The organism is Pseudomonas marincola (genome assembly GCF_900116605.1).
Taxonomy (GTDB): Bacteria; Pseudomonadota; Gammaproteobacteria; order Pseudomonadales; family Pseudomonadaceae; genus Aquipseudomonas; species Aquipseudomonas marincola.
The window spans coordinates 1-230,686 of the sequence record NZ_FPBC01000006.1; the positions used below are offsets into that span (position 1 = coordinate 1).

187 protein-coding genes, 5 tRNA genes and 4 pseudogenes (1 of these 196 cut by a window edge) are annotated in these 230,686 nt (G+C 56.9%); 98 read left to right on the forward strand and 98 right to left on the reverse strand.

Translation table 11 applies throughout. From position 1 onward, the window contains the following. Nucleotides 1-421: 421 nt before the first annotated feature. On the forward strand, nucleotides 422-2,191 hold the full coding sequence (locus BM395_RS11055; RefSeq protein ID WP_090511803.1) for an SIR2 family protein: 1,770 nt from the start codon (nucleotides 422-424) through the stop codon (nucleotides 2,189-2,191). 501 nt (nucleotides 2,192-2,692) lie between these two features. Here the strand turns inward: BM395_RS11055 and BM395_RS23730 are convergent. Next, nucleotides 2,693-2,818, reverse strand: coding sequence for a hypothetical protein (locus BM395_RS23730; RefSeq protein ID WP_262020186.1), 126 nt, complete (start codon nucleotides 2,816-2,818; stop codon nucleotides 2,693-2,695). Between the two features lie 373 nt (nucleotides 2,819-3,191). Between BM395_RS23730 and BM395_RS11070 the strand changes: the two genes are divergently transcribed. After that, complete coding sequence (locus tag BM395_RS11070) at nucleotides 3,192-3,422, forward strand: hypothetical protein (RefSeq protein WP_069900371.1); 231 nt, start codon at nucleotides 3,192-3,194, stop codon at nucleotides 3,420-3,422. 218 nt (nucleotides 3,423-3,640) lie between these two features. Next, nucleotides 3,641-15,121, forward strand: coding sequence for a VCBS domain-containing protein (locus BM395_RS11075; protein ID WP_244528975.1), 11,481 nt, complete (start codon nucleotides 3,641-3,643; stop codon nucleotides 15,119-15,121). A 72-nt stretch (nucleotides 15,122-15,193) separates the two neighbouring features. On the opposite strand, the gene BM395_RS11080 is transcribed toward BM395_RS11075, so the two are convergent. From BM395_RS11080 to gorA, 3 genes are read right to left on the reverse strand one after another with little or no spacing between them, the layout of a single operon-like run. Continuing rightward, the gene (locus BM395_RS11080) at nucleotides 15,194-15,571 is read right to left on the reverse strand and encodes a VOC family protein (protein ID WP_090511812.1); all 378 of its coding nucleotides are present in this window, start codon (nucleotides 15,569-15,571) and stop codon (nucleotides 15,194-15,196) included. Between the two features lie 22 nt (nucleotides 15,572-15,593). Continuing rightward, a complete protein-coding gene (locus BM395_RS11085; protein ID WP_069900368.1) occupies nucleotides 15,594-16,217 on the reverse strand; it encodes a trimeric intracellular cation channel family protein in 624 nt (207 codons plus the stop codon). Between the two features lie 7 nt (nucleotides 16,218-16,224). Beyond that, complete coding sequence (gene gorA / locus BM395_RS11090) at nucleotides 16,225-17,583, reverse strand: glutathione-disulfide reductase (RefSeq protein WP_090511815.1); 1,359 nt, start codon at nucleotides 17,581-17,583, stop codon at nucleotides 16,225-16,227. Nucleotides 17,584-17,871: 288 nt separating this feature from the next. Here gorA and BM395_RS11095 point away from each other — a divergent pair, with 288 nt between their 5' ends. Beyond that, a complete protein-coding gene (locus tag BM395_RS11095) occupies nucleotides 17,872-18,831 on the forward strand; it encodes a hypothetical protein (RefSeq protein ID WP_141124092.1) in 960 nt (319 codons plus the stop codon). Between the two features lie 74 nt (nucleotides 18,832-18,905). On the opposite strand, the gene galU is transcribed toward BM395_RS11095, so the two are convergent. Further along, entirely contained in the window at nucleotides 18,906-19,745 is an 840-nt protein-coding gene (galU, locus tag BM395_RS11100) for a UTP--glucose-1-phosphate uridylyltransferase GalU (RefSeq protein WP_069900365.1), read from the reverse strand. Nucleotides 19,746-20,222: 477 nt separating this feature from the next. Between galU and BM395_RS11105 the strand changes: the two genes are divergently transcribed. Together BM395_RS11105 and BM395_RS11110 are read left to right on the forward strand one after the other, a co-directional pair. Then, the gene (locus tag BM395_RS11105; protein ID WP_069900364.1) at nucleotides 20,223-21,146 is read left to right on the forward strand and encodes a LysR family transcriptional regulator; all 924 of its coding nucleotides are present in this window, start codon (nucleotides 20,223-20,225) and stop codon (nucleotides 21,144-21,146) included. 211 nt (nucleotides 21,147-21,357) lie between these two features. Then, on the forward strand, nucleotides 21,358-22,290 hold the full coding sequence (locus tag BM395_RS11110) for a YeeE/YedE thiosulfate transporter family protein (protein WP_244528976.1): 933 nt from the start codon (nucleotides 21,358-21,360) through the stop codon (nucleotides 22,288-22,290). Between the two features lie 5 nt (nucleotides 22,291-22,295). On the opposite strand, the gene BM395_RS11115 is transcribed toward BM395_RS11110, so the two are convergent. The 6 genes from BM395_RS11115 to BM395_RS11140 form a co-directional block, all read right to left on the reverse strand. Continuing rightward, complete coding sequence (locus tag BM395_RS11115; RefSeq protein WP_090511824.1) at nucleotides 22,296-23,030, reverse strand: SDR family oxidoreductase; 735 nt, start codon at nucleotides 23,028-23,030, stop codon at nucleotides 22,296-22,298. A gap of 215 nt (nucleotides 23,031-23,245) precedes the next feature. Further along, complete coding sequence (locus BM395_RS11120) at nucleotides 23,246-24,739, reverse strand: efflux transporter outer membrane subunit (RefSeq protein ID WP_090511827.1); 1,494 nt, start codon at nucleotides 24,737-24,739, stop codon at nucleotides 23,246-23,248. Further along, nucleotides 24,736-27,843 carry an efflux RND transporter permease subunit gene (locus BM395_RS11125; protein ID WP_090511830.1) on the reverse strand — a complete coding sequence of 1,036 codons (3,108 nt, stop codon included), beginning with the start codon at nucleotides 27,841-27,843 and terminating at the stop codon, nucleotides 24,736-24,738. Before BM395_RS11125 ends, BM395_RS11120 begins: the two co-directional genes overlap by 4 nt. Then, nucleotides 27,840-30,938: an MdtB/MuxB family multidrug efflux RND transporter permease subunit gene (locus tag BM395_RS11130; RefSeq protein WP_090511832.1), complete on the reverse strand. Its 3,099-nt coding sequence runs from the start codon at nucleotides 30,936-30,938 to the stop codon at nucleotides 27,840-27,842. The genes BM395_RS11125 and BM395_RS11130 overlap by 4 nt, the downstream gene beginning before the upstream one ends. After that, the gene (locus BM395_RS11135; protein WP_090511835.1) at nucleotides 30,935-32,197 is read right to left on the reverse strand and encodes an MdtA/MuxA family multidrug efflux RND transporter periplasmic adaptor subunit; all 1,263 of its coding nucleotides are present in this window, start codon (nucleotides 32,195-32,197) and stop codon (nucleotides 30,935-30,937) included. Before BM395_RS11135 ends, BM395_RS11130 begins: the two co-directional genes overlap by 4 nt. A 182-nt stretch (nucleotides 32,198-32,379) precedes the next feature. After that, complete coding sequence (locus BM395_RS11140) at nucleotides 32,380-33,294, reverse strand: LysR family transcriptional regulator (RefSeq protein ID WP_090511839.1); 915 nt, start codon at nucleotides 33,292-33,294, stop codon at nucleotides 32,380-32,382. Nucleotides 33,295-33,408: 114 nt separating this feature from the next. On the opposite strand from BM395_RS11140, the gene BM395_RS11145 reads away from it, so the two are divergent. Then, on the forward strand, nucleotides 33,409-34,404 hold the full coding sequence (locus BM395_RS11145; RefSeq protein WP_090511841.1) for an aldo/keto reductase: 996 nt from the start codon (nucleotides 33,409-33,411) through the stop codon (nucleotides 34,402-34,404). A gap of 127 nt (nucleotides 34,405-34,531) precedes the next feature. On the opposite strand, the gene BM395_RS23735 is transcribed toward BM395_RS11145, so the two are convergent. From BM395_RS23735 to BM395_RS11170, 7 genes are all read right to left on the reverse strand, one after another. After that, the gene (locus BM395_RS23735; protein ID WP_280142236.1) at nucleotides 34,532-34,654 is read right to left on the reverse strand and encodes a hypothetical protein; all 123 of its coding nucleotides are present in this window, start codon (nucleotides 34,652-34,654) and stop codon (nucleotides 34,532-34,534) included. A 441-nt stretch (nucleotides 34,655-35,095) separates the two neighbouring features. After that, nucleotides 35,096-35,218: a hypothetical protein gene (locus tag BM395_RS23740; RefSeq protein WP_280142237.1), complete on the reverse strand. Its 123-nt coding sequence runs from the start codon at nucleotides 35,216-35,218 to the stop codon at nucleotides 35,096-35,098. Nucleotides 35,219-35,402: 184 nt separating this feature from the next. Next, the gene (gene tpx, locus BM395_RS11150) at nucleotides 35,403-35,900 is read right to left on the reverse strand and encodes a thiol peroxidase (protein ID WP_069900355.1); all 498 of its coding nucleotides are present in this window, start codon (nucleotides 35,898-35,900) and stop codon (nucleotides 35,403-35,405) included. A 118-nt stretch (nucleotides 35,901-36,018) separates the two neighbouring features. Further along, a complete protein-coding gene (locus tag BM395_RS11155) occupies nucleotides 36,019-37,359 on the reverse strand; it encodes an alanine/glycine:cation symporter family protein (protein WP_090511845.1) in 1,341 nt (446 codons plus the stop codon). A 226-nt stretch (nucleotides 37,360-37,585) separates the two neighbouring features. Beyond that, on the reverse strand, nucleotides 37,586-41,251 hold the full coding sequence (locus BM395_RS11160; protein WP_090511848.1) for a translocation/assembly module TamB domain-containing protein: 3,666 nt from the start codon (nucleotides 41,249-41,251) through the stop codon (nucleotides 37,586-37,588). Beyond that, nucleotides 41,248-42,978, reverse strand: coding sequence for an autotransporter assembly complex protein TamA (locus BM395_RS11165; RefSeq protein WP_090511850.1), 1,731 nt, complete (start codon nucleotides 42,976-42,978; stop codon nucleotides 41,248-41,250). The genes BM395_RS11160 and BM395_RS11165 overlap by 4 nt, the downstream gene beginning before the upstream one ends. A gap of 140 nt (nucleotides 42,979-43,118) precedes the next feature. Further along, nucleotides 43,119-43,760, reverse strand: a complete 642-nt coding sequence (locus tag BM395_RS11170; protein WP_069900351.1) for a GNAT family N-acetyltransferase — start codon at nucleotides 43,758-43,760, stop codon at nucleotides 43,119-43,121. Between the two features lie 197 nt (nucleotides 43,761-43,957). Between BM395_RS11170 and xthA the strand changes: the two genes are divergently transcribed. The 3 genes from xthA (at nucleotide 43,958) to BM395_RS11185 (ending at nucleotide 46,640) form a co-directional block, all read left to right on the forward strand. Beyond that, nucleotides 43,958-44,770 carry an exodeoxyribonuclease III gene (gene xthA, locus BM395_RS11175; RefSeq protein ID WP_090511853.1) on the forward strand — a complete coding sequence of 271 codons (813 nt, stop codon included), beginning with the start codon at nucleotides 43,958-43,960 and terminating at the stop codon, nucleotides 44,768-44,770. A 207-nt stretch (nucleotides 44,771-44,977) separates the two neighbouring features. Beyond that, the gene (locus BM395_RS11180; RefSeq protein ID WP_090511856.1) at nucleotides 44,978-46,351 is read left to right on the forward strand and encodes a phosphate ABC transporter substrate-binding/OmpA family protein; all 1,374 of its coding nucleotides are present in this window, start codon (nucleotides 44,978-44,980) and stop codon (nucleotides 46,349-46,351) included. 103 nt (nucleotides 46,352-46,454) lie between these two features. After that, nucleotides 46,455-46,640, forward strand: coding sequence for a hypothetical protein (locus BM395_RS11185; RefSeq protein ID WP_090511859.1), 186 nt, complete (start codon nucleotides 46,455-46,457; stop codon nucleotides 46,638-46,640). A gap of 57 nt (nucleotides 46,641-46,697) precedes the next feature. Here the strand turns inward: BM395_RS11185 and BM395_RS11190 are convergent, their stop codons facing one another. Beyond that, the gene (locus BM395_RS11190) at nucleotides 46,698-47,927 is read right to left on the reverse strand and encodes an acyl-CoA dehydrogenase (RefSeq protein ID WP_069900347.1); all 1,230 of its coding nucleotides are present in this window, start codon (nucleotides 47,925-47,927) and stop codon (nucleotides 46,698-46,700) included. Nucleotides 47,928-48,101: 174 nt separating this feature from the next. On the opposite strand from BM395_RS11190, the gene BM395_RS11195 reads away from it, so the two are divergent. Next, nucleotides 48,102-49,040 carry a LysR family transcriptional regulator gene (locus tag BM395_RS11195; protein ID WP_069900346.1) on the forward strand — a complete coding sequence of 313 codons (939 nt, stop codon included), beginning with the start codon at nucleotides 48,102-48,104 and terminating at the stop codon, nucleotides 49,038-49,040. Between the two features lie 62 nt (nucleotides 49,041-49,102). On the opposite strand, the gene BM395_RS11200 is transcribed toward BM395_RS11195, so the two are convergent. The 6 genes from BM395_RS11200 to BM395_RS11225 all read right to left on the reverse strand — a co-directional run bounded on the left by BM395_RS11200 (nucleotide 49,103) and on the right by BM395_RS11225 (nucleotide 56,682). Continuing rightward, the gene (locus tag BM395_RS11200; RefSeq protein ID WP_090511861.1) at nucleotides 49,103-50,773 is read right to left on the reverse strand and encodes an AMP-binding protein; all 1,671 of its coding nucleotides are present in this window, start codon (nucleotides 50,771-50,773) and stop codon (nucleotides 49,103-49,105) included. Nucleotides 50,774-50,853: 80 nt separating this feature from the next. After that, nucleotides 50,854-51,852, reverse strand: coding sequence for an acyl-CoA dehydrogenase family protein (locus tag BM395_RS11205; RefSeq protein WP_090511864.1), 999 nt, complete (start codon nucleotides 51,850-51,852; stop codon nucleotides 50,854-50,856). Nucleotides 51,853-51,863: 11 nt separating this feature from the next. Next, a complete protein-coding gene (locus BM395_RS11210; RefSeq protein ID WP_090511866.1) occupies nucleotides 51,864-53,054 on the reverse strand; it encodes an acetyl-CoA C-acyltransferase in 1,191 nt (396 codons plus the stop codon). 5 nt (nucleotides 53,055-53,059) lie between these two features. Then, nucleotides 53,060-53,827 (reverse strand): 3-hydroxyacyl-CoA dehydrogenase, encoded by a 768-nt coding sequence (locus BM395_RS11215; RefSeq protein ID WP_090511869.1) that lies wholly within the window; start codon nucleotides 53,825-53,827, stop codon nucleotides 53,060-53,062. Between the two features lie 58 nt (nucleotides 53,828-53,885). Next, on the reverse strand, nucleotides 53,886-55,538 hold the full coding sequence (locus BM395_RS11220; RefSeq protein WP_090511872.1) for an acyl-CoA synthetase: 1,653 nt from the start codon (nucleotides 55,536-55,538) through the stop codon (nucleotides 53,886-53,888). A 118-nt stretch (nucleotides 55,539-55,656) separates the two neighbouring features. Continuing rightward, a complete protein-coding gene (locus tag BM395_RS11225; protein WP_090511875.1) occupies nucleotides 55,657-56,682 on the reverse strand; it encodes an AraC family transcriptional regulator in 1,026 nt (341 codons plus the stop codon). 175 nt (nucleotides 56,683-56,857) lie between these two features. Here BM395_RS11225 and BM395_RS11230 point away from each other — a divergent pair, with 175 nt between their 5' ends. From BM395_RS11230 to BM395_RS11255, 6 genes are all read left to right on the forward strand, one after another. Beyond that, the gene (locus BM395_RS11230) at nucleotides 56,858-57,253 is read left to right on the forward strand and encodes a MerR family transcriptional regulator (protein WP_090511877.1); all 396 of its coding nucleotides are present in this window, start codon (nucleotides 56,858-56,860) and stop codon (nucleotides 57,251-57,253) included. Nucleotides 57,254-57,323: 70 nt separating this feature from the next. After that, a complete protein-coding gene (locus BM395_RS11235) occupies nucleotides 57,324-58,487 on the forward strand; it encodes an isovaleryl-CoA dehydrogenase (RefSeq protein ID WP_069900338.1) in 1,164 nt (387 codons plus the stop codon). A 78-nt stretch (nucleotides 58,488-58,565) separates the two neighbouring features. Then, the gene (locus BM395_RS11240; protein WP_069900337.1) at nucleotides 58,566-60,173 is read left to right on the forward strand and encodes a carboxyl transferase domain-containing protein; all 1,608 of its coding nucleotides are present in this window, start codon (nucleotides 58,566-58,568) and stop codon (nucleotides 60,171-60,173) included. A 52-nt stretch (nucleotides 60,174-60,225) separates the two neighbouring features. After that, nucleotides 60,226-61,020 carry a gamma-carboxygeranoyl-CoA hydratase gene (locus BM395_RS11245; RefSeq protein WP_090511880.1) on the forward strand — a complete coding sequence of 265 codons (795 nt, stop codon included), beginning with the start codon at nucleotides 60,226-60,228 and terminating at the stop codon, nucleotides 61,018-61,020. A 2-nt stretch (nucleotides 61,021-61,022) separates the two neighbouring features. Next, nucleotides 61,023-62,972 carry an acetyl/propionyl/methylcrotonyl-CoA carboxylase subunit alpha gene (locus tag BM395_RS11250; protein ID WP_090511884.1) on the forward strand — a complete coding sequence of 650 codons (1,950 nt, stop codon included), beginning with the start codon at nucleotides 61,023-61,025 and terminating at the stop codon, nucleotides 62,970-62,972. Between the two features lie 99 nt (nucleotides 62,973-63,071). Next, the gene (locus BM395_RS11255; protein WP_090511886.1) at nucleotides 63,072-63,980 is read left to right on the forward strand and encodes a hydroxymethylglutaryl-CoA lyase; all 909 of its coding nucleotides are present in this window, start codon (nucleotides 63,072-63,074) and stop codon (nucleotides 63,978-63,980) included. Here the strand turns inward: BM395_RS11255 and BM395_RS11260 are convergent. Further along, nucleotides 63,977-64,765: an IclR family transcriptional regulator gene (locus tag BM395_RS11260; RefSeq protein WP_069900333.1), complete on the reverse strand. Its 789-nt coding sequence runs from the start codon at nucleotides 64,763-64,765 to the stop codon at nucleotides 63,977-63,979. The two genes, BM395_RS11255 and BM395_RS11260, sit on opposite strands and share 4 nt — an antisense overlap. Before the next feature lie 254 nt (nucleotides 64,766-65,019). Here BM395_RS11260 and BM395_RS11265 point away from each other — a divergent pair, with 254 nt between their 5' ends. The 4 genes from BM395_RS11265 (at nucleotide 65,020) to BM395_RS11285 (ending at nucleotide 69,589) form a co-directional block, all read left to right on the forward strand. Then, on the forward strand, nucleotides 65,020-66,360 hold the full coding sequence (locus BM395_RS11265) for a short-chain fatty acid transporter (RefSeq protein ID WP_090511889.1): 1,341 nt from the start codon (nucleotides 65,020-65,022) through the stop codon (nucleotides 66,358-66,360). A 73-nt stretch (nucleotides 66,361-66,433) separates the two neighbouring features. Then, entirely contained in the window at nucleotides 66,434-67,132 is a 699-nt protein-coding gene (locus BM395_RS11270; protein ID WP_069900331.1) for a CoA transferase subunit A, read from the forward strand. Between the two features lie 2 nt (nucleotides 67,133-67,134). Continuing rightward, a complete protein-coding gene (locus BM395_RS11275) occupies nucleotides 67,135-67,767 on the forward strand; it encodes a CoA transferase subunit B (RefSeq protein WP_090511891.1) in 633 nt (210 codons plus the stop codon). A 451-nt stretch (nucleotides 67,768-68,218) separates the two neighbouring features. After that, the gene (locus tag BM395_RS11285; RefSeq protein ID WP_090511896.1) at nucleotides 68,219-69,589 is read left to right on the forward strand and encodes an NAD(P)-binding domain-containing protein; all 1,371 of its coding nucleotides are present in this window, start codon (nucleotides 68,219-68,221) and stop codon (nucleotides 69,587-69,589) included. A 66-nt stretch (nucleotides 69,590-69,655) separates the two neighbouring features. Here the strand turns inward: BM395_RS11285 and BM395_RS11290 are convergent, their stop codons facing one another. Then, entirely contained in the window at nucleotides 69,656-70,861 is a 1,206-nt protein-coding gene (locus tag BM395_RS11290; protein ID WP_170860587.1) for a PilT/PilU family type 4a pilus ATPase, read from the reverse strand. Between the two features lie 203 nt (nucleotides 70,862-71,064). Here BM395_RS11290 and BM395_RS11295 point away from each other — a divergent pair, with 203 nt between their 5' ends. Beyond that, the gene (locus tag BM395_RS11295) at nucleotides 71,065-71,343 is read left to right on the forward strand and encodes a peptidylprolyl isomerase (RefSeq protein WP_090511898.1); all 279 of its coding nucleotides are present in this window, start codon (nucleotides 71,065-71,067) and stop codon (nucleotides 71,341-71,343) included. Nucleotides 71,344-71,418: 75 nt separating this feature from the next. On the opposite strand, the gene BM395_RS11300 is transcribed toward BM395_RS11295, so the two are convergent. Further along, on the reverse strand, nucleotides 71,419-71,823 hold the full coding sequence (locus tag BM395_RS11300) for a hypothetical protein (RefSeq protein ID WP_141124093.1): 405 nt from the start codon (nucleotides 71,821-71,823) through the stop codon (nucleotides 71,419-71,421). Beyond that, nucleotides 71,810-72,904 carry a polymorphic toxin type 44 domain-containing protein gene (locus tag BM395_RS11305; protein WP_090511903.1) on the reverse strand — a complete coding sequence of 365 codons (1,095 nt, stop codon included), beginning with the start codon at nucleotides 72,902-72,904 and terminating at the stop codon, nucleotides 71,810-71,812. The genes BM395_RS11300 and BM395_RS11305 overlap by 14 nt, the downstream gene beginning before the upstream one ends. Before the next feature lie 363 nt (nucleotides 72,905-73,267). Between BM395_RS11305 and BM395_RS11310 the strand changes: the two genes are divergently transcribed. Further along, nucleotides 73,268-74,857 carry an ABC-F family ATPase gene (locus BM395_RS11310; RefSeq protein ID WP_090511906.1) on the forward strand — a complete coding sequence of 530 codons (1,590 nt, stop codon included), beginning with the start codon at nucleotides 73,268-73,270 and terminating at the stop codon, nucleotides 74,855-74,857. 138 nt (nucleotides 74,858-74,995) lie between these two features. Here BM395_RS11310 and BM395_RS11315 read toward each other — a convergent pair whose 3' ends face one another. Then, nucleotides 74,996-75,502 (reverse strand): DUF1993 domain-containing protein, encoded by a 507-nt coding sequence (locus BM395_RS11315; RefSeq protein ID WP_090511908.1) that lies wholly within the window; start codon nucleotides 75,500-75,502, stop codon nucleotides 74,996-74,998. A 207-nt stretch (nucleotides 75,503-75,709) separates the two neighbouring features. Between BM395_RS11315 and BM395_RS11320 the strand changes: the two genes are divergently transcribed. Next, nucleotides 75,710-76,888 carry an MFS transporter gene (locus tag BM395_RS11320; RefSeq protein WP_090511910.1) on the forward strand — a complete coding sequence of 393 codons (1,179 nt, stop codon included), beginning with the start codon at nucleotides 75,710-75,712 and terminating at the stop codon, nucleotides 76,886-76,888. Nucleotides 76,889-76,910: 22 nt separating this feature from the next. After that, nucleotides 76,911-77,291 (forward strand): MmcQ/YjbR family DNA-binding protein, encoded by a 381-nt coding sequence (locus BM395_RS11325; RefSeq protein WP_090512262.1) that lies wholly within the window; start codon nucleotides 76,911-76,913, stop codon nucleotides 77,289-77,291. On the opposite strand, the gene BM395_RS11330 is transcribed toward BM395_RS11325, so the two are convergent. The 3 genes from BM395_RS11330 to BM395_RS11340 are packed head-to-tail and all read right to left on the reverse strand — an operon-like array spanning nucleotide 77,280 to nucleotide 79,720. Further along, the gene (locus tag BM395_RS11330) at nucleotides 77,280-78,014 is read right to left on the reverse strand and encodes a DUF1294 domain-containing protein (protein ID WP_090511912.1); all 735 of its coding nucleotides are present in this window, start codon (nucleotides 78,012-78,014) and stop codon (nucleotides 77,280-77,282) included. The two genes, BM395_RS11325 and BM395_RS11330, sit on opposite strands and share 12 nt — an antisense overlap. Nucleotides 78,015-78,028: 14 nt before the next feature. Beyond that, complete coding sequence (locus BM395_RS11335; RefSeq protein WP_425287609.1) at nucleotides 78,029-78,856, reverse strand: helix-turn-helix domain-containing protein; 828 nt, start codon at nucleotides 78,854-78,856, stop codon at nucleotides 78,029-78,031. Nucleotides 78,857-78,889: 33 nt separating this feature from the next. Next, nucleotides 78,890-79,720, reverse strand: coding sequence for an undecaprenyl-diphosphate phosphatase (locus tag BM395_RS11340; protein WP_069900319.1), 831 nt, complete (start codon nucleotides 79,718-79,720; stop codon nucleotides 78,890-78,892). A gap of 282 nt (nucleotides 79,721-80,002) precedes the next feature. Here BM395_RS11340 and BM395_RS11345 point away from each other — a divergent pair, with 282 nt between their 5' ends. The 3 genes from BM395_RS11345 (at nucleotide 80,003) to BM395_RS11355 (ending at nucleotide 82,827) form a co-directional block, all read left to right on the forward strand. After that, nucleotides 80,003-81,637, forward strand: a complete 1,635-nt coding sequence (locus BM395_RS11345) for a methyl-accepting chemotaxis protein (protein ID WP_090511917.1) — start codon at nucleotides 80,003-80,005, stop codon at nucleotides 81,635-81,637. Nucleotides 81,638-81,739: 102 nt separating this feature from the next. After that, nucleotides 81,740-82,306: a nicotinamide riboside transporter PnuC gene (gene pnuC, locus BM395_RS11350; protein ID WP_090511921.1), complete on the forward strand. Its 567-nt coding sequence runs from the start codon at nucleotides 81,740-81,742 to the stop codon at nucleotides 82,304-82,306. Beyond that, a complete protein-coding gene (locus BM395_RS11355; RefSeq protein WP_090511924.1) occupies nucleotides 82,303-82,827 on the forward strand; it encodes an AAA family ATPase in 525 nt (174 codons plus the stop codon). Before pnuC ends, BM395_RS11355 begins: the two co-directional genes overlap by 4 nt. On the opposite strand, the gene BM395_RS11360 is transcribed toward BM395_RS11355, so the two are convergent. Further along, entirely contained in the window at nucleotides 82,824-83,291 is a 468-nt protein-coding gene (locus tag BM395_RS11360; RefSeq protein WP_090511926.1) for a DUF3429 domain-containing protein, read from the reverse strand. The two genes, BM395_RS11355 and BM395_RS11360, sit on opposite strands and share 4 nt — an antisense overlap. Before the next feature lie 182 nt (nucleotides 83,292-83,473). Here BM395_RS11360 and queD point away from each other — a divergent pair, with 182 nt between their 5' ends. The 7 genes from queD to BM395_RS11395 all read left to right on the forward strand — a co-directional run bounded on the left by queD (nucleotide 83,474) and on the right by BM395_RS11395 (nucleotide 88,817). Continuing rightward, nucleotides 83,474-83,830 carry a 6-carboxytetrahydropterin synthase QueD gene (queD, locus tag BM395_RS11365; RefSeq protein WP_075723436.1) on the forward strand — a complete coding sequence of 119 codons (357 nt, stop codon included), beginning with the start codon at nucleotides 83,474-83,476 and terminating at the stop codon, nucleotides 83,828-83,830. A gap of 125 nt (nucleotides 83,831-83,955) precedes the next feature. Further along, nucleotides 83,956-84,591: a TetR/AcrR family transcriptional regulator gene (locus tag BM395_RS11370; protein WP_090511929.1), complete on the forward strand. Its 636-nt coding sequence runs from the start codon at nucleotides 83,956-83,958 to the stop codon at nucleotides 84,589-84,591. 1 nt (nucleotide 84,592) lies between these two features. Beyond that, nucleotides 84,593-85,543, forward strand: coding sequence for an HlyD family secretion protein (locus tag BM395_RS11375; protein ID WP_090511932.1), 951 nt, complete (start codon nucleotides 84,593-84,595; stop codon nucleotides 85,541-85,543). Next, nucleotides 85,536-86,474 (forward strand): ABC transporter ATP-binding protein, encoded by a 939-nt coding sequence (locus tag BM395_RS11380; protein WP_212633023.1) that lies wholly within the window; start codon nucleotides 85,536-85,538, stop codon nucleotides 86,472-86,474. The genes BM395_RS11375 and BM395_RS11380 overlap by 8 nt, the downstream gene beginning before the upstream one ends. After that, a complete protein-coding gene (locus BM395_RS11385; RefSeq protein WP_090511936.1) occupies nucleotides 86,471-87,550 on the forward strand; it encodes an ABC transporter permease in 1,080 nt (359 codons plus the stop codon). The genes BM395_RS11380 and BM395_RS11385 overlap by 4 nt, the downstream gene beginning before the upstream one ends. A gap of 167 nt (nucleotides 87,551-87,717) precedes the next feature. Then, nucleotides 87,718-88,122, forward strand: coding sequence for an antitoxin Xre-like helix-turn-helix domain-containing protein (locus BM395_RS11390; protein WP_090511938.1), 405 nt, complete (start codon nucleotides 87,718-87,720; stop codon nucleotides 88,120-88,122). Next, nucleotides 88,116-88,817 carry an RES family NAD+ phosphorylase gene (locus BM395_RS11395; RefSeq protein WP_090511942.1) on the forward strand — a complete coding sequence of 234 codons (702 nt, stop codon included), beginning with the start codon at nucleotides 88,116-88,118 and terminating at the stop codon, nucleotides 88,815-88,817. Before BM395_RS11390 ends, BM395_RS11395 begins: the two co-directional genes overlap by 7 nt. A gap of 95 nt (nucleotides 88,818-88,912) precedes the next feature. Here BM395_RS11395 and BM395_RS11400 read toward each other — a convergent pair whose 3' ends face one another. Together BM395_RS11400 and BM395_RS11405 are read right to left on the reverse strand one after the other, a co-directional pair. Next, complete coding sequence (locus BM395_RS11400; RefSeq protein ID WP_090511946.1) at nucleotides 88,913-89,566, reverse strand: response regulator transcription factor; 654 nt, start codon at nucleotides 89,564-89,566, stop codon at nucleotides 88,913-88,915. A 40-nt stretch (nucleotides 89,567-89,606) separates the two neighbouring features. Then, nucleotides 89,607-91,892 (reverse strand): PAS domain-containing sensor histidine kinase, encoded by a 2,286-nt coding sequence (locus BM395_RS11405; protein ID WP_090511948.1) that lies wholly within the window; start codon nucleotides 91,890-91,892, stop codon nucleotides 89,607-89,609. Between the two features lie 244 nt (nucleotides 91,893-92,136). On the opposite strand from BM395_RS11405, the gene BM395_RS11410 reads away from it, so the two are divergent. The 3 genes from BM395_RS11410 (at nucleotide 92,137) to BM395_RS11420 (ending at nucleotide 97,138) form a co-directional block, all read left to right on the forward strand. After that, nucleotides 92,137-93,759 (forward strand): acyl-CoA synthetase, encoded by a 1,623-nt coding sequence (locus tag BM395_RS11410; protein WP_069900306.1) that lies wholly within the window; start codon nucleotides 92,137-92,139, stop codon nucleotides 93,757-93,759. Nucleotides 93,760-93,875: 116 nt separating this feature from the next. Continuing rightward, nucleotides 93,876-95,246, forward strand: coding sequence for a solute carrier family 23 protein (locus tag BM395_RS11415; protein WP_090511951.1), 1,371 nt, complete (start codon nucleotides 93,876-93,878; stop codon nucleotides 95,244-95,246). A 119-nt stretch (nucleotides 95,247-95,365) separates the two neighbouring features. Beyond that, entirely contained in the window at nucleotides 95,366-97,138 is a 1,773-nt protein-coding gene (locus tag BM395_RS11420; RefSeq protein WP_090511955.1) for an acyl-CoA dehydrogenase C-terminal domain-containing protein, read from the forward strand. A 312-nt stretch (nucleotides 97,139-97,450) separates the two neighbouring features. Here the strand turns inward: BM395_RS11420 and BM395_RS11425 are convergent, their stop codons facing one another. Next, nucleotides 97,451-99,211 (reverse strand): GMC oxidoreductase, encoded by a 1,761-nt coding sequence (locus BM395_RS11425; RefSeq protein ID WP_244528978.1) that lies wholly within the window; start codon nucleotides 99,209-99,211, stop codon nucleotides 97,451-97,453. 125 nt (nucleotides 99,212-99,336) lie between these two features. Here BM395_RS11425 and BM395_RS11430 point away from each other — a divergent pair. Then, nucleotides 99,337-99,789: pseudogene (locus BM395_RS11430) on the forward strand (site-specific integrase); the annotation flags it as partial. Nucleotides 99,790-99,876: 87 nt separating this feature from the next. On the opposite strand, the gene BM395_RS11435 reads toward BM395_RS11430, so the two are convergent. From BM395_RS11435 to BM395_RS11485, 11 genes are all read right to left on the reverse strand, one after another. Then, nucleotides 99,877-99,953, reverse strand: a tRNA-Pro gene (locus BM395_RS11435). An 89-nt stretch (nucleotides 99,954-100,042) separates the two neighbouring features. Beyond that, nucleotides 100,043-100,399, reverse strand: coding sequence for a MerR family transcriptional regulator (locus BM395_RS11440; protein ID WP_069900302.1), 357 nt, complete (start codon nucleotides 100,397-100,399; stop codon nucleotides 100,043-100,045). Further along, entirely contained in the window at nucleotides 100,380-100,682 is a 303-nt protein-coding gene (ihfA, locus tag BM395_RS11445) for an integration host factor subunit alpha (RefSeq protein ID WP_069900301.1), read from the reverse strand. Before ihfA ends, BM395_RS11440 begins: the two co-directional genes overlap by 20 nt. A gap of 3 nt (nucleotides 100,683-100,685) precedes the next feature. Further along, nucleotides 100,686-103,064 (reverse strand): phenylalanine--tRNA ligase subunit beta, encoded by a 2,379-nt coding sequence (pheT, locus tag BM395_RS11450; RefSeq protein WP_090511960.1) that lies wholly within the window; start codon nucleotides 103,062-103,064, stop codon nucleotides 100,686-100,688. A 38-nt stretch (nucleotides 103,065-103,102) separates the two neighbouring features. Beyond that, nucleotides 103,103-104,119 (reverse strand): phenylalanine--tRNA ligase subunit alpha, encoded by a 1,017-nt coding sequence (gene pheS, locus BM395_RS11455; protein WP_069900299.1) that lies wholly within the window; start codon nucleotides 104,117-104,119, stop codon nucleotides 103,103-103,105. Between the two features lie 97 nt (nucleotides 104,120-104,216). Then, nucleotides 104,217-104,573 carry a 50S ribosomal protein L20 gene (gene rplT / locus BM395_RS11460; RefSeq protein WP_010489095.1) on the reverse strand — a complete coding sequence of 119 codons (357 nt, stop codon included), beginning with the start codon at nucleotides 104,571-104,573 and terminating at the stop codon, nucleotides 104,217-104,219. A 26-nt stretch (nucleotides 104,574-104,599) separates the two neighbouring features. Continuing rightward, on the reverse strand, nucleotides 104,600-104,794 hold the full coding sequence (gene rpmI, locus BM395_RS11465; RefSeq protein WP_069900298.1) for a 50S ribosomal protein L35: 195 nt from the start codon (nucleotides 104,792-104,794) through the stop codon (nucleotides 104,600-104,602). 60 nt (nucleotides 104,795-104,854) lie between these two features. Beyond that, nucleotides 104,855-105,406, reverse strand: coding sequence for a translation initiation factor IF-3 (infC, locus tag BM395_RS11470; protein WP_170827758.1), 552 nt, complete (start codon nucleotides 105,404-105,406; stop codon nucleotides 104,855-104,857). Beyond that, complete coding sequence (gene thrS, locus BM395_RS11475; protein WP_090511962.1) at nucleotides 105,406-107,328, reverse strand: threonine--tRNA ligase; 1,923 nt, start codon at nucleotides 107,326-107,328, stop codon at nucleotides 105,406-105,408. The genes infC and thrS overlap by 1 nt, the downstream gene beginning before the upstream one ends. Before the next feature lie 450 nt (nucleotides 107,329-107,778). Further along, nucleotides 107,779-109,062: a translesion error-prone DNA polymerase V subunit UmuC gene (gene umuC, locus BM395_RS11480; RefSeq protein WP_090511966.1), complete on the reverse strand. Its 1,284-nt coding sequence runs from the start codon at nucleotides 109,060-109,062 to the stop codon at nucleotides 107,779-107,781. Beyond that, a complete protein-coding gene (locus tag BM395_RS11485; protein ID WP_069900294.1) occupies nucleotides 109,049-109,480 on the reverse strand; it encodes a LexA family protein in 432 nt (143 codons plus the stop codon). The genes umuC and BM395_RS11485 overlap by 14 nt, the downstream gene beginning before the upstream one ends. 287 nt (nucleotides 109,481-109,767) lie before the next feature. On the opposite strand from BM395_RS11485, the gene BM395_RS11490 reads away from it, so the two are divergent. Beyond that, a complete protein-coding gene (locus BM395_RS11490) occupies nucleotides 109,768-110,346 on the forward strand; it encodes a nuclear transport factor 2 family protein (RefSeq protein WP_090511968.1) in 579 nt (192 codons plus the stop codon). A 108-nt stretch (nucleotides 110,347-110,454) separates the two neighbouring features. Here BM395_RS11490 and BM395_RS11495 read toward each other — a convergent pair. The 6 genes and pseudogenes from BM395_RS11495 to BM395_RS11520 all read right to left on the reverse strand — a co-directional run bounded on the left by BM395_RS11495 (nucleotide 110,455) and on the right by BM395_RS11520 (nucleotide 114,273). Then, nucleotides 110,455-110,528 (reverse strand) — tRNA-Cys (locus BM395_RS11495). Between the two features lie 39 nt (nucleotides 110,529-110,567). Beyond that, a tRNA-Gly gene (locus tag BM395_RS11500) sits at nucleotides 110,568-110,643 on the reverse strand. A 68-nt stretch (nucleotides 110,644-110,711) separates the two neighbouring features. Further along, complete coding sequence (pgsA, locus tag BM395_RS11505) at nucleotides 110,712-111,272, reverse strand: CDP-diacylglycerol--glycerol-3-phosphate 3-phosphatidyltransferase (protein ID WP_069900292.1); 561 nt, start codon at nucleotides 111,270-111,272, stop codon at nucleotides 110,712-110,714. Between the two features lie 33 nt (nucleotides 111,273-111,305). Continuing rightward, nucleotides 111,306-113,129, reverse strand: coding sequence for an excinuclease ABC subunit UvrC (gene uvrC / locus BM395_RS11510; protein ID WP_090511971.1), 1,824 nt, complete (start codon nucleotides 113,127-113,129; stop codon nucleotides 111,306-111,308). After that, nucleotides 113,129-113,763: pseudogene (gene gacA, locus BM395_RS11515) on the reverse strand (response regulator transcription factor GacA). The gene uvrC and the pseudogene gacA overlap by 1 nt, the downstream one beginning before the upstream one ends. Before the next feature lie 422 nt (nucleotides 113,764-114,185). Next, nucleotides 114,186-114,273 (reverse strand) — tRNA-Ser (locus BM395_RS11520). 174 nt (nucleotides 114,274-114,447) lie between these two features. Here BM395_RS11520 and BM395_RS11525 point away from each other — a divergent pair. From BM395_RS11525 to BM395_RS11555, 7 genes are all read left to right on the forward strand, one after another. Continuing rightward, on the forward strand, nucleotides 114,448-115,113 hold the full coding sequence (locus BM395_RS11525) for a Bax inhibitor-1/YccA family protein (protein WP_069900289.1): 666 nt from the start codon (nucleotides 114,448-114,450) through the stop codon (nucleotides 115,111-115,113). Between the two features lie 108 nt (nucleotides 115,114-115,221). After that, nucleotides 115,222-115,614: a sulfurtransferase complex subunit TusD gene (gene tusD / locus BM395_RS11530; RefSeq protein ID WP_090511974.1), complete on the forward strand. Its 393-nt coding sequence runs from the start codon at nucleotides 115,222-115,224 to the stop codon at nucleotides 115,612-115,614. A gap of 1 nt (nucleotide 115,615) precedes the next feature. Further along, complete coding sequence (gene tusC, locus BM395_RS11535) at nucleotides 115,616-115,969, forward strand: sulfurtransferase complex subunit TusC (RefSeq protein WP_090511976.1); 354 nt, start codon at nucleotides 115,616-115,618, stop codon at nucleotides 115,967-115,969. Then, nucleotides 115,969-116,268, forward strand: coding sequence for a sulfurtransferase complex subunit TusB (gene tusB / locus BM395_RS11540; protein WP_090511979.1), 300 nt, complete (start codon nucleotides 115,969-115,971; stop codon nucleotides 116,266-116,268). Before tusC ends, tusB begins: the two co-directional genes overlap by 1 nt. Next, on the forward strand, nucleotides 116,265-116,600 hold the full coding sequence (locus tag BM395_RS11545; protein ID WP_069900285.1) for a TusE/DsrC/DsvC family sulfur relay protein: 336 nt from the start codon (nucleotides 116,265-116,267) through the stop codon (nucleotides 116,598-116,600). Before tusB ends, BM395_RS11545 begins: the two co-directional genes overlap by 4 nt. Next, on the forward strand, nucleotides 116,597-117,580 hold the full coding sequence (locus BM395_RS11550) for a glycosyl transferase family protein (protein ID WP_090511981.1): 984 nt from the start codon (nucleotides 116,597-116,599) through the stop codon (nucleotides 117,578-117,580). Before BM395_RS11545 ends, BM395_RS11550 begins: the two co-directional genes overlap by 4 nt. A gap of 90 nt (nucleotides 117,581-117,670) precedes the next feature. After that, complete coding sequence (locus BM395_RS11555) at nucleotides 117,671-118,672, forward strand: glutathione S-transferase family protein (RefSeq protein WP_090511984.1); 1,002 nt, start codon at nucleotides 117,671-117,673, stop codon at nucleotides 118,670-118,672. Nucleotides 118,673-118,691: 19 nt separating this feature from the next. Here BM395_RS11555 and cysG read toward each other — a convergent pair whose 3' ends face one another. The 6 genes from cysG to ftsK all read right to left on the reverse strand — a co-directional run bounded on the left by cysG (nucleotide 118,692) and on the right by ftsK (nucleotide 126,479). Further along, nucleotides 118,692-120,086 carry a siroheme synthase CysG gene (gene cysG, locus BM395_RS11560; protein WP_090511987.1) on the reverse strand — a complete coding sequence of 465 codons (1,395 nt, stop codon included), beginning with the start codon at nucleotides 120,084-120,086 and terminating at the stop codon, nucleotides 118,692-118,694. A 75-nt stretch (nucleotides 120,087-120,161) separates the two neighbouring features. Continuing rightward, the gene (gene serS, locus BM395_RS11565; protein WP_069900281.1) at nucleotides 120,162-121,442 is read right to left on the reverse strand and encodes a serine--tRNA ligase; all 1,281 of its coding nucleotides are present in this window, start codon (nucleotides 121,440-121,442) and stop codon (nucleotides 120,162-120,164) included. A gap of 221 nt (nucleotides 121,443-121,663) precedes the next feature. Continuing rightward, entirely contained in the window at nucleotides 121,664-122,038 is a 375-nt protein-coding gene (gene crcB, locus BM395_RS11570) for a fluoride efflux transporter CrcB (RefSeq protein ID WP_069900280.1), read from the reverse strand. After that, the gene (locus BM395_RS11575; RefSeq protein WP_090511990.1) at nucleotides 122,038-123,360 is read right to left on the reverse strand and encodes a replication-associated recombination protein A; all 1,323 of its coding nucleotides are present in this window, start codon (nucleotides 123,358-123,360) and stop codon (nucleotides 122,038-122,040) included. The genes crcB and BM395_RS11575 overlap by 1 nt, the downstream gene beginning before the upstream one ends. 19 nt (nucleotides 123,361-123,379) lie before the next feature. Next, nucleotides 123,380-124,003, reverse strand: coding sequence for an outer membrane lipoprotein periplasmic chaperone LolA (gene lolA / locus BM395_RS11580; RefSeq protein ID WP_090511993.1), 624 nt, complete (start codon nucleotides 124,001-124,003; stop codon nucleotides 123,380-123,382). Between the two features lie 31 nt (nucleotides 124,004-124,034). Beyond that, complete coding sequence (gene ftsK / locus BM395_RS11585) at nucleotides 124,035-126,479, reverse strand: DNA translocase FtsK (protein WP_090511996.1); 2,445 nt, start codon at nucleotides 126,477-126,479, stop codon at nucleotides 124,035-124,037. A gap of 230 nt (nucleotides 126,480-126,709) precedes the next feature. Here ftsK and trxB point away from each other — a divergent pair, with 230 nt between their 5' ends. From trxB to infA, 4 genes are all read left to right on the forward strand, one after another. Then, nucleotides 126,710-127,660: a thioredoxin-disulfide reductase gene (gene trxB / locus BM395_RS11590; protein WP_090511998.1), complete on the forward strand. Its 951-nt coding sequence runs from the start codon at nucleotides 126,710-126,712 to the stop codon at nucleotides 127,658-127,660. A 58-nt stretch (nucleotides 127,661-127,718) separates the two neighbouring features. Continuing rightward, on the forward strand, nucleotides 127,719-128,399 hold the full coding sequence (gene aat, locus BM395_RS11595; protein WP_090512001.1) for a leucyl/phenylalanyl-tRNA--protein transferase: 681 nt from the start codon (nucleotides 127,719-127,721) through the stop codon (nucleotides 128,397-128,399). Nucleotides 128,400-128,455: 56 nt separating this feature from the next. Next, the gene (locus BM395_RS11600; RefSeq protein WP_090512003.1) at nucleotides 128,456-129,163 is read left to right on the forward strand and encodes an arginyltransferase; all 708 of its coding nucleotides are present in this window, start codon (nucleotides 128,456-128,458) and stop codon (nucleotides 129,161-129,163) included. Between the two features lie 100 nt (nucleotides 129,164-129,263). After that, a complete protein-coding gene (gene infA, locus BM395_RS11605) occupies nucleotides 129,264-129,482 on the forward strand; it encodes a translation initiation factor IF-1 (RefSeq protein ID WP_002553999.1) in 219 nt (72 codons plus the stop codon). Between the two features lie 700 nt (nucleotides 129,483-130,182). Here the strand turns inward: infA and clpA are convergent. Further along, the gene (clpA, locus tag BM395_RS11610) at nucleotides 130,183-132,453 is read right to left on the reverse strand and encodes an ATP-dependent Clp protease ATP-binding subunit ClpA (RefSeq protein ID WP_069900274.1); all 2,271 of its coding nucleotides are present in this window, start codon (nucleotides 132,451-132,453) and stop codon (nucleotides 130,183-130,185) included. A gap of 29 nt (nucleotides 132,454-132,482) precedes the next feature. Beyond that, entirely contained in the window at nucleotides 132,483-132,845 is a 363-nt protein-coding gene (clpS, locus tag BM395_RS11615) for an ATP-dependent Clp protease adapter ClpS (protein WP_069900273.1), read from the reverse strand. Nucleotides 132,846-133,074: 229 nt separating this feature from the next. Between clpS and cspD the strand changes: the two genes are divergently transcribed. Further along, nucleotides 133,075-133,338: a cold shock domain-containing protein CspD gene (gene cspD / locus BM395_RS11620; protein WP_069900272.1), complete on the forward strand. Its 264-nt coding sequence runs from the start codon at nucleotides 133,075-133,077 to the stop codon at nucleotides 133,336-133,338. Nucleotides 133,339-133,433: 95 nt separating this feature from the next. On the opposite strand, the gene icd is transcribed toward cspD, so the two are convergent. Further along, nucleotides 133,434-134,690 carry an NADP-dependent isocitrate dehydrogenase gene (gene icd, locus BM395_RS11625; RefSeq protein WP_090512005.1) on the reverse strand — a complete coding sequence of 419 codons (1,257 nt, stop codon included), beginning with the start codon at nucleotides 134,688-134,690 and terminating at the stop codon, nucleotides 133,434-133,436. A gap of 459 nt (nucleotides 134,691-135,149) precedes the next feature. Between icd and BM395_RS11630 the strand changes: the two genes are divergently transcribed. The 23 genes from BM395_RS11630 to nuoN all read left to right on the forward strand — a co-directional run bounded on the left by BM395_RS11630 (nucleotide 135,150) and on the right by nuoN (nucleotide 161,778). Further along, nucleotides 135,150-137,378: an NADP-dependent isocitrate dehydrogenase gene (locus tag BM395_RS11630; protein ID WP_069900270.1), complete on the forward strand. Its 2,229-nt coding sequence runs from the start codon at nucleotides 135,150-135,152 to the stop codon at nucleotides 137,376-137,378. 108 nt (nucleotides 137,379-137,486) lie between these two features. Then, nucleotides 137,487-137,927 (forward strand): NUDIX hydrolase, encoded by a 441-nt coding sequence (locus BM395_RS11635; protein WP_090512007.1) that lies wholly within the window; start codon nucleotides 137,487-137,489, stop codon nucleotides 137,925-137,927. 84 nt (nucleotides 137,928-138,011) lie between these two features. Then, nucleotides 138,012-139,145 (forward strand): tRNA 2-thiouridine(34) synthase MnmA, encoded by a 1,134-nt coding sequence (gene mnmA, locus BM395_RS11640; protein WP_090512010.1) that lies wholly within the window; start codon nucleotides 138,012-138,014, stop codon nucleotides 139,143-139,145. Beyond that, the gene (hflD, locus tag BM395_RS11645) at nucleotides 139,142-139,762 is read left to right on the forward strand and encodes a high frequency lysogenization protein HflD (protein ID WP_069900267.1); all 621 of its coding nucleotides are present in this window, start codon (nucleotides 139,142-139,144) and stop codon (nucleotides 139,760-139,762) included. The genes mnmA and hflD overlap by 4 nt, the downstream gene beginning before the upstream one ends. Before the next feature lie 250 nt (nucleotides 139,763-140,012). Further along, the gene (gene purB, locus BM395_RS11650; protein WP_090512012.1) at nucleotides 140,013-141,383 is read left to right on the forward strand and encodes an adenylosuccinate lyase; all 1,371 of its coding nucleotides are present in this window, start codon (nucleotides 140,013-140,015) and stop codon (nucleotides 141,381-141,383) included. 78 nt (nucleotides 141,384-141,461) lie between these two features. After that, on the forward strand, nucleotides 141,462-142,628 hold the full coding sequence (locus tag BM395_RS11655) for a ribosomal protein uL16 3-hydroxylase (RefSeq protein WP_069900265.1): 1,167 nt from the start codon (nucleotides 141,462-141,464) through the stop codon (nucleotides 142,626-142,628). Beyond that, nucleotides 142,621-143,046: a GNAT family N-acetyltransferase gene (locus tag BM395_RS11660; RefSeq protein WP_069900264.1), complete on the forward strand. Its 426-nt coding sequence runs from the start codon at nucleotides 142,621-142,623 to the stop codon at nucleotides 143,044-143,046. Before BM395_RS11655 ends, BM395_RS11660 begins: the two co-directional genes overlap by 8 nt. Nucleotides 143,047-143,109: 63 nt before the next feature. Then, a complete protein-coding gene (locus BM395_RS11665) occupies nucleotides 143,110-143,748 on the forward strand; it encodes a DUF7931 domain-containing protein (RefSeq protein ID WP_090512015.1) in 639 nt (212 codons plus the stop codon). 11 nt (nucleotides 143,749-143,759) lie between these two features. Next, the gene (locus BM395_RS11670; protein WP_090512267.1) at nucleotides 143,760-144,554 is read left to right on the forward strand and encodes a secretin N-terminal domain-containing protein; all 795 of its coding nucleotides are present in this window, start codon (nucleotides 143,760-143,762) and stop codon (nucleotides 144,552-144,554) included. Between the two features lie 519 nt (nucleotides 144,555-145,073). Further along, nucleotides 145,074-146,669, forward strand: a complete 1,596-nt coding sequence (locus tag BM395_RS11675) for an isocitrate lyase (RefSeq protein WP_069900262.1) — start codon at nucleotides 145,074-145,076, stop codon at nucleotides 146,667-146,669. 291 nt (nucleotides 146,670-146,960) lie between these two features. Further along, complete coding sequence (locus tag BM395_RS11680) at nucleotides 146,961-147,374, forward strand: NADH-quinone oxidoreductase subunit A (RefSeq protein WP_069900261.1); 414 nt, start codon at nucleotides 146,961-146,963, stop codon at nucleotides 147,372-147,374. A gap of 10 nt (nucleotides 147,375-147,384) precedes the next feature. Beyond that, nucleotides 147,385-148,062 (forward strand): NuoB/complex I 20 kDa subunit family protein, encoded by a 678-nt coding sequence (locus BM395_RS11685; RefSeq protein ID WP_069900260.1) that lies wholly within the window; start codon nucleotides 147,385-147,387, stop codon nucleotides 148,060-148,062. A 56-nt stretch (nucleotides 148,063-148,118) separates the two neighbouring features. Beyond that, nucleotides 148,119-149,900 (forward strand): NADH-quinone oxidoreductase subunit C/D, encoded by a 1,782-nt coding sequence (nuoC, locus tag BM395_RS11690; RefSeq protein WP_090512018.1) that lies wholly within the window; start codon nucleotides 148,119-148,121, stop codon nucleotides 149,898-149,900. Next, on the forward strand, nucleotides 149,897-150,397 hold the full coding sequence (gene nuoE, locus BM395_RS11695; protein WP_170827757.1) for an NADH-quinone oxidoreductase subunit NuoE: 501 nt from the start codon (nucleotides 149,897-149,899) through the stop codon (nucleotides 150,395-150,397). Before nuoC ends, nuoE begins: the two co-directional genes overlap by 4 nt. Beyond that, on the forward strand, nucleotides 150,394-151,746 hold the full coding sequence (nuoF, locus tag BM395_RS11700) for an NADH-quinone oxidoreductase subunit NuoF (protein WP_069900257.1): 1,353 nt from the start codon (nucleotides 150,394-150,396) through the stop codon (nucleotides 151,744-151,746). The genes nuoE and nuoF overlap by 4 nt, the downstream gene beginning before the upstream one ends. A 90-nt stretch (nucleotides 151,747-151,836) precedes the next feature. After that, nucleotides 151,837-154,545: an NADH-quinone oxidoreductase subunit NuoG gene (gene nuoG / locus BM395_RS11705; protein ID WP_090512020.1), complete on the forward strand. Its 2,709-nt coding sequence runs from the start codon at nucleotides 151,837-151,839 to the stop codon at nucleotides 154,543-154,545. Continuing rightward, nucleotides 154,542-155,534, forward strand: coding sequence for an NADH-quinone oxidoreductase subunit NuoH (gene nuoH / locus BM395_RS11710; RefSeq protein WP_090512023.1), 993 nt, complete (start codon nucleotides 154,542-154,544; stop codon nucleotides 155,532-155,534). Before nuoG ends, nuoH begins: the two co-directional genes overlap by 4 nt. A gap of 10 nt (nucleotides 155,535-155,544) precedes the next feature. Next, the gene (gene nuoI, locus BM395_RS11715; protein ID WP_069900254.1) at nucleotides 155,545-156,093 is read left to right on the forward strand and encodes an NADH-quinone oxidoreductase subunit NuoI; all 549 of its coding nucleotides are present in this window, start codon (nucleotides 155,545-155,547) and stop codon (nucleotides 156,091-156,093) included. A gap of 9 nt (nucleotides 156,094-156,102) precedes the next feature. Further along, nucleotides 156,103-156,612, forward strand: a complete 510-nt coding sequence (gene nuoJ / locus BM395_RS11720; protein WP_069900253.1) for an NADH-quinone oxidoreductase subunit J — start codon at nucleotides 156,103-156,105, stop codon at nucleotides 156,610-156,612. Further along, nucleotides 156,609-156,917 carry an NADH-quinone oxidoreductase subunit NuoK gene (gene nuoK, locus BM395_RS11725; RefSeq protein WP_069900252.1) on the forward strand — a complete coding sequence of 103 codons (309 nt, stop codon included), beginning with the start codon at nucleotides 156,609-156,611 and terminating at the stop codon, nucleotides 156,915-156,917. The genes nuoJ and nuoK overlap by 4 nt, the downstream gene beginning before the upstream one ends. Further along, on the forward strand, nucleotides 156,914-158,761 hold the full coding sequence (gene nuoL, locus BM395_RS11730) for an NADH-quinone oxidoreductase subunit L (RefSeq protein ID WP_090512025.1): 1,848 nt from the start codon (nucleotides 156,914-156,916) through the stop codon (nucleotides 158,759-158,761). The genes nuoK and nuoL overlap by 4 nt, the downstream gene beginning before the upstream one ends. A 15-nt stretch (nucleotides 158,762-158,776) precedes the next feature. Then, nucleotides 158,777-160,306, forward strand: coding sequence for an NADH-quinone oxidoreductase subunit M (nuoM, locus tag BM395_RS11735; protein WP_069900250.1), 1,530 nt, complete (start codon nucleotides 158,777-158,779; stop codon nucleotides 160,304-160,306). An 8-nt stretch (nucleotides 160,307-160,314) separates the two neighbouring features. After that, the gene (gene nuoN, locus BM395_RS11740; protein ID WP_069900249.1) at nucleotides 160,315-161,778 is read left to right on the forward strand and encodes an NADH-quinone oxidoreductase subunit NuoN; all 1,464 of its coding nucleotides are present in this window, start codon (nucleotides 160,315-160,317) and stop codon (nucleotides 161,776-161,778) included. 88 nt (nucleotides 161,779-161,866) lie between these two features. On the opposite strand, the gene stpA is transcribed toward nuoN, so the two are convergent. After that, nucleotides 161,867-163,138 (reverse strand): glucosylglycerol 3-phosphatase, encoded by a 1,272-nt coding sequence (stpA, locus tag BM395_RS11745; RefSeq protein ID WP_090512028.1) that lies wholly within the window; start codon nucleotides 163,136-163,138, stop codon nucleotides 161,867-161,869. Between the two features lie 160 nt (nucleotides 163,139-163,298). Continuing rightward, the gene (locus BM395_RS11750; protein WP_090512031.1) at nucleotides 163,299-164,618 is read right to left on the reverse strand and encodes a Na+/H+ antiporter family protein; all 1,320 of its coding nucleotides are present in this window, start codon (nucleotides 164,616-164,618) and stop codon (nucleotides 163,299-163,301) included. Nucleotides 164,619-164,802: 184 nt separating this feature from the next. Here BM395_RS11750 and BM395_RS11755 point away from each other — a divergent pair, with 184 nt between their 5' ends. The 3 genes and pseudogenes from BM395_RS11755 to BM395_RS23850 all read left to right on the forward strand — a co-directional run. Beyond that, nucleotides 164,803-165,399 carry an NADPH-dependent FMN reductase gene (locus BM395_RS11755; RefSeq protein WP_090512034.1) on the forward strand — a complete coding sequence of 199 codons (597 nt, stop codon included), beginning with the start codon at nucleotides 164,803-164,805 and terminating at the stop codon, nucleotides 165,397-165,399. A 444-nt stretch (nucleotides 165,400-165,843) separates the two neighbouring features. Beyond that, a pseudogene (locus BM395_RS23845) lies at nucleotides 165,844-166,809 on the forward strand (PDC sensor domain-containing protein); the annotation flags it as partial. A 342-nt stretch (nucleotides 166,810-167,151) separates the two neighbouring features. Then, nucleotides 167,152-167,667, forward strand: a pseudogene (locus tag BM395_RS23850) (methyl-accepting chemotaxis protein); the annotation flags it as partial. Nucleotides 167,668-167,730: 63 nt separating this feature from the next. On the opposite strand, the gene BM395_RS11765 reads toward BM395_RS23850, so the two are convergent. The 4 genes from BM395_RS11765 to BM395_RS11780 are packed head-to-tail and all read right to left on the reverse strand — an operon-like array spanning nucleotide 167,731 to nucleotide 170,332. Continuing rightward, nucleotides 167,731-169,053 carry an ATP-binding protein gene (locus BM395_RS11765; RefSeq protein WP_090512036.1) on the reverse strand — a complete coding sequence of 441 codons (1,323 nt, stop codon included), beginning with the start codon at nucleotides 169,051-169,053 and terminating at the stop codon, nucleotides 167,731-167,733. Continuing rightward, a complete protein-coding gene (locus tag BM395_RS11770; protein WP_090512039.1) occupies nucleotides 169,050-169,718 on the reverse strand; it encodes a response regulator transcription factor in 669 nt (222 codons plus the stop codon). The genes BM395_RS11765 and BM395_RS11770 overlap by 4 nt, the downstream gene beginning before the upstream one ends. After that, on the reverse strand, nucleotides 169,719-170,024 hold the full coding sequence (locus BM395_RS11775) for a PepSY domain-containing protein (RefSeq protein ID WP_090512043.1): 306 nt from the start codon (nucleotides 170,022-170,024) through the stop codon (nucleotides 169,719-169,721). It lies immediately after the preceding gene. Continuing rightward, nucleotides 170,021-170,332 carry a PepSY domain-containing protein gene (locus tag BM395_RS11780; RefSeq protein ID WP_069900389.1) on the reverse strand — a complete coding sequence of 104 codons (312 nt, stop codon included), beginning with the start codon at nucleotides 170,330-170,332 and terminating at the stop codon, nucleotides 170,021-170,023. Before BM395_RS11780 ends, BM395_RS11775 begins: the two co-directional genes overlap by 4 nt. 174 nt (nucleotides 170,333-170,506) lie before the next feature. Here BM395_RS11780 and BM395_RS11785 point away from each other — a divergent pair, with 174 nt between their 5' ends. From BM395_RS11785 to BM395_RS11805, 5 genes are all read left to right on the forward strand, one after another. Further along, a complete protein-coding gene (locus BM395_RS11785) occupies nucleotides 170,507-171,589 on the forward strand; it encodes a patatin-like phospholipase domain-containing protein (RefSeq protein WP_090512046.1) in 1,083 nt (360 codons plus the stop codon). A 231-nt stretch (nucleotides 171,590-171,820) separates the two neighbouring features. Next, complete coding sequence (locus BM395_RS11790) at nucleotides 171,821-172,090, forward strand: hypothetical protein (RefSeq protein WP_069900240.1); 270 nt, start codon at nucleotides 171,821-171,823, stop codon at nucleotides 172,088-172,090. Nucleotides 172,091-172,264: 174 nt separating this feature from the next. Continuing rightward, the gene (locus tag BM395_RS11795; RefSeq protein WP_090512049.1) at nucleotides 172,265-173,281 is read left to right on the forward strand and encodes a GlxA family transcriptional regulator; all 1,017 of its coding nucleotides are present in this window, start codon (nucleotides 172,265-172,267) and stop codon (nucleotides 173,279-173,281) included. Between the two features lie 33 nt (nucleotides 173,282-173,314). Next, nucleotides 173,315-173,545, forward strand: a complete 231-nt coding sequence (locus BM395_RS11800) for a DUF1272 domain-containing protein (RefSeq protein ID WP_090512052.1) — start codon at nucleotides 173,315-173,317, stop codon at nucleotides 173,543-173,545. Between the two features lie 61 nt (nucleotides 173,546-173,606). Then, nucleotides 173,607-174,785, forward strand: a complete 1,179-nt coding sequence (locus BM395_RS11805; protein WP_090512055.1) for an MFS transporter — start codon at nucleotides 173,607-173,609, stop codon at nucleotides 174,783-174,785. Nucleotides 174,786-174,794: 9 nt separating this feature from the next. On the opposite strand, the gene BM395_RS11810 is transcribed toward BM395_RS11805, so the two are convergent. Further along, nucleotides 174,795-175,256 (reverse strand): GNAT family N-acetyltransferase, encoded by a 462-nt coding sequence (locus BM395_RS11810; RefSeq protein ID WP_090512058.1) that lies wholly within the window; start codon nucleotides 175,254-175,256, stop codon nucleotides 174,795-174,797. A gap of 188 nt (nucleotides 175,257-175,444) precedes the next feature. On the opposite strand from BM395_RS11810, the gene BM395_RS11815 reads away from it, so the two are divergent. After that, nucleotides 175,445-177,211: a sensor domain-containing diguanylate cyclase gene (locus tag BM395_RS11815; protein WP_244528980.1), complete on the forward strand. Its 1,767-nt coding sequence runs from the start codon at nucleotides 175,445-175,447 to the stop codon at nucleotides 177,209-177,211. Nucleotides 177,212-177,307: 96 nt separating this feature from the next. Here BM395_RS11815 and nfuA read toward each other — a convergent pair whose 3' ends face one another. Continuing rightward, nucleotides 177,308-177,892: a Fe-S biogenesis protein NfuA gene (gene nfuA / locus BM395_RS11820; RefSeq protein WP_069900234.1), complete on the reverse strand. Its 585-nt coding sequence runs from the start codon at nucleotides 177,890-177,892 to the stop codon at nucleotides 177,308-177,310. Between the two features lie 144 nt (nucleotides 177,893-178,036). Between nfuA and BM395_RS11825 the strand changes: the two genes are divergently transcribed. Continuing rightward, nucleotides 178,037-178,771, forward strand: coding sequence for a DUF1223 domain-containing protein (locus tag BM395_RS11825; protein WP_090512061.1), 735 nt, complete (start codon nucleotides 178,037-178,039; stop codon nucleotides 178,769-178,771). Between the two features lie 198 nt (nucleotides 178,772-178,969). On the opposite strand, the gene BM395_RS11830 is transcribed toward BM395_RS11825, so the two are convergent. Next, nucleotides 178,970-181,252, reverse strand: coding sequence for a fatty acid cis/trans isomerase (locus BM395_RS11830; RefSeq protein WP_090512064.1), 2,283 nt, complete (start codon nucleotides 181,250-181,252; stop codon nucleotides 178,970-178,972). 167 nt (nucleotides 181,253-181,419) lie between these two features. On the opposite strand from BM395_RS11830, the gene metH reads away from it, so the two are divergent. The 3 genes from metH to BM395_RS11845 all read left to right on the forward strand — a co-directional run bounded on the left by metH (nucleotide 181,420) and on the right by BM395_RS11845 (nucleotide 189,221). After that, the gene (gene metH, locus BM395_RS11835; protein ID WP_170860588.1) at nucleotides 181,420-185,118 is read left to right on the forward strand and encodes a methionine synthase; all 3,699 of its coding nucleotides are present in this window, start codon (nucleotides 181,420-181,422) and stop codon (nucleotides 185,116-185,118) included. Nucleotides 185,119-185,244: 126 nt separating this feature from the next. Next, entirely contained in the window at nucleotides 185,245-186,909 is a 1,665-nt protein-coding gene (locus BM395_RS11840) for a VRR-NUC domain-containing protein (protein ID WP_090512068.1), read from the forward strand. Further along, nucleotides 186,894-189,221: an ATP-dependent DNA helicase gene (locus BM395_RS11845; protein ID WP_425287606.1), complete on the forward strand. Its 2,328-nt coding sequence runs from the start codon at nucleotides 186,894-186,896 to the stop codon at nucleotides 189,219-189,221. Before BM395_RS11840 ends, BM395_RS11845 begins: the two co-directional genes overlap by 16 nt. Before the next feature lie 9 nt (nucleotides 189,222-189,230). Here the strand turns inward: BM395_RS11845 and BM395_RS11850 are convergent, their stop codons facing one another. Next, a complete protein-coding gene (locus tag BM395_RS11850) occupies nucleotides 189,231-189,839 on the reverse strand; it encodes a hypothetical protein (RefSeq protein ID WP_090512070.1) in 609 nt (202 codons plus the stop codon). Nucleotides 189,840-190,092: 253 nt separating this feature from the next. On the opposite strand from BM395_RS11850, the gene BM395_RS11855 reads away from it, so the two are divergent. Next, the gene (locus BM395_RS11855) at nucleotides 190,093-190,437 is read left to right on the forward strand and encodes a hypothetical protein (protein WP_090512073.1); all 345 of its coding nucleotides are present in this window, start codon (nucleotides 190,093-190,095) and stop codon (nucleotides 190,435-190,437) included. An 18-nt stretch (nucleotides 190,438-190,455) separates the two neighbouring features. Here BM395_RS11855 and BM395_RS11860 read toward each other — a convergent pair whose 3' ends face one another. Next, nucleotides 190,456-190,959 (reverse strand): RrF2 family transcriptional regulator, encoded by a 504-nt coding sequence (locus BM395_RS11860; RefSeq protein WP_069900229.1) that lies wholly within the window; start codon nucleotides 190,957-190,959, stop codon nucleotides 190,456-190,458. A gap of 258 nt (nucleotides 190,960-191,217) precedes the next feature. On the opposite strand from BM395_RS11860, the gene BM395_RS11865 reads away from it, so the two are divergent. Continuing rightward, on the forward strand, nucleotides 191,218-192,420 hold the full coding sequence (locus BM395_RS11865; protein WP_090512074.1) for an NAD(P)/FAD-dependent oxidoreductase: 1,203 nt from the start codon (nucleotides 191,218-191,220) through the stop codon (nucleotides 192,418-192,420). Here the strand turns inward: BM395_RS11865 and BM395_RS11870 are convergent. The 4 genes from BM395_RS11870 to BM395_RS11885 all read right to left on the reverse strand — a co-directional run bounded on the left by BM395_RS11870 (nucleotide 192,417) and on the right by BM395_RS11885 (nucleotide 196,315). Next, nucleotides 192,417-193,634 (reverse strand): metallophosphoesterase, encoded by a 1,218-nt coding sequence (locus BM395_RS11870; protein ID WP_090512077.1) that lies wholly within the window; start codon nucleotides 193,632-193,634, stop codon nucleotides 192,417-192,419. The genes BM395_RS11865 and BM395_RS11870 overlap by 4 nt on opposite strands. 64 nt (nucleotides 193,635-193,698) lie before the next feature. Next, on the reverse strand, nucleotides 193,699-194,520 hold the full coding sequence (locus BM395_RS11875; protein ID WP_090512080.1) for a carbon-nitrogen hydrolase family protein: 822 nt from the start codon (nucleotides 194,518-194,520) through the stop codon (nucleotides 193,699-193,701). Between the two features lie 121 nt (nucleotides 194,521-194,641). After that, complete coding sequence (locus tag BM395_RS11880; RefSeq protein WP_069900227.1) at nucleotides 194,642-195,523, reverse strand: DMT family transporter; 882 nt, start codon at nucleotides 195,521-195,523, stop codon at nucleotides 194,642-194,644. A gap of 132 nt (nucleotides 195,524-195,655) precedes the next feature. Beyond that, entirely contained in the window at nucleotides 195,656-196,315 is a 660-nt protein-coding gene (locus BM395_RS11885; RefSeq protein ID WP_090512084.1) for a glutathione S-transferase family protein, read from the reverse strand. A 276-nt stretch (nucleotides 196,316-196,591) separates the two neighbouring features. Between BM395_RS11885 and BM395_RS11890 the strand changes: the two genes are divergently transcribed. The 3 genes from BM395_RS11890 to BM395_RS11900 all read left to right on the forward strand — a co-directional run bounded on the left by BM395_RS11890 (nucleotide 196,592) and on the right by BM395_RS11900 (nucleotide 199,635). Continuing rightward, on the forward strand, nucleotides 196,592-198,304 hold the full coding sequence (locus BM395_RS11890) for an amidase (protein ID WP_069900225.1): 1,713 nt from the start codon (nucleotides 196,592-196,594) through the stop codon (nucleotides 198,302-198,304). A 208-nt stretch (nucleotides 198,305-198,512) separates the two neighbouring features. Beyond that, nucleotides 198,513-199,310 (forward strand): alpha/beta fold hydrolase, encoded by a 798-nt coding sequence (locus BM395_RS11895; RefSeq protein ID WP_090512086.1) that lies wholly within the window; start codon nucleotides 198,513-198,515, stop codon nucleotides 199,308-199,310. 145 nt (nucleotides 199,311-199,455) lie between these two features. Further along, the gene (locus BM395_RS11900) at nucleotides 199,456-199,635 is read left to right on the forward strand and encodes a DUF2986 domain-containing protein (RefSeq protein WP_090512090.1); all 180 of its coding nucleotides are present in this window, start codon (nucleotides 199,456-199,458) and stop codon (nucleotides 199,633-199,635) included. A 13-nt stretch (nucleotides 199,636-199,648) separates the two neighbouring features. Here the strand turns inward: BM395_RS11900 and BM395_RS11905 are convergent, their stop codons facing one another. Then, the gene (locus tag BM395_RS11905; RefSeq protein WP_090512093.1) at nucleotides 199,649-200,554 is read right to left on the reverse strand and encodes a LysR family transcriptional regulator; all 906 of its coding nucleotides are present in this window, start codon (nucleotides 200,552-200,554) and stop codon (nucleotides 199,649-199,651) included. Between the two features lie 223 nt (nucleotides 200,555-200,777). Between BM395_RS11905 and BM395_RS11910 the strand changes: the two genes are divergently transcribed. Together BM395_RS11910 and BM395_RS11915 are read left to right on the forward strand one after the other, a co-directional pair. Continuing rightward, on the forward strand, nucleotides 200,778-202,763 hold the full coding sequence (locus tag BM395_RS11910) for an alkyl/aryl-sulfatase (RefSeq protein WP_090512095.1): 1,986 nt from the start codon (nucleotides 200,778-200,780) through the stop codon (nucleotides 202,761-202,763). Nucleotides 202,764-203,139: 376 nt separating this feature from the next. Then, complete coding sequence (locus BM395_RS11915) at nucleotides 203,140-204,459, forward strand: serine hydrolase domain-containing protein (protein ID WP_090512099.1); 1,320 nt, start codon at nucleotides 203,140-203,142, stop codon at nucleotides 204,457-204,459. A 161-nt stretch (nucleotides 204,460-204,620) separates the two neighbouring features. Here the strand turns inward: BM395_RS11915 and BM395_RS11920 are convergent, their stop codons facing one another. Beyond that, on the reverse strand, nucleotides 204,621-205,811 hold the full coding sequence (locus BM395_RS11920; RefSeq protein ID WP_090512102.1) for an aromatic ring-hydroxylating oxygenase subunit alpha: 1,191 nt from the start codon (nucleotides 205,809-205,811) through the stop codon (nucleotides 204,621-204,623). A 235-nt stretch (nucleotides 205,812-206,046) separates the two neighbouring features. On the opposite strand from BM395_RS11920, the gene BM395_RS11925 reads away from it, so the two are divergent. After that, on the forward strand, nucleotides 206,047-207,003 hold the full coding sequence (locus tag BM395_RS11925; RefSeq protein WP_170860589.1) for a GlxA family transcriptional regulator: 957 nt from the start codon (nucleotides 206,047-206,049) through the stop codon (nucleotides 207,001-207,003). A 248-nt stretch (nucleotides 207,004-207,251) separates the two neighbouring features. Here the strand turns inward: BM395_RS11925 and BM395_RS11930 are convergent, their stop codons facing one another. Both BM395_RS11930 and BM395_RS11945 read right to left on the reverse strand, forming a co-directional pair. Next, on the reverse strand, nucleotides 207,252-208,805 hold the full coding sequence (locus BM395_RS11930) for an arylsulfatase (RefSeq protein ID WP_090512107.1): 1,554 nt from the start codon (nucleotides 208,803-208,805) through the stop codon (nucleotides 207,252-207,254). A 739-nt stretch (nucleotides 208,806-209,544) separates the two neighbouring features. Next, nucleotides 209,545-209,621: transfer RNA gene (locus tag BM395_RS11945), tRNA-Val, on the reverse strand. 182 nt (nucleotides 209,622-209,803) lie between these two features. Here BM395_RS11945 and BM395_RS11950 point away from each other — a divergent pair. Next, nucleotides 209,804-211,087, forward strand: coding sequence for an NAD(P)/FAD-dependent oxidoreductase (locus BM395_RS11950; RefSeq protein ID WP_090512112.1), 1,284 nt, complete (start codon nucleotides 209,804-209,806; stop codon nucleotides 211,085-211,087). Nucleotides 211,088-211,153: 66 nt separating this feature from the next. On the opposite strand, the gene BM395_RS11955 is transcribed toward BM395_RS11950, so the two are convergent. The 6 genes from BM395_RS11955 to BM395_RS11980 all read right to left on the reverse strand — a co-directional run bounded on the left by BM395_RS11955 (nucleotide 211,154) and on the right by BM395_RS11980 (nucleotide 216,965). Next, nucleotides 211,154-212,125 carry a PA2778 family cysteine peptidase gene (locus tag BM395_RS11955; protein WP_090512114.1) on the reverse strand — a complete coding sequence of 324 codons (972 nt, stop codon included), beginning with the start codon at nucleotides 212,123-212,125 and terminating at the stop codon, nucleotides 211,154-211,156. Further along, a complete protein-coding gene (locus BM395_RS11960) occupies nucleotides 212,110-212,511 on the reverse strand; it encodes a PA2779 family protein (protein WP_090512117.1) in 402 nt (133 codons plus the stop codon). Before BM395_RS11960 ends, BM395_RS11955 begins: the two co-directional genes overlap by 16 nt. Before the next feature lie 191 nt (nucleotides 212,512-212,702). Then, the gene (gene htpG, locus BM395_RS11965) at nucleotides 212,703-214,604 is read right to left on the reverse strand and encodes a molecular chaperone HtpG (protein ID WP_090512278.1); all 1,902 of its coding nucleotides are present in this window, start codon (nucleotides 214,602-214,604) and stop codon (nucleotides 212,703-212,705) included. Nucleotides 214,605-214,748: 144 nt separating this feature from the next. Then, nucleotides 214,749-216,005, reverse strand: a complete 1,257-nt coding sequence (locus tag BM395_RS11970; RefSeq protein WP_090512120.1) for an MFS transporter — start codon at nucleotides 216,003-216,005, stop codon at nucleotides 214,749-214,751. Nucleotides 216,006-216,048: 43 nt separating this feature from the next. After that, entirely contained in the window at nucleotides 216,049-216,495 is a 447-nt protein-coding gene (locus BM395_RS11975) for a PaaI family thioesterase (protein ID WP_090512123.1), read from the reverse strand. Then, complete coding sequence (locus tag BM395_RS11980) at nucleotides 216,492-216,965, reverse strand: PaaI family thioesterase (RefSeq protein WP_090512281.1); 474 nt, start codon at nucleotides 216,963-216,965, stop codon at nucleotides 216,492-216,494. Before BM395_RS11980 ends, BM395_RS11975 begins: the two co-directional genes overlap by 4 nt. Nucleotides 216,966-217,156: 191 nt before the next feature. Here BM395_RS11980 and BM395_RS11985 point away from each other — a divergent pair, with 191 nt between their 5' ends. Next, nucleotides 217,157-217,477, forward strand: a complete 321-nt coding sequence (locus BM395_RS11985) for a hypothetical protein (RefSeq protein WP_069900209.1) — start codon at nucleotides 217,157-217,159, stop codon at nucleotides 217,475-217,477. 53 nt (nucleotides 217,478-217,530) lie between these two features. Here the strand turns inward: BM395_RS11985 and BM395_RS11990 are convergent, their stop codons facing one another. The 10 genes from BM395_RS11990 to sdhA all read right to left on the reverse strand — a co-directional run. Further along, nucleotides 217,531-217,920, reverse strand: a complete 390-nt coding sequence (locus BM395_RS11990; protein ID WP_090512125.1) for an MAPEG family protein — start codon at nucleotides 217,918-217,920, stop codon at nucleotides 217,531-217,533. Further along, a complete protein-coding gene (locus tag BM395_RS11995; protein ID WP_069900207.1) occupies nucleotides 217,917-218,654 on the reverse strand; it encodes a DUF599 domain-containing protein in 738 nt (245 codons plus the stop codon). Before BM395_RS11995 ends, BM395_RS11990 begins: the two co-directional genes overlap by 4 nt. 99 nt (nucleotides 218,655-218,753) lie before the next feature. Next, nucleotides 218,754-220,070, reverse strand: a complete 1,317-nt coding sequence (brnQ, locus tag BM395_RS12000) for a branched-chain amino acid transport system II carrier protein (RefSeq protein ID WP_069900206.1) — start codon at nucleotides 220,068-220,070, stop codon at nucleotides 218,754-218,756. A gap of 286 nt (nucleotides 220,071-220,356) precedes the next feature. Next, nucleotides 220,357-221,244, reverse strand: coding sequence for a succinate--CoA ligase subunit alpha (gene sucD, locus BM395_RS12005; RefSeq protein WP_090512128.1), 888 nt, complete (start codon nucleotides 221,242-221,244; stop codon nucleotides 220,357-220,359). Then, nucleotides 221,244-222,410, reverse strand: a complete 1,167-nt coding sequence (gene sucC, locus BM395_RS12010) for an ADP-forming succinate--CoA ligase subunit beta (protein WP_069900204.1) — start codon at nucleotides 222,408-222,410, stop codon at nucleotides 221,244-221,246. Before sucC ends, sucD begins: the two co-directional genes overlap by 1 nt. A 289-nt stretch (nucleotides 222,411-222,699) precedes the next feature. Further along, nucleotides 222,700-224,136 (reverse strand): dihydrolipoyl dehydrogenase, encoded by a 1,437-nt coding sequence (lpdA, locus tag BM395_RS12015; protein ID WP_090512131.1) that lies wholly within the window; start codon nucleotides 224,134-224,136, stop codon nucleotides 222,700-222,702. Nucleotides 224,137-224,201: 65 nt separating this feature from the next. Further along, entirely contained in the window at nucleotides 224,202-225,425 is a 1,224-nt protein-coding gene (odhB, locus tag BM395_RS12020; protein WP_069900202.1) for a 2-oxoglutarate dehydrogenase complex dihydrolipoyllysine-residue succinyltransferase, read from the reverse strand. Nucleotides 225,426-225,490: 65 nt separating this feature from the next. Beyond that, nucleotides 225,491-228,322 carry a 2-oxoglutarate dehydrogenase E1 component gene (locus BM395_RS12025; RefSeq protein WP_069900201.1) on the reverse strand — a complete coding sequence of 944 codons (2,832 nt, stop codon included), beginning with the start codon at nucleotides 228,320-228,322 and terminating at the stop codon, nucleotides 225,491-225,493. Between the two features lie 245 nt (nucleotides 228,323-228,567). Next, nucleotides 228,568-229,272 carry a succinate dehydrogenase iron-sulfur subunit gene (locus BM395_RS12030; protein WP_069900200.1) on the reverse strand — a complete coding sequence of 235 codons (705 nt, stop codon included), beginning with the start codon at nucleotides 229,270-229,272 and terminating at the stop codon, nucleotides 228,568-228,570. A gap of 11 nt (nucleotides 229,273-229,283) precedes the next feature. After that, nucleotides 229,284-230,686, reverse strand: partial view of a succinate dehydrogenase flavoprotein subunit gene (sdhA, locus tag BM395_RS12035; protein WP_069900199.1) — the 3' portion only. It continues 370 nt past the right edge of the window; only the last 1,403 of its 1,773 coding nucleotides appear in the window; its start codon lies beyond the right edge, outside the window; it ends in the stop codon at nucleotides 229,284-229,286.

Below are 230,686 nucleotides of genomic sequence, written 5' to 3' on the forward strand. Positions count from 1 at the left end.
GGTGATCTGATCGTTTTTGATCGATTTGCCGCTTTTAAAATCAGCAGAGGGTGAAGTCAGCCAGAAATGCATGGCTACTTCAGACCATCCTTAGCATTTCCAGGTGAGCAAGATTTCGAAACCAATTTGCCTACCCGCCAGAACGTGGAACTCGTAAGGGTTCGGCACACCCTGTGTCATGGCAACATTCTTGAGTATGTTAGTGCCCAAGAGGATTTGCCGGCACTCTTCACACCAGAGTGCTGCCGCGACCTTGCCAATAAGCTTCACGTTATCTCTCGTAATTGGGTAGCGAACCTTGGCGCGTTCAGAAAGCAGGCTATGGGACTGCAATAATCGATCGTCTAGTCGAGTCTCACCCTTCTTACCATTTTTTGCGCCTGTATCTCGCCAGGGCGCGAACGCTATTAAGGACGATAGAATGACCGTTATCTCTGGAGATCCGACGACTCAGCTGGCCTTCTCGATGTTCGAGAACAAAGGGGTATATGCCGTCCTGGTCGGCTCCGGCATTTCCCGGGCTGCGGGTATTCCTACGGGATGGGAGATCACGAAAGAGCTGGTGGAGCGCGCAGGTGTTGCAGCGGGCGCGCGCCCTCAAGATGACTGGGTTCAATGGTATGTCAATACGACTGGCCAACAGCCCAACTACTCAGTCCTGCTGGAAGAGCTCGCCAGCACGCAGACGGAACGTCGAGCCATCATTCAGGGTTTTCTTGAGCCCAGTGCTCAGGAGCTTGAGGACGGACTCAAGACCCCCACGCCGGCTCACCGCGCGATCGCCTCAATGGTCAAGTCGGGCCACATTCGCGTTATCGTCACCACGAACTTCGATCGGCTCATGGAGAACGCACTACGCGAATTGGGCATCGAACCCACTGTCGTAAGCTCCGAGGACACCCTTTCTGGCGCAGAGCCTCTGACTCATTCTCAGTGCTACGTCTTCAAGATCCATGGTGATTACAAAGACGCCAGGATTCTGAACACTGACGCAGAACTGGGTGTGTACCCAACACCCTTTAACGCGTTGCTTGACCGAATCATCGATGAGTTCGGTCTGATCGTCGCGGGGTGGTCGGGTGAGTGGGATCATGCATTGCGGGCAGCATTTCTGCGCGCGCCTAGTCGACGGTACCCCACGTTCTGGCTCTCTCGCGGCCGGTTGTCCGACCGTGGCCAGGAATTGATTGATCAGCGTAAAGCCGTGGTCATCACCTCAGGGGATGCCAATACCTTTTTTACCGGGCTGAACGTCAAGCTGGAGACCATCCAGCAGTCCAGGCAGCTGAATCCGGTGGGAGCGGATATGAGCGTGGCAATGGCCAAACGATTCCTCGCGCGGCCGGAACAACGTATCCAGATGGACGATCTGTTCTGTAATGAGACGCGCAAGGTGATCGGACACTTCGCGTCTGTGTTTGCAGGCGGTCAAACGCGGCACCAGCATCAGCCCATTGATTGGGTTCTTGACTATGAATCGATAACAGAACCCTTGGTAAGGCTAGCTGCCGTCATCGGACGTTGGGGATCTGACAACGAACACAAGCTGGTATTAGACGCGATCGGTGCCCTGTACGCTGAGGCTCAGAAAGCCCAGGAAGGTTTCAAGAGCTGGCTGGATCAAAAGCACTACCCCGCTGCCATGGTGTTTTATGGGTATGGGTTGGGTTTGACGAAAGCCGGTCGGCTGGGCGAGTTGTTTAAATTGTTCGATGCTCCGCTGCAGAACCAGCGACGTGGCCGGATCCTATCGATGAATGCGGAGCTTTCACCTTTCCTTATCGAGAGCAACAGCCGCCAGATTTGGAACACCTTTGAAGGCCAGGAGCGCGCTAAGGCCCCCTTCAGTAACAGGCTTGCCGGTGTGCTCGTCCCACGATGGGCGCCTGACTTTGCGGGAATTGAATCAGCAGAGCTGCTTTATGAGCGTTTCGAGTTCCTTTGCTTGCTTCATTTCTTGAAATTGCGAGACGTGAACCAAGAGTCGCTGAGCAGCATGATTGAGCGAAACCAAACTAGCCAGATCAGCCTAGGCCGGATCTCTCTAGTTGAGGACAGGATCATACGATTGGCGCAGGAATATTCAACGGATGAACATCGAGTGCCACTACTCGAAGCAGGGTTTGCTTTTGGCAGTGAAAAGTATCTGCAGGACGTGCTGGACGCCCTGCAATCAGCTGCGGGCTGGTAGCCGCCGAACTCCTACCAAGTCCTTGCCTGCCGGCTTATCGGACCCCTTTAGTGTTGTCTCATCGACGGCTTCTTCATCATGAACCGTATCAACCTCTGATGGAGCCCAACAATGAACACCAACACTTCTGGCCTACCTCGCATGCTGAACCTTGAGGAGTTCGCCGCTCTCATCCGCAAAATGCGTGAGGTCGTCCAGTGGTCACAAGAAACCTTGGCCGAGCTCGCAGGCTTGAACGTGCGGTCTGTGCAATGCGTTGAAAATGCCAAGCCTGCTACCAGTTTCGGCTTGGCACCCGGAGCACGGCGACCAGCTTGCGGATTGAGCAGGTTGATCACGCCTATCAAGCTTTAGCTGCAGCCATCCATGCAGTTTCCCCTTCAGCATGCCAGCCTCGCTCGGCTAGCTGCTGAGTAGCATCCAAGATCCCGACGTCACCAAAAAAACGATGTGGTTCCCGGAAAATGGATGCCAGCAAGGGACACCTTGCACAACCCCGAATCACGATTCCAGTACGACAAAAAATGCCAACACGTCCGGATACGGGAAATTGATCGCGGCGTTACCGATGATGTAGTGCTCACGCGTAACCCGAGGCAGGGCGAGGTCGACCAATGGTTGAGTCATCCCGGGGACGAGGCTAACGCGGGTCTCGGAAAACTCGGTCTATGAACATCAATCGATGAACAGTTGCGTTCATGTCAGGGGCACTGAGCCAGTATTCTTGGGCTGTTGACCTGCTTATGAACATCTGACATCGCCCACTTGTTCAATAGTATATGGGCATACGGCTAGCCGCTCAGTAACCATTAAGCACTCTCCACTCAGGCCACAGCTACATCGCGATTAGGTTGCGATTCGGACTAAACCGCATCGAACCTTTACGCCTGTCACTGATCGAACCTGCCCTGCATGTCAAATCCCCTTTGCAGCTGCGCTATCTGCACAGCCGCAACCGGAGATAGACTGCCAACTCACCCGACCAACCAGGAAGGCTCCCATGAGGCGTCAGGATGTAAAAGCAAGGCTGGCTGAAGGCGTTTCTCTCGAAACCCACATCAGTGCGAACCCAAGCAATACCAAGGAATGGATTGTTTTCTTCAAGAAAAATGCCGGGCGAAGTTTTTTCCTGGTTGACGACCAAGAGCAAGTCGAGTCATTTGCAGACCTCAATCTGCTTATCGCCGAGCTGTCCGCGATGGGCCTCAATATTGCTGAGGTGCACTTTTAGTTGATCAGTTGCTGTAGGTTCAAGCCCGCCTGCAGATGAAGTACTGCTAAACCTCCCCCATACCAGTCATCCCCAAAAAGCCGTGCTAGACCCATCTTTTCGACAGGCGAGCCTGTGCAGCAGTTGAAAAGTGAGTCTATTCTTCAGTGAATTGGCCTTGATAAAAAGCCACACAATACTGGACTGGTTGAGTGTCGCGAACACTTGGGGATATGGATATGCAGAGCAAGCCGAGCTCTTCTGCTCTAAACGTTTTTCGCCCGCGGAGTCAGGCGTTAGCCCTAGAACAGCGTATTTTGTTCGACGGTGCGGCGGTAGCAGCTGTAGACCAGCAGCACAACAACACGGCCGACGCCCATGAATCAAACGACACAGCGCCTAATTATGCGGCCCCGACCGAGGTGGCCACGGCCAAGCCTACTGACTATTCAGCAGCCAAAGAATTACTGGTGGTCGACAGCCGGGTCGAGAATGCTAATCAGCTAACGGCGCAGTTGCCGGCCAATGTGAGGGTGTTGGTGGTTAACACCTCGGAAGATGGCCTCGCCGCGATTTCGTCAGCCCTTACCGAAATGGGCAAAGTCGATTCAATCCAGATCCTTTCCCACGGTTCCAGCGGACAATTCACGCTGGGCAATCGCACGCTTTCCAGTGACAACGTCGGTCAGCTGTCCGGTCTCTTGAGCAGTTGGAGTGCATTCCTCAACCAAGGCGCAGATATCCAGTTGTACGGCTGTAACGTGGGTTCAGGTGAAGCCGGTCGGGTATTGGTTAGCGAGCTTGCACGCATTACTGGCGCGGATGTTGGCGCCTCAAGTGATGACACTGGCAGTGCTGCGCTGGGCGGTGACTGGGACCTAGAAGTACGCAGTGGCAATATCGACAAGGCTTTAGTGCTCGGCGCCGATGTGATTGACGGCTACGCAAACCTCCTGGCGGATGCAAGTCCAACAGTTACCCTTAGCTCTGCTGGACAGGATGTACTGCTCGGCGATCAATTTACCTTCACGGTCAATTTTTCAAACAACGCAACAGACGCCACAGCCTTGGGTTACGCCCCATTTTTGAACGTAATCATGCCGGCGACCGGCGTTGATGGCGACGATGGCGCTACTTTCATTTCGGCTACCTACCTCGGCCAGTCACTTTCAGCAACCGTCATCACCTTCGATGCATCCGGCAACGCAACGCACCCACTGGCTAAAGATGCCAGTGGCAACCCATTGATCATCACCGGCAATCCTGGGGATCAACTGGTAGTCATCGCCCTGCCCTTTGCCAGTATTTCGAAGGACCAGCCAGCGCTACCGATTGTGATTACGGGCAGTCTGAGCAATCTGGCAGACACCGATTTCTCAGACGGCTCCCCCGACCTGACCATCAAGGTCAGTAGCGGCTTTGAGTTAGGTAATGATTCACTCGACAACCCGACTGATGACCCCAGCATCGTCATGCCCGGCTTCGTCGATTTTGTCATTCACCCAACGGTTATCACGTTCGATCAAACCCTGAGCACGCCCGAAGGCGAAACAGTTACTGGCCCCAATCACAATCAAAGCTACACCGTGACGGTGAATCCTGCGCCTGGGCAGACATTAACCAATGTGGTCATCACTCAACCCTTACCCGACAACATACAGGTCACCGCTATTACGCCGGGCGCTGGCGGTGTGATTACCTCGCTAACACTGTATGACGGCACCACTGTTACTGATCCTGCGGAAATCCAGGCTGCTATCGCGGCGGATGACGTTTATATTTCTTCATTCAGTGTCGAATATGCCAACCTGACCGGGTCAACAGATACGGTGGTTTCGTTCTATGTACCGGAAGTCGACAGCAGTGGGCTTTCTGTACTTGACCCCGTTACGGGCGCTCCACGCACTATCACCATCGGCCCACCAACTGCGGAGGGAAGCTGGGTGCCGATTGACCCCCGTGATGTAACTGCGCCCGCAACAACGATCGAATTCAGCGGCACCGGTAATACTTCAACCTTCATTGCCAAGTCGTTAACTCTGGAAAAACAAGTCGATATTCAGATCGACGAAGGTACATCTGGCGTAAGCCCTGGCGATACCTTGCAATACACGCTGGACATTGAAATATCCGACTACTTTGCCTACGGCCGAGATTTTTTCAACGAAGGCAGTCTGCTCGTCACTGACACACTCGGTGACGGCCAATCTCTGGTGCCGGGCAGCGCCACCATGAGTGTAACTATTGCTGGCGTTACTCAGTCGATAGCGTTGGTCAGCACAGTCACTACAGACTCCACTACAGGCATCAGCACTATTGTTTTCGACATCGCCCAGTCGTTGAGAGACGCTTTTGGCGGTGTCAGCGGCTGGCTCAACGGCGATCTCTCGTTTGATGATGTACAGGAAGGCGCAACCCGCGCTGTTATCACTTACAGCAGCTTGATCAGCCAGGCCTATTCCAGCCCAGCAGACCAGCAAGAGATAAACGAAGGCGACAGCCTCAGTAACAGTGCGATTCTTTCCGGCACAGTGCTGACAGACCGTTTCAACGTCGGCAGCGATGTCGCACAAACCGATACATCCAGCGCCAGTGTGACCGTGCCGACCAACCGCGTCGATATATCCATTGCCTCGGTTAATAACGGCACACCACCGGCAAATGGTGAAATACGCCCTGGCGATGTCGTTACGTTTGAGCTCAGTTACGACCTTGTTACCGGCGACTATGAAAACTTCATCCTCACTGCCTACCTGCCTGAACCACTGCTTGATGTGAGCGGCGTTTCCTGGACACAAGGTACAGGCGTTGGTACCTGGACCTTGGGCGCTGATAACACTAATAACGGTGCGGTTCTGAGTGTAACCACCGGTCCCGGCAACTCCGTTGTGTTCGATTTCGGCGACTATGCAACCAGTGATGTTGGCGGCACGCGCATTGTTGTTCAGTTCACCGTTTTGGTCGGTAATCAGCCGTTTGCCGACCAGCGTTCGTTGGATGTTCTGGCGCAGTCCAGCCAGCAAACCACGCTGGCGACTCAGCAAACACTGGTCTCCTCGGATGTTGTGGCGATTGTTTCCGTCGCCGAGCCGGAGTTGAGCATCACCCACGGTGTGGTTTCGAGTTCGAACGGCACCATCAGCGGGACAACAGGAACATGGCAAGCGCCTGGCACGACCGGAGCCCCGTTTACCGGTAGCGTGACTGATCCGCTAGCAGTCAATGGCGATGTAACCGGTATCGACGCCGGCGACACGCTGCGCCTTGCCACCGCGATTGAGAACACCGGCGGTGGCGGTGCATTTGATGTCACCACCAGCATCACCCTGCCCTCTGGCTTGAGCTTTGTCGGCGGCAGTTTGGCGGCGGCCAATCTGCAAATTTATCGCGGCGATGGCACCTTGTTGGTGCTGGGCACCGATTACAGTGTCAGTGGCAATGCCATTACTTTCCTTGATGCCGGGAGCACAGCCAGCTTGCTCGCCGGGCGCGCAGGAACAGCTGCCGATGCCAGCGGCGCCAACGTGGTGATCATCACTTACGACGCGACGGTCGACACGGCGATTACCGCTAGCAGCACGCTGCAAAGCACAGCAACACTCAGCAATTACGCCAGTGTTGATGGCGGCACCGACTTTACTCCGAATGACCTGACAGAAGTAGCTGGCCAGCAGATTGCTGCGCCAGAAATACGCAAGGTATTTGCCGATGGCAGCCTTGATGATTCCGACTCAAGTGCTACTCACACCAGCGGTAACGACCTGGTGATTGGCGAAAGCATGCTCTACGACATCGTTGTGACGCTGCCAGAGGGCGGCACACAAAACCTGCGAATTGAAGACCTTATTCCGCAGGGGATGCGACTGGACACCAGCTTTGGCATGGGCGGCTATGAGCTGATTTTACTGGCGGCCGACAGTGGCGCACTCAGCGCTGACTTTGCCGGCAATGTTGTCGTCGGCACATTTACCGCCGTAACCGGGGCGCTGGGAGACGATGGCGGCGATGTGCGTTTCACTTTCACGGCTTCGACTACGTCGGCGGATAACAACACCGGCAATAACAGTTTCGTTTTGCGTGTTCGGCTCGTGGCCAGCAATATCAGCGACAACCAAGCCAATAAGACCCTGCAAAATAATGCTCAACTGATTTACAGCGATGTAGATGGTGATACCCCGAATGGCACAACGCCTGTCGACCGCACTGTCGCATTAACCGGTGGGCAGCCCTCGGTGGTTATCCGCGAACCGACCCTTACCATTGATCAAACCACGGTAGTGCGTGGCGATGGCCAAGTGGATGAAGGCGACCTTGTCGAGTACATCATCTCCATCAGCAACGGCTCGTCTTCAAACGACTTTGACGCGTTCGATATCAGCTTTCTCGACAACCTTCCCAGCCAGCTCGGCAATGTCACGTTAATCAGCGTCGTTTATAACGACGGCACCACAACCACCAACATAACCAGCCAGTTCACGCTTACAGGCAACGTCCTGCAAACGGTAGACGGCGCCAATATCGATATCGTCAAAGGCGGGGTTATTAACATCCGTGTTGGCGGTATTGTTAATGCAACGGCTGCAAGTGTGCCCAGCTTTGATAACGTTGCAACTGTGCAATGGACGAGCCTGGACGGCACCACCAATACCACTGCAGATCCTGCCGGAGAACGAACAGGCGCTGATGGCCTCCTGAATTCAGGGGCGCTCAATGACTATCGCAGCAGTTCAACAATCAACATCCCGGTATCCCAAAAAATTGGCATTGCACGTGTCGGTGGATTACCCGACACCGCGGCGCCAGACCCTACATTCAGCGAGAACGAAAATGTCGCGGTTGGCGAAATCATCCGCTATCGGGTCAGCGCGGTTTTGGCTGAAGGAACAACCGATGACTACAGCATTCGCGTAAGCCTCGGCGATGGGCTCGAGTTTCTTAACGACGGTACGGTGAGGATTTCTTTCACATCAAACGATGGCATCACCAGTTCGGTGACGGGCGTCGTAACGCCTGACGGCATTGTGATTGGCAATCAGACTCAAGGTGAGGTCGGTCCTATTGATCCCAACCTTTCCGGTCCGGCACCGCAAGGCTTGCTCAACGCTGCGCAGATTGAAGTCATCAAAGACCCGACCACTGGCGAGACTCTGGTCATATTCCACCTTGGGGACATAACCGTTAATGATCGCGATGTCGACTTTGAGCTGATCACCATCGAGTTCAATGCCAAGGTGCAAAACATCGGCACAAACGTGGCAGGCGCATCGATTTCTGCAAGAGCCGCAGATTTTTCAGGCGACGGCCCTACCCCACTTTCAGAAAGCCCAACGCTCACTGAAACGATTGTTGAGTCTTCCTTCACCGGGATGGTTAAGGAAGTTGTCAGCTTCAATCCAGACACCGCCAGTGCGACCAATACCGGCACAGCAACCGTTGCCGTGAGTTTCACTCAAAACGGTCAAATACCAGCGTTTGATGCGCAACTGACGGACAGTTTTGCCAATGCAAACGCCAGTAATTACACCTTAATCAGTATCCAGATCGGCGGCACAACCTATTTGCCAGGCGCTTTACCCGCTGGTGTGAGCTTCACCGATGGCGGCTCGATTAGCGTCGACTTCACCCAGATCGACCCGAATGTCAGCATCAAAGTGCTGTACTCGGTGACTCTGCCAAACGATGTGGTGATTGCAACGTCTGATGCGACGCTGACCTGGACCAGTTTGCCAGAAGACTTCACCAGCTGGGGCGGTTCGAGTGTCGGGGCCGACGGCACAGAACAAGGCGAGCGTACCGGCGAGCAGACCGGTGCCAACAACTACATTCTCACCAGTGGTGCCGGCATCGGCGTTATCAGCGGCACACTGTGGAACGACACAGGCTCAGCTGACGATAGTGTAGCGGTGGACGGCGCAGGTTTGGCCGGTCAAACCGTCACGTTGACGTGGGCAGGTACCGACGATGATCTGACCACAACGGCCGATAACCTCACGTTCCAGGCCACAACGGATGCCAACGGTTTCTATCAGTTTGGCGTGTTGCCGGCGGGTATTTTCCAGATTGATACCCCAAAAGGCACGATCAGCTATGCACAACCCATTGGTGATTTGCGCGTACGTATTGATAGCGATGGAACCGGGGGTACGCTGGGCCAGGTTGTTGTGACGCTCGGTGAAGGCGGAACCGGCGAGGCTGATGCTGGTTACGTTGAACTCAACGATGCCCCCGTCATCACCCTGCCCGGCACGCAAAATGGCCAGGAGGATGTATTGCTGGCCATCGACCCGATCAGTATTGCCGACGTAGATGCCGACAGGTATCAGGGTGTAGGCAGTCATGATCTGCAAGTGACGCTGAGTGTGGTCAGCGGCACCTTGTCGTTAAGCAATCCAACCCCAACCGGTGTAACCGTCTCGGGGTCTGGCAAAACGTTGATTCTCACGGGTACTCAGGCTGATCTCAATGAGGCCTTGAAAACCCTGCAGTATCTGGGTGACCAAGACTTCAACGGCACGGACACCCTGACGGTAGTCACCAGTGACCTCGGCAGTTTCGGTGAAGCAGACGGTAACTGTATTCCCAATGATTTGACTGATGCATTGACCGACACAGAGACGCTGAGCATTGTGCTGGAGGCAGTCAATGACGCTCCGCAAGCCAATGACAACAGCGCAACGGCGGTAGAGGCTGGCGGCACTGACAACAGCGTGACTGGGGTTAATCCGCGCGGCAATCTGATTACTGACGCGCCTGCTGATACCGATGTCGACATCGCCACCAATGCCGATGAACTGCGCGTTACCAATATTGGATTTGGTGGCAACCCACCTATCAGCCTGCCAAGCACTGGAGCCGGTGGGATTCAAGGCAATTACGGCACTCTGTTCGTCAATGCGGCCGGTGGTTATATATACGTGGTAGACAATGACAATCCGGCTGTAGAAGCGCTGCGTATATCCGGCCAAACATTGGCTGAAACGTTCACCTATACCATCAAAGATATCGCCGGCGCCTCTTCCACAGCGAATCTATTTATAACCATACAGGGTGCCAACGACACGCCGGTTGGCGTCGATGATGTTGTCACTGTCGCAGAAGCTGGGGGCGTTAATAATGGCCAGGATTCCGGGCCTGCAAGCGGCAACGTAATACTTGGCGTGATCGACGGCCCTGGTGCCAACACCGACGTTTCTGGTCCCGACACCGACGTCGACTCCGCCGCCAATGGTGAGGTATTGAATGTCTCGGGTATCCGTGTAGGTGCCAAGGATATACCGGGCGACTTCGATGCGGTCACTGCCGGTTCAACCGGCGCAAGTAATGGCACGGTTATCACTGGTTTGTATGGCACGCTGACAATCGGTGCGGACGGTTCATACACCTATGTCGTCGATAACGATAATGCGGACGTCCAGCAAATGATCCCTGGCGATACCCTGCAGGAGATTTTCAGCTACCGGTTGGTTGACGCGGGTGCGCTGGATACCGTCGCGCAACTGACCGTCATCATCACCGGCGCATATGATAACCCCGTGGCCAGTGATGATGCGGCTGAAGCACAAGCCGCATCAACCAATAACAATGCTCAGGAAAGTAACCCAACCGGAAACGTCATTACCTTTCCAAGCCGTCCCGGAAACTCAGATCAACCGGGGGGCAACGGTATAGACCTGGATGTTGATCGCACCGATCAACCTAGCGATCAGTTGATCGTAACCGGGATAAGAGTAGGCGTCGAAACGGCTTCCGGTAACCTTTCTGACGTTTCCAGCGGCTCCACCTCAACCGCTAATGGCACCGTAATTGTCGGCACCTACGGTACATTGACAATCGGTGCTGATGGCTCGTTCATCTACGACGTGGACAGCACCAATACCACCGTGCAGGGCTTGGCGGCAGGTGAAACCCTGACTGAGACGTTCACTTACCAGATTACCGACACGGGCGGCTTAACCGACCTTGGCCAACTGGTTATCACCGTGAAAGGCGTTAATGATCCACCCGTTGCGCAAAATGTTGTTGCACTGGCCGTTGAGAATGGTGGCCTCAATAACACCGATCTTGGTCGTGTGCCGTCTGGCGATGCAACCACCAATGCCTTCGATCCGGATGGCGATCCCATCACCGTGACTTCTGTGCGCACCGGCCCCGAAACTGGCGGCGTTGCAGGCACTGAGAACCCAGTAGTTGACGGCACCCCCACGTCTGTTTTGGGTACTTACGGCACCCTGACCATCAATGCGGACGGCAGTTATACCTATGCGCTGGATAACAGCCTCGATGCAGTGAAATCGCTGCGCCTTGCGAGCCAAACGCTCACCGAACGCTTCACCTACACCATCAGTGATGGTCAAGGCGAAGTCGACGTCGCCGAGATAATTGTGGTTATCAGTGGCAAAAACGATAACCCGGTGGGTGCGCCAGATATTGCAACCGCCAAAGAGTCGGGAGGCGTCAATAACAATCAGGCAGGGATCGATCCAACCGGCAATGTGCTCACCAATGACACCGACGAAGACGGCGTTAACTACGGAGAAACCGCAGCAGTCTCCCGATTCAGTAACTCCAGTGGCACTGCCGGCACGTTGGGCTCCGAGCTCAAAGGGCTATACGGGTGGTTGCGACTCAATGCCGATGGCAGCTACACCTACCGGGTCGATAACAATCTGCCTGCCGTGCAAGCGCTGCGCAGTACAACTGATGAATTGACTGATGTGTTCAACTACTCAGTGATCGACAGAGCGCTCGCCGAAGGTGCATCAACCCTGACCATAACTATCCAAGGGGCTAACGACACGCCGGTTGCGGTCAACGACGCAAATACCGCGCTTGAGGCAGGCGGCACGGGCAACGCCACACCGGGCATCAACCCGACAGGCAATGTGCTGACTAATGACCGCGATGTCGACGCGGGCGATGTGCTGAGCGTAACTCAGGTCAGCCAGGGGGCTAATACAGGGGCTGCTGGCACTGATTTCATCGGTACTTTCGGCACGCTCCGGCTCAATGCTGACGGCAGTTATGAGTATGTCGTTAATAACGACAACGCTCAGGTGCAAGCGCTGCGCACCACCAGCAATACACTGACCGATGTGTTCACCTATCGCGTACGCGACCTGGCTGGTGCAACTACCACTGCACTGTTGACGATTACCATTCAGGGCGCTAACGATACGCCCGTCGCTATCAATGATACCGCGACCGCCAGAGAACAAGGCGGCACGCTCAACGCTGTCCCTGGGATAAACCCTAGCGGCAATGTGTTGAACAACGACACCGATGTCGATGCCAGCGACGCCAAGATCGTGACTGGTATTCGCACGGGCACCGAAGCAGCAGGCGGTGCACTCAATACTGTGATCGCCAGTAATACCCTGACAGGGATTTACGGCACCCTGACCATTGCATCCAACGGAAGCTACACCTACACCGTCGACAATAACCTGGCCAGCGTGCAGGCGCTTAAGGCCGGTGAACAAGTTGTAGAAGTGTTCACCTACCGCATGCGCGACACCGCTGGCGCCACTGACCTTGCCCAGTTGACTATCACTGTTCAGGGCGCATGGGATGCACCGGTTGCGGTCGATGATATCGCTCGTGGCGTGGCCGATAACGGCCTCGGTAACAGCATCAATCCGACAGGTAATGCGCTGACCAACGACACTGATGTCGATAATAACGACAGCAAAACGGTCACCGGCATCCGCCTCGGCGCAGAAACCTCTGCAGGCACGCTGGCTGGCGTCACTGCGGGAACCGATTCCAGCAACGGCACCCTGGTTGATGGGCTTTACGGGCAACTGATCATTGGCGCGGACGGCAGCTTTACCTACGTGATAGACACGGCCAATCCCGCTGTATTGGCCCTTCCGTTAGGCCAGACACTCAGGGAAACCTTCACCTATGAAGTCACCGACGGCGGCAGCCTGACCGATCTGGCGCAGATCCAGATCGTCATCTTCGGGCGCAATGATGCGCCAGTGGCCAACACCGATACCGCCGAGGCTTTAGAGGCTGGTGGCTTGAACAACGCCAGCCCCGGCGTTAACCCGAGTGGCAACGTGTTGAGCAACGACACCGACCTTGAAGACAACGTACTGACAGTCACCGACATTCGCACCGGTACAGAATCGGGCACTGGCACAGCAGGCACCGTGGGTACGGTGTTGCGCGGCCAATACGGTGATCTGCAACTGAACAGTGACGGCACCTGGACTTATACCGTCGACAACAGCCTGGCGGCCGTGCAGGCGTTACGCACTAACGGCCAGACCCTGACCGATGTCTTCACCTACAGAGTCCAGGACTTTTTCCGTGCAGGTGACAGCGCCGAGTTGCAAATCACAGTGCGTGGCAATAACGACACCCCGATCGCCAGCGATGATGCGGCCGTGGCAATCGAGGCCGGTGGCGTCGCCAATAGCACGCCAGGTTTGAACCCGAGCGGTAACGTGCTCGACAACGACAACGATGTAGACAGCGTTGCCAATGGTGAAACCAAACAGGTGTTGCTCTTCACCAGCAGCAACGGCAACAGCGCTGCGGCCGGGCAAGTCGTCAAGGGACTGTATGGCAGCCTGACAATCAATGCCAATGGTAGCTACACCTACGTTCTCGATAACAATAACCCCGTGGTTCAGGCCTTACGCACGGCAGGCAACACGCTTAATGAGGTGTTTACCTATCGCATGAGTGATACCGCAGGCGCTACCTCTGATGCGCGCCTGAGCATCACCATCCAAGGCGCGGATGACAACCCGGTAGCGGTCAACGACAGTGTGACTGCAACCGACCAGACCCCTGCCCCGCAAGCCACTGGTAATGTGCTGCCCAATGACAGCGATGTCGACAGCGGCGATCAAATCGTCGTGAGTGGCGTGCGCACGGGCGCTGAAAGTGGCAGCGGTACAGCCGGTGTAATCGGCCAGCCTATTCAGGGTTTGTACGGCACGCTGATTCTCAACGCAGACGGCAGCTACACCTACACCATCGACCTGACCAATCCGACCGTGCTGGCGGCTGCCGGGCTGGGCCAAGTCCTTGATGATGTATTTACCTACACCATCACCGACCTGAGCGGTGCGACGGATCAGGCCGAGCTGGTGATTAACCTGAATATCTCAGCGCCATACATTCCAGCAGGCAATGGCCCGCACTTTGATTACGGCTATTCGAACTCAAATGTTTATGAAGGGATTCCGGACCGTGAGCCGATTGTCTTCGTCAGCCCGGTTGTTGAGCGTTCGAGCACGGCTAACCGGCTGAGCAACTTGCTCAATCAAGGCACCAATGTACGCCTGGCAACACCGATGCGTTTCGACAGCCCATCTATTGGCGCGGGCCTGGGCCTGGTTGATGGCCAATTCGTTGGCGAAGAAGTCCAGCGTAATCAGGAGATCAATCAGGTCGAGACGGACGCAATGTTTGCGCGACACGGGCGCATCAGTCTTTCGGCAAATGGTTTGCTCAGCAGCCCTTCGCTGTTTGCCGAAAGTGCTGATCAGATGCTCAAAGGTCCGTATCAGAGTGATGCAAACCCGCGCAGCGCTCAGACAGACCAGCCCACTGAGCAGCCTCGTATTGCTGATGCACCAGCGCAGCCAACTGAGATGGACCAGAGTGATGATTACGGCGTTGCGCCTAAGGTCGCCAGTGGGTTCCGCGAGCAACTACGAGCGGCGGCGCAATCGCGCTATCCATTCGCTCGCAGAGACGCCTAGGCCATTCCCATGCGGGTGCTGCCCGCATGGGTTTTTACGCTTGGAAGCTGAGAGGGAAAGCGCGAGCCGAAATCAGCTGTAATGGCTGATTTCGATCAGATTATTATCCGGGTCGCGGATATACACCGACTCAATAGGCCCAATCGCACCTGTTCGTGCAATAGGCCCCTGTTCGATTTCCACGCCCTGCTCTGCCAGATGTTTAACCACCTCGGCGCTACTCCAGCGGGTAATCAGGCACAGGTCAATGGAGCCTGGCGTGGGTACTTGCGCCTTGGGTTCGAACTCGCGACCTGCTTGGTGCAAGTTGAATTTCTGCTGGCCAAACACCAAAGCATGGCGTCCTTCACCAAAAACCTCATGCTGCATATTCAGCACGCGGCAGTAGAAGGCCACCGTTGCCTCGACATCCTTTACGGTTAATACCAGATGATCCAGTCGCTCGATCATGCTTATTCCCACCCTCTAGTTATCAGTCGCGGTCGAGCAAATGAAATTGCGGCAACGACAAGTGCCAGCGAATAGCCGCAAGGCGAATACCCAGCACCGTCAACATCGCCACGCTGGTATCAAGCCAAGGCGGCGTCGCCAGCAAACGCATGACGATAAACACCGTGGCACCGGCCATACACGCTGTCGCGTAGATTTCCTTTTTGAAAATCAGCGGGATTTCATTACAGATCACATCGCGCATCACGCCACCGGCCACGCCGGTCATTACGCCCATAATCACTGCTGTGCTCATCGGCACGTTGTGCTGCAACGCCACTTCCGTGCCATACACAGTAAAGACCGCCAAGCCAAAGGCGTCGGCGATCAACAGGCCTTTTTCGTGGATCGGCTGCGTCATGCGCACCCAGGCCACGGTGCCTAATGCGGCAAAACTGGCGATCAGAATATAGGTGTCATCGCGAATCCAGCTGACCGGATGGTTGCCGAGAATCACATCACGCAGCGTACCGCCACCCAATGCTGTAATGATCGCAATCACCAGCACACCAAACAGATCCATGGACTTGCGACCTGCCATCAGTGCGCCAGTGATAGCGAATACCGCTACGCCGAACAGGTCGGCGAAGTAGAACAGTTGCGCCATACGCCCCTCAGCGATCGACAGGGGTACGCATGGTGACGAACTCTTCAGCGGCAGTCGGATGCACGCCAATGGTGTCATCGAAAATCGCTTTGGTCGCGCCGGCTTTAATCGCAACCGCCAGGCCCTGAATGATCTCACCCGCATCGGGCCCGACCATGTGGCAACCCAGTACACGATCAGTTTCTGCGTCGACCACCAGTTTCATCAGGGTGCGTTCTTGCGATTCACCAAGGGTCAGTTTCATTGGCCGGAAACGGCTCTCGAAAACCTTGAGTGTGTGCCCTGCTTCGCGCGCTTGTTCTTCGCTCATGCCCACGGTGCCAATGTTGGGCAAGCTGAACACCGCAGTCGGGATCATCTGGTAATCGACTTCGCGATACTCGTCCGCCTTGAACAACTGACGCGCAACCGCCATGCCTTCAGCCAGCGCTACCGGCGTGAGCTGGACACGACCAATCACATCGCCAATCGCGAAAACCGACTCCGCGTCGGTACGGTAGTGTTCATCGACCTTGATGTGACCCCGTGAATCGAGTGTCACCGAGGTGTTTTCCAAGCCCAGGTTATCCAGCATCGGACGTCGCCCTGTGGCGTAAAACACGCAATCAGCTACAAGCGTGCTGCCGTCTTTCAAGGTGGCCAATAAACTGCCATCAGACTGTTTGTCGATGCGGCTGATGTCGCTGTTGAAGCGCAGGTCGATACCGCTCTTGAGCAACTCATCTTTGAGGTGTTCACGCACTGCCCCGTCAAAGCCACGCAGGAACAGTTCACTGCGATACAACTGGGTCGTCTGGGCGCCGAGGCCATTGAAAATGGAGGCGAACTCGACCGCAATGTAACCGCCGCCCACGACAATAACCCGCTTGGGCAGTTGCTCGAGGAAGAACACCTCGTTGGAGCCGATCGCGTGCTCGCGCCCCGGAATATCCGGAATAACCGGCCAGCCGCCGGTAGCAATAAGAATATTGGCCGCAGTAATACGCGTACCATCGATCTCGACGGTATGGTCATCGAGCATCTTTGCATGGCCTTCGAGCAGTGTTACGCCGCTGTTGATCAGCAAGTTGCGATAAATACCATTGAGCCGCGTTATCTCACGATTTTTGTTGTGAATGAGCGTCGGCCAGTCGAATTTGGCCGGTTCAAGCGTCCAGCCAAAGTTACCGGCCTGCTCGAATTCTTCGGAAAAATGCGCGCCGTACACGAACAGCTTTTTCGGCACACAGCCCACATTCACGCAAGTACCGCCCAGATAACGGCTTTCAGCTACCGCTACGCGCGCACCATAACCTGCAGCAAAACGGGCAGCACGGACGCCACCGGAACCTGCACCGATCACAAATAGGTCAAAATCGTAAGACATGATTATCTCCCTGATAAAGGCGTTAGCATAACCCAGATCACCCTGCTAACACGCGCTAACCTATGCTGGGTATTGAGCAACATATTGAGTGATCGAATCATTTACAGGCCGCGTTAAACGGCGTGCAGCGGTCTAGACACGTTACTGGCTGTTCAGCAATTGAACTAACAGAAAGATGAGCGGTTCTACCTGTAAACAAGCGCAATGGCTTTGAACTTATAATGACTGGCAGTCAAATCGTAGCCTGCGCGAGCTAAACGTTTATTGCTCTAAGTAGGTAAACCTAATATGCGTGCATTGCTTTTCCTATCCCTCTCAGCAGTTCTTACGGGCTGCACCTCAGCACCGCAAACCCCGCGTGAACCCTTGGTGTTCGCCAATCAGCCGCAAACGGTTGAGAGCCAGCTTGCCGTGGTCCGCGCGGCTGCAGACAAGTACCGGGACTTCTCTGTCGCCGAGCGCGAAGGCTGGAAGGTCTTTGGTGATGATGCCCCACTTATGGGTTACCACTACTCAGGCCCCGCCCCTGATTACGTGTCGGGCGATCAACTCGATTTCAGCCAGCCCAATAACCTCATGTACACAGACATCAACGGCAAGAAGGTACTGACAGGTGTCGCATTTGTTGTGCGAATCGGAGACGGTGAGCCCCTGCCAGAAGGGTTTGCCGGAAACCAGGACCACTGGCACGTGCACGACTTTATTCGTGCAATCGATGCCGCTACCGAGGAGCGCCCTTTTATTGGCTGGCTGGCCGATCGCTGGATCGACATGAATTATCGATCCAAAGGCGATAATCGCGGCCGCCTGGCAATGGTCCACGCCTGGGTAACTCTGCCTAATCCGGATGGTGTATTTGCCAGCGTCAACCGCAGCCTTGCCTACATTAAGCTGGGCTTACCCGAATCATACTGGCAAGGCGCATCTGTAGAAGCTGCGCGTGGCTTGAACCTGGCAACGGAAGGTGGCTGCGAGGCAGTGAACGGTACGCTCTGGATTGCAGACGTTGAAAGCGAGCAAGAAGATGCAATCAAGCAGGCCTGCGCCCGCTCTGCTGAAGAAGTACGGACAGCCCTGCGCAGTCAGGATAAAGCGCAAGTGAATAGCGCGGGAGAGTCCGCCTGGCAGCAATTTGATGAAACGTGGCAACGCGTTTTGAGCCCTGTACAGAAAGAACGAGTCAAAGCGATGAGTGAGCACGGCATGGATAGCCACGACGAAAAAGGTCACATGCAACACGCTCATTAAGACGGGACAATCCATACAAAAAAGGCCATTTCGTTTATGAAATGGCCTTCTGAATTAACGCTATTTTGCTGTCTTCAAACGCTCTTGCCAGCTTTGTACAGATTCTCGAAACAGAAGTTGGTTGCTTCGATGTAGCCTTCGGCGCCGCCGCAGTCAAAGCGCTTACCTTTGAACTTGTACGCCAGTACACAACCTTCCTGCGCCTGCTTCATCAAGGCGTCAGTAATCTGGATTTCGCCGCCCTTGCCCGGCTCGGTGTCTTCGATCAACTTGAAGATGTCCGGAGTAAGGATGTAGCGGCCGATGATCGCCAGATTAGACGGTGCATCTTCCTTCTTGGGTTTCTCGACCATCGAGTTAACCCGGAAAATATCATCGCGAATCATCTCGCCAGAGATTACGCCGTACTTGTGTACTTCATCTTCCGGCACTTCCTGAATCGCTACGATGGAGCAGCGGAATTGGTTGTACAGTTTGACCATCTGGGTCAATACGCCGTCGCCTTCGGTGTTGATGCACAAGTCATCGGCCAGCACCACGGCAAATGGCTCATCACCAATCAACGGGCGGCCAGACAAAATGGCGTGGCCGAGGCCTTTCATTTCAACCTGACGGGTGTACGAGAACGTGCACTCATCGATCAGGCGACGAATGCCTACCAGGTATTTTTCTTTATCTGTGTCACGAATTTGCTGTTCCAACTCGTAACTGATGTCGAAGTGATCTTCCAGTGCGCGCTTGCCGCGACCCGTCACCATCGAAATTTGCGAGAGACCTGCATCCAGCGCTTCTTCGACGCCGTACTGGATGAGAGGCTTGTTCACTATCGGCAACATCTCTTTAGGCATAGCCTTGGTTGCAGGTAGAAAGCGAGTGCCGTAACCGGCTGCTGGGAACAAGCATTTTTTAATCATGAGGGTCCTCGAAAGATTACAAATACCGGGCCAGTCTAGCAGGCTGATGATTGCTTACAACGCCTTAAGGCCCTGAAACAGCGGATATATTTCTGCGCAGGCTACTTGCCAAAGCCTCCTGCTTTCTGCATTTAACGCCTCTAGGATGGGCGCTGTAGCGAAGCCGATGGGCGCACACTGGTTACATCAAACAACTTATAACTATGTCGCCGGAAAACCCTCGCAAGCGTCTTACCCAATCGTATTCACTCCATCGAGGGGCAACTCTGCGCTCATCAGGCCAACAGAGCGAAGTACTTTCGTGCAATGCAGTGCAGTTGCGTCTGCTGTGCTGGCAACAGAAATAACCGGCTTGGCTCGCAGTTCTTTGCAAACCTCTTGTTGCACAATCGGCCTGCTAGGCTTGTCGATACAACGCCCTGCGCATTAGCCTGCAGTTATAATAATTGGCATGCAGCCCTGACCAATGGATTTTGGATGAATCGCAACGACTTACGCCGTGTCGACCTCAACCTGCTAATTGTTTTCGAAACGCTGATGCATGAACGCAGCGTAACCCGAGCCGCTGAAAAACTCTTTCTTGGCCAGCCTGCAATCAGTGCGGCACTTGGGCGGTTGCGTGGGCTGTTCGATGACCCGTTATTTGTGCGCACAGGCCGCAGCATGGAGCCCACAGCGCGTGCTCAGGAAATCTTTGCGCTGCTCTCGCCGGCCCTCGATTCAATCTCGACGGCGGTAAGCCGCGCCGCCGACTTCGACCCCGCCACCAGTAATGCAGTGTTTCGCATTGGCCTGTCCGATGATGTCGAATTCGCGCTGATGCCGCCGCTGATCAAACGCTTGCGCGCCGAAGCGCCGGGCGTGGTGCTGGTGATTCGCAGAACCAATCACTTGTTGATGCCGGGCCTGCTCAGTTCAGGCGAAATCTCGGTTGGCGTGAGTTACACCGATGAATTACCGGCCAATGCCAAACGTAAAGTGCTGCGGGTTACCAAGGCCAAATTGCTGCGCGCCGATTCAGCGCCTGGCCGTTTGAGCCTAGATGAGTTTTGCGCCCGCCCACAGGCGATGGTGTCGTATGCAGGTGACACCATCGGTTTTATCGATCCGGATCTCGAAGCGCTCGATCGCAAACGTAGCGTGGTGTTGGCCGTGCCGCAGTTCAACGCACTGGGCGCGTTACTCAGCGGTACAGACATCGTCGCCACCGTGCCCGACTACACCGCAGATGTCTTGACGGCCCAAGGTGGTTTGCGCACTGAAGACCTGCCGTTCAAAACGCGCACAATAGAATTGCACATGGCTTGGCGGGGCGCGCAGGACAACGATCCGGCTGAGCGCTGGTTACGTTCGCGTATACAAATGTTCTGTGGCGACGCGGACCTGCAGGACGCTTCCTGATTACCGCCTAAAGCTTCGCAAGCGCACTGTTTGGCGTAATCGCCGGTTGAAACTGGCGTTTTGCGCGAAAAATTACCACCTTTAGTTGGGTTTTACCTCGGCAGTTATCGATTGAAACTGCACATGCTTGGCCGGTTTTGTAACGGCCGAGCCGCGGCCTAGTCCAATGAGTCACCTAAATCAGATAGCCGCCAGAACGCCGAGGTTAATTGTGCTTATCCCCCTGACCCTGGCCTTCCTTATCGGCTGGATCTCACAACGCATGGGTTTATGCCTGGTCGCAGCAATCACCATGCTGCTGTATCGCCGGCCCACGCTGTTCGTCGCATTGATCACCTGTGGTTTGTTCGGTTTGCTGCTGACCCCGTTGTTCCATCTGCTCAATGTGTCGCAGCCTTACTACCAGCCGGTCACGCCGCTGTATCTGCTGATTATCGGCGGACTGCTGTTTGGTATCAGCTCTGTGCTCAACGACGGTTGCAGCGTCGGCACATTGACCAAGTTGGCGCGTGGCGATATCAGCAAGATCATGACCATTATCGGCTGGGTGATTGGTATTGTTCTTTGGCGTACGCTGAGCCAGTTCCCCGCAGAGAAGATGGCGCAGATGCCTTCGCCGACCGCGACTAATTACCTTTTGGCGTTCGCGTTAGTCGTGGCCAGTTTGAGCATTTTGATTCGCTATCAGCGCGAAAAACACTTTGTCGGCCTGAGCATCCTGCTTGGCTTACTCACCAGCAGCCTGTTTACCTTCGAGCCTCAATGGGCGCCTAGTCTATTGTTCTACGACATTGCCCATGGCATCTGGAGCCAGGGCACATGGCCGATCAGCATGCTGCGAATCGGCGTTTTCGGCGTCATGCTGCTGGGCATGTTCAGCTTCACCCTTTACCGTAAAACCTTCGATTATCAGGCCCTGAATCCGGGGCGTGGCGGCCAGTACCTGCTCGCGGGAATCATCATGGGCGCGAGTGCCTCGATGATGATCGGCGGCAATGATTCGCAGATACTGTTGGTATTCCCAACCCTGACACTGACAACCACCCTGCCCCTCGCCTCCGTGTGTATCGGTATCGTGCTGGCGCTACAGGTGAAAAAGGGCTTCATTCGACGCCGCAATCTGCGTGACAAAGCCGCAGTTTGAGCCGCTTATACAATCCCGCCATTTACCCGCACAGTTTGGCCGTTGATCCAGCGCCCTTCATCGCTCACCAGAAATGCCACCGCATTGGCGATGTCATCAGGACTGCCCAGCCGCTCAAGCGGGGATTGCGCCGTTAGTGCGGCAATCTGCTCATCGCTCTTGCCGTTAAAGAACAACTCGGTGGCGGTCGGCCCGGGGGCGATTGCATTGACGCAAATGTTGCGCCCGCGCAGCTCCTTGGCAAATATCTGCGTGAAGGCCTCAACTGCCGCCTTTGAAGCGGCATAGACCGAGTAGCCAGGCAGCGCCAAGCCGACCACGCTGGTCGAGAAATTAACGATACGGCCACCATCGCGCATACGCTTGGCTGCCAGACGCAGGGTGTTGAATGTGCCTTTGGTATTGATCGCGAAAATCCGCTGATACAAGGCGTCGTCGGTTTCGCCGAGCGCTACATTGCCGGGCTGAATGATCCCGGCATTATTGACCAGCACATCCACCGCCCCGTAAACCTCTTGCGCCTGATCGAATAGCGCCTCCACCGCGGCGCTATCACTGACATCGGCCAGCACCGGATAAGCATGGCCACCCGCGCTGCGAATTTCACCGACAACAGATTCTGCTGCCTCAGGGTTCGAGGCGTAATTGACGATTACGCTCAGGCCATCGGCGGCAAGACGTTTGGCGATAGCCGCACCGATGCCGCGCGATGCACCGGTGACAATAGCGACTCTGCTCATGACAACTCCAACGCAGCAGCCTGGCGTGAGCACGGCCGCTGCACACTCAGAATATGTAAGTGCTCACTGTGATCGGTATAGCCCGAAACCACAGAGCGCTTACGACCGACTATCCAGAAATCGTCGAAATGGGCCGTCATTAAGTCGGGCGGCCATTAACCAGTCGCTACAGACACTGTCCCAATGGCTAATCAGACGCGGGCATGAGCTGAGGGTTACTCCTCCGCCTTCTGTTCTGCTTGCAATTGCTCAACCTGCCAGCCACCGCCTAGGGCTGCGATCAACTGTACGCTGGCAGTCAGGCGGCTGCCCAGCAAGGTCAGGTTGTTACGCTCGTTGTTCAGCGCCGTGGCCTGAACAGTAACCACGCTGTTGTAGTCAACGGTACCGGCCTTGTACTGGTTTTCCAGCGAACGCAGTGCATGGCGCGCCGCATCGAGCGCTTGCTGCTGCACCACCGACTCTTGTTCCATCACCCGCAGTTGCACCAGATAGTCTTCAACTTCGCGGAAACTATCGAGTACGGTTTGCCGGTATTGCGCCACCGTCTGGTCATACACTGCTTCACTGCGATCGACCTCGGCGCTGCGTGCGCCGGCATCAAACAAGGTCACCGCCAGTTGCGGCCCAATCGACCAGAAGCGGTTGGGCATGGTGAACCAGTCGGCATAACTGCTGCTGCGATAACCGCCAGATCCCGAGATCGTCAGATCAGGAAACCACGCCGCTTCGGCTACGCCAATGTCGGCATTGGCCGACATGACCCGGCGTTCAGAAGCGGCTACATCCGGGCGCCGTTCAAGCAACTGTGACGGCATCACTGTTGGCACCATCGGCAATTGCGGCACCGCATTCTCACGGCTGGCGATGCTCAACTCGCTCGGGGTAACGCCGACCAACACCGCAATGGCATGCTCAAGCTGAGCACGTTGCCATTTCAGATCGATGGCTTGCGCCTCGGTACTTTTCAACTGGGTCAGTGCCTGGCTGACATCCGATTTCGGCACAATCCCGGCGTTGTACTGGTTTTGCGTGAGCTTGAGCGCGCGGGCATAAGCGCTCACGGTCTGATCAAGCAAACGCTGCTGCTCATCCAGCACCCGCATTTGCAGGTAGGTTTGCACCAACTCGGCTTGCAGGCTGAGTTTCAGGGCAGCCAAATCGGCGGCGCTGGCTTCAAAACCAGCCTTGCTCGACTCCAGTTGGCGGCGCAGCTTGCCCCAGATATCTAACTCCCAGGCAGCATTCAAGGTGGCGCTATGGGTTTTCGAAATGGTGGCGGCATTGCCGCCGCTGACGCTGATGCCGTCGGATGTGCTCAACGCGCTGTCGCCGCCGCCCTGCCCCGCACGCGTAAGCCCAACGCCGGCACCAATCGTTGGGTAGAACGAGGCACGCGCGCCGCGCACCAAAGCCTGGGCCTGACGATACTGCGCCTCTGAGGCCGCCAGATTCTGGTTCGACACGTTCAGCCGACCCACCAACTCATTCAGTTCTGCATCAGCATAGATCTGCCACCACTCACCACGACTGTAGGCATCGCTCGGCGTTGCGGCTTTCCAGCCAACGGCTTGCTTGAACTGAGCAGGCGTGTTGATTTCCGGGCGCTCATAATCCGGGCCAATGGCGCACGCACTCAATGCAAGGCTCAGTGCGAGTAAGCTCAGGGCGCGCGGCAATGCGGGGCAAGTGTTCAGCAACAGGCTCATAGTGGTGTTTCCAAGGCAGCATCTGTCTTCACGCCCCGCCAGCGGTTAACCCGGTGACGCAGACGATCAAAATAAAGGTATACGACCGGCGTGGTGTACAGCGTCAGCAGTTGGCTGAGAATCAGGCCACCGACGATGGTAATTCCGAGCGGCTTGCGCAATTCGGAACCTTCGGCGCTGCTCATTACCAGCGGTAAAGCGCCGAGAATCGCCGCGAGCGTGGTCATCATGATTGGCCGAAAGCGCAGCAAACAGGCGCGGCGGATCGACTCGTAAGGGCTCAGGTTATTCTGGCGTTCCAGTTGCAGCGCCATGTCGATCATTAGAATCGCGTTCTTCTTGACCACACCAATCAGCAGGAACAGGCCTAACAGCGAGATCAGGCTGAATTCAGTATTCAGCAACTCCAGCGCCAACAGCGCGCCGACTCCCGCCGACGGCAACGTCGAAAGGATGGTCAATGGGTGCACATAGCTCTCGTAGAGCACGCCGAGAATGATATAGACCACGCCCAGCGCCAACAGGATCATCAGCGGCTGATTCTTCTGCGTCTCCTGAAACGCTGCGCCCGTCCCGCTAAGCATGCCCTGTACTTCTGTCGGCAAGTTCAGCCGCGAGACGGCTCTGTCTATCGCAACTGTTGCCTGCTCAAGCGTCACGCCTTCCGCGAGCGAGAAACCGATGTTCTCCGAGGCGAACTGACCTTGATGGTTTACCCGATCTTCCTCCAGGCTGCGTTCCCAACGGGCTACCGCCGAAAGCGGAACCCGCTGGCCGTCACTGGTTATCAACTTGACCTGATCCAGCGCTTCGGGGTGCTGGGCATATTGCGGTTTGACTTCCATCACCACGCTGTACTGGTTGAGGCTGTCGTAGATGGTCGAAACCTGGCGTTGGCTGAACGAGTTGTTCAGAACGCTGGTAATCAGGCTCATGTCGATGCCAAGGCGTTTGGCCATGTCGCGATCCACCACCAGACGAATCTGCTGCGCACCCTCATTCTCTTTGGCGTCGATGTCAGTCAGTTCTGGCAAAGCGCGCAAGGAATCGCGCACTTTTGGCATCCAGGTACGCAGTTGCTCCAGATCACCCGAGAGCAGCATGTACTCGTTATCCGAGCTACGGCCCTGACGTCCGCCAATCTGCAAATCCTGATCCGGCATCAGGAACAGGCGGCCACCGGCAATTTTCGGCACATCCTTGCGCAGCCGGTTAATTACCGCTTGCGAGGAGATCTTGCGCTCTTTTACCGGCTTCAGCCGCACGATAATAAAGGCGTTGTTGATGCCACCCGAACCACCGATAAAGCCCGCGACGCTGTCGACTGCCGGGTCTTTGAGAATTGCCCGGCGATAAACCTCCATCTTCGGCTGCATGACCTGAAACGACAGGCCGTCATCACCTCGGATAAAGCCGATCAACTGGCCGGTATCCTGCTGAGGCAGGAATGTTTTCGGCACGCTGACAAACAGGAAAATATTCAGGGCGATGGTGGCAAATAAACTGAACAACATCAGCAGCGAATGGCGCAGCGCCCAGTCGAGACTGCGCTGATAGATGGCCAATATCCACGCGCCGAAGCGTTCGAACATACGCTGTAACGGGCCGTTGTTCGGCTCGGTGTCTTCGGCGCGCAGCCAACGGGCACAGAGCATTGGCGTCAGTGTCAGCGATACAATCAGGGAGATGACAATCGCCACCGCCAGCGTGATCGAGAACTCGCGGAACAGGCTCTCGACCAGACCGCCCATGAACAAAATCGAAATAAACACCGCCACCAGCGACAGGTTCATCGACAGCAAGGTGAAGCCGACTTCACGCGCGCCCTTGAACGCTGCGGCCATTGGCTTTTCGCCCGCTTCGATATGCCGGGAAATATTCTCCAGCACCACGATGGCGTCATCTACCACCAGCCCCGTGGCCAGAATCAGCGCCATCAACGACAGGTTGTTCAACGAAAAGCCAAGCAGGTACATCGCGGCAAATGTGCCGACCAGTGAAACCGGTACTGCCAGCGCCGGAATCAGCGACGCGCGCCAACGCCCGAGGAAGCAGTAAACCACCATGATCACCAGCGCCACGGCGATCAGCAGCGTGCGTTCAGCCTCATGCAAGGTGGCGCGAATTACTGGCGAGCGGTCCATCGCGACCTGCAGATCAACGCTGGCCGGTATGATCGCGCGCAAGCCGGGTAATTCACTGCGAATGCCTTCGATGGTTTCGATGATGTTGGCGCCCGTCTGGCGATTGACCACCAGCAACACCGCGCTTTGATCATTGTAAAAGCCGCTGTTGTAGCGGTCTTCGACGTCATCCTTGATGGTCGCAACGTCACCCAAACGCACTGCCGCACCGTCTTGATAACGGATAATGGTTGGCACGTAATCAGCGGCCTTTTCGAGCTGATCGCTGGCCTTGATCTGCCAGTGCTTGTCTGCATCTTCGACCGAGCCTTTGGGCCGTTTGGCGTTGGCGCTGGTGATTGCAGTGCGCACATCATCCAGTGCCAGGCCGTACTGATCGAGCAGGCGTGGCTCCAGTGATACCCGCACTGCCGGCAGAGAGCTGCCGCCAATCTGCACTTCACCGACGCCGATAACTTGCGCGAGTTTTTGCGCGATCACGGTGGACGCTACGTCATACAACTGGCCTTTGCTGAGCACATCCGACGATAACGCCAAAACCATGATCGGCGCTTGCGACGGATTGATCTTGCGGTAGGTCGGCATGCTGCGCATCCCGCTTGGCAAGAGGTCACGCGCAGCATTGATTGCCGCCTGCACTTCACGCGCCGCGGCGTTGATGTCGCGGCCCAGATCGAACTGAATCATGATCCGCGTGCTGCCCTGGCTGCTGCGGCTGTTCATCTGGCTGATGCCGGCAATCGTGCCCAGCGAACGCTCAAGCGGTGTGGCCACGGTTGATGCCATGATTTGCGGGCTGGCGCCTGGCAAGGTGGCATCGACGGTAATCACCGGAAAATCCATGTCCGGCAGTGGCGCTACAGCCAACAGGCCATAGCAGACGCCGCCGAGCAGGATGATTGCCAGGCTGAGCAACATGGTCGCCACGGGGCGGCGAATGAACGGGGCCGATAGATTCATAGTGCCGCCGGCGCTCCGGCAGCGCTACGACCGGTAAAACGTCGGGCCATTCGGTCGAAATACAGGTAAATAACCGGCGTGGTGAACAGCGTCAGTATCTGGCTCAGCAGCAAACCACCGACCATCACCAGTCCGAGTGGCTGACGCAGTTCTGCACCGGAACCTGTGGCCAACATCAGCGGAACAGCACCGAACAACGCCGCCAAGGTTGTCATCAGAATCGGCCGGAAACGCAACAAGGCGGCTTGATAAATCGCCTCCTCCGGTCCCATGCCCTGATTGCGTTCAGCATCGAGGGCGAAGTCGATCATCATGATCGCGTTCTTCTTGACGATACCGATCAGCAAAATGATGCCGATAATCGCAATAAGGCCCAGGTCATTGCCGGTTAACAGCAGCGCCAACAACGCGCCCACGCCGGCTGATGGCAATGTCGAGAGAATCGTGATCGGGTGGATGTAACTCTCGTAGAGCACGCCTAGCACGATGTACATGGTTACCACGGCCGCCAGAATAAGCAGCAAGGTGCTCGAAAGCGACGCCTGGAATGCCTGCGCAGCGCCCTGGAACTCGATCTGCACGCCAGCCGGGACACCAATATCGGCTTTGACCTGCTCGATCACTTTCACCGCATCGCCAAGGGCAACGCCTTCAGCCAGGTTGAACGACAGAGTGGCCGCCGGGAATTGGCCGATGTGGTTGATCAGCAAGCTGGTGGCGCGCTGCTCGATGTGTGCCAGCGATGACAGCGGAATCTGCTGGCCATCGCTCGTCGCCACATGAATCTCGCGTAACGCGGCTGGGCCGATACTGCCTGCGTTGGCACTTTCGAGCACCACGCGGTATTGGCTGGCCTGGGTATAGATGGTCGAGATCTGGCGCTGGCCGAAGGCGTCGTAGAGAGCATCGTCAATGTCGGCCACGCTGACGCCGAGGCGTCCGGCTATATCGCGGTCGATATCGACGTAGACTTGCAGACCACGGTTTTGCAGGTCACTGGCAACGTCTACCAACTCAGGCTGCTCGCGCAGCGCGCTCACCAGTTTCGGCACCCACTCTTCAAGCAGGGCCAGATCCGGAGACTCCATGCTGAACTGATACTGCGTACGGCTGATGCGATCTTCGATGGTCAGATCCTGCACCGGCTGCAGATACAACTCAATGCCCGGCACTTTCGCAAGCTCGGGACGCAGGCGGTTGATGACCTGGCTGGCCGTGAGATCGCGCTCGCCGTGCGGTTTCAGGTTGATCAACATGCGACCGCTGTTCAGCGTCGGGTTGTCACCGTCCACACCAATGTAAGAAGACAAGCTGCTGACCGCCGGATCTTCCAGAATCACTGCAGCCAAACGCTGTTGACGTTCACTCATGGCGCTGAATGAAACCGCTTGTGGCGCCTCTGAAATTCCCTGGATAACGCCCGTGTCCTGCACCGGGAAGAAACCTTTAGGCACTGCCAGATACAACAGCACGGTCAACACCAGCGTACCAATCGCCACCAGCAACGTCAGCGCCTGATGCTTGAGCACCCATTGCAGGCCACGCCCGTAATGCGCAATCAGCGTGTCGATGAACTGGCCGCTGGCCTTGTAGAAACGCCCCTGCTTCTCCTCTGGCTCATGTTTGAGCAAGCGCGCGCACATCATCGGCGTCAGCGTCAGCGAGATCACCAGCGAGATCAGAATGGCCACAGCCAGGGTAATGGCAAATTCCCGGAACAAACGCCCGACCACATCGGCCATGAACAGCAGCGGGATCAGCACTGCAATCAGCGAGATGGTTAGCGATATCAGGGTAAAACCAATTTGCTTGGCCCCTTTCAGCGCGGCATTCAGCGGCGTCTCACCCGCCTCCAGGTGACGGGCAATGTTCTCGAGCATGACGATGGCGTCATCGACCACGAAACCCGTGGCAATGGTCAGCGCCATCAGCGTCAGGTTGTTGATGGTGAAACCGGCCAGGTACATCACGCCAAAGCTGCCGATCAACGACAGCGGCACCACTATCGACGGAATAATAGTGGCCGACAATTTGCGCAGGAACAGGAATGTAACCAGCACCACCAACATGATGGCCAGGAACATCTCGTGCTGAACGTCGGTAACAGCTGCGCGGATGGTTTGCGTACGGTCAGTCAGCACCTGCACATCGACACTGGCCGGCAACCCTTCTGTGAGGTTGGGCAGCAGCTTCTGAATGCGGTCGACCACATCAATCACGTTAGCGCCGGGCTGGCGTTGCACGTTGAGCAGAATGGTCTTGTTCAGGTTGGCCCACGCCGCCAAACGCTGGTTCTCGGCACCGTCGACAATCGTGGCGACATCTTTGAGGCGCAGCGTTGCACCGTCGGCGTAGGTCAGAATCAGGTTACGGTACTGGTCTACCGAGATCAGCTGATCGTTGGCATCAAGCTGGGAAACGCGGGTAGGACCGTCGAAGTTGCCCTTGGGCTGATTGACGTTACTGGCAGTAATCAGCAAACGGATATCCGATAAGTTCAGACCGTAAGACGCAAGCGCTTCGGGGTTAACCCGAATCCGTACCGCCGGGCGCTGGCCGCCCGCCATCGAGACCAGGCCAACACCTGTGGTTTGTGCGAGCTTTTGCGCGAGGCGCGTATCAACCAGGTCGTTGACCTCGGTCAGCGGCATGGTTTTAGAGCTGATCGCCAGCGTCATCACCGGCGTATCGGCCGGGTTCACCTTGTTGTACACCGGCGGTGCCGGCAGATCATTCGGCAGCAAGTTGGTGGCCGCATTGATCGCGGCCTGCACTTCTTGCTCGGCCACATCGAGCTTGATCTCAAGATTAAAGCGCAAGGCAATAACCGAGGCGCCGCCCGAACTGGTCGAAGACATCTGCTTGAGCCCGGCCATTTGCCCGAACTGGCGCTCAAGCGGCGCGGTCACAGCGCTGGTCATCACATCGGGGCTGGCGCCCGGATACAGAGTGATCACCCGAATAGTCGGGTAATCCACTTCCGGCAGTGCGGACACCGGCAGCAAGCGATAGGCGATCAGGCCGCTGAGGAAAATCGCCAGCATGATCAGCGTGGTGGCGACCGGCCTGAGGATAAACAGGCGCGAGGTATTCATGCGTCTTTCTTCTGCCGATTGCCACGTTCTTCGCCGTCACGCCGCGCTTTATTGCGTGGCACATCGGCCTTGGGTTGGGCTGCAGCGGCTTGAGGATCATCGCTGATCACCTCAACCACATTGCCTTCGCGCAAGCGATCGGTGCCTTCTACCACCAAACGCTCACCGGCTTTGACACCGCTCTCGATCAGGGTGATTTCGCCATTGCTCGGGCCTTCCTGAACCGGACGAATCTGAATCTTGTCATCGCCATCGACCACGTAAACAAACGGGCCTTTTGAGCCAAACTGCAATGCGGCTGCTGGAATCAGCGTGGCCTGCTTGCGGGTATCAACGCGCAAACGCACGTTGACGAACTGATTGGGGAACAGCATCTCGTCAGCATTGGTAAAGCGCGCCTTGAGTTTCACTGTGCCCGTGGTGGTATCAATCAGGTTATCCAGGCTTTCGAGCTTGCCTTCGGCCAGCAAGGTCTTCTCGCTTCTGTCCCAGGCCTCGACCATCAGCTGCTGACCGGCACGATAAGGTTTGAGCACAGCTGGCAGATCGCCTTCGGGCAAGGTGAATACCACCGCTATCGGCGTGGTTTCGGTAATCACCACAATCGGCGTGGTGTCGCCCGAGGTAATCAAATTCCCGACGTCGACCTGACGCAAGCCCAAACGACCGGAAATCGGCGCACGTACCTGAGTGAAACTGAGATCCAGCTTGGCCTGAGCGACAGCGGCCTGATTGGTTTTCAGCGTGCCACGATACTGATTGACCAGCGCTTGCTGGGTGTCGAGGGTTTGCTTGGCAATCGAGTCTTCTGCATAAAGGCCGGTGTAGCGGGACAGATCGATCTGCGCATTCTTCAGTAACGCCTGATTCTCTTGCTGGGCGCCCTGAGCTTGTTGCAGCGCCACTTCGTAGCTGCGCGGATCGATCACCGCGAGCACATCGCCCTGCTTGACCTTTTGCCCATCGCTGAACAGCAGCTTGACCAGTTGCCCGTCAACCTGGCTTTTGACGTTGACCGTGTTGTAAGCCGTCACCGTGCCCAGCGCTTTGAGTTCTACCGGGTAGTCGCCCTGCTCGACTGTCGCCACGCGAACCGGCACCGGGCCCATATCGCCAAAGCGACCGCCGCCGCCTTTGGCAGCCGGTTTAGCCGGCCAGAACCACCAGATAAGGGCAATGATTGCCACCAGTAAAACAACACCAATCAGCCATTGCCTGCGTTGATTAGAAGAACGGGTGGTCAAATTTGTATCGGACATAAGTCAGGTCGCTTCCATGAAGATGCTGAACGATAAGCACTATCACTAATATTGGAAAGTCTCTTTACCGGAGATTTACCTTTGCCATCATTCGCTAAGCCTATGAGACAGCGCGAAAAAAAGCCCGCAGGCCGTTTCTGACAAGGTTACAGATCATGTCGCAGAACGGGGTAAACAGGTTTCTAGATTTTCGGTTGATACAGCTCGGCATCGGTAAAGACTTCAACCAGCCAGTCTACCCAGACCCGAACCCGTCGCGATAGCTGGCGTTGCGCAGGGTAAAGCGCGGTCAGTGGCATAGCTGGCGGCCGGTATTCGGGCAGAATTTCACGCAGCTTGCCGGCTTGCACATGTTGGTGCAGGTGATAGTAAGGCGCCTGAATAATCCCCAGCCCTGCAACACAGGCGGCCACATAAGCTTCAGCGTTGTTCACACTCACTGCACCCGGCAGATACCGCTCGTTGATTTCCCCTGCTTCAGTGAATTCGAAAGCAAAGGTCTTGCCGTTTAATGCCGAGTAGAAGTTTACAGCCTGATGACCGGCCAGTTGTGCGGGGTCCCGCGGTTCTCCATAGCGCTCAATATACTCGGCACTGGCGCAGGTGATTTGCGGTAACTGCGCCAAGGGGCGCGAGACCAGATTGATGTCGTGCACGTTACCGGCGCGCACCACGCAATCGATGCCCTCGCGGACCAGATCGACCGGGCGGTCACCAGTGCCGATTTCCAGCTCGATCTGCGGATAGCGCTGACAAAAATCACTCAACCGTGGAATCACAATCCGGTGGCCAATCGACGCGGGAAGATCCACCCGCAACTTGCCCTGCGGATGACTGCGGGCGTGGGCGAAACAGTTTTCGGTGTCTTCCAGATCGGCCAGCAGGCGGATGCAGTGTTCGTAATACGCCTGCCCATCGGCCGTGGTACTGACCTGGCGAGTGGTGCGTTGCAGCAACTGGACGCCCAGATGTCGCTCCAGTTGTTTGATCAACTGAGTGACTGTGGCGCGAGGCAACCCAAGGCTGTCAGCCGCTTTGCCGAATCCGCCAACCTGAACGATGCGGGTAAACACTTGCATGGCTTGAAAGCGGTCCACAGCAGCCTACCTATTATTCAATAATGGCAAACAGTGTATGTAATTTTTGCGGGTTTATCCTGCTAATGAAAACACTGAAACTGACTCCATCGCATCCAACCACTGGAGTCTCTGATGAAACAACGACAACTGGGTAGCAACGGCCCGCTGGTCTCGGCGATGGGTTTGGGTTGCATGGGCATGAGCGATTTCTATGTCACAGGCCTGGATGAACAGGAGTCGATCGCCACGTTGCATTTGGCGCTTGAAATGGGCATCAACCTGCTCGACACCGCCGATGCGTATGGCCCACATACTAATGAGCTGCTGCTGGGCAAAGCCCTCAAAGGCAAGCGTGAGCAAGCCTTTATCGCCACCAAGTTCGGCTTGCTGCGCGATACTGAAAATCCGCATAAGCGCGGCGTCAGTGGTCGTCCCGAATATATTCGCCAAGCGATTGAAGGCAGCCTGCAGCGCCTCGGCACTGACTATATAGATCTGTATTACCAGCACCGGATTGATCCCGAGGTGCCGATTGAAGAATCCGTCGGCGCAATGGCGCAGCTCGTCAGTGAAGGCAAGGTGCGCTACATCGGCCTGAGTGAGGTTGCCTCTGCAACGCTTGCGCGGGCGCACAAGGTACACCCGATTACCGCCGTGCAGAGTGAATATTCACTGTGGACGCGCGATCCCGAGAGTAATGGGGTTTTGGCAAAATGCCGGGAATTGGGCGTTGGCTTTGTTCCTTACAGCCCGCTGGGGCGTGGCTTTTTAACCGGCGCACTTAAATCACCGGAGGACTTTGCTGAAGACGATTACCGGCGTTTTACGCCGCGGTTTCAAGGCGAGAACTTCCAGCGAAATCTGCAATTAGTGGCGCAAATCGAGAAAATGGCGGCGGATAAAGGCGTGCAACCTTCCCAGCTGGCATTGGCCTGGGTGCTCGCTCAAGGCGATGACATCGTGCCGATCCCCGGAACCAAGCGCCGGCGTTATTTGCAAGCCAATTGTGCGGCGCTGGATATTTCCCTGAGCGCAGATGAGCTCTCGGCGATAAACGCCATCTTCCCCGCCGACGCCGTGGCCGGAGATCGATACAGCGCCGAGTCGATGGCGATGGTGAGTTTGTGATCTGGCGGTGATTATTTCGGCGTGATTACGTCATGACGGATTGCCCCGTCGGGGCTATCCATCCTCCAGTCGGGTTTGGCGTGCACCGGATAAACAAAACCCACACGCAGGATGGATAAACCGTAGGTTAATCCGTCATTGCGATTTTCGGGATAACGTGCGGGTCGATGGCGATGGTGAGTTTGTGATACGGGGGTGATTCGTTCGGCGTGATTACGTCATGACGGATTGCCCCGTCGGGGCTATCCATCCTCCAGTCGGGTTTGGCGTGCACCCGATAAACAAAACCCACACGGAGGATGGATAAACCGCAGGTTAATCCGTCATCGCGATTTCCGGGGTAACGTGCGGGTCCAGGGCGGTTTTGAATTTGTGATCTGGCGGTGATTCGTTCGGCGTGATTGCCTTATGACGGATTGCCCCGTTGGGGCTATCCATCCTCCGGTTGGGTTCGGCGGACACCGGATATACAAAACCCACACGGAGGATGGATAAACCGCAGGTTAATCCGTCATTGCGATTTCCGGGATAACGTACGGCTCGATGGTGATGTTGAGTTTGTGCTCCGGCGGTGATTCGTTCGGCGTGATTGCGTCATGACGGATAGCCCCGCCGGGGCTATCCATCCTCCAGTTGGGATTTGCGGACACCGGATATACAAAACCCACACGGAGGATGGATAAACCGCAGGTTAATCCGTCATCGCGATTTCCGGGATAACGTTCGGGTCGATTGTGGTGTTGAGTTCGTGATCCGGCGGTGATTCGTTCGGCGTGATTACGTCATGACGGATTGCCCCGTTGGGGCTATCCATCCTCCGGTTGGGTTCGGCGGACACCGGATATACAAAACCCACACGGAGGATGGATAAACCGCAGGTTAATCCGTCATTGCGATTTCCGGGATAACGTACGGCTCGATGCGGCTGCCTACAATCTGGCGGCGTAACGCATAACGGCCTCATTAAGAGGCCGTTATGCGTTGAGCAAGAAGCGCTATTACAGGGCTGCGAGGGCGGCGCTGTAGTCCGGCTCGGTGCCGATTTCAGCTACCAGTTCGCTGTGCAGGACTTTGTCGTTTTCATCGAGCACGACAACTGCGCGAGCTGCAACGCCCGCCAATGGGCCGTCTACCAGAGCAACGCCGTAGTTCTTGAGGAACTCGGTGCCGCGCATGGTCGACAGGCTCACCACGTTTTCCAGACCTTCAGCGCCGCAGAAGCGGGCTTGGGCGAATGGCAGGTCAGCCGAGATGCACAGCACCACAGTGTTATCCAGACCGCTGGCTTCGGTGTTGAATTTACGTACAGAAGTCGCGCAGGTCGGGGTATCAACACTTGGGAAAATGTTCAGTACTTTACGCTTGCCAGCCATGCTGCTCAGGCTGATGTCAGACAAGTCAGTGCCGACCAGCTGGAACGCAGGCGCTTGCTGACCGACTTGTGGCAGCTGGCCATCAACTGTTACCGGGTTGCCACGCAGAGTTACTTGAGCCATGGAAATAACCTCTTTACTGAGTGAGTGTGTACATCTTCAAGCGTTGCCTGATTTAAACAGGCTACGCAAAAAAAAGCTCCCTAAACGGGAGCTTTTTTAACCATCGACTCTTTGCCGGTTACTTGGCGAAATGGTCTTTAGTCAGCTTGATCACCACCGGGCTAAGCAGCAGCAGCGACAGCAGGTTTGGAATCGCCATCAGGCCGTTAAGCGTATCAGCGACCAGCCATGCGAAGTCCAGGTGGGCCATTGCACCAAACGGTACAGCCAATACCCAGACGATCCGGAACGGCATGTTCGACTTGGTGCCAACCATGTATTCCCAGCACTTCTCGCCGTAGTAGCTCCAACCCAGAATGGTGGTGAAGGCGAATACCACCAGCGCGATAGTCAGGATCGGGCCACCAATGCCAGGCATCGCCGAGTCGAACGCAGCAGCAGACAACGCCGCGCCACTGGTGCCACTGGTCCAAACACCGGAGCAGATGATTACCAGACCCGTCATGGTGCAGATAACCAGCGTGTCGATGAACGTCCCAAGCATACCGATCATGCCGGAGCGAATTGGGCTATCAGTGGTGCCAGCCGCCTGTGCGATACCCGCAGTACCCAGACCTGCTTCGTTGGAGAAAATACCGCGCGCAACACCGAAGCGAATCGCAGCAATCACTGCCGCGCCGGCGAAACCGCCAGTGGCTGCAATCGGGCTGAACGCGTGGGTGAAGATCAGGCTGAATGCCGCTGGAATCTGCGCAGCATTGACCACCAGAACCACGATGGCAGCGATGATGTAGGCCACACACATGAAAGGAACCAGCGAGGCGGCAACCTTACCAATGCGGCGGATACCACCGAGAATTACCATGCCCACCAGCACCATGCTGACGACACCGGTGATCAACGGGGTCACGCCGAAGGTTTCTTCCAGAGCGCCAGCCATGCTGTTGACCTGGACCATGTTGCCGATACCGAAACCAGCCAAGCCGCCGAAGATGGCGAATGCTGTGCCCAGCCAAGCCCACTTCTTGCCCAGACCATTTTTGATCGCGTACATCGGGCCGCCAACGTGCTCGCCATTGGCGTCTTTTTCACGGTAGTGAACAGCCAGAACCACTTCGCAGTATTTGGTGGCCATGCCGACGAGTGCCGTGCACCACATCCAGAACAACGCGCCCGGGCCGCCGAGGAAGATGGCGGTGGCAACACCGGCAATGTTACCGGTACCGACGGTGGCCGCCAGTGTGGTCATCAGTGCCTGGAACGGTGTGATCTCGCCGCTTTCGTTGTCGCCCTTGACGCGGCCTTGCCACATCAAACGGAAACCTGCAGCAATATGGGTCAGCGGCATGAACTTCAGCCGCAGCATCAGGAACAGGCCCGTACCCAGAATCAGCACCAACATGGGCGGTCCCCAGACGAGCCCGTTTATCTGGTTAACCAGCGTGTTGATGAATTCCATCTGTAGCTCCTTATTATTTTTACAGCCGGATCGTGACCGGGCCGTTGATTAGGGTCGAACTGCGATAACAGTTCTGTATTGCGGACTTTTGATCTGTGTGTCGGGTAGCGCCATACAGATTTTCAGAAGCATCTGGCAACAAAGTCGCCAGCGGCGGTGGATGCTACCACGGTCTTTTTTCAACTGGCAGCGTCATTTACAGCCATAACGATGGGTATTTGCGCGACTAGAACTCACGGGTATAAAAAATATCCAGGGAACTGGCCAGTCCGCTAGCCGCCTCAAGGTAGATGCGTTTGGTCAAAATATAGCGCAAGGCAACAGTATTGACCGGCTCGAACACCCCCACGCCGTAGCGCAGGCTCAGGCGATCGGTGAGTTTGCCACTCGCCACCAGGCTGGTGTTACTGCCGCTGCCCTCGCTGTCGAGTTGGAAATCACTGATGCCGAGTTTGCTGGCAACGTTGCTCGCCATCGGAGAGCCACCGGCCAGACCAAGGGCCAGAACCGCCTGACCGACCAGATTGCTGTCGCCCTCCTCACCCAATGGCCGGCCTAACAGCAAATAGGACAGCGCCTGGCTCTGACTCATGGCCGGTTCAGAGAAAACCTCAGTCGTCGGCTGCTCGGCATGCCCGGACAAGCGGATACCGGCGGTAACGTCGTCCACTTCGCGTATGGCCTCGACATCGATGTACGGCTGGTAGATCGGCCCGGCAAACAGCACACGCGCGCGGCGGATGGTCAGCTTCTGACCGAACTTGCTGAATTTCCCGTCCTTGAGATCAAGCACGCCGCGCGTATCGAGGTCGTTGCCGATATGTACCTTGCCGGCAATGTTGGCCCGCAGCCCGAAACCTTTGAAGGTGAGTTTGTCTTCGCCAACAACCACATCAATATCCATGGCGATGGCCACAGGCTGCTTGGCCTCTTCCTTGGCACCGACAATGCGCGCATCTTCGGATACCCGCACGGTTGACGGCGGAATTTCGCGAATCTCGATCTTGCCGCGCGGCACGGCCACGCGGCCTTTGATCGACATAGCTTCGTTGCCGACTACCAACGTCAGGTCCGGCTCAACTTCGATCTCGGCAAAGGGTTCTACTGCAATGGGCAGGCGCGTACCTTGCAATTTGACTTGCCCGGCCAGCGGGCCGCCCCAGGCCAGATTGCCATTAATCTTACCGCTGCCGGTTTCGCCGCTGCGCCAGTCACCGCTGAGTGTCATGCTTTCGCCGTTGATCAGGGCCTGTAGCTGCAGCGCTTCAATATTGGTCGGCAATTGCCCGCCGGCGATGTGGCCATCCTTAAGCTGTACCTGGCCGTTAACCAGTGGTTTGAGCAAGGTGCCGCTGATGCTGCCGCTGCCATTGAGCTGGCCCTGCAACTGGTCGACCATTGGCACAAAAGGCCGTGCGGCCGAGAGGTCGACGCCCGCCAGCCTGAACGTGCCGGACAAAGGCCGACTGCCAGGCCTTGGATCAAATGCCGCCTGCACGTTGAGCTGGCCAATTTTCGGTCCTTGCAGGTCCAGTCTCGTACCGATTTGTTTGGCACCAATATCAGTATCTAGTCGCAGGCGCTGATAGTTGAAATCTACCCACTGCTGATTATCCCTGACCTTCCAGACGCCCTGCCCCGCATCAATGCTGATTTTGCCTTTCGGGCCGCTGGCAGGCAGATCAAGGTTTATGTCCGCGCTGAGTTCGCCTTGCCATTCAAAGTCGTCAGGCAGCCAGGGTTTGAGGCTGTCCATCGGGAAGTTGCGCAGCTTGTAGCGCAACTGCGTATCGGGGATCAGCCGTTGCTTGTCGCCGCACAGGCTGGCTCCCTGCGATACCAGGCAATGCTCGCCCAGGGTGATCTTGCGATCGGCAAGGCGCTCTACGCTCGCAGGTGCGCGTAACTGCCAATCCTGCCCGCCCGCTTGAATACCCAGCTTGGCCAAGCGTCCGCGCCATGCACCTTGGTTGAGCGTGCCATCCGCGGCAATCTGGGTATTGAGTTGCGGACCTTTGAGATCGATGGTCGCTTGCTGACGCTTGATATCGCCGCTGCCCGCGACCGCCAGATCACCGATGACGTTGCCACCGCTCATGATCTTGTTCAGCAAGAGATCAATTTTGGCCTGCTGATTAGCATCCAGTCGGGCATTTGCCTGCAAGCTTTGTACGCGATTGTCCTGAAAAGCCAGTGCCTTGCCGTCGAGCTTGAGCGTGCCTTGCGGCGCTTGGAGGGTGCCGGAAACAGCAACGTTGCCCTGAACCTGGCCCTGCAGGCCCGGCCACAGTTGGCCAAGTTTGGGCAGATTCAAATTGAGCTGCCCGGCCAGCGTTTTGTTCAGGCTGCCGTTGCCCTTGATGCGGTTATCGCCCAGCCCCAACTCGATATCATTGACGTGCCACTGCTCGCCCTCGCCTTGGGCCTTGGCGCTGATGAGCGCAGGTTGCCCGCGTAATCGACCGGTTATCTTGATATCACTGTCCAGCTTGAGCTTGTCATTGATAAAGCTGCCGGTGGTACGCACGGGCCCGCCAAGTGAACCCGGCAGCTCGGCGACCCAAAACGCCGGATCAAACTGCTTCAGCTCAAGCTGGGCATCCCACGTCACACCGTTGGCAAAGCCGACTTTGACTCCGCCAGAGACACTGCCCTGACCGGCATCGACCTGCAACTGCGGCAGAAACACTTGCTGCAAGTCGCCACTGAATGGCGTGACCACCGTGAAAGCGCCTGCCGGACCATCGAGCGCCGCGTCGAGCGAGCCCAGATAATGCTCCTTGCTGTAGCTGACCTCAGCGGAGAGTTTGTTGAGCTTGACCGGTGGCTCATCGACCGCCGGATACAGCGAGTGCCACGGGAAGTTGTCCCACTCGATCTTGCTGTCGGCGCTGAACTCATCGCTCCAGTCCAGATCCGCACTCAGTTGCAGATGCTGCTTTTTTTCATCTTCAAGGCGCAAGGTGCTGATCTGCGCACCACTGGCGTCTACCAACGCATTGAGCAACAGTGCCACTGGGCCCTCTTCACCCGGCAGCTGAGCATTACCGGTAATGGTGTAGCCCGACTTGAGGTCGCCTTTGGCGTCGAGCACTAACTGGTTAAGCGTCAGCGTGTTTGGCAGATCCGCAATGGCTTTAAAGCCATCGGCCTTGATTTGTGCCTGCAGCGGCAAGTCTTCGGCCAATGCCTGTACCGCGCCGGTCAGTTGCGCATTGAGGTAACCGCTGCTGGCGATGTCCAGGTTGAGGCTGTTAAGCAGTTCACCGCCAACCTTTATCTGCACAGCCCAAGGCTGTTTATCTGGCGCAGGCAAGGTTGCATCACCGCTGAGCGTTAACGGCCAATTGCCACTGGGTTGCAAATGGCCGGTGAGATTGAGGCCTAAATCTTCGCGCAGCACATCCAGGCTATCAATCTGCAGCCCCTGATTGGCCCAGTGAGCATTGAGATTGAGGCTTTTCAGTTGCTGCGCGCCATTGAGTTCGAGCGCGCCGATGCGCACGTCTTCAACTTGCAGGTCTATCGGCAGTTGCACATCGGGCAAGCTGAACGGCTCGCTGCTGTTTTCGGTAGATGGCGGCAAATCCAGAACAATGCTGTCGACATGCAGTTGTTTGATGCACAGCGTCATCTTTAGCAAACAGCCGGGCGACCAGTTGAAGGCCGGGCGCATTACCACCGCCTTGGTGGCATCCTGCTGCCAGACAATTTCATCTGCCTGCCACTGACCGCCCAGCCGACCGCTGTAGTTGCTGACAATTAGGCCGGGCACTTGCTGCAATATCCAACGGCTGCCCCCTTGAGTCCCCAACAGTCCAAGAACGGCCAGCGCAATGAGCAGGAGCAACACAACAATCACGCCCAGCGCCCAGCGTAATACCCGTTTCATAGTTCTGGCCCCATCGAGAAATGGAAGTGCACGCCAGAATCGTCATCGTTCAACGGGAAGGCCAAATCAAAGCGCAACGGCCCGACGGGTGATACCCAGCGCAGGCCAAAACCGACAGAGCTTTTCAGGCTCGGCAGGTCGAGATTGTTAAACGCATTACCGGCGTCATAGAAGCCGGCAACGCGCCATTTATCGGCGACGCTGTATTGGTATTCAGCGGTGCCGCTGACCATGTACTTGCCGCCGATCTTGTCGCCATCGGAGTTCTCCGGTGACAACGTCTGATAGTCGTAGCCCCTGACACTCTGGTCACCACCGGCAAAGAAACGCAGCGATGGCGGCACATTGCCGAAACCGTTCGACTCAGTAGCGCCAAGCTGTATGCGGCCCAGAAAACGGTGACGTTGAGCCAGTGTGTACAAGCCCTTGGCCAGGGCATTTACGTGCACAACATCCGAGTCGGAGAGCAGTCCTTCCTTGGCCCCGGACAAATCCAACTGCAGACGATAACCCTGATTGGGATCGATCTTGCTGTCGCTTTTCAGGTAAGCAAAGCTGATGCCGGGCATGAGCAGCGTGCTCAGGCCTTCATCATCACCCAGGCGATATTCTTCGTGCTGGTACTTGAGGGAAATCACCCGCTGCCAGCCACTGTCGAGTTGGCGGTGCCATTCCGGGCCCACCGTGAGCAGCTTACTGAGGGTGTCGGTATCGGCCAGCTCTTCGTACTGGTAACCCCCGGCAAAGCGGAATTTGTCCGTCAGTGGCGGATCAAGCGGCACGTCATAGAACAGGCCGATGTTCTGACGCGGAGCAGACAATTCCATCTCGGTGCCATAGCTGTGACCTTTGGAGTTGGCCCAATGCCGTGTCCAGTTGGCCTTGCCGCGTGGCCCGACGTCTGTTGAGAAGCCAAGACCAAACCCCACGCTGCGCGGTTTACGCATATCCAGCCCGACATTGACCGGAATGGTCAGATCATTGGCTTGCGCGGGATTGGCATCAACCTGCACGTTTTCGAAGTAACCGCTGGAACGCAATGCCTGATACAACTGGGCGATCTTGTCTGAATCGTACTCAGAATCTGCCTCGAACGGGATCATCCGGCGCAGCAGTTCTTCATCGAGAATGGTTTCACCGCTGAAGGTCACTGCGCCCAACTGATAGCGCTCGCCACTGCTGTAAATAAGCCTGATATCAGCCGTGCCGGTTTCGGGGTTTATCTCAAGGGTTTGTTCGGTGAACTTGCCGGAAAAGAAACCGTAACGCGATGCCTGGTTCTCGATGTGTCGTTTAGCCGCCTCGTAGGTGCCGTGATTGAGCACGTCGCCGGTTTGCAGGCGCGCACTCTTTGGAGGGCGAAACGCAGTCATCGCGGCGGCCGGGCCTTCAACCCGTACCAGCACATTGCGCAAGTGCACCGGTTCACCGGGCTCAATATTGATGATCAGCTTGGCCGGCGTGTCGTCAGTGACCTCGGTGTTGATCGTGCTTTGGTAGTAGCCGAAGGCCTGCAGCGCTTTCTCGGCCTGACCGGAAGCAATGTGACTAAAGCGCAACAGGGCTTTTTCATCGCGCTCGCCAAGATCGCCGACGTAGCCTTCCACGTTGGCTTTGAGCGCTTTGTTGGCCGGTTCTATCTTTACCACCAAGCGCTCTTCCGCCAGCAGAACCGAGCTGAAGAGCGCGAGCAAAAAGGAGGTTAAATACTTAAAAACCACTGTCATAGAGCGGATGCTAGCACGAGCCGATAGACGTTCAGCATTGACAGTGGGTACAGCCGATGCATTTGGGTGAATGCAAATCCGTGCGTCAGGCAATAAACCTCAACTCCTTTGCAGACTCAGCGGGGTTTTCGCAGCGCGATTCAAGCGCTGGCTTTGACACTGACCTGAGGATTGGGGTGAAAAAACACATGCTCGATAATCGGGCCTACCGCCACTTCACCGATTTCCTCGTAGCCTTTGCGCTTATAAAAACTCAGGTAATGCGGGTTGCCGGTATCGAGCACAATGCCTTTCGAGTGCGGATCTTCGGCGCACCAGTCATGCAACGCTTCGAGTAGTTGCTCACCCAGATGCTGGCCTTGAAACTCGGGGTGTATGCCGATTAAAGGCAGCACGTGGTAGTTGTCTGAGGGCAGGCAAGCCATGACGGCGTCGTGGTATTCAAGGTAACGCCGGGTGCAGCGAAAACCGGTGGTAAGCAGCATGCGCATGCGCCAGGCCCAACTTTCTGTCAGGTCAAACCGACGTTGCGGCGGCGCGATCAGCACCATGCCAATGAGCCGATCCTCAATCAACAAGCCGAGCGCTGGCAGCTCTTCATTAAAGTGCTGATGAATCAGCTCGCGAATGGTGGCGCGAACCCGCTGATCGAATCCGGGACGATCCGCCTCGAATATATGGGCGAATGTTGGATCATGCCGATAGGCTTGATACAACAATGAGCGCGCTTCGCGCGAATAGCCGTGGTCGAGTAAACGAATTTCAGCAGGACTGTTCGGCATAATCGATGACCTTTAGTTATCTCATGGGTCGAAATTGCATGCGGGTCAATAAGGCGTCGGGCAGGCTTGCAGCTAATCGGTAACACCTGTCCTCACACTAGCACCGCTGCAGAGCAATCGCTAGATTGCTGGCCGTGCGCCCACCAGATCAGCTAGCATCTGCGCTTCATCTAGCCAAAAATCCAGGACAGCCTGTCATGAAGATTGTCTCCTTCAATATCAATGGCCTGCGTGCACGCCCTCATCAGCTGGCCGCATTGATCGAGAAACATCAGCCGGATGTTATCGGCCTGCAGGAAACCAAAGTAGCCGACGAACAATTTCCCGAAGCCGATATTCGCGCACTGGGTTATCACGTGCATTACCACGGCCAGAAAGGCCACTATGGCGTTGCCATGCTGTCGCGTCAGGAACCATTAGAAGTGCATAAAGGTTTCCCGGGCGATAGCGAAGAGTCGCAACGGCGCTTCATCTACGCCACCTTCGCCGATGCAAATGGCCAGCCAGTGACCGTCATGAACGGCTACTTTCCGCAAGGTGAAAGCCGCGACCATCCCACCAAGTTCCCGGCCAAGCAGCGCTTCTATGCGGACCTGCAACAGCTGTTGCTCGAGCGTTTTACCCCTGAGCAAGCGGTTGTCGTGATGGGTGATATCAATATCTCGCCAGAAGATCAGGATATCGGCATCGGCGAAGTCAATCGCAAGCGCTGGCTGAAAACCGGCAAGTGCAGCTTCCTGCCGGAAGAGCGCGAGTGGCTCGCGACCCTGAAAGGCTGGGGCCTTGTCGACAGCTTCCGTCATTTGCACCCCGAAATTGATGATCGTTTCAGCTGGTTCGACTACCGCAGCCGCGGCTTTGAGGACGAACCCAAGCGCGGCCTGCGCATTGACGTAATCCTGGCCTCGCAAGCCCTGCAGTCACGCATCGCTGATGCGGGTATCGACTATGAACTGCGCGCACTGGAAAAGCCCTCCGACCACGCGCCTATCTGGCTGAAACTGGACTAGGCCCACCGAACGGCCACAAGTCTTGCTACTCCGGGCTTAGATGCTATATGCGCACAGTGCTGAGCCCGGCGTGCGCTGCGCACGCTCGCGTGAACTGACGCACACGTTTTGCGTACACCCTAACCTTCCTACTGCTTGTCATATTGCAGTCATCTGATTGTCTTATCGTCGCGGCACCCAAACTGGTCTATTCAAGGTGTCTGCTGAATGTCTCGCTCCCTGTTCGATAGTGAACGCGAAGTCTGGAGTCGTACTACATCCCTGCTGGTATTGGGATTCATCTGTTATGCCCTGCCCTGGTCGGTCTTCGCCGCCGATGCAAATAACCCGCAGCTGCGTATTCAGGGCTCCAATACCATCGGTGCTGCGCTCGGTCCTGCATTGGTCAAGGGCCTGCTTGCACAACAAGGCCTGAGCAATATCCGCAGCACACCGGGTGCTATCGAAAACGAGCAACAAATCAGCGCTACCACGGCCAACGGCAAAACCGTGCACTTCGACCTGGCCGCGCATGGTTCCAGCACCGGCTTTGCAGCATTACTCGACGGCACGGCTGATCTTGCGGCGGCGTCACGTCCGATCAAGTCCAGTGAGGTCAGCGCGCTGGCCAGTCGCGGCGACATGAAAAGCCCGACTGCCGAACAGATCATCGCTATCGACGGACTCGCGATTATCATCAATCCGCAAAACCCGATTTCCGCGCTGCGCACCGATCAGCTGGCGGCGATATACGCCGGGGAAATCCGCAACTGGGCCGATGTCGGCGGCAAGCCTGGCCCGATCAATCTGTATGCACGTGATGACAATTCGGGCACCTACGACACCTTCAAGGAATTGGTATTAGCCGCCAACGGTAAAAGCCTGAGTGGCAATGCGAAGCGTTATGAAGACAGCAACAAGCTCTCGCAACTTGTCAGTGACGATCCGCAAGGCATCGGTTTCATCGGTTTGCCCTACATCCTCAAAGCCAAGGCATTAGCCATCGCCGCCGGTGATTCGCAACCGATGCTGCCAAGCCGCACGCTGATTGCTACCGAAGACTATCCGTTGTCGCGCCGGCTGTTCATCTATGCGCCGCCCAACCTTGAAAACAGCTGGGCCAAACAACTGCTGGCGTTTGCGCACAGCGAAGAAGGCCAGCAGGTTGTGGCGCAAAACGGTTTCATCGCGCAGACCGTGCAAGCGGTCAAGGTGACGCCTAACCCGAATATGCCCGAGTCGTATCAACAACTGGCCAAACAGGCGCAACGCTTATCGGTGAATTTTCGTTTCGAGCAAGGCAGCGCCACCCTCGACAACAAGGCTCAGCGCGATCTGCAACGGGTACTCGACTACCTGCAAACGCAGGACAAAATGAATCGCAAGGCGGTATTGGTAGGCTTTGGCGATCCCAAAGCGGACCCGGCACGCGCCGAGTTACTCTCCAAGCTGCGGGCAATGGCCGTGCGCAGGGAGTTGGCCAGAGGCAAGGTTTCGTTCGCCGATATCCTTGGCATGGGTGAACAACTGCCCATCGCGGCCAATGATATGGATGAGGGTCGAATCAAGAATCGGCGGGTTGAGGTCTGGGTTTATAACTGAGTGAAATGCACGGTGATGCGCTCGCGGATATTCACGACTGAGGATGAATAGCGTAACCTTAGCGATAGTGGCACATTGCCAATATGTAGCAAGGAACTCCGTTTTGAAACCTGCTGTCATCCAGATCGAAACCATCGAGCGTAATCGTCAAACGCTCTGGCGCGTGCGTCTGGGCCGTCGCGCCCTGACCTTTCATGAAGAACTGGCGGCGCGCACCTTTGCCAATCAATTGCAAATGCGCCGTGTCTGGCTGCAACAACAAGCCGCGCTGAACCCTGAATCAGAATAGTCACTTGATAACGCACAAGGCCCGCATTTAGCGGGCCTTGTGCGTTCTACAGGCTGATTAGCGTGAAGCCTTCATCTGCTCGCGCGAGATGTACTTGCCAATCTCGAACTTGCCGATTGCCGCGCGGTGCACTTCATCCGGGCCATCGGCCAGGCGCAATGTGCGCTGCATGGCGTACCAGTAAGCCAGCGGGAAGTCGTTGGAAACACCGCCGCCACCGTGCATCTGGATTGCACGATCGATAACCTTCAAGGCCACATTCGGCGCCACAACCTTGATCTGGGCGATTTCGCTGCGGGCTACCTTGTTGCCAACGGTGTCCATCATGTAGGCCGCGTTGAGCGTCAGCAATCGCGCCATATTGATTTCCATGCGCGAGTCGGCGATCAGGTCGACGTTGCCGCCCAGGCGTGCCAGAGGTTTGCCGAATGCAGTGCGCTCAATGGAGCGTTCGCACATCAACTTAAGCGCGCGTTCTGCCATGCCGATAGAGCGCATGCAGTGGTGGATACGGCCTGGCCCCAATCGGCCCTGTGCGATCTCGAAACCGCGACCCTCACCCAGCAATACGTTCTCGTAAGGCACGCGAACATTTTCAAATACCATCTCGGCGTGGCCGTGCGGCGCATCGTCGTAACCGAATACCGGCAGCGGACGAATTACCTTGACCCCAGGCGTGTCCATCGGCACCAGAATCATCGAGTGCTGCTGGTGGCGCGGACCGTCAGGATTGGTCAGGCCCATGAACACGAGGATTTTGCAGCGCGGATCACAAGCGCCCGATGTCCACCATTTGCGGCCATTGATCACCCACTCATCACCCTCGCGTACCGCCGTTGCCTGCATATTGGTGGCATCGGAAGACGCGACTTGCGGCTCGGTCATGGCAAAGGCCGAACGGATTTCGCCGCTCAGCAACGGCATCAGCCACTGCTGCTTTTGCTCTTCGTTGGCATAACGCACCAGCACTTCCATGTTACCGGTATCCGGCGCGGCGCAGTTGAATGGCTCCGGGCCAATTAGCGAGCTGCCCATGATTTCAGCCAGCGGCGCGTACTCGGTATTGGTCAGGCCAGCACCCAGCTCAGACTCCGGCAGGAACAGGTTCCACAAACCCTCGGCTTTGGCCTTTTGCTTCAGCTCTTCCATGATGGCGGTTGGCTGCCAACGATCGCCCTCATTCACTTGCTGCTCGAACACGGCTTCAGCGGGATAAACGTGTGCTTCCATGAACGCCGTTACACGTTCACGTAATTCCTGAACCTTTGGGGAGTAGGCGAAATCCATAGAGACTACCTTCTGACGAGTGTGTGCGGTGTGCCGGAAACCACTGTGCTTCCGAGATTTGAAAATAATGCTAGATCAGCGAGCTAAATTTACCTAACCTATTTTCAACGTCTATGAACATTCATCACTGATATATGATTCACTGATTAAGGCACATCTCGGAGCTAGCGCTGAATGAACCTCAACAAGGTCGATCTAAATCTGTTTATCGTGTTTGATGCCATCTATACCGAGGCGAATCTGACCCGCGCCGGGCAGATCATCGGCATCACCCAGCCGGCTGTATCCAACGCCCTCGCCCGCTTGCGTGAAACCTTCAACGATCCGTTATTTGTCCGCACCGCGCAGGGCATGGTGCCTACGCCAATGGCCCAGAACATCATCGGCCCGGTGCGCAATGCCTTGCAGCAACTGCGGATCTCGGTGCAGGAAAGTCGCATTTTCAACCCGCTGCAAGCCAGCAAGACTTATCGCATCAGCATGACCGACCTCAGCGAGGCGGTGATTCTGCCGCCGCTGTTCCAGCGCCTGCGCCGCCTTGCGCCCAAGGTGAGTATCGAAAGCATGCTCTCGCGCCGCCGTGATACCACCAAGGAGTTGGCCGCCGGCCGCCTCGACTTTGCCGTGGATGCGCCGCTAAACACCGATGCGCAAGTGCGTCACGTTAAGTTGATGGAAGACCGCTACGTGTGTGCCGTACGCCGTGGCCACCCAATGGCCAAGGACAAAATCAGCCTCGACGAATACCTGGCGCTGAGCCATATCCACATTTCCAGTCGCCGCAGCGGGCTCGGTTATATCGACCTGGCGTTGGGTAAGATGGGCATTCAACGGACGATTTCACTGCGTTCGCAGCACTACCTGATGGCCAGCACCGTGTTGCAGAACACCGACATGGCGATGACTGTGCCGGAGCGGTTTGCGCGCAATAACGACCTGCATTACATCGAGTTGCCGGTCAAGGATGTTCCCAGCCTGGAAACGCATCTTTACTGGCACGAGAGCACTGATCAGGACCCCGCTAACCGCTGGATGCGCGAGCAATTGATCGAGATTTGCCAGAAGATCGACAAGCAAGAAAGAGTCGTCAAAGCCGAACTTCAAGCGCAGTAAGGCAGCTACTCAGATGCCTATCGGCAAGGCCGTAAAACCTTGCCGATAGCTGTGTGAAGTGTTCAGAGATTGAGTTCTTCGACCATCACTTCGCGCATGCGAAACTTCTGGATCTTACCGGTGACGGTCATTGGGAATTCGTCGACGAACCTGATATAGCGCGGCACTTTGTAGTGGGCGATATGGGCCTTGCAGAAAGCCCTGAGGGTTTCTTCGCAGCAGTCGCTGTCGACATGCAACTTGACCCACGCCGCCACTTCCTCGCCATAGTTTGAATCCGGCACGCCAACAATCTGCACGTCCGCCACGGCCGCATGGGTGAACAGAAACTCTTCGATTTCACGCGGATAGATGTTCTCGCCGCCGCGAATAATCATGTCCTTGCTGCGCCCGACTATCTGCACATAGCCACGCTCATCCATGCTGGCCAAGTCACCTGTGTGCATCCAGCGGCCGGCATCAATCGCCTCACTGGTTGCCTGCGGATTATTCCAGTAACCGAGCATCACGCTGTAGCCACGCGTGCATAATTCGCCGGTTACGCCGCGCGGCACAATGCGCCCATGTTCATCGATTATCTTGCTTTCGAGGTGAGGATGGGTGCGGCCGACGCGGGTCACGCGCATCTCAAGTTCATCATCCGCTGCCGTTTGCATAGACACCGGGCTGGTTTCGGTCATGCCGTAGGCAATCTGCACTTCGCTCATGTGCAATTGCTTGATCACCCGGCGCATAACCTCAATCGGGCATGTCGCCCCACCCATGATGCCCGTGCGTAAACTGCTCAGGTCGTATTCGCCAAGACGCGGATGATCGAGTTCGGCGATGAACATGGTCGGCACGCCGTAGAGCGCCGTCGCACGTTCCTGCGCAACTGCTTTCAAACACGCTTCCGGATCAAAACCGGCAGCGGGATAAATCATCGTTGCGCCGTGGGTGATACAGCCCAGATTACCCATCACCATGCCGAAGCAGTGATACAGCGGCACCGGGATCACCACCCGATCATGCTCGGTGAGGCCCAGACTGCACGCAGCCAGATAACCGTTATTGAGAATATTGTAATGGCTCAGCGTCGCGCCTTTGGGCGCGCCAGTGGTACCGGAGGTGTACTGGATATTGATCGGCTCATCGAACTGCAACAACGCCTGGCATTCTCGCAGTTGCGCTGGCGTCACCGGCTCGCTGAATTCAGCTAATTGGTGCCACGGCAAAAAACCTGCTGGCGGGTTCTGCGCCAGGCTGATTACACCACGCAGCGCCGGGAGTTGTTCACTCTGCAACTCGCCAAATTTGGCACTGCTCAGTTCGGGCAGCAGTTGCTGCAGGATCGCGTGATAGTCACTGGTTTTGAACTGCTCAGCTGTTACCAACCAGCTGCAGCCGGATTGGCGCAGCGCAAATTCGAGTTCGCTGCCGCGATACGCCGGGTTGATATTGACCAGAATCGCGCCGATCTTCGCGGTGGCAAACTGGCAAATGGTCCACTGCGCACAGTTCGGCGCCCACACGCCAACCCGATCCCCGGTTTTAATACCAAGGCCCATCAGTGCCCGGGCGCAGTCTTCGACTTGCTGGTGCAACTGGGTCCAACTCAATCGCACATTCTGATGCAATACCACCAACGCATCGCGCTCAGTGAAGCGCGCAACCGTCTGATCGAACGCATCGCCAATGGTCATCGCCAGTAGGGGTTTGTCTTGCGGGCCGCGAGTATAGCTCATGCCTTGCATACTTCACCTCTTGCTCAACCGACGTCCTGTCGGCTCAGCGCTGTTGTTGTTTTTGTCGTGGTGTTCATGCTGCTGGCCCGCTATAAACCGCGGGCAATTACCAGTCGCTGGACATCGCTGGTGCCTTCATAAATCTGGCAGACGCGTACATCGCGATAAATCCGTTCCAGCGGGAAGTCCTTGAGATAACCGTAACCACCCAGCGTTTGCAGGGCTGCCGAACAGACCTTCTCGGCCATCTCGGAGGCAAACAGCTTGGCCATTGACGCCTCGGCAAGGCAGGGCAAACCCGCCTCACGCAGGGTTGCTGCGTGCATAACCATTTGCCGGGCCACAGCAATCTGCGTGGCCATATCAGCCAGGCGAAACGCCACGGCCTGATGCTCGATAATCGGTTTGCCGAAGGTCTCGCGCTCGTGGCTGTATTGGCGGGCTGCGTCGAAAGCGGCCCGCGCCATGCCAACAGCTTGCGAGGCGATGCCGATGCGTCCACCTTCAAGGTTACTCAACGCAATCTTGTAACCTTCGCCCTCCTCGCCCAGCCGCAAGCTGGCAGGAATACGCATATCATCGAACTGCAACTGGCAGGTGTCCGAGGCATGCTGGCCCGAGGTAATGAACTGCTTGCTGCCATTGAGCACGTAATCATCGCCGTCGCGTCTGGCTTTGGTGCGCAAGTCACTGGCATCAGAGCCCGCGTGCGGTTCGGTCAGGGCAAATGCGCCAATCATTTTGCCCTCGGCCAGGGGCCGCAAGAACTGCTGCTTCTGCGCCTCGCTGCCGTATTTGAGAATCGGCATGCAGCCGACCGAGTTGTGCACGCTCATGATGGTCGAGCAAGCGCCGTCGCCTGCGGCAATCTCTTCCAGCGCCATGGCGTAGGCAACATGGCCGGTCTCGGCGCCTCCCCATTGTTCTGTCACCAACATGCCGAGAAAGCCCAGTTCGGCCATCTCGCGTAATGCTTCCTTGGGAAAACGATGCTCGCGGTCCCATTCAGCAGCGAACGGCTTCAGGCGTTCTTCAGCGAATTGACGGGCAACGTCGCGGATTTGCAGTTCTTCTTCGGATGGAATCATCAGTATTCCCCTTAACGCAGGCGTTCGATGGCGACCGCAGTGGCTTCACCGCCACCGATGCACAACGAAGCGACGCCGCGTTGCAGATCATACTGCTGCAGCGCATTGAGCAGCGTCACCAGCACCCGCGCGCCCGATGCCCCGATCGGATGGCCCAGCGCACAGGCGCCGCCGTGAACATTGACCACATCATGGCTAATGCCGAGGTCGCGCATGGCCGCCATCGGAACCACGGCAAAGGCTTCGTTGATTTCAAACAGGTCAACCTGCGCCAAAGACCAGCCAGTACGGGCCATCAGGTTATTGATCGCGCCAACGGGCGCGGTGGCGAACAGGCTGGGCGCGTGAGCAAACGATGCGTGGCCGACAATTTGCGCCAGCGGCGTGAGTCCGCGTTCTTCGGCCGTGGAGCGGCGCATCAGCATCAACGCCGCGGCGCCATCGGAGATCGAACTGGCATTGGCAGCTGTCACGGTGCCGCCGCTGCGAAATGCCGGTTTCAGGGTCGGGATCTTGTCGATACGCGCCTTGGGCGGTTGTTCATCTTTGCCGATGGTTACGGTTTCGCGGCCTTGCGGCGCATCGAGTGCAACAATCTCGGCGTCGAACCGGCCTTCGCTCATGGCCTTTTGCGCGCGGGTCAGCGATGTAATGGCGAAGTTGTCCTGCTCTTCGCGGCTAAAGCCATAAGCCTCGGCGCAGTCTTCGGCGAAGGTGCCCATCAGCCGGCCCTTGTCATAAGCATCTTCAAGGCCATCGAGGAACATGTGATCAAGCACCTGACCGTGACCCATGCGATAACCGCCACGTGCCTTGTCGAGCAGATATGGTGCATTCGACATGCTCTCCATACCGCCAGCAATCACTACATTGGCGCTGCCGGCAAGGAGGCCATCGTGGCCGAGCATGACCGCTTTCATGCCTGAGCCGCACATTTTATTGATGGTCGAACATACGGTGCTTTGCGCTAACCCCGCACCGAGCGCCGCTTGCCGTGCTGGCGCCTGGCCTTGCCCGGCTTGCAGGACGCAGCCCATCAGCACCTCATCAATCGCATCGGCGCCGACGCCTGTACGCGCCAGGGTTGCCTTGATTGCAGCGGCGCCCAACTGGGCAGCAGACAACGACTTGAAGTCGCCCATAAAGCCGCCCATTGCGGTACGGGCAGCGCTGACAATCACAATTGGGTCGTTCATCATCAGTCTCCTTATTTTGCGGCCATGCGCAGCGCGCCATCGAGGCGAATCACTTCACCATTGAGCATGCTGTTTTCAATAATGTGCAGGGCCAGCGCGGCGTATTCATCTGGTTTGCCCAAGCGCGGCGGGAACGGCACATTGGCCGCCAGAGAATCGCGCACCTCTTGCGGCATGCCGGCCATCATCGGCGTCTCGAAAATGCCGGGAGCAATGCACATAACGCGGATGCCCGAACGTGCCAGTTCGCGGGCCAAGGGCAAGGTCAGCCCAACCACTGCGCTCTTCGAAGCAGCATACGCAGCTTGGCCAATTTGCCCGTCGAAGGCCGCGACCGAGGCAGTATTGATAATCACGCCACGCTCACCGCCAGCGTCGGGCTGGCCAGTGGCGATGGCTTCGGCAGCGAGTCGCAACATGTTGAACGTACCATTGACGTTGATATCCATCACCCGCTTGAAGCTCTCAAGCGCATGCACGCCTTTGCGCCCCAGCAGTTTTTCGGCAGGGGCAACGCCGGCGCAGTTAATCAGCCCGTTCACCTTACCGAAGGCCTGCAGCGCTGCACTGATGGCATCCGCCGCTTGCGCCTCATCGGTAATATCCACCGCCACGAAACGCACCGCGTCGCCCAACTCCTGGGCCAGCGCAGCACCGGCGTCGGCATTGATGTCGGCCATTAATACCTTGGCGCCACGCGCAACCAGGGCGCGACTGGTGGCCAGACCCAACCCGGAACATGCGCCGGTAACAACAAAAACCTGCTGGCTAATCTGCATAACCTATTTCCTGCTTTAACTGGGAAACGAGCGGCCATTGCCGCCCGTAATCGATGCCTTATGCCGACAGCGCCGTCTGCGCTTTGGCGATTTCCTGATTGCGCAGCAAGAACCGTTGAATCTTGCCGCTGGGGGTTTTTGGCAATTCACTGACAAATTCAATTTCACGCGGGTAAGCATGGGCAGACAGGCGTTTACGCACGTACTGCTGCAACTCTTCACCCAACGCGACATCCGCCCGGTATTGCGCATGCAGCACGACAAAGGCCTTAACCACTTCGGTACGCTCAGGATCGGGCTTGCCGATTACCGCCGCTTCGATAACGGCCGGGTGCTCGATCAGCGCGCTCTCGACATCAAACGGCCCCACGCGATAACCCGACGTGGTGATCACATCATCGGCGCGCCCCACAAAACTGATGCTGCCATCGTCATTAAGCTCGACGGTGTCGCCACTTAAGTAGTATTTGCCGGCAAATGCCTTGGTGTTCATGCCTTGATAGCCGGGGAACCAGAACAGCGGCGACTGACTCATGTCCACCGCCAGATTGCCGGGCTGACCAACCGGTAACTCGTTGCATGCCTCATCCACGACGACCACGCGATGGCCCGGCACTGCGTAACCGGCGGCGCCAATGCGTACCGGATGCTCATAACCGTGGTGATTGCACAGCACCATGCCCAGCTCGGTCTGCCCGTAGTGATCATGGATTGTGGTTTGCAAACCCTCGGCAAACCAGCGGATCACTTCCGGCGTCAGCGGTTCGCCCGCGCTGCTCACCGCACGCAAACGGCCTTTGAGCAGCGGTTCGACCTCGGCCTTGGCAGCCAGCAACAAGCGGTAGGCAGTTGGCGAGCCGGCCAGATTGGTAATGCGGTATTTGCGGATGACCCGACACGTGCTCTCGACGGTGAATGCGCCTTCGTAGAACAAGGTCGGATGGCCCATCGCCAACGGCCCGGTAACGGCATAGTAAAGGCCATAAGCCCAACCCGGATCGGCAACGTTCCAGAATGCGTCTTCGGCGCGCAAACCCACGGCGTCGCGCATGTAATGTGTAAACGCGAGTATCGCTTTGAGCGGCACCGGCACGGGCTTGGCAAGGCCGGTGGTGCCCGAGGTAAACATCATCAGGAACGGGTCTTCAGCGGTGCGCATAACGGGCGCGAATGTATCGGGCTGGCGCTCAAGCTCAGCCCAGAAACTGAAGTCGCCCCGTGCAATGCCCACACCTTTGGGGCCGGATACTGTGATGCACTGTGCAGCCGACTCGACCTCATCGAGTTTGCTGCGATTGGCGGCATCGGTAACGATAAATTTGGAGCCGGCGGTATTAACCCGATGCTCGATAGCCTTGGGCCCGAATGCAGTGAACAGGGGCTGATAAACCGCTCCCAAGCGCCAGGTGCCAAGAATGGTGATAAGCAACTCGACATTGCGCGGCAACATACCCGAGACGCAATCTCCGGCCTTCACACCCTGGTTGTGCAGGAAATTGGCAAACCGGGCAGCCTGCTCCTGCAGGTAATCGAAGGTGTAGCTGGCACTGCTGCCATCGCGGCCTTCCCAGAACAGCGCAATCCGACCCGGCAATGCGTGGCGATCGCAGCATTCAATGCAGGCATTTAGGCTGTCTGGCGTACCGGCCAGCGACTGTTCGGCGGCGCGGCGAAAATCAAAACTTTTAGCAGCAGCAAAGTAATCGACCATCGGGCAACTCCTGAATGATTGTTGTTGGAGTGACTCGATAGTCGCGCTCGCCGTGGCTTTGGGCAATGTCCTGCGGGATCAATCTCGCTGAGCAGATTGGACAATCAGCTCAGCGGTCTTAGCCGTGTTCACCGCTGCCAAAAACCATCGCGCAATACTGGCCGGGCGTGGTGCCGGTCCATTTCTTGAAGGCCTTGTAGAATGCGCTGCTGTCGGCATAACCCAGCGCGTAAGCCAACTCGGCGTAATTCTGTTCACCCTTATTCAGGCGGCTTATGGCCAGATCGCGGCGCACATGATCTTTAAGGCTCTGGAACGATTGCCCTTCGTGCGCGAGCTTGCGCCGCAAAGTGGCTGGCGAGATGAAGAAATGCGCAGCCACCGCTTCAATATCGGGCCAGCGATCGGGCTTCTGCCCGCGCAAGTATGCTTTGATCCGTGCGGCGTAGCTCTGGGAATCGCGGTAGCGCACCAGAATCCCCTGCGGCGATGTGTGCAAAAACTCGCTCAATTCCTCGGGCGTACGGCGGATGGCAAAATCAAGGCAATCGGTGTTCAGCAGCAAGCGCGAACGAGGCTGGTTGAAACGCAGGTTGTCGCTGAACATCACCCGATAATCTTCGATGTAATCGGGTTTGGCACACTGCAGGTCAATCGCAATAATTGCGATGCGCCGGCCCACCAGCCAACACATCAAACCGTGCACGATCATCCATAGCGTGAAGTAGGTAAACGCCCGGCGCGGGGGGTCACCTGCCGTGGCAACACTCAACTCAAGCATGCCGCCGCTGATTTGGGTCTCAACCTTGAAGTCATCCATCACCAGACGCAAGAACCGCACAATTTCCCTGAGCGCACCTTCAAGGGTGGGTTCTTTAACTGCTGTGCGCGCCAGAAAAGCAAAGCTGCCAACCTTCATGCGCCGCGGGTTCATGCCAAAGAATTCGTCATCCATCTCCTGCGCCAGCGCCAGCCACAATTGCGCGTATTGCTTCGCCGTGACCCTGCTAAAAGGTTTATCCAGCAATTCACTGGCAATCCCCGCCCGCTCGAGCAGCGCCGGGACCGGATGGCCTGCGGTTTGCCATTCGTACAGCGCCTCATTTACCAGGCGAATGGAGATAGTGCCTTTGCTGATACTCATGGCGTGGAGCCGGTCCCTGGGCGGTTGGTCATATGCCTATTATTAGCACGAACACAGGCGTTGATTGCCCCTGCCATGGTCGTAATCAATTCACTGAATAATTCGCCTGCTTGCGCTTGACAGGATTCAGACGCACCTTTACGTTAACGTAAAGGTAAACACGAGGGCTGCATCAATGCCGACTTACTCTATTTCCGAGCTGGCCCGCGAACTGGACATCACCACCCGCGCCATTCGTTTCTACGAAGAGCAGTCGATGCTCAGCCCGGAGCGTCGGGGCCAGGAGCGTATTTACAGCAGCAAGGACAAGGTCACGCTCAAGCTGATTTTGCGCGGCAAGCGCATTGGTTTTTCACTGGCCGAGTGCAAAGAGCTGATCGAGCTTTACGATCCCGGTCAGGGCAATCGCAAACAACTGCAAACATTCATGAGCAAGATTGCCGAACGCCGTGCACAGCTCGAGCAACAGTTGCTGGATATCCAGCAGATGCAGCTAGAACTCGACATGGCCGAAGAGCGCTGCCAGCTCGCGATGGCAGAACTTGATAAGAAACAGACTGTTAATCCTTAAACTTAAACAAGATTGTTAATAGAGGCTGCCCTCGCGTTGCCTCCACAACAGACAAAAACAAGGTGATCCCATGAGCTATCCGTCCCTGAACTTTGCCCTCGGCGAAACCCTCGACATGTTACGTGATCAGACCCGCGCATTTGTCGCCGCTGAGTTGGCACCACGCGCCGCCGCCATCGACAGCGAAAACCTGTTCCCTGCCGACATGTGGAAAAAATTCGGAGACATGGGCCTGCTGGGCATCACCGTCAGCGAAGAATACGGCGGCGCTGGGCTGGGTTATCTGGCCCACGTAATCGCCATCGAAGAGATCAGCCGGGGCTCGGCATCGGTCGGTTTGTCTTATGGCGCCCACTCCAACCTGTGCGTTAACCAGATCAACCGCAACGGCACCGCCGAGCAGAAAGCCAAGTACCTGCCGAAGTTGATCTCGGGCGAGCACATCGGCGCACTGGCCATGAGTGAGCCGAATGCCGGTTCCGACGTGGTCTCGATGAAGCTGCGCGCCGATCGTCGCGGCGATCACTTCGTGTTGAACGGCAGCAAGACCTGGATCACCAATGGGCCGGATGCCAACACCTACGTGATCTACGCCAAGACCGATCTGGAAAAAGGCCCGCACGGCATTACCGCGTTTATTGTTGAGCGTGACTGGAAAGGCTTTAGCCGCGGCAACAAGTTCGACAAGCTTGGCATGCGCGGCTCCAACACTTGCGAGCTGTTCTTTGATGACGTCGAAGTTCCGGCCGAGAACGTGCTGGGTGCGGTAAACGGCGGCGTAAAAGTGCTCATGAGCGGGCTCGATTATGAGCGCGTGGTGCTAGCGGGCGGCCCGGTCGGCATCATGCAAGCGTGCATGGATGTGATTGTTCCCTACATCCATGACCGCAAGCAGTTTGGCCAGAGCATCGGCGAGTTCCAGCTGATCCAGGGCAAAGTGGCAGACATGTACACCCAACTCAATGCCAGCCGCGCCTATCTTTACGCGGTTGCACAGGCTTGCGACCGTGGCGAGACCACCCGTAAAGACGCAGCCGGGGTAATTCTCTACAGCGCCGAGCGTGCCACCCAAATGGCCCTGGATACTATTCAGATCCTCGGCGGCAACGGTTACATCAACGAGTTCCCGGCAGGCCGCCTGCTGCGTGACGCCAAGCTTTACGAGATCGGCGCGGGCACCAGTGAAATCCGCCGCATGCTGATCGGTCGCGAGTTGTTCAACGAGACCAAGTAAGCGCACGTACTTGCGCCCTGTGTTTTCTGGGCGCTTTACCTGCGACATGTTCACGCCAGACTTCACGGAGTGCGCCAGATGGCCATCCTGCACACCCAGATCAATACCCGCTCACCGGAATTTGCCAGCAATAGCGCGGCAATGACCGAGCAAGTCGAGAACCTCAAACGCCTGCTCGCCAGCATTCATCAGGGCGGCGGCGCCAAAGCGCAAGAGCGCCACACCTCACGCGGCAAATTGCTGCCTCGCGAGCGGATCAACCGCCTGCTCGATCTCGGCTCGCCGTTTCTCGAAATCAGCCAGCTGGCGGCGTATCAGGTTTACGCCGAAGACGTTCCCGCTGCTGGCGTGATCGCCGGCATCGGCCGCGTTGAAGGTGTCGAGTGCATGATTGTGGCCAACGATGCCACGGTAAAAGGTGGCAGCTATTACCCGCTCACCGTGAAGAAGCACTTACGCGCCCAGGCCATCGCTCGCGAGAACCGCCTGCCGTGTATTTATCTGGTCGACTCCGGCGGCGCCAACCTACCCCGTCAGGATGAAGTATTCCCGGACCGCGAACATTTCGGTCGGATCTTTTTCAATCAAGCCAACATGAGCGCCGTGGGCATTCCGCAGATCGCCGTGGTGATGGGCTCGTGTACAGCAGGCGGCGCTTATGTGCCGGCGATGAGCGACGAAACCATCATGGTGCGCAATCAGGCGACTATCTTCCTCGCAGGCCCGCCACTGGTTAAAGCGGCTACCGGTGAAGTGGTCAGCGCTGAAGACCTTGGCGGCGCCGATGTGCATTGCAAGACATCTGGTGTGGCCGACCACTATGCCGAAGACGATGCCCACGCCCTCGCCCTCGCTCGTCGTACCATCGCCAACCTCAACTGGCGCAAGCAAGGCGTTATCAATACGCGTCAGCCAATCAAGCCGCTGTACGCCGCTGATGAGCTGTATGGCGTGATTCCAGCCGATGCCAAGCAACCGTTTGATGTGCGCGAAGTGATTGCGCGCATCAGCGACGGTTCAGAGTTTGATGAATACAAGGCGCTGTTCGGCAGTACGCTGGTGTGCGGCTTCGCGCATATCCACGGCTATCCAGTGGCGATCCTCGCCAATAACGGGATTCTCTTTGCTGAATCGGCGCAAAAAGGCGCCAACTTCATCGAGCTGGCGTGCCAGCGCGGCATTCCTTTGTTATTCCTGCAAAACATCACCGGTTTCATGGTCGGCCAGAAGTACGAGGCTGGCGGTATCGCCAAGCACGGCGCCAAACTGGTGAATGCCGTGGCGTGCGCCAAGGTGCCGAAATTTACTGTGATCATTGGCGGCAGCTTCGGCGCTGGCAACTATGGCATGTGCGGTCGCGCCTATGATCCGCGCTTCCTGTGGATGTGGCCGAATGCGCGGATTGGCGTGATGGGCGCCGAACAGGCCGCCGGTGTACTCGCTCAGGTTAAACGCGAGCAGGCTCAACGTGCCGGTGAAACCTTCACCGACGAGCAGGAGCGCGCACTCAAACAGCCGATTCTCGACCAGTACGAGGAGCAAGGTCATCCGTATTATTCCAGCGCACGGCTCTGGGATGACGGCGTGATTGATCCTGCGCAAACCCGTGAAGTGCTGGGCCTGGCGTTGTCTGCATCGCTCAACGCTGCCATTGAACCGACCACGTTCGGCGTATTCCGCATGTAATTGCTGGTCCGCCAGCCGTTACGTTTGCAACCCTATTCAAGAGTCTGATCCGATGAGCCAATTCACCACCCTTGAACTTGCGATTGACCCTCGTGGCGTAGCCACTTTGTGGCTTAACCGCGCGGACAAGAACAACGCGTTCAACGCCGAAATGATCCGCGAGCTGATCCTGGCGCTGGACGCAGTACAAGCCGACAAGAGCATCCGTTTTTTGCTGGTACGCGGGCGCGGCAAGCACTTCTCGGCAGGCGCGGACCTCAGCTGGATGCAGGCTTCGGCGGCGCTCGATTACAACGCCAACCTCAATGATGCCCGCGAACTGGCCGAGCTGATGCACAACCTGTATCAGCTGAAGATTCCAACGCTCGCGGTGGTTCAAGGCGCCGCCTTTGGTGGCGCACTGGGTCTGATCAGCTGCTGCGACATGGCCATCGGCAGTGAAACAGCGCAGTTCTGTTTGTCGGAAGTGCGCATTGGCTTGGCTCCCGCCGTAATCAGCCCGTTCGTGGTGCAGGCGATTGGCGAGCGAGCAGCCCGGCGTTTTGCCCTCACGGCCGAGCGTTTCAGTGGAGTAAAAGCCCAACAGATTGGCCTGCTGGCCGAGTGTTATCCCGCCGAAGAGCTCGATCAACAAGTTGAAGGCTGGATCAACAACCTGCTGCTCAACAGCCCGCAAGCCATGCGCGCCAGCAAAGATTTGCTGCGGGAAGTCGGCAGCGGCGTGCTGACCCCGGCGCTGCGCCGTTATACCGAGAATGCGATTGCGCGTATTCGCGTCAGCCCAGAAGGTCAGGAAGGCCTTAATGCCTTCCTCGAGAAACGCACGCCCGCCTGGCAGGAGCAGTAATCATGAGCATTCAACACATCGACACCCTGTTGGTGGCCAACCGCGGCGAGATCGCTTGCCGGGTTATGCGTACCGCCAAAGCCATGGGTCTGCGCACGGTGGCGGTTCACAGCGCAATCGACCACAACGCCCTGCATGTACGCGAAGCCGATTGCAGTGTGGACCTGGGCGGCGCCAAACCCGCAGAGAGTTATTTGCGCATCGATGCGCTTATCGCAGCCGCCAAAGCAAGCGGTGCGCAGGCCATTCATCCGGGTTACGGTTTCTTGTCAGAAAACGCGGGGTTTGCCCGCGCCATCGAAGCGGCCGGTTTAATTTTCCTCGGACCACCCGCCTCGGCCATTGATGCGATGGGCAGTAAGTCGGCGGCCAAAGCGCTCATGGAAGCCGCTGGCGTGCCGTTGGTGCCTGGCTTTCATGGCGAAGAGCAAGATGCAGCGACCTTCCTTGAGGCCGCCGAACGTATTGGTTATCCGGTACTGCTAAAGGCCACTGCTGGCGGCGGCGGCAAAGGCATGAAGGTGGTCGAACAGGCCAGTGAGCTGGCTGAGGCGTTAGCTTCGGCGCAGCGCGAGGCGCAATCCTCGTTCGGCGATTCGCGCATGCTGATTGAAAAGTATGTGTTGAAACCGCGGCATGTCGAGATTCAGGTGTTTGCCGACCAGCACGGCAATTGCCTTTACCTCAATGAACGCGACTGCTCGATCCAACGTCGTCACCAAAAAGTCGTCGAAGAAGCCCCTGCGCCGGGCTTGAGCCCTGAGTTGCGTCGCGCCATGGGCGAAGCCGCAGTGAAAGCGGCGCAGGCCATCGGTTATGTCGGCGCGGGCACGGTCGAGTTTCTGCTGGACGAACGCGGTGAGTTCTTCTTCATGGAGATGAACACCCGCTTGCAGGTCGAGCATCCGGTTACCGAGGCGATTACCGGCCTTGATCTGGTCGCATGGCAAATCCGTGTGGCGCGTGGTGAAGCGTTACCCATCACGCAAGAACAAGTACCGCTGATTGGCCACGCGATTGAAGTGCGCCTCTACGCCGAAGACCCCGATAACGACTTCTTGCCGTCTACCGGTACGTTGGCGCTTTATCGCGAACCGGCTGCCGGCGAAGGCCGCCGCGTCGACAGCGGCGTGCAACAAGGTGATGAGGTTTCCCCCTTCTACGACCCAATGCTCGGCAAGCTGATTGCCTGGGGCGCGGATCGTGAAGAAGCGCGCCTGCGCCTGTTGGCGATGCTGGCACAAACGCATGTTGCGGGTGTGCGCACTAACTTGAGTTTTCTTACCCGCGTGCTGGCACATCCGGCATTCGCCAGTTGCGAACTCGACACCGGTTTCATTCCCCGGCATCAGGCGCAACTGCTGCCGCCAGTTGCCGAGCTGGACGCCAACTTCTGGGAATTGGCCAGCCTGGCCTTCGCCCTGAGTGAGCCAGCCACACAGCGCAGTGACGACGCGTACTCGCCCTGGGCCAGCAACAATGGCTGGCGCGCCGGTTTCCCCAGCGAAATAGACATGCATCTGGCCTGTGGTGACGCGCAGCAAGTGCTGCGCTTGCGCAACAGCAGCGCACCGGATGCCGTGCTGCAAGGCGATAGCCTCACGGTTGTGCGCGACGGCGTGCGCCAAAGTCATCTGGCAATACGCAGCGGTGATGCGCTTTATTTGCAGTGGCAGGGTGAAATCCACCGGGTCACCAAGATTGATCCGATTGCCGCTGTCGAGGCCAGCCACAATCAACATGGCGGCTTCACTGCGCCCATGAACGGCAGCATTATCCGCGTGCTGGTCGAGCCTGGACAAAGTGTCGAGGCTGGCACCACGCTGGTAGTGCTTGAAGCCATGAAGATGGAACACAGCATTCGCGCCGCCGAAGCCGGTGTGGTGAAAGCTCTGTTTTGCGCGGAAGGTGAAATGGTCAAGGAAGGCACTGTTCTGGTCGAACTGGAATAAGCCTGCAGCGGCAATTGATGGATGCATCACTCAAGGGTGATGCACCCTGCCCTGAGATAATAGAATCGGCGGCACATCGCCCAGATCTGGAGAAATTGCATGACCCTGCCCGCCCATGTTCGTTTGGTTGAGGTTGGCCCTCGCGACGGTTTGCAGAACGAGAAGCAGGCGATCGACGTCGACGATAAAGTCCGTCTGGTCGATGATCTCAGCGCCGCTGGCCTGAGCTATATCGAAGTGGGCAGTTTCGTCTCGCCCAAATGGGTGCCGCAAATGGCGGGCAGCGAGACCGTATTTGCGCGCATCAAGCAGCAGGAAAACACCGTTTATGCTGCACTTGCGCCCAATCTGCGAGGCTTTGAATCCGCCGTCGCCGCTGGGGTCAGGGAAGTTGCCGTATTCGCCGCCGCGTCCGAGGCGTTCTCCCAGAAGAACATTAACTGTTCAATTCGCGAAAGCCTCGAGCGCTTTGTACCGGTAATGGACGCGGCTAAAGCTCAGGGTGTGCGCGTTCGCGGTTATGTCTCATGCGTGTTGGGCTGCCCTTATGAAGGCGAGGTTGCCGCAGAACAAGTGGCCTGGGTGAGCAAGGAATTGTTCGACATGGGCTGCTATGAAATCTCGCTGGGCGACACCATTGGCACCGGCACCGCAGGCGCCAGTCGACGGCTGTTCGAGGTGGTTGCGGCGGCGGGCATAGAGCGCAGCAAACTGGCCGGGCACTTCCACGACACTTACGGTCAGGCACTTAGCAATATCTACGCAAGCCTGCTCGAAGGCATCAGTGTTTTCGACAGCTCGGTCGCCGGCCTTGGCGGTTGCCCTTACGCCAAAGGCGCTACCGGTAATGTGGCGACTGAAGATGTGCTGTATATGCTCAACGGCCTGGGCATTGATACCGGCATTGATCTCGACTTGCTGATCAAGGCCGGACAGCGCATTTGCGACGTATTGGGTAAAACCAATGGTTCACGAGTCGCCAAGGCGCGACTCGGCGCCAGCCACTAACGCTTCGAATAGCCCATTCGCCAGCTGATCAGTTGCGCGGTACTCAGCAACTTCTGCGCCGCCGCACTGTTTTCGTCGGCGTGGAACACGCTGGCCGAGCCGACCATGGTCAAAACCGCAGCGATACGCCCGCTAGCGTCAAATATCGGGGCCGCCAAGGCATCGATGCCGGGCATCAACAAGCCATGCACCGAGTACAAGCCAGTGGCGCGGATACGCGCCATTTGTTGCTGATAGTCATGGTTGTCCGCGAGCGGATGCTTGGCTGTAGAACGCAACTCATGCGCCGCCAACTCGCGTGTCTCTGCCGCTGGCAAGTGCGCAGCAAATACCAGCCCGGTGCCGGACGACAACAGCGGCAATACCGAGCCCAGCTTGGTCACCAACGTTACCGAGCGATGCGCTTGCTCAAGCAGCACGACGGTGGCGCCGCGATTACCCCAAACCGCCAGAAAACAGGTCTCATTGAACTCATCACGGAGTTCGCTGGCGGGCGCTGCAGCAAGCTTGACCACATCCATGCTGCCCAATGCAGCCAGACCGACATACAACGCCTCACGCCCGAGCGAGTAATGGTTGGTGGCGGCATCTTGCATGGCAAAACCGCTGGCAATCAATGCCTGCAGATAGCGATGAACCTTGCTGGCTGGCATCTGCACATGCTCGGCAAGTGCCGATAACGACGTGCTCGGGCTCAGATCTGCCAGTGCCTTGAGGATGTCGGTACCGACTTCGGCAGACTGCACTTTTTGTTTCGGCTTTGGGGTTGCAAGCGGCTTATCCATTTAGAACTCAATCAGCAATCAGGGCATCGCGCCCAGTTTACGATCAAACCGCAGCTGATTGAGCAACGAACAGCAAATTCTCTGCGTGATGCCGTTACTGGCGAGCGATACAAACCGCAGCGTCAACGCTATAACGCAGACGCAATAGACGCCTATTATACTTTTTGCTCAAACACGCGTGTCGCACAGGGGGTTAACATCGTCTGCTGAAGGGTTTTGCTCCCTAATGAACAAATAATAATTAAGGAACATGCATGCTTTCTTCCATAACGTCTTTGAGTGTCAAACTGGTACAGCGTTACCTGCCCTCACCTTTTGTATTCGCCATGCTGCTCACGCTTTTTGTGCTCATCGCCAGCATGATCAGTACTGGCCAGAGCCTGCCAGCGATGGCTAATCACTGGGGCGCAGGCTTCTGGAATCTGCTCACGTTTGCCATGCAAATGGCGTTGATTCTGGTTACCGGTCATGCCCTCGCCAGTGCTCCGCTAATCAACCGCACGCTTGCAGGCCTGGCCCGCGTTGCCAAATCGCCAGGTCAGGCGATTGTATTGGTGACGCTGGTGGCATTGGCCGGCTCATGGATCAACTGGGGTTTTGGCCTGGTGATCGGCGCGGTCTTTGCCCGCGCTCTGGCACGTGAAGTCAAAGGCGTCGACTACCCGCTGCTGGTTGCCTCGGCTTACTCAGGCTTCTTGATCTGGCACGGCGGCCTGTCCGGTTCGATTCCGCTGTCACTCGCCTCGGGCGGTGCGGATCTGTCCCGTATGACCGGCGGCGTGGTGACCGAAGCGATCGGCGTCAATGACACGCTGTTCACCGTCATGAACCTGTCGATCATCGCGCTGCTGGTAATCGGCCTGCCGTTGCTGAACCGTGCCATGCACCCTGCTCAACCCAAAGTCGCCGACCCGAGCTTGCTGCAAGAGCCAGCCAGCGATGCTCTGCCGCGTGAAACACTGGCCCAGCGTATGGATGACAGCCGCATTCTCAACCTGATCATCATCGCGCTGGCTGCAGTGTTCTTCGGTTACTACTTCTTCAACAATGGTTTTGCCCTGAGCCTGAATATCGTCATCGGCCTGTTCCTGTTTATCGGCTTGTGCCTGCACGGCTCACCTGAGCGTTACATGCGCGCGGTACAGGATGGCATTGGCGGTATCAGTGGCATCGTTATCCAGTTCCCGTTCTATGCCGGCATCATGGGCATGATGGTCGGTGCCAACGCCGATGGATTCTCGTTGGGCAAACAAATCACCGATACATTCGTGGCCTGGTCGTCTGCTGACTCGTTCCCGGTTCTGGCCTTTCTCAGTGCCGGTCTGGTGAACGTATTCGTGCCGTCCGGTGGCGGCCAGTGGGCGGTTCAAGGTCCGATCATGCTGCCTGCCGGTCAGGCATTGGGCGTAGCGCCGGCAGTAACGGCCATGGCAATTGCCTGGGGTGATGCATGGACCAACATGATCCAGCCGTTCTGGGCTTTGCCGCTGCTGGGGATTGCCGGCCTCGGTGCGCGTGACATCATGGGTTATTGCTTGCTGATGCTGGTGTACTCGGGCGTGGTCATTTCGGCCTGCCTGTACATTTTCGGCTAATTCTGGCGTTTCCAACACCCGCTGGCGGGCGACTTGATTACAGTCGCCCGCCACGTTCAAGGAGTGAGATGCGATGAATAAAATCTACCCAAGTGCCAAAGCGGCCCTCGACGGGCTGGTTGAAAATGGCATGACCCTGGCGGTCGGCGGTTTTGGCTTATGCGGCATACCGGAAGCACTGATTGGCGCACTGCGTGACACCGGCAAGAACGGCCTCACCGTGATCAGCAACAACGCCGGGGTTGATGGTTTTGGTCTGGGTCAACTGCTGGAGACACGACAGATCAGCAAAATGATTTCGTCTTACGTGGGCGAGAACAAAGAGTTCGAACGCCAGTTTCTGGCCGGCGAGCTTGAGCTTGAGTTCACTCCGCAAGGCACACTCGCCGAGAAACTACGCGCAGGCGGTGCCGGAATCCCGGCTTTTTACACCAAGACCGGTTACGGCACTCTCGTCGCCGAAGGCAAGGAAACCCGCGAATTCGACGGTGAGTGGTTTGTCATGGAACGCGCACTGCGCGCAGACGTCAGCTTGGTCAAAGCGTGGAAAGCCGACAAATCTGGCAACCTGATCTTCAACAAGACGGCACGCAACTTCAATCCGCTGGCGGCTGCGGCTGGCAAAGTCTGCATCGTAGAAGTTGAGGAAATTGTCGAAACCGGCGAGTTGGATGCTGACCAGATTCATTTACCGGGCATTTATGTCCAGCGTCTGGTGCTCAATGCCAGCCCGGAGAAACGCATCGAACAACGCACAGTACGGAGTGCCTGATCATGGCTTGGACACGTGAACAGATGGCGCAACGCGCCGCGCAGGAACTCAGCGATGGCTTCTACGTCAACCTCGGCATCGGTCTGCCTACACTTGTGGCCAACTACATTCCGGACGGAATGGATGTGTGGCTGCAGAGCGAAAACGGCCTGATGGGTATTGGCCCATTCCCAACCGATGAAACGGTTGATCCGGACTTGATCAATGCGGGCAAGCAAACCATTACCACCCTGCCCGGCAGCGCATTTTTTGACAGCGCGGCGAGCTTTGCGATGATTCGCGGTGGCCACATCAACCTGTCTATTCTGGGCGCCATGCAGGTGTCCGAAAAAGGCGATCTGGCCAACTGGATGATCCCAGGCAAAATGGTCAAAGGCATGGGCGGTGCAATGGATCTGGTGGCCGGCGTTAAACGCGTGGTGGTGCTCATGGAGCATACGGCCAAGGGCGGTGCACACAAGATTTTGCCTGCCTGCGATCTACCTTTAACCGGCGTTGGCGTGGTTGACCGGATCATCACCGATCTTGCGGTTCTCGACATCACCGAGCAAGGTTTGCTGTTGGTAGAACTGGCCGAAGGCGTCAGCCTTGAGGAACTTAAAGCGGCGACGGGGTGTGCAATCATCGCCGCTTAATCACCGATCTTAAGCTGCTGAAGAATTTTTTCTAAGGCAGCTTAGGCCGTTGTTTTTAAATGTTTATTAATATTTTACTGGGGGCTACTCGGTTGTAATCAAGTACTCAATAGGTTACTTCTACGAGGTATGCCTAACGAAAAGAGTCTAAAAAGCCCCATGTACGAGATCACACGTATCTTTCGCTACTTAGCCCCGCAGCCTGTGCAATGCAGTGCTGCAAACGGGGCGAAAATGATCAATCTATTGGCCTGCCTGCTGCCATTCAGCGCCCGCCCACTGACGTTGCAAGCCAACCTCTCTGCGAGTAAAACAGCCGTAACCAACGGCAAGCGCTCGGTCCCTCCACCTACCTTTTGAATGCTGATGTTCTCGCACTGCCCACAGCGCAAGCTGTTGAGGATTGCGGGCTTAGAACTTTTTTCAGTTTTCAACCTGTAGAGTGAATCTAATGACAATGCGTATCGCAATTATCGGTGCTGGCCCTTCTGGTCTGGCGCAGCTTCGTGCCTTCCAATCCGCCCACACCCAAGGTGCGGCAATGCCTGAAGTAGTCTGCTTCGAGAAGCAGGAAGACTGGGGTGGCATGTGGAATTACACCTGGCGAACCGGTCTCGACCAGCACGGCGAACCCGTGCACGGCAGCATGTATCGCTATCTGTGGTCGAACGGCCCGAAAGAATGCCTGGAGTTCGCCGACTACAGTTTCGATGAACATTTCGACCAGCCAATCTCATCCTATCCGCCGCGCGAAGTTCTGTGGGACTACATTCAGGGCCGCGTCAAGAAAGCCGGTGTGCGCGACTATATTCGCTTCAATACCGCTGTCAAAAATGTCAGCTTCGACGAAACCAGCAAACAATTTACCGTCACCGCACATGACTATGCGCTCGACGAAAACATCTGCCAGCAGTTTGATTATGTAGTGGTTGCCAGCGGGCACTTCTCAACGCCGAATGTGCCGGACTTTGCAGGTTTCGAGCGTTTTGAAGGGCGTATTCTGCATGCTCACGATTTTCGTGAAGCCACTGAGTTCAAGGATAAAGACCTGCTGATTATCGGCAGCAGCTATTCGGCTGAAGACATCGGCTCGCAGTGTTACAAGTACGGTGCCCGCTCAATCACCAGCTCTTACCGCACTCAGCCAATGGGCTACAAGTGGCCCAAAGGTTGGGAGGAGCGTCCGCAACTGAGCAAGGTGGAAGGCGATATGGCCTATTTCATCGACGGCTCAAGCAAGCGCGTCGATGCAATTATTCTCTGCACCGGATACCAGCACCACTTCCCTTTCCTGGAAGAGCCTCTGCGCCTCAAAACGGATAATCGCCTGTGGCCTATGAGTCTTTATCAGGGCGTGGTGTGGACAGACAATCCGCAACTGATTTACCTGGGCATGCAGGATCAGTGGTACAGCTTCAATATGTTCGATGCACAAGCGTGGTTTGCTCGCGACTACATGCTTGGGCGCATTGCGCTGCCGAGCAAAGCAGCGATGGAAGCGGACAACGCCAGCTGGCGCGCTCGCGAGGAAAGTCTTGAAACTGCCGAGCAGATGTACCAATTCCAGGGCAGTTACATCAAACACCTGATCGATCAGACGGACTATCCAAGCTTTGACATCGACGCGGTGAACACCATCTTCCTGCAGTGGAAGACCGATAAGAAGCAGGACATCATGGGCTATCGCGATAAGTCTTATCGCTCGGTGATGACCGGAACGCATGCAGTGCCGCACCACACCCGTTGGCTTAAAGCGATGGATGACTCAATGCAAGAGTACCTGCGCGAGACCAACAGCAAGGCCAAGGTCGCCACGCTCTAACGCTGCGTTCCATAACGATGGCTATCATTACCGGCGCCAATTGGCGCCGGTAGACCAAGCGGGCAGTTAAATGCCGTTGCGGCCCGGTGTTTCTGGCGGCGGCGCCTCAGCCTCAATCTCCTCCAAAGTCAGATCCATGCTCCAGTTTGATACGGACTGGCTGGCCTTCTCGGGCTCCGGTGCTGCGGGTTTGTCGGCCTGATTCTCGGGATTATCCCGATACAGCTTGAGACGCAAGCGCACGTTGTTCGCTGAGTCTGCGTTCTTCACTGCTTCTTCTTCGTCGATCACCCCTTCGTGCACCAAATCGATCAGCGCCTGATCGAAAGTCTGCATGCCCAGATTGCGCGACTTCTCCATGATTTCTTTAAGTTCGGAGAATTCATTGCGCTTGATCAGGTCGCGAATAGTCGGCGTGCCCAACATCACCTCAACCGCCGCACGCCGTTTGCCATCGGCTGTCTTAACCAATCGCTGCGAAACAAACGCCTTGAGGTTATTGCCCAGATCGTTAAGCAATTGCGGGCGTCGCTCTTCGGGGAAGAAGTTGATGATGCGATCCAGTGCCTGGTTGGCGTTATTGGCGTGCAGTGTCGAGATTGCCAAGTGGCCGGTATCGGCAAAGGCCAGCGCGTGCTCCATGGTTTCGCGGTCACGGATTTCACCAATCAGGATCACATCCGGAGCCTGGCGCAGGGTGTTTTTCAGCGCGGCATGGAAGCTCCGCGTATCCACACCCACTTCACGCTGATTGATAATCGACTTCTTGTGCCGGTGAACATATTCGACCGGGTCTTCAATGGTGATGATATGCCCGCTGCTGTTGCGGTTGCGGTAGTCGATCAACGCTGCCAGCGAGGTTGATTTACCCGAGCCGGTGCCACCAACAAACAGCACCAGACCGCGTTTCTCCATGATGGTGTTCAGCAGCACTTCTGGCAGCTTGAGGTCTTCGAACTTGGGAATGTCGAGCTTGATGTTACGCGCGACAATCGACACTTCGTTGCGCTGCTTGAATATGTTGATACGAAACCGACCGACTCCGGTCACCGACATCGCCAGATTCATCTCAAGCTCGCGTTCGAACTCTTCCTTCTGGGTGTCATCCATCACCGCATTGGCAATCTCAGCCACTTCACCGCCCTTCAGCGGTTCACTGCTGAGCGCCTTGAGCACGCCGTTAAACTTGGCACAAGGCGGCGCGCCGGTCGAAAGATACAAATCTGACCCATCCTGACTGGACAGGATTTTCAGCATTGCTTGCAGGTCCATGAGCACATCCACACAACAAAGTAGGTAATTTAATGCCGGGCACTCTGCCGCCCGGGCGGACATTCGCCAGGCGGGCAAAATGCGCCGCTAAATATCAGTAAATCTGCAACTGGCGCTCGAGGAAGTGTAGTCATCCGACGAGCAGTTCATTGGCACTGCGAATACTGGCACAATGCGCGCCAATAACTTGTGAGGAACCGCGCATGGCGAAAGCAATGGCACGGCATATTTTGGTAAAAACCGAGGCTGAAGCGGCGCAGCTAAAGAAACGCATCGCATCGGGCGAGGCATTCGATGTGTTAGCGCGCAAATACTCGACCTGCCCATCGGGCAAACGCGGCGGCGATCTGGGCGAAGTCCGCCCTGGCCAGATGGTCCGCGCGATTGATCAAGTCATCTTCAAAAAGCCAGTTCGCGAAGTGCACGGGCCGATAAAAAGTCAGTTTGGCTATCACTTGGTGCAAGTGTTTTACCGCGAGTAAGCGCGGGAAACGAGCCAGGCCCACTGCAAGAGCACAGGGGCGGCCGGTTGGTTTTGTAGGCTTGGGGGAGCGGAGTTACATATCAGCCCAGTCGTTGGGGCACTTGCTAATTAGCTCGCCGTCGGTGCCTTTGCTGTAGTCAATGTCGGCGTTTTCGTCGAGGTAAATCACCGTGCGCGGCCAGTTCGGGGTAATGCTTACGCAATGGTAGCGACCACCTTTGGGCTTCCAATAAAACTCAACCCGATAGCCTGCTTCCCTAACGAGGTCCACAGCCTCAATGGCGTAGCTGCCCGGGGGGAGAATGCCGTCGTATGTACTTTGGTTATCTGCCCAGTGGTAGTCGATCTTCACAGTCGCTTCATCCGAGTAGAAGACGCTCACCCTCGGCATCACCAGGATGCCGTAGCGCGCACAGATGAATACCGCGATAAGCCACATCCACCAGCGCACGCGCCACCTACTTTTACTTACACTCATGCACCTGTATCCCCGCCCCCCAATCCGCGATAGGTACTGCAAGCACTTCGGCCATAATCATTTCGCCTGTCACGCCGCTTTTCGGGTATTGCTTGGCCAACTTTACGCCGATACCGACTGTGATTCTGTCAGGTGCATCGTCAAAAGCGCGTAAACCTTCGCTTAGATCACCAGACAGTTGAGGGCCGTGACTTTCGCCGGTGCCAGCGCGCGCCCATCTAACTGTGTCCGAGCCAATCTGTTCTACCCCTGCTGCATCCAGCAGTAACGCTTCCGGCACTCCAGCAATTACGCCGACGTAGCCGTAATGTACGTTGGACCATATGTCGTAGTAATAATCGTATTCGCCCTGTTTTTGCCAAGCCCCGCGAAAATTCGCGAACAAATATTTCTTGTGATCCCACACCTGATCCTGTCCGACTTTCCCCATCCAGATCGCCGCCGCTCGGGTCTTTTTACCCAGTGCGATGCCGAAGAAGTTCGGCGTTGGGCCGAGCTGTAGATACAACGGCAGTTCTCTGTACTCACGCTGCTTGGCCAACGGGTCGTAGCTGTTCAACTCCTGCATTTCGAGCACTGCCGGGTCGTGGATATTCTTGTTCATTTCACCGGCAATATAGGTCGCCAGCTCGATCATCTGGTCAGGGTCGGTACAGGTTTTGGGTGTCGGTGCGTTCGGGTCGATCAGCGCTCCGGCAGCGACTGCCTTGGCGAGCAGGTTCGGGTCGCTGATCAGGTCGGCCATTATCGACTCAGACACGCTGCCGTCCGGGCCGATAGCCCCCATTTTCTGGAAGTCGACGATTGGCCCCATGATCACACCGCCGCCGACATTTTCCGAACCGCTGATGATCATGCCGCCGTGGCTGGTCGGGCTGCCCAAATAGGCCATTGGCCGACCGTTGACCATGATCGTCGGGAAGCCCGCGATGATCACGGCTCCGCACCCACAGACGTCGCCGACTCGCGCCGACCCCATGCCGTTGATTACCACGTTGCTGCTGGCTGAATTTATGGCCGTGGTGCCATGCCCGGGAAGCGGACAAACATGGCTGTCGCCCTTACGCGCCGAAGGGATCATCTGTGCACCTCATTCTTCCGTGAAAAGGGTGTGACTTAGCTGGCTACGAAGACTATTAACGAGTGGATGTCCACACAGAAACTTGCATTGCGTAGGCTTGGGGTAAAGGTGAGATGCCTGTAGGAAAACGCTTAGAGCCCGGCTTTGGGAGTTCTGCGTGAAAAACACGCCTCGTCACTGCATCAGTCCCCGGTCGGAAAACTGCATTGTGATAACTGCGCCGTGAACACGACTTGCCGTCATGCATCCGCCTACCAGCAGTTTTAGTGTCCGGTCGTCTCTGACGCTGCCTTTGTCATGATGAAACCTGTACAATCCCCGCCTTTTTGCGCATTCGCGCCTCAGCTCCCCAGGATTATCGCTTTGATCTCCACAGCTAACATCACCATGCAGTTCGGCGCAAAGCCACTGTTCGAGAACGTTTCAGTCAAGTTCGGTAACGGCAATCGTTACGGTCTGATCGGCGCTAACGGCTGCGGCAAGTCGACGTTCATGAAAATCCTCGGGGGTGATCTGGAGCCATCCGCGGGGCAGGTCATGCTGGAGCCGAATGTGCGCATGGGTAAATTGCGTCAGGACCAGTTCGCCTACGAAGACTTCAACGTGATCGACACGGTCATCATGGGCCACGAAGAGCTCTGGCAGGTCAAAGCAGAGCGTGACCGCATCTACTCTTTGCCGGAAATGACCGAAGAAGACGGCATGGCGGTGGCTGAGCTGGAAACCGAATTTGCCGAGATGGACGGCTACACCGCCGAATCCCGTGCCGGTGAATTACTGCTTGGTTTGGGCATTCCGCTGGCACAGCACTTCGGCCCGATGAGCGAAGTCGCGCCGGGCTGGAAATTGCGCGTATTGCTGGCGCAGGCGCTGTTCTCTGATCCGGATCTGTTGTTGCTCGACGAGCCAACCAACCACCTGGACATCAATACCATTCGCTGGCTGGAAAACATTCTCACGGCGCGTAACAGCACCATGATTATCATCTCCCACGACCGTCACTTCCTCAACAGCGTCTGCACGCACATGGCTGACTTGGATTACGGCGAATTGCGCCTGTTCCCAGGCAACTATGACGAATACATGACCGCCGCGACCCAGTCGCGCGAGCAGTTACTGTCGGATAACGCTAAAAAGAAGGCACAGATTTCCGAGCTGCAGAGCTTCGTCAGCCGCTTCTCGGCTAACGCCTCGAAAGCCAAGCAGGCCACGTCGCGCGCCAAGCAGATCGACAAGATTCAGCTGGCCGAAGTTAAGCCTTCCAGCCGTATCAGCCCGTTCATCCGCTTCGAGCAGACTAAAAAGCTGCACCGTCAGGCGGTGACTGTTGAGCACATGGCCAAGGGTTTCGACGGCAAGACGCTGTTCAAGAATTTCAGTTTCACTGTTGAAGCAGGCGAGCGCGTTGCGATCATCGGCCCCAACGGTATCGGTAAAACCACCCTGCTGCGTACCCTGGTCGGTGAGCTGACTCCGGATGCAGGCAGTGTGAAGTGGACCGAGAGCGCAGAGCTTGGCTATTACGCCCAGGATCACGCGCATGACTTCGAAGACGACATGACCCTGTTCGACTGGATGGGCCAGTGGACCCAAGGTGGCGAGCAACTGGTTCGCGGTACATTGGGCCGCATGCTGTTCTCCAACGACGAGATTCTCAAGTCGGTGAAGGTCATCTCCGGTGGCGAGCAAGGCCGTATGTTGTTCGGCAAGCTGATCCTCAACAAGCCTAACGTGCTGGTAATGGATGAGCCGACCAATCACCTCGACATGGAATCCATCGAGGCGCTCAACCTGGCACTGGAAAACTACCCAGGCACACTGATTTTCGTCAGCCATGACCGTGAGTTCGTAGGCTCTTTGGCCACACGCATCATCGAGCTGTCCGACAGCGGCGTAGTCGACTTCAGCGGCACCTACGATGATTACCTGCGCAGCCAGGGCGTTATCGTTTAAGCAGCGCTTCACCGCAGCCTTACAGTAAAACGCCCGGTGCAATGCATCGGGCGTTTTTTATTGCGCTGCGAAAAGTCGCCTGTCAAAACACCGAAGTGAAGATTTACTTGCGTTGCCCTTTCCGGCTCTGCCGCCAGCTCACACTGAACCCAAAAAATCCATCTTACCCAGCGGCACGCCATTGTGACGGAGAATGTCGTAAGCAGTGGTCACGTGGAAATAGAAGTTGGGCATGGCAAAGAACAGCAGAAATGCCTGGCCGGGGAACTGCAGTTCCCGATCAGGCACCTTGACCGTGATGGTGCGGGCTTCGCTGCCTCGCATTTGCTCAGGCGTCGCCTGCTGAACGAACGCGATGGTTTTATCGATGCGCGCCTTGAGTTCAGCAAAATTGCTTTCGGTGTCGGCATAACTTGGTACTTCGATTTGCGCCAGGCGCGCCACACAGCCCTTGGCTGCATCGGTCGCAATCTGGATCTGGCGCGCGAGCGGGAACATATCCGGCGCCAGACGCGCATTCACCAATACCTCGGGCGCGATACCCTTGGCTTCTGCATGTGCCAGAGATTTGTCGAGCAATGCATTGAGGTTGTTCAGCAAACGCACAAACACCGGCACGCTGGCGTCATACATGGATAAAGACATGATAAAAACTCCCAGGCAGTCGAAATGACGGATTCAGATTAGACGACATTTGCCCAGCCATTACAGCCAGCAAGGCAACAGACGCACGCTCGGATTTGAGCAAAGCGCGCCGCTCTAGACAAAAGGCGTAGTCCGCCAATATTTAGCAGCCAAAGACTCGATAGCTTGCGTATTATTAGCCGAGGATCAATCTGCATCGAGCGCCCCATGAGCCAAGCTGCGCAGCCGACACCTGCGGTCAATCTGCAAATCATCTCTATCGTCACAGTCACGTTTGTCAGCTTCTTGTGCATCGGCTTGCCGCTGGCCGTGCTGCCGCGTTACGTGCTCAACGACCTGGGCTATAGCGCGGTTATAACCGGTATTGTCATCGGTACGCAGTACTTCTCTACCCTGCTTTCGCGGCCAATGTCCGGCAGCCTGGCAGACCGTGCAGGGCCGAAACAGGCGGTTCTTTATGGGCTGATGGGCTGCATTGTCAGCGGCTTGCTGACGCTGCTATCCACCTCCTTGCAATCAATGCCAACGCTTAGCCTCGGCCTGTTGCTCGGGGGGCGTGTCGTTTTGGGTGTCGCCCAAGGCCTGGTCGGTACTGGCTCGATAAGCTGGGCCATCGGCCGCTTTGGCAGCGACTACACCGCCAAGGTGATTTCCTTTAACGGCATCGCCTCTTACGGCGGCATCGCCATCGGTGCACCGTTGGGCGTGGCGATGGTTAGCGCGGTGGGCTTGTGGAGTATTGGCGCGTTGACCATGCTGCTTTCAGCTGTGGCCTTGGCGTTTGCCTGGCCCAAACAACCTGCACCAATCCTCTCCGGAAGCCGCATGCCATTTGCGCGGGTGTTCTTATCCATTGCGCCACACGGCACGGTCTTGGCGCTGGGCTCGATTGGCTTCGGTACGCTGGCGACGTTTATTACCCTGTATTACGACAGCCTCGGCTGGGTTAACGCGGAATATTGCCTGACTGCATTCGGCATCGCGTTCATCGTCTCTCGGCTGTTGTTTGCCGGGGTCATCAAACGCTTCGGTGGTTATCCGGTTGCCGTTGTCTGTTTGGCAATCGAATTTTTCGGGCTCATGCTGTTGGCGTTCGGCAACGCACCGAGCGTAATGTTAGCCGGTGCTGCGCTGACCGGTTTGGGCTTGTCCCTGGTGTATCCGGCGCTGGGTGTGGAAGCCATTGCCCTGATACCGGCTGCGAGCCGCAGTTCAGCGCTGGGCGCCTACGCGTTATTCTTCGACTTGTCGCTGGGGCTCGCGGGTCCGCTGATGGGTTATGTGGCCGCGCATGCGAATTATTCGACCACCTTTTTGGTCGCGGCGCTGCTGGCTGCAACGGGCACACTGGCCTGCATCTACCGCGTTTACCGGGCGCGCTATTAACGAATTAATACGGGGCGCCATGATGCCAACCGCCAAAACATCTTCCGCGTTAACGCCAACCGAGATTGCCGAGTTCTGCAAGCAATTACCGGGCGTCCGCGAGGACTTCAAATGGGGCAGCAATCAGGTGTTCTCGGTGGCCGGCAACAAGATGTTTGCGATCATTCACTTTCTTGGTGACGGCCTCGCGTTCAAGGTTGATAGCGACCTGTTCCTCGGTTATGTCGACCGCCCCGGCATCCGCCCGGCACCTTATCTGGCGCGTGCGCACTGGATCAGCATGCAATGCTCGGCACCGGCCATGCAGCGCGATGAGCTATTCGCGGCGGTTACCCGTTCGCATCAACTGGTGGTGCGTAAATTACCCAAGCGTTTGCAACCCGGCCTGTTGCTAGATGAATGATATGCCCACAAGCGACCTCAGATAGACGCCGTCAAACAGCAGATAATCCAGCCAGAAAGCTTGATGAATGGCGATGATGATCCAGAACACCAATTGAAATGACAGCTTGCGGGTTTTGTGGCGGAACACTTGCTGCGCCACTAAAGCGCCAGGCCAGCCGCCGCACAGTTCAACAGCGTGCAGGGCATTTTCAGGGGTGCGCCAGCGACCCTTTTGTGCACTGTTCTTATCACTCCAGTATTGATAAAAACTGACCAGGCTCAGCATGGCATAGGCGCTGATCAGCCAGATATTGCCGGCCTTCAGCGCCTGTAACGCGCCATAAATCGGCAGGCAGCACAGCGCGACAAATATCAGCAGTTTTAACCCGAGGTGTTGAATCGCTGAATGTGAATGCTGGCGCTTTACGGGTTTTGCCCGTCGCACCGGCTTGCTCGCAGGCCCGTTCACGTCACGCGGCTTTGATTGTCCCTGTGCGCGTGGCTTGCGCCGAATTGCTGGCTGATCAATCGCCAGACCGCCCGCGTGGCGCATGTGCTCGGCACGCATACGCCCCTGCGGGTCCAGGCTGGCGACATACATCACCGGATCGCCGGCAACCGGGCGACGATCGCCGCGCACAGCCGAGATGTGCACAAAAATGGGCTCTTTGCCCTGCTCCGGCTGGATAAAGCCGAATCCCTTGTCATCGTTCCAGCTCTTGATCGACCCGCGTACTTCCATGTTTGATCCTTCGGTTATTGGCTGCGTGCCGCTTTTTGCTGCTCATGCGTGAGCTTCAAGTAGGCCTTGGGCGTCGTTGCGAGGTGCGCCGAGAAGCTTTTATAAAACGCCGACAGCGAATTGAAGCCAGCTGCAAACGCCAGCTGATCCATACGAATCGATGCTGGATTATTCTGCGCCTGCAGGGTTTCGAGTTGGTCGAGCAAATGATTGAGACGGGCGTGGTTAACGTAGCGGTAAAAGGTTTGCCCGAGTACTTGATTAAGCAAGTAGGAAATCTGGTTGCGGCTGTATCCGCTGCTTTCAGCAACCTGTTGCAGGCTTAGTTCAGGATCGAGATAGGCCTGACGACTCTGAAAATAGCTCTGCAGATCCTGCGCCATTACGCTCAATTGCCGCGCCGACAACCCCAAACGGCTAGTGGCAGGACGCGAACCGGCAATTTCCGCCGTGGTGGTGCGGGCGTTGATCAACGATGAGTATTCGTTAACCCGCCAGATCAGCCCGTCGCGCACAGTGATCGCTTCACTGGAGCGAAACGACGCCAGCCCGGCACTGCCGCGTAATGTCAGCTGATACTGAATGAAGGCGGTGTCGCCATCGCAGCGAATCCGGTCACTGTGTTCAAGCGCTTCATTCGGCGCATGCGGCATGCTGGCACGCACGTACTCGCGCAACTCGGCGAGCCGCAGCTGGCGATTCTGGAAGAAGTCGTTGTATTCGATTTCCGGGTGGTACAGCGCCATGATCGCGTCGAGATCGCGGCGCTTCCAGCTGAGGTGATACTGGTGCACCACCTCAAGCGTGGCTTCACGTGCCTGCGGGCCATCGTTACTGCGCAGATTCTCCACAGTCGCTCTCCACCCGCCCGGCATTTAGCCTTGCGCCGTGCTCCAGTCGATCCAGCTCAACTGCCAGGTCAGCAGAATCAGCAGGCCAAAACCAATCCGATACCAGGCAAATACGGCATAGCTGTGGTTGGCGATGAACTTCAGCAGGCCGCGCACAGCGATCATGGCGAAGATGAACGACACCACAAAGCCGAGGGCAAAAACCGGCAAATCTTCAGGCTTGAACAGGTCGCGATATTTGTAGCCGGAGTAAACCGCCGCACCCACCATGGTCGGCATCGCCAGGAAGAACGAGAACTCAGTAGCAGCCTTGCGTGACAGGCCGAACAGCAAGCCACCGATAATCGTCGAGGCCGAACGCGAGGTACCCGGAATCATTGCCAGACACTGCGCACAGCCGATTTTAAGTGCGTCTTGCCAGGTCATCTGTTCAACCGTTTCGGCGTGAACGCTGTGCTGACGCTTCTCGGCCCAGAGCATGATCACCCCGCCCACAACCAGCGCGGCAGCGACGGTGATCGGGTTGAACAGGTATTCGTGAATCAGGTCGGCAAAGGCCACACCGAGAATCACCGCCGGGAAGAACGCCACCAGCAGGTTTACAGTGAAACGCTGGGCTTCACGCTCTTTGGGCAAGCCGACGACAACGTCGATGATCTTGCTACGAAATTGCCAGACCACCGCCAAAATCGCGCCCAGCTGGATAATGATGTTGAACGCCATCGCCCGCTCGCCACCGAAATTGATCAGGTCGGCAACGATAATCTGGTGTCCGGTACTCGAAATTGGCAGGAACTCGGTCAGTCCCTCTACTACGCCCAACAGTATTGCCTGAAAGGCAGTCCACAAATCCATCATCACTCCAAATAGTGCGCAGTGGGCGCACGCAAAAGGTTTCGGGCCCGTTTAGTCCTGCCATCGGTCGGTTTGAGCCATTTAAAAGCTGCCGGCGCCTAAGGTTTCGCGCCAGCGGGCCGAGATGCTAACAACAAATAGATATTTTTACTCAGTCAAATTCAGACAACGCGACTGCAGCCAGCTACATACTCCTTTGGTTGTAGGCATCTCGTGAAGAGGCGCGGATTGAGTGAACATAGCCGAACAATAAAAATGCACTGCCACCGGAGTATCCCCTGAATGACTCGCCTACGTAGCATTCCGATCAACCGCCGTTTATGGCTGATTCTGCTCCTCGCCATTCTGATGTTGGCCGGCCTCGGCAGCGCCATGCTTGAGCAGATCCACACGCAGCTTTACGCGGCAAAAAGCGAGAAGACGCGTCATGTGGTCGAGAGCGCCAGCGGCATTTTACGCCATTACCAGGCACTTGAAGCCGATGGCAAGCTGACCCTTGAACAAGCGCAGCAAGCGGCCAAAGACATGATCCGCGAGCTGCGCTACGACAATCGCGAGTACTTCTGGATCAATGATCAGACGCCGACCATGATCATGCACCCGACCAACAGCAAACTTGAAGGCCAGAACCTCTCGGCCATCAAAGACCCCGACGGGGTCGAGTTGTTCAATGAAATGGTGCGTATCTCGCGCGAAAAAGGCGCCGGACAGGTCGAATACCGCTGGCCAAAGCCTGGCTCTGAGGCGCCTGTCAGCAAGATTTCCTACGTCGAGTTGTTCAAGCCCTGGGGGTGGATTATCGGCTCGGGTGTGTACGTTGATGATGTACAGGCCGAGTTCCGCGAGCAGGCAATGCGCCTAGTCGGCATTGGCTTCGGCCTCATGGTGGTTATGGCGTTACTGGTGAGCATGATCGTGCGCAGCATTTCCGTGCCGCTGGGGCATACCGTTAATGCGATGGCCAATATTGCCAGTGGCGAAGGCGATCTCACCCGCGCACTCGACACCAACGGCAACGATGAACTCACCGCGCTGGCGAAAAATTTCAATGCGTTCACCAGCAAGCTACGCGAAGTCATCAGCCAGTCGCTGGCCTCCGCCAGCCAACTCAACAGCGCGGCCCATTCGCTCGGCGGTGTGGCCGGTGAAGCGCAGCAGCACAGCGAGCAACAATCGCTGCAGATGGATCAAGTCGCTACCGCGATCAATCAAGTCACCTATGGCGTGCAGGATGTCGCGAAAAATGCCGAGCACGCCTCCAATGAGGTGCAGGCTGCCGAAGAGCAGGCAATTCAAGGCCAGCGCAATATCGATGCAAGCCTGCAACAGATTGCTGAACTGTCGGGCACCATTGACCAGTCCGTTGAGGTGATTCAGGCGCTGTCCACTGAAAGTGTGCAAATTGGCAGCGTGCTTGAGGTGATCCGCTCGATTGCCGAGCAAACCAACTTGCTCGCGCTCAACGCGGCCATCGAGGCGGCTCGCGCGGGTGAACAAGGCCGTGGCTTTGCGGTGGTCGCAGATGAAGTCCGCCTGCTCGCACAGCGCACGCAAAAGTCCACCGCCGAGATTCAGGTGATGATCGAACGGCTGCAAAGCAATTCGGAAGCGGCGGTCAAGGTTATTCATGAGAGCAGCCAGTCGTCCCAGCGAACCGTGGTGCAGGCCAGTCAGGCCGGCGAGAGTCTGACCCTGATCGCGCAATCGCTGCGCAACCTGACCGGGCTCAATACCTCGATCGCCAGCGCTACGCTGCAACAGTCGCACGTCGTCGAAGACATCAACATGAATGTCACCCAGGCTGTAGGGTTGGCGCAGAGCAATGCCAACGCCGCCCAGCAGTCGAGCGCTGCCAGCCAACAACTGGGCGCGCTGGCCGCCGACCTCAACCGCCTGCTCGGCCAATTCCGCGTTTAAGCCCCGCATTCCGGCCTTGGCCTGGGCCGGATGCAAGACGCCAGCGCGTCGAGTCGTTACAATCGCGCGCTGTCGTCTCTTCCCTTTCCGGCTGATTGCTTAATGTCCACTCTAGAAATGTTTGCCGCTGCACTGGGCGCCTGCGCTGTTTGGCTCACGGTTAAACAGAACCGCTGGTGCTGGCCAATCGGGCTGATCATGGTGCTGCTCTATACGTGGATCTTTTACGATGCGGCGCTGTATTCGAACATGCTCCTGCAAGGGGTTTATGCCCTGCTGCAAGGTTACGGCTGGTGGCAGTGGAATCATGGCGGCGACAAGCATCAGGGCGTGAGTGTTTCAGCGTTAACCTGGCGCGGCCTGACTGCGAGCCTTGCTTGCGGGGTGGTTGGCGCGACGGTGCTGGGCTATATGATGGCAAACTTCACTGACGCGGCAGCGCCTTGGCAAGACGCCACGCTGAGCGCCTTCAGTTTGGTTGCACAGGTCCGGATGGCGCAGAAACGTGTCGAGTGCTGGCCGCTGTGGGTATTGCTCGATGTGTTGTTCGTGCTGCTGTTCCTGCAGCAGGAGTTGTACCTCACAGCGGGCTTGTACGCCGTATTCACCGGTTTGGCCCTGAGTGGCTGGCTGACGTGGCGACGCGATCAACGCGCGGCAACCGCATGAAAGTCGTCGTGCTTACCGGCCCCGAGTCCGCCGGCAAAAGCTGGCTAGCCGAGCATCTGCAAACCCAGTTTGGCGGGATCATCGTCGGCGAGTACGTGCGTTATTTCATTGACACAGAGTTGCGCGATACCTGCTATGCCGATATTGCCACCATCGCCCGCGGCCAGTTGCAATGGGAAGATGCGGCGCGCGCGCAACAACCTGAACTGCTGATACTCGATACCCACCTGCTCAGCAATATTCTCTGGAGCCAAGCGCTATTTGCCGATGTTCCGGCTTGGCTTGAGGAAGAACTGCTCAGTCGCACCTACGACATGCACCTGCTGCTCGATCCCAACGGGGTGCCGTGGACGGACGACGGCCAGCGTTGTCAGCCGCATATTGCCCAGCGTCAGGCGTTCTATGACCAGTGCCATCGATGGCTAGAGCAACATCAGCAGCCTTTCAAATGCATCGGGGGCGACTGGCTGAACAGACGCGAGCAGGCCAGCGCGGCCGTTGCCGCGTTACTCGGTGATTAGTCAATCACTTCGCCGATCCACGCCAGTGTCAGGCACAGGCTGACGACGCCGGTCAGTGGCGTGCGCAGTGTGGTGTACCAGCGCGGCGCCAAACCCAAATTCACGGCGCGCACATCGGCCACATACAAGCCGGCGAATGCCAGCAGTAACACCGGCAAGGCCACTATCAGCGGCATCCCATCGGCAATCGCCAGCCAGCCAAGTAACGGCGGAATGACCGATAGCCCCATCTGGGTTCGCGCATTTTCCTCCGATTCTTCGGCGCGCATGGCCAGCCCCCAGTGAATCGCGCCCATGAAAGCCAGAATGATCGCCGCGTAATCAAGCAAGGCATTGAGCACCAAGGGTCGCCAGCCAACCGGTACAATCAGAAAGCCCAATGCGCCGCTAATAAACGGAATAAGCCCTGCGTAACCAAGCACAATCGCCAACATGGGCGGTTTGGTGCTGTCGTATGGATGCATCGGTCCCTCCTTCGGTGCACAACTGCTCTGTTTGCAAGGTGCCTGACGTCTGTCTGGCCCAGCCTGCTGGCCTGCGGCGCTGTACAGGCCTGATTCCTATAGATAAGCATTGCAAAGATTGGTTCGCACAGGTCTTGAGCTGGTAAAATCTGAACGCAACCCTATTTAATGAGTGAAGTATTGTGGAATTGTTCAAAGAGTTCATTTTCGAAGCAGCGCACCGCTTGCCGCATGTACCCGAAGGCCATAAATGCGGGCGTCTGCACGGCCATTCGTTTCGCGTTGCCGTGTACATCGAAGGTGAAGTGAATCCGCATACCGGCTGGATTCGCGACTTCTCGGAAATCAAAGCGATCTTCAAACCGCTTTACGAGCAACTGGACCACAACTACCTGAACGACATTCCCGGCCTGGAAAACCCCACCAGCGAAGTGCTTTGCCAGTGGATCTGGAAGCAATTGAAACCGCTGCTGCCGGAGCTTTCGCGTATCCGTATCCATGAAACCTGCACCAGTGGCTGCGAATACCGCGGCGACTAAGCTCACTCCCCCCTGCAAAACATACCCGCGTCTGAGCGTAGCGAATGCTGCGCTCGACTGGCCAGCGATTGATCAACGGCTATATTTAATTAACTGCTCAATTAATTAGTTGGCGGTTAATTTTTATGGTCTCTCCAACCTCGAATGCAGGTCGGCGCCCTGCCGACACTCAGCTTCAGCGCGAAGATTTACTCATCATCGCCGCCGAAGTCTTTGGCCGTTGCGGCATCAAGGCCAGCAGCCTGCGCTCAATCGCTGTTGAGGCCGGCGTAACACCTGCCCTGTTCAACTACTACTTCGGTAAAAAATCTGCCTTGGTTAGCGCCGTCGCAGAAGAACTGTTGCTGCCAAAATTGATCGAAATAGCCAAGCGCATCGAGCAAGCCGATCAACAGCCTGGCGAATTGGCCAGCGTTTTTGTGCGTGAGGTCAGTGCGATGGTTATCAGCAATCCGTGGGTTCCACCGCTGTGGGTACGCGAAATACTCTGCGAGGGCGGCCTGTTGCGCGAATACATCAGTGGGCGCATGGCCCCAATCCTGCCGCGATTATTGGCTGAACGTTTTGCCCACGCGCAACAACGCGGAACGCTTAATCCCTCATTAGATCCAAGGTTGTTGGTGGTCTCGCTGATTGGCCTGACACTGCTGCCGTTCGCTGCCGGGCCGATTTGGCGCAACGTATTCGATAACCCGCCGATCAGCCATGAGCAACTCGTTAACCATACCCTCAGTCTGTTGCAACACGGGATGGAGGCCTGACATGCGTCATCGTTCAATTGTTCTGCTCTTTTCGCTAATGCTTCTGGGCTGCGAGCCAGCGCCTCCAGAATTACTCGGCACGCTGGAATGGGATCGCATCACCCTCCCCGCCGAGTTATCAGAACGGATTACCGCCGAGCATGTAAAAGAAGGTGCGCAGGTTGCGGCTGGTGATTTATTGCTAGAGCTTGACCCACGCCGCCAGGATGCACGCATTGCGCAGGCCCAGGGCGAATTAAGCCAAAACCGCGCCAAACTGGCAGAGCTAGTCAAAGGCGCAAGGGTTGAGAATATTCAAGCTGCAGAAGCCACGCTAGAGCAGACCCAGGCCAGCAAACTAGAAGCCGAACGCAACTACGCGCGTCTCGCCACCCTCTACTCACGCAAACAAATTGCCCTCGCCGAACTGGATAAAGCACGCGCTGCACGAGATGAGGCGCAGGCAGCAACACGTAACGCACGGGCCAATCTTGAAGAACTGACTAACGGCACCCGCATCGAACAAATCCAGCAAGCGCAAGCTGCACAAGCCACATCTGAAGGCAAGCTACGCGAACTGCAACTGGCGCGTGAACACCTGAGTATGCAGGCGCCGCGCGCAGGAAGAATAGACGCCTTACCCTACAAAACCGGCGATCAACCGCCCGCTGGTGCGCAGTTGGTGGTGATGCTAGTCGGCGATGCGCCCTATGCACGGCTGTTCATACCGGCAAGCCTGCGCACCCAACTAGCAATTGGTGATGAGTTGCAGGTCACAGTGCAAGGCAGCACAAGCTACACCGGTCATGTGCGCAGCATTAGCAGCGACCCGAGTTTCACCCCGTATTACGCACTCACCGGTGAAGACGCCAGTCGCCTGATGTATCGCGCGGAAGTCGTACTACAAGGCGTTGAAGCCGCGAAGCTGCCAGCGGGTCTGCCCGTCACAGCCAGGTTGCCTGAACATGAGTGACGACGAACTGGTTATCAAGGCACGCAGTCTGACTAAACGTTTCGGCGATTTCACTGCCGTCGACAGCCTCGACCTGAGCGTTCAACGTTCTGAGGTATTCGGTTTTCTCGGCCCGAATGGCTGCGGCAAATCAACCACCATCCGCATGCTCTGCGGCCTGCTTCTGCCCAGCGCCGGAGAGATCGAGGTGCTCGGCTACAAGATTCCGCAGGACGCTGAGGCGCTAAAGCGACGTATTGGCTACATGACTCAGAAGTTCTCGCTATACGAAGACCTCAGCGTGATCGAGAACCTGCAATTTCTGGCCGCGGTTCAGGGCCTTGGCAAGGCGGCTGCACGGGCGCGAATAGACGAATTGCTGCAGCGTTACTGGCTGACAGATATTCACCAGCAATTGGCTGGAACCCTCAGCGGCGGCCAACGCCAGCGGCTGGCGTTAGCGGGCGCGGTGCTGCACAAACCCGATCTGTTGCTACTGGACGAGCCTACCAGCGCGGTCGATCCGCAGTCGCGCCGAGAATTCTGGGACTCGTTGTTCGAGTTAGCCGATGCGGGCACCACGCTGCTGGTCTCCACCCATTACATGGATGAGGCCGAGCGCTGCATGCGTCTCGGTTTTCTTGATGCAGGCAAATTGGTCGCGACAGGCAGCCCGACTGAGCTGATGGATAATCTGCCAGGGCAGGCGCTGATTCTAGACTGCCAACAGCCGCGACAAGTACAAGCGAGCCTGCGCGACTGCCCTGGCGTGTTGGCCACGGCGCAGATCGGCAAGGCGCTGCGCATCCTGATAGACAGCACTGACGCGCAAGAGACGGTGCAGCAGCACCTCAAACAAGCCAACATCAGCGTGCAGATCCAGCCAACAGAAGCCAATCTCGAAGACGTGTTTGTTTACGTAACCCACAAGCCTGCCGGGGCGGCATCATGAATTTGCGACGTCTGGGCGCCATCATCCTCAAGGAGCTCCGCCAGCTGCGCCGCGACCGGTTAACCTTCGTCATGATCGCGGGTGTGCCGTTGCTGCAATTGGTGTTGTTCGGCTACGCGATAAACATGGATGTTCGCGGCATCAATGCAGCCGTGCTCGATCAGGCCAATACGGTCAACTCGCGCGAAATCATTGCCGAGCTGGGCTCAAGCCAGGTGCTCGACTTGCAGTATCACCTGAGCGCCCCGCAAGAGATCGACGCCCTGCTGCGTCAAGGAAAAATCAGCGCCGCGCTGGTGATTCCGAGCGATTTTGAGCAGCGCCGGCAAAGCACAGATCGCCCAGCCTTGCAGTTAGTCGTCGATGGCTCCGATCAATCCATTCAGGCCTCAACCCGCCAGCTCGCCGAGTTCCCATTACCCGGTACAACGCTGCGCACAAGTATCGAGGTGGTTAACTTCTACAATCCCGAGCGCGAGGCTGCCATCAACACAGTGCCGGGATTACTCGGGGTGATTCTGACCATGACCATGGTGATATTTACCGCTGTGGCGCTGGTGCGGGAGCGCGAACATGGCAATCTCGAATTGCTCATTGCCACGCCCGTATCGTCATGGGAATTAACCATCGGCAAGGTAATGCCCTTTATCGGCATTGGCCTGATTCAGGTCAGCGTGATCCTGATCGTCGGCAAGTGGTTGTTTGCTGTGCCGATACGTGGCTCTGTCACTGAACTGTATGTGGCATCACTGCTGTTCATTATCGCCAGCCTCGGCGTCGGCATCTTCATTTCAACGATCACCAGCACCCAGTTTCAGGCCATGCAAATGGCCTTCTTCTCCTTCTTGCCGCAAATACTGCTGTCCGGTTTCATGTTCCCGTTTGCAGGCATGCCCAAGGCGGCGCAATGGATTGCCGAGCTGATGCCCCTCACGCACTATTTGCGCCTAACCCGCGGCATCATGCTAAGAGCGGCCAGCTTCTCTGATCTGTGGAGTGAGCTGCTGATCCTGATGGTATTTTGCGTTGTCCTTTTAGGCTCCGCCACAGCAAGAATAAATAAGCGACTCGACTGACAGGCCAACAGCAGCATGCAGGTTGAGCCTGCACGAGAACTAACGTGCGCCCATTTCTGCACTGATTACTGTAGTCATGCAGCTTTAGAGCAATGCCACGCCCCAATTTGATCTACAGATGCATAAATGCTATTTTTAGCTCTACAGAATCAAACGAGGTGCTAACCATGACTGTAGCCATGCAAGCTCAGGCGCTTTCTAAAAGCCAGTGCACTGCCGGCCTCAGAGCGGCGCTGCGCATTCTCGACAAGTGGAATGCAACCGGCGAGCAGGTCTGCAAAATCCTGCGGATATCGCGCAGCACCTACACCCGCGCCGGCCAGCAAGACGCAGACTGGGCAGTCAGCCTTGATGCTGATCAGATGCATCGCATCAGTTTTGTGCTGAATATCCACTCGGCGCTGCGCCTGATATTCGACAACCCCGAGAATCTCTACGGTTTCGCCTCAATGGAGAACCACAACCCGTTCTTCAACGGCCGTTCACCGTTAGCCGTCATGGCCCAAGGTGACATGATTTCGCTGTACGAGACCTTTCGCCGCATCGATGCATTGCGCGGTGCACAGTGGTAACGCTGACCTCGCTGCCACTGACTAAAGGCGAGAGTCTGCAGGCATACCGCCTGGTCAATTCCAAGTTTCCGCCCATTGGCTTGTTTGACGATGTAGCCGATGCAGAAGACTTCGAGGCGCTCTATCAGATCCAGACGCTCAGCAATCCGCGCCTGCTCAACGAGATAGGCCAGCTTGAGCTGATAGCCCGCGACCAGATACCGTTTGGCATTCCCGGCTGCTCCTACGCAACAGCGCCCTTCACCCACTTGAATCCGACCGGTTCGCGCTTCAGCAATGGCAGCTTCGGCGTGCTCTACCTTGCCGATAACATGGACACCGCAATCGCCGAAGTCCGCTACCACCAAGAGCGTTATTGGTCGAACGTGCACAACCTGAATTACGAGCGCTTCGTGTTCAGAGGGCTGACCTGTAATTTCAGCGATGCTGGCATGCGGGACGCCTCAACAGTGCCACTCACAGACCCTATCTACGCCCCCGACGACTATACCCACGCCAACCAACTGGGCAACGAAGCAAAACGTGCCGCCTGCCCGGGCCTGCGCTACAACTCGGTGCGTGCCCCGGGGCAAATCTGCTGGGCACTGACTACCCCACGCCCCGTCACCTCAATCATTCAGGCCGCTCATTACGAAATGATCTGGAGCGACAGAATCATCAGCGTTAATCAGGTGACATCGCTGGTTGTGGGTTAGTGCGTGCGCTTTGATAACATGGAGAATAACTGCTAGCTGTTTTACGAGCCATCAAAGCGCGTGGTTTTAACAGAGGGATAGCAAAACTGCTGGAGCTAACGCTCAGACTGCGCATCTCGCAGTTGCAGCGCATCAACCAAACCCGCTGAGATGGCCATACCCACCAAATCAGAAAGCGTTTGCGCCTGCATGCGCTTCATCACCCGCGAGCGATAGAGATCGATGGTTTTGACACTGATATCCAGCTGCTCGGCCATCTCGCGATTTGTGTAGCCACGCACTAACGGCAGCAATACATCACGCTCACGCGGGGTCAGGCTGGCGATGCGCGCCTCCACCGCCTGCAAGCGTGGATCAACCTGTGCCCTCGCGGGGGCACGGCTCAAGGCCTGCTGCACGCTATCGAGCAGCAACTGTTCGTTGTATGGCTTTTCGATGAAGTCCACGGCACCGGCACGGAAGGCGCGCACCACGATGGGCACATCGGCATGCCCACTGACGAAGATCACTGGCATCTCAATGCCGCGCGCGAGCATGCTGTCCTGCACATTGAGCCCGCCCATGCCCGGCATCCGCACATCCAACAGCACACAGCCTCGGCTCTGTTCATCACAGGCATCGAGAAACGCCTGCCCACTGGTAAACGGCAATGCCTTGAGTCCCACCGACTCCAGCAGCCAAACGGTTGAGTCGAGCATGCCCTGGTCATCGTCGACCACATAAACCTGGTGTTGCATTTGCAGGCTCATGCCCCGCTCCTTTTATTGTTATGCATCCACTGTGTTGCAATTAATATCCAGCAAGACGTTCAGCGTCCTCACCACGCAGTAGCGGCAGGCGACACTCCAGGCACAAGCCGCCGGCCATTGCCGGATGCGCCTCCAGCGCCCCGCCGATCCCCTCGATGATACTGCGACTCATCGACAAGCCCAGCCCCAGCCCTTCGGCCTTGCTAGTGTAAAATGGGGTGAATATATGCTCCAGTTCGGCCTGCGCCACACCCGGCCCCTGATCCGTCACACGTACACAGAGCTGCCCATTTTGCTCGGCTGCGCAGAGTTCGATACGCGAAGGTTGGCCGGGGTGGGCCTCACGGTTGGCGTCAATCGCATTGCGCAGCAAGTTGAGCAGCACCTGCTCCAGCAGAATCCGGTCGGCATACACCGGCGGCAGATTGTCCGCCAATTGCTCATCAATGGTCACCTGCCAATTACTCGCCTCCCATTGGCACAAACGCACCGCCTCGCGCGCCACGCTAGCGACATCCAGCGCTTGGGTACGCCGCTGCCCCTTGCGCAGGAAGGCTCGCAAGCGCTTGATTACTTCCGAGGCGTGGTTTGCGTGCTCATTGATCCGCTCCAAGCCTTGAGCGACCTTACCTGCCGCCTCGGGGTTATCGCCCAGCGCCTTGAGATAGCGCTGGCTGGCGCTGGCATAATTGACCACTGCCGCCAGCGGTTGATTGATTTCATGGGCAATTCCGGATGCCAGCTCGCCGAGGGTGACCAACCGCGCCGTGTGCGCCAGCTCATCCTGATGCCGGCGCTCCTCGGCTTCGCGCAGTTCGCGTTCAGTCATGTCGCGCGCCACCAGCGAGTAATAATGCTCGCCATCACGGCCGCGATGCGCCAACAGCACCAACGACACCAGCAACGGTGCAGGCTCACCCAGCGGCAGCAGCCGTACCTCTGCGCTCCACACCCCGGCGGCATCGGCCGCCGCCCAACCTTCGCTTTGCAACTGCTGATAATCGCCGGGTGCCAACAGCCGCTCGAGCGGCGGTAACGGCTGCTGATCCTCGATATTCAATGCATGTCGAGCAGACGGATTAAGGTGCGCCAGGTGCCCACCCGGGTCGATAAACAGTACAAGGTCAGTATTAGCTTCGACCACTTCAGCCAGGCGCCGCTTGTTTTCTTCAGCCAGCACCCGCGCAGTAATATCCCGCGACACGCTGACCACCTCAACTACCGCGCCGGTGTAGGTTTCGCGGATCGCGCGGCTGGCAGTTTCAAACCACAGGTAGTCGCCGTCACGATGGCGAATGCGATAAGTCATGGTGTGATAGCCGTCTTGCTCCAGGGCTTCACGAGTGCTGCCAAACAGATTCTGCTGGTCTTGCTCATGGAACAGCGCCTGCACCAAGGTCCCGCGCAGCTCTTCCGGCCAGTAACCGAGCAGGGTCCAACTGGCCGGCGAGGCATCGAGAAAACAGCCATCCGGGGTGTGCCGGGAAATCAGGTCGGTGGTGTTTTCGGTGATCAGCCGGTACAGGCGGCTGGCCTTGGCCGCTTCACGTTCGGCCTGCGCTTGGGCAGTAGCCGGTCGGCAACGCGCCAGTACTTGCTGCTCAGCAGCATCGGGCATAAAGGTCCACATCAGCACCTGGCCATTATATTGTGCTTCAACCGCCTCAATCGCGCGGTCCTGCTGCAGGCATGCGCGCACTAAATGCGCAGCGTTGACCGGTAACAAATCTGCCAGCGCTGCCAGCGGGAGTTCGCCCATCAGCGCCTGCATAGCCGCATTCAGCTGCAGCGGCAGCGCCTCGATATCCAGCAGCAAACTGGGCTGCGGGTCACTGCCCAGCAGCAGGCTGCCACGCGCTTGCTGCGGCAGCGTGGCGAGCAGCGCCAAGAGTAATTGATGCACCAGACCAAGCCAGTCGCTCCCGGCGTGCTCATGCAATTCAATCAGCAGCAAACCAGGCTGCCCTTCATCCAGCTCCAGAGCGAGCGCCTGCCCATGATTGAGCCCAGCACGGCGCACCCGGCCTGAGAGCCAACACGACAATTGACGCAATGCGGCCAAGTCCAGCCGAGGCTCTTGTTGCAAGCGCTCAAACAACAGCTGATCACTGGCCTGCAGCGGGTCACCAATGCCGGGTGGCAGATGCGGTGCATTGCCTTCATGGCTGTAGATTGCCGTGCTGGCCTGCCACCGCAAAAAAAACGCCTGGCGTACTTCCGGGCAGGCATGCAGGGCACGCAGCAACGCGTCGGCGCGCACCGCCAGCGGCAGGCACTCACGTTGCATGCGCAACCAACTGTTCAGCTGCACGGAAATTTCATTCATTTTGTTTCATTCCTTATTAATCGCACACGCCGCGAGCCGGCGCAGTATCATGCGGGCGGCCTGAAAGCGCAAAGCGACCAAGGGTGAATCGCCTCAAATATCATATAGTAGTAATACTATATGACTATGGTTTAACTTCCATATAAATACAAATAGATATATAAATAGACCCAGAACAATACCGGGCCTATGCGTAGACTACCCGCACAATGGCCCGAGCATCCAATCTGCTATGGGTACTTGCATGTCGATCTATGAACAGGGCCTTGAGCCTGCCGCTGTCAACCATATCGCCCTCTCGCCTCTGAGCTTTATCGAGCGTACCGCCAGTGTTTACCCGCACTACCCGGCCGTTGTGCATGGTTCAATTCGTCGTGACTGGGCCGAGACATACGCGCGCTGCCGGCGTCTGGCTTCGGCACTGGCCGGCCGCGGCATCGGTAAAGGCGACACGGTGGCGGTAATGCTGCCGAACATTCCACAGATGCTCGAGGCGCATTTCGGCGTGCCGATGATCGGCGCAGTGCTTAATACTCTCAACGTGCGCCTGGATGCCGAAGCCATCGCCTTTATGTTGCAGCACGGCGAAGCCAAGGTACTGATCACCGACCGCGAGTTTCATGATGTAGTCCACGCCGCCATCGGCATGCTCGATCATCCGCCACTGGTGATCGACGTGGATGATCCCGAATACGGCGAAGGCCAAGCAGTTAGCGAGCTCGACTACGAGGCATTTCTGGCCGAAGGCGATCCACAATTTGCCTGGCAGTGGCCGGCAGACGAATGGCAGGCGATTAGCCTCAACTACACATCCGGCACCACTGGCAACCCCAAGGGCGTGGTTTACCACCACCGTGGCGCCTACCTGAACTCGCTGGGCAACCAGATGACATGGGCCATGGGCAACCATCCGGTGTACCTCTGGACCCTGCCGATGTTCCACTGCAATGGTTGGTGCTACCCGTGGACTATTACCGCATTGGCGGGTGTGCATGTATTCCTGCGCCGTGTTGACCCGGCGAAGATTCTCACCCTGATTCGCAGCGAGCAGGTCACCCACATGTGTGGTGCGCCGATTGTGCTCAATGCATTGGTCAACATGCCCGCCGAAGCTAAAGCGGCCATCGACCATCCGGTCAAGGCCATGGTGGCCGGGGCAGCGCCACCCGCCAAGGTGATTGGCGCGGTTGAGGAAATGGGCATCCACGTCACCCACGTCTACGGCCTCACCGAGGTATACGGCCCAGTAACCCTGTGCGCCTGGCATGCCGAATGGGACGCCTTGCCGCTGGACGAGCGCGCAGTGCTCAAATCTCGTCAGGGCGTGCGCTATCCCACCTTGGAAGGGGTGATGGTGGCCGACCCTAAAACCCTGGAGTCGACCCCGCGCGATGGCGAAACCATTGGCGAAATCTTCATGCGCGGCAATACCGTAATGAAGGGCTATCTGAAAAACCCGAGCGCCACTGCCGAAGCTTTTGCCGGCGACTGGTTTCATACCGGCGATCTGGCCGTGTGTCACCCGGACGGCTATGTAGAGATCAAGGATCGCCTGAAAGACATCATCATTTCCGGCGGCGAGAACATCTCCACCATCGAGGTGGAAGGCGTGCTCTACCGTCATCCCGGCGTGCTCGAAGCCGCCGTGGTCGCGCGCCCGGATGAGAAATGGGGCGAGACGCCCTGCGCTTTTATCACCCTCAAGGCCGAACAACAGCAGGTCAGTGAGGCGGACATCGTCAGCTTCTGCCGCGAACACTTGGCCGGCTTCAAAGTGCCAAAAACCGTGGTCTTCACCCAACTGCCGAAGACCAGCACCGGCAAGATCCAGAAATTCGTCCTGCGCGATATGGCCAAGGCCCTCTAACGACGCCACGCCGTTAAACCGTTCACTGCGCTACCCATTGGGTGGCGTAGGAATGCGCTCGCAACAACCGTTTTCACAACAACAAAAATCCGGCCACCGGCCGACGGAGAGCTTCAATGCAAGTATTTAAACGCCGCGACGGGGATGAGCAGCCACATTGGCCGATCGGCCCGTTCAAAGTACGCCTGCCTTTTGTCCACTACCGCTGGGAAACCGCGGAGATGCTCCAGGCGCTGATCATGTTCGTGGTCAGCCTGGCGATGATCCCGCTGCTGGAAAAGTACCTCGGTCTGCCCTACGACGTGGCGCTGGCTTATGTTGTGGTGTGTGGTGTTGGTTTTATGCTGCCGGCGCTGCTCGGTGTGCCCTTTGTGCCCGGCTGGATCACACCCGGCATACCGGTTGTATTACTGTTTCTCGGCAATTTCAAACCCGGCCCTGAGGCGATTCAGGCATTGTTTGCCCTGCAATTTCTAGTCTTCGTGATTTTCCTGTTCCTCGGCGTCACAGGCCTGGGCAGCACCTTGGTCCGGCTGATTCCCAACTCGATGAAAGGCGGCATCATCATCGGGGCCGGTATCGCTGCGCTGATGGGTGAAATTTCCGCTGGCGGGCGTCTGGCCAATACACCTATTTCTCTGGTGCTGGGCAGCCTGATCTGCCTGTACCTGATGTTCTCGGTATCCTTTAAAGGCCTCACTGAACGTGTGCCGCTGGCGCGTAAAATCGTCAACTACGGCATGGTACCGGGGATGCTGATCGCAATTATCATCGGCATTGCCGTGGGTGAATATGAGATGCCTGACGTGAAGTTCGGCATCACCGCGCCGGCCTTCGGCGAGATGTGGAGTTACCTGCCGTTTAGCGTCGGCTTCCCAGGCCTGGATGTGTTCCTGTTGGCCGTGCCTACGGCCGTTATCGCCTACGTAATCGCCTTTGGCGACATCATCGTCGGCCAGTCACTGATGCAGCGCGCCGATGAACTACGCCCCGACGAAGTGATCGAGAACAACATCGATCGCGTGCATCTGGTCACCGCGCTGCGCAACGCGCTGCATGCCTTCTTCGCGCCGTATCCCGGCCTGGCCGGGCCAATTTGGACGGCCGTCGCCGCGACCATGGCCGAGCGCTACAAGTACGGCCGCAAAGCCATGGACTCAATCTACAGCGGCGGTGGCACCTTTTGGATCACTGGTTTTATCGCCCTGTTTGCCCTGCCGTTGGTGAGCTTTTTCCAGCCGGTACTGCCGGTTGCCCTGTCGCTGACGCTGATCCTTACTGGCTATATCTGCCTGATGGTGGGGTTCGAGCAACTGAGTAACAACACCGAGCGTGGTGTGGCCGGCACCATGGGTGTGGTACTGGCCGTCTACGGCGCAGGCTGGGGCCTGGCTGCAGGTGCCGCCCTGTACATTCTGATCGAGCGCACTCACCTGCTCAAATTCACCACTAAAAACACCGTCAAAGGCCCAGCCGAGGCCGAGTGAACGTACATGGCCCGCTGTGCTGCGGGCCGTGTTGTCTATCCCTGCAACGCTCCGGATGCAATGACGTCCGGACGTTTTAATCGCCGCGCGCTGTGCGGCACCTGTGCGAGAAACTGTCGATGCCTGAGTACAACGCCCCGCTGCGCGACCTGCGCTTTGTCCTCCATGAAGTATTCGATGCCCCAAGCTTGTGGGCACGTCTACCGGCCCTGGCCGAAACGGTCGATTCTGATACCGCCGATGCCATTCTTGAAGAAGCCGCCAAGGTCACCGGTGGCCTGATCGCCCCGCTCAACCGCAGTGGAGATGAAGAAGGCGCACAGTGGAGCGCTGGCGATGTACGCACCCCCACAGGCTTCAAGCAAGCCTACAGCACCTATATCGAAGGCGGCTGGGTGGGGCTTTCCGGCAACCCAGCTTACGGTGGCATGGGCATGCCCAAGATGCTCGCCGTCGCATTTGAAGAGATGCTCTATGCCGCCGGCTCCAGCTTCGCCCTGTATTCGGCACTGAGTTCCGGAGCCTGTCTGGCCATCGACGCGCATGCCAGCGAAGAGCTGAAAAACACTTTCCTGCCGCCAATGTATGAAGGCCGCTGGGCCGGCTCCATGTGTCTGACTGAAGCCCACGCCGGCACCGACCTGGGCATCATCCGCACCAAGGCCGAACCGCAAGCCGATGGCAGCTGCCAGATCAGCGGCAGCAAGATCTTCATCACCGGCGGCGAGCAGGACCTGACCGAAAACATCATTCACCTGGTGCTGGCCAAGTTGCCTGACGCCCCCGCTGGTGCGCGCGGTATCTCGCTGTTTCTGGTGCCCAAAGTGCTGGTCAATGCCGATGGCAGTCTGGCGGAACGCAACGCGGTGAGCTGTGGCTCGATCGAGCACAAGATGGGCATCAAGGCCTCGGCCACTTGTGTGATGAACTTCGATGGAGCTACCGGCTACCTGATCGGCGAGCCGAATAAAGGCCTAGCGGCGATGTTCACCATGATGAACTATGAGCGCCTGTCCATTGGCATCCAAGGCATTGGCTGCGCCGAGGCCTCTTATCAGGCGGCTCGCGATTACGCCCGCGAGCGCCTGCAAAGCCGTTCCGCCAGCGGCCCGCAAGCCCAAGACAAAGCGGCTGATCCGATCATCGTGCACGCCGATGTGCGGCGCATGCTGCTGACCATGAAGGCCCTCACCGAAGGCGGCCGGGCGTTTGCCTGTTATGTCGGACAGCAGCTCGACCTCAGCAAATTCAGCGACGACAACGACGAGCGCCAGACAGCCGATAGTCTGGTTGCCTTGCTCACTCCGGTCGCCAAGGCGTTTTTTACCGACACCGGGTTGGACAGCTGCATCCATGGCCAACAGGTGTTCGGCGGCCACGGTTACATCCGCGAATGGGGGCAGGAGCAATTGGTGCGTGACGTGCGCATCGCGCAGATCTACGAAGGCACCAACGGCATTCAGGCCCTCGACTTGCTCGGGCGTAAGGTCATCGCCAACGGCGGCGTAGCGCTGCGACACTTCACCCAGGAGATTCGCCGTTTCGCCGAGCAGCCTAATACGCCATATGCCGCTGCTCTGCTCGATGCTGTTGAGCGCCTGGAACGGACCAGCAGTTGGCTGCAGGAGCGTGCCGCGGGCAACCCGCACGAAACCGGTGCGGCTTCGGTTGAGTACCTGCACCTGTTCGGCTACACCGCCTACGCATGGATGTGGTCGCGCATGGCCGCCGTAGCTCAAGCCAAGTGCAGCGAAGATGAAGTGTTTTACAGCGCCAAGTTGGCCACAGCAGAGTTCTTCTTCGCCCGCCTGCTACCGCGCAGCCTGAGCCTTGAAGCCAGCATTCGCGCAGGCAGCGACGCGCTATACGGCCTGCGTGCCGAGCAATTCTGACGCCAACCCGCCCCAACCGGGCGGGAACCGCGACTACCAGTTGAGCGTTTGCGCGGCTCCCTCATTGAGCGCCGCGTTTTTTCTATTCCAGCCGCCGCTTTAGCGGCCTAAGACCCTTTGAGGCGGGAATGCTCGCCATAGAGAAGTGTTAGCTGCCCAGCATCACCGTGCCTTTCCCCGGAACTCAAACGCGAAACTACCGTCCTCGTCCTCGAAAGCTACAGCTTCATCGCGACCAGTCGCTCACTAAACTATTGATCGATCAGAGCCGCATAAAGATTTGTCATGTGGCATCGATGATGATTTGAAAGTTTACATCTCACCTACAGCTTGAGCCTTAGTTTCATCACCTTGAATATGTCGCACATTTTGTGCTCCATCTTCTTTGGGTGGAATAAAACTCATTGCCCTTTCTGCAAGCGCGGTAATGGTTAAGCTTGGATTTACGCCTAAATTGGATGAAATCGTCGAACCATCGATCACAAATAAATTCTTATAGTTGTGAACACGATGCTGATTATCAATCACACCCGTTTTCGCCGTGTCTCCCATGCAGCAGCCACCCATACAGTGCGCAGTGGTTGGCACATTAAATAAGATTTCACTTATTGAGCTTAAGCCGATCCCATCAGTGGCTTTCGCTACTTTCTCGGTGAAGTTATTTGCTTCAGGAATAAAGGTTGGGATTCGTTTGCTCGAAGATGTCATTTGCTTGCTAAACGGCCAAAACCAAGGTCGCTTCAAACTAAAGTCAATATGTGCATCGACGGTTTGCATCACCAAAAAGATCATCGTCTCATTGGCAAATCGATACGGCATGAGTGCACGCAAGCCTTTAACAGGATTGGTAACGAGTAACTTAGCCACAGCCCCCAGCCAGCTCAATGGACGAGTTATACCGGGTTTCCCGCCAGTCAAAGGCGTAAACAAAAACGAGATAATATTTGAGCCTGATGGATAGCGTGTTGCCTCAACATGCGTAAATTGATCAATCTGGATCCCAGAGCCAATGGCGATACCAGTTGATAGATCGAGATCGCTCCCCGGATAACGCACCCCTAATAAAGACTCTGAATTGGTTCGTACTTGCTTACCAAGCTGCTCAGAAAGATTCGGCAATGCGCCGCTATCTTTCATCCGGAGTAATAAATCTTGGGTACCAAGCGAAGCAGCAGAAAAAATGACTGACCGCGCCGTGATTTGAGTTTTCTCTCCGAATCGTTTGAATGTTGGACGCAAAGTGAGTCGATAACCTTCTGAACCATCGATAGCACCGGCTATTGGTGAGACATCCAGCACCTTTGTTTCAGCTTTAACTTCCACGCCGAGTTGCTCAGCGAGATAAAGATAGTTTTTATCAAGTGTATTTTTTGAGTCATATTTACAACCCACCATGCAACCGCCACAAGCATTGCATGATTTACGTTTCGGACCAGCGCCACCAAAATATGGATCGTTATATTCAGCGCCTTGAGGTTTGTCGTCATCCCCAAAAAATACACCAACATTTTCTAATTTAAACGTATCTTCACAACCCCAGACTTTTGCCATTTCATAAAGCTTGTCATCGGCGGGCGCGCGGCGGCGATTTTCTGTCACCCCGAGCATGCGTTTTGCCAGATCATAATAAGCTGGCATTGTTTTTTGCCAGTCTTCAAGGCCCTTCCATGTGCCCTGTTGCCAAATTTCTTCAGGTGCAACCAATAATGTCTGAGCATAGGTAATCGAACCACCACCGACACCACAACCACTAAGGACCATGACTCTCTTAAAAAGGTTTATTTTAAAGAAACCGCGCAAGCCAACTTGTGGACTCCAAATAAAATCCCAAAACTGCCAACTCGTTTTTGGCAAGTTCTGAGGCGTCCAGCGTCGGCCTTGTTCGATCACTGCAACGCTGTATCCTTTTTCAGCCAGGCGTAATGCAGAAACACTGCCACCAAAGCCGGAGCCAACAATTACGTAATCGAAATCAAACTCACTGCTTTCATTCGCCATAAAAAATCCTTTTATAAATGGTGCCATTACGCGGCCATGATCAAATGCACATCCAGCATTCCATGTATTGATCATACTGCAGTTCACACGATAACCCCCCATTTCAGTATTCGCCAGAAATAGAGATCAGGCCGTTAGGGCTATTTTCTGTTTTGCGGTGATGCCCCTAAGGCGAGCTTTGGCGTTGGTGATGGGACTGCTATCTCTGTGTTGTCCAGAAAAAAACATCCAAGGCCAGCGACGCCGCATGGATTCGTTTTCTAATCACGGATGAGCTGCAAGAAGTTATTAGCCGCTGTCGTGACAATACGGCATCCCCTTACCTGGTCCACCGTCAGCCCGACCGACTGAAACAAAAGCAGGCACAGCATAAAGACCACTGGACCAAGATCGAAGAGCGCTACTTAACCAAGGCATTCAAAGAGGTCAGGGACAAAGTGAAATGTTATGCAGACTGGAAGGATGAAGAAATGCCGGGCTTCCACGAAGTGCGAGCGCTGTCGCTGCATCTTTACAAAAAAGCCGGAAAGGATGGGCAGAAGATTGCAGGCCACGCAACCGAAGGCATGACCAAAAACTACCAGAAAGACCATGCTGAAATCGTGTGGTCAGACGCAATCCCCGACCTGAACATCAGCGAAATAACCGGATAGTTTTGCGCGCATTTTGCGCCAGTTTTGCGCGAGCCTAAAACTAAAAAAGGAACCAAGCCGCTAAGTGCTTGATTCCTCTATGAAATATGGTCGGGACGGAGTGATTCGAACACTCGACCCCTAGCACCCCATGCTAGTGCGCTACCGGACTGCGCTACGCCCCGACTAGTTGAGAATCCGTTTCCGCATCCTCGAAACTGTCGCGAACTATACTATAAGCTTATGAAATTTGTAAACTTTTTAGTTTAGCCCGCTACTTTCGCAAGACCACCAATACGTCTTCCAGCTCGCTGATCATTTGTTTGATCATCTGCTTGTATTGGGTTGTATCGTCCTTGGCTTCATCACCGGACAGGCGCTGGCGCGCACCGCCGATGGTGAAGCCCTGGTCGTACAAAAGCGCACGGATCTGGCGAATCATCAGCACGTCTTGGCGCTGATAATATCGCCTGTTTCCGCGGCGCTTGACGGGGTTGAGGTGAGGAAACTCTTGTTCCCAATAACGCAGAACGTGCGGTTTGACCGCACAGAGTTCGCTGACTTCGCCGATTGTGAAATAACGTTTGCCGGGAATAACCGGCAGTTCGTCGTTATGACTTGGCTCCAGCATACGCTTCAACCCTGGCTTTAAGTTTTTGGCCTGGGCGGAAAGTCACTACACGGCGAGCCGTGATAGGAATTTCCTCCCCTGTTTTTGGATTACGACCGGGGCGCTGACGCTTATCGCGCAGATCGAAGTTGCCGAACCCCGATAGCTTGACTTGTTCGTTGAGCTCCAGCGCTTGCCGGATCTCTTCGAAAAACAGCTCGACCAATTCTTTGGCCTCGCGTTTATTCAAGCCTAGCTCTTCATACAGACGTTCCGCCATTTCAGCTTTCGTCAGAGCCCCCATACGCTAGTTCCTTAACGTGGCGTTGAACCTTTGTTCCAGCGAGGTGAGAATCGTTTGCGTTGTGGTACTCACCTCATCGTCATTAAGAGTGCGCGAAGGATGCTGCCAGGTCAAGCCAACTGCGATGCTTTTTCTATGCGGATCAATGCCTTTACCGTGATACACGTCAAATAGCCTGAGGTCTGTGAGCCATTCCCCTGCTGTTTCACGGATTAAGCCCAGCAATGACGCGGCTGGAACCTCACGATCGACGACCAATGCAAAGTCGCGACGCACTTCCGGGAAGCGCGATAACTCAGCAAAAGCCGGCATTCGACCCTGAGCCACTTCGCTCAGAACCAGTTCAAACATGAACACAGGCTGGTCGAGACCCAGCTTCTTGGCAAGTTCCGGGTGAATGGCACCCATGAAACCAACCAAGCGCCCTTCTCGCTCAATGCGTGCAGTTTGGCCCGGATGCAGCGCTGGGTGTTCACCCGGCACAAAGCTGAATGCATCGCCCGCGCCGGCACTGGCCAGCAACGCTTCCACATCGGCTTTGAGGTCGAAGAAATCGACCGCTTCACGGCCGTGCGCCCAGCCTTCCGGTAAGCGGCTGCCGCAGACAACACCGGCCAGCATGGCTTCTTGCTTGAGGTCTTCGAGCTGACCAACAAAACGTAGGCCGCTTTCGAACAGGCGGACACGCGACTGCTGACGATTGAGGTTGTGCTCGAGCGCCTTGATCAGGCCCGGCCACAGCGACGAACGCATGGCGGCCATGTCAGCAGAGATCGGATTGGCCAGCAACAGCGGCTCAACGCCCGGATTGAACAGAGCGAACTGTTTCGGGTCGATGAAGCTGTAGGTGATTGCTTCCTGATAACCGCGCGCAACCAACAGGCGGCGCAACGCTGGTAGCTCAACCTGCGCTTCGGATTTAGCTTGCGGCGCCAGGCGCGCCTGCGGATAACGAACCGGCAGATGGTTGTAGCCATACAGGCGTGCCAGCTCTTCGATCAGGTCAACTTCAAGGCTGATATCGAAGCGATGGCTTGGTACTGTTACCTGCCAACGGCTTTCGCCATCCGCAGTTACGCCAAGACCCAACGCCGACAGCAGGCGCGTGATTTCCTGATCTTCGATTTTCAGGCCAAGCATTTGTTCGACGCGATCGGCGCGCAGAGTAATCGGCGCGATATTCGGCAGACTGTCCTGGCTGGTGACGTCGATGATCGGGCCTGCTTCGCCGCCGACGATATCCAGCAGCAATTGTGTCGCACGCTCCATCGCCTGATGCGCCAACTGCGAGTCAACACCACGCTCGTAGCGGTGCGATGCATCGGTGTGCAGGCCGTATGAACGCGCCTTACCCGCCACAGAGATGGTGTCGAAGAATGCGCTCTCAAGGAACAGGTCACGGGTCTTGTCGCTTACACCGCTGTGCTCGCCACCCATTACGCCGGCAATTGCCAGGGCGCGTTGGTGGTCAGCGATAACCAGCGTGTCGGCGCGCAGGCTGACTTCCTGACCGTCGAGCAACACCAGTTTTTCGCCCTCTTCTGCCATGCGCACACGAATGCCGCCATTCAGCTCGTTGAGGTCAAAGGCGTGCATTGGCTGGCCAAGTTCGAGCATCACGTAGTTGGTGACGTCGACTGCCGCGTCAATGCTACGAACGCCGGAGCGACGCAGACGCTCAACCATCCACAACGGCGATGGCTTGCTCAGATCGACATTGCGCAATACACGGCCCAGATAACGCGGGCACGCTTTGCTGGCCACTACTTCAACCGGCAAGACTTGCTCGTGAGACGCGGTCACTGCTGCAATTTCCGGACGGGTTACCGGCGTGTTGTACAACGCACCGACTTCACGCGCCAAACCGGCGAGCGACAGGCAGTCACCGCGGTTCGGCGTCAGGTCGACTTCGATGCTGGCGTCGTCCAGGTTCAGGTAAGCACGAATGTCGTCCCCAACCGGCGCATCGCCCGGCAATTCCATCAGACCGTCGTGATCTTCGCTGATCTGCAACTCGGCAGCAGAACACAGCATGCCGTTGGACTCGACGCCGCGCAGCTTGGCCTTCTTGATTTTGAAGTCGCCCGGTAACTCGGCGCCAATCATCGCAAACGGGATCTTCAGGCCGGGGCGCACATTCGGCGCGCCGCACACCACCTGAAAGCTCTCGCTGCCATTCGACACCTGACAGACACGCAGTTTGTCTGCATCTGGGTGCTGCTCGGTGCTCAGCACCTCACCCACAACGATACCGCTGAACTGGCCTGCTGCCCCTTCAACGCTATCAACTTCAAGGCCGGCCATCGATAAACGCGCCACCAACTCGTCACGAGTGGCCTGCGGGTTTACCCAGCTACGCAGCCATTGTTCACTGAATTTCATCCTGCTCTCCTAAAACTGTTCGATGACGGGAATGGGCACTAGCGAAATTGCGCCAGGAACCGCAGGTCGTTATCGAAGAACAGGCGTAAGTCATTCACGCCGTAACGCAGCATGGCCAGACGCTCAACGCCCATGCCGAAAGCAAAGCCCGAGTACTTCTCAGGGTCGATGCCACTCATGCGCAGTACGTTTGGATGAACCATGCCGCAACCCATGACTTCCAGCCAACCCGTTTGCTTGCACACGCGGCAACCTTTACCGCTGCACATCACGCACTGCATGTCGACTTCAGCCGAAGGCTCGGTAAACGGGAAGAACGAAGGACGGAAACGCACGCCCAGCGGCTTCTCGAAGAACACCCGCAGGAACTCTTCAATCGTACCCTTGAGATCAGCAAAGCTGACGCCCTCATCTACCAACAGGCCTTCTACCTGATGGAACATCGGCGAGTGGGTGATATCGGAGTCGCAGCGGTACACGCGGCCCGGACAAACGATCCGGATCGGTGGTTGTTGCGATTCCATGGTGCGCACTTGCACAGGCGATGTGTGCGTGCGCAGCAGCATGTTCGCATTGAAATAGAAGGTGTCATGCATTGCCCGCGCCGGGTGATGGCCGGGAATGTTGAGCGCCTCGAAGTTGTGGTAGTCGTTCTCGACCTCGGGGCCTTCGGCAATGCCGTAGCCAATCCGAGTAAAGAACTCCTCTACGCGCTCCAATGTGCGCGTTACCGGATGCAAACCGCCAGTGGTCTGACCACGACCGGGCAAGGTCACATCAATGCGCTCAGCCGCCAATTTGGCGCTCAGTGCAGCGTGTTCCAGCGTTTCCTTGCGTGCATTGAGCGCGGTTTGCACCTGCTCTTTTGCCGCGTTAATCAGCGCGCCAACTTTCGGCCGCTCTTCAGCCGAGAGGTTGCCCAGGGTCTTCATCACCTGAGTCAGCTCGCCCTTTTTACCCAAATAGTGAACCCGCAGTTGCTCCAGGGCATTCACATCTTCGGTGTTGCGCACGGCCTCAAGCGCTTGCGAGACCAGCACATCCAGATTTTCCATTTACAGACTCCAGATACGAAATAGGGGAAGAGCCGTGAAGCTCTCCCCCTATTTTGGTGACGTTCAACACTGAGCGAACCCAGTGATTGTCGGGGACTTAAGCCAGTTCGGCTTTCGCTTTCTCGACAATTGCAGCAAACGCCGCTTTTTCGTTCACTGCCAGATCAGCCAATACCTTACGGTCGATCTCGATGGAAGCTTTTTTCAGGCCAGCAATGAAACGGCTGTAAGACAGACCGTTTACACGTGCGCCAGCGTTGATACGAGCGATCCAAAGGGCACGGAACTGACGCTTCCGCTGACGGCGGTCACGGTAGGCGTATTGGCCTGCCTTGATCACAGCCTGCTTGGCAACACGGAATACGCGTGAGCGTGCGCCGTAGTAGCCTTTAGCCAGTTTCAGAATTTTTTTGTGACGCTTACGAGCAATTACGCCGCGCTTTACACGAGCCATGAGTTATTTCCTCTACCTAACCTAAATTATCGAACGCGCAGCATGCGCGCCACTTTTGCCACGTCAGACGGATGCACCAAGGTGCTACCGCGCAGATGACGCTTACGCTTAGTGGACATTTTGGTCAGGATGTGGCTCTTAAAAGCGTGCTTGTGCTTGAAGCCTGAAGCAGTCTTCAGGAAGCGCTTCGCTGCACCGCTCTTGGTTTTCATTTTTGGCATGTTCGGATACTCCGCATTCAGTTAATAAATATAATCTCAAGGCCTGCCGTGCCCAGTAGATTACTTCTTCTTTTTGGGGGCGATGACCATTATAAGTTGGCGTCCTTCCATCTTCGGGTGCTGTTCAACGGTGCCGTATTCAAGCAAGTCACCTTCAACTCGCTTCAACAACTCCATGCCCAGCTCCTGGTGCGCCATCTCACGACCGCGGAATCGCAATGAAACCTTGGCCCTGTCCCCCTCACTAAGGAAACGTACCAGGTTGCGTAGTTTTACCTGGTAATCCCCTTCTTCCGTCCCTGGACGAAACTTGATTTCTTTGATCTGTACTTGCTTCTGATTCTTCTTCGCCGCTGCTACCTGCTTCTTCTTTTCGAACAGGTGCTTGCCGTAGTCCATGATGCGACATACGGGGGGCAAAGCGTCAGCAGAAATTTCTACCAGATCCAGCTTGGCCTCTTCAGCCACGCGTAGCGCTTCTTCAATAGAGACGATGCCAATCTGCTCGCCTTCAGCGCCAATTAAACGAACCTCGCGTGCCGAGATATTCTCATTGATCGGCGCTTTTGGTGCAGCTCGTTTATCTTGTCTCATTTCACGCTTAATAGTGATTACTCCAAATCTTGGCGACCACGCCGGGAAACCGCTTGCGTAACGAATTCAGCGAATTGGGATACAGACATTGAACCCAGATCGGACCCTTCGCGGGTACGCACAGCGACAGTTTGCGTTTCAACTTCCCTATCTCCAATAACCAAGAGATACGGAACCTTGAGCAAAGTATGCTCGCGGATTTTAAAGCCTATCTTTTCATTTCTCAAGTCAGACTTGGCACGAAAACCGCTTTCATTGAGAGTTTTTTCAACTTCAGCGGCAAAATCAGCCTGTTTATCGGTGATATTCATCACCACAGCCTGAGTAGGTGCAAGCCACGCCGGGAACGCACCTTCATAGTGCTCGATCAGAATGCCAATGAAGCGTTCGAAAGAACCCAGAATCGCGCGGTGCAACATCACCGGATGCTTGCGGCTGTTGTCTTCACTGACGAATTCAGCGCCCAAACGCACAGGCAGGTTAAAATCGAGCTGCAGGGTACCACACTGCCAAACCCGACCGAGGCAATCCTTCAGCGAGAATTCAATTTTCGGGCCGTAGAACGCCCCTTCCCCCGGCTGCAAATCATAAGCCAGGCCAGCGCTGTCGAGCGCAGAAGCCAGTGCAGCCTCGGCGCGGTCCCACAACTCATCTGAACCCACACGCTTTTCAGGGCGAGTCGACAGCTTGAGCTGGATATCGGTAAAGCCGAAGTCTTTGTATACATCCAGCGTCAGCTTGATGAAGTCAGCCGACTCAGCCTGCATCTGCTCTTCCGTACAGAAGATGTGTGCGTCGTCCTGAGTAAAGCCGCGCACGCGCATAATGCCGTGCAGTGCGCCAGACGGCTCGTTACGGTGGCAAGCACCAAACTCAGCCAGGCGCATTGGCAGCTCACGGTAGCTCTTCAGGCCCTGATTGAACACCTGCACGTGGCATGGGCAGTTCATTGGCTTGATCGCGTAATCGCGGCTTTCCGACTCAGTGGTGAACATGTTGTCGGCATAGTTAGCCCAGTGGCCCGACTTCTCCCACAGAGAACGATCAACCACTTGCGGGGTCTTGATCTCCAGGTAGCCGCTCTCACGCTGCACTTTGCGCATGTACTGCTCAAGCACCTGGTACAGAGTCCAGCCATTCGGATGCCAGAACACCATGCCCGGCGCTTCTTCCTGAGTGTGGAAGAGGTTCAGGCGCTTGCCGATTTTACGGTGATCGCGCTTTTCAGCTTCTTCGATGCGCTGCACATAAGCCGCCAACTGCTTCTTATCAGCCCAAGCGGTGCCGTAGATACGCTGCAACTGTTCATTCTTGGCATCGCCGCGCCAGTAGGCCCCGGACAGCTTGGTCAGCTTGAACGCCTTGAGGAAACGGGTGTTCGGCACGTGCGGGCCGCGGCACATATCAACATATTCTTCGTGATAGTACAGACCCATGGTCTGCTGGTCCGGCATGTCATCAACCAGACGCAGCTTGTACTCTTCGCCGCGCGCCGCAAACACATCAATCACTTCAGCGCGCGGAGTGACCTTCTTGATCACGTCGTAATCTTTCTCGATCAGTTGCTGCATGCGCTGCTCGATTGCCGCTACGTCTTCCAGAGTGAAAGGACGCGGCGAGGCGATATCGTAGTAAAAACCTTCTTCAATGACCGGGCCGATCACCATCTTGGCGTCCGGGAACAGCTGCTTCACAGCGTGTCCAACCAGATGCGCGCAGGAGTGACGAATAATCTCGACGCCTTCCTGATCTTTCGGGGTGATGATCTGCAGCGTTGAGTCCTGCTCGATCATGTCACAGGCATCTACCAGCACGCCGTTGACCTTGCCGGCCACGGTGGCCTTGGCCAGACCTGCACCAATAGACTGCGCCACCTCGAGTACGGATACCGGGTGATCGAATGGACGTTGACTGCCGTCGGGAAGAGTAATGATGGGCATGGCGCCTCCTCTCCTAGTGGTGACCTCTACCAAAGGCCACATGGGTTGGGATGAGCCAGTAAGCGCTGCGGCGATATTCCTGCCGTACCGTGGCAAGGGCAATTAGCCAACCGAACCGTAGCGCAGTCACTGGAAGTTTTAAGTGAACATTCGTGAAACGTGACGCGGGCGCAACCAAAAAATGCGGCTACTGCAAACAGTCTCTTGATAAATCACCTTATATAAGGTGCCTATCTTATTGATTAAAAACAACAAACAAGACTATTTGATGACAAATCGAGCGTTACTATAACACATCCACAGCAAGCCCTTGGCACATATCCACTCACTATCCGGCGCGCGCAAAAACGTGCCATTCATACAAGGCCAAAACCACCGGCCAGCCCAGTGCCAGGCCTTAGCGCCTTCATCAGCCTTCTGCTGGGATTAATTGTGAGATGTCATGCAGGCCTACTTGGCGTAGACCGTCCACAACTGATCAAGGCGAGTCGTGTAACTCAAGCTCATCAACTCGCGACGCATCGCCCATGCCGGTGTTGCCGGCACACCGGCTGGCCGCATAGTGCCCTTCCCCCACTTGCCGTTGATAGCGTCAAGCACATGCATCACCTTCTCCGATGCAGCAGGCTGGGTGATGCTAAACATGTCATCAGTGAATTCACCACGCTGGCGTAAATCCAGCAACAGCACCTCTGCCTTGCTAAACGCATAGCCTTCCCTAAAAACCCGCTCAAGCCCAGCGACGGCAGCTTTGGTGATTTGCCGGGTATCGTCAGTCGGGTAAGGCAGCTCACATATCACGCCGCGTGCAAACTTCGGCTCATCCGGATTGAACATGCCCGTGCGGATACTCACCCTCACTTTTTTACACAGCGAACCCTGAGCCCTCAACTTTTCACACGCCCGCGCCGCGTAAGTCGCTACAGCCTCTCGAATAGGTTCGATGTGGTGCAGCCGATTACCAAACATCCGAGAACAGCAAATTTCCTGTTTAGGTGGCGCTACATGTTCAAGCTCAAGGCAAGGCACCCCTCGCAGCTCCCGGGCTGTTTTTTCGATGACCACGCTAAATTGTTTGCGCAGAGTCCAGGCATCAGCCTGCGCCAAGTCCCAGGCAGTACGGATATTCATACTATTGAGGTGCGCTGTCATTCGACGCCCCACTCCCCAGACTTCACTCACGTCGATGGCCTTGAGCAATTTGTCACGCCTGTCTGGGTCGCGAATATCAACCACCCCGCCCGATTGCCGTATCCACCGTTTGGCGGCGTGATTGGCCAGCTTTGATAGCGTCTTTGTTCCTGCGATGCCCACGCCGACGGGAATACCTGTTGAGCGCAACACCCGAGTGCGTATCTCACGACCGAGCATTTCGACGCTAGCACCTGCTATGCCGCTAAGGTCGGCAAACGCCTCATCAATTGAATATACCTCAAGCGCCGGTACCAGCGACTCAATCACGGTCATGACCCGCTGGCTCATGTCGCCGTACAACGCGTAATTGCTGCTGAACGCGACGATGCCGTGCTCCTGCAGCTTGTCCTTAATTTGGAAGTAAGGTTCACCCATCTTGATAAAAGGCTTGGCATCGGCCGAGCGCGCAATCACGCACCCATCGTTATTCGATAAGACAACGATGGGCGTACGCGCCAGATCAGGCCTGAATACCCGCTCACAGCTTGCGTAAAAACTATTGCAGTCGATCAACGCAAAAATCTGCTCAGGAGATGTCATGGCAACGCACACTGAAACGCACCACACCCCACACGCTCAGCTCGTCGTTCTCCATGATGTAGCGCGGCGCGAACTTAGCATTTTCCGAGCGCAGCACCACTGACGCACCCTCACGGCAAAAGCGTTTAATCAATGGCTCGTTGTTCAAAGCGGCAACAACGATTGCGCCATGCTTAGCTTCTCGAGAGCGATCAACGATCAACAGATCTCCGTCATCAATACCGGCCTGAACCATGCTGTCGCCCGCCACCTTCACTAAATAGGTATGCGGTGCTCGCAGGTTAAACAGCTCATCTAATGAGATTTCCTGCTCCAAGTGGTCCTGTGCAGGGCTTGGAAAGCCCGCAGGCACCCGAAAGGCGAAGTACGGATAAAGCACACCCTCAAAAGCGAGGTGCCCTAAAAATTCGATGGTCATACTGCAAACCCATTTACTGTATATGCATACAGTAAAGCACATCTGAGCCAATCATAAAAAGCCGGCCACCGACCAGCGGAAATGAAAAGCCGCCCAAGGGCAGCTCATTCAGCTAATTTGCTTTGCTCTGCGACTCCTCGGCCACCGCCACGAAATAACGCATATGTCGTAAGTCCATAGCGCCTCGCCATTTTCAGTTTTTAGGATTAATCGTTCATATCAATCTATTTGATTTTTTACCCGCGCGAGAAGATGCTCGAAGGTCCAGACAATTTAAGGAGCGCGCTGTGCAAACTTATATTGAAGACCGGCTGCAAATCACTGACCTCATGAATGGCTGGATTCACCGCGATCTTGAGCAATGGCAGCAACTGGCTGACACGTTTCATCCCGATGGAATTATCGAAATCACGTGGTTTGAAGGCCCGTTCACCGAATTCATCGCCGGGTCTAAACGGATGGGTAGCTCCGACCTGCGCACAAAGCACCTGATCGGCGCTCCAGTCGTCACGCTCAATGGTGCCAAAGCAATTGTCGAAACCAATGCGGTGATCATTGCAGAGAATGCTCAGCTTAACCTGGGCTGCGCCGTGCATAACCGTTTCTATGATCGCGTTGAAAAGCGCGAGGGCCTTTGGAAAATAGTCAAACGCCAGAGCATTTACGACATGGGGGCCTTCACATTCCCCTCAGGACCGGTAGAAGTTGATCGCGCGGTAGTAGAGAAATACCCGCGTGAATATGCCGCCCTTGCCTATCTGCTGGAAAAAAGTGGCTTCCCACTCAGTCGCGTATTCGCCACCCGCGGCAGCGAACTGGAAAGCAAGATAAAAGAAGAAGGTAACGCCTGGCTGAACACCGACTAAGGCACGTTAAGCGCCGATGCAGATAACCCAAGCGCCCCAGATAGCTTGGATTAAAATTCTGCAGACAGAAAAAAGCCCCGTAGACGATTGATCTACAGGGCTTTTTATTGGAGGCTGAGGTCGGAATCGAACCGGCGTTCACGGATTTGCAATCCGGTGCATAACCACTCTGCTACTCAGCCTTGAAACTAAACAGGCCGTCATTAACGGCCCGTTGAAACTGGAGCGGGAAACGAGACTCGAACTCGCGACCCCGACCTTGGCAAGGTCGTGCTCTACCAACTGAGCTATTCCCGCTTGTCTTGGTGACGGGCGCCATTCTATATGACCAGCGCCCGGCGTCAACCCCTTGATTCAAAAAAGTTTTATTTCTTTTCAGCGGTCGGGCTCAGATGCGGCCAGGCAGCCATCAAATAATGCACCATCGACCACAATGTCAGCACTGCAGCCACGATCAACAGCAGATACCCGCCCAGCACCCAAAGCGTGAAATGTGGCGGATTGCCGAGCAGAATAACCAGTGCAGCCATTTGCGCCGCGGTTTTCCACTTGCCGAGATTGGAGACTGCTACGTGCGCCCTTGCGCCGATTTCAGCCATCCACTCACGTAAAGCAGACACCACGATTTCGCGGCCGATGATAATCGTCGCCGGCAGCGTCAGCCAGAGGTTGCCGTGCTCCGCGGCAAGCAGCACCAACGCCACCGCAACCAGGAGCTTATCCGCTACCGGATCGAGGAATGCGCCAAAGGGTGTGCTCTGCTCCCAGCGCCGCGCCAGATAACCATCCAGCCAATCGGTTACTGCAGCCACACTAAATACCGCACTGGCAGCCCAATAGCTCCAGGAAAACGGCAGATAAAACATCAGCACGAAAATCGGTATGAGGATGACGCGCAGCACAGTTAACAGATTAGGTATGTTCATCGGGACATCGGGGCCTTGATGTGAGCCGGCATTCTACTCGCTGTGCAATGAGGCATAAATCAACTCTGCAAGCTTTTTACTGATGCCGGGTGCTTTGGCGATTTCTTCGCTGCTGGCTCGGGTGAGTTCTTGCAGGCCGCCGAAATGATTGAGTAGCTCGCGGCGACGCTTCGGGCCAACACCCGCTACACCTTCGAGGGTCGAGGTGCGACGAGTTTTACCACGCCGCGCGCGGTGACCAGTAATGGCGAAACGGTGCGACTCATCACGAATCTGTTGAATCAAATGCAGTGCAGGGGAATGGCCAGGCAAGGTAAATTCGTGCGCAGCATCATTCAAATAAAGCGTTTCCAGCCCCGGCTTACGCGTGGTGCCTTTAGCCACACCGAGCAGGATCAGATCTGGCACGGCCAGCTCTTCAAGCACTTCGCGGGCCATGGCCAACTGACCTTTGCCGCCGTCCACCAGCAAAATATCCGGCAGCTTGCCCTCGCCGTCCTTGATCTTGCTAAAGCGCCGCGTAAGCGCCTGATGCATGGCCGCGTAGTCATCGCCAGCAGTAACGCCTTCGATGTTGTAGCGCCGGTAATCCGACTTGAGCGGACCTTCCGGGCCAAATACCACGCAAGAGGCAACAGTCGCCTCGCCGCTGGAATGGCTGATATCGAAGCACTCAAGGCGTTGCGGCAGCTCGTCCATCTCCAGCGCCTGAGCCAACGCTTCAAAACGTGCTGCCACATGCTGACGATCAGCAAGCCTTGCACTCAGTGCCTGCTCAGCATTGGTCACCGCCAATTGCTGCCAACGCGCTCGGGTGCCACGCACCCGGTAACTGATGCTGAGCTGCCGGTCACGCGACTCGCTGACGGCATCAATCAGGGTGGCGAAGTCTTCATGTTGCGCGTTGACGATCAACTCATCCGGCAAGTCGCGCTCGACACTGCCTAGATAATATTGAGCGAGAAACGCCAGCAGCACATCGGCACCCTCTTCCTCGATGGCTACTTGCGGAAAGAAGTTTTTGCTGCCCAGTACCCGCCCGCCACGCACAGAGATCAAGTGAACGCACGCGCCGCCCGGGTTAACCATGGCGGCAACCACATCGACGTCGCCGTTGCCGCCCTCCATGCTTTGCTGATCCTGCACACGACGCAGCAGTGCGATCTGATCGCGCAACTCGGCCGCACGCTCAAACTCAAGCTTCATCGAGGCAGCCTGCATGGCACTGCCGAGTTCATCCGTCAGGGCATTGCTTCTACCCTCCAGAAACATGGTCGAGTGACGCACATCGGTGGCGTACTCTTCCGGCTCGACCAGCCCTACGCACGGGCCTTTACAGCGCTTGATCTGATATTGCAGGCACGGGCGCGTGCGGTTCTTGTAAAAGCTGTCTTCGCACTGGCGCACCAGAAAGGTCTTTTGTAACAGACTCAGGCTTTCACGAATGGCGCCGGCACTGGGATAAGGCCCGAAATAGCGACCCTTGAGCTTTTTCGCGCCGCGATGAATGCTCAGACGCGGAAACTGGCCATCCGAAAGGAATACATACGGATAGGACTTATCATCGCGCAGCAGAATGTTGTACGGCGGTCGCCATTGCTTGATCAGCGTCTGCTCTAGCAGCAGCGCTTCGGTCTCGTTGGCGGTGATGGTGGTTTCGACCTGTGCAATCTTCGCCACCAGCGCTGCGGTTTTTGGCGCAAGCCCGGTGGGGCGAAAATAGCTCGCCAGACGCTTCTTGAGGTTTTTCGCTTTACCGACATACAGCAGCTTGGCGTCGACGTCGAACATCCGGTAAACACCGGGCCGACCGCTGCAAGTTGCTAGAAACGCGCTGGCATCGAACACGTTAGTCATCAGTTGGAGGCGTCGACCATGCCGTGACGAACGGCGAGCAAGGCCAGTTCGACATCACTGTTGATGGCCAGCTTTTCGAAGATCCGATAGCGGTAGGTGTTGATTGTTTTGGGTGACAAACACAGCTTGTCAGAAATGCTCTGAACCTTCTGACAGCCGGCAATCATCATCGCGATTTGAATTTCGCGATCAGACAATAGGTCGAACGGCGATGCATTTTCAGTGGGCTGGAATGACTTGAGCGCCAACTGCTGGGCAATTTGCGGGCTGATGAAGCGCTGGCCCATAAAGACTTGGCGAATGGCCTGAACCATCTCCTCAAGTGCTGCGCCCTTGGTCATGTATCCCGCCGCACCCGCTTGCAGCAAGCGCGTTGGAAACCACAGGCCGTCACTGCCACGACCTTGAGGTCTGGGTAACTGCGAATCAGTTTGCGCGTGGCTTCCAGGCCGCCGATGCCAGGCATCTTGACGTCCATAAGCACCACATCGGGCCTCAACTCGCGCACAAGGCGCAAAGCTTCTTCGCCTGAGTCAGCCTGACCGATCACTTCAAGGCCATCGATATCGGCCAGCATGCGCGTAATGCCCATGCGAACCAGATCGTGATCATCGACCACTAGCACCTTAATCAATCGACACCTCTCTGTACGTGAGCCGCATCTGTAAAACGGATAGCTTGTGCAAGGGTAGATAAGCACACACCAGGCAGATTGCCGTATCCACGAAAAATCACAAGCCCACTGCGTTAAACCACCGCAGCAAACTGCACGACGAATGCGCAGTTGCGTATAAAAAAAGTCGCACAAGACGCCATAGACGCGAATCATTCCGAGCGCTTTTGCCTTGCCTCGGCCGCCGTCTGGCTCATGCATTGACGCCAAGAAAAAAGCAGCCTGGCCCAGCAAATTGGGCGATTCATTCTACACCAATTGCCCAAGAAACAAGCGCTTATCGCCAAGTGACGACCGAGTCATAATCTGCAGGCATAAAAAAACCTCCCCGAAGGGAGGTTTTTTTGAGTTGTGAATCGCACAAACAATCCACAACTGAAATATGGCGGAAGCGTAGAGATTCGAACTCTAGGACCTGTTACAGTCGACGGTTTTCAAGACCGTTGCCTTAAACCACTCGGCCACGCTTCCAAATGCATCACAGTGACAACCCAAAGGCGCTTCAGCACCTGTTGTAACTGCCTGCGGGGCGGCATATTACCCGAATGAAATACGCTGTCAAATACTCTGCACTCATTTTTTTACATCCGGTGTTATGCTCAAGGTCGAATAGCTTATTGAGCGCCATGCAAACAGGAGTCTGCTATGCACCCACAAGATTACGCCCAGAACCACACGCAGGTAGAACAGCTAGAAGTTAGCCGTGTCCTGCGCAACACATACGGCTTGCTGGCTATTACGCTGGCCTTCAGCGGTTTGGTTGCGTTTCTTGCACAACGCGCCAACGTTGCCTATCCGAACATCCTTGTTGTGCTGGTCGGTTTCTACGGCTTGTTCTTCCTCACCGCCAAGCTACGCAACTCGCCTTGGGGCATCGTTTCGACCCTCGCCCTCACAGGTTTCATGGGTTACACGCTTGGGCCAATCCTTAACCGCTACCTGGGCATGAGCAACGGCGCAGAAGTTGTCAGCTCAGCATTCGCCATGACCGCTCTGGTGTTTTTCGGCCTGTCGGCTTACGTGCTGACCACGCGCAAGGATATGAGCTTCCTCAGCGGCTTCATCACCGCCGGTTTCTTCGTGCTGCTGGGTGCAATGGTTGCGGGCTTCTTCTTCCAGATCAGCGGCCTGCAACTGGCGATCAGCGCCGGCTTCGTGCTGTTCTCCTCGGCCTGCATTCTGTTCCAGACCAGTGCGATCATTCATGGTGGTGAGCGCAACTACATCATGGCGACCATCAGCCTGTATGTTTCGATCTACAACCTGTTCATCAGCTTGCTGCAGATCTTCGGCATCATGGGCCGCGATTAATCGCCCAGCTCAACAAAAGCCCGCTTCGGCGGGCTTTTTCGTTTCTGTTGCGAGCATCTTGCGGCGTCAGGCTTTATCATTCGCATGGATTGTTTGACTGGCCAGACCATGAAATTTGCCATTGCCCTGTTCTCCCCGCCCCACTCACCGTCCTCCCGGCGCGCGTTACGCTTTGCCCAAGCGGCGCTGAGTAGCGGCCATGAAATTGTCCGACTGTTCTTCTATCAGGATGGCGTGCACAGCGCCTCAAGTAGCGTTGTCAGCAACCAGGATGAACTGGATGTCGCCGCGCAATGGCGCGAGCTGCTAACAACGCATCAGCTTGATGGCGTTGTTTGTATCGCCGCAGCCCTGCGCCGCGGCGTGCTCAATGCGGAAGAAGCCGAGCGTTATGCCCGCAACGCCGCCAGCCTTGAAGCTCCGTGGGAGCTTTCTGGCTTAGGGCAATTGCACGAAGCCAGCCAAATGGCTGACCGACTCGTCTGCTTCGGGGGCAACTGATATGGCCAAGTCTCTACTTATTATCAGCCGCCAGGCCCCTTGGGCTGGACCAGGCGCGCGCGAAGCGCTGGATATCGCACTGGCTGGCGGCGCGTTTGATTTGCCCATCGGTATGCTGTTTCTTGATGACGGCGTGTTTCAACTTGCGCCCGGCCAGCAACCGCAGAGCCTTGAGCAAAAGGACCTGAGTGCAAACCTGCAAGCCTTGCCGATGTTTGGTGTAGAGGAGCTGTTTGCCTCGCAGCATTGCCTTGATCAGCGCGGCATCCGCCAGCTCACGCTGCCAGCTGTGTGTGTTGGCGACGCCGAGATCAGCGCATTGATAGACCGCTATGAACAGGTGATTACCCTCTAATGGCCACCTTACATGTGTTATCCCACTCGCCTTTTACCGACAGCCGCCTGAGCAGCTGTCTGCGTATTATTGGTCCTGATGATGGCGTATTGCTTTGCGGTGACGCCGTCTATGCCTTGCAACAAGACAGCGCCCTACAGCAGACGCTGGAGCGGATGCCCGACTCAATCGGTATGTATGCCCTGCAGGAAGACTTGCAGGCCCGCAACATCGATGCAGGCAAGCGAGCCAACGCCATCGATTATCCAGAGTTTGTCGAACTCAGCTGCCGCTTTGCCAAGGTTAATAGTTGGCTATGAGTGAACTGCAGATCGACCAGCAGCGTATCGCACTGGACAAAGACGGCTACCTGATCAACCTGGCAGACTGGTCGCAGGCCGTGGCCGAGGCGCTGGCTGAACGCGAGCAGTTGACTCTAAGCCCTGAACACTGGGAAATCCTGCATTTGCTGCGCGATTTCTATGCCGAGTTCCAGCTGTCGCCAGCTAATCGCCCGCTTATCAAGTACACAGCACTGAAACTCGGCCCGGAAAAAGGCAACAGCCTGCACCTCAATCGACTGTTCAATGGCACACCTGCCAAACTCGCTGCCAAGTTGGCGGGCCTACCCAAACCGACGAATTGCCTATGATCCTGCAAACTCCAGCTGAACACCCCTTCGCTCAATTCGTGCGGATTCTTGGCAAGGGCAAGCGCGGCGCACGCAACCTGACGCGCAGCGAAGCGCGTGAAGCGATGGGCATGCTGCTCGACGGCAAAGTCGAAGACACCCAACTGGGTGCGTTCCTGATGCTGCTGCGGCACAAGGAAGAAAGCAGCGAGGAGATGGCAGGCTTCGCCGAAGCCGTGCGCGAGCGACTGCAAACACCTGCGATCGCGGTCGACATTGACTGGCCGACCTACGCCGGTAAAAAGCGCCACATGCCGTGGTATTTACTGGCCGCTAAAGCCTTGGCCAACAGTGGCGTGCGCATTTTGCTGCACGGCGGCGGCGCGCACACCGCCGGGCGCATGTATGCAGAGCAATTGCTTGGCAATCTGGAAATCCCCCTGTGCCGCGACTGGGTTCACGTCGAGGCCGCGCTGGATGAACAGCACCTGGCGTTTATTCCGCTTGGCGACTGGATGCCGGCATTGCAGAAGATGATCGACCTGCGCAATACGTTGGGCTTGCGCTCGCCGATCCACTCATTAACCCGCACTCTCAATCCGCTGTCGGCGCGCTGCGGCCTGCAAAGCATTTTTCACCCTGGCTATCAGGCCGTGCATCGCGAAGCCAGCCAATTGCTGGGTGATCATGCCATCGTGATCAAGGGCGAAGGCGGTGAAATCGAGATCAATCCAGACGCCAGCAGCCATTTGTATGGCACCACCAATGGCGAGAACTGGGACGAAGAATGGCCGGCATTATCTGCGCAGCGCCATGTAAAGCCCGAGTCCTTGCAGGTTGAACACATGCTCAGCGTCTGGTCTGGCAAGGTCACAGACAGCTACGCGAATCTGGCCATTGTCAGCACCATGGCGCTAGCATTGCGTGGCCTCGGCATGAGCCGCAGCGATGCCTTTAGCGAGGCGCAGAAACGCTGGGATGCGCGCGTCATATCTAAGTAGGCGATATTTAAAGGCAGATATTTGCAACCATCCATCGATGAACTTTGGTTAAGCTGACTGTAAATCAAGTCACAACGCAGAGGCTCGCTGATGGGATTGCTGATTGAAGGCCAATGGCACGATAAATGGTACGACACTAAAGGTGACGGCCGCTTCCAGCGTGAAAGTGCCAAACGTCGCAACTGGATTACCGCCAACGGTGAAGCCGGCCCGAGCGGCGAAAGTGGTTTCGCCGCTGAAGCCGGTCGCTACCATTTGTACGTTTGTCTCGCCTGCCCCTGGGCGCATCGCACCCTGATCATGCGCCAACTCAAAGGCCTTGAATCACTGATCGACGTTTCGACCGTGAGCTGGCTGATGCGTGAGAATGGCTGGACCTTTGACCGCGAAACCGGCTCAAGCGGTGACGCACTGGACGACCTGAGTTTTCTGCATCAGCGTTACACCGCAGACGACCCCAACTACAGCGGTCGCGTGACCGTGCCGTTGCTGTGGGACAAGCAGCAACAGCGCATCGTCAGCAATGAGTCTGCTGAAATCATCCGCATGTTCAACAGCGCCTTCAATGGACTTACGGGTAACACGCTGGACTTCTACCCATCGGCCTTGCAGGACGAGATCGACGCACTTAACGAGCGTATCTATCCGGCAATCAACAATGGTGTTTACCGCGCAGGCTTTGCAACAACGCAAGACGCTTACGAAGAAGCCTTTGATGAGCTGTTTGCCGAACTTGATGCGGTAGAAGCGCTGCTCGAAACGCGGCGCTATCTGACTGGCGAATACCTGACCGAAGCGGATATCCGCCTGTTCACGACTATTGTGCGCTTTGATGCGGTCTATTACGGCCACTTCAAATGCAACCTGCGCCGGATTGAGGATTATCCGAATCTGTCGAACTGGCTGCGGGAATTGTATCAATGGCCCGGTATTGCCCAGACCGTGAACCTTGAGCACATCAAGAATCACTACTATGCCAGCCACGCCACTATCAACCCGACAGGGATTGTCCCCAAAGGGCCCGCGCTGAATTTACAGCGCGAGCACAATCGCGATCGGCTTAATGGCAAAGGCATTGTCGACGCAGGCTAAAGTTCGCAACTGAAGGTGCTCAGACCTCGGCTTGCGCGCCTTCAAACCATGCCAATTTTTCGCGCAACTGCACCACTTCACCGATGATCACCAGGGTTGGCGCATGCACTTCATGCTCAGCCACCAATGCCGGCAAATCGGCGAGCGTGCCGGTGAAAACGCGCTGGGTCTGGGTTGTGCCTTGTTGGATCAACGCCGCCGGCGTCGTAGCCGCACGACCATGCGCGATCAGTTCCTGACAAATAACCGGCAAGCCCACCAGCCCCATGTAGAACACCAGCGTCTGGCTGGGTGCACTGAGTTCGCGCCACGGCAAATCACAACTGCCATTTTTCAGGTGCCCGGTCACGAACCGCACGGACTGCGCGTAATCGCGATGAGTCAGTGGAATGCCCGCATAAGCGGCGCAACCGCTGGCCGCGGTAATGCCCGGGACGACCTGAAAAGGAATACCGTGCGCGGCCAGCTCTTCAATTTCTTCGCCGCCACGGCCGAAAATAAACGGATCGCCGCCCTTGAGGCGCAGCACCCTTTTACCTTCCTTGGCCAACGCGACCAGACGCTGATTGATTTGATCCTGCGGCACGGCATGGTCTGCGCGCTGCTTGCCGACATAAATGCGCTCGGCGTCGCGGCGGCACAACTCGATAATGGCCGGTGCGACCAAACGGTCGTACAGTACCACATCAGCCTGCTGCATCAGGCGCAAGGCACGGAATGTCAGTAAGTCCGGATCACCCGGCCCTGCCCCAACCAGATACACCTCACCGAGCATAAGCGGCGCAGCGCCGGAGATTTTCTCAGTTAGCAGGCGCTTGCCCTCGTCTAGCTTGCCAGCGAAAACACTCTCGGCAACCTGACCCTGAAAAACATCTTCCCAAAACACCCGGCGCTGCTGAACGTTAGGGAAAAGGCTTTTGACTTGCGCACGAAACTGCTTGGCCAGCCCGGCCAGATGGCCGTAGGTAGCAGGAATCCAGGTCTCGATCTTGGCACGCATCAGTCGCGCCAGAACCGGCGCGTCGCCGCCGCTGGACACCGCCACAATCAACGGTGAGCGATCGACAATCGCGGGAAAGATAACGCTGCAAAGCTTGGGCGCGTCGACCACATTAACCGGGACGCCGCGTGCCTGAGCTTGCTCTGAGATTTGCTGATTCAGCGGCTCGTCATCCGTTGCCGCGATTACCAGCACCACGCCTTCAAGATCGTCTGCCTGATAGCCGCGCAAACGCAGCTCACCGTGTACAGACTCAAGCATCTGGCGCATGTCGTCACGAATGGCCAGGGTGACCACGCGCAGCGTTGCACCGGCATCCGCCAGCAGGCGCGCCTTGCGCAGGGCAACTTCACCCCCGCCAACCACCAGAACCGTGCGGCCCTGTAACTTGTGAAACAGCGGGAGATATTCCATTACAGCCTCGGCGCAATACAGATAAACAGCGGCAAAACTGAAACGCTTCGCCGCTGCAAACGATCAGGTGGGCAATTAACCGATTACTTCGATACCGCCCATGTAAGGCTTGAGCACTTCCGGTACGCGGATCGAACCATCGGCCTGCTGATAGTTTTCCAGTACCGCCACCAGCGTACGGCCTACTGCCAGACCGGAACCGTTGAGGGTATGCACCAGTTCCGGCTTGCCGGTTTCCGGGTTACGGAAGCGCGCTTGCATACGGCGCGCCTGGAAGTCGCCACAGTTGGAGCACGAAGAGATTTCGCGGTATTTGTCCTGGCTGGGCACCCAAACTTCGATGTCGAAGGTCTTAGTGGCGCTAAAGCCCATGTCCCCTGTGCACAGCGACAGCAGGCGATACGGTAGCTCGAGCAATTGCAGAACTTTCTCGGCATGGCCGGTCAGCTCTTCAAGCGCCTGATACGAGGTGGCCGGATCGACGATTTGAACCATTTCGACTTTGTCGAACTGATGCTGGCGAATCATGCCGCGAGTGTCGCGACCCGATGCACCGGCTTCACTGCGAAAACAGGGCGTGTGCGCCACGAACTTGATTGGCAGTTGCTTGGCATCGAGAATTTCGCCGGCGACGATGTTGGTCAGCGACACTTCAGCCGTCGGAATCAGGTAGAAGTCAGCTTCGCCTTCGCGGCTGATCTTGAACAGGTCTTCTTCAAACTTTGGCAACTGGCCGGTGCCTTGCAGAGCAGGCGCTTGCACCAGATAAGGCGTGTAGGCTTCTTCATAGCCGTGCTCGCCAGTGTGCAGGTTGACCATGAACTGTGCGAGCGCGCGATGCAGGCGCGCAATCGGGCCGCGCAACAGGGCAAAACGTGCGCCAGAAAGCTTGGCGGCGGTTTCAAAGTCGAGCCAGCCGTGCTGTTCGCCCAGCGCTACGTGATCCTGAATCGGGAAATCGAAAGTCTTGGGCGTGCCCCAGCGACGCACTTCAACGTTGTCGTCTTCATCGGCACCTACCGGCACGGATTCGTGCGGCACGTTTGGCAGGTTGAGCATCAGCGCATCGAGCTCGGCCTGAATCGCGTCAAGCTCACGCTTGCCCGCTTCAAGTTCGCTGCCCATGCGATCCACGTCTGCCAACAAGGGTGCGATGTCTTCGCCGCGCTGCTTGGCCTGACCAATCGACTTGGAGCGGCTGTTGCGCTCGGCCTGCAGTTGTTCAGTGCGGGTTTGCACATCTTTACGCTGTGATTCAAGGGCTTCGAAACGCGCTACATCGAGGGTGAAGCCACGTGTGGCGAGGCGTTGAGCGATTTCTTGAATTTCGGTGCGCACCAGTTTGGCGTCGAGCATGGTGATTTCTCAATACAAAGGTGTGAATTGCATGGCAGAGCCATGGTACAGAATGCGGACAAGTTTAAGGGTTCGCGGCGCTCAGCGCTAAGCATGTGCCGAAAAAAATGCCTGAATGAGCAAATATACCCAGCAAATTGCAGCTAATCCGCGTTACAGCGCGCTTTTGCAGCGTTACGCCAGCGCCTGAGCGGAAAACACAGCAAGCCGCGGATCCGTGATTACATTCGCGCCAGGCCAAGGCCGGCCCATGCCGCGAACAATCCACCTGCCAGGCTGGCGATGAAATAGCCCATTGCCATGGCGGTTTGGCCGCCCTCGATCAAGCGCAGGGTTTCCAGGCTGAACGACGAGAATGTAGTCAGGCCGCCGAGCAAGCCAACGGTAATACCCGTGCGCAGCTCAAGCGGAATATCGGTTCGCGTAAGAAACAAGCCGCTGAACAGTCCGATCAGAAAACAACCGATCAGATTGACGCTCAAGGTGGCCATGAAGAAGTGCCGAGGCCAATTTGCCGCGACGAAGTAACTGGCGAGAAAGCGCAAGACACTGCCCACTGCTCCGCCAAAAGCGACCGCCGCCATGATCTTGATCATTAGCCTCTCCGTTTGCGTGGGCTGGCCGCATCCTGCGCCGCCAAGTGCGCGAGCTTGTCGCGTATTTTAAGCTCCAGGCCGCGTGGTACTGGCTGGTAATACTGACGGGGTTCGAGGGCCTCGGGGAAATAGTCCTCACCCGCCGCATAGGCGTCTGGCTCATCATGGGCATAGCGGTATTCATCGCCATAACCCAGCTGCTTCATCAGTTTGGTTGGCGCGTTGCGCAAGTGCAGCGGGACTTCCAGCGAGCCGCTTTCGGCCACATCACGCATGGCACTCTTGAAGCCCATATACACCGCATTGCTCTTGGGCGCGCACGCAAGGTAGGTGATGGCTTGCGCCACTGCCAGCTCACCTTCCGGGCTGCCGAGACGCTCCTGAACATCCCAAGCCGCTAAGCACAGACTCAACGCGCGGGGATCGGCATTACCGATGTCTTCACTGGCCATGCGCACCACGCGGCGGGCGATGTACAGCGGATCACAACCGCCGTCGAGCATACGTGCAAACCAATACAACGCACCGTCGGGATTAGAGCCGCGTACGGACTTATGCAGCGCAGATATCTGGTCATAAAAGGCTTCGCCGCCTTTGTCGAACCGTCGCTGCGTGTCACCGAGCAAATTTTGCAGCAGTTCGACTGAAATGGCCGAGTCGTCTTCTGCCAGATCGGCGGCGTTTTCCAGAAAATTAAGCATGCGCCGGCCATCGCCATCGGCGGCAGCCATCAGCACTTTGAAGCTGTCATCCGGCACCGACAGCTTTCGCTCGGCAAGACCACGCGGATCATTCAGGGCGCGGTCAACCAGCTTGCGCAAGGCGGTTTCATCGAGGCTTTTGAGCACGTAAACCCGCGCCCGCGAAAGCAGTGCGTTGTTCAATTCGAACGAGGGGTTTTCGGTTGTGGCGCCAATGAATATAAGCGTGCCGTCTTCAACATAGGGCAAGAAAGCATCTTGCTGGGACTTGTTGAAGCGATGCACTTCATCGACAAAGAGGATGGTCTGGCGGCCATATTGCGCGGCGTGCTGCTGCGCCACCTCAACCGCCTGACGGATTTCCTTAACCCCGGAGAGTACCGCCGAGATGGTTTCGAAGTGCGCGTCGGAGACTTTCGCCAGCAGCCGCGCCAGTGTGGTTTTACCCACGCCAGGCGGCCCCCAGAATATCATCGAGTGCAGAGCGCCCTGCTCCAGCGCTTCACGCAGCGGTTTGCCGCGTGCCAGCAAATGTTCCTGACCGACATACTCATCCAGGCTTGCTGCCCGCAAACGAGCGGCAAGCGGTTGAGCGACTGTGGTCTTGCGAAACAAATCCATGGATCTGGGCTACAACCTCTTACTCTTGGATGACATCCGCGCCAGGCGGAATCTCGAAGTTGAACTCACTGTCATTGATCGGCGGATTCATCTTCACGCCCAGAAACAGAATATTGGTGCGCTGACCAATGCTGTCGACCAGTTGCATGTCGTTAAGCACTTTGTCGCGGAACGACAGGCGCAGGTTATCGAACAGGCTGTCCTTGGCTTTTGGCTTCAGGGTGAAATCGACAACGTTACCCGCCTCTTTCGAGGTGATATCGAAGTTCTCGCTGATCTTCGACACATCACCCGATAACAGCAATGCAGGCGTGTGCGTCAAACGCTGGTCGAGCGTCTGGATAGTCACTTGTTCAAGATCCGGGTCGTATAGCCAGACCTTGGTGCCGTTAGACACCAGCAACTGCTCTTGCGGTGCATCAGTGTGCCAGCGGAACAGCCCCGGGCGTTTAAGTGACAATTCGCCTGCGGTTTCCTGCAGCTGGGTGCCGCCACCATCGAGGGTCAGCTGGGAAAAACGCGCGGAAATGGTTTGAGCCTGATTGAGCAACTGGGTCAGGCGCTGCACCGAGGCGTCGTCAGCCGTGGCCGACAAACTGCAAAGGCTTACTGCAGAAAGCAACAGCGTGCGAATCAAGCGCATGGAACTCCTCATTATTGAGTCCGGTAAAGGGTTAGTCACGGACCGGCGACGGTGCGATAACTTCACGTGAGCCATTGGTGCTCATGGAGGTTACGACACCGGCCATCTCCATTGATTCGATCATCCGCGCAGCGCGGTTGTAACCAATCTTGAGCTTGCGTTGCACGGCCGAGATTGAGGCGCGACGGCTTTCGGTGACAAAACGCACAGCTTCGTCATAAAGCGGGTCATCTTCACTGTTGTCGCCGTCTTCACCGCTGCCGCCTTCGCCGCTCGGGCCACCTTCTTCAACACCGGCGAGAATCTCTTCGATATAATCCGGCGCACCGCGCAATTTCCACGCCTCCACCACACGGTGAACCTCGTCGTCGGAGACGAAAGCGCCGTGTACGCGAATCGGTAAACCCGTGCCGGGCGGCAGATACAGCATGTCACCGTGGCCAAGCAATTGTTCGGCGCCGCCCTGGTCGAGAATGGTCCGCGAGTCGATCTTGCTCGACACCTGGAACGCCATACGCGTCGGGATGTTGGCCTTGATCAGACCGGTAATAACGTCAACCGAAGGACGCTGGGTTGCCAGAATCAGGTGAATACCGGCGGCACGCGCCTTCTGGGCGATACGTGCGATCAGCTCTTCAACCTTCTTGCCGACGATCATCATCATGTCGGCAAATTCATCGACCACCACCACGATGGTAGGCAGGGTTTTCAGCAGCGGCGCTTCGTCATCCATGCTCTGGCGACGATACAGCGGGTCTGTCAGCGGCGTACCGGCTTCGATGCCGTCCTTGACCTTGCGGTTGAAGCCGGCAAGGTTACGCACGCCCATCGCCGCCATCAGTTTGTAGCGACGCTCCATCTCGGCAACGCTCCAACGCAGGGCGTTGGCCGCTTCCTTCATGTCGGTTACAACCGGGCACAGCAGGTGCGGAATGCCTTCGTAGATCGACAATTCAAGCATTTTCGGGTCGATCATGATCAGTCGCGCATCTTCAGGCTGCGACTTGAACAGGATCGACAGGATCATGGCGTTAACGCCCACCGACTTACCGGAACCGGTTGTACCGGCCACCAGCAAGTGCGGCATTTTCGCCAGATCGGTAATAACCGGACGACCGCCAATGTCGTGGCCCAACGCCAGGGTTACGGGCGATTTGAAATCGTCGTACTCAGGTGACGACAGCACTTCCGAGAACCGCACAATCTGCCGGTCTTCGTTAGGAATCTCGATGCCGACTGTGGTTTTGCCCGGAATGACTTCAACCACCCGCACGCTGATCACGGCGATGGAGCGCGCAAGGTCTTTGGCCAGATTGGAAATACGGCTGACCTTAACCCCGGCAGCAGGCTGGATCTCGAAACGGGTAATAACCGGGCCCGGGTGCACCGACTCAACGATGACCTCGACGCCGAACTCCTTGAGCTTGACCTCAAGCAGGCGCGACATTGCCTCCAGCGACTCCGGCGAGAATTGCTTCTGCTTCTTCTCGGCGACATCAAGAATAGAGATGGGCGGCAGCGTCCCTTCAATCGCCGAATCAACGAACAGCGGCGCTTGCTTCTCTTTCTGTACGCGCTGGCTCGGCTCGGTTGGTTTGGGCATGGTGTCCAGCGGCGTGATAATCGGCGCTTTACGCGCATCGCCACTGGCAGCCGGTTTACTCACTGGCTGAGCAGTCGATTCCGGCAGGCGGATCTCAGGGCTGCGAGCCGCAGGCGCCGGCTCTTTGGCCATGGTTGGCTCGCGACGTTCCTGCGCGATAGCCGCTTTGGGTTTGGCGGGTGCAACAGGCTCGTCTACCTCACGCAGCTGGGCGATCATCTGCTTGCGCTCGCTGCGCGCATCCCACCAGCGGGTCACGGCGTTCTGCAGTAATTCGAACAAATCGAGGGTGATCTTGCCGGTAATGTCCATGACCTTAAACCAGGACAAATCGGTAAACACCGTCAAACCAAACAGAAACAGCGAAATCAGCAAGAGCGTGCTGCCCTGCACGTTCAGGCCATCGACGGCCATCACACCGAGTGTTTCACCCAGCGCGCCGCCAGCTGAAGCAGGCATGCTTTGCGACGCAGGAAAATGAATGTAAGCCAGTGCAGAGCCGGCGAACACCAGGAAGATCAGGCCAATCAAACGCCACGAAAACAACCAGCCGCTCCACTGCCAGGGCTGGTGGCGGGCACGGAAAACCTGCCACGCTTTGACGCCGAGCAATAACGGGAACAGATACGCGAAGTAACCTATTGCCATAAACAGAATATCGGCAAACCAGGCCCCCGCACGGCCGGCAGCGTTGTGCACCTGCTGCACGTTGCTGGTATGCGTCCAGCCCGGATCGGCCGAATCATAGGTGAGCAGCGCCATCCACATGTAGAGGCAGAGTGCACCGAGCGCAATCAATGCCCCTTCCTTGAGTCGGGAAGGCAGCTGTTGACGCCAGAGAGGGGCTTGGACTGTAGGGCTAGATTTCTTCAAAACGCATTTGTTCCTGCACCAGAGGCGCCGATTGATCAATTAACGACAAATGTAATGCCGAGGACTATTGTACGGGTTTGCGAGCGTGATGCCATGAACAAAGGGTACATGGAGATTACGCGCAACGTGCCATAGCAAAGGCCTTCGGTGTAGCATAACTACCAACATCTTCTGTGCTGCTTAATTTGAGCATGCATTTTCTTTTGTGACAAAGGCTTATGAGGTCTTTTATGAGTGAAGTCAAACATTCGCGCCTGATCATCCTCGGTTCGGGCCCTGCTGGTTACAGCGCCGCTGTTTACGCTGCCCGTGCCAACCTCAAACCCACCATCATCACCGGCATTCAACCCGGCGGCCAATTGACCACCACCACCGAAGTCGACAACTGGCCGGGCGATGTTGAAGGCCTGACCGGGCCGGCTTTGATGGAGCGCATGCAAAAGCACGCCGAGCGCTTTGAAACCGAGATCATCTACGACCACATCAACACCGCAGAGTTGCAGCAGCGCCCATTCGTCCTCAAGGGCGACAGCGGCACCTACACCTGCGACGCACTGATCATCGCCACAGGCGCCAGCGCGCAGTACTTGGGCCTGCCGTCTGAAGAAGCGTTCTCGGGCAAAGGCGTCTCGGCTTGCGCGACCTGCGATGGTTTCTTCTACCGCAATCAGGTTGTAGCGGTAATCGGCGGCGGCAACACGGCCGTTGAAGAAGCCCTTTACCTGTCCAATATCGCCAAGGAAGTGCATCTCGTCCACCGCCGCGACAAACTGCGTTCCGAGAAGATCCTTCAGGACAAGCTGTTCGACAAGGCCGCTAACGGCAACATGCGCATTCACTGGAACACCACACTTGAAGAAGTGCTGGGCGATGCCACTGGTGTAACCGGCGCACGCCTGAAGAGCACCGAAACCGGTGAAACCCAGGATCTGCCGCTGGCCGGCGTGTTCATTGCCATCGGCCACAAGCCGAACACCGACCTGTTCCAGGGCCAACTGGAAATGCGTGACGGCTACCTGCTGATCCAGGGCGGCAACGAAGGCAACGCCACCGCCACCAGCATCGAAGGCGTATTTGCCGCTGGCGACGTGGCTGACCACGTATACCGCCAGGCCATTACCTCGGCTGGCGCTGGCTGCATGGCCGCACTTGATGTCGAAAAGTTCCTCGACGACAACTGATCGAGCAACCCCGCAGGCGCACGGCAAACGTGCGCCCTGCCCTCTTCTGGAAAACTAGATGCTGACCTGGCTACAACGTGACTCATTAAGTTTTCCACCGCTTAACAAAGCCCTGCGTGAACCCGACGGCCTGCTGGCCGCCGGCGGCGACCTGAGCCCCGAACGCCTGATTGCTGCGTATCGACACGGCTGCTTTCCCTGGTATCAGGATGGCCAGCCTCTGTTGTGGTGGTCACCTGATCCGCGCATGGTACTAATCCCCGAAGAACTGCATGTTTCGCGCAGCCTGGCCAAGGTTATTCGCCAGGGCGTGTATCGCGTTACTTTTGATCAGGACTTCGCCAGCGTCATCCACGCTTGCTCGCAACCGCGCGCCTATGCCGATGGCACGTGGATCACCGACGCCATGCAACAGGCTTATATCGAACTGCATCGGCGCGGCTACGCCCACAGCGTTGAGGTTTGGCGTGACGATGAACTGGTTGGCGGTTTATATGGTCTGGCAATGGGCCAGCTGTTTTTTGGCGAGTCGATGTTCAGCCGCGCCGACAACGCCTCCAAAGTAGGTTTCGTGACGCTGGTGCAACACCTTCAGCGCTGGGGTTTCGTCATGATTGACTGTCAGATGCACACGCAACATTTGCAGAGCCTTGGCGCCCGCCCGATCAGCCGTGAACAATTTTCGCGTACGCTGCATACTCATCTTGAGCAGGCTGCAAACGCTCACTGGTCCGCCTAGTCGACTCGTTCAGCCTGACATACACTTGTTACCAAGGCTTAACCCGAGACACCGCCATGACCGAGCTGGCCAGATTGAAGTTTTACGCCACTCAGCCTCACGCCTGCAGTTACCTGCCAGATGAGCAGGCGACCACATTGTTCCTCGACCCGAGCCAGCCAATGGACGTCGAGGTGTACGCAGAGCTTTCTGAGTTGGGCTTTCGCCGCAGCGGCGATCACCTGTATCGCCCGCACTGCCAAAATTGTGTGGCGTGCGTTCCGGCGCGTATTCCTGCTGAAACCTTTACGCCCAATCGCCAGCAACGCAAGATCCTCAAGCGCAACGAAGACATCGTGGTCACACCCGCGCGGCCGGTTTTCAACGAGGAGTACTACGCGCTGTACAGCCGCTATATCGAACAGCGTCACGCCGATGGCGATATGTACCCGCCGAGTCACGACCAATTTTCGACTTTTCTGGTGCGCTCACTTTCCTTCTCGCGCTTTTACGAATTCCGGAAAGACGGCCGTCTGGTGGCGATTGCCGTGACCGATGTGCTGCCAAACGGGCTCTCAGCGGTTTACACGTTTTACGACCCAAGCGAGGAACGCCGCAGCCTTGGGCGCTTTGCGATCCTGTGGCAGATCAATCAGACTCAGCAGTTAGGGCTGCATGCGCTGTACCTGGGTTATTGGATCAAGAACTGCAAAAAAATGAATTACAAGACTCAATACCGGCCCATTGAGCTGTTTATTAATCAACGCTGGATCACTCTTAACTGAGGAGACTGGCGAATCTGCCTATTTTCGGGCACAATGCACGCCGCTTTTGCCTGGAGCCAGTCGCACCGGGCCATTCATTGGATACCGAGGGCTTTACTGCATGTCGAAAGAAGACAGCTTCGAAATGGAAGGCACTGTCGTCGACACCCTGCCCAACACCATGTTTCGTGTGGAGTTGGAAAATGGGCACGTCGTAACCGCGCACATCTCCGGAAAGATGCGCAAGAACTACATCCGCATTCTTACTGGCGATAAAGTACGCGTTGAACTAACGCCTTATGACTTGAGCAAAGGCCGCATTACATACCGCGCGCGCTAAGCCAGTCACCAGTAAAAACGCCCGGCTTGCCGGGCGTTTTTGTGTGCGTGAGGAAAAATAAACGGGCAGCCAATGGCCGCCATGACGGTTTACCCTTTGGGTTAACCATCCTCCGTTTCGTATAACCGCCGCTCACATGCCGATTGCATACCGATTACATGCCGATTGCTTGCCGATTGCATTCGGAGGATGGATAGCCGAGCCTCCCTCGGCAATCCGTCATGGACGCGCCAGCGTCCGCACTTGATCCCCGCCCGCGCCTCGACACACAATTTCGATCAAAGCCGGGCAGCCAATGGCTACCATGACGGTTTACCCTTCGGGTTAACCATCCTCCGTTTTCGTATAACCGCCGATCGCATGCGATTGCATGCCGATTACATTCGGAGGATGGATAGCCGAGCCTCTCTCGGCAATCCGTCATGGACGTGCCAACGTCCACATTTGATCCCGACCCACGCCCCGACACACAATTTCGATCAAATCAGGCAGCCGGCGGCCGCCATGACGGTTTACCCTGCGGGTTAACCATCCTCCGTTTTCGTATGACGTCCGATCGCATTGGGCGCCTGCAAATCGTACTCACGATTTTCTTGGCGCAATAAAAAACGCCCACTGCATGCAACGGGCGTTAGATTCAAACCAACGGCAAGCCTGTAACCGGCGCCCAACATCGGGCGCCGGTTGCACAACCTGATTATCAGGCCATTTCGGCTGCGGTTTCGAACTCGAAGGTCAGTTCGCCATCGACCAGATCGACATGCACCACGCCGCCATGCTCGGACAGCTCGCCAAACAGAATTTCTTCTGCCAGCGGACGCTTGATCTTGTCCTGGATCAAGCGTGCCATCGGCCGGGCGCCCATCGTCACGTCATAGCCCTTCTCCGCCAGCCAGCCACGCGCCGCATCCGAAACATCGAGCTGTACGCGCTTGTCCTCAAGTTGAGCCTGCAGCTCGGTAAGGAACTTGTCGATGATGCTCTTGATGACTTCAGTGCTGAGGCGGCCAAACTGGATTATGGTATCCAGACGGTTACGGAACTCCGGCGTGAAGCTCTTCTTGATGACTTCCATGGCATCGGTCGAGTGATCCTGATGGGTAAAACCAATCGATGCCCGCGCTGCTGTTTCCGCGCCGGCATTGGTGGTCATGATCAGGATGACATTGCGGAAATCCGCCTTGCGACCGTTGTTGTCGGTGAGCGTGCCGTGGTCCATCACCTGCAACAGCAGGTTGAAGACTTCCGGGTGGGCCTTTTCGATCTCATCAAGCAGCAACACGCAGTGCGGCGTCTTGGTGATGGCTTCGGTGAGCAGTCCGCCCTGATCGAAACCCACATAGCCAGGCGGCGCACCAATCAGCCGTGAAACCGTATGGCGCTCCATGTATTCCGACATATCGAAGCGAATCAGCTCGACACCCAGCGACTTCGACAACTGCCGCGCCGCCTCGGTCTTGCCGACACCTGTTGGCCCGGCAAACAGGAACGAGCCCACTGGTTTGTCCGGCGCCTTGAGGCCTGCACGTGACAGCTTGATCGCGGTAGACAGCGATTCAATGGCTGCATCCTGACCAAATACGGTCAGCTTGAGGTCGCGCTCAAGGTTGCGCAGAAGCTCTTTGTCGGAGCTGCTGACATGCTTAGGCGGAATACGCGCAATTTTCGCAACGATATCTTCAACCTGCGCCACGTCGATGCGCTTGACGCGTTTGTCGACGGGTTGCAGACGCTGGAAGGCGCCCGCCTCGTCAATCACGTCGATGGCTTTGTCAGGCATGTGACGGTCGTTGATATAACGCGCTGCAAGCTCAGCCGCTGCGCGCAACGCCTCATCGCTGTACTCGATACTGTGATGCTGCTCAAAACGCCCCTTGAGGCCTCTGAGAATGCTGATGGTGTCTTCAACCGAGGGCTCGACAACATCGACCTTCTGGAAGCGACGGGCAAGCGCCCTGTCCTTCTCGAAGATGCCGCGAAACTCCTGGAAGGTGGTTGAGCCAATGCAGCGTATCTCGCCAGACGAAAGCATCGGCTTGAGCAGGTTGGACGCATCCATCACCCCGCCCGACGCGGCTCCGGCACCAATGATGGTGTGGATTTCGTCGATAAACAGGATCGCATGCGGGCGCTTGCGCAACTCGTTGAGCAAGGCCTTCAGACGCTTCTCGAAGTCGCCACGGTATTTGGTGCCCGCCAGTAACGCGCCCAGATCCAGCGAGTAGACCACGCTGTCTGCGAGCAAGTCCGGCACCATGCCGTCGACAATACGCTTAGCCAGGCCTTCCGCGATTGCTGTCTTACCCACTCCAGCTTCACCAACCAGCAGCGGATTGTTTTTGCGCCGGCGCGCCAGAATCTGCGCGACACGCTCGACTTCGGACTCGCGACCGACCAGCGGATCAATCCGACCCTGACGCGCCGCCTCGTTGAGGTTGCTGGCGTAGGAGTCGAGCGGATTACCCGACATAGGCGAATCGCCTGCGTCTTCGTCCTGCATCTCCTGTTCGCTTTCGCTGTGCTCGCCATGGCCCGGCACCTTGGAGATGCCATGGGCGATGAAGTTGACCACATCGATGCGGGCAACGCTCTGCTGCTTGAGCAGGAACACAGCCTGGCTCTCCTGCTCGCTGAAAATGGCGACCAGCACATTGGCGCCCGTGACTTCGCGCTTGCCAGAGCTTTGTACGTGGAATACCGCGCGCTGCAAGACTCGCTGAAACCCGAGTGTAGGCTGGGTTTCGCGTTCTTCATCATGGGCCGGAATAAGCGGAGTCGTGGAGTCGATAAACTCCAGCAGATCGTGACGCAGCTTGTCCAGGCTGGCACCACAGGCGCGCAGCACGCTGGCCGCCGCCTCGTTATCTAACAGGGCTAATAATAGATGCTCAACCGTCATGAATTCATGACGCTTGTTGCGGGCCTCTTTAAAGGCCAGGTTGAGGGTTACTTCGAGCTCTCGATTTAACATAGCTGCACCTCGTGCCCAAGTGGTCGGCTTTAGCCGTCCTTCTCGATCTCACAGAGTAGTGGGTGTTGGCTTTCGCGCGCATATTGGTTGACCTGCATCGCCTTGGTTTCAGCGATGTCGCGGGTATAAACCCCGCAAACTGCTCGTCCCTCTGTATGGACGGTCAGCATTATCTTGGTCGCCACCTCCCGATTCAGATTGAAGAAAACCTCGAGTATCTCAACCACAAAGTCCATCGGTGTGTAATCGTCATTAAACAAAATCACCTTATACATTGGGGGCGCCTGCAACGCGGGCTTGGCTTCCTGCAATGCCACACCAGAGGAGTCGTCCTCATGCGTTGCGGGTCGATCCTGATTGAATGTTAGTCGAATCTGGCTACTTGCATGCATGTTGAAAATTGAACTCATGGCTATTTGTATCTGGATGCGGGTTTCATCTTGATCGAAGTCACAGCCAATAACGCTGGCGCCTTGACTATCGGCAAAACGGTGTTACAAACAATGAATACCCGGTTTGGGTAATAAGAGGTTCCGTGTTCTCGCCTTCCAGCTTGATGAATTCGCGGAGTCAAAGTGGATGATACTCCAGAGGTGGAGTCCTTTGCAGAGGGATATCAGCATGCTAAGCGGTAAGGTCAAGTGGTTCAACAACGCTAAAGGTTACGGCTTTATTGTGGCTGATGGTGGCGATGAGGACCTGTTCGCCCACTTCTCGGCGATCCAGATGGAAGGCTACAAAACCCTGAAGGCTGGTCAGCCGGTAAGCTTCGATATTATTCAAGGTCCCAAAGGCCTCCACGCCGTTAACATCAACTCAATCACGGCCAGCGTCGATACCGCCGCTGCCACTGTGCAAACCCCGAGTGTTACGGTCGAAGCCTGACTCACGCGTGAACCCATAAAAAAGCCGGTCGCGAGACCGGCTTTGTTTTGCACGGAATTCTCGCCTATCCAGAAGACAGGCGAGAGGCCCGAAAGTTACATATGCGCGATCATTTGATCGCCAAACTCAGAGCACGACATCAATTTTGCACCGTCCATCAGGCGCTCGAAGTCGTACGTTACGGTCTTCGCATCAATGGCGCCTTCCGTGCCCTTGATCAGCAAGTCCGCCGCTTCCAGCCAGCCCATGTGGCGCAGCATCATCTCGGCCGAGAGAATCAGCGAGCCCGGGTTGACCTTGTCCTGCCCTGCGTACTTCGGCGCAGTGCCGTGGGTCGCTTCGAACATGGCAATGGTGTCGGACAGGTTGGCGCCTGGCGCGATACCAATACCGCCGACTTCCGCCGCCAGTGCGTCAGACAGGTAGTCACCATTGAGATTGAGGGTGGCAATCACGTCATATTCAGCCGGGCGCAGCAGAATCTGCTGGAGCATGGCATCGGCGATTGCATCCTTGACCACAATATTCTTGCCGGATTTCGGGTTCTTGAACTGCATCCACGGGCCGCCATCGAGCAGTTCGGCGCCGAACTCGTCACGCGCCACCTCGTAGCCCCACTCTTTGAAGGCACCTTCGGTGAACTTCATGATGTTGCCCTTGTGCACGATAGTCACCGAGCTGCGGTCGTTGTCGACTGCGTACTGCAATGCCTTGCGTACCAGGCGCTTGGTGCCTTCTTGTGAAACCGGCTTGACGCCAATGCCGCAGTTTTCGGTGAAGCGGATCTTCTTCACGCCCATTTCTTCGGTCAAGAACTTGATGACCTTGATGGCTTCTGGCGAGCCGGCCTTCCACTCGACGCCGGCATAAATGTCTTCAGAGTTCTCGCGGAAGATCACCATGTCGACATCACCCGGTTTCTTCACCGGGCTTGGCACACCAGTGAACCAGCGTACCGGGCGCTGGCACACGTAAAGGTCCAGCTCTTGGCGCAGGGCCACGTTGAGCGAGCGGATGCCGCCGCCAACCGGCGTGGTCAGCGGGCCTTTGATCGATACAACGTAGTCGCGAACGGCTTCGAGGGTTTCTTTTGGCAGCCAGGTGTCCTGATCGTAAACCTGAGTGGCTTTTTCACCCGCATACACTTCCATCCAGGAAATCTTGCGCTTGCCGCCATAGGCTTTCTCTACAGCTGCATCGACAACCTTGATCATCACCGGGCTGATATCGACGCCGATACCATCCCCTTCGATGTAAGGAATGATCGGGTTATCCGGAACATTGAGCGACATGTCGGCATTCACGGTGATTTTGTCACCGGTTGCTGGCACCTGGATCTTTTGGTATCCCATGCTGAACTCCTGTTTTTGAATGAACCGTGTTATTGCATTCAGCGTAGCGCAATCAATCGGGCAGGCACTACGCTGCAAATGATTACGAGGCCAACCATACAGGTTTTAAACCCTCGTTATGAACGGTAATACATGCAGAGCAAAATAATGGCTGGTCGCCTATCGCCCACCTTCTAGACATTGGTCTACAGCTTGAAGTTCTTAGTTTGCTATCGACAGTGTTATAATCGTGCGCCGTGACCTTGCAGTCATAGAGAGAGCCCCTGTCCGTTACAGGACGTCCGCCTCTCGGATGCGCCGGTGTTAGCACCCTAACCCGGCGAATAACACTCTACTGGTACAACCAACCTTGCGTGGTAAACGCTCGAATTCCGACTCAAGCCCAAGCATTGAGTGGACGCATCTACACGGTGCACCTCGAGACCCTGTCCGCGCCTAGAAAAGAAGAGAGTTTCCTTGATGTCTAACCGCTCGAAGATCATCTACACCTTCACTGACGAAGCGCCCGCCCTAGCGACCTACTCGCTTCTCCCCATCGTAAAAGCCTTCGCTGCATCAGCAGACATTGACGTCGAAACCCGAGACATCTCTCTTGCCGGCCGTATCCTTGCAGGCTTCGCTGACCAACTCGGCGCAGACCAGCAGATCGAAGACGACCTTGCCAAGCTCGCCGTACTGGCGACTTCCCCTGAAGCCAACATCATCAAGCTGCCGAACATCAGTGCTTCGGTTCCTCAGCTGCGCGGCGCAATCGCCGAGCTGCAGGCTCAGGGCTTCAACATCCCAGATTTCCCGGAAGACCCACAGACCGAACAGGAAAAAGAAGCTCGCGCCCGTTACAACAAGGTACTGGGCAGCGCGGTAAACCCTGTTCTGCGTGAGGGTAACTCCGACCGCCGCGCCCCGGCTGCTGTTAAAGCCTACGCGCGCAAGCACCCGCACTCGATGGGCAAGTGGAGCATGGCTTCGCAGTCGCACGCCGACTACATGCGTGACGGCGACTTCTTCTCCAGCGAGCAGTCCTTCACCATGGACCAGGCTGGCGACGTGCGCATCGAGTTCGTCGGTCAAGACGGCAAGGTCGAGCTGAAGAAAGTGGTTTCGCTGCAAGCAGGCGAAGTGTTCGACGGCATGCGCATGAGCTGCCAGAAGCTGCGCGATTTCTTCGAGCAGACCCTGCAAGACTGTAAAGAAACCGGCGTTATGTGGTCCCTGCACGTCAAGGCGACCATGATGAAGATCTCGCACCCGATCGTTTTCGGTCACGCGGTTAGCGTGTACTACAAGAAAGCCTTCGAGAAGCACGCAAAATTGTTCGACGAGCTGGGCGTTAACCCGAACAACGGCCTGAACAGCGTTTACGAGAAAATCAAGGTTCTGCCAGCTTCGCTGCAGGAAGAAATTCTCCACGACCTGCACGAGTGCTACAGCGATCGCCCGGAAATGGCGATGGTTGACTCGGTTAAAGGCATTACCAACCTGCACATCCCGAGCGACGTTATCGTTGACGCCTCGATGCCTGCAATGATCCGCAGCTCCGGTCAGATGTGGGGCAAGGACGGCAAGCTCAAAGACACCAAGGCGGTCATGCCTGAAAGCACCTATGCGCGCATTTATCAGGAAATGATCAACTTCTGCAAAACCAACGGCGCATTCGACCCGACCACCATGGGCTCGGTACCGAACGTAGGCCTGATGGCGCAGAAAGCTGAAGAATACGGCTCGCACGACAAGACTTTCGAACTCGAAACAGACGGCACCATGCGTGTGGTTCTGGCCGACGGCACCGTCAAGATCGAGCACGCTGTTGAAGCGGGCGACATCTGGCGCGCCTGCCAGACCAAAGATGCGCCGATCCGCGACTGGGTCAAGCTGGCCGTTACCCGCGCTCGCGCATCCAACACCCCGGCTGTGTTCTGGCTCGACCCAGAGCGCGCTCACGACCGGCAGTTGATGCTGAAAGTCGAAACCTACCTGAAAGACCACGATACCGACGGCCTTGAGCTGCACATCATGGACTACAACCAGGCCATCCGTTTCAGCATGGAGCGCATGATCCGCGGTCTGGATACCATCTCGGTAACCGGTAACGTACTGCGCGACTACCTGACTGACCTGTTCCCGATCATGGAGCTCGGCACGTCGGCGAAAATGCTTTCCATCGTTCCGCTGATGGCGGGCGGCGGCATGTACGAAACTGGCGCGGGCGGCTCGGCTCCGAAGCACGTACAGCAGCTGGTTGAAGAGAACCACCTGCGCTGGGATTCGCTGGGCGAATTCCTGGCTCTGGCCGTGTCGCTGGAAGAAACTGGCATTAAAACCCAGAACGACAAAGCCAAGATTCTTGGCACCACGCTGGATATCGCCACCGGCAAACTGCTGGATAACGGCAAGTCGCCTTCGCGCCGCACTGGCGAGCTGGACAACCGTGGCAGCCACTTCTATCTCGCCATGTACTGGGCACAAGCTCTGGCAGCGCAGACTGAAAACGCTGAACTGGCCGCGCATTTCGCACCACTGGCCAAGGCCCTCACCGAGCAGGAAGCAACCATCGTTGCCGAACTCAACGAGGTTCAGGGCAAGCCGGTCGACATCGCCGGTTACTACCGCTCCAACAAGGAGCTGACCAGCCAGGTCATGCGCCCGAGCGCCACACTGAACGCGGCGATCGATCCTCTGATCGGCTAATCACCGCTGTAACGTGTACCCGCAATATCACAACCCCCGGCCCCGCGCCGGGGGTTGTGTTTCAGGGCCAGCAACCTCTTCCAATCATTCGCAATCTGGGAATTAATCATGTCCTGGCAACCTCATATCACTGTCGCCACCGTTGTCGAAAACCAAGGCCGCTTTCTGCTGGTCGAGGAACACGCCGAAGGCCGGCAGGTATTCAATCAGCCGGCCGGCCATCTTGAAGCCAATGAAACACTGGCTCAGGCGGCCTTGCGTGAAACCCTCGAAGAAACCGGCTGGGATGTCGAGCTGACTGCGGTCATCGGCATTTACCTGTACACCGCGCCGAGCAACGGCGTGACCTATCAGCGCATCTGCTTTGCCGCCAAACCGTTGGCCCAGCGCCCGAACCATCCGCTGGATGACGGCATCATCGGCCCGCAGTGGCTGACCCGCGACGAGCTGGCCGCCCAGCCTGAGCGCTGGCGCAGCGAGTTGGTACTGCGTTGTATCGACGATTACATCAGCGGTGAACGTTTTGCCCTGAGCCTGTTGCGCGACTGATACTGCCCGTCGCCGACAACTCGTCATCCTGCTAGAATCGACTCCTTTTAGCGTCAGTGCTCCGCTCCCATGTCAGATACTTCCATGCAAACGACTCATCAGTACGACCCAGCCTCCACGCGCGTTATTGTCGGCATGTCCGGCGGCGTAGACTCGTCGGTCTCGGCCCTGCTCCTGCTCGAACAGGGCTATCAGGTCGAAGGTCTGTTCATGAAGAACTGGGACGAAGACGACGGCACCGAATACTGCACCGCCATGGATGATCTGGCGGATGCGCAAGCCGTTTGCGACAAGATTGGCATCAAGCTGAACACCGCCAACTTTGCTGCCGAGTATTGGGACAATGTGTTCGAGCACTTCCTTGCCGAGTACAAGGCTGGCCGCACGCCGAACCCCGACATCCTCTGCAACCGGGAAATCAAGTTCAAGGCGTTCCTCGATTACGCTCTGATGCTGGGCGCAGACCTGATTGCGACCGGCCATTACGTGCGCCGTCGCGACATTGATGGCCGCACCGAGCTGCTCAAGGGACTGGACCCGAACAAGGACCAAAGCTACTTCCTGCATGCCGTTGGCGGCGAACAGATTGCCAAAACCCTGTTCCCGGTTGGCGAGCTAGAGAAGCCACAGGTGCGCGAGATCGCCGAGAAGTACCAGCTGGCGACAGCCAAGAAGAAAGACTCGACCGGAATTTGCTTCATTGGCGAGCGCCGTTTCAGTGACTTCCTCAAGCAATACCTGCCGGCTCAGCCGGGCGATATTGAAACCACCGAGGGTGAGGTCATTGGCCGTCACCACGGCCTGATGTATCACACCATGGGTCAGCGCCAGGGCTTGGGCATTGGCGGCCTGAAAGACGCCAGTGATGAGCCGTGGTACGTGCTGCAGAAAGACCTCGAGCGCAACGTGCTGGTTGTCGGACAGGGCAATGATCATCCATGGCTGTTCTCCAGCGCATTGCTGGCCTCGGACATCTACTGGGTTAATCCAATCGACTTGTCCTCCCCGCGTCAGCTCAGCGCCAAAGTGCGTTACCGCCAGGGCGATCAGCAGTGCACGCTGGAAAAAACCGCAGACGGTTATCGGGCGTCGTTCGCCATGCCGCAACGCGCAGTCACGCCGGGCCAGTCCGTGGTGTTTTACGACGGCGAAATCTGCCTGGGCGGCGGCGTAATTGAGCACGCTAAACCGTGGAGCAGCAAGGATAAGCGCCCATGAATCAGACTCAGGAGCAACTGGTCGCACTCGGTGCGGTTTTCGAAGCCACGACTCAGGTCGACCGAATTGCCCGCACTGGCCAGTCCAGCGAACCGGTGCTGGAATGCCTGCTCGGCAGCCTCTTGGTGCGCGATCCGGAAAACACCCTCGCCGTTTATGGTGGCGACGATCTCAACCTGCGCGACGGCTACAAGGCCTTGATCAGCTCGCTTGAACGCGACCCGACCAGCTTGCAGCGTGAACCGCTGCGCTATGCGTTGGCCCTGCTCAACCTTGAGCGCCAATTCGCCAAGCGTGACGACCTGATGCAGATCATGGGCAGCCGGCTGGATCAGATCCAGGCACAGGTCGAGCACTTCGGACCGACTCACGAGAACGTGGTTTCCAGCTGCGGCAGCCTCTATCAAGACACCATCAGCACCTTCCGCCAGCGTATTCAGGTGCAGGGCGACATGCGCCACCTGCAGCAGCCGAGCAACGCCTCGAAGATTCGTGCATTGCTGCTCACCGGCATTCGCTCGGCGCGGCTCTGGCGTCAGCTTGGCGGTCACCGCTGGCAGCTGGTTATCAGCCGCAAGAAGCTGCTCAATGAGCTGTACCCCATGCTTCGCGGCTAACAACTGCGGCGCGCAACAAACCACTCAACAGATCCGAAAAGCGCTTTTACGTCAGGTGAATTGCGCTTTTCGTGTTGTTTTGCCTTGTGTTCGCGCAACGCGCTGAGTTTTCAATAACACCCAAATGCGCATTCTGAAGGCCGTCCCGAGCCGTTACCGCTGAACGGCGGTGACTTAAGCAAGGCTTAGCCGCGAATTTCATGTATGATATGCGCCCTTTTCAATGCCCGACTGTCCGAGAACGCCTCCTATGCAGCTTTCTTCGCTCACCGCGGTTTCACCCGTTGATGGCCGTTACGCCGGCAAAACTAGCGCTTTGCGCCCAATTTTCAGCGAATACGGTCTTATCCGTTTTCGCGTCATGGTCGAGGTTCGCTGGCTCCAGCGCCTGGCCGCTCATGCAGGCGTGCCTGAAGTGCCGCCGTTTTCCGATGATGCGCAAGCCATTCTGAACGAACTGGCGAATAACTTCGATGTGGCTCATGCCGAGCGCGTCAAGGAAATCGAGCGCACCACCAATCACGACGTGAAAGCCGTCGAGTACCTGCTCAAGGAACAGGCTGCGAAGCTGCCTGAACTTGAAAAAGTGAATGAATTCATCCACTTCGCTTGTACTTCTGAAGACATCAATAACCTTTCGCATGCGCTGATGCTGCGTGAAGGTCGCGACACCGTGCTGCTGCCACTGATGCGCCAGATCGCCGGTTCTATTCGCGAACTGGCGGTGCGTTTCGCCGATGTGCCAATGCTCTCGCGAACTCACGGCCAACCTGCTTCACCGACCACGCTGGGTAAAGAACTGGCGAACGTGGTTTATCGCCTTGAGCGCCAAATCACCCAGATCGCCGCCGTGCCGCTGCTGGGCAAGATCAATGGCGCCGTGGGCAACTACAACGCCCACCTGTCGGCCTATGCCGACATCGACTGGGAAGCGAACGCCCGCGAATTCATCGAAGGCGACCTCGGCCTGCAATGGAACCCTTACACCACACAGATCGAGCCGCACGATTACATCGCAGAGCTGTTCGACGCCGTGGCCCGCTTCAACACCATCCTGATCGACTTCGATCGCGATATCTGGGGCTACATCTCGCTGGGTTACTTCAAGCAGAAGACCATTGCCGGCGAAATCGGCTCTTCGACCATGCCGCACAAGGTCAACCCGATCGACTTCGAAAACTCCGAAGGCAACCTCGGTATCGCCAACGCCCTGCTGCAGCACCTGGCCAGCAAGTTGCCAGTTTCGCGCTGGCAGCGTGACCTGACCGACTCCACCGTACTGCGTAACCTCGGTGTTGGTTTTGCTCACAGCGTTATCGCATACGAAGCAAGCCTAAAGGGAATCAGTAAGTTGGAGCTGAATGCTCAACGTATTGCTGAAGATTTGGACGCTTGCTGGGAAGTCCTCGCTGAGCCGATCCAAACCGTTATGCGCCGTTATGCCATTGAAAACCCGTACGAGAAGCTCAAGGAGCTGACGCGCGGCAAGGGCATCACCCCGCAAGCCTTGCTCGACTTTATCGACGGCCTGGACATGCCAGCCGAAGCCAAAGCCGAACTGAAACTGCTGACCCCTGCCTCGTACATCGGCAACGCGGTCGCACAGGCCAAGCGTATCTAAGCACCAACGGCCCGCCCGACGCCCGGCTGAGCCGGGCGTTTTTATTTTAGGGCGTCATTAAATTTCAAGGGCTTACAGATGAATCCTGATACTCCTCTGCAACTGCTGGGCGGCCTGACTGCGCGCGAATTCATGCGCGATTACTGGCAAAAGAAACCGCTGCTGATCCGTCAGGCGCTGCCCGGTTTTGAAACGCCAATTTCACCTGACGAGCTCGCAGGCCTGGCACTTGAGGAAGAAGTTGAATCTCGCCTGGTCATTGAACATGGCGTAACGCCATGGGAGCTGCGCCGCGGGCCATTTGAAGAAGACGCCTTCAGCACGTTGCCTGAACGCGACTGGACCCTGCTGGTTCAGGCGGTCGACCAGTTCGTGCCGGAAGTCGCCGAGCTGATGGAGAACTTCAAGTTCCTGCCCAAGTGGCGCATTGACGATGTCATGGTCAGCTTTGCAACCGCTGGCGGCGGGGTTGGCCCGCACTTCGACAACTACGACGTATTTTTACTGCAGGGTTACGGCAAGCGCCGCTGGCAAGTCGGCCAGATGTGCAACTCCGAAAGCGCCCTGCTGGACCACGCGGATCTGAAGATCCTTGCTGAATTTGCACCAACTGAAGAATGGGTTCTGGAGCCAGGCGACATGCTGTATCTGCCGCCACTCCTGGCCCACTGTGGCACCGCTGAGGATGATTGTATGACGTATTCCGTAGGCTTCCGCGCGCCGAGCGCCGCCGAAGTTCTCACCCATTTCACTGACTTCCTGAGCCAGTTCCTGCCTGATGAAGAGCGTTACAGTGATGCCGGCGCTCAGCCGAGCAGCGACCCGACACAGATCCAGCGCGACTCACTGGACCGTCTCAAAGCGCTGCTTAACGAGCACATGAGTGATGAGCGCCTGCTGATGACTTGGTTCGGCCAGTTCATGACCGAGCCGCGTTACCCAGAGCGCATCGGCAGCCTCGAGATCAGTGAAGAAGAATTCCTCGACACCATCGAGCAAGGCGCCGTACTGGTACGCAACCCGAGTGCCCGCATGGCCTGGTCCGAAGTAGGCGAAGACCTGGTGCTGTTTGCCAGCGGCCAGAGCCGCCTGCTGCCTGCCAATCTGCGTGAACTGCTGAAGCTGGTTTGCTCGGCTGATGCCCTGCACATCGACAATCTTGGCGCCTGGCTGGCCGATGATGACGGTCGCTGCCTGGTCTTGGAATTGCTCAAACAAGGCAGCCTGGAGTTTGCAGATGAATGAGATAACCATTCGCCCTGCAGACTGGAGCAAGGACAACAGTGAAATTCGCCGCATCCGCGAGAGCGTATTCATCGCCGAGCAGTCCGTGCCGCCCGAGCTGGAATGGGACGCGGAAGATGCAGTAGCCGATCACTTTCTGGCTTATGAAGGCGACTACCCGATTGGCACCGCCCGCCTGCTGCCAGACGGCCACATTGGCCGCGTATCGGTGCTCAAGGACTGGCGCGGCCTGAAGGTCGGCGACCAGCTGATTCGCACTGTTATCGAAACAGCGGAAAAACGCGGGCTGCGTCAGCAAATGCTCAGCGCCCAGGTGCACGCGACTTCGTTCTATGAAAAGCTAGGCTTTACTGTAGTTAGCGGCGAGTTTCTCGACGCCGGCATCCCCCACGTGGACATGGTGCGCGTCAGCGAGTAACACCTGTCCAGCCACTGTCCAGCCCCTTGGCAGCGACAGTGGCACAGGTTATTCGAGGCCCGCATGAACGATAAAGACGCCCCACAAGACGACACTCAGCAATCGCCCCCGGCCCTTGCGGATATCGAGTTCGAGTCTTTGGGGCGTTTTCCCGTGCTCAACCCGCAAAATGCGGAACCCACCTTGCAGCAGCCCGAACCTGCGCCCTTCAAGCTGGGTGAAGATGCCCCGCTGCAGCGCTTTAACCATCCGGACCAAGCGCGCGCCCACACCCTGGCAATGCTTCAGCAAGCCCGCCACAGCGTCAACCTGTACAGCCCTGATTTTGAGCCGTGGCTTTACAACCACAGCGCCATCGAACAAGCCCTGCGGGCATTTTTGCTGGGCAATCCGCGCAACCGCCTGCGCATCCTGCTCAGGGACTCAAGCCGCGCCATCAAGGAAGGTCATCGCCTGATCGCGCTGGCCCGTCGCCTGCCGAGCAATTGCCAGATTCGCAAGCTTAATCCGCATTACCCAATCGATGACCACTGCGCATTGCTTATCGACGAATGCGGCGTGTTGTTGCGCACCGGCGCTGACCCATACAACGGCTACGCCCTGTATAACGAACCAGCCAGGCTGCGACAGCGCCTGGAACTGTTCACTCAATCCTGGGAAAGCAGTATCAGCGACCCTGATTTACGGAGTTTTTTGCTGTGAAAGTACCTGCCATGTTGTTTGCCGCATTGCTGACTACAAGCGCTGTATGCAATGCCGATACTGAAGTACTGACACTCAACTACCGCACCGCTGACGATGTGATCCAAGTGGTGCAGTCGGTGCTTGGCAATCAGGGTAAAGTCAGCCCTTACGGCAATCAGCTGATCATCAACGCCTCGCCGGACAAGATTGATGAAGTGCGCAACATGCTCGCGCAAATCGACACCCAGCCACGGCGCCTGCTCATAAGCGTAGCCAGCAGCGATTCGAGCTATCAGAGCCAAAACGGTTATCAGGCCAATGGCACCATCAGCGGCAATGGCGTTGAGGCGCAGATCGGCCGCGGCGAGGTCAATGGCCGCGATCAGGTGCGCATTATCAATCGCAGCACCCAGAGTCGCGGCGGCGGCACCCAGCAGGTGCAAGCCACCGAAGGCTACCCGGCGCTGATTCAGGTCGGCCAGAGCGTACCGCTCACCACCTACGGACGCGACCAATACGGCAATCCCTACAACAATACCCAGTACCGTGATGTCACTCAGGGCTTCTATGTCACCGCGACGCTGGTGGGCGATCGGGTCAATCTCGCCATCAGCAGTAATCAGGACCGCGTAAACAGTAATGACCGTCGCGTTATCGACGTGCAATCCACCAGCACGCGGCTCAGTGGCCGGGTTGGCGAATGGATTCAGCTGGGCGGGACTAATCAGCAGAACATGGCCAACCAGCAGGGCTACGCCCAGCGTTACAGCACGCAAGGGCGGGATGACGCGAGCCTGCAGGTTAAAGTCGATGTGCTCGATTAAGGCGTGAGCAAAGATGACTTATCAGTCGCCTAAAAAATTATGTAGTAGTTTAAAAAAAGCACTACAAAACGTTTGACGAAGCATTTTAGTAGAGGCATTATGGCCTCGCTCCCGCTAATTAGGGGCTCTGGAAAGAGCCTCCGGGTCGCTTAGCGCCTACCGCGTTAACGGCCTGTGTTGTAAAAGCCCACAAGGCAGATCAACGAGATTGCGACTGGAACGAAGTTGTCCTGAGGGACGGGGAAGCGTTTTACGCACTAACCAGCAAGCTGCACCTAGAAACTGCATTGCCCAAGACATCCACGAGTCAGACGGCAACCAAAGAACAGGCTTACCGGCCAGCTCGAAGCAGCGACTTGAAGTAGCAACACTGGCAGCCTCTCCCCCCTCCTGCGCGCCTTCGTAGCAAGTCTCTTTCTCTTTATCTGTTGTGAGCCCCCGCAACCAACGCCTGAATTGTTTCAGCTGTTGAGTGGGAAAGCCGGTGCTCAACCAAACACATACTTTGAAGGATTGACCATGTCAGCTTATCAAAACGACATCAAAGCCGTCGCGGCACTTAAAGAAGCCGCCGGTAGCAGCTGGAGCGCAATTGACCCGGAGTCCGTGGCCCGTATGCGCGCCCAGAACCGTTTCAAGACCGGTCTGGAAATCGCTCAGTACACCGCTGACATCATGCGCAAAGACATGGCTGAGTATGATGCTGATAGCTCTGTCTACACCCAGTCGCTGGGCTGCTGGCATGGTTTCATCGGTCAGCAGAAGCTGATTTCGATCAAGAAGCACCTGAAAACCACTAACAAGCGCTACCTCTACCTGTCGGGTTGGATGGTTGCTGCTCTGCGTTCCGACTTCGGCCCACTGCCTGACCAGTCGATGCACGAGAAAACTTCGGTCTCCGGCCTGATCGAAGAGCTGTACACCTTCCTGCGCCAGGCTGATGCCCGCGAACTGGACCTGCTGTTCACCGCGCTGGACACCGCCCGCAATGCTGGCGACAAGGCCAAGGCTGCTGAAATCCAGAACCAGATCGACAACTACGAAACTCACGTAGTGCCAATCATCGCCGACATCGACGCTGGTTTCGGTAACCCGGAAGCCACTTACCTGCTGGCCAAGCGCATGATCGAAGCAGGCGCTTGCTGCATCCAGATCGAAAACCAGGTATCTGACGAGAAGCAGTGCGGTCACCAGGACGGTAAAGTAACCGTTCCTCACGCCGACTTTATCGCCAAGATCAACGCTGTTCGTTACGCGTTCCTCGAGCTGGGCATCGACAACGGTGTGATCGTTGCACGTACCGACTCGCTGGGTGCTGGCCTGACCAAGCAAATCGCAGTTACCAAAGAGCCGGGCGACCTGGGCGACCAGTACAACTCGTTCCTGGATTGCGAAGAAGTTGCAGCCTCAGACTTGGGCAACGGCGACGTAGTGATCAACCGTGGCGGCAAGCTGTTGCGTCCTAAGCGTCTCGCCAGCAACCTGTTCCAGTTCCGCTCTGGCACCGGTGAAGCGCGTTGCGTACTGGACAGCATCACGTCCCTGCAGAACGGCGCTGACATGCTCTGGATCGAAACCGAGAAGCCACACGTTGGCCAGATCGCAGGCATGGTTAACGAAATCCGTAAAACCATCCCGAACGCCAAGCTGGTTTATAACAACAGCCCGTCGTTCAACTGGACCCTGAACTTCCGTCAGCAAGTGTTCGATGCATTCGCTGCTGAGGGCAAGGACGTTTCTGCCTACGACCGCACCAAGCTGATGAGTGTCGACTACGACAACACCGAGCTGGCTCAGGTTGCAGACGAGAAGATCCGTACCTTCCAGCGCGACGCTTCGGCTCAGGCTGGTATCTTCCACCACCTGATCACCCTGCCGACTTACCACACTGCTGCGCTGTCGACCGACAACCTGGCAAAAGGTTACTTCGCAGAGCAAGGCATGCTGGCTTACGTCAAAGGCGTTCAGCGTGAAGAGATCCGTCAGGGCATCGCTTGTGTTAAGCACCAGAACATGTCGGGTTCCGACATCGGTGACGCACACAAAGAGTACTTCGCTGGCGAAGCAGCTCTGAAAGCAGGCGGTAAAGACAACACCATGAACCAGTTCAGCTAAGAACTGACTCTGGTCGCCCTCACCGGCGACCAGCGTGGTGAGCACAAAGCCCAGCATCGCTGGGCTTTGTCATATTCAGGTTTTCAATACCAAAGTCTTGGCACTCATTGCCTACCACCAATGGCCAATCAAATCAGTACGTTCTACCCTGATCTGATGAACAGAATTGCGCCATTTTTGAATACAATTCTGCGATTTGCGCTAACCTGCCTAGTATTGAACCGGCCGATGTGACAACATTCGCAACCAATAATTATGTAACCAAAAAAATCCAAACGAGGTTCGAGCGGCATGTCCGATCCAGTACTCAGCGTCTCCCACAACTGGGCTTTCGCAGTATTCATCCTCGGTGTTTTTGGCCTTATTGCATTTATGTTGGGCCTTTCCAGCCTGCTCGGCAGCCGAGCCTGGGGGCGCAGCAAAAACGAACCCTTCGAATCCGGCATGCTCCCCACGGGCAGCGCCCGCCTGCGCCTCTCGGCAAAATTCTATCTGGTCGCGATGCTCTTCGTGATCTTCGACGTTGAAGCCCTCTTTCTCTTTGCTTGGTCAGTCTCGGTGCGCGAAAGCGGCTGGGCCGGGCTAATCGAAGCTACAGTCTTTATAGCAATTCTGTTGGCAGGTCTTGTCTACCTATGGCGTATCGGTGCGCTGGATTGGGCACCGGAAGGTCGTCGTACTCGGCAAGCGAAGCTAAAACAATGAGGCTTTGGCGATGCAATATAAACTTACGCGGATCGATCCGGATGCTCCGAATGAGCAGTACCCGATCGGTGAACGGGAGACCGTAACCGATCCACTGCTAGAAGATCAGGTCCACAAGAACGTCTACATGGGCAAGCTCGAAGACGTGCTCAGTGGCGCAGTCAACTGGGGGCGCAAGAACTCCCTCTGGCCATATAACTTTGGCCTGTCCTGCTGCTATGTAGAAATGACCACCGCGTTCACTGCTCCGCACGACGTAGCCCGCTTTGGTGCGGAAGTTATTCGTGCGTCTCCTCGCCAGGCCGACTTCATGGTCGTTGCCGGCACCTGCTTTATCAAGATGGCACCCGTCATCCAGCGTCTCTATGAGCAGATGCTCGAACCCAAGTGGGTTATTTCCATGGGTTCATGCGCCAACTCCGGCGGCATGTACGACATTTATTCAGTGGTCCAGGGGGTCGACAAGTTCCTCCCTGTGGACGTTTACATCCCGGGATGCCCACCTCGCCCCGAAGCATTTCTGCAAGGCTTGATGCTACTGCAGGAATCCATCGGCAAAGAGCGCAGGCCATTGTCCTGGGTCGTGGGTGAGCAAGGTGTTTACCGCGCAGAAATGCCGGTACAGAAGGAACAGCGTCGCGCCGAGCGCATCGCGGTTACCAACCTGCGCAGCCCAGACGAAGTGTAAGCACGGCTAGTTTCTAGCCTGCCAACTGATGCCGTACACCCATAGCGACCGAGATCATGACTGCAGACAGCATTCTGTCCATTGCGCCTTACCAGCCAGATGTACAACCGGTAATAGGCGAGCTTAACCAGCGCTTCGGCGCTGACGTATTTACCGTACAAACAACGCGTACCGGCATGCCCGTTTTGTGGGTGGCCCGCGAGCAATTGGTTAATGTTCTGACCTTCCTGCGCAATCTGCCGCGCCCTTACGTCATGCTGTATGACTTGCACGGCGTCGATGAGCGCCTGCGCACCCAGCGACGCGGCTTGCCGGATGCTGACTTCACCGTGTTCTACCACCTGATGTCGATTGAGCGTAACAGCGACATCATGATCAAGGTGGCGCTGCGTGAAGGCGACCTTAACGTGCCGAGCATTATCAGTATCTGGCCCAACGCCAACTGGTATGAGCGCGAAGTCTGGGACCTTTACGGCATCACCTTCACCGGCCACCCGCACCTCACACGCATCATGATGCCGCCCACCTGGGAAGGCCATCCGCTGCGCAAGGACTATCCGGCGCGCGCGACTGAGTTCGATCCGTTCAGCCTCAATCGTGCCAAGCAGGAACTCGAAGAAGAAGCCGCGCGCTTCCGTCCCGAGGACTGGGGCATGAAACGTGGCGGCGAACACGAGGACTACATGTTCCTCAACCTCGGCCCCAACCACCCGTCTGCGCACGGTGCGTTCCGCATTATTCTGCAACTCGATGGTGAAGAGATCGTCGACTGCGTACCGGATATCGGTTATCACCACCGTGGCGCCGAGAAGATGGCCGAGCGCCAGAGCTGGCACAGCTTCATTCCGTACACCGACCGTATCGACTACCTCGGCGGCGTGATGAACAATCTGCCGTACGTGCTCTCGGTCGAGAAACTGGCCGGGATCAAAGTACCGGATCGCGTCGACTTCATTCGCGTGATGATGGCCGAGTTTTTCCGGATAAACAGCCACCTGCTGTTCCTCGGTACTTATATTCAAGACGTTGGCGCCATGACGCCGGTGTTCTTCACCTTTACCGACCGCCAGCGCGCCTACAAGGTGATCGAAGCCATCACCGGATTCCGCATGCATCCGGCGTGGTATCGCATCGGCGGCGTCGCGCACGACCTGCCGCGTGGGTGGGACAAGCTGGTCAAGGAGTTCGTCGAATGGCTGCCCAAGCGCCTCGATGAATACGAGAAAGCCGCCCTGCAAAACAGCATCCTGCGTGGCCGCACCATTGGCGTCGCCCAGTACAACACCAAAGAGGCGCTGGAATGGGGCGTTACCGGTTCCGGCCTGCGCTCAACCGGCCTCGACTTCGACCTGCGCAAGGCGCGCCCATACTCGGGCTACGAGAATTTCGAGTTTGAAGTCCCGCTGGCGCATAACGGCGACGCCTATGACCGCTGCATGGTGCGTGTAGAAGAGATGCGCCAGAGCGTGCGCATTATTGAGCAGTGCCTGCGCAACATGCCGGAAGGCCCGTATAAAGCGGACCACCCGCTGACCACGCCGCCACCGAAAGAACGCACCCTGCGCGACATCGAAACCCTGATCACCCACTTCCTGCAGGTTTCATGGGGCCCGGTAATGCCGGCCAATGAAGCCTTCCAGATGATCGAGGCGACCAAGGGCATCAATAGTTATTACCTGACCAGCGACGGTAGCACCATGAGCTACCGCACGCGGATTCGCACGCCGAGCTTCGCGCATCTGCAGCAAATCCCGTCGGTGATCAACGGCAGCATGGTGGCTGACCTGATCGCCTATCTGGGCAGTATTGACTTCGTTATGGCCGATGTGGACCGCTGATCATGAGTACATTAATTCAGACAGACCGTTTCACCCTGAGTGAAACCGAGCGCTCGGCCATTGAGCACGAGATGCATCACTATGAAGATCCGCGCGCCGCGTCGATCGAAGCCCTGAAGATCGTCCAGCAGCAACGTGGTTGGGTGCCGGACGGCGCCAGCGAAGCGATTGGCGAGGTGCTGGGCATTTCGGCTGCCGATGTTGAAGGCGTTGCAACCTTCTATAGTCAGATTTTCCGCCAACCCGTTGGCCGTCACATTATTCGCGTATGCGACAGCATGACCTGCTTTATCGGCGGCCATGAGAACGTGCTGGAGCGGATCAAGGATCAGCTCGGCATTGTGCCGGGGCAAACCACCGCCGATGGCCGCTTTACCCTGTTGCCTGTGTGCTGCCTGGGCAATTGCGACAAGGCGCCGGCGATGATGGTTGATGATGACACCTTCGGTAATGTCGATCCCACCACTGTCGAGCAACTGTTGGAGGCCTACTCATGAGCAAATTACTCGCCTCATTCGGCCCCGCCAACAGCATCGCCCGCAGCGAAGAAACCCATCCGCTGACGTGGCGCCTGCGTGACGACGGCCAACCGGTCTGGCTTGAGGAATATCAAGCCAAGAACGGTTACAGCGCTGCACGCAAAGCACTTAACGACATGGCCCAGGCCGACATTGTCCAGACCGTCAAAAACGCCGGCCTCAAGGGCCGTGGCGGTGCGGGCTTCCCGACCGGGGTTAAGTGGGGCCTGATGCCAGCGGACGAATCGCTGAACATCCGCTACCTGCTGTGCAACGCCGACGAGATGGAGCCCAACACCTGGAAAGACCGGATGTTGATGGAGCAACTGCCGCACTTGCTGGTTGAAGGCATGCTCATCAGCGCCCGTGCGCTGAAGGCGTATCGCGGCTATATATTTCTGCGCGGCGAATACGTGGATGCGGCCATCAACTTGCGCCGCGCCATCGAAGAAGCCAAGGCAGCCGGCCTGCTCGGCAAGAATATTTTCGGCAGCGGCTTTGATTTCGAACTTATCGTGCACACCGGCGCCGGCCGTTATATCTGCGGCGAAGAAACCGCATTGATCAACTCGCTCGAAGGCCGTCGCGCCAATCCCCGTGCCAAGCCGCCCTTCCCGGCTGCAGTCGGCGTGTGGGGCAAGCCGACGTGCGTCAACAACGTCGAAACCCTGTGCAACGTGCCGTCGATCATCGGCCAGGGTGTTGACTGGTACAAATCACTGGCCCGCCCCGGCTCGGAAGACATGGGCACCAAGCTCATGGGTTTCTCGGGCAAGGTGAAAAACCCGGGTATCTGGGAACTGCCATTCGGCGTGCCGGCGCGTGAGCTGTTTGAAGATTACGCCGGCGGTATGCGCGACGGTTACACCCTCAAAGCCTGGCAGCCAGGTGGCGCAGGCACTGGCTTCTTGTTGCCAGAACACCTCGACGCACCGATGTTCGCCGCCGGCATTGCCAAGGTCGGTACGCGCATGGGCACCGGCCTGGCGCTGGCCATTGATGAGTCGGTGAACATGGTTTCGCTGCTGCGCAACATGGAAGAGTTTTTTGCCCGCGAGTCTTGCGGCTGGTGTACGCCGTGCCGCGATGGTCTGCCCTGGAGCGTAAAAATTCTTCGCGCCCTCGAGCGCGGTCAAGGCAGCGCACAAGACATCGAAACCCTGCTCGGGCTGGTCAATCATCTGGGGCCAGGCAAAACCTTCTGTGCACACGCGCCAGGTGCGGTTGAGCCGCTGGGTAGCGCGATCAAGTATTTCCGCCCTGAATTCGAAGCCGGTGTAGACACGCGGCAGTTAGGTGCAATGACGGGGCAATTCGCTCCCGCATAAAAATTAAATCTGGCGGCCACTTATCTGGCCCCGGAAAACCGTTTTCCCATTAGCCAAACCCGCTTCGGCGGGGAAGAAGAAACCTTAACCATGGCCACTATCCACGTAGACGGCAAAGATTTCGAAGTCGATGGTGCGGACAACCTGCTACAGGCGTGTCTGTCTCTCGGGCTCGATATCCCCTACTTCTGCTGGCACCCGGCGCTCGGCAGCGTCGGCGCCTGCCGCCAATGCGCGGTCAAGCAGTACAGCGATGAAAACGACAAACGCGGCCGGCTCGTCATGTCCTGCATGACACCGGCCACCGACAACAGCTGGATCTCCATCGACGATGAAGAAGCCAAGCAGTTCCGCGCCAGTGTTGTTGAATGGCTGATGACCAACCACCCGCACGACTGCCCGGTGTGCGAGGAAGGCGGTCATTGCCACCTGCAAGACATGACCGTGATGACCGGCCACAACGAGCGGCGCTATCGCTTCACCAAGCGTACGCACCAGAATCAGGAACTCGGCCCGTTCATTGCGCATGAAATGAACCGTTGCATCGCCTGCTACCGCTGCGTGCGTTATTACAACGACTACGCGGGCGGCACCGACCTCGGCGTCTACGGCGCACACGACAACGTCTACTTCGGCCGCGTTGAAGACGGCACCCTCGAAAGCGAGTTTTCAGGCAACCTCACCGAAGTCTGCCCGACTGGCGTGTTCACCGACAAAACCCACTCCGAACGCTACAACCGCAAGTGGGACATGCAGTTTGCACCGAGCATCTGCCACGGCTGCGCAAGCGGCTGCAACATCAGCCCCGGCGAGCGCTACGGTGAAATCCGGCGCATCGAAAACCGCTTCAACGGCTCGGTAAACCAGTACTTTCTGTGCGACCGTGGTCGCTTCGGTTATGGCTACGTCAACCGTGAAGACCGCCCGCGCCAGCCTCAATTCGGCAAGCTGAAACTCGGCATTGATGCGGCGCTGGATAAAGCCGCTGAGTTGTTGCGTGGCAAGAACATCATCGGCATCGGCTCGCCACGAGCCAGTCTGGAAAGCAACTTTGCCCTCAGCGAGCTGGTCGGTGAAGCGCATTTCTACAGCGGTATTGCTGCCGATGAGCTGGCCAATATTCAGCTGATTCGCGACATCCTGCAAAACGGCCCGCTGCCGGTAGCGTCGATGCGTGATGTTGAAAGCCATGACGCCGTGTTCGTGCTCGGTGAAGACCTGACCCAGACAGCAGCGCGTCTGGCATTGGCCCTGCGCCAAACCGTGAAAGGCAAAGCCACTGAAATTGCCGCTTCGATGAAAATCCAGGACTGGCACATGGCGGCCGTGCAGAACGTCGCTCAGGACGCACGCCACCCGCTGTTTATCGCCAGCGTAACCGCTACCCGCCTGGATGACGTTGCCGAGAAATGCGTGCATGCCGCACCCGACGATCTGGCGCGCCTAGGCTTCGCCGTCGCGCACGCCATTGATCCGAGCGCCCCCGCAGTTAATGCCCTGGAGCCGGAAGCACTGGCGCTGGTCAAGCAGATTGCCGATGCCCTGCTCGCTGCCAAACGCCCGCTGATTGTCTCCGGTGCATCGCTGGGCAACCGGGCGATTATCGAGGCCGCTGCCAACATCGCCAGCGCCCTGAAAAATCGCGAGAAAAATGGCTCGATCAATCTGGTGGTTGCCGAAGCCAACAGCATGGGCCTAGCTCTGTTTGGCGGCAAATCGCTGGACGACGCCTTGCAGGCGCTGACATCCGGCGCAGCCGATGCCGTGGTGGTACTGGAAAACGATCTTTACCGCCGCGCTGATGCTGCCAAGGTCGATGCTGCACTGGCAGCGGCGAAGAGCGTGATTGTTGCCGATCACCAGCGCACCGCCACCAGCGACAAGGCGCACATGTTGCTCTCGGTCGCCAGCTTCGCCGAAGCCGATGGCACGCTGGTGAGCAGTGAAGGCCGCGCTCAGCGTTTCTTTCAGGTATTTGAGCCAAGCTACTACGACGATAAGATTCTGGTTCGTGAAGGCTGGCGCTGGCTGCATGCCCTGCACAGCACTTTGCTGGAAAAGCCGGTCGACTGGACTCAGCTTGATGAAGTGACGGATGCCTGCGCCGCGAAAAATCCGCAACTGGCCGCTATTCGTGAAGCAGCGCCTGCTGCCACGTTCCGCATCAAGGGCCAGAAACTGGCGCGCGAGCCGCATCGTTACAGTGGCCGTACCGCCATGCGCGCCAACATCAGCGTGCACGAACCGCGTCAGCCGCAAGACAAAGACACGGCCTTTGCGTTCTCGATGGAAGGTTACTCGGGCAGCAAGGAAGACCGTCAGCAGATTCCATTTGCCTGGTCGCCGGGCTGGAACTCGCCGCAAGCCTGGAACAAGTTCCAGGACGAGGTAGGCGGTCATTTGCGCGCTGGTGATCCGGGTGTTCGTTTGCTCGAGACTGCCGGCAACGCAATCGCTTGGTTCACTGTTAACGCGCCGTTCAATCCTCCCGCGGGCACCTTGCAAGGTGTGCCGCTGTATCACCTGTTTGGCAGCGATGAAACTTCGGCGCTGGCTAAACCGATCCAGCAGCGCATTCCAGAGGCCTATATCGCCTTGGCTAAAGCCGAAGCTGATCGTCTGGGCGTTAACGATGGTGCGCTGATCAGCCTGAACATCAACGGCCAGCCGGTGCGCCTGCCTGTGCAGATCAATGATGATCTGGCCATTGGTTTGGCGGGCTTGCCAGTCGGGCTTGCCGGTATTCCGGCGTCCATCGCTGGTAGCGTGCTCACCGATCTGAAGGAGGCTGCGCAATGAGCTGGCTTACTCCCGAGGTGATCGACGTGATCATCGCCGTGGCTAAAGCGGTGGTGATTCTGCTTGCGGTGGTTATCTGCGGCGCGCTGCTGAGCTTTTTCGAGCGGCGTTTGCTCGGCTGGTGGCAGGATCGTTACGGCCCGAACCGGGTTGGCCCGTTCGGCAGCCTGCAAATTGTCGCGGACATGCTGAAAATGTTCTTCAAAGAGGACTGGACGCCACCATTCGCTGACAAGGCGGTGTTCATCATCGCCCCGATGATTGCATTCGCCGCGATGTTGCTGGCCTTTGCGATTATTCCGGTTACACCGAACTGGGGCGTTGCCGATCTCAACATCGGCATCCTGTTCTTCTTCGCCATGGCCGGTTTGTCGGTCTACGCCGTGCTGTTTGCCGGCTGGTCAAGTAACAACAAGTTCGCCCTGCTCGGCAGCTTGCGCGCCTCGGCCCAGACCATTTCATATGAAGTGTTCCTGGCCCTGTCGCTGATGGGCATCGTCGCGCAGGTTGGCTCGTTCAACATGCGCGACATCGTCGATTATCAAGCGCAGCACCTGTGGTTCATCATTCCGCAGTTCTTCGGTTTCTGCACCTTCTTCGTCGCAGGTGTTGCGGTAACGCACCGTCATCCATTCGACCAGCCGGAAGCCGAGCAAGAACTGGCAGATGGTTACCACATCGAATACGCCGGGATGAAATGGGGCATGTTTTTCGTCGGTGAATACATCGGCATCGTCACCATCTCGGCCTTGCTGGTAACCCTGTTCTTCGGCGGCTGGCACGGACCTTTCGGCATTCTGCCGCAGATTCCGTTCATCTGGTTCGCGCTTAAAACCTGCTTCTTCATCATGCTGTTCATTCTGCTGCGCGCCTCTATTCCGCGCCCACGCTATGACCAGGTGATGGCATTCAGCTGGAAGTTCTGCTTGCCGCTGACCTTGATCAACCTGCTGGTGACCGGCGCACTCGTGCTGGCCGCGGCCCAGTAAGGAGCTTTATATGTTTACTTACATCAAGGATGTCGTGCACGGCACCTACACCCAGCTTCGCAGCCTGGTGATGGTGTTCAGCCACGGTTTCCGCAAACGCGACACGCTGCAATACCCTGAAGAAGCAGTTTATTTGCCGCCGCGCTACCGTGGTCGAATCGTCCTGACCCGCGATCCCGACGGTGAAGAACGCTGCGTAGCCTGCAACCTGTGCGCTGTCGCCTGCCCGGTCGGTTGTATCTCGCTGCAGAAAGCCGAAACCGAAGACGGCCGCTGGTATCCGGACTTCTTCCGCATCAACTTCTCGCGCTGCATTTTCTGCGGCCTGTGCGAAGAAGCGTGCCCGACCACCGCGATCCAGCTGACCCCGGATTTCGAGATGGGCGAGTACAAGCGCCAGGACCTGGTGTATGAAAAAGAAGACCTGCTGATCTCGGGCCCGGGCAAATACCCGGACTACAACTTCTACCGCGTCGCCGGCATGGCCATTGCCGGCAAGCCGAAAGGCGCTGCGCAGAACGAAGCCGAGCCGATCAACGTGAAAGGCTTGCTGCCCTAAGGACGAACAATGGAATTCGCTTTCTACTTCGCCGCGGGTGTTGCCGTGGCTGCCACGTTCAGGGTTATCACCAATACCAATCCGGTGCATGCCCTGCTCTATCTGATCGTCTCGTTACTCGCCGTGTCGATGACCTTCTTTGCCCTTGGTGCGCCGTTTGCCGGTGCGCTCGAAGTAATCGTCTACGCCGGCGCCATCATGGTGTTGTTCGTCTTCGTGGTGATGATGCTCAACCTCGGGCCAGATGCGGTCGAGCAAGAGAAAAAATGGCTATCGCCCGGTATTTGGGTGGGGCCTGCAATTCTCTCGACCCTGTTGCTGGCGCAATTGCTCTACGCACTGTTCGTCGAGCCTTCCGGCACGACTATCGGCGGCTCTACCGTCAGTGCCAAAACCGTGGGTATCAGTCTGTTTGGCCCGTATTTGCTGGTGGTCGAACTGGCTTCAATGCTGTTGCTTGCCGCACTGGTCGCCGCCTACCACTTGGGCCGCCACGACGCTAAGGATGTGACGCCATGAATGGAATTCCAATGGAGCATGGCCTCGCGCTCGCGGGCCTGTTGTTCAGCTTGGGCCTGATCGGCCTGATGGTACGGCGCAACATCCTGTTCGTGCTGATGAGTCTTGAAGTCATGATGAACGCCACCGCACTGGCCTTTATTGTCGCGGGGAGCCGCTGGGCACAGCCCGACGGCCAGGTAATGTTCATTCTGGTGATCACCCTTGCAGCCGCCGAAGCCAGCATTGGCCTGGCCATTCTGCTGCAACTGTACCGCCGCTTTAATACCCTCGATATCGACGCTGCAAGCGAGATGCGCGGATGAACCTACTATTTCTGACCTTCGTATTTCCCCTGCTCGGCTGGTTGCTGCTGTCGTTCTCACGTGGGCGCATTTCGGAAAATCTGGCCGCGCTGATTGGCGTGGGCTCCGTCGGCCTTTCGGCGCTGACGGCTGCCTGGGTGATCCTGCAGTTCAACATCAACCCGCCGGCTGATGGCGTATTCACCCAGGTGCTTTGGCAGTGGATGGACGTCGACGGCTTCGCCCCGAGCTTCACCCTGTATCTGGACGGTTTGTCGGTGACCATGCTCGGTGTCGTGACCGGCGTCGGTTTTCTGATTCACCTGTTCGCCAGCTGGTACATGCGCGGCGAAGAAGGCTATTCGCGCTTCTTCTCGTACACCAACCTGTTCATCGCCAGCATGCTGTTTCTGGTGCTTGGCGATAACCTGCTGTTCCTCTACTTCGGCTGGGAAGGCGTGGGGCTCTGCTCGTATCTGCTGATCGGCTTCTACTACAAGCACACCGCCAACGGCAATGCGGCCCTGAAAGCCTTTATCGTTACGCGCATTGGTGATGTGTTCATGGCCATCGGCCTGTTCATTCTGTTCCAGCATCTGGGCACCTTGAACATTCAGGAACTGATGGTGCTGGCGCCACAGAAGTATGTTGCCGGAGACACCTGGCTCTGGCTGGCCACCCTGATGTTGCTCGGCGGTGCAGTCGGCAAGTCCGCACAGCTACCGCTACAGACCTGGCTGGCTGATGCGATGGCCGGCCCGACGCCGGTCTCGGCGCTGATTCACGCGGCCACCATGGTTACGGCAGGTGTTTACCTGATTGCCCGCACCCACGGCTTGTTCCTGCTGACACCGGATATTCTCGAACTGGTGGGCATTGTCGGTGGCGTGACCCTGGTCATGGCCGGTTTCGCGGCGTTGGTGCAAACCGACATCAAGCGCATTCTGGCCTATTCGACCATGAGCCAGATCGGCTACATGTTCCTCGCACTGGGCGTAGGCGCATGGGACGCGGCGATCTTCCACCTGATGACCCACGCCTTCTTTAAGGCCCTGTTGTTCCTCGCCTCGGGCGCGGTGATCAACGCCTGTCACCACGAACAGAACATCTTCAAGATGGGCGGTTTGTGGAAGAAGCTGCCATTGGCCTACGCCAGCTTTATCGTCGGTGGTTCTGCGCTTGCCGCCCTGCCGCTGATTACCGCCGGCTTCTATTCCAAGGATGAGATCCTCTGGGAAGCCCTCGCCAGCGGCCACAGTTATCTACTGTATGCCGGTTTGGTTGGTGCGTTCCTGACCTCGATCTACACCTTCCGCCTGATCTTCATCGCGTTCCACGGTGAGGCCAAGACCGAAGCGCACGCTGGCCACGGTATTGCCCATTCGCTGCCGCTGATGGTGCTGATTGTACTGTCGACCTTCATCGGCGCACTCATCACCCCACCGCTGGCGGGTGTGTTGCCTGAGAGCGTCGGGCATGCGGGCGGTGAGGCGCAACACGGCCTCGAAATCACCTCCGGAGTGATCGCCATCGCCGGCATCCTGCTCGCGGCCATGCTGTTTCTTGGCAAGCGCAAAGTCGTCAGCAGCATCGCCCACAGTCCGGTTGGTCGCTTCCTTTCGGCCTGGTGGTTTGCCGCATGGGGCTTCGATTGGCTGTACGACAAACTCTTTGTGCAGCCGTATCTGCTGATCACTCACTTGCTCCGGCGCGATCCGTTCGATCGCATTATCGGGCTGGTACCGCGTTTTGTCCGGGTGTGCAACGTGCTGCTGGCCAGCACCGTCACCGGCAAATTGCGCTGGTACGCCATGTCTATCGCTGGGGGCGCTGTGCTGGTTCTCGCCCTGTTGTTACTGAATTAAGGAAAACCGACAGTCATGATTCTGCCCTGGCTAATCCTTATCCCCTTTATTGGCGGCCTGTTGTGCTGGCAAACCGAGCGGTTCAGCAACACGCTGCCGCGCTGGATCGCCCTCGTCACCATGCTTCTGCTGTTCGGCTTTGGTCTGTTGCTGTGGATCACCGGCGATTTCACCCAGGCCCCAGCGCCAGGCGGTGATCCGGTGTGGGCTCACGAGTTTCAGGTGCAATGGATCCCGCGTCTGGGCATCACCCTGCACTTGGCTATGGACGGTTTGTCTGTGCTCATGGTCGCCCTCACCGGCCTGCTCGGCGTGCTTTCGGTGCTGTGTTCATGGAACGAGATTCAAAACCGTGTGGGCTTCTTCCACCTCAACCTGATGTGGATTCTCGGCGGCGTAGTCGGCGTATTCCTCGCCGTCGACCTGTTCCTGTTCTTCTTTTTCTGGGAAATGATGCTGGTGCCGATGTACTTCCTTATCGCGCTCTGGGGTCATAGCGGCAGCGAAGGCAAGACCCGCATCAACGCGGCGACCAAGTTCTTCATCTACACCCAAGCCAGCGGCCTGATCATGCTGATTGCAATTGTCAGTCTGGTATTTGTGCACTTCGACCAGACCGGCGTATTGACCTTCAACTACGCCGACCTGCTTAAAACGCAAATGTCACGTTCGACCGAATACCTGCTGATGCTTGGCTTCTTCATCGCCTTCGCGGTCAAGTTTCCGGTGGTGCCGTTTCACTCCTGGCTGCCAGATGCACATGCTCAGGCACCTACGGCAGGTTCGGTTGACCTGGCCGGTATTCTGCTGAAAACCGCAGCCTACGGCTTAATCCGCTTTGCCTTGCCGCTGTTCCCGCATGCCTCTGCCGAGTTCGCGCCGATTGCCATGTGGCTCGGTGCATTTGCGATTATTTACGGCGCCTTGCTGTCGTTCGCGCAGACCGACATTAAACGCCTGATCGCCTACTCCAGCGTCTCGCACATGGGTTTTGTACTCATCGCCATCTACTCCGGCAGCGAAATCGCCATGCAGGGCGCGGTTGTGCAGATGATGGCCCACGGTTTGTCAGCGGCCGCCCTGTTCATTCTCTGCGGCCAGCTCTATGAGCGTCTCGGGACGCGGGATATGCGCGAGATGGGCGGTATCTGGGGGCGCATGCCCTGGCTTCCGGCAATCAGCCTGTTCTTCGCCGCTGCCGCGCTGGGTATGCCCGGCACCGGCAACTTTGTTGGCGAGTTCCTGATCCTGATCGGCAGCTTCCCAGTTGCCCCCTGGCTCACCGCGATTGCGGCCACCGGCCTGGTATTTGGTTCGGTCTACTCGCTGATCATGATTCACCGCGCCTACTTCGGCCCGGCCAAATCCGACGCACCGCTGGCGGGCCTGAAAGCTCGTGAATTGAGTATGGTGCTGGGTCTGGCTGCGCTGCTGGTGTTGCTTGGCGTGTATCCGCAGCCGGTGCTCGACACCTCCGCAGCCAGTACGCATGGCGTACAGATGTGGATGAGCAACGCCCTTAATCAACTCGAACTGGCTCGGTAAGTAGTTTTATGGATCTCACAATTCAACACTTCCACGCGCTGCTACCACTGCTGATTACCAGCATCACCCTGATTGCGGTGATGCTCGGTATTGCCTGGAAGCGCGACCATGCGCTGGCGTTCGGTATTTCGGTGATTGGCCTCAATCTAGCGCTGTTTTCGGTGTTCATTGCTGCCAGCGCTACCCCCATCGAAGTCACGCCGCTGCTCAAGATCGACAAGTTCGCCTGCTTCTACATGGCGCTGGTACTCGCCTCGACGCTCGCCTGCGTCACCCTGATCCACGCCTACCTTGGCAACGAGCCGGGCAAAGGTTATCCGGGCAATCGCGAAGAGCTTTATCTGTTGATGCTGCTCTCGGCGGCGGGCGGTCTGGTGCTGGTCAGTGCCCAGCATCTTGCGGGGCTGTTCATTGGCCTGGAACTGCTGTCGGTGCCCAGCTACGGGATGATCGCGTACGCGTTCTTCAACAAGCGCTCGCTGGAAGCCGGTATCAAGTACATGGTGCTGTCGGCGGCGGGCTCGGCCTTTTTGCTGTTCGGCATGGCGTTGCTCTATGCCGAAGCTGGCAGCCTCAGCTTCAACGGCATCGCCGCGCTGCTGACCAACAGCACCGCACCTGCGCTGATTGTTGAAGTGGGCTTCGGCATGATGTTGGTTGGCCTCGCCTTCAAACTCTCGCTCGTACCGTTCCACCTGTGGACGCCGGATGTCTACGAAGGTGCGCCCGCCCCGGTCGCCGCCTTCCTGGCAACGGCCAGCAAAGTGGCGGTGTTTGCAGTGCTGCTGCGTCTGTATCAGATGTCGCCGGCCGCCAGCGGTGGCTGGATGAGCGACCTGCTGAGCCTGATTGCCATCGCCTCGATTCTGGTCGGTAACCTGCTCGCCTTGTTGCAGAACAACATCAAGCGACTTCTGGGTTATTCATCCATCGCCCACTTCGGCTATTTGCTGATCGCCCTGATCGCCAGCAAGGGCTTGGCCACCGAGGCCATTTCGGTGTACCTGATGACCTACGTGCTGACCACCTTGGGCGCGTTCGGCGTGATAACCCTGATGTCGACGCCCTTCACCGGCCGCGATGCCGATGCGCTGTACGAATACCGCGGGCTGTTCTGGCGCCGTCCGTACCTCACAGCGGTACTGACGGTGATGATGCTCTCGCTGGCCGGTATCCCGCTCACGGCAGGTTTTATCGGAAAGTTCTACATCATCGGTGTGGGTGTGCAATCGCAGCAATGGTGGCTGCTGGCTGCATTGGTGGTGGGCAGCGCGATTGGCGTTTTCTACTACCTGCGCGTCATGGTTACCCTGTTTCTGGTTGAGCCGAACCTGCGTCGTCACGATGCACCGTTTGACTGGGGCCAGCGCGCTGGCGGGATGATGCTGATGATTGTCGCCTTGCTGGCGTTCATTCTCGGCGTTTACCCGCAACCGTTGCTGTCGCTGGTAGCCAACATGGGCCTCGGCTAAGAGGCTTGTTGCGAGGCGTGCGGCCATCCTGGCTCACGCCTCAACCCCAACCCCAACCCCAACCCCGTTACATCCCCTCGCGCGCTATTCAGCGCCGCATGCGCCGCTCGGCCAACGTACAAAAGAACTCGACATACTGCTGATAACCCCCGGCGAAGATGACATCGAGGCGCAGCGGATCGTCCGCGTCGGTGATGTTGACAAGCCCGGGCCACGGTTGCAGATCGGCCTGCTGCGCGTAGCGCTGTAAATACGCGGCATCCACCCCGGGTCTCTTCACCTCGCCAGCGCTGCTGTCGATATACACCACCTGATTATCACGCTCGAACGACTCGCCCATCGCCTGCACCACGCTCAGGAATCCGCGATCACTGCCACCACGCTGCTGTTCAACTCCATTCTCAGCGGTGCTGGAACTGAGCGTATCGCCGACCCCGACAATGCGCGGCATCAGCGCTCGGTCGAAGTGCTTACCGGCCAGTGCCAGCAAGCCATCGAGATCACGCGGGGCCTGTCGCGCATTGAAGTCTTCACCTAGCGGGTATTCGCCGGTTTTGCTGAAGTAGTAATGGTTAAGGATCACCAGCACCCCGACTTCCTTGATCGCGCCGGTGAGCATGAATTGAAAATCAGTGGTCCCGGCATTGTCTTCACTGGCGGGTTTCAGACGCTCAAGCCCTTGGTTGTCGCGGCCTGAGTTGGGCGCATAGTGTGTGAAAAAACAGCCTTCGAGGCCCTGTTCGTACGCCTCGCGGTGCAGCGCGCCGAGGAAGCTGGCGAGGTCATTTTGCAACTGGCGGTAAAGCCCGTTTGATGCTGCAAAATGGCGGTAGAACGCATTGATGTTAACCGTGGGCGACGCCAGATTATCCAGCACGGTCGAGGCAATCAGCCGCTCGGCTGTGGCGCTGTCCAGGCTATATGGCGCACTGCTGAGTCGCGCTCGCAAGAACGCTGCGGCCTTGTGCGGAACCTGCTGCAAAAACGCTAATTCGGCGTCCGATACACCCGGATGCGTCACAACGCCAAAACGGTCTTGCAGTTGCACGCCGCCGGCGGCCAAACCCGGCAGATAAAGACCCTCCTGCGCCGCTAAAGACGGCGTGGCACAGGCCCTTTCAACAATCGGGTTCACGCCTCGACTGCCGATATGCTCGCCGTTGGTGAGGACATAGAATTGGCCGGCAAGGCGCGCTGCGGCAGCGATATAACGCGGTTCGATCTGGCGGGTCAGCGGATCGCCAACCAGCTGCATGCAGACGCCGTCGAGGTCTTGAATAATCAGCAGTTGCTCGGTCGCCAGCAGCGATTCGAGCAGTTCGGTGGAATCGAGGGAATACCCTTTTTGATAATCAGCCATGCACCCATGTTAACCGCGCAGAGCGGTTGCGCCCAAGTTTTGAGCGGCAGGCTGGTCTTGGCGTGTGCTGATCGTTGAGCGGTATAGAAGCAGGATTAACGGGAAAAGATGTGCAGCGAAAGGCGGATGAACAGAGTGTTCATCCGCCCTGCGGAGGCGTTTACAGAACCATCGCGGCGACCCAGCCGAAGATGATCAGCGGGATGTTGTAGTGCAGGAAGGTCGGCACCACGCTGTCCCAGATATGGTTGTGCTGGCCGTCGATGTTCAGACCCGAGGTTGGCCCCAGTGTCGAATCAGACGCGGGCGAGCCGGCATCACCCAGCGCACCAGCGGTGCCGACGATGCAGACAATGGCGATCGGACTGAAACCCAACTGCACGCCCAGCGGCACGAAAATCGCGGCAATGATTGGCACCGTCGAAAACGATGAGCCAATGCCCATGGTCACCAGCAAACCCACCAGCAGCATCAGCAACGCGCCAATCGCTTTGTTGTTGCCGATCAGCGTGGCGGCGCTGTCTACCAGACTCTTCACATCGCCGGTGGCACGCATCACTTCGGCGAAACCTGCGGCGGCGATCATGATGAAGCCGATCATGGCCATCATCTTCATGCCTTCGGTGAACAGGTCATCGGCCTCTTTCCAGCGCACCACGCCGGAAACAGAGAAAATCACGAAACCGGCCAACGCCCCGATAATCATCGAGTCGAGCCATAGTTGCACCACGAACGCCACGGCTACAGCAACGCCAGCAACCAGTAAGCTTTTGGGGTTGTAGCTGACGTCTGCGCGCTCGACCTGCTCGATTTTCTCAAGGTCATAAACGCGCTTCTTGCGGTAGCTGAACAACACGGCCACCAGCAGGCCGCAGAGCATGCCCAGTGCAGGCAAGGCCATGGCGTGCGTCACGCTGATACCGGTGATATCGACACCGGCCTTGGCGACGTTACCGAGCAGAATCTCTTTCAGGAAGATCCCGCCAAACCCTACCGGCAGGAACATATAAGGCGTTACCAGACCGAACGTGAGCACGCAGGCGATCAGGCGACGGTCGAGCTGCATTTTGCTCATTACATACAACAGCGGCGGAACCAGCAGCGGAATGAAGGCAATGTGAATCGGCAGAATGTTCTGCGAAGAGATCGCCACGCAGAGCAGCAGCGCCAGCAAAATCCACTTCAACGGCCCGGCGCCCTGCTGCTCTTGATTGCCGACCATGGTCAGGGCTTTATCTGCCAGCGCATGCGCCATGCCAGACTTGGCGATGGCAACTGCGAATGCACCCAGCAGCGCATAGGACAGTGCAACCGTAGCACCGCCGCCCAGGCCATCGTTGAAGGCCTTCAGCGACCCTTCGATACCCAGCCCGCCGATCATGCCACCGGCCAATGCGCCGACAATAAGTGCGACAACCACGTGCACCCGGCACAAGCTCAGGATCAGCATGATGCCGACCGCTGCAATTACTGCGTTCATTACTCGCTCCCCAATAGCCGCCAGCCCAGCATTCACGCGCGGGCGACGCTGAAAAAGGCGCGTACTCTGCCGCAAGCAACCGGTGCTGTCAAAACACCATCGCTAATCCCATGACCTGCAGCAAGCCATTGCCCGCCCGCGCATTGCTGGTTAGCCTGCAGAATTACCTCTCAAAGGACCTGTCATGCTCAACATCGTTCTGGTTGCCGGTTCCAGCCGTGCCAACAGCCAATCAGCAAAAGTCGCCCGCCATCTGCAACAACGACTGATCGAACTCGGCCACACAGCCGAACCCATCTGCAGCGTGCTCGACCTTGGAGAAACGCCTCTGCCGCTCTGGCCAAGTGAAAATCCGGGGCCTTGGCCGCAATACAGCCAACGCCTGCAATCCTGTGATGCGTTGGTGGTGGTTGCGCCGGAGTGGAACGGCATGGCCTGCCCGGCGATCAAGAACTTCTTCATCTTTGCCAGCAAAACCGAATTGGCGCATAAGCCGGGCCTGCTGGTTGGCGTTTCGTCCGGCATCGGCGGCGCCTATCCCATTGCTGAACTGCGCGCCTCAAGCTACAAGAATTGCCGGCTGTGCTACCTGCCCGAACACCTGATCGTGCGTAACGTCGAGGCGCTGATGAATGAGGGCCACGCGGCCAGCGACGCGGACGAACGCATCCGCCAACGCGCCGACTATGCACTGGATATTCTGTGCAAGTACGCCGAAGCACTTAAGCCTGTGCGCGAGAGCATCAGCTTTGCCAACCCGGCGTTCACCAACGGCATGTGAACGGGCCAACGGTTTAACTACGGAAAAGTGAGGTAAATCGCTGTAGCGCTTCACTTTTCTGTAAAGAATAGACATACCTAGCCGATAGATGGGGTTACCAGAGATAAACCCAAAGGTGCCTCCATGCTGTTCCGTCGGCTCTCCATCCAATTGAAAATCACCTTGCTGGCAGGTCTTTGCCTGTTTGCCGTGGTGGTCCTGCTGGTCAGCGCGTCCATGCTGCAAAGCAATCGCACTGCCGAATTTGTCCGCACCTCAAGCAGCGAAATGCTCAGGGAAAGCGCCGAGAAGCGTCTGGAATCCCGCGCCGAACTGCAGGCAATCCGCATTCAGCGTTACTTCATGGATGCCTATCAGTACGGCCACGGTTTTTCCCGCCAGGTACTGTTTCTGCGTGATCAAGCCAACAAGCGCTTTCTCGACGCCTTTGACCTGCGCGAAGACATGACGCGCCAAGTGCGCAACAGCCTTGAAGCCAACCCGTCGATTCTGGGGTTGTATCTGGTATTCGAACCAAATGCATTGGATGGCAAGGATGAGCTGTTTGCCGAGCAGACTGAGCTTGGCAGCAACGACAAGGGCCGCTTCTCGCTGTACTGGTCGCAACCAACGCCTGGCGAGCTTGAGTCCAGCACAATGACTGAAACCGAGCTCAACAACACCGAAATCGGGGCCAGTGGCGCACCTTACAACACCTGGTACACCTGCCCGCGCGACACCGCCAAGGCCTGCGTACTTGAGCCCTACTTTGATGATGTGGCGGGCAAGCAGGTGCTGATGACCAGCATCGCTTTCCCGCTGTTTCTCGACGGCAAAGTCATTGGTGTGATGGGTCTGGACATCAGCCTCGACAGCCTGCAAAAACTCAGCACCGATGCCAGCTCAAGCCTGTATGACGGCACCGCCAATATCAGTATTTTCAGCCCGTCAGCATTCCTCGCCGGGCACAGTAAAGATGCCGGCATGCTCAGCAAGAAAGTTGCCGAGGCTTATCCGCAGCAAGCCGCCGAGCTGCTGCCGCTGATCAATAACGGTCAGGCCGCGACGCTCAACCACGGTGATTCCTTGCGCGTGGTTGCGCCGTTCAAGCCCATCCCGGAGGCCGGCAACTGGAGCGTGCTGATTGAAGTGCCGCAAAAGGTGCTGCAAGCGCCAGCACTCGAACTGGAACAACAGCTCGACTCGCGTAGCACCACAGACAGCAGCGTTTCGCTGTTGATTGGTCTGGTCGCGATACTGGTTGGTCTGGGGCTGGTCTGGCTGACCGCGCTGGGTGTGACTAAACCGATCCGCGGCGTTTCCAACATGCTCAAGGATATTGCCTCGGGCGAAGGCGATCTGACGCGCCGCCTGACTTATAACAAGGCCGATGAGCTGGGTGAATTGGCGGGTTGGTTCAACCGTTTCCTCGACAAGTTGCAGCCGATCATCGCCGAGGTGAAACACAGCGTGGTGGATGCACGCGGCACAGCCGACCAGTCTGCGGCGATTGCCAGCCAGACCAGCGCGGGCATGCAGCAACAGTTCCGTGAAGTCGATCAGGTGGCCACAGCCTTCCAGGAAATGAGTGCGACTGCGCATGACGTCGCGCAAAGCGCAGCACAGGCAGCTGATGCGGCCCGTAGTGCTGATCAGGCGACACACGAGGGCCTGGGCGTGATCAACCAGACCACCTCCTCCATCGAGTTGCTGGCCAATGAGATGAGCGTGGCCATGGAAGAAGTCGAGGGGCTGGCCACCAGCAGCGAACAAATCGGTTCGGTGCTGGAAGTGATCCGCTCGATTGCCGAGCAAACCAATCTGCTCGCGCTCAACGCAGCTATCGAGGCGGCGCGCGCCGGTGAAGCCGGTCGTGGTTTTGCGGTCGTCGCCGATGAGGTGCGCAATCTGGCGCGCCGCACGCAGGACTCAGTCGAAGAAATTCGTCAGGTAATTGAGAACCTGCAAGGCGGCACCCGTGAAGTGGTCAACACCATGCAGAGCAGCCATCGCCAGGCTCAGGGCAGCGTGCTGCAGGTCGAGCAAGCGGTAGCCGCGCTGCAACGCATCAGTCAGGCGGTGAGTGTGATTACCGACATGAACCTGCAAATCGCCAGCGCCGCCGAAGAGCAAAGCTCGGTGGCCGAAGAGATCAACCGCAACGTGGCCTCGATTCGCGATGTCACCGAGTCGATCACCCTGCAAGCGGACGAAAGTGCGCAGGTCAGCCAGAATCTCAACCGGCTGGCCAATCAGCAACAGGGCCTGATGGACCAGTTCCGCGTCTGAACCTGATCCGCCACAAACAACAACGCCCGGTGCAGTGCATCGGGCGTTGTTGTTTGGGCGGTATTAAATATGCGGACGAATTGGCAGCGTGATCTGCACGCGCAAACCGCCGAGATCACTTTGCTCAAGCTCAATGCTCCCGCCCCAGGCCTCGACAATATCGCGCACAATGCCCAGCCCAAGGCCGTGGCCGCTGACTTGTTCATCCAGCCGAATGCCGCGGCTAAGCACCTCACTGCGTTTCTCTTCAGCAATTCCGGGGCCGTCATCATCGACCCAAATGCAATAGCCCTGCGCCGTAGTCTCAATGCGCAGTTCAACCTGACTGTTGGCCCACTTGCAGGCGTTGTCGAGCAAGTTACCCAGCAGCTCCAGCACGTCTTCGCGATCACGCGCCAGCCGCAAACCCGGTTTGGCGTGCCACTGCAGATTGATATCGCGCCGGTGAATCATCGCCAGTGTCGAAACCAGGCTTGGCAATTCGCGATCACAGTCGAAATAAGCACCCGGCAATACATCACCAGCTAACCGCGCACGACCCAACTCCCGGCCCATGCGCTGCTCTATCTGCTCGAGCTGATCTTCAAGGTTCTTGCGAATCTCGGGTAACTGCACCAGCTCCTCACGCGAAGCCAGACTGAACAGCACCGCCAGCGGGGTTTTCATGGCGTGGCCGAGATTGCCCAGCGCGTTGCGCGAACGTTTGAGGGTTTCTTCGGTATGGGCTAACAGGTGATTGATCTGGCCTACCAGCGGCAGCAGTTCTTCCGGCACCTCGTTATCCAACTCGGCGCGTTGCCCTTGCTGCAATTGGGCGATCTGCTTGCGGGTCTGTTCAAGTGGCCGCAACGCGCGGTGCACCAGCCAGCGCTGCAGCAACAACAGCACGAACAGCGCGGCAATGCCCATCGCCAAACCGATCTGCTGAACACGCCTGACGCTTTTCAGAACCGGCGTGTAGTCCTCGGCCACGTAAATAGAAAGGGGCTTGCCGAAGCGCTGATAATCGCCGCGATAGGTCAACAGTTTTTGCGCTTGCGGGCCGTCGCCCAATGCCTGCTGTAAACCGGGGGTACTGGAGGGCTTCAGTTCGCTGTCCCACAGTGAGCGAGAACGCCAAGTTTGCCCTGGCGCATCAATGCGAAAGTAATGGCCAGAGTATGGCCGCTGGTAGGAAGCGCTGAGTCGGGTTGAGTCGAGCAGTATTCCTTCCGGGCCGCGCACCAGCGCCAGCAAGAGGGTTTGCGCCTCATCTTCGAGGCCGGATTGCAGGTAGCTGCGCAGGCTTTTATCAAACAGCCACACACTGGTCTGGGCCAGCAGCAGGCCGACGACCAGCAACATGGCGATCAGGCCGATACTTAACTGGCGTTGGATCGACTTCAAGCCATATCACCTGTGAACCGATAGCCTTGGCCACGTCGCGTCTCGATGGCATCGCGGCCCAACTTACGGCGCAGGTGATTGACGTGAACCTCGATCACGTTGGAGTCCCGCTCACTCTCGCCGTCGTAGAGATGATCGGCAAGGTGGCTCTTCGACAGAATTCGCCCCGGATGCAGCATGAAATAGCGCAACAGGCGGAACTCGGCAGCGGTCAGATCGACTTCATCGTCGCCCCGGTGCACGCATTGGCGGCTCTCATCAAGGCGCAGGCCGGCGGCTTCGATGTGCGATTGATTGGCCAGCCCATGTGCACGGCGCAGCAATGACTGAATGCGTAATTGCAGCTCTTCCGGGTGGAAAGGTTTACTCATGTAGTCGTCGGCGCCAGCCTTGAGGCCTTCGATGCGCTCTGACCATGAGCCGCGCGCAGTCAGCACCAGCACCGGCATGCTCAAACCTGCGGCACGCCACTCCTGCAATACCTCAAGCCCCGGTTTGCCGGGTAGGCCGAGGTCGAGAATAACCAGATCATAGGGTTCAACCGCGCCCTGGCTCGCGGCATCACGGCCATCCGCCAGCCAATCAACTGCATAGCCTTGCCGGCTCAGGCTGGCGACCAACTCGTCGGCCAACGGCACATGATCTTCAACCAATAGCAAACGCATTCAGTCGTCTTCCTCATCCTTCAGGATTTGCCCGTTATGGGCATCCAGATCCAGTTCGCGCACTACACCTTCCTGCGTCAACAACTCGACTTCGTAGACCAGTACACCATGCTCGTCCTCAAGCTCTGCACCCAATAGCGTCGCCATCGGATAACGCTGCAATGCGGGTTGCATCAACTGTTCAAGCGGCATTATGACACCTTCACGGCGCAGCCTGAGGGCTTCGTCCTGATCCAGGTCTTTGGCGTGTGCGCTCATGGCCAACGTCAACACGACTAATGCACTGCACAAGACAACGGACTTCATGAGGCGTCCGGCACTTGGTCAATCAATTGTGCATCCGTGGCGTCCAGCGTCAGAGCCCAGCCAACACCCTTTTCATCCTTAACTTCAACCTTGTAGCGATATTTGCCATAGGCTTCCTCGACGCTGCCCCGGCCAATTCGCGCACCCGGCAACTGGTCTTGCACCGCCTGATGCAATTGCTCCAGCGGGCGAATGGTGCCGGTCTCGAGTAAATGCTGGGTCTCACCGGCACTCAGTACGCGTGCCTGAGCCATGCCGGCGACGGCCAGAACCAGCGCGACCACCATGACTGCAATAAGACTTTTCATATTGATACCCATATATTCGTTTAGCTTCGAAACAACACTATGGGCATTGACTTAATTGAAGCTGAAAATAGCCGGATCATCAGTAAGCTGGCTTGTAAGCGGCCATTCACCGGCTGAAGTCACTTGGCCTGCTCGCTCTGCGCTCTATAATCGCCCATCGGCTGGAGGACACGCATGAGCGCCATTCATATCAAATCCCGGGCATTGACCCTCAAGGCAGGTCATCGCGCCTTGCACAAAATTCGCCAGCAAGGGCTGCAACCTGCCGATGTCGGCATTATTCCGGGTGCGGCGGGCGGCCCCAAAGCACTAGGCATTCAAGGGCTGGATCTGGCCCTGTTCGGCGACTGGCTGCAACGTGCGCCCCGCCAACGCTCGCTGATCGGCGCCTCGATCGGTTCCTGGCGATTTGCCAGCGCCTGCCTGCCGGATTCCGCACAAGGCATTCGCAGGCTTGGCGAGCTATACACCTCGCAGCGTTTCGCCAAAGGCGTGACCATGGCGCAAGTGTCCGCCAGTTGCCGGCAGATGCTCGATGAGTTGTTCGACGGTCAGGATCAAGCGGTACTCGACAACCCCAATTACCGACTGAATATCCTCGTAGTCAAAAGCCATGGCCTGCTCGCGCTGGATCAGCCGCGCTCACTCGGGTTGGGGCTGGGCGCGGTGATCGGCAACAACATGCTCGGCCGTGCACGACTGTCGCGCCATTTCGAGCGACTGATCATGCACGACGCCCGCTTGCCGCCGCCGCTGCTGCCACTGACCGATTTCCCGTCGCGCTACCTGCCACTGGATATCGACAACCTGCGCCATGCCTTGCTGGCCTCCGGCTCGATTCCTCTGGTGATGGAAGGCGTGCGCGACATTCCGGGCGCTGGCGCCGGGACCTATCGTGATGGCGGCTTGCTCGACTATCACCTTGACCTGCCTTTTCAGGGCGAAGACATCGTGTTGTATCCGCACTTCACTGACCGGGTGATTCCCGGCTGGTTCGACAAGACCATGCCGTGGCGGCGTGCCGATGCGTCGCGCATGCAGGATGTATTGCTCCTTGCGCCGTCGCAGACGTATCTGGCCAGCCTGCCGTTTACCAAGTTGCCGGACCGCAAAGACTTCAAACGGTTCTTGGGCGACGACATGGGACGTGAACGCTACTGGCGCAAAGCCATGAGCGAGAGCCAGCGGCTGGGCGATGAGTTCCTCGAATTGGTGGAAACAGGCAAGCTCGCGGAGCAGATAACACCCCTGAATTGAACGGTCCAGCCAGTGAAACCCATGGTGTGATTAGCTAGAAACTCCCTTAAAACACCTGTTTTATTGCGCTGGATCAATTCATTTCACTTTTTTATTGAATTCTCAGGATTTTTCCGAACCCGTATGTGACTTCTTGGTCAACTCAAGTCATCAACACCTATAACTGGTCAATGTGGCGCGCTGCACCGCTTGACCGTTAGGAATACTGGGATTTACTCGGAGAACCGACCCATGAATGCTCCACTGCGTTTCAACGAAGCTCTGCTGATTGCCGACCGCGCTTTTCAACCTTTTCAATGCGTGGCCTGGTCACCACAAAATGGCACTGACGCGATCTCGCTCACTGTTATCGACCGCACCAGCACCCGTGCACTCAACCGCACCCAGCTGTCGAGCCTGACTTACAGTGACCCGGCCCAATTGGCTCAGGCACTGATCGCCTCACGCGAAGAACTCAGCCGTCAGGGTTATACGCTAGCCCCGTGGAGTATGCCGGAGTAATACCGCGCTGTAAGTGGCTATAAGCCAACAAGGGCGCGTGCCTGAACGCACACGCGCCCTGCTCCACCTTCCCTCGTTCATTCGCTGTACTTGGCAATATCTGTGGGTTTATTGACCTTGTTGCCAGCCTCTCTCTGAGCGCAAACTGTTGCCAACACTCATTCGGGGTTGCCAATGAACTCGCTCAAAACAATCGCCTGCCTGATCTATCCGGACGTCATGAGCCTCGACGTTACCGGGCCGCTGCAAGTCTTTGCCTCCGCCAACGTAGAGCGCCAGCGTCAGGGTTTGCCGGCGTATTACCGCATCACCGTATTGGCGCAAACCCCTGGCCCGGTAGCCACCTCGGCCGGCTTTGCTATCGTCGCCGATCAAGCGTTGGCAGACACACCGCCAAATTCAGTGGACACACTGCTGATACCAGGTGGAATTGGCGAGACAGCGCAATGTGCCAACCTGCAGTTGCTCAATTGGCTTGCGGACGGCGAGCCGCACATCCGCAGGCTTGGCTCTGTCTGCTCGGGCGCATTGATCCTGGCCGCAGCCGGATTACTCGATGGCTGCAAAGCAACCACGCACTGGGCCGATATCGACACCTTGCGCAGCCGCTATCCGCAAGTCGAAGTTAGCGCGGACCAACTGCATACCTACGACCCGCAAGACCTCAACGGCTCAGCGCACCTGTTTACATCGGCGGGCGTTACCGCCGGGATTGATCTTGCACTGGCTTTGATCGAAGCCGATCTGGGCCGGCAAATGGCATTGGCTGTGGCAAGACGGCTGGTGATGTTCTTGCGCAGGCCCGGTGGCCAGAGCCAGTTCAGCGCCCTGTTAACGCCCGAGCCCAGCCGGGTGCCACGCCTTGCTGCCTTGCTTGAATGGATACCGCACAACCTCAACGCCGACCTTTCACTCGAGACACTTGCCGAGCAGGCGCACATGAGCCCGCGCACGCTGTCGCGCCTGTTTGTCCAGGAGTTTGGCGTCGGCCCTGGTCGTTATGTTGAGCAAGTGCGGGTCGAGTCTGCGCGCAATCTGCTTGGCGCCGGCCATGTATCAATCAGCACCGTCGCGCGGCTCGCAGGATTCGGCCACCCGGAAAACCTGCGCCGCAGCTTTCACAAGCACCTGGCAGTGAGCCCGCAAGAGTACGCCGAGCGCTTTGGTGCGCGCCAACTGGCCAGCCATTAATCAGCAACTTAACCGACCGTACCCGGAGCCAATATGCTCGAACTGCGCCCTAACTGTGAATGCTGCGATTGCGACCTGCCATTCGATGCCGACAACGCGCTGATCTGCTCGTTTGAGTGCACGTTCTGCGCGCATTGTGCGCAGACCACGCTCAACGGCAAATGCCCAAACTGCGCCGGTGAACTGGTGCGTCGCCCGCGCCGCCCAAGCGAGAAAACCCAGCGCTTTCCGGCCTCGACCACACGCGTCCACGCTACCAAATGACGTGCCGATTACCGGTGCAAAACAGCCCGCATCAATACGATTAAATCTAAGGTTGAGACCCATGTTACTCCTTGAAAACCGCACTGTGCTGCGCCTGTTTATTTGCCAGGCCCTGTATTGGAGTTGCGCGATGGTCGGGATTACCCTGACTGCGCTGATCGGCCTGCAGCTGGCACCGCTGAATATCCTCGCGACCCTGCCGCTGGCGTTATTGGTGCTCGGAAACTTACTGGCTGTACAGCCGTTATCGGTGTTCATGCAACGCAGGGGCCGGCGCGCAGGCTTCATGCTGGGCGCCGCCTGCGGTGTAGTTGGCGGCTTGATCAGCGCACTGGGTGTATGGCTGGGGGATTTCAGCTTGCTGTGCTTAGGCGCATTGCCAACTGGTGCGTATCAGGCGTCTTCAATGTTTTATCGGTTTGCCGCGCTGGAAGCTGTGAGTGAGTCAGAAAAAGGCCGTGCCACAGCTTACGTCATTGCCGGTGGCGTGGTCGCCGCCCTGATTGCACCGAGCCTGATGCAGTTGTCTAAAACCCTCATCAGCGCACCCTTTGTCGGCGCCTACCTGCTGGTTGCAGTGCTGGCGGCAGGCGCAGGGCTGATTCTCTCGCAGCTGGCGGGCGGTGGCCTCATTGCCCCCGCGCCAGGCGGCTTTGGCGCCATGCGCGAGCTGCTCACGCGGCCCATAGTTCGGGCGGCGATAACCACGACCGCAGTCGCCCACGGCTTAATGATTTTGGTCATGAACGCAACGCCACTGGCCATGCAGATGTGTGGATTTGCAATCGAGCAAAGCACACAGGTAATTCAGTGGCATTTGCTTGGCATGTTCCTGCCCGCTTTTTTTGCCGGCCCTTTGGTCGACAAACTTGGCAGCCTGACGGTGGCGGTGCTCGGCGCGCTGATTCTGTTAGCCAGTGCCGGCATCGGTTTCAGCGGGATTGGCCAAGCGTACTTTATGATCAGCTCAGTACTGCTGGGCGTCGGCTGGAACCTGATGCTGGTCGCGGGCACTACATTGCTCGCACAAGGCTACGCAGCCCATGAACGTGGCCATGCCCAAGGCTTGATGGAGCTGAGCAATGGCAGTGTCGCCGCCCTCGCCTCATTCGCCTCGGGCGCACTGATAAACAGCCTTGGCTGGGGGGCGGTGAATATCGGGATGCTGCCGCTGATTATCCTTGCACTGATGATGCTCTGGCCGGTTCGCGGCGGCAAAGCGCAGCTGTCGGGCTCATAAACCCAACCATCACCTGAGGTCACGGGCCATCAAGCAATGGCTCGAACCCCAGGCCTGAAAACTTTCCAGCGCCGTCCATCCGCGCGCAGCGTAGTAGTCTCGGCGGTCGTGGGTGTGCAGATACAAGCGCTCAACGCCTTGCGCTTGCGCTGTTGCACAAATCCTTGCCACCAACTCTGCCGCCAGGCCACGCCCGCGCGCATGGGGCGCCACATAAACACACGCCAACCACGGCCCGAGATCTGCACGCTGCTGCAAATCATTCGTCGCCAATGCAGCGCTGCCCAGCAACTGCCCGTGCTCATGGGCAATCAGGGTCAGCCAGTCGCCATTGATCTGGCCATCGGCAAACTCGGCCTGCCACTCGTTCAGGCTCTGCCCGGCATATTCATAGCTGAATTGCTCATACAACCACTGCGCCAGTCGATCGCTGTGCTGCATATGACTGACAAGCCAGTCCATCTCAATCATCGGTACGCCTTACACATGTCGGTTCCTGCTTTAAAAGCCCTGCCTGAGTGATCGTTGTATAGGCCGTGCAGGAACTTGATATTATTGATTGCGGGCTATGACAGCACAGGGCCACTATAGTTAGACTATAGGCTTACCACCCCGCGTAAAGTCCGCCGGCTAATTCTGTTCGGTGAAGTAGAGTGTAAATGCAGTCACTGAGTGATTTTGCGGTGCTCGATAGCGCCAACGATGACCCGCTAAGCAGTATGGTCCGTCTTCTTCGCCAACAGCTCGGGCTTAAGTCCGCACTGATATCGGTGGGCAAAGGCGCCCAACTGATATCCCGCGCGCTCGACGGAGCCCCTGTCAGCACTGCTTTGCTGCTCAATAGCCTGACCTCCTCCCTGAACACCACCGACAGCATTTTAACCGTTACAGATGCGCAGTCTGATGCCCGTATAAACCGTGCAGCGCTCGCCGAGTCACCTTCGCTGAGATTCATTGCGGCCTGCCCGCTGCGTGCGGTTGAAGGTGAGTTACTCGGGGTCCTGTGTTTGCTGCACGACGAGCCTTGTGTTCTGGATGCGGCGCAACATGCCAGCCTGCTGGTCGTCGCCCGCTTTGCGGCGCAGTTTCTTGAGCAAGAAGCGCAAACCGCCCGCCAAGCGCAGGAACTTGAGGCGCTGCGCGACAGTGAGCGGCGCATGGCGCTGGCCATTTCCGGCAGCGGAACCGGTGTTTGGGACCGCAATGTGCTCAGCGGCGAGATTTACTATTCGAGCGGCTGGAAAGCATTGCTCGGCTATGCCGACCATGAAATCGGCAACCGCATCGAAGAAAGCTACACCCGCGTGCACCCGGATGACCTGGCCTATGTTAAAGCGACCATAGCCGATCACCTGCAACATCGCACCGGTGAGTACGAAGTTGAGCACCGGATACGCTGCAAAGATGGCAGCTACAAGTGGGTATGCAGCCGTGGCAAGGTGGTCGAACGTAATGCGGCAGGTGAATCACTGCGCATGGTCGGCACAACGACCGACATCACTTCGAAACGAGAGCTGAGTGACCAGTCGCGTAAAACTGCCAATCTGCTCACGGATCTCACCGATGAAATTCCGGGAATGGCATTCCAGTTTCAACGCAGCGCCGACGGCGACCTGCGGTTTACCTACGTCAGCGCGGGTAGCTACGAGCTGTTCGGTATAACCCCTGAACAACTGCTGAGCGATCCGCACGCCTTGCGCAGCACGATTCACCCACAGGATCTGGCGGGATACCTGCACTCCTTCGACAGCACCACGCGAGATCTCACGCCTTGGCACTATGAATACCGCGTGCTGATTCCCGGCCGCGGGGTGGGCTGGCGCCAAGGCGATGCACGGCCCAAGCAAATGCCGGACGGCAGCGTGCTGTGGCACGGGTTCATTGCCGATATCAGCCCTCACAAGAGCATCGAGGCTGAACTGCAGGTCTTTGCCACCACCGACTCACTCACCCAGCTTTCAAACCGGCGTTGGTTTCTGGTGCAGCTGGAAGCCGAGCTCAACAACGTGCAACGCAAAGCCGAGCACGGCGCCGCCCTGCTGATGCTGGACCTGGATCACTTCAAAAAGATCAACGATCAGTGGGGCCATACCGTGGGCGATCAGGTGTTGCGCCATTTCGCCAAACTGCTGCGCGCCCAACTGCGTATCTCGGACACAGCTGGCAGGCTTGGCGGGGAAGAGTTTGCTGTGGTGCTCAGCAATGCCGATACCCCAAAAGCCGCCAAGTTCGCCGAGCGCCTGCAAGAGGAGCTGAAAAGCGCACCTCTGATCCACGACGGGCAAGCGATTCACATAACCGTAAGTGTCGGTATCGCAGCGATCACACCGTCAGACGATAAAGTCGAAGTTTCGCTGTCGCGCAGCGATATCGCGCTGTATCGCGCCAAGCGCAATGGCCGTGACCGTATTGAGTGCTACGACTAACCCATAGCTGTTTGCGCAGCAGACCGCAGCTGCCCGCTTCAACAAAAAAGGCGCCTCAAGGGGCGCCTTTTGCACATCAACGAAGCCTGCTTACTGTTAGTAGTAAGCATTTTCCTTGTTGCTGTGGTCGGTCACGTCACGCACACCTTTAAGCTCGGGGATACGCTCCAGCAGGGTTTTCTCGATGCCTTCTTTGAGCGTCAGGTCAGCTTGACCACAGCCCTGGCAGCCGCCACCGAACTGCAGAACCGCGATGCCTTCGTCAACGACGTCAATCAGGCTGACCTGACCGCCGTGGCTGGCAAGCCCCGGGTTGATCTCGGTTTGCAGGTAATAGTTGATGCGCTCGTTGAGCGGGCTGTCTTCGTTAACCATCGGCACCTTGGCATTTGGTGCCTTGATGGTTAGCTGGCCGCCCATACGATCCGTGGCGTAATCAACCACGGCATCTTCCAGAAATGGCTCGCTGACAGCGTCGATCCACGCAGTGAACGAGGCCAGGCCAATTGCAGTGTCTTCAGGCTTTTGCTCGCCCGGCTTGCAATAGGCAATGCAGGTTTCGGCGTATTGCGTACCCGGTTGGGTAATAAACACCCGAATACCTATGCCGTCAGTGCTCTGCTTGCTCAGCAGGTCAGCCAGATAATCGTGTGCCGCATCAGTAATAGTAATAGTGCTCATGGCAACTCCTCACAAACATGCATCCAGTGTACGCCAACCTGCCTTGCGGGATAAAGCCCGAGTAAAAAAGTCAGGTTAATTTCAGTGTAACAATCGCGGGGGCACGCTCTCTATCAACCGGATATCCAATTCGAGAAAACGTGTATGAAAAAGGCCCTTTCGTCGCTGCTAGCAGTGCTGGCCATGGGTTCAGCCGCCTATTCTGCTGCCGCGGTGCATTACAGCAGCGGCGAAACCAGCACTGCGCTGCTTGAAGTCTACACCTCTGAAGGCTGTAGCTCATGCCCGCCAGCAGAGGCGTGGCTGAGTCAGCTGGTTGATGAGCCGGGACTGTGGCGCGATTTTATACCGCTGGCGTTCCATGTCGATTACTGGGATCAGCTCGGCTGGGCAGACCGCTTCGCCAATCCAGCGTACAGCGCGCGCCAGCGCGGTTATGCGCAAATCGGCAGTGCCCGTGCGGTTTACACGCCAGGCTTCATGCTCGCCGGACAGGAGTGGCGTGGCTGGTTCGAGAACAAGTCCCTGCCTGCCACAAAAGGCCAGGCTGTTGGGGTGCTGGATCTGAAGCTGGATAAAGATAACGTCGAGTTGTCGTTTAAACCGCAAGCCGCCGCACCAAAAGACATGATCGCGTATGTCGCGCGCCTGGGCTTTGATCTCGACAGCAAAGTGGTTCGCGGCGAGAACGCCGGCAAACTACTGCACCATGATTTTGTTGTGTTGTCGCTGCAGCAGGTGGCGGCCAAACAGCCGCTGAACTGGTCGACACGCTTGTACCCCAATGAGCAAGGTAAGCGTCAGGCGATTGTTGCGTGGATCAATCAGCCAGGGCAGTTGCAGCCTTATCAGGCAGTGGCCGGCTGGATTAAAAGGTAAATATGCTTGGTTGCAATTGAGCCGGAGGATGGAATCCGCAACGCGGCTTCCGTCATAGCGCACTAACCATTGCGCGCGATCTGCTCTAGATTGATCTGACGCTCAAATAAGCGCCCTTCACCATCACGCCGTTGCCAATGAATCGTACAGAGCTGGTTGAATTCTCCCACTGAATTCAACCAGCCCCGCGCCCTGCTCCTACAAGTTCTTGTACCTGTTCATATCAAGCACCCCGGCCTCTTTCGGCTGGGTCTCTCTGATGTAGGCCGTGAGGTCGTGGAAGTAATCCCAGAAGTGCGGATTGGTGCGGCGTATTCCCCACTGTTTAACCACGTTTTTCTCGAACTCTTGCTGGGTTTTCACATGTTCCAGAGCGCTGACAAACACCGGTACATCGCTCGCCTTGACGTTGAAAATGAAGTTCGGATAACTGCTCAAGACACCCGGATAAACGGTCAGCGTGTCCAAGCCTTCCTGATAGCGCAGCTCTTCGCCCAGCATGAAGGCGACGTTGCTGTGCCTACGGTTGCGCAGCAGGCTGTAAACCACGCGCTGGCCGTCGGCTTGTTCGACACGGATCATGCTCGCCTCGGGCAACTGATCAATGACCTTCAGTGCCGCCGCAGGCTTGTTGGTCAGCCGTGACAAGGCCTGTTCTGCCCACTGGAATTCAGCAGAAACATCCGGCCGCGAGCAATGCGCACCGTCGCACCGGTTAATCGGGTCGGGGCTAGCGTTGAGGCTGTCATAACGCGTCAGCAACTGGCTCACAAAGTCGGCTTTAGGCTTGGCAGGATCCAGATTGAGTGCGGTCAGGGTATCGGTATCGATGCCTTCATAATCAAGCCACAACTTGATCTTGCCGCTGTTCTGGTACCAGTCGTGAAGGATGGCTTCACGGTTGTCCGCCGGCATCAAACGCAGAAAGTTCTGTTCAGCGCCGTTGCGGATCAGGTCGAAGTACAGGCGGGTCTGTGCTTGATGCGAGACGTTGCCATACACGTCAAAATTGACCACCAGTTGGTAATAGGTCCGCTCAAGCAGCGGATAGTCCATCCACCACAGCGTTTGCGGCACCTCGCCTATCAGGCCTTTGCGCACCGATGCGCTGTTGTGCTGGCGGAATACGCTGAGCAAGGCATTCTCGTTGCCGGCCCAGATATGCGCCCAACTAGGATTCGGTGCATCGGCGTAGCTGTCCAGTCGCAGTTCTTCATATTCATTGCGCTTGGCCAGGTAATTGCGCCACAGACCTGCCATGTCGCCGATGTTATCGAACTGCCCCGGCAATGCCAGCAATGGCGTAGCCTGCTCGCGATACTCCTGGTCGGTGATGTACAAGTCGTGTTGCGGGTCCTGGAACACCACCCAGAAATTATCGCGAATCACATCAGTGGCAATCTGCCCGCGACAAACCGGGCCACGGATGAATGTGCGCACGAAATATTCAGCGTTGTCGAGCATGAACTGGTAACGCGCATCGGCCGGAAGATCAGCAAAGGTGTCAAATGGGTTGGAGCGGTGCAGCCCACCATAGCCTGGCATGTTAGTGACCTTCCAGTCACCGCCGAGAAACTGCTCTTTAACCCGCGCCAGCTTCTGCGGATTCAGGCTCAGGGTTATGTGTGTCTTGTGCACGATAACGTCCTGCACCACCGCCAAGCGGTAATACACCTTGGTGCCAGGGTCGTCATTGGGTCGGCGGGTCGCGATAATGTCGATCGGCTGACCGCTCGGCGTGCGTGAACGCACCAACTGGAAGAAATGACCGCCCTCAGCACCGTTGAAATACAGGTGCGCCAGATAGGTGTGTTCATACAGCCAGCGCGAGACCAGTTGCTCGCGGTCTCCCTCGGCATTCAAGAACGCTTCCCACTGCTCGGCCTGCTGCTGCTCGGCTGCGCTGGCCTTTAGGGGTTGTTGATCTACTGGCGCCCCTGCCTCCAACCACGCCTGCAGGGTTTTGTAGTCGGCATCGCTCAAGCCGGTAACGGCGAACGGCATGCCAACGCCGGGAAACTTGGTGGCAAAATCAGCGAAATCGCCCGGAGCCGGACACTGATTCTTGCGTTCGATACTGATATCGAGGTCGTCCGGCAGCTTACTGTTGGCCTGCAGAGGCTTGGCATGCCCGAGTTCGAGCATGCGCGACATGAGCGCGGCTTGACTGCCGTTCTTGTCCAGCACTGAAAAGAAATCGCGATCACGCCATTCGGCAACGCTATGAGCGTCATAAAACAGACGACTGGTCGGCTCGGCCTTCTTTCGCCCGCCATCATAAACCGGCACCTTGTTGGCGCCGCGTTCGGCCCCTTCGCCGCTGCCCAAGTTGAGCTGGCAGGGTGAGTCGTAACAGGCGTGGCAGGCCACACAGCTGTGGGTGAAAATCGGTTGGATGTCTTCGGTGTAGGAGATCGTCTGCGCCGCCAGTAACGGGCTGATGAACGATAAACAAGCACTAAGCAGTGTGCGAGCCTGCATATTTCTTTTCCTTGAATAGCGGACGCACCGATTCTAGCGCCTTATAAGGCGCGAGGGCCAATTCGCCAACATGAGCAGAATTCATGCAAAAGTCATTGCGCTGTAAATCGGCGCAACTTTGCTATCATGGCGCCTCTTTTGTTTTGGCTTTTCTCAGGTAGCTCTCGATGTCCTTGTCTGATTCCAACGCCCGCATTAACGCTCTCAAGCTTGCGCTGCAAGAACGCATTCTGGTTCTTGATGGTGGCATGGGCACCATGATCCAGAGCTACAAGCTCGAGGAAGAGGATTATCGCGGTGAGCGTTTTGCCGATTGGGGGCAGGATGTTAAGGGCAACAATGACCTGTTGATCCTCAGCCGCCCGGATGTGATCGGTGCTATCGAGAAAGCGTATCTGGATGCCGGCGCCGACATTCTGGAAACCAACACCTTTAACGCCACCCGCGTCTCCCAGGCCGATTACGGCATGGAAGAGCTGGTGTATGAACTGAATTTTGAAGGGGCGCGTCTGGCCAGGCAGGTAGCTGATGCCAAGACCCTTGAGACGCCGGATCGTCCGCGTTTCGTTGCCGGCGTACTCGGCCCAACCAGCCGCACCTGCTCGATTTCACCGGACGTCAACAATCCCGGTTACCGTAACGTCACCTTCGACGAGTTGGTCGAAAACTACGTGGAAGCCACCCGCGCGCTGATTGAAGGCGGCGCGGACATGATCCTGATCGAAACTATCTTCGACACACTCAACGCCAAGGCGGCCATTTTTGCCGTGCAGGAAGTGTTCGAGCAGATGAGCATTGAGCTGCCGATCATGATCTCAGGCACCATCACCGACGCCTCTGGCCGCACACTTTCGGGCCAGACCACGGAAGCGTTCTGGAACTCGGTGCGCCACGCCAAACCCATTTCTGTCGGCCTTAACTGCGCACTCGGTGCAAAAGACCTGCGCCCCTACCTCGAAGAGCTATCCAATAAGGCTGAAACCCACGTTTCGGCGCACCCCAACGCGGGCCTGCCGAACGCCTTCGGTGAGTACGATGAGACCCCGGCTGAAATGGCGGCAGTGGTTGAAGAATTCGCTGCGGCGGGTTTCCTGAATATTGTTGGTGGCTGCTGCGGTACCACGCCAGGCCACATTCAGGCCATTGCTGAGGCGGTGAGCAAGTACCCGCCGCGCCCGCTGCCGGACATCCCTAAGGCCTGTCGCCTGTCGGGCCTTGAGCCGTTCACCATCGACCGTAACTCGCTGTTCGTTAACGTCGGTGAGCGCACCAACATCACCGGTTCGGCCAAGTTTGCCCGCCTGATCCGTGAAGATAACTACACCGAAGCCCTCGAAGTTGCCCTGCAACAGGTTGAAGCCGGGGCTCAGGTGATTGATATCAACATGGACGAAGGCATGCTCGATTCGAAGAAGGCGATGGTCACCTTCCTCAATCTGATTGCCGGCGAGCCGGATATCTCGCGCGTGCCGATCATGATCGACTCGTCGAAATGGGACGTTATCGAAGCTGGCCTCAAGTGTATTCAGGGCAAGGGCATCGTTAACTCGATCTCGATGAAAGAAGGCGTTGAGCAGTTCAAGCAGCACGCCAAGCTGTGCAAACGCTATGGCGCCGCAGTTGTGGTAATGGCCTTCGACGAAGACGGCCAGGCTGATACGCAGGCGCGCAAGGAAGAAATCTGCAAACGCTCCTACGATATTCTGGTTGATGAAGTCGGCTTCCCGCCGGAAGACATCATCTTCGACCCGAACATCTTCGCCATTGCCACCGGCATCGAAGAGCACAACAACTACGCGGTCGACTTCATCAACGCCTGCGCTTATATCCGCGACAACCTGCCCTACGCGCTGACGTCGGGCGGCGTGTCCAACGTGTCGTTCTCCTTCCGTGGCAACAACCCGGTGCGTGAAGCCATTCACTCGGTGTTCCTGTTCTACGCGATCCAGAATGGCCTGACCATGGGTATCGTCAACGCTGGCCAGTTGGAGATCTACGATCAGATCCCGAAAGAGCTGCGCGACGCTGTTGAAGACGTTGTGCTCAACCGCACCGCCAACGGCACCGACGCTCTGCTGGCGCTGGCCGACCAATATAAAGGTGATGGCAGCGTAAAAGAGGCCGAGACCGAAGAGTGGCGTAGCTTTGCTGTGCAACAGCGCCTTGAGCACGCACTGGTAAAAGGCATCACCGCGTTCATCGTCGAAGACACCGAAGAATTCCGCCAGCAGTGTGCGCGCCCGATCGAAGTCATCGAAGGCCCGCTGATGAGCGGCATGAACATCGTCGGCGATCTGTTCGGCTCGGGCAAAATGTTCCTGCCACAGGTGGTTAAGTCGGCCCGTGTAATGAAGCAGGCCGTTGCGCACCTGATCCCGTTCATCGAAGCGGAAAAAGGCGACAAGCCAGAAGCCAAGGGCAAGATTCTGATGGCCACGGTTAAAGGCGACGTGCACGACATCGGCAAGAACATTGTCGGCGTGGTCCTCGGCTGTAACGGCTACGACATTGTCGATTTGGGCGTGATGGTGCCGGCCGAGAAAATCCTGCAAACCGCGATTGCCGAGAAGTGCGACATTATCGGTTTGTCCGGCTTGATCACGCCGTCGCTCGACGAAATGGTCCACGTTGCCCGTGAAATGCAGCGCCAGGGCTTTACCCTGCCGTTGATGATCGGCGGCGCAACCACCTCCAAAGCGCACACCGCGGTGAAGATCGAGCCGAAGTATCAGAACGACGCCGTGGTTTACGTCACCGACGCCTCGCGCGCAGTGGGTGTGGCCACTCAGTTGTTGTCCAAGGAGTTAAAAGCCGCGTTCGTCCAGAACACCCGCGACGACTACGCCATTGTGCGTGAGCGCACCGCCAATCGCAGTGCGCGCACCGAGCGTTTGAGCTACAGCGAGGCCGTGGCCAAGAAACCGCAGTTCGACTGGGCCAGCTACCAGCCAACCGTGCCGACCTTCACCGGGGTCAAGGTACTTGAAGACATCGACCTGTCGGTATTGGCTGAATTCATCGACTGGACGCCGTTCTTCATCTCGTGGGATCTGGCCGGTAAATACCCGCGCATCCTCACCGATGAAGTGGTGGGCGAAGCCGCGACCACGCTGTTTGCCGATGCCCAGGAAATGCTCAAGAAACTGATCGACGAGAAACTCATCAGCGCTCGCGCCGTGCTTGGCTTCTGGCCAGCCAATCAGGTGGCCGATGACGACCTTGAACTGTATGGCGATGACGGCCAGCCATTAGCCAAACTGCATCACCTGCGCCAGCAGACCATCAAGCCCGACGGCAAGCCAAACATGTCACTGGCAGACTTTGTCGCGCCAAAAGAATCTGGCGTTACCGACTACATTGGCGGGTTCATTACCACCGCCGGTATCGGCGCCGAAGAAGTGGCCAAGGCTTATCAGGACGCGGGCGACGACTACAACTCGATCATGGTCAAGGCACTCGCAGACCGCCTCGCCGAGGCTTGCGCCGAGTGGCTGCACCAGCAAGTGCGCACGAACTACTGGGGCTATGACCCGGAAGAGCAGTTGAGCAACGAAGACCTGATCAAAGAAGCCTATAAAGGCATCCGCCCTGCTCCTGGCTATCCGGCGTGCCCGGATCACACCGAGAAAGGCACCCTGTTCGACCTGCTCAACGATAACCAGCAAAGCGGCGTGTTCCTCACCGAACATTATGCGATGTTCCCGGCCGCTTCGGTCAGTGGCTGGTACTTCGCCCACCCACAGGCGCAGTACTTTGCTGTCGGCAAAATCGACAAAGACCAAGTCGACAGCTACACCGCACGCAAGCAGCAGGATCTGGCCGTAACCGAGCGCTGGTTAGCGCCGAACCTTGGTTATGACAACTAAGACCCGCTGAGAAGTGATGCGCTGTCAGCCCGCAATATGGCCGACAGCGCAGGCCACGGCCGCTGTTCTGCAGCGGCCGTTTATCAACTTCAGATTGCAGTGATGCGCCGGGCCTGATATCTGTATATGCAAACAGTACCTGGCAATCTCATGCGCCCCACGCTCGACCCCGAATTCTATTACCTGTCGAACTTCCACCAAGCCCTGAACTGGCTGCAGACGCGCTACGCTGATCTGCTGCTCACGGCTGAAAGCGAGTTCATAGACGACTTCTTTGATCAGCCACTGGCCGCACAAGCGCTGCTGGTGCGGATGATCATGCGCAAGGGCGAGCACTTTCGCGCCAGTAAACTTAACTACAACGAAATCGGCGACACGCTCGCAGCCGCCCGTCCATTGCTGGCCAAAGGCTGGATCACTGATGCTGCAGAGATGGACATCGACACGCTGAGCAATCTGCTGCGCAAAGATGAAATCTTCCAACACCTCGATACCGGCCCCTGCCGCAAAACAGCCGCAAAAACCGAACTGCTCGAATATCTGCAGGCCAATTACCCGCATTCCAGCCCGTTCAAAAACTGGTGCCCGACACTTGCCGATGCCGTTTTCAGCCTGACCATCAGTGAGATGTGCGACCGCTTCCGCCTGATGTTCTTCGGCAATCTGCATCAGGACTGGACCGAGTTCGTGCTCGCCGATCTGGGTATATTCCGCTACGAGCCCGTTGAGCTGACGCCAGACTCACGGGCGTTCCGCCAGCGCAGCGATGTCGATGCGTATCTGCACCTGAGCCATTGCCGCGAGCAGTTCGATGCCGGCCTGCCTGTGGCTGAAGTACTGGCATTGATTCACCAGCAGCCGTACGACAATGCCTTTTTGCTGGCCCGCCGCGACAAGCTCAGTTACCGGCTGGCGCAGCAACTGGAACGCGAAAGCGACTGGGCTGGCGCGCTGGCTGTGTATCGCCAGTGCCACTATCCAGGCGCACGGTTGCGCCATATCCGCGTACTTGAGCGCCTGGAGCAAAGAGCGGCGGCACATGAGCTTGCCTTGCTCGCCAGCGCCGCGCCGGAGTCCGCCGCCGAGGCGCAGAACGTCGAACGCATTCTCACCCGCCTCAACCGCCAACTCGGCCTGCCCAAAGCCTGCAAGCCCACGACTGCGCCGGTCAACCGGATCGACCTGACTCTGCCCAAGCCTGACTCAGGCAGTGTCGAAACCGCTGTACTTGAGCACTTCAGCAGCGCGGATGCGCCAGTTTTCTATGTGGAGAACGGGCTCATCAGCAGCCTGTTCGGGCTGCTCTGCTGGGAAGCGGTGTTTGCGCCAGTCAGTGGCGCATTCTTTCATCCATTCCACAGTGCGCCGGTTGATCTGCACAGCCCGGACTTCTATACACGGCGCCAGGCGCTGTTCGATGAGTCCATTGGCCTGCTGGACTCCGATGCTTACATCGAGAAAATTCAGCGCACCTTCGCCGATAAGCTCAACACCCAGTCGCCTTTCGTGTTCTGGGGGCTTCTCGATCAAGCACTGCTCACAAACGCTCTGCTGTGCCTGCCGACCGAACACCTTCGCGCGTGGTTCAGGCGCATGCTGCAAGACATTAAAGCCAATCGCGCGGGCATGCCTGATCTCATTCAGTTCTGGCCCAAGGAGCGGCGTTACCGGATGATCGAAGTCAAAGGGCCGGGTGATCGCTTGCAGGACAACCAAATCCGCTGGCTGAGCTTTTGCAGTGAGCATGGCATGCCGGTGGATGTCTGTTATGTGCAATGGGCCGCTGCGTGACATATCAGGTCGCCGTGCGCGCGCTGTGCGAGTTCACCGCCAAGGAAGGTGATCTCGACCTGCGTTTCACGCCCTCGCCCACCGCGCAGGAAGGCATGACCGGCCACGCCGTCGTCGTTGCCCGTCGTGGGGCTTATTATCAGGCGGAATTGCCGCTGAGCGGCGAGTATCCCGGCCTGCGCGTGCGCGGCCGCGCTGATGGCTATGACCCGGAAGAACATCGCCTCGAAGAGATCAAGACGCACCGCGGCGATATCAGCCGTATACCGGAAAACCATCGCCTGCTGCACTGGGCGCAAGCCAAGGTTTATGCCTGGCTGTTGTGTCAGGAGCGCGGCTTCGAGTCGATCAATATCGCGGTGGTGTATTACAACGTGCTCACCCAGCACGAAACCGCGTTTCACCTGCATTGCAGCCGTGAGGAACTGCGCGACTTCTTTGAGTTGCAGTGCCGGCGCTTTATTGTCTGGGCCGAATACGAGGCGGCGCACCGCATTGAACGCGACAAGGCCTTGCAGGAGCTGAAATTCCCGCATGCGCAATTTCGCGCAGGCCAGCGCCAGCTTGCCGAGTCCGTGTATCGCGCCGCACGTGACGGCCACGCGCTCATGGCGCAAGCCACCACCGGCATCGGTAAAACCCTGGGCACGCTGTTCCCGCAGCTCAAGGCATTCGCCGAGAAAAATATCGACCGGCTGTTCTTTCTCACTGCGAAAACTCCGGGCCGCCGCCTGGCCCTGGATGCGCTGGAAACATTGCGCAGCCAACAGACCGACATGCCCTTGCGTGTGCTTGAGCATGTCGCCCGCGACAAAGCCTGCGAGCATCCGGATAAATCCTGCCATGGTGAATCCTGCCCGCTGGCTAAAGGCTTTTATGATCGCCTGCCTGCGGCGCGCAAGGCCGCTCTGGATGGCCAATGGCTCAATCAGCAGCGCGTGTGGGAAGTGGCGCGAGCGCACCAGATATGCCCCTATTACCTGAGTCAGGAATTATGCCGCTGGGCGGACGTGGTGGTCGGCGATTACAACTATTACTTCGACATGGGCGGCCTGCTGCATCACCTGACACTGCTCAATGAATGGCGGGTAACGCTGCTGATTGACGAGGCGCACAACCTGATTGAACGCGCGCGCGGCATGTACACCGCCGAGCTGGATCAGGGCCACTTCAACCTGCTGCGCCGTACAGCGCCGCCGTCATTGAAAGGCCCGTTGGCGCGGGTAGCGCGGCACTGGCAGCAACTGCATGATGATCAGGAGCAGGCCTATCAGGTGTATCCGCTGGCACCTGAGTTATTCCTGATGGCCCTGCAAAAAGCCGTCAGTTCACTCACCGATCACCTCACCGCCAACCCCACCGGCAACGACGGCCAACTGCTCGAGTTCTACCTTGACGCCATGCTGTTCTGCCGCTTGGCCGAAGCATTCGGCCCGCACTCGTTGTTCGACATCAGCCGCGACGAAAGCAAGGGCGTATCGACCCTGTGCATTCGCAACATCGTCCCGGCGCCTTTCCTGGCGCCACGTTTTTCAGCCGCACACAGCAGCACCCTGTTCTCGGCCACACTCAGCCCGGCCAATTACTATGCAGACCTGCTCGGTTTGCCCGCTGAAACACCCTGGATAGACGTTGAGTCGCCGTTTCTTGCCGAGCAATTGCAGGTTCAGGCCATCAGTAACCTCAGCACCCGCTACGCGCACCGGCCCAGTTCATTGGCACCAATTGCCCAGCTGATCGCGACCCAGTTCAATCAGCGCCCCGGCAATTACATGGCGTTTTTCAGCAGCTACGACTACCTGCAACATGCCGTGCGCGCACTCAAGTCGGCGCACCCGGACATTCCCGTGTGGCAACAGTCGCGCAAGATGGACGAATTCGAACGACAGGGATTTCTCGACCGCTTCACCCACAGCAGCCAGGGCATTGGCTTTGCCGTACTGGGCGGCGCATTTGGTGAAGGGATTGATTTGCCAGGCGACCGGCTGATCGGGGCATTCATTGCCACACTTGGCCAACCGCAGATCAACCCGATCAATGAGCAGATTCGTGACCGCATGGAATCCATGTTCGGCCGGGGGTTTGACTACACCTACCTGTACCCCGGCATGCAAAAGGTCGTGCAGGCCGCTGGCCGGGTGATCCGGACCCAACAAGACACCGGCGTGGTCTATTTGATTGATGACCGTTTCAATCAACCGGCCATTCGCAAACTGTTACCGACCTGGTGGCAGGTGCAACGTCATCGTCTGCCACCCAAGCCTGCCCCGCTAATGCTGTTGCCTGTTACACCGCTATCTGCGGATGACTAGCACGGGCACTTAGCCTGCAACAGGCTGAACGTCAGCCAGATACGGTTTGGCCAGCTCCAGGCCGCCAGCACCGTTGTGACGTAAACACGCCAAGACCTTGATCCACGGTACATCGGTAATACGCAATTCAGACGTCGGCATAACCCGCACCGCACCAGCCGAACAACCCGCCGGCCCGCCGTCCGGAATGAACACCGAAGACCAATATTCGTCAGACTCCAGCACCAGACAAAACTGCCAGCCGTCCCCCTCAACCAGCAGTGCAACCTGTGCAGCGCCCGCATCTTCAATGCCGGCGAAACGCACCAACGTGTCCTGGATCAGCCGGTAGCCAGGGATTTTTTCCAGCAAGTGATCTTCAATCGATTGCAGCCAGTTTTTGGCCATATCGGTTGTGGCCAGCAACCCTGCCAGAAAACAGATCAATACCAGCACCAAACACGCTGCAAGGGTGAACAGGGTGATACCGGCAACCGCGTGCTGCTCGAATACCGGCAGTAGCTTGTGAATCGGCCCCTGTAATAAATGAATGGCTTTCTCGATCAATAAGCCGATTAACAGCAGCGGCAGAATAAACAACAAACCACCCAATGCTGTGGTCTTGATGAACTTCAGCATGACTTCCCCTTAGTCGCGTAAACGCTTCATTTGCGGGAAGATTAGACCAATCGCAGACTGCATGTAGGTTGGATTTTCGTAGAAATTGCCCGGGCAAAGGCGAGACTACTTGGGCGCGGCGGCGGACGTATGCAATCACCGGATAAAATTGTTCAGCCCACCCGACTCAGGCGCTAATCGTGCTTTGTATAAGTTTAAAACGTACCCTGATTAGCTAGACTACGACGCTATAACCTTGGCTCAGGATATTCAAATGGCAGCTTTTCGCGGTTTACTCGTGCTGATTTTCGTGTCCATTTTCGGCTACGCCGCAGTAGTCACGCAGAAACACGGTTCAGACTTTATGCCGATATTTTTCGGCGACATGGCAGCGCTGACCTGGCCCGGCCAGTTCAACTTCGATTTCATGTGCCTGCTGTTCCTTTCCGCCCTTTGGGTGGCCTGGCGCAATAAGTTCTCGCCTGTAGGCCTGATGCTGGGGCTTTGCGCATTTTTTGGCGGCGGATTGTTCTTATCCGCTTACCTGCTGACTATCAGCCTGCGCTGTAAAGGCGACATGCGCGCCATGCTGCTGGGTAAACATCTGCACGCCAGTTGAACCCGTTACGGATTCAACTCAACCGCGCTTCGCATCGATCCAGCGTATAACTTGCTCGTTGAATTGCGCGGGCAACTTGCGCGATACCCGCCGCGACAGATCAAGCAGGGTTTGCTGGGCCAATGCATCTTCCATGCGCTTCTGCGCAGTGAGCATCACTGCATGAATCGAGCACGTCCCTTCTAACGCCCAGTCTGGCGTGTTGCCATCGAACACGGCGCAACGGCCTCTGACTTCGCGGCATTCAAAGATCGACTTAGCGCCGTCCACCGCCCTCACCACATCCAGCACGGTTATTTCATCTGCCGGTCGAGCCAGGCTGAATCCACCGCGCACCCCTTCTGTCGCCACGACCAGATTGGCTTTGGCGAGCTTGGTGAACACTTTGGCTAATAACTCCTGCGGCACGCCTTGCAGCTCGGCAAGCGTGCGCACGCTGGAGTCACGCGTATCGCCTTTGTCATCCACCAGAAATAACAGGCAATGCAACCCGTACTCAACACCTGCGCTGTATAAAGCCACGTTAATCTCCGACTATTTCAATCGTACTATTATCAATCCACAACCTTATATCTGCAAGAAAATCGCATAAGAACTGACAAAATAGCCAGAAAAATCCTCATACCGCTCATCAGAGAAATATTTACATGAAATAACTACGACCGATATAGTCGTAGTTATTGGCGACGCAGCACACGTTGGCCTATCAGCATTACCACCCATATGCATTGGGCTTATTACTTGGCGACAGCCCAATTTTTTCTGCAAAAGGAACATGACATGCAACAGACAATTCTCGTGGTCGGCACTGGTTTTTCCGGAATGTGGAGCGCGCTCAGCGCCGCTCGACTGCTGGATATTCACGGCAAGACAAACATTGATGTCGTGGTGCTTTCGCCCCAGCCAGAATTGCGAATCCGCCCGCGCTTCTATGAGCCGCAGGTGCACACGATGATGGCGCCGCTGGATGAATTGTTTTCTGCAGTCGGGGTCAAGTTCATCAAAGGCGTGGCGCAACAGATAGACCGCGACGCCAGACAAGTGAACTATGTCGATGAAGCCGGCGAGGTTAAGTCACAAGCTTATGACCGGCTGATTCTGGCGACCGGCAGCAAGGTCGCGCGCCCCAACTTGCCCGGTATCGAACACGCCTTTGATGTCGACGAAATCGAGCATGCCAGCGCCCTGCAAGCGCACATCAAATCACTGGCCGAGCGCCCCGCTACACCGGCGCGCAATACTGTGGTAATCGCAGGCGGCGGATTCACCGGCATCGAAACGGCGGCCGAATTGCCGGCCATGCTGCGTGAGGCGCTCGGCAACGACACACCGGTGAATGTGGTGGTGGTTGATCGTGGCAACGAGATTGGCGGCGCAATGGGCGATGGTCCACGTCATCTGATCGCCGAAGCTTCTGCCGAGCTTGGTGTTGAGTGGCGCTTGAACAACAGTGTCGCAGCGATTGATGCAAACGGTGTCACCCTCACGGATGGCCAGCGCATAGAAGCCAATACGGTGGTTTGGACTGCCGGTGTTAAAGCCAGCTCGCTCACCGCGCAAATTCCGGCTGAGCAAGACCGCAATGGCCGCCTGCATGTTGAGCGAGACTTGCAAGTGATTGGCCACAACGAAATCTTTGCGACGGGCGACGTGGCGTACGCGCCGGTCGATGAGGCGGGTAATTACGCACTGATGACCTGCCAACATGCTATTTCGCTGGGTCGTCATGCTGGCAACAATGCTGCAGCAAGCCTGCTCGGCATCGCCCCGGTAACGTATAGCCAGCCCAAGTATGTAACCTGCCTCGACCTCGGCACGTGGGGCGCGGTTTACACCGAAGGCTGGGAGCGTGAAGTGAAGCTGGTAAAGGATGAGGCAAAAAGCCTGAAGAAAACCATCAACAGCGAGTGGATCTATCCGCCTGTTGCCAACCGTGCTGAAGCGCTGGCTGCTGCCGACCCGCTTATCCCGGTTGTGGCTTAAGCCGCCACCAGGCTAATCAGGGTGATTTCCGCCGGAGCGCCCAAGCGTTTCGGCGGCCCCCAATAACCTGTGCCGCGACTGGTATACACCCATAAATTGCCGAGCTTGTTCAGGCCGGCGGTAAAGGGTTGTTGCAGCGGCACAAACCAGTTCCAAGGTAAGAACTGGCCGCCATGAGTATGACCGGAGAGCTGCAAGTCGAAGCCAGCCTTCTGTGCGGCAACGGCCGAGCGCGGTTGATGGGCCAGCAAGACTTTCGGCAAATGCACAGGCGCACCAATCAGTGCAGCGTGCGGGTCACTGCGATGATGCTCGCCGAAGTGATGCCCTGAATAGTCGCTGACACCCGCCAACAACAGCCGCGAATTGTCGTGCTGGATGACACAGTGCTGATTGTGCAAAACGTTCACACCCAAACGGCGCAGCTCAGCAATCCAGGCATCCGCACCGGAATAATATTCGTGGTTGCCGGTCACAAAGTAACTGCCATACACCGAGCGCAAATCCCTGAGCCCTTCGGTATGTTCGGCCAACTCGGTTACAGAGCCATCGACCAGATCGCCGGTTATCGCAACGACATGCGCATCGAGGGTGTTGACGCGCTCGATGATGCGCTGCAAAAACTCGCGTTTGATGGTCGGGCCAACGTGAATATCACTGATCTGCGCGATGCGAAAACCGACCAAAGCGGGCGGCAGATTGCTGATTGGCACCTGCACATGAACCGTGCCCGGAGTGCGCCGCGCATTGTAATAACCCACCAGCGTGAGCAGCAGGCTTACCCCAACCACCAACACGGCGGTGGTGTGAAATAGCCATAGGTAAGTATCAACACCCACAAACCACCACAGACTCAGCAACAGCGCATCGCGCAGCAGCGTCAGAATCAGCATGGACGAGAAGCACCCCATCGCCAGCAGCCCGGCCCAGGCCAGAACCGAAGCGCTGCGCTTGGAGAGTTTTCCGGCCAGAAATGGCACCAGCAAAGACAGGGGAATCAGCAAGGTGGAGAGCGCAAGCAGCACAATCAGCGCTGCATTGCAGGCAAGGCTCAATTGCAAACCCGGAATCAATCGCCAGCCCATATACGCATGTAGCAGGCCGACAATGCTGAAGACCACAACAACGGTGATAACTGGAGGACGTTTACGCGAAACCGGCGCAGCCTTGGCTGCTCGTGCCTCTTCGCCGGGTGACTCTGTTGCTGTGGTCATTGATTTATCCTGAAACGACGCAACTCAACATTGGGCCCTGGACTGCGCGATAGCCAAGCACTGCTTACTGGGCCGGAATGATTAGCTCGCGCAGGCCACTGGCATGTTCAACGATTTCACCGGGCAGCTGCAGCCGCCGCGCGTCGAGATAGCGATAGTCGCGCAGCGCCTCCAGCCGCTGACTCATATCAACATCCACCGTCAGCCGACACTCATCACGCCCCGCTTCGCAGAGCATAGTGGCGAACGGGCTGACGCAGGAACTGCCCCCGGCAAATACCAGCCCGCCAGCGCCCGAGCCAACTCGATTGACCATCACCGCGAATGCCTGGTTCTCCTGCGCGCGGGCCATGATTGCAGTGCGGTGCACCGGCCCATAAGGGTCCATATTACCGTCGCAGACAATCAACAACTCTGCGCCAAGCTGACCGAGCGCGCGGGCGGACTCGGGAAATTCAATGTCGTAGCAGATCAACAGGCCAATCCTAACGCCCTGCCATTCGCAGGTTGCGAAGCGATCACCCGGACTGAAAACACCCACGTCCGTCGCCCACATATGGGTTTTGCGATAACGCAACGCCACGCCTTCAGGTGTCATCAGCACGACGGTGTTGTAGAAACGCCCGGCGTCGGCCTCAGCCAGGCCAATCACCACGGCGACCCCGCGTTCGCGAACGGCCTGTTGCACGGCGCTCATTGCCGGGCCGTCGAGCGGCTCAGAAACGGTCCCGACACTGCTAACAGAAGGAAAACCCATCAGATAGGTTTCCGGGAAGACGATGAGTTGGGTACCGGCGCTGCATGTGGCGATCACCTCAAGAGCACGCTGCAGATTGACTGCGGTGTCACCGTCTCGGCCAGCGAGTTGCGCAAGTTCGACCTTCATTCCATTACCTTCAAAGCCTGTTGATGTGAGTCGTTTCTTGCAGCATGGCGCATCTGCAGGGCAAATCACCAGCCAGCTGTGCAACGAATCGCGCGCAAAATTTCAGGCCTGTGCTGTTGCCCTAGCGTCGACCCTGCTCCCAAGCCGCTGCCAGACCACTCAGACAAATCACCACAATCCCGATCAAGGTGCTGAGGTCTGGCGTGTGTGCAAATACCACGAAACCGAGCAAACCGGCGAAGACGATCTGACAGTAGCCGAATGGCGCCAGCAAAGCCGGTGGCGCGCTGCGAAACGCCTGTGTCAGGAACAGATGCGCCGTCATCCCGCAGGTGCCCAAGGCCAGCATCAACAAGCCGTGGGTCAGGCTGGGAACCTGCCAGAAGAACGGCACGATCGAGCTCACCAGCAAAGTATTGAACAGACCAGCAAAGAAATTGCTGGTGGTCGGGGAATCGTATTTGCTGAGGATGCGCGTGAGGATCTGGTAGCAACTGAAACACATCGCCGAACAGAACGGCAGCAGGATGGCTGGCTTAAACAACTCGCCGCCCGGGTGCACGATGATCAGCACCCCGACAAAACCGACCAATACCGCAATCCACTGCCGCCGGCTGACTGACTCACCCAGCAGCGGCACCGACAGTGCAGTCACCAGCAGCGGTGCCAGAAAGTTAACGGCGGTGGCTTCAGCCAGGGGAATAAACAGCAGGCTGCTGGTAAAGAAAAAGCTGGTGCCCAACAAGCAACCCGCACGCAACGCCTGCAAGCCGGGGCGATTACTGCGTAATACACGCAAACCAGACTGGGGCAGGAAGATTCCGGCCATCAACAGGGTGTGCACCACATAGCGCGCCCAAACCACCATCACCACCGGATAAAAGCCGGAAAGATATTTCGATAACGCGTCGTGGCTGGCGAACAAAAATGTGGCCAGCAGGATCAGTAAGATCCCTTTAAACGGTTGGCTTGGATTAGAAAGCGCGGCCCTGCTGGCAGTCATTAACATCTCGATAAAAGTCGCAGAAGTTAATCTGCTAGGGAAGCAATAAATAGTCTGCTAACTATAGGATAGCCGCCATGCCCGACCAATACCCTCTGGCGAATTTATTGCGCAAAAATGATTAGCCGTGCCTCAGTCCCGATCAGGCGCGCCCAGTGGGAACAGCTGCCTGAACGGTCGCGCCTCATCAACCGCGCGGGCAAATGATGGCCGAGCCAGCAGCCGCGAACGATAGGCGCGCAAAACGGGGTACTTCGCGGCGATCGGATAGGTCCAGTCGGCATAAAACAGCGACGGGGCAGCGGCGCAATCGGCCAGGGTAAAGTCATCACCCGCCGCCCACTGCCTGCCTTGCAGCGCACCTTCCAGCCACGCGTAAGCAAGCTCCAGTTTGTCTGCCGCAGCCGCCATGCCCTCCTTGCGCTTTTGCGCATCGCCGCTCAGCGCCCCGTCGACCGCCAGTTGCATCTGGCTCATGACGTGCAAGTCGAAGAACCGGTCGAGAAAGCGTACATCCAGTGCCGCCAGAGGCTCTTGCGGAATCAACTGCACCGGTCCCGGGTGGGCAATTTGCAGGTATTCGATGATGATGCTGGTCTCGCTGACGCTGCGCTGGCCATCCAGTAGCACCGGGAACTTGCGCAGCGTCCACAGCCGCAACCACTCGGCAGTGAACTCCGGTTTATCGGGGCCTACACAGCGGAACTCGAACGCGATGTTGTTCTCATACAGCGCGATCAACGCTTTTTGCGTGTAGGACGAAAAGGGATGACCAAACAGAACCAGCGCCATACACCACCGCCCATTATTGAGAAGACTAAATCCAGTAATTAAGGCGGTCACTCGCGTCACAGCCCCAGCGCCGTGATCGCCTTTTCCATGAAGCTAATTGAGTCTAGCCTGCGCCGTTTAGCCGACAAGCCCGCCTGATTAACCTCAAGGTTTAACTGCAGGTCGCATTGGCCGATTACTCTGACGCCCGCATGGTGTTTAATAGCGTTACAGGCGCGCAGGCCAATTCAGATCAGCCTGGGCCTCGCCATACAAAGCAATAAAACGAGAACACAAATGAGTATTGAAGTTACCGAAGTGTCCATTGCCGAACTTCGTGCAGCCCTCGAATCCGGTAAAACCACCGCTGTCGAACTGGTACAGGCCTACCTTGATCGCATCGATGCCTACGACACGCCAGACACCGCCACCGCGCTGAATGCCGTCGTGGTGCGTAACCCGGATGCGCTGAGCGAGGCGCAAGCCTCCGATGCCCGTCGCGCCCGAGGCGAGACCCTCGGCCCGCTTGACGGAATCCCCTACACCGCCAAAGACAGCTATCTGGTCAAAGGCCTCACTGCTGCTTCAGGCAGCCCGGCGTTTGCTGATCTGGTGGCTCACCGCGATGCATTCACCGTTGAACGCCTGCGCAGCGCAGGTGCGATTTGCCTGGGCAAAACCAACATGCCGCCGATGGCTAATGGCGGTATGCAGCGCGGCGTGTATGGCCGTGCCGAAAGCCCGTACAACGCCGACTACCTGACTGCGCCCTTCGCGTCCGGCTCATCCAACGGCGCCGGCACCGCCACGGCGGCAAGCTTTGCCGCGTTTGGCCTGGCAGAAGAGACCTGGTCGAGTGGACGCGGCCCTGCCTCTAACAACGGCTTGTGCGCTTACACCCCGTCACGCGGGGTTATTTCGGTGCGTGGCAACTGGCCGCTAACACCGACCATGGACGTCGTCGTGCCTTACGCACGGACCATGGCCGATCTGCTCGAAGTGCTCGACATCGTCGTAGCCGATGATCCGGATACCCGCGGCGACCTGTGGCGCATGCAGCCGTGGGTGCCGATTCCTAAAGCCAGTGAAGTTCGCCCCGAGTCCTATCTTAAACTTGCAGCGGGCAGCGAAGTCCTTGCCGGTAAGCGCTTTGGCGTGCCGCGCATGTTCATCAACGCCGACCCCGAAGCCGGCACCAGCGAAGCGCCGGGCATTGGCGGCCCTACCGGCCAGCGCATCAACACCCGCGACACGGTTATCGAGCTTTGGCAGCAAGCGCGTAAAGCCCTCGAGGCCGCGGGCGCCGAAGTGGTTGAGGTGGACTTTCCGCTGGTATCCAACTGCGAAGGAGATCGACCCGGCGCACCTACCGTGTTCACGCGCGGGCTGGTCTCGAAGGAATTTTTGCACCACGAATTATGGGACTTGTCGGGCTGGGCGTTTGATGACTTCCTGCAAGCCAACGGCGACCCAAAACTCAATCGCCTGGCTGACGTCGACGGGCCAAAAATTTTCCCGCACGATCCCGGCACCCTGCCCAACCGTGAAGGCGATTTGGCCGCGGGCATGGATGAATACGTCAACATGGCCAAGCGCGGCCTGACGCCATGGGATCAGATACCGACCCTGCCCGACGGCTTGCGCGGGCTGGAAGAAATTCGCCGCGTCGATCTCGAACAGTGGATGGACACCCAAAAGCTCGACGCTGTGTTGTTCCCGACCGTAGCCGACGTTGGCCCGGCCGATGCCGATGTTAATCCGCAGTCTGCTGATATTGCCTGGAGCAATGGTGTCTGGGTCGCCAATGGCAACCTCGCCATTCGCCATCAAGGCGTGCCAACGGTCACCGTGCCGATGGGCATCATGCAGGACATCGGCATGCCCGTCGGCCTCACATTCGCCGGCCGCGCCTACGACGACTCAGCACTGCTGCGCTTTGCTGCGGCGTTCGAGTCCACCGGCAACAAACGCAAAATCCCGCCCCGCACGCCGCCACTGAAACAGGCATAAGCGTACGCAAAAGGCCTGGCACCGCATCGGTGTCAGGCCTTTTTTATTAGCTGCTCAGTTACGATAGTGGCGTCAATCCGCGTTGTGTAAACGTCCCGATCAGCGCTGCCTATGGCGCGTCATATCAACTGTACACAATCCTTTTGGCTGTCAGATACGCTGACTACAGTGGCATTGCACACTGCTAACTTAACCGTAGGAACAGCGCATGCCATTCGCCTCGATAAATCAGCAGGACATCCACTTCACTGATCATGGTGGCGACGGCCTGCCGATCATTCTCAGTCACGGTTTTTTGATGGACGAGCAGATGTTTGCTCATCAGGTTGCCGCCTTGAGCCCCGAGTTTCGTGTGATCACCTGGGATGAGCGCGGCTTCGGCCAGACCCGCTACGATGGAGAACCTTTCACCTATTGGGACTCTGCCCGCGATTGCCTCGCCCTGCTCGACCATCTTGATATTCAACACGCCGTATTCGGTGGCATGTCGCAAGGTGGCTTCTTATCCCTGCGTGCTGCGCTGCTGGCACCGGAACGGGTGCTGGGTTTGGTACTGATTGACACTCAGGCAGGGCCGGAGCCGGCCGAGCTGGTTGAAGGCCACAAACAATTGATGCAGGCATGGATCGAGAATGGCCTGAGTGATGAAGTCGCCGACTATATTGCCAATCTGATCATTGCTGACCCTAGTGAAAACGCCAAGTGGATTGCCAAATGGCAGGCGATGGACTCGCAGCAACTTGTCGGCCCCAGCACTTGCTTGCTGCAACGTGAAGACATCAGCGACCGACTCGCTGAAATCAGCGCGCCCGCATTGGTCATACACGGCAGCGAAGACAGTGCTATTGCGCCGGAACTGGCCCATGCACTGTGCAGTGGGCTAAAGAACAGCGAGCCGTTGGTGCTGGTCGACGGCGCCGCCCATGCCGCCAACCTGAGCCATCCGGAGGCAGTCAATCCGGCAATGCGGGACTTTTTGCGCAGGTTAGTGGCACGTCGCGGTTAACCCTGGCTGCTGACTGTTGCGGCGCGAAACGGAAAGTGGCGCCTCGCCCGTGAAACCGTGAGGCAAATACCGGCCCGAATTGCAGAGGAATCTGCTCTAATAATCGGGTCGCTTCCTTTCAGCCACCACACGCACAGCAGACACCATGAATCGCCGTAAAAAAATTAAGCAATTACTCGAAGCACACGCCAAAAAGGCCAATGCCAAGAAGGCGCCACGTAAAAAGTCTACCTACATCTGTAAGGCTGACCGGCTAAAAATGGCTGCCGAAGCTGCCCAGACGTTGGACACTGCGACTCCCGCGACAGCTACCCCCGAGAGCTGAGTTTCCGGCCGATCTACAGACGGTTGTCGACTTCCACCAAGGCATCGACCATCGCCTGCGCCGCTGGTGTTAACGGATAACCCGCCCGGCTGACCACGCCATAATGCACATGCAGCCCGGAATCGTTGGCGTCTATGTCAGCGAAATCCAGCAGGCTGATCACGCCCTGCGCCTCAAGCTCGCCCAAGGCTTCCATGGTCGCGATACCGATAGCGTTTGAACGTGTAACCACACGGCAAACGGTATCGAACTGAGCGCACTCCACGCTAACGGAAAACTCCTCAACCCCCTGCAGGCCGGCAAGCAGTTTGCCGATGCGTGCGGGCATGGGCGTAGCGGCCAGCGGGAAGTCGAGTAAGTCGCTGGGTTTGAGCTTCTTGCGCGAAGCCAGTGGATGCTCCCGACGGCAAAAGAACCAGCCTCTGCGGGGCCTCAACAGTTGCACCTGTAACGTTGCATCACTCATGAAATCGCGCGAATCAGCCACCAGAAACTCGATTTGTTGCTCCTTGAGCAAAGTCCCCAATTGCTGCCAGTCTGCCTGCTGCAAGCGCAGGCGAATCGCCGGATAGGCATTAATGAACTGCGCCACTGCTTCGGGCACGAGCAACTGCGCCGGATACGGGCCGCTACCGAAGTGCAGCTCGCCATGCTTGAGCCCGTTGAACTGCTGCAGCTCGTTATGCAGCGCCTGACTCCCCGCCAGCAGACGCCGCGCGTGCGTCAGCACTAACTGGCCTTGCACAGTCAGGCGAAATTCACGGCTGCTGCGTTCAATCAGCGTGCAGCCGAGGTCGCGTTCCAGCGTCTGGATACTGCGACTCAGTGCCGGCTGGCTGAGATTGACAGCCGCCGCTGCCCGGACAAAGTTGCGGTGATCGCTCAGTGCAATCAAATGGCCCAACTGACGTAAATCCAATATGCGCTCCTCGCATTGCAACCATACATTTAATGCATTTGATTGATATTACAAGGATTGGCATAACTGCAGGCGTATTCATGACAACTATTCTGGCCAGCACTGAAACGGCGAAGCCTAAACGCCATGATTACTCACGCAGGCGCCTACACGCGGGCAGCCATGTGCAAAAAAACCGGTGTGACCGGATAAAAAACAATAAGAGTAGGTTCAGGAAATCATCATGCGAGTGCCGTTTGTTTTGCCGCTGTTGTGTGTTTCATTGCTGGCTGCCTGTGATCAGCAAGCCCCACGCACTGCCGATTCCGATGCGGCAGGTTTCAGTGCCCCCACTAGCGCAACGCTGGCCGTACAGGCCGAGACTGCCAAGAGCTTGCCTGCGGATGACGGGCTCGACTTTGAGGAATCCGCGCGTGGCCTGATCGCCAGAGAAGACTCACTCAGCATTACCGGAGCCGACGGCCATGTCGTGTTCGATCAGGATGGCTATGGTTTTATTCAGGGCGCCGCGCCCGGCAGCGTCAACCCCAGTCTCTGGCGTCAGGCTCAGCTGAATAACCATCACGGTTTATACAAGGTCACCGGCGGCGTGTATCAATTGCGCGGCTACGACCTCGCCGTGATGAGCCTGATCGAGAGCAAGAACGGCTGGATCGTGGTCGACCCGCTCACCACCGTCGAAACGGCCAACCGTGCGATGGCTTTTGCCCGCAAGAACCTGGGCGACAAACCCGTGGTAGCGGTGATTTTCACTCACAGCCATGTTGATCACTTCGGCGGCGCACTCGCCGTCGCTGATCCGGCTGACGTCGCCAGCGGCAAGGTTCGGGTGTATGCGCCCAAAGGATTCATGGACGAAGCCACCAGCGAGAACGTGTTGGCAGGCCCGGCGATGGGCCGGCGCGCCATTTACATGTATGGCCGTGATTTGCCGCGCAGTGAGCGTGGCAAGATCGACAACGGACTGGGCAAGGAACCGGCCATGGGCACGGTGGGCATTCTCCAGCCAACCGACCTGATCGACAGCGAGACTCAGGACGTGGCAATCGACGGGGTCGACTTCGTTTTTCACTACACGCCAGGCGCTGAAGCACCCGCAGAGATGACATTCTATCTGCCGGCGCAAAAAGCCTTTTGCGGGGCGGAAATTCTCAGTCGCACCCAGCACAATCTGTACACCTTGCGCGGCGCCAAAGTGCGTGATGCCAGACGTTGGGCCGACTATATCGACGCCAGCCTCAGCGACAATCAGCAAGCCGAAGTGATGTTTTTCAGTCACCATTGGCCGGTCTGGGGCAAGGCACGCATTGAGGCGTTAATGCGCGAACAGCGCGACACCTACAGCTATATCCACGACCAAACCCTGCGCTTGGCCAATCAGGGTTATGGCCCGCGTGAAATTGCCGAACAACTGACGCTGCCCAAGTCGTTGCAGAGCCATTTCTGGAACCGTGGCTACTACGGCACGCTCAAGCACAACGTCAAAGCGGTGTACCAAATGTATTTTGGCTGGTACGACGCCAACCCGGCTAACCTCGATCCACTGCCTCGTATTGAAGGCGCTAAACACTATGTCGAGTACATGGGCGGTAGCGCCGCGATTATGGCCAAGGCGCAGGCTTCATTCGACAACGGCGAATACCGCTGGTTAGCCGAAGTGCTCAACCAGTTGGTGTCTGCCGAGCCCGACAACACCGAAGCTAAAGCCCTGTTGGCGCGCAGCTATGACCAACTGGGCTATCGAGCCGAATCAACCGCCTGGCGCAATGCCTATCTCTCGGCCGCATACGAATTGCGCCACGGCGCACCGGAACACGGAATTGACGTCGCAGCGGCCAGTGACTTGCTTGAGCAAACCAGCGGCGCGCAATTTATGCAGATGTTCCAGGTTGCCCTGAACGGCCCCAAAGCCGACGGCGTCGATCTGCGCGTAAACATTACCTTCAGCGACCTGCAGGAAAACTATGTGCTTAACATTGAAAACGCTGTGCTCCAGGCCCGCAAAGCCCCGGCCGATCCTGACGCCAGCGTGACGCTGACCCTGACCCGTCCGCTGCTGGTGAAAATCATCACCAAACAAGCCGGTATCAAGGAACTGCTGACCTCTGATGACATGCAAGTGGATGGCAGCGTTCTCGACCTTGCGCGCTTCTTTTCACTGATGGACAAACCGGCGCCGGCCTTCCCTATCGTCACCGCCAATCAGTAGCTGGCTGGTGGCTGAATCTCAGCGTGCATGCTGCTGTACCTGCATGCACGCCGAGATACGTTTAGCGCAAAGACCCATCGCAATAAGACATACCGGTCCATAACGCCTGGCCATATGAAGACAATCACTTAACTGACATTGCTAGCATGCACATGCTCAGCCTGAAAAACTGAAATCGCCGGAAACGTGAACGATTGGATGATGTTGAGTTTCTCCAGACCACAATAAGACTGTTCAAACAGGCGCTGAAACAAAGTGCTCGCAGTGGGACGCGAAGTTGCGTACATCACATCTGAGCTACCAGGTGAATCAGGGGCTTAACTCGCCCGCAGCGATCGCTAGAGCGCCGAATTAAAACTGCCAAAGGGAAGCCTGTATGAGTTTTAAACGCAATACGTTGCTGTTGGCGTTAATGGGGGGATTACTGGTGAATCAAAGTGTAACTGCCGCTCCCGCAGCGGTCCCGCTGGATGCAAAAGCCAGTGACCCACACGTGCTGGGCTTGATGCAGGGGATTCCGCCTGCAGCAGATAAAGTCGTGAATTTCTCCAATTTTCTGCGCTTCCCGTTCACGCGCTGGTCGTTCTCGCATATCCGTGAAGTGGTGCCCACCGTGCAGGTATCGCGCGGCGATGGCCCGGTAAGCGCACTCCCCCGGGCTGAGCGAGACGATATCGACAGCCTCAGTTTCAAACCTTTAGGCAGCGACAGCACCATGACCTGGGCACAGTCGCTGGCCGCTAATTACACTGATGGCATCGTCGTGTTGCATCTCGGAAAGCTAGTGTACGAACGCTACTTTGGCGCTCTTAAACCTGAAGGGCAGCACATAGCTTTCTCCGTGACCAAGTCCTTTATCGGCACGCTGGCAGCAATGCTGGTAGCAGACGGCACGCTCGACGAGAACGCGCTGGTGACACGCTACGTACCGGAACTCAAAGACAGCGCCTACGGCAATGCCACCGTGCGCCAAGTTATGGACATGACCACCAGCATTGAGTACTCCGAAGACTATGCTGACCCCACAGCAGGCGTTTGGGAATATGGCCGCGCCGGTCATCTGATTCCGCGCCCGGCGGGCTACAGCGGTGCTACGTCGCTCTATGCGTACCTGCAGAAACTCAAAGCAGAAGGCGAGCACGGCCAGACCTTTGCCTACAAAACCGTCAATTCCGATGCGCTGGCCTGGGTCGTACAACGGGCGACGGGCAAGACGTTCCCCGAGCTGGTTCAAGAGCGCATCTGGAGCAAGCTCGGTGCCGAGCAGGACGCTTACGTCATGATTGATGAGGTCGGCACTGGCTTTGCCGGTGGCGGTTTCAATGCAGGCTTGCGCGATATGGCCCGGTTCGGCGAGGCCATGCGCCTCAATGGCCGCTTCAATGGCCAGCAGATAATCCCTGAAACGGTGGTGGCCGATATTCGCAAAGGAGGCGATCAGAGCAAGTTTGCCAAAGCCGGCTACAACACCCTGCCGGGCTGGAGTTACCGCAACATGTGGTGGGTGGCCAACAATGATCACCAAGTGTTCACGGCACGCGGCATTCATGGCCAAACCATCTATGTCGACCCAAAAGCCGAGATGGTCATTGCCCGCTTTGCATCCTATCCAGTGGCGTCGAACGCCCAGATCGACCCGACTTCACTGCCCGCCTACACCGCGCTGGCCAACTTGCTGATGACCAAGGAGCAATAAATCCTTCACCGATAATTGATCAGCGGGCTCAACGCCGCTGATCAATTATCTCGCGTAACAGGGCCGTGATAGTCAGCGCCCCATCGCAGCATTCTCTCGGCGCACACAAGACAATTGCTGTGACTCATCCGCTGCATGCGCTGCAACAGTGCTTAGCGAACTCAGCGTTCAGTAGCCAATGCGTCAGTCTCTATCCCCATGATCTTTTCGTATTCGTCATGGAACCAGATCAGCGCTGATTCAAACCGGCCGAAATGCACTTCGTCGACCACACCACTGGCCATATTAGCTTGGATGGTTTCCCCCAAAGCCCAGTCCTCGTTGAGCACTTTGTTAACCAGATTGAAATTGGTCTCATGCGTTCGCAGCTCTTCCTGCGACCATTGTGCAACGCCCTTTACAGGCGGCTCGACCAGCAGAACCTCGTCGATTCGGGTCTCACCAACGGACAACGGAACCATGCGAATCAAGGACAGATTGTCAGGCTGAGCCAGCAACGTGATTGTTGGGCTCAGCGAATAGATCAGATTGGCCATCGCCCTTATGTCCCAAGCCGACTCTGGCAGTGTGGCAGCCTCGAGCATCGGCTTCTTTGGCAAAACCATACGTAAATTCATGTCTCCCCAGCTTTGCCACGTCGACAGGTTGCCAAGGAAAAATGGTGCCAGCGTGTTCTTGTGCGCAACATTGAAGTGGTAGGCCTCAATGCCACCCTCAAGCAGAACTTTCCAGTTCGCCTTGATTACATAACTGCGACGCTTGTAGACCTTCTGCTGCTGCAGATTCAAGTAGGCAAAGCCAGAAACCATTTCGTCCGCCAGCAGGTTTTCCGGCACGTCCTTGTCGCGATCCGGATGAAAGTAGACCATGCCGCCTATTTCCCGGCTGCTGAACTCTACAAGGCCTAATTGGCGCTTATCGAGCCCTTCAAACCCTCGCTCGAAATCCGGTGCGCCTAGCAAGCTGCCCTCGGTCGAATAGCTCCAGGCGTGATAAGGACATACCAGGCGCTTGCGGCAGCCGGTGTCTCCAGTCGGTAACAGCCGCGCATTGCGATGACGGCATGCATTGGCAAAAACCCGAATGCGATTGTCATCGCCACGGATCAGCAATAAAGGCACGCCATTGACCCAGTCGAGCGTCAGGTAGTCACCGGGCAAAGGCAGTTCGCAGGCCGCCGCGATTGCTATTGGCCGGCTTTGGAAGATCGCCTGATTTTCCCGCTCGAACCAGTCAGCAGAAATGTACCGCTGCGTTGAATGAGAGTGAGTTGACTCATGGTACTGAGTCTCGCCGCAAGCCTTCAGCGCTAGCGCTTGCTTGATCAATTCGATTTCCGTCTGCCGATCCATCGTCAACTCCTCACTGATTTATCTGCGTTCTGCGCTACTGATCATTGCGTTCGTGCCTGCTACTCTAGCAACAGAAAATCGCCGCAAAACAACTCATAGAGACTAATAATCAACGATTAACGACAAAATAAGCGGCAGAGCCCTGTCGTCTCCACGACCAATCTTCAATATTTGCCGCGTAAACGGGAAACCCATGCTGAGCACTACAAGCACACCCCATCAGCGAGCCGTCAAGGTGGCCTGCCTGATTCCGGATCAGTTCTGGAGTAGCACCATCAGCAGCATGACGGAGGTCTTTCACGGTATGGAGTTGAATTCAAAGCTGTTTCAAAACAGCGTCTTCAAGGGATTCAGCATTAGCTACCTGCGCTGCACCAAGCAGCCCGTGACTGGCTTTTCGGGCCTGCGCTTTGACACCCACTACTTTGCTGAGAACGACGAGCGCTTTGATGTAGTCGTGCTGCCATCGGTCTGGGGGCTGTCGATGGACAACCTGGAACGCGCGCGCCCTGCTCTTCAATGGCTCAGCGAGCAACATGCTCAAGGCAGTATCGTAGTAGGTCTGGTGACTGGGGTGTTTTACCTGGCCGAAGCGGGCCTGTTGAATGGCCGGGAAACCACGATTCACTGGGCATCGGAAAACATCTTTCGCCAGCGCTACCCTGGCATCAGGGTAAATCCGAAAATGCAGATGATCGAAGCAGACAGAATCATCACCACTTCAACCACTCCAGCGACCTTCGACGTTACGCTGCTTTTGATTCAACGATTTTTAGGCGACCGTTCAGCAGAGCTTGCCTCGCATTACTTCACGATCAGAGATAAAGACGCCCCGCTCCCTGTGTTTCTTGAACCCAGTTGCAATGACACGCTGGTCGATGCGGCCAGGGACAGAATACGCCTTGGCTTCACTGAAGAAATCTCACTGGAAAAACTGGCCAAGCAGTTCAATGTCACCCCACGTACATTGTCCCGGCGATTCCTCAGCGCCACCGGCATGACGCCCATGCGCTACCTGACACGCTACCGCTTACTGGTCGCACGCCGCCTTTTGCAATCAACTGACCTGCAGATACAGCGAATCGCCGAACAGGCAGGCTTCGCCTCCTCGACGGTGTTCTGCAGAAACTTCAGTCATGTTTACGCGCAAACGCCAAGGGAATACCGCAAGTCTTTGCCGAGCACAAAGTGAGGGCAGAGTCGTCAAAAAGAGATGTTGTTGAGTGAAGCGGCGAAGTGCAGGGTCAACAGTCACTTATGCCAAGTCTTGATTGGATAGGCAGTAGTACGGGCTAAACCGTCAATATCGCGGGGAGGCTATATCGAGGCAAATATCGTGTTCGCAGCCTTGCTTTAAGGGAGTGGGCCCCAGTTGTGCTGAGGCCCACCAGCGCATGAACGAACCTATGTTCTACTTCTCTCAGGTGTCGACGTTGCAGCCTATTGTTTAGGGGTAAATGAACCCGACTCTTGGCGAGGCGGATAGTCTTTGAATGTATCCATGAAGTCTTGGACGACCTTCACCGTAGGCGCGATTGCAAACATGCGGCGAACAACCCAATCGTCGTAGTAGGACGACTCGACAGGTGCCATTTCAAATGGATCGGCTCGCAGATCAATAAACAAAGGCGCTTTGCGAGGGGTTTGGCCTGCCATCCACGCCTGCATTCCTTCGTGATCCTGTGTGCTGAAGTGCGCCTTGTAATCGCCAAAACGTACTGCACCGAGGGTTCCATCATCAACCCAGGCGAAATACTCGTTACGTGGCCATTTTTCAGCCGTGTCTGAACCAGTCATGTTGTTGAGTAGATTGTAACCATCAAGGTGGACATTAAATTTCTTGTCGCCAGCGGTGTAGCCATCAAGCAACTTCTGTTTAATGTTGGGCTCTCCAGCTGCTGCAACGAGGGTTGGGAACATATCTTCGAGCGACAGAATTTCATTCGAAACCTGACCGGGGTCTATATGTCCAGGCCACTTGATCATGAACGGAACCCGAATCCCGCCTTCCCATGTTGTGGCTTTCTCGCCCCGAAATGGTGACGTACCCCCGTCAGGCCAGCTGAATTTTTCTGCACCATTGTCGGTTGTGTAGATAACGATGGTATTTTCTTCGGCCCCCGTTTCCTTAAGTTTGGCGAGTAAACGGCCGATCATCTTGTCATGCTCAACCATACCGTCGGCGTATACACCGCGACCTGTCACCCCCTCACTTTCAGCTTTGAGGTGGGTGAAGATATGCATGCGCGTGGTGTTGAACCAGACAAACCAAGGCTTTTTGGCTTTCTGCTGACGCTCAATAAAATTCTCAGTGGCGGCAAGAAACTCCTCATCGATGGTTTCCATACGTTTTTTGGTTAAAGCGCCGGTATCCTCTATCTTGCCATCTGCGCTCGCCTTCATAACGCCACGTGGGCCGAATTTCTTACGGAACTCCGGATCTTTTGGATACGCCGGATTCTCGGGCTCTTCTTCAGCGTTCAGATGATAGAGATTGCCAAAAAACTCATCGAAACCATGATTAGTGGGCAGAAACTCATCAAGATCACCCAGGTGATTCTTGCCGAACTGTCCCGTCGCATAACCCATTGGCTTTAGAATCTCAGCGATAGTTGGGTCTTTACTGCTTAATCCATTTGGATCTCCAGGCATTCCGATCTTGAGTAGCCCGGTACGTTTGGGCGACTGCCCGGTGATAAACGCCGCACGGCCTGCGGTGCAACTCTGTTGGCCATACGCATCAGTGAAGCGCATGCCGTCTTTGGCAATGCTGTCGATATTTGGTGTCTGATATCCCATGAGCCCACTGTTGTATGCGCTCGTGTTAAACCAACCGATATCATCTCCCATGATAACGAGGATATTTGGCTTACCCTTGGCTCCTCCTTCCTCCGCTCCGTAAGCCTGCGATGTAACGCCAGTGATGATCACAGCGAGCGCGAGTGCAGCTGCTCGCAAAGGTTTGTTTGCTAAATAAGAACTACGGTCGCGCATAGTGTTTACCTCTATCCTTGGGTCAACATTCAGGCCAACAGTGCCCTTGCAGAACTCCGGTGCCGACATTGCCTGGAGCCATAAGCTTGCGGCCAGGCGCACATACACGTTGCTGCTAGCCCATAGGCTACTGCGCCGATTAAAACGGTTGCCTGACAACCTCGCCAATAGCTTCACTGCACACAACATCTTCAGGGAGGCCTGTGAAACAAGCTGCACAGTCTTACGACCCAAATATCTGTCATTTCTCACTTTCAGAGCATTAGCTAAACCATTTCACTTCAAGGTTGCATTGCATCAATAAAGTGCCGCAGTTGAGCAATTGAACTCTAGACCATTCCAACTGGAAGGCCAGATTGTCGTAGTCAACTAATATGGAGTTGATAAGGTCGAACGCTATGCGCGAGTGGATAGCTTTAATGGCACCGACAACGGTTTCATCGGTGAACGCCCAACCGCCAAGCAGCAGCACCGAGCGATGTGTCGCTCACAGGCAGACTGAGACGAGAATCCAAGAAGGCATTCAATCAGGCGTTCAAGGGGCACGCTGACGTGAAGATGACCGAGCACTATCAGGCTGGCCACGATCAGAAGGGAGTGGAATATTTAAGGGTTGGTGCCGACCTGAAATTTTAGGACGCCACATTCGTTTTGCAAAAATATTGAAAATCTATTGAAAACGAAAAAGGGCGACCCTTGCGGATCGCCCTTCTATGCCCCGTACTAGACGGGTTCGAATTGGTAGGCACAATTGGATTCGAACCAACGACCCCCACCATGTCAAGGTGGTGCTCTAACCAACTGAGCTATGTGCCTTCGATGGGTGCGCATTCTACTGGCGCGAGAAAATGTGTCAACTGTTTTTTCGCTAACTGTCTGAATAAATGCAATTTTTCCACTTATAGCGGCGTTTAATATTTTGCACAGCCACTAGCCGCCATATTCCAACTCGGGTAGCATTTGCATATTCGTAAAAAATAAAGAACAGAGGTTCCAAAATGGCGCACACGTCATATCCACAATCCTACTACGCCGCATCAGCGAATCCGGTTCCCGATCGCCCAGAGCTTAATGGTGAAGTCGAAACCGATGTGTGCATCGTAGGTGCCGGTTACACCGGTCTCTCTACTGCCCTGTTTCTGCTGGAGAGCGGCTTCAAGGTAAGCATCGTTGAAGCTGCCAAGGTTGGCTTTGGCGCATCGGGCCGTAACGGCGGCCAGATCGTTAACAGCTACAGCCGCGACATCGATGTTATCGAGCGCACTGTTGGCCCCAAGCAGGCTCAATTGCTCGGCCAGATGGCGTTTGAAGGTGGCCGCATTATTCGTGAGCGCGTAGCCAAGTACAACATTCAGTGCGACCTTAAAGACGGTGGCGTGTTTGCGGCTAACACCGACAAGCACATGAAGCACCTTGAGTCGCAGAAGAAACTGTGGGAGCGCTTCGGCCACACCCAACTCGAATTGATGGACGCCAAGCGCATCCGCGAAGTTGTTGGCACTGACAACTATGTGGGCGGCATGCTCGACATGAGCGGCGGCCACATCCACCCGCTGAACCTGGCGCTGGGCGAAGCAGCGGCCGTTGAGTCGCTGGGCGGCATCATTTATGAGCAGTCCCCGGCCATCCGTATTGACCGCGGCGCCAACCCGGTTGTGCACACGCCAAAAGGTCGGGTCAAGGCCAAGTTTGTGGTGGTTGCCGGTAATGCGTATCTGGGCGACCTGATTCCTGAGCTGTCTGCCAAGTCGATGCCGTGCGGCACGCAGGTTATTACCACCGAGCCGCTGTCTGCCGAACTGGCGAAAAGCCTGCTGCCGACCGACTACTGCGTTGAAGACTGTAACTACCTGCTCGACTACTACCGCTTGAGCGGCGACAACCGTCTGATCTTCGGTGGTGGTGTGGTGTACGGCGCACGTGATCCGGCTGACATCGAGTCGATCATTCGCCCGAACATGCTCAAAACCTTCCCGCAGCTCAAAGACGTCAAGATCGATTACGCCTGGACCGGTAACTTCTTGCTGACCCTGTCGCGCCTGCCGCAAGTTGGCCGTCTGGGTGACAACATTTACTACTCGCAGGGTTGCAGTGGCCACGGCGTCACCTACACCCACCTTGCCGGTAAAGTGCTTGCCGAAGCACTGCGCGGTCAGGCCGAGCGCTTTGACGCATTCGCTGAGCTGCCGCACTACCCGTTCCCGGGTGGCCGCCTGTTCCGCGTACCGTTCACCGCAATGGGCGCCTGGTACTACAGCATGCGTGACAAGCTGGGCTTCTGATTCGCCCCGGCTGAATAAAAAACGGCGCTCGATAGCGCCGTTTTTTATTGCCTCTTTACCAGCAGATCAATGCGCTGGGCATGCAGGTAACGCCGCACATTGCGCAGGTTTAGCCGACACCGAAGTCGCTGGTTTGGCCATGAAGCGTTTGTCTGCCGGCGCTAACCGGCGTGCGCACGCCGCCGCTTGCTCAGCGGCTGGCGCACAGTTTTGCTCGGCCAGCACTTGCGAGAGGTTAAACCAACCTTCAGCAAAAGCCGGATCATGCTTGATACTGGTGCGCAGCGCTGTTTCAGCGCCGTTTTTATCGCCGGCCGCGTAACGGCTGTTGGCCAGAGCAAACCAGGCCAATGGTTCATCGGGCCACTGCTGGGTTGCAGTGCGATACGCGGTTGCAGCGCTTTGCGCACGGTCGGTCTGCTCAAGCTCGTTGGCGGCCTTGATCCACGCATGCGCCTCGGCAGTTGCAGGTACTTTATTGACCGGCATGGTCACAACGGCCCAGCGCTCGGCCTTCGCCCAACTTTGATCAAAACCTGCAAAGTCGGTGATCAGGCGTCGAGTGGTGCCGGAACGCAGAATGATATGTTTCTCACGCAAATCGAAGCCAACCACCACCGCGAAGTGCCACTGCGGATACCAGTCAAAACCCAGATTTTGCAACACCAGCACCGGATTGCCCGCCGCGACCTCAGTCAGCAGCGTATCCAGTTGCGGCTTGAGCGGGTACACCAGCAAATCATGCGAGCGCGCAGCCGCTACCATCTCGACCTGCAAGCTGCCTTCCCTGCCCGGGATATAGACTTTGTCTTTGAGCAGCCCCGGACTGGTTATCTGACCGCGCTGGTTGAGCATGGTGGCCAACGCAGCTGGACCGCATTGATACGCACTCTGCGCAAAGAATGGCACCGCGGTGAGCTCTACCCGCTCAGGCAATTTTTGAGTGGCTGGCGATAATGTCGGCGAGCTCGCGCAACCGGCGAGCACGACGACAGAGAGCACGGCTAGCGCGCGCAGCAACATTAGCGATTGATACATTTTACGAAGCTGAAGATGTCCGTTGCACAAAGCATGTCCGTGACAATGAAGATCACGAAGAACAGCACAATAATGCCAACCACTCCGGAGCCCGCCGGCGCTTCCTGCAATCGCTGGTTGAACTGCGCCAGCTCAGCATTGCTCAGGCTGTTGATGCGCGTCGCGACCTGATCTTGCGGGACGCCCAGTGACTGTAATTTTTCCTGCACGCCCTGATCGCTGAGCATGTTCAGCAACTGTTGGCGATCAACCTGTTGCTGCTGGCCGGCAAGCACTTCAGCGGTTCCAATCATGGAGGCATTTGCCATTGGCACCTGCGCGGCAAACAGCACCTGAGATACCGCTAAACAGGCCGCCAGACGACGGAAGGATGTGTACTTAGACATTGCAGCAATCTCCACTTTTATAATTCGAGTTATAGACCGAATTGTAATATATGGGTTCAACCATGGCCGACAAATTTTGCTATGTATTACAGTCCCTTGAGAAAGCATCTCATTAATTGAACAGCGAAGCAGCGGCGCTTCCCGGGCACAAAAAAACCCGCCGAAGCGGGTCTTTTCGATGGCGCGACTGATCAGGCAGAAAGCTCGACCAGCAGCTTGTTCAAGCGCTGCACATACGCCGCAGGATCTTTCAGGCTGTCGCCCGCTGCCAACGCAGCTTGATCGAACAGGATGTGCGTGAGATCGCCGAAACGGTCTTCATCTGCTTCAGCATCCAGACGCTCAATCAGCGGATGGCTCGGGTTGAACTCGAAGATCGGCTTCGACTCAGGCACTTTCTGACCGCTGGCTTCGAGAATCTGGCGCATCTGCAAGCCAAGATCCTGCTCACCAATTGCCAGAATCGCCGGTGAGTCGGTCAGACGGTGAGAAACACGCACTTCTGCTACGTGCTCGCCCAGTGCCGCCTTCAAGCGCTCGGTCAGGCCTTCTTTGGCTTTGGCGACTTCTTCCTGAGCTTTCTTGTCTTCTTCCGAATCAAGCTTGCCCAGGTCGAGATCACCACGGGCGACGTCGATGAACGACTTGCCGTCGAACTCGGTCAGGTAGCTCATCAGCCACTCGTCAATGCGGTCGGTGAGCAACAGCACTTCGATGCCTTTCTTGCGGAAGACTTCAAGGTGCGGGCTGTTCTTGACCTGCGCGTACGACTCACCCGTGAGGTAGTAGATTTTGTCCTGACCGTCTTTCATGCGGCCAATGTAGTCTGCCAACGAGACCACCTGCTCGCCCTCGCCTTCTGCCGTTGAGGCAAAGCGCAGCAAACCGGCGATTTTCTCTTTATTGGCGAAATCCTCTGCCGGGCCTTCCTTGAGTACCTGACCGAAGTTTTTCCAGAACGCCTTGTATTGCTCAGGCTCGTTCTTCGCCAGTTTCTCGATCATGTCGAGCGAACGCTTGGTCAGCGCCGACTTCATGGAGTCGATCACCGGATCCTTCTGCAGGATTTCGCGCGAGACGTTCAGTGACAGATCATTGGAGTCGACCACGCCTTTGATGAAGCGCAGGTACAGCGGCAGGAACTCGTCTGCCTGATCCATGATGAACACGCGCTGAACATACAACTTGAGACCACGCGGCGCTTCACGCTGATACAGATCGAACGGCGCGCGACCTGGCACGTAAAGCAGTGAGGTGTACTCAAGCTTGCCTTCAACCTTGTTGTGGCTCCAGCTCAGCGGGTTCTCGAAGTCATGGCCTACATGCTTGTAGAACTCCTGGTATTCCTCGTCCTTGATCTCGGTGCGTGGACGGGTCCACAGTGCGCTGGCACGGTTAACGGTTTCCCACTCAAGCTCTGCCGGCGCCTCTTCCTCACCAGTAGCCTCTTTCGGCAACTCGATTGGCAGGGCGATGTGATCGGAATACTTTTTGATGACGTTGCGCAGGCGCCAGCCATCCGCGAACTCTGCTTCACCTTCCTTGAGGTGCAGCACGATGCGTGAACCACGCTCGGCCTTGTCGATGGTGGCAACTTCAAATTCGCCCTCACCACGTGAAGACCAATGCACGCCTTCTGCCGCTGGCAGACCGGCGCGACGGCTGAACACTTCAACCTTGTCGGCTACGATGAAGGCTGAGTAGAAGCCGACACCGAACTGGCCGATCAGGTGAGAATCTTTTTTCTGGTCGCCCGTGAGGTTCTTCATGAACTCGGACGTGCCCGACTTGGCAATTGTGCCCAAGTGGGTAATAGCATCTTCGCGGCTCATGCCGATGCCGTTGTCTTCGATGGTCACGGTCTTGGCTTCTTTGTCGAAGCTCACGCGGATCTTCAGGTCCGCACCGCCTTCAAGCAGCTCTGGCTTGGCAAGCGCCTCAAAACGCAGCTTGTCTGTGGCGTCGGACGCGTTGGAAATCAACTCACGAAGGAAGATTTCCTTGTTCGAGTAAAGCGAATGGATCATGAGGTGCAGCAGCTGCTTTACCTCTGTCTGGAAGCCCAGGGTTTCTTTTTGAGTTTCCACACTCATGGTCATTTAACTCCACATTGATGACTAGGCCGCAACGTTGGCGGATGTCATTGAAATGGGGCCATTCGCAAGCATTTCAAGTGTTTAGCATCAACAGCGGGCAAACTTTTACGCAAAAGCGTTAAGCCTGCCCCAATTGCGCCCTCAAGGCTCGAGAAGCACGATCTCGGCGATGTCTGTCGGGCTAAAGGTGAAGGTTGCCTCGCCAGCGCCATTCAGACGACGCTTGAGCTGCAAATTACCTTCGCCATCAATACCGATAAACCTGCCCTTCGCCGTGTTGCCCTGCAAGTTAGTCACTCGCAGATTGAGGTTGCGGTAGCGGTCAGGACTGCGCAAAAGCCCTTTGAGAGAGAAATTCTCGCGACGATCGATACGCGGCGCATCCGCACTGCTTTGCAGCGCAGCGGGTAGCGGCTGAGTACTGGCTGGCTCAGGCGCTGTGGCCTCAGGTTGTGCAAGCGCCGGGTAACGGTCATCACTCACAGCCCAGCCGCGCATAGGGAATTTACGCAGGGTAACCGGCAACTGCCGCGCTACACCGTTGATAGTCGCCGAAGCGTTGAGCGCCAGAGTGTTTTGGCTAAAGCTCACAACCGGCAAGGGATCAAGCTGAACGTCGGCTGTGGCGAAGCGGCGTTGCAGGTAATCATTGAGCACATAAGCCACGGTGTCGTTCGAGTCGAACTGGCGGTCGACTCGGCCGTCCACATAACGCAAGCCATTGCGATAAAGCTCTACATGACCATCGAGCGAGGTCTTGTAACCCGGCGGCAACACCAGATGCAGTTCGCCCTCAAACTTGTTCGGCGCCAAGGGCTTTAAATCGGCGTGCAATGTGTAGCCGTTACGTAGCAGCCTCGCCTCGGGCAAGTCCTGCTCAGGCAGCAGCCAGTTAAGCTCGATTTCAGGCAATGGGCCTGTATCGGTGGGCAGCACATCTATCCGTGTGGCGTTGCGCATCGATTCCGGCAAGCGAATGATTAATTCGCGGCGCGCATAAAAATCATGGCCTTCACGCAAAGTCAGCACGCCACCGATCAATTCGCCTTGTTGCGGGCTGAATGGCTGGCCGTTGAGCGTGCCGTGCAATTTGATCGACAGCTCGGACGGCCCTTGCTGTTCGGATTGCAGCCACTTGAGACTGAGGATTTCATTGATACGTTGCGGGTCCTGATGCCCGAGCATCGCCAATCCCACGATAAGGGGGATGAACCCCAGCGCGCCCAGGCCGATCGGCTGACGAGCAGCGCGCCATTTAAGGAGTACAAAGAGCAGTGTCAGCGGCGGCAACAGGCTCGCCCAGCCCCACAACAAACTCGTACTGAACGCTCTGATAACCAGCCAGGCCAAGCCTGCCAGAATCAGCAGCAAGCCTGCGAGTATTAGCAAAGCATCCATTCATACATCCTTAACTATTGTCTGCATGCACTGCGGAAAAATATCAGGCTTCATCCACTTTGAAATGCGCCCGCGCCGTTGCAATCGGCTCTGCCCGATTGGTCTGCCAGGCGGTGATCGCCACGTTGGCTACACGCTTACCCTGACGCCATACTTGGCACTGCGCGTAGGTGTCACGGTAATGCCCGGCACGCAGATAATCTATCGAGAAGTCGATGATTTTGGGAAAGTGTGTGGTGCCCATTATCATCAGCAAATGCAGCATTGCAGAGTGTTCCATAAATCCCGCAATGACCCCGCCGTGCAGCGCCGGGAGTACCGGATTGCCGATGTTATCTTTGTTCGCAGGCAGGCGGAACACCACCTCATCGCCGAGTGGCAGCCCTTCGATACCGAGCAATTTGGCGTAGGGAAAAAGACTGATCAACGCGCCATAGTCGTTCGACTCATGCGCGTGGGTAACATTGGCAGCCAAGTCGAAATCACTCATTGCCCTGCCCCTTTTGCCAGCGCGCCAGGACCGCTCTTGACGGCGCCGCTGCCGAGGCGCATGAACGTACCGACGACATGCGCAATGGGGTGCGCAGGATCATCCTGATAGGCGTAGCCGCGGGTGAAAATAATGGTCGGTGTAACGCGGTAGCACTCGGCAAAACCGAATACATCTTTGTGCGGTTCCGCCGGGTGCATGTAGTCCACGCGCAGATCCAGCGTTGGGCAGATCTCGAAGTCCGGCAATACGCAAACAGTCGCGATACCACAGGTAGTGTCCATCAGAGTGGTAATCGCGCCGCCGTGAATCACACCGGTTTGCGGATTGCCGACGATATCCGAGCTGTAAGGCAGGCGCATGGTGAGCCCCTGCGGATCGGCGCTGCACACTTGCAAGCCGAGTACCTGACAATGGCGCAACGCACTCAGGAAGCGCTGCGCGCGCTCAAATATAAGCGTATCGCTCATCTGGAAAGCCTTGTGGGTGCAAAAAACAGGGCGCCGATAATAACGCCATGACAGGCGCTTGTGCGACATGAGCGCTGATCTCTAGCCATCTTTTGCTCGGCAGCGCACGGAACTTCGACAGGCAGATTGCGTTCAAACGGCTAAGCTGAAGCTGTAACCGGCTAATTTGATACTTATAAGGAGTACTAACCGTGCAAAAACCTTTTAGCTATGCCCTGCTGCTCGCCGCAACTTTAGCGATGGCTGCTTGCGAAAAAACTCCGGAAGACAAGATGGAAGATGCCAAGGAGTCTGCCGCTGCAGCTGCCGAGAAAATGTCTGACGCTGCTAAAGAAAGTGGCGAAGCTATTAGCGATGCAGCCAAAGAAACTGGCGACGCGATGAAAGACAAAGCAAATGCCGCCATGGACAGCGCCGATGAAGCCGGTGAAAAAATGGGTGACGCAATGGATGATGCCGCCGACTCAATGAACGAAGCGAGCGAAGAAGCCAAGGACGCGGTTAAGGAATAACGTCCTTAAGTACTAAAAGGCCCGCATTATGCGGGCCTTTTAGTTTGCGCCGGTTAAAGCGCTGGCGTGAGCATCAACAGCAGGCTGCTGATTAAGCCGACGGCCCAAACCACACTGCGCTGCCAGTGCCAGTCACACCAGTAACAAATCAGATACAAAACTCGGCTGACGACGAAAACAATCGCCAGGGTGTCTACCAGATAACCCTGAGTTTGCGTCACGTGCGCCATGAGTACAGCCGCAGCGAAAATCGGGAATGCCTCAAAACTGTTCATGTGCGCTGCCAGCGCCCGTGCACCAAAGCCTGTAAGGCGTGCCTGCTGCGCCCGCGGATGATGATTGTCGTAAGTCCCACTCTCGGCTTGCATGGCCTTGGCTACAGGCGCCTTGGCGATATAAATCAACAACGCACTGATAAACACGCACCAAAATGGCAGGCTCATTCGGTTTTTTCCTTGTTGGCAGGTTCGAAAGAAGGGGTTTGGGTGTAAACCATGACCTCTAATACATCAGAGTGGAACTCACGGCGATACAAGATCATGACCACACCTGTAGTCACGATCATGAAAAACCAGGGGTTAATAAACCAGGACAAGGTTGCCATGCCGAAGTAATAGGCGCGCAAGCCATAGTTGAACTGGTTGGCGGCCATTGAAATCACCCGGGCAGCACGATCAGCGAAAGCTTTGCGCTCTTGCTCGGTTACATGGCGCTCTCCCAGCATTGGCGCCGAACCGACCAATACCGCCGCAAAGTTGTACTGACGCATGCACCAACTGAAGGTAAAAAAGGCGTAGACAAAGACCACGCCAAGGCAGAGCAACTTGATCTCGGACATCTCACGACTCGCCGCCTCAACAAATGGCAGGTCAGCCAACAGCGACAATGCCCGGTCTGATGAACCGAGCACAGTGAGGATACCGGCGAGAATAATCAGGGTGCTGGAGGCAAAGAACGAGGCGTTGCGCTCAAGGTTGCCAATTACGCTGGCATCGGCAATTCGGTTATCGCGCAGCAACATGCGGCGCATCCAGTCTTCCCGATAGAGATGCAACACGCTGGCAAGACAAGGTGTGGTAGCGGCCTTTGCGTGTGAATAACGGGTGTAGCCCACCCAGCAGAACACAAACCAGACAACGGCGAGCAAATGAACCCATTCAGTACTGCTAATCGGCATGGAAACTCCTTCTAAACCTGCGCCGATTATAGCCAGCCCTGAAAAAACTGTGTCCAACAAAAAGGCCGCTACTAAGAGCGGCCTTGATGCTTGCGACGTTTACTTGGCTAATGCGCCAGCGGGTTGCCCGGCAAAGCGGTCATAAGCAACCGCAGCCAGCAGGGTTACCAATACCGGAATCAGCCAACCCAGGCTTTGCTCGGCCAACGGTAAGCGAGTGAACAGCTCTGGCACCAACTGGGTGAAGCCTGCGGCCGCGAAGCCATCAACCAGACCAAACACCAGGGTAACCAACATCACCGGCACGAACACCCGGCGCGAGCTGAGCCAGAGTTTGTCGAGCAGACTCAGGGCAATCAACACGATAGCAAGTGGATACAGGCCTACCAGCACCGGCACCGAAACGCTGATCAGTTGCGTGAGGCCCTGATTGGCAACCAGCAAGCTGAACACGCCGAGCAACAGCACTACGTTGCGGTAAGAAACCGGCAGCAACTCACTGAAGAACTCGCCACAGGCTGTGATCAGGCCTACCGCGGTGGTGAGACACGCCAGCGTGATAACCACAGCCAGCAACAGGCTGCCATAAAGACCGAAGGTGTGCTGCACATACGCGGTGAGGATCTGCCCACCATTTTGAGCGTCGGCAGCAATACCCTGGCTGGTAGCGCCGAGATAAAAGAACGCCAGATAAACCAGCGACAAGCCTACAGCGGCAATCAAACCGGCGATGATCGAGTAGCGGGTGATCAACTTGCTGTCCGTCACGCCACGATCGCGGATAGCGGTCGCAATCACGATGCCGAACACCAGTGCACCGAGCGTATCCATGGTCAGGTAACCCTGAAGAAAGCCCTGCACCATCGGCGTCGACTGGTAAGCCGGGGAAACACTGCCGACGCTGCCGGCAGGCACGAACACCGCCGCTGCGCCCAACACCAACAGCGCGGCAAGCAGGATCGGGGTGATGAACTTACCGATGCGGTCGACCAACTGGCCGGGGTTTAGCGACAGGAAGATCACTGCGGCAAAGAAGGCCGCGGTGTAGGCAAACAGCGCCATGCTGCTCTCGCCAATGAACGGCGCGAGGCCGATTTCAAACGAGGTCACCGCCGTGCGAGGCGTGGCAAACAAAGGGCCGATAGTCAGATAAACCGCCACAGCAAAGGCCAGCCCTGCCGTTTTTCCCAGTGGTGCAGTAAGCAACGCCATACCGCCACCCACACGCGCCAGCGCGACGATGGTCAGCAAAGGCAAGCCAACACCTGTGAGGAGGAAGCCAAAGGCTGCCAATCCCATGTTGCTACCCGCAGCCATACCGGCGCTGGGTGGGAAGATAATGTTGCCTGCGCCAAGGAACAACGCAAAAGTCATGAAGCCGAGGGCCAGAAGGTCCGAGCCTTTCAAACGAGTCATAGAGGGGAATACCACATGCAGAAAATAATGAGTTCCGAGGGTTTCCCGAGGGATCGGGGAAACGTCGTCGAGCCGAATAGGCAAGACCACTAAAACGCCGAGTCACTCTTGTGAAGGGACTGACGGGTTGATAGTTGCAATACTAACGAAATTAGCGATTTGACGGCAGTTAGACTGGTCGGACTGTCGAATTACTGCAGCCGCTTGTCGCATGGCCGACATTAATCGCGCAAACGCCCACAAAAAAGGCCACCCGAAGGTGGCCTCTTTCTAATCAACAAAGCAATTAAGCTTTTTTGACTTCCCAGCCAGTCAGCTCAGCCAGGGCTTTGCCGATGTCAGCCAGGGAACGCACGGTTTTAACACCGGCGTCTTGCAGAGCAGCAAACTTCTCGTCTGCAGTGCCCTTGCCGCCAGAGATGATTGCACCGGCGTGGCCCATACGCTTGCCCGCAGGAGCGGTAACACCAGCGATGTAGGACACAACAGGCTTGGTCACATTGGCTTTGATGAACGCTGCAGCTTCTTCTTCAGCCGAACCGCCGATCTCACCGATCATCACGATCGCTTCGGTCTTCGGGTCTTCCTGGAACAGCTTCAGGATGTCGATGAAGTTAGAACCTGGGATCGGGTCACCACCGATACCAACGCAAGTCGACTGACCGAAACCAGCATCAGTAGTCTGCTTAACAGCTTCGTAAGTCAGGGTGCCGGAACGCGAAACGATACCGACTTTGCCTGGCAAGTGGATGTGGCCTGGCATGATGCCGATCTTGCACTCGCCCGGAGTGATAACGCCTGGGCAGTTAGGACCGATCAGGACAACGCCCAGCTCGTCACACTTAACTTTGGCTTCAAGCATGTCGATGGTTGCAATACCTTCGGTAATGCAAACGATCAGCTTGATACCGCCCATTGCTGCTTCCAGGATCGAGTCCTTGCAGAATGGAGCCGGTACGTAGATAACGCTGGCAGTTGCGCCAGTGGTTTCTACAGCTTCTTTAACAGTGTTGAACACTGGCAGGCCCAGGTGAGAAGTGCCACCCTTGCCCGGTGTTACGCCGCCAACCATCTGAGTGCCATAAGCAATGGCTTGTTCAGAGTGGAAAGTACCCTGCGAGCCGGTGAAGCCCTGGCAGATTACTTTGGTATCTTTATTGATCAGGACGCTCATTATTTGCCCTCCGCAGCTTTGACGACTTGCTGAGCAGCGTCGGTCAAGCTGGTTGCCGCGATGATGTTCAGGCCACTTTCAGCCAGGACTTTAGCGCCCAGCTCAGCGTTGTTACCTTCAAGGCGAACAACAACCGGAATTTTAACGCCGACTTCTTTCACTGCGCCGATGATGCCTTCAGCAATCATGTCGCAACGAACGATACCGCCGAAAATGTTAACCAGTACGGCTTTAACATTGTCATCGGACAGGATGATCTTGAACGCTTCGGTAACGCGCTCTTTGGTAGCACCGCCGCCAACGTCAAGGAAGTTAGCCGGCTGGCCGCCGTGCAGGTTAACGATGTCCATGGTGCCCATGGCCAGACCAGCGCCGTTGACCATGCAGCCGATGTTGCCTTCAAGGGCAACGTAGTTCAGTTCGAACTTGGCAGCGTGAGCTTCGCGCGGATCATCCTGCGACGGGTCATGCATAGCGCGCAGCTTAGGCTGACGGTACATGGCGTTGCTGTCGATGTTGATCTTGGCGTCCAGGCAGTGCAGATTGCCGTCAGCCTTGATTACCAGCGGGTTCACTTCCAGCAGAGCCAGGTCGTAGTCCTGGAACAGCTTGGCCAGACCAACGAAGATCTGAGTGAACTGCTTGATCTGGTCGCCTTTCAGGCCCAGCTGGAAAGCCAGCTCGCGGCCCTGGAATGGCTGAGCGCCAACCAGCGGATCGATAGTCGCCTTGAGGATTTTCTCAGGGGTATCGTGAGCCACTTTCTCGATGTCCACGCCGCCTTCAGTCGAGGCCATGAACACGATGCGACGGCTGGAGCGATCTACTACCGCGCCCAGATACAGTTCTTTGTCGATATCAGTGCACGATTCAACCAGAATCTTGCTAACCGGCTGACCGTTGGCGTCTGTCTGATAAGTTACCAGACGCTTGCCCAGCCAGTTGGCTGCGAAAGCCTTGGCGTCTTCTTTGCTCTTGACCAGCTTCACGCCGCCCGCTTTACCGCGACCACCAGCGTGGACCTGGGCTTTAACAACCCACTCAGTACCGCCGATTTTTTCGCAAGCTGCTGCTGCTTCTTCTGGGGTGTCTACTGCGAAGCCCTTGGATACGGGCAGGCCGTATTCAGCGAACAGCTGCTTACCCTGATATTCGTGGAGATTCATGCTTGTCTACCGTCTTCGTTTGGGTATTGCGCATTCGATGCTGCACTTATGATGCCGCACCACCTGTGGCTGCTTCGAGGAGCAGCCCGACATGCATTCCGCGCCTGACTTGAGCCGACGCGGGCCGATGCCGTGGTTCTTTTTGTTCCAAACTCGCCTTTGTTGCACCGCGCGGACAGATGATGATCTTTACCTGCGCAAGCGAGGCCCGGATTTTACGCATGTTTCTGCATATTTCCGAGCCCGCTTGTACGATCAGCACGCGTGTCCGCGCGATTCGGCGAATTATTTAGCGCTTTTTGCGGTTGGCAATGTGAATGGCGCCGCCATTTACAGCCAACGCCGCTTCATGCAGCGCTTCGGACAATGTTGGGTGCGAGAACACCATCATGCCCAAATCTTCAGCACTGGTGCCGAATTCCATGCCGATTGCACCCTGCTGAACCAGTTCAGCAGCGCTTGGGCCAATAACGTGAACGCCGAGAACGCGGTCAGTCTTGGCATCAGCAATCACTTTAACCATACCGCCGGTGTCGTTGGCAGCCATTGCACGGCCGCTGGCCGCGAACGGGAAGGTACCGACGTTGACAGCAACGCCCTCACCTTTCAGCTGCTGCTCGGTCTTGCCGACCCATGCGATTTCCGGGTGAGTGTAAATAACCGAAGGAATCAGGTCGTAGTTCATCTGAGCTTTGTGGCCGGCAATACGCTCGGCAACCATTACGCCCTCTTCCGATGCTTTGTGAGCCAGCATCGCGCCGCGCACCACGTCACCGATGGCGTAAACGCCCGGAACGCTGGTTTCGCACTGATCGTTAACGAAGATGAAGCCACGCTCATCCATGTCAACGCCGCTGTCTGCAGCCAGCAGATCGGTGGTAACCGGACGACGGCCTACCGCAACGATCAGCTTGTCGAAAGTCATCTGCTGCTCGCCGTCAGCGTCAGTGAAGGTCACAGTGACCTGCTTCTTCTTCACTTCCGAACCGGTCAGGCGTGCGCCCAGACGAATTTTCAGGCCTTGCTTGGTCAGGGTCTTCATGGCTTCTTTGGCGATCTGCTCATCAGCAGCAGGCAGGAACTTGTCCTGTGCTTCGATAACAGTCACTTCCGAACCCAGGCGCGACCAGACAGAACCCAGCTCCAGACCGATTACGCCAGCACCGATAACGCCCAGGCTCTTCGGTACGCTCTGGAAGTCCAGGGCGCCGGTCGAGTCGACGATAACGTCCTGATCAACAGGCGCTGGTGGAATGTCGATTGGCTTGGAGCCCGACGCGATGATCACGTTACCGGCTTCTACGATCTGCGTGGTGCCGTCTTGTGCAGTCACTTCTACTTGCTTGCCAGCCAGCAGTTTGCCGTGGCCTTCAAGCAGGGTTACGCCGTTAGCCTTGAACAGAGTGGCAACACCGCCAGTCAGGTTCTTGACGATGGTGTTCTTGCGGCCAACCATCGCCGGCACGTCCATGCTCACGCCTTTGGCAGTGATACCGTGAACAGCAAAACCTTCCTGCGCTTCGTGGTACTTCCACGAGCTGTCGAGCAGTGCTTTAGACGGAATGCAACCGACGTTCAGGCAAGTACCGCCCAATGCGATCTTGCCGTCTTTGTCTTGGTATTTTTCAATACAAGCAGTCTTCAAACCCAGTTGAGCGGCCTTGATGGCTGCTACGTAACCGCCAGGGCCGGCACCGATGACTACCACGTCGAATTTCTGAGACATAACTTACTTCCTTCTCAAAGAGACCGGACGGCTCCTTGTGAGAGCCGCCGAGGGAGAAACTGGGATTAGATGTCCAGCAGCAGACGCGCTGGGTCTTCCAGCAAGTTTTTGATGGTTACCAGGAAGGTCACGGCTTCCTTACCATCGATCAGGCGATGATCGTAAGACAGCGCCAGGTACATCATTGGGCGGATAACGACCTGGCCATTGATGGCCATAGGACGCTGGATGATGTTGTGCATGCCGAGGATTGCAGCTTGCGGTGGGTTAACGATCGGCGTCGACATCATCGAACCGAAAGTACCACCGTTAGTGATGGTGAAGGTACCACCGGTCATCTCGTCGATGGACAGCTTACCGTCACGCGCCTTCTTACCGAAAGTGGCAATGCCGTTTTCGATTTCAGCCAGGCTCATCGACTCAGCGTTACGCAGAACCGGAACCACCAGACCGCGGTCGCTGGAAACAGCAACACCGATGTCCGCATAACCGTGGTAAACGATGTCCGAACCGTCGATCGAGGCGTTAACCGCAGGAAAACGCTTCAGCGCTTCGGTTGCCGCTTTAACGAAGAACGACATGAAGCCCAGACGCACGCCATTGTGCGACTTCTCGAACAGATCTTTGTACTTCGAACGCAGCGCCATGACTTCGGTCATGTCGACTTCGTTGAACGTGGTCAGCATGGCCATGTTCGACTGAGCTTCAACCAGACGCTTGGCAACGGTGGCGCGAACACGCGTCATCGGTACGCGCTTCTCAACGCGGTCACCAGCAGGCATAACTGGAGCAGCGGCAGCCGGAGCAGCGGCCTTGGCAGGTGCAGCAGTCGGTGCATTCTTCTTGGCTTCAACAGCAGCAACTACGTCTTCTTTAGTAACGCGACCGCCTTTGCCAGTACCCGAAATGCTGTTCGGGTCGATGCCGTTCTCTTCAGCCAGCTTGCGTGCAGCAGGCGAAAGAATCTGGTCATCACCTTCAGCAGCAGCCGGTGCTGCAGCGGCAGGCGCGGCAGCTGCCTGAGCAGGAGCAGCAGCCGGAGCGGCAGTAGCGCCGTCGTTCAGGCGGCCGAGCAGTTCGTTGCTGAGTACGGTGTCGCCTTCGTTCTTGACGATTTCAGCGATCACGCCGTCAGCTTCAGCCAACACTTCGATAACGACTTTGTCAGTCTCGATGTCAACGATCAGTTCGTCGCGCTTGACTGCGTCGCCCGGCTTCTTGTGCCAGGTAGCAACGGTGCCGTCAGCAACCGATTCCGGGAAAGTTGGGGCATTAATATCGATAGCCATTGTGTATGTCCTTAAATTCGGTTTTAACGAGGCGGCCCTCTAAGGCCGCCTCTTGCGCGAAGGCGTTAAACAGTAAATGCGTCCTGCAGCAGTTTTTCCTGCTGCTCGGCGTGCAACGATGCATAACCACATGCTGGAGATGCAGAGCCTTCACGGCCGGCATACTCAAGAACCAGAGTCTTCTTATGCGCAGCAACCACGCGGCGCATGTGATGCTGGCTGCAATACCAGGCACCTTGGTTCATCGGCTCTTCCTGACACCAGACGATGTGTTTGACGTTCTTATAAGGAGCAAGAATTTCCGCCAAATCATCTTCCGGGAACGGATAAAGCTGTTCCAGTCGCACGATTGCAATGTTGTTCAAGCCTTCAGCGCGACGCTTCTCGAGCAAGTCGTAGTAAACCTTGCCGCTGCACAGAATCACCCGGTCAACTTTCTTCGGATCGATAGCATCGATCTCCGGAATGACCGTCTGGAACGAACCGTCGGCCAGATCTTCCAGCGTCGAGATCGCCAATTTATGGCGCAGCAGCGACTTAGGCGTCAACACGACCAATGGCTTACGCAGCGGACGAATCACCTGACGGCGGAGCAAATGGTAGATCTGCGCCGGCGTAGTCGGTACGCACACCTGCATGTTGTGCTCAGCGCACAGCTGCAGATAACGCTCCAGACGTGCCGATGAGTGCTCCGGACCCTGCCCTTCATAGCCGTGTGGCAGAAGCATGGTCAGGCCGCACAGACGCCCCCACTTGGTTTCACCGCTGGAGATGAACTGGTCAAACACCACCTGAGCGCCGTTGGCGAAGTCGCCGAACTGAGCTTCCCAGATCACCAGGCCGTTTGGCGTGGTGGTGGAGTAACCGTATTCAAATGCCAGTACAGCTTCTTCCGACAGGAACGAGTCGTAGAGATCAAACTTCGGTTGATCATCATACAGACGCTGCAGCGGTACATAGGTCGAGCCGTCTTTCTGGTTGTGCAGAACGGCGTGACGGTGCGAGAACGTACCGCGACCCACATCCTGACCGGTAATACGGATCGGGTGACCTTCGAACAACAGGGTCGCGTATGCCATAGTTTCGGCAAAGCCCCAGTTGATCGACAACGCGCCGGCCGTCATCTTCTGACGGTCTTCGTAAATCTTCGAGACCTGACGCTGAACCACAAAACCGTCCGGGGTTTCGAGCAACTTGGCCGAAAGCTCCTGCAGGGTTTTCAGGTCGAAGCGCGTGTCGTGACGTGCAGTCCAGGCGTGGCCCAGATACGGACGCCAGTCTACGAACAATTCTTTGTTCGGCTCTTTGACCAGGCTTTTCACTACGTGCTGGCCGTTGTCCAGCGCAGTGCGGTACTCGTCGATCTTGCTCTGAACTTCGTCAGCAGACTGACGCGAAGCGTTGACCAGCATCTCGGCATACAGCTCACGTGTGGTGCGCTGCTTGGAGATCTGCTGATACATCAGCGGCTGGGTACCGTTCGGCTCGTCCGCTTCGTTGTGACCGCGGCGACGGTAGCAAACGAGGTCGATAACGACGTCACGCTTGTACTGCATGCGGTAATCAACAGCCATCTGCGTCACAAACAGTACGGCTTCCGGATCATCACCATTCACATGGAAGATCGGCGCCTGAATCATCTTCGCCACGTCGGTGCAGTACTCGGTCGAACGAGCATCGTCTGCACGGCTGATGGTGAAGCCAACCTGGTTGTTGATGACGATATGGATCGTGCCGCCCGTCTTGAAGCCGCGAGTCTGCGACATCTGGAAGGTTTCCATGACCACGCCCTGACCTGCGAATGCAGCGTCACCGTGAATGGAAATTGGCAGAACCTTGTCGCCGATGGCATCGCTACGACGGTCTTGACGCGCGCGTACCGAGCCTTCAACTACCGGGGAGACGATTTCAAGGTGCGAAGGGTTGAATGCCAGCGCCAGGTGAACTTCGCCACCGGCGGTCATGACGTTCGAAGAGAAACCCTGGTGATACTTAACGTCACCCGAGCTCAGGCCTTCGGTTTTCTTGCCTTCGAATTCGTCGAACAGGTCACGTGGGTTCTTGCCAAAGGTGTTGACCAGAACGTTGAGACGACCACGGTGAGCCATGCCGATGACGATTTCTTTGGTGCCGTACGAACCGCTGCGCTGAATGATTTCATCCAGCAACGGGATCAGGCTCTCGCCACCTTCCAGACCGAAACGCTTGGTGCCCGGATACTTGGTACCCAGGTACTTCTCCAAACCTTCGGCGGCAGTCAGGCGCTCAAGCAGATGGCTTTGTACTTCACCGGAAAAATCAGGGCGGCCACGTACGCTCTCAAGACGCTGCTGGAACCAGCTGCGTTGCTCGGAGTCGACGATGTGAGTGAACTCGGCGCCGATGGTGCGACAATATGTCTGCTCCAACGCGTCGCGAATTTCACGCAAAGTAGCCTCTTCCTTGCCAATTACCAGACCACCGGTACGGAAATTGGTGTCCAGGTCAGCATCGGTCAAGCCGTAGTGATTGATACCCAGATCAGCGGGCACAGGGCGTTCCCACAAGCCAAGCGGATCAAGCTTGGCAGCCTGATGTCCGCGCATGCGGTAAGCCTGAATTAAACGCAGTACCTCAACCTGTTTCTTCTCGTGCTCCGAGCTTACGCTGGAAGCCGAAACTGGCTGGGAACGGCGTTGATTTTTCGCAAGCAAAACGAAATGGTCGCGTATCGTTGAATGCGACACATCCGTAGCTGCGTTACCCTCCGCCGGCAACTTTTGAAAGTATGTGCGCCACTCCTCTGGCACAGCGTTGGGATCGTGCAGGTAAAGCTCGTAGAGCTCTTCCACATAGGCCGCGTTACCACCGGATAGGTGGGCGCTGTCCCACATGCGCTGCATCACGCTTTCTTGCATGCTTGGTCACCCTCGGTAAGGGGACACCACCGGCGTAGAAACCGCAGGGCCACCCAAACCTGTCTCAAGGTTTGGGTCAAACCACCACGGATCCCGCAGATAGTCCGGGCACCAGCCCGGATGCCCCTGCTGGTCGTCAAATTTTCCAAAAAGAATCACGGCTTTTTGGGCTGTGACTCTGGCTATAGCTGCGGCGGTGAACCATTTCAGCGCCGCAGTGTTACAGGTGTTGCATCAACGATAAATCAGGTACCGCTCTGAAGCAGCATCTGACGGATGTGACCAATTGCCTTAGTCGGGTTCAACCCTTTAGGACAAACACTCACACAGTTCATGATGCTACGGCAGCGGAACACACTGAATGGGTCGTCCAAAGCAGCCAGACGCTCTTCAGTTTTGTTGTCACGGCTGTCAGCCAGGAAACGATAAGCCTGCAGCAAAGCTGCCGGGCCCAGGAACTTGTCTGGGTTCCACCAGAACGACGGACAGCTGGTCGAGCAGCAAGCGCACAGAATGCACTCGTACAGACCATCAAGCTTTTCACGTTCTTCAGGCGACTGCTTGCGCTCGATAGCCGGCGCAGGTGTGTCGTTCTGCAGGAACGGTTGCACCTTCTCGTACTGCTTGTAGAAGATGCTCATATCGACGACGAGGTCACGAATTACTGGCAGACCCGGCAACGGGCGCACAACCAGTTTGTTGCCTTTGACCACAGCCGACAGCGGCGTGATACAGGCCAGACCGTTTTTGCCGTTGATGTTCATGCCGTCAGAGCCACAAACACCTTCACGGCAAGAACGACGGTACGAGAAACCTTCGTCTTGTTCTTTGATCAGGGCCAGCACGTCAAGAACCATGATGTCCTTGCCGCCGGTATCAACCTGAAACTCCTGCATGAACGGCGCTGCGTCCTGATCAGGGTTATAGCGATAAACGCTTACTTGCAACATATCTATCACCCTTAATAAGTACGAATCTTGGGTTCAAAGGCAGGCACTGTTTTCGGTGCAAAGTTGACGGCACGCTTGGTCACGCGCTTCTCGCCTGGGAAGTACAGGGAGTGGCACAGCCAGTTTTCGTCGTCACGATCTTCAAAGTCTTCACGCGCATGCGCACCGCGAGATTCCTTACGGACCTCGGCAGCAATCGCAGTCGCTTCAGCAACTTCAAGAAGGTTTTGCAGTTCGAGTGCCTCGATACGCGCAGTGTTAAACGCTTGGCTCTTGTCCGCGATCTTGACGTTCGCGATGCGCTCACGCAGGTCGGCCAATTGTGTGATGCCCTTCTGCATGTATTCACCCGTACGGAATACACCGAAGTAGTTCTGCATGCAGCTCTGCAGCTCTTTACGCAGCGGAGCAACATCTTCACCGGTCGTGCGCTGGTTAACGCCAGCCAGACGAGCCAGTGACTGATCGATATCTGTTTCGCTGGCGTTGCGGTATTCAACACCTTCACGCAGCGATTTTTCGAGGTGCAGGCCAGCCGCACGACCGAATACAACCAGGTCAAGCAGCGAGTTGCCGCCCAGACGGTTGGCACCGTGTACCGATACGCAAGCCACTTCACCTACAGCGAACAGGCCTTCGACGACTTTGTCGTTGCCATTGGCATCTTGAGTGATGGCCTGGCCATGAATGTTGGTGGCAACGCCGCCCATCATGTAGTGGCAAGTCGGAACAACCGGGATCGGGGTAACAGCCGGATCAACGTGAGCAAAGGTCTTCGACAGCTCAACGATGCCTGGCAGACGGCTCAGCAGGACTTCTTCGCCCAGGTGATCCATCTTCAGCATTACGTGATCGCCATCAGGGCCACAGCCGTTACCGGCAATGATCTCTTTAACCATCGAACGTGCAACAACGTCACGACCAGCAAGGTCTTTGGCGTTTGGTGCATAACGCTCCATGAAACGCTCGCCATGCTTGTTGATCAGGTAACCACCTTCACCACGGCAACCTTCGGTAACCAGTACACCCGCGCCGGCAATACCGGTTGGGTGGAACTGCCACATTTCGATGTCCTGAACCGGTACACCTGCACGCAGCGCCATGCCGATACCGTCGCCGGTATTGATCAGTGCGTTGGTGGTCGAGGAGTAGATACGGCCAGCACCACCGGTCGCCAGCACTACAGCCTTGGCGCGGATGTGAACAGTCTCGCCTGTTTCCAGGCAGATAGCGATGATACCGACAACAACGCCGTCCTGGTTCTTCACCAGGTCTACGGCGTACCACTCGTTAAGGAACGAGGTGCCGGCTTTCAGGTTGCCCTGATAAAGCGTGTGCAACAGTGCGTGACCAGTACGGTCAGCAGCAGCGCAAGTACGTGCAGCCTGACCGCCTTTACCGAAGTCTTTCGACT

Coding starts and splice junctions, on each gene's coding strand:
- BM395_RS11055 (WP_090511803.1), top strand. CDS start 422: ATGACCGTTATCTCTGGAGATCCGACGACTCAGCTGGCCTTCTCGATG.
- BM395_RS23730 (WP_262020186.1), bottom strand. CDS start 2,818: ATGACTCAACCATTGGTCGACCTCGCCCTGCCTCGGGTTACGCGTGAG.
- BM395_RS11070 (WP_069900371.1), top strand. CDS start 3,192: ATGAGGCGTCAGGATGTAAAAGCAAGGCTGGCTGAAGGCGTTTCTCTC.
- BM395_RS11075 (WP_244528975.1), top strand. CDS start 3,641: ATGCAGAGCAAGCCGAGCTCTTCTGCTCTAAACGTTTTTCGCCCGCGG.
- BM395_RS11080 (WP_090511812.1), bottom strand. CDS start 15,571: ATGATCGAGCGACTGGATCATCTGGTATTAACCGTAAAGGATGTCGAG.
- BM395_RS11085 (WP_069900368.1), bottom strand. CDS start 16,217: ATGGCGCAACTGTTCTACTTCGCCGACCTGTTCGGCGTAGCGGTATTC.
- gorA (WP_090511815.1), bottom strand. CDS start 17,583: ATGTCTTACGATTTTGACCTATTTGTGATCGGTGCAGGTTCCGGTGGC.
- BM395_RS11095 (WP_141124092.1), top strand. CDS start 17,872: ATGCGTGCATTGCTTTTCCTATCCCTCTCAGCAGTTCTTACGGGCTGC.
- galU (WP_069900365.1), bottom strand. CDS start 19,745: ATGATTAAAAAATGCTTGTTCCCAGCAGCCGGTTACGGCACTCGCTTT.
- BM395_RS11105 (WP_069900364.1), top strand. CDS start 20,223: ATGAATCGCAACGACTTACGCCGTGTCGACCTCAACCTGCTAATTGTT.
- BM395_RS11115 (WP_090511824.1), bottom strand. CDS start 23,030: ATGAGCAGAGTCGCTATTGTCACCGGTGCATCGCGCGGCATCGGTGCG.
- BM395_RS11120 (WP_090511827.1), bottom strand. CDS start 24,739: ATGAGCCTGTTGCTGAACACTTGCCCCGCATTGCCGCGCGCCCTGAGC.
- BM395_RS11125 (WP_090511830.1), bottom strand. CDS start 27,843: ATGAATCTATCGGCCCCGTTCATTCGCCGCCCCGTGGCGACCATGTTG.
- BM395_RS11130 (WP_090511832.1), bottom strand. CDS start 30,938: ATGAATACCTCGCGCCTGTTTATCCTCAGGCCGGTCGCCACCACGCTG.
- BM395_RS11135 (WP_090511835.1), bottom strand. CDS start 32,197: ATGTCCGATACAAATTTGACCACCCGTTCTTCTAATCAACGCAGGCAA.
- BM395_RS11145 (WP_090511841.1), top strand. CDS start 33,409: ATGAAACAACGACAACTGGGTAGCAACGGCCCGCTGGTCTCGGCGATG.
- BM395_RS23735 (WP_280142236.1), bottom strand. CDS start 34,654: ATGGATAGCCCCGACGGGGCAATCCGTCATGACGTAATCACGCCGAAC.
- BM395_RS23740 (WP_280142237.1), bottom strand. CDS start 35,218: ATGGATAGCCCCAACGGGGCAATCCGTCATGACGTAATCACGCCGAAC.
- tpx (WP_069900355.1), bottom strand. CDS start 35,900: ATGGCTCAAGTAACTCTGCGTGGCAACCCGGTAACAGTTGATGGCCAG.
- BM395_RS11155 (WP_090511845.1), bottom strand. CDS start 37,359: ATGGAATTCATCAACACGCTGGTTAACCAGATAAACGGGCTCGTCTGG.
- BM395_RS11160 (WP_090511848.1), bottom strand. CDS start 41,251: ATGAAACGGGTATTACGCTGGGCGCTGGGCGTGATTGTTGTGTTGCTC.
- BM395_RS11165 (WP_090511850.1), bottom strand. CDS start 42,978: ATGACAGTGGTTTTTAAGTATTTAACCTCCTTTTTGCTCGCGCTCTTC.
- BM395_RS11170 (WP_069900351.1), bottom strand. CDS start 43,760: ATGCCGAACAGTCCTGCTGAAATTCGTTTACTCGACCACGGCTATTCG.
- xthA (WP_090511853.1), top strand. CDS start 43,958: ATGAAGATTGTCTCCTTCAATATCAATGGCCTGCGTGCACGCCCTCAT.
- BM395_RS11180 (WP_090511856.1), top strand. CDS start 44,978: ATGTCTCGCTCCCTGTTCGATAGTGAACGCGAAGTCTGGAGTCGTACT.
- BM395_RS11190 (WP_069900347.1), bottom strand. CDS start 47,927: ATGGATTTCGCCTACTCCCCAAAGGTTCAGGAATTACGTGAACGTGTA.
- BM395_RS11195 (WP_069900346.1), top strand. CDS start 48,102: ATGAACCTCAACAAGGTCGATCTAAATCTGTTTATCGTGTTTGATGCC.
- BM395_RS11200 (WP_090511861.1), bottom strand. CDS start 50,773: ATGCAAGGCATGAGCTATACTCGCGGCCCGCAAGACAAACCCCTACTG.
- BM395_RS11205 (WP_090511864.1), bottom strand. CDS start 51,852: ATGATTCCATCCGAAGAAGAACTGCAAATCCGCGACGTTGCCCGTCAA.
- BM395_RS11215 (WP_090511869.1), bottom strand. CDS start 53,827: ATGCAGATTAGCCAGCAGGTTTTTGTTGTTACCGGCGCATGTTCCGGG.
- BM395_RS11220 (WP_090511872.1), bottom strand. CDS start 55,538: ATGGTCGATTACTTTGCTGCTGCTAAAAGTTTTGATTTTCGCCGCGCC.
- BM395_RS11225 (WP_090511875.1), bottom strand. CDS start 56,682: ATGAGTATCAGCAAAGGCACTATCTCCATTCGCCTGGTAAATGAGGCG.
- BM395_RS11230 (WP_090511877.1), top strand. CDS start 56,858: ATGCCGACTTACTCTATTTCCGAGCTGGCCCGCGAACTGGACATCACC.
- BM395_RS11235 (WP_069900338.1), top strand. CDS start 57,324: ATGAGCTATCCGTCCCTGAACTTTGCCCTCGGCGAAACCCTCGACATG.
- BM395_RS11240 (WP_069900337.1), top strand. CDS start 58,566: ATGGCCATCCTGCACACCCAGATCAATACCCGCTCACCGGAATTTGCC.
- BM395_RS11245 (WP_090511880.1), top strand. CDS start 60,226: ATGAGCCAATTCACCACCCTTGAACTTGCGATTGACCCTCGTGGCGTA.
- BM395_RS11250 (WP_090511884.1), top strand. CDS start 61,023: ATGAGCATTCAACACATCGACACCCTGTTGGTGGCCAACCGCGGCGAG.
- BM395_RS11255 (WP_090511886.1), top strand. CDS start 63,072: ATGACCCTGCCCGCCCATGTTCGTTTGGTTGAGGTTGGCCCTCGCGAC.
- BM395_RS11260 (WP_069900333.1), bottom strand. CDS start 64,765: ATGGATAAGCCGCTTGCAACCCCAAAGCCGAAACAAAAAGTGCAGTCT.
- BM395_RS11265 (WP_090511889.1), top strand. CDS start 65,020: ATGCTTTCTTCCATAACGTCTTTGAGTGTCAAACTGGTACAGCGTTAC.
- BM395_RS11270 (WP_069900331.1), top strand. CDS start 66,434: ATGAATAAAATCTACCCAAGTGCCAAAGCGGCCCTCGACGGGCTGGTT.
- BM395_RS11275 (WP_090511891.1), top strand. CDS start 67,135: ATGGCTTGGACACGTGAACAGATGGCGCAACGCGCCGCGCAGGAACTC.
- BM395_RS11285 (WP_090511896.1), top strand. CDS start 68,219: ATGACAATGCGTATCGCAATTATCGGTGCTGGCCCTTCTGGTCTGGCG.
- BM395_RS11290 (WP_170860587.1), bottom strand. CDS start 70,861: ATGGACCTGCAAGCAATGCTGAAAATCCTGTCCAGTCAGGATGGGTCA.
- BM395_RS11295 (WP_090511898.1), top strand. CDS start 71,065: ATGGCGAAAGCAATGGCACGGCATATTTTGGTAAAAACCGAGGCTGAA.
- BM395_RS11300 (WP_141124093.1), bottom strand. CDS start 71,823: ATGAGTGTAAGTAAAAGTAGGTGGCGCGTGCGCTGGTGGATGTGGCTT.
- BM395_RS11305 (WP_090511903.1), bottom strand. CDS start 72,904: ATGATCCCTTCGGCGCGTAAGGGCGACAGCCATGTTTGTCCGCTTCCC.
- BM395_RS11315 (WP_090511908.1), bottom strand. CDS start 75,502: ATGTCTTTATCCATGTATGACGCCAGCGTGCCGGTGTTTGTGCGTTTG.
- BM395_RS11320 (WP_090511910.1), top strand. CDS start 75,710: ATGAGCCAAGCTGCGCAGCCGACACCTGCGGTCAATCTGCAAATCATC.
- BM395_RS11325 (WP_090512262.1), top strand. CDS start 76,911: ATGCCAACCGCCAAAACATCTTCCGCGTTAACGCCAACCGAGATTGCC.
- BM395_RS11330 (WP_090511912.1), bottom strand. CDS start 78,014: ATGGAAGTACGCGGGTCGATCAAGAGCTGGAACGATGACAAGGGATTC.
- BM395_RS11340 (WP_069900319.1), bottom strand. CDS start 79,720: ATGGATTTGTGGACTGCCTTTCAGGCAATACTGTTGGGCGTAGTAGAG.
- BM395_RS11345 (WP_090511917.1), top strand. CDS start 80,003: ATGACTCGCCTACGTAGCATTCCGATCAACCGCCGTTTATGGCTGATT.
- pnuC (WP_090511921.1), top strand. CDS start 81,740: ATGTCCACTCTAGAAATGTTTGCCGCTGCACTGGGCGCCTGCGCTGTT.
- BM395_RS11355 (WP_090511924.1), top strand. CDS start 82,303: ATGAAAGTCGTCGTGCTTACCGGCCCCGAGTCCGCCGGCAAAAGCTGG.
- BM395_RS11360 (WP_090511926.1), bottom strand. CDS start 83,291: ATGCATCCATACGACAGCACCAAACCGCCCATGTTGGCGATTGTGCTT.
- BM395_RS11370 (WP_090511929.1), top strand. CDS start 83,956: ATGGTCTCTCCAACCTCGAATGCAGGTCGGCGCCCTGCCGACACTCAG.
- BM395_RS11375 (WP_090511932.1), top strand. CDS start 84,593: ATGCGTCATCGTTCAATTGTTCTGCTCTTTTCGCTAATGCTTCTGGGC.
- BM395_RS11380 (WP_212633023.1), top strand. CDS start 85,536: ATGAGTGACGACGAACTGGTTATCAAGGCACGCAGTCTGACTAAACGT.
- BM395_RS11385 (WP_090511936.1), top strand. CDS start 86,471: ATGAATTTGCGACGTCTGGGCGCCATCATCCTCAAGGAGCTCCGCCAG.
- BM395_RS11390 (WP_090511938.1), top strand. CDS start 87,718: ATGACTGTAGCCATGCAAGCTCAGGCGCTTTCTAAAAGCCAGTGCACT.
- BM395_RS11400 (WP_090511946.1), bottom strand. CDS start 89,566: ATGAGCCTGCAAATGCAACACCAGGTTTATGTGGTCGACGATGACCAG.
- BM395_RS11405 (WP_090511948.1), bottom strand. CDS start 91,892: ATGAATGAAATTTCCGTGCAGCTGAACAGTTGGTTGCGCATGCAACGT.
- BM395_RS11410 (WP_069900306.1), top strand. CDS start 92,137: ATGTCGATCTATGAACAGGGCCTTGAGCCTGCCGCTGTCAACCATATC.
- BM395_RS11415 (WP_090511951.1), top strand. CDS start 93,876: ATGCAAGTATTTAAACGCCGCGACGGGGATGAGCAGCCACATTGGCCG.
- BM395_RS11420 (WP_090511955.1), top strand. CDS start 95,366: ATGCCTGAGTACAACGCCCCGCTGCGCGACCTGCGCTTTGTCCTCCAT.
- BM395_RS11425 (WP_244528978.1), bottom strand. CDS start 99,211: ATGATCAATACATGGAATGCTGGATGTGCATTTGATCATGGCCGCGTA.
- BM395_RS11440 (WP_069900302.1), bottom strand. CDS start 100,399: ATGCTGGAGCCAAGTCATAACGACGAACTGCCGGTTATTCCCGGCAAA.
- ihfA (WP_069900301.1), bottom strand. CDS start 100,682: ATGGGGGCTCTGACGAAAGCTGAAATGGCGGAACGTCTGTATGAAGAG.
- pheT (WP_090511960.1), bottom strand. CDS start 103,064: ATGAAATTCAGTGAACAATGGCTGCGTAGCTGGGTAAACCCGCAGGCC.
- pheS (WP_069900299.1), bottom strand. CDS start 104,119: ATGGAAAATCTGGATGTGCTGGTCTCGCAAGCGCTTGAGGCCGTGCGC.
- rplT (WP_010489095.1), bottom strand. CDS start 104,573: ATGGCTCGTGTAAAGCGCGGCGTAATTGCTCGTAAGCGTCACAAAAAA.
- rpmI (WP_069900298.1), bottom strand. CDS start 104,794: ATGCCAAAAATGAAAACCAAGAGCGGTGCAGCGAAGCGCTTCCTGAAG.
- thrS (WP_090511962.1), bottom strand. CDS start 107,328: ATGCCCATCATTACTCTTCCCGACGGCAGTCAACGTCCATTCGATCAC.
- umuC (WP_090511966.1), bottom strand. CDS start 109,062: ATGACATCTCCTGAGCAGATTTTTGCGTTGATCGACTGCAATAGTTTT.
- BM395_RS11485 (WP_069900294.1), bottom strand. CDS start 109,480: ATGACCATCGAATTTTTAGGGCACCTCGCTTTTGAGGGTGTGCTTTAT.
- pgsA (WP_069900292.1), bottom strand. CDS start 111,272: ATGAACATACCTAATCTGTTAACTGTGCTGCGCGTCATCCTCATACCG.
- uvrC (WP_090511971.1), bottom strand. CDS start 113,129: ATGACTAACGTGTTCGATGCCAGCGCGTTTCTAGCAACTTGCAGCGGT.
- BM395_RS11525 (WP_069900289.1), top strand. CDS start 114,448: ATGCACCCACAAGATTACGCCCAGAACCACACGCAGGTAGAACAGCTA.
- tusD (WP_090511974.1), top strand. CDS start 115,222: ATGAAATTTGCCATTGCCCTGTTCTCCCCGCCCCACTCACCGTCCTCC.
- tusC (WP_090511976.1), top strand. CDS start 115,616: ATGGCCAAGTCTCTACTTATTATCAGCCGCCAGGCCCCTTGGGCTGGA.
- tusB (WP_090511979.1), top strand. CDS start 115,969: ATGGCCACCTTACATGTGTTATCCCACTCGCCTTTTACCGACAGCCGC.
- BM395_RS11545 (WP_069900285.1), top strand. CDS start 116,265: ATGAGTGAACTGCAGATCGACCAGCAGCGTATCGCACTGGACAAAGAC.
- BM395_RS11550 (WP_090511981.1), top strand. CDS start 116,597: ATGATCCTGCAAACTCCAGCTGAACACCCCTTCGCTCAATTCGTGCGG.
- BM395_RS11555 (WP_090511984.1), top strand. CDS start 117,671: ATGGGATTGCTGATTGAAGGCCAATGGCACGATAAATGGTACGACACT.
- cysG (WP_090511987.1), bottom strand. CDS start 120,086: ATGGAATATCTCCCGCTGTTTCACAAGTTACAGGGCCGCACGGTTCTG.
- serS (WP_069900281.1), bottom strand. CDS start 121,442: ATGCTCGACGCCAAACTGGTGCGCACCGAAATTCAAGAAATCGCTCAA.
- crcB (WP_069900280.1), bottom strand. CDS start 122,038: ATGATCAAGATCATGGCGGCGGTCGCTTTTGGCGGAGCAGTGGGCAGT.
- BM395_RS11575 (WP_090511990.1), bottom strand. CDS start 123,360: ATGGATTTGTTTCGCAAGACCACAGTCGCTCAACCGCTTGCCGCTCGT.
- lolA (WP_090511993.1), bottom strand. CDS start 124,003: ATGCGCTTGATTCGCACGCTGTTGCTTTCTGCAGTAAGCCTTTGCAGT.
- trxB (WP_090511998.1), top strand. CDS start 126,710: ATGAGTGAAGTCAAACATTCGCGCCTGATCATCCTCGGTTCGGGCCCT.
- aat (WP_090512001.1), top strand. CDS start 127,719: ATGCTGACCTGGCTACAACGTGACTCATTAAGTTTTCCACCGCTTAAC.
- BM395_RS11600 (WP_090512003.1), top strand. CDS start 128,456: ATGACCGAGCTGGCCAGATTGAAGTTTTACGCCACTCAGCCTCACGCC.
- infA (WP_002553999.1), top strand. CDS start 129,264: ATGTCGAAAGAAGACAGCTTCGAAATGGAAGGCACTGTCGTCGACACC.
- clpA (WP_069900274.1), bottom strand. CDS start 132,453: ATGTTAAATCGAGAGCTCGAAGTAACCCTCAACCTGGCCTTTAAAGAG.
- clpS (WP_069900273.1), bottom strand. CDS start 132,845: ATGCATGCAAGTAGCCAGATTCGACTAACATTCAATCAGGATCGACCC.
- cspD (WP_069900272.1), top strand. CDS start 133,075: ATGCTAAGCGGTAAGGTCAAGTGGTTCAACAACGCTAAAGGTTACGGC.
- icd (WP_090512005.1), bottom strand. CDS start 134,690: ATGGGATACCAAAAGATCCAGGTGCCAGCAACCGGTGACAAAATCACC.
- BM395_RS11630 (WP_069900270.1), top strand. CDS start 135,150: ATGTCTAACCGCTCGAAGATCATCTACACCTTCACTGACGAAGCGCCC.
- BM395_RS11635 (WP_090512007.1), top strand. CDS start 137,487: ATGTCCTGGCAACCTCATATCACTGTCGCCACCGTTGTCGAAAACCAA.
- mnmA (WP_090512010.1), top strand. CDS start 138,012: ATGCAAACGACTCATCAGTACGACCCAGCCTCCACGCGCGTTATTGTC.
- hflD (WP_069900267.1), top strand. CDS start 139,142: ATGAATCAGACTCAGGAGCAACTGGTCGCACTCGGTGCGGTTTTCGAA.
- purB (WP_090512012.1), top strand. CDS start 140,013: ATGCAGCTTTCTTCGCTCACCGCGGTTTCACCCGTTGATGGCCGTTAC.
- BM395_RS11655 (WP_069900265.1), top strand. CDS start 141,462: ATGAATCCTGATACTCCTCTGCAACTGCTGGGCGGCCTGACTGCGCGC.
- BM395_RS11660 (WP_069900264.1), top strand. CDS start 142,621: ATGAATGAGATAACCATTCGCCCTGCAGACTGGAGCAAGGACAACAGT.
- BM395_RS11665 (WP_090512015.1), top strand. CDS start 143,110: ATGAACGATAAAGACGCCCCACAAGACGACACTCAGCAATCGCCCCCG.
- BM395_RS11670 (WP_090512267.1), top strand. CDS start 143,760: ATGTTGTTTGCCGCATTGCTGACTACAAGCGCTGTATGCAATGCCGAT.
- BM395_RS11675 (WP_069900262.1), top strand. CDS start 145,074: ATGTCAGCTTATCAAAACGACATCAAAGCCGTCGCGGCACTTAAAGAA.
- BM395_RS11680 (WP_069900261.1), top strand. CDS start 146,961: ATGTCCGATCCAGTACTCAGCGTCTCCCACAACTGGGCTTTCGCAGTA.
- BM395_RS11685 (WP_069900260.1), top strand. CDS start 147,385: ATGCAATATAAACTTACGCGGATCGATCCGGATGCTCCGAATGAGCAG.
- nuoC (WP_090512018.1), top strand. CDS start 148,119: ATGACTGCAGACAGCATTCTGTCCATTGCGCCTTACCAGCCAGATGTA.
- nuoF (WP_069900257.1), top strand. CDS start 150,394: ATGAGCAAATTACTCGCCTCATTCGGCCCCGCCAACAGCATCGCCCGC.
- nuoG (WP_090512020.1), top strand. CDS start 151,837: ATGGCCACTATCCACGTAGACGGCAAAGATTTCGAAGTCGATGGTGCG.
- nuoH (WP_090512023.1), top strand. CDS start 154,542: ATGAGCTGGCTTACTCCCGAGGTGATCGACGTGATCATCGCCGTGGCT.
- nuoI (WP_069900254.1), top strand. CDS start 155,545: ATGTTTACTTACATCAAGGATGTCGTGCACGGCACCTACACCCAGCTT.
- nuoJ (WP_069900253.1), top strand. CDS start 156,103: ATGGAATTCGCTTTCTACTTCGCCGCGGGTGTTGCCGTGGCTGCCACG.
- nuoK (WP_069900252.1), top strand. CDS start 156,609: ATGAATGGAATTCCAATGGAGCATGGCCTCGCGCTCGCGGGCCTGTTG.
- nuoL (WP_090512025.1), top strand. CDS start 156,914: ATGAACCTACTATTTCTGACCTTCGTATTTCCCCTGCTCGGCTGGTTG.
- nuoM (WP_069900250.1), top strand. CDS start 158,777: ATGATTCTGCCCTGGCTAATCCTTATCCCCTTTATTGGCGGCCTGTTG.
- nuoN (WP_069900249.1), top strand. CDS start 160,315: ATGGATCTCACAATTCAACACTTCCACGCGCTGCTACCACTGCTGATT.
- stpA (WP_090512028.1), bottom strand. CDS start 163,138: ATGGCTGATTATCAAAAAGGGTATTCCCTCGATTCCACCGAACTGCTC.
- BM395_RS11750 (WP_090512031.1), bottom strand. CDS start 164,618: ATGAACGCAGTAATTGCAGCGGTCGGCATCATGCTGATCCTGAGCTTG.
- BM395_RS11755 (WP_090512034.1), top strand. CDS start 164,803: ATGCTCAACATCGTTCTGGTTGCCGGTTCCAGCCGTGCCAACAGCCAA.
- BM395_RS11770 (WP_090512039.1), bottom strand. CDS start 169,718: ATGCGTTTGCTATTGGTTGAAGATCATGTGCCGTTGGCCGACGAGTTG.
- BM395_RS11775 (WP_090512043.1), bottom strand. CDS start 170,024: ATGAAGTCCGTTGTCTTGTGCAGTGCATTAGTCGTGTTGACGTTGGCC.
- BM395_RS11780 (WP_069900389.1), bottom strand. CDS start 170,332: ATGAAAAGTCTTATTGCAGTCATGGTGGTCGCGCTGGTTCTGGCCGTC.
- BM395_RS11785 (WP_090512046.1), top strand. CDS start 170,507: ATGAGCGCCATTCATATCAAATCCCGGGCATTGACCCTCAAGGCAGGT.
- BM395_RS11790 (WP_069900240.1), top strand. CDS start 171,821: ATGAATGCTCCACTGCGTTTCAACGAAGCTCTGCTGATTGCCGACCGC.
- BM395_RS11795 (WP_090512049.1), top strand. CDS start 172,265: ATGAACTCGCTCAAAACAATCGCCTGCCTGATCTATCCGGACGTCATG.
- BM395_RS11800 (WP_090512052.1), top strand. CDS start 173,315: ATGCTCGAACTGCGCCCTAACTGTGAATGCTGCGATTGCGACCTGCCA.
- BM395_RS11805 (WP_090512055.1), top strand. CDS start 173,607: ATGTTACTCCTTGAAAACCGCACTGTGCTGCGCCTGTTTATTTGCCAG.
- BM395_RS11810 (WP_090512058.1), bottom strand. CDS start 175,256: ATGATTGAGATGGACTGGCTTGTCAGTCATATGCAGCACAGCGATCGA.
- BM395_RS11815 (WP_244528980.1), top strand. CDS start 175,445: ATGCAGTCACTGAGTGATTTTGCGGTGCTCGATAGCGCCAACGATGAC.
- nfuA (WP_069900234.1), bottom strand. CDS start 177,892: ATGAGCACTATTACTATTACTGATGCGGCACACGATTATCTGGCTGAC.
- BM395_RS11825 (WP_090512061.1), top strand. CDS start 178,037: ATGAAAAAGGCCCTTTCGTCGCTGCTAGCAGTGCTGGCCATGGGTTCA.
- BM395_RS11830 (WP_090512064.1), bottom strand. CDS start 181,252: ATGCAGGCTCGCACACTGCTTAGTGCTTGTTTATCGTTCATCAGCCCG.
- metH (WP_170860588.1), top strand. CDS start 181,420: ATGTCCTTGTCTGATTCCAACGCCCGCATTAACGCTCTCAAGCTTGCG.
- BM395_RS11840 (WP_090512068.1), top strand. CDS start 185,245: ATGCAAACAGTACCTGGCAATCTCATGCGCCCCACGCTCGACCCCGAA.
- BM395_RS11845 (WP_425287606.1), top strand. CDS start 186,894: ATGGGCCGCTGCGTGACATATCAGGTCGCCGTGCGCGCGCTGTGCGAG.
- BM395_RS11850 (WP_090512070.1), bottom strand. CDS start 189,839: ATGCTGAAGTTCATCAAGACCACAGCATTGGGTGGTTTGTTGTTTATT.
- BM395_RS11855 (WP_090512073.1), top strand. CDS start 190,093: ATGGCAGCTTTTCGCGGTTTACTCGTGCTGATTTTCGTGTCCATTTTC.
- BM395_RS11865 (WP_090512074.1), top strand. CDS start 191,218: ATGCAACAGACAATTCTCGTGGTCGGCACTGGTTTTTCCGGAATGTGG.
- BM395_RS11870 (WP_090512077.1), bottom strand. CDS start 193,634: ATGACCACAGCAACAGAGTCACCCGGCGAAGAGGCACGAGCAGCCAAG.
- BM395_RS11875 (WP_090512080.1), bottom strand. CDS start 194,520: ATGAAGGTCGAACTTGCGCAACTCGCTGGCCGAGACGGTGACACCGCA.
- BM395_RS11880 (WP_069900227.1), bottom strand. CDS start 195,523: ATGACTGCCAGCAGGGCCGCGCTTTCTAATCCAAGCCAACCGTTTAAA.
- BM395_RS11885 (WP_090512084.1), bottom strand. CDS start 196,315: ATGGCGCTGGTTCTGTTTGGTCATCCCTTTTCGTCCTACACGCAAAAA.
- BM395_RS11890 (WP_069900225.1), top strand. CDS start 196,592: ATGAGTATTGAAGTTACCGAAGTGTCCATTGCCGAACTTCGTGCAGCC.
- BM395_RS11895 (WP_090512086.1), top strand. CDS start 198,513: ATGCCATTCGCCTCGATAAATCAGCAGGACATCCACTTCACTGATCAT.
- BM395_RS11900 (WP_090512090.1), top strand. CDS start 199,456: ATGAATCGCCGTAAAAAAATTAAGCAATTACTCGAAGCACACGCCAAA.
- BM395_RS11910 (WP_090512095.1), top strand. CDS start 200,778: ATGCGAGTGCCGTTTGTTTTGCCGCTGTTGTGTGTTTCATTGCTGGCT.
- BM395_RS11915 (WP_090512099.1), top strand. CDS start 203,140: ATGAGTTTTAAACGCAATACGTTGCTGTTGGCGTTAATGGGGGGATTA.
- BM395_RS11920 (WP_090512102.1), bottom strand. CDS start 205,811: ATGGATCGGCAGACGGAAATCGAATTGATCAAGCAAGCGCTAGCGCTG.
- BM395_RS11930 (WP_090512107.1), bottom strand. CDS start 208,805: ATGCGCGACCGTAGTTCTTATTTAGCAAACAAACCTTTGCGAGCAGCT.
- BM395_RS11950 (WP_090512112.1), top strand. CDS start 209,804: ATGGCGCACACGTCATATCCACAATCCTACTACGCCGCATCAGCGAAT.
- BM395_RS11955 (WP_090512114.1), bottom strand. CDS start 212,125: ATGTATCAATCGCTAATGTTGCTGCGCGCGCTAGCCGTGCTCTCTGTC.
- BM395_RS11960 (WP_090512117.1), bottom strand. CDS start 212,511: ATGTCTAAGTACACATCCTTCCGTCGTCTGGCGGCCTGTTTAGCGGTA.
- htpG (WP_090512278.1), bottom strand. CDS start 214,604: ATGAGTGTGGAAACTCAAAAAGAAACCCTGGGCTTCCAGACAGAGGTA.
- BM395_RS11970 (WP_090512120.1), bottom strand. CDS start 216,005: ATGGATGCTTTGCTAATACTCGCAGGCTTGCTGCTGATTCTGGCAGGC.
- BM395_RS11975 (WP_090512123.1), bottom strand. CDS start 216,495: ATGAGTGATTTCGACTTGGCTGCCAATGTTACCCACGCGCATGAGTCG.
- BM395_RS11980 (WP_090512281.1), bottom strand. CDS start 216,965: ATGAGCGATACGCTTATATTTGAGCGCGCGCAGCGCTTCCTGAGTGCG.
- BM395_RS11990 (WP_090512125.1), bottom strand. CDS start 217,920: ATGAGCCTGCCATTTTGGTGCGTGTTTATCAGTGCGTTGTTGATTTAT.
- BM395_RS11995 (WP_069900207.1), bottom strand. CDS start 218,654: ATGCCGATTAGCAGTACTGAATGGGTTCATTTGCTCGCCGTTGTCTGG.
- brnQ (WP_069900206.1), bottom strand. CDS start 220,070: ATGACTCGTTTGAAAGGCTCGGACCTTCTGGCCCTCGGCTTCATGACT.
- sucD (WP_090512128.1), bottom strand. CDS start 221,244: ATGAGCGTCCTGATCAATAAAGATACCAAAGTAATCTGCCAGGGCTTC.
- sucC (WP_069900204.1), bottom strand. CDS start 222,410: ATGAATCTCCACGAATATCAGGGTAAGCAGCTGTTCGCTGAATACGGC.
- lpdA (WP_090512131.1), bottom strand. CDS start 224,136: ATGTCTCAGAAATTCGACGTGGTAGTCATCGGTGCCGGCCCTGGCGGT.
- odhB (WP_069900202.1), bottom strand. CDS start 225,425: ATGGCTATCGATATTAATGCCCCAACTTTCCCGGAATCGGTTGCTGAC.
- BM395_RS12025 (WP_069900201.1), bottom strand. CDS start 228,322: ATGCAAGAAAGCGTGATGCAGCGCATGTGGGACAGCGCCCACCTATCC.
- BM395_RS12030 (WP_069900200.1), bottom strand. CDS start 229,272: ATGTTGCAAGTAAGCGTTTATCGCTATAACCCTGATCAGGACGCAGCG.